Genomic DNA, 227,121 nt, shown 5'->3' with positions numbered 1-227,121 from the left:
GCCGACAGCGGCGTGCACCGCATCTACCAGGTGCGCGACCCGGCCACCCAGCGGCTGTATGCGCTCAAGACCCTAGTCCCTGCCCGCGCGCACGACGCGCAGGAGCGCGCCACGCTGGCGCACGAAGCCTGGGTGGCCCGGCGCATGCAGTCCGGCCACGCGGCAGTGCACTTGGCGCGCCTGAACACCTGGCCGCCCGAGCAGGGCGGTGCAGGCCCCGGCGCCAGCGCGTTTTATCTGCTCTACGACTGGCACGCTGGGCAGACCCTGGGCCAGCGCCTGCGTGCCCGCCAGCACCTGGGTGTGCCCCAGGTCGTGTCGGTGGTGATGCAGGCGGCGCAGGTGCTGGGCTGGCTGCACCGGCAAGGGGTGGTGCACCGCGACATCAAGCCTGACAACCTGCACCTGGGCGAAGACGGCGTGCTGCGGGTGCTGGACCTGGGCGTGGCCCTGTCAGGCCGCGAGCCCGAGGCCACGCGCCGCCTGCACGCAGGCACCCCCAGCTACATGAACCCTGAGCAGTGGCCCGGCTACGAAAAGAACGGCGACCCGGCCGGCCAGTTGCCCGATGCGGGCAGCGACCTGTTTGCCCTGGGCGTCACGCTGTACCAGTTGCTGAGCCACGGGCGCCTGCCCTATGGCGAGGTGGTGCAGTACCAGCTGGGCCGCTACCACCGCGACCCGGTGGCGCCCAGCCGCCACCACCCCAGCGTGCCCATCTGGCTGGACCAGATCGCCTTGAAGGCCGTGGCCCGCCAGTGCACGCAGCGCTTTGAAACCGCCGAGGAGTTGCTGCTGGCGCTGGAACGGGGTGCGTCGCGTCCCTTGTCCGCCCCGGGCCCACAGCCGCTGATGCAACGCGATGCCACGGCGCTGTGGAAGATCGCGTTGGTGGTGAGCGTGCTGGTGAACCTGTTGCTGGTGTACTGGCTGCTGTTTTTGCCGAGGTGAGGTGAGTAACTTGCTATTGAAAATATAGCTATCAAGGCATTTTTAAACTGCGCTTGGTGGCTATTTGGCTTGAAATGTGGCGAGCGCTTGCGCGCTCACCGGCTGCGCCGGTCATGCGCTGCGCGCGCGTCCACCTTTCTCCGCCCACGTGCGGGTCCAGCGGATCTGCATCACCCGCAACAACACCAGCATGGCGGCGGCACACGCCGCAATGCCCACGAAGCCCCACAGATAGGTGCCTGTGTACTGGCGCGAAAAGCCCATGCCGTTGGGGATGAGGCCGCCGCCCAGCGCGCCGATTTCGCCAATCATCGAGCCCGCCACCGCCGTGGACAGCGGCCAGCGCAGCGGCACCAGCTGGAACAGCGCGCCGTTGCCCGCGCCCAGTGCCGCAAAACACACCAGAAACAGCAGCATGGTCACCGGCAGCGAGTTCTCGGCCAGGCCGCACAGCACCATGCTCACGGCGGTGATGGCCAGCACACCCGTGAGCGTGTTGACGCCGCCCCAGTGGTCCGACAGCCAGCCACCCATCACCCGCAGTGCGGCACCCAGAAAGGCCGCCAGCATGGTCAGCTGCCCGGCCTGCACCTTGCTCACGCCAAACTGGTCGTAGAAGTAGCTGGGCAAGAAGGCCGTGAGACCGATGAAGCCGCCAAACGTCACGGCGTAGATCAGGCTGAAGGCCCAGCCGTCTTTCTCGAACAGGCAGGCAATGTGCTCGCGGAACGTGGCGTGGGGCGCGAGGTCCGGTGGCTCCTTGGCATACACCGCCATCACCACGGCGGGCACAGCCACGCTCACGGCGGCAAAGCCATACACCGCCTGCCAGCCAAATTGCTGCGCCAGAGAGGGCGCCATCAGGGCGGCCACCGCCGTGCCCACATTGCCTGCGCCCACGATGCCCATGGCCAGCCCCTTGAAGGGCGGTGGGAACGAGCCCGAGCCCAGCGACAGCGCCACGCCAAAGCTCGCCCCCGCTACGCCCAGCAGAATGCCCAGCGCCAGCAGGTCGTTGAAGGTGTGCACGAACAGGTAGCCGTAGCCCATGGCCACAAAGATGCCCGCCATCTCGACCAGCGTGGCGCGCTTGCGCCCGATGTACTGCGCCAGGATGCCCAGCGGAAACCGCATCAGCGCGCCCGCAAAAATGGGGATGGACAGCATCATCCCCATTTGCGTGGGGGAGAGCTGGAAGCTCTCGCGGATGAACGGCGCCATCGCACCGTTGATGACCCACACCGCGCACGAAAAACCGAAGTACAGAAACGACGCCCACAGCGTGGGGGCGTGGCCGGATTTGAGGAACTCTCTGAAGTAATGCATGGGTGTGAGTGCAAAGGGCAGGGGGCTTGCCCCTTGGCCCGGCCAGAAAACAAAAAGGCGTCCACACGGACCACGCGGGCTGACCAGCCCCAACGCACTCCATGAAGACGCCAACGTCCTGTTCGCCCAATCCGCCATTGCACCGGGCTGACACGCGGCCAGCGTTGGCCGCGCCTAGTGGCAAGCAATGGCTATGCCAGTGCCCGTGCAAGCGGCTGTTTGGGCAAAAAACCAGCGAATGTGCAGGTATTTATTGCGCTGGAAGCTATCGAAATGGAAGCAGATACACCCATTCGGTGCTCACATTGGTGCACTACAGCGCGGCATCGCGTGCTGTGTTGGCGTTTTGCACCAAGTTGGAGATGGTGTGCGGCGGCACCAACAACTTGTTTCAAATCACGCCGATTGCGCGTACGATGAAATCGGCATCTTCCACTGTTGCGTTGCTCTCCAGAACAGGGCAACCAGTCCTCCCGAAGAGGTTCCTATGCGCGTCAATCTGCCGGTCAGCCAGCACGAATATGCGTTTCCCAAGGGCCAGACCCTGGTGTCCACCACGGACCTCAAGGGCCGCATCCTGTACTGCAACCCGATGTTCATCGAGGTCAGCGGCTACGAAAAGGAAGAGTTGCTGGGCCAGCCCCACAACATCGTGCGACACCCCGACATGCCCGAGGAGGCCTACCGCGACATGTGGGAGACCATTGCCAAGGGCATCCCCTGGTCGGCCCCCGTCAAGAACCGGCGCAAGGACGGCACGTTTTACTGGGTGATGGCCAACGTCACTCCGCTTATGCAGGGCGACCAGCCCACCGGCTACATGTCGGTACGCACCGAAGCGACGCGCGAGCAGATCCAGGCGGCGGATGCGCTGTACAAGCAGATGCAGGCCGAAAAACAAGCCGGCACGCTGGTGCACCGGCTGTCGGCTGGTCAGCTGGTCAAAGACACGCTTTGGGGCCGCGTGGGCCGTGCCCTGGCACTGGGGCCCATGGGCAAGATGATGGCGTGCACCCTGCTGCTGGTGGTGGCTTCGTGGTGCGCGGCCTTGCTGGGCGGGCACACGCTGTCGCTGGCCTCGGGGGCGGCGTGGCTCGGGGTTGTGGTGTTGGCGCTGGGCATGGCGGTCTACCTGCACCAGGTCACGGTGGCACCGTTGTCGCAAATGCTGTTGTGGGCCAACCGCATGGCGGCGGGTGACCTTACCCAGAAGATATCGGCCACGCGCAGCGACACCGTGGGCCAGCTGCAAAAGGCGCTGGCGCAGCTCAACGTGAACCTGCTGTCCATCGTGCGCGACGCGCGGCAGGAGAGCGAGCACATGCAGGTCTCCACCCGGGAGATCGCCCAGGGCAACCAGGACCTGTCGTCGCGCACCGAGGCGCAGGCCAGCAACCTGCAGCAGACCGCCGCGTCGATGGAAGAGATCACCGGCACCGTCAAGCAGACCGCAGAATCCGCGCGCCAGGCCTCGGTGCTGGCCACGCAGGCCACCCAGGTCGCTGAGCGCAGCAGCAGCGCGGTGGACAGTGTGGCCGACACCATGAAGCAGATCCAGGCCGCGTCCGGCCGCATCAGCGAGATCACGCAGCTGATCGACTCCATTGCCTTCCAGACAAACATCCTCGCGCTGAACGCAGCGGTGGAGGCGGCCCGCGCTGGCGACCAGGGGCGTGGCTTTGCGGTGGTGGCCTCAGAGGTGCGCAGCCTGTCGCACCGCACGCTCTCGGCCGCCAAGGAGATCCGCCAGCTCATCGATGACTCGGCCACCAAGGTCACTGAAGGCCATGAAAAGACCGATGCTGCGCAAAAGACCATGGCCGAGTCGCTGGAGCTGGTGCGCCGGGTCAACACGCTGATCGGCGAGATCCACAGCGCGTCGAATGAGCAGCTCAGCGGCATCTCGCAGGTCAACTCGGCCGTGGCGCAGCTCGATACCATCACGCAGCAAAACGCCGCGCTGGTGGAAGAGAACGCGGCATCGGCCATGCAGCTCAATGGCCAGGCGCAGACCATGACCGAGACGGTGCAGGTGTTCCGCATCGACGCGTCGGCACCCACCCAGTCGCGCGATGCGGTGGCGCTGCGCAAGGAGATGAAGGCCTCGTCGAGCAGCCGGGCGCTTGCGGCGGCCTGAGTTTTTGCGGAGCCGCGCCGCACGGTGCCGCCCCCGAGCCGGCACGGTGCCTCAGTGCCTCCCTGCAACGGATGTCGCCAAGCCTCGGTCAGCGCCTTGCTGGAGGGCCGGCGCGCAGCGGATCAACAGACATCAGGTGCTCTCGCGCACCGTCAGCTCAAACCCCAGATTCACCGAGTTGTGCTCGGGCACCTCGCCGCGCATCAGCGCCAGCAGCATGCGTGCGCTGGCCTCGCCCACTGCTGCACGGGGTGTGCGCACCGTGGTCAGCGGCGGCAGCATCTGGTCGCTGCCTGCCAGGTCGTTGAAGCCCGCAATCGCCACCTGACCGGGCACCGAAAGACCCAGGCGCTGCGCGGCCAGCAGGCCACCCTGGGCCAAGTCGTCATTGCAGAAGAACACGGCATCGACACCCGGGCGGGTGCGCAGCAGCTCTTCCAGCAGTTCGCCACCCAGGCGCATCGACGAGGGCTGAGGGCTCAGCAGTTCCAGCTTGGGGTCGTACAGGCCTGCGTCGCGCAGACAGCGGCGGTAGCCCTCGGCGCGTTGCATGGTGCGTGGGTCCAGCTGGGCCGCCACAAAGGCAATTTTTTGATAGCCCCGTGCCAGCAGATGGGCCGTCATGCTGTGGCCCGCGTCCTGCTGCGAAAACCCCACGCAGAACACGCCTGGTGCCGAGGTCATTTCCATCAGGTGCACGCAAGGCACGCCGCTGGCGGCAATCAGGTGGCGCGAGGCCTCGGTGCGGTCAAAGCCGGTGACCAGCAGGCCCGCCGGGCGGTGCGCGAGGTAGGTGCGCAGCAGTTGCTCTTCCTCTTGCGGGTCGTAGTGCGTCACGCCGATCAGCGCCTGGTAGCCCTGCGGGAACAGGGTGCGGTGCACGGCTTCCAGCACGTCCACAAACAGCGCGTTGGACAGCAGCGGCACCAGCACCGGCACCTGCACGCTGCGCTGTGACGCCAGTGCGCGGGCGGCGGGGTCGGGCACATAGCCCAGTTGCTCTGCCGCGGCCTTCACGCGCTGCACCAGTTCTTGCGCCACTCCGCGCTCGCCCCGCAAGGCGCGGGACGCGGTGATGGGGCTGACCTCGGCGGCCTTGGCCACGTCGCTCAGAGTGATGCGGCCGCTGGAACGGCGTTTGGCGTCGGGTTTTGTCTCGGGTTTGTTCAAGGGTTAACCCTCATGGGGCTGGGGGAGGATCTGGTTAGGATAGCGCTGTCCAAACTCTTGGGCAAGGCAACGCCAGCCATTTTGGATCAAGTTGCTCAGCTTGCCACAGTTTGTGGGGCATCCAGACCGGGTGCCTTTTTTATGGATTGTTTGGATAGCGCTACCAATATGAGTTTTCAAGCGTCACCCGCTTTTGTGGTCGTCATGGGCGTGGCGGGCTGCGGCAAGTCCAGCCTGGGTTCTGCCCTGGCACAGGCCGAGGGCCTGCCCCTGATCGAAGGGGACGACCACCACAGCCCTGCCAGCCGCGAAAAGATGCGCCAGGGCATTGCACTGACCGATGCAGACCGGGAAGGCTGGCTGACCACCTTGGGGCAACTGCTACAAGCCCAGCCCCAGGGCGCGGTGCTGACCTGCTCGGCGCTCAAGAAGGTCTACCGGGACCGCTTGCGCAACGCCTGCCCCGGGCTGCGGTTTGTCTTTCTGGAGATTGACCGCGCGAGCGCAGGCCAACGCGTGGCTGCCCGTGCGGGCACCCACTTTTTCTCCAGCGCCTTGGTGGACAGCCAGTTCGCCACGCTGGAATCCCCAGTGGGCGAGGCGGGCGTGCTGCGCCTGGATGCATTGCTGGACCTGCCCACGCTGCAACAGCAAGCCTCGGCCTGGCTGGCCACGAAGGAGACCGCATGAGTTCCCCCGCACAACAAGCCGTGCCGCAAAGCCGCTTTGCCCGGGTCTCCCAGGTGCTCATGGCCAGCTGCCTGGGCGTGATGGCCGTGGCCGTGTTCATCAACGTGGTGCTGCGCTACGGCTTTGGCAGTGGCGTGGCGGCCAGCGAAGAGCTGTCGCGCCTGCTGTTCGTCTGGATGGTGTTCATCGGTGCCGCAGCGGCCTACCCGGGAGGTGAACACATGGCCTTCACCAGCCTGGCAGGCCTGCTGGCCCAACGCCCGGTGGCCTTTGGTGTGCTCACGGCCGTGATCCGGCTGCTGGTGATCGCCGCCTGCGCCATGCTGGCCTGGGGCGCCTGGCAACAGGTGGTGGTGGGCATGGGCAGCCGCTCGGTGGTCATGGCCTACCCGGCGGCCTTGCTGCCGCTGCCAGCCTTTTTGTGTGCGGTGGCCATCGGGGTGATGGCGACCATTGAATTGATTCAACGCAAGCCCTTGGACCTGGGCCACGGCGCGGAGGTGGAGTGATGTTCGGACTGACGCCTGAAGCCTTGGCCTTTGTGGTCTTTTCGCTGGGCATGCTGGTGCTGATGGGCACCGGCATGAACATGGGCCTCGCCCTGGTGCTCACGGGCGCTGGCATGGCCTGGGTGCTGGACTTCTGGGACGCGCAGCTGCTGGCCCAGAACCTGGTGGCGGGGGTGGACAGCTTTCCGCTGCTGGCCGTGCCCTTCTTCATCCTGGCCGGTGAGCTGATGAACTCGGGCGGCATCAGCCGCCGCATCATCGACATGGCGCAGGCCTGGGTGGGGCACATCCGGGGCGGGCTGGGTTACGTGGCCATTGGCGCTGCGGTGCTCATGGCCAGCATGAGCGGCTCGGCCCTGGCCGACACGGCAGCCTTGGCCACCATCCTGCTGCCCATGATGCGGCAGCAGGGCTACCCCATGAACACGTCTGCTGGGCTGATCGCCTCGGGCGGCATCATTGCACCCATCATCCCGCCGTCCATGCCGTTCGTGATCTATGGCGTGACGACCAACACCTCGATCTCGGCGCTGTTTGTGTCGGGCATCGTGCCGGGGCTGATGATGGGTGTGGGCCTCATCTTTGCCTGGCGCTGGGTGCTGCGCGGCATGAACCTGCCCCAGGGCGAGCCCTTGCCCATCAAGGACCGTCTGCGCGCCACAGTGCGCGCCTTCTGGGCCATGCTGATGCCGCTCATCATCATCGGCGGCATGAAGACGGGCGTGTTCACCCCCACGGAAGCCGCCGTGGTGGCCGCGTTCTACGCCCTGGTGGTGGCGCTGTTCGTGCACCGCGAGATGAAGCTGGCCGACATCTATGGCGTGCTGGTGCGCGCAGCCAAGACGACCTCCGTCGTGATGTTTTTGTGTGCTGGCGCCCAGGTGGCCAGCTACATGATCACGCTGGCCGACCTGCCTAATGTGTTGACGAACTGGCTGGGCCCGCTGGTGGAGAACCCGCGCCTGCTGATGGCCGTGATGATGATCGTGCTGGTGCTCATCGGCACGGCGCTGGACCTCACGCCCACCATCCTGATCTTTGCGCCCGTGATGCTGCCCATCGCCGTCAAGGCGGGGATCGATCCGGTGTATTTCGGTCTGATGTTCGTGCTCAACGGCGCCATCGGCCTCATCACCCCGCCGGTCGGCACCGTGCTCAACGTGGTCGCCGGGGTAGGGCGCATCTCGATGCACAGCGTCATCAAGGGCGTGAACCCGTTTCTCATCACCTACGTGCTGATCCTGGCGTTGCTGGTGGTCTTCCCGCAGATCGTGACTGCGCCCGTCGTCTGGCTGCGCTAGCCGTTAGCTGTTTGCTTGTTCCTCTTTCCCGTTTTTCTTGCCAATGGAGACAACCATGAAAACTTTCCGTCGCACCCTGCTGGCCGCTCTGTCGGTCGCTGCCATCACCTGCTCGTTCCAGGCCGCAGCCCAAGACTTCAAGCCGCGCATCATCCGTTTTGGCTACGGCCTCAACGAGGACTCCAACCAGGGCCGGGCCACCAAACTGTTTGCCCAGGAAGTGGAAAAGGCCTCGGGCGGCAAGATGAAGATTCGCGCCATCGGTGCCGCCGCGCTGGGCTCGGACGTGCAGATGCAGCAGGCCCTGATCGGCGGCGCGCAGGAGATGATGGTGGGCTCCACGGCCACGCTGGTGGGCATCACCAAGGAAATGGCGATCTGGGACACGCCGTTCCTGTTCAACAACGCCAAGGAAGCCGATGTGGTGCTGGACGGCCCCGTGGGCCAGAAGGTGATGGACAAACTGCAGGAAAAGGGCCTGGTGGGCCTGGTGTACTGGGAAAACGGTTTCCGTAACCTCACCAACAGCAAGCGCCCGGTCAACAAGCTGGAAGACATGGATGGCATCAAGCTGCGCGTAATGCAGAACAACGTGTTCCTCGACAGCTTCAAGACCCTGGGTGCCAACGCTGTGCCGCTGCCGTTCTCCGAACTCTTCACCGCGCTGGAAACCAAGACGGTGGACGGCCAGGAGAACCCCTACAACACCATCCTGTCGAGCAAGTTCTATGAGGTGCAGAAGTACCTCACGGTGACCAACCACGTCTACAGCCCCTGGATCGTGCTGGTCAGCAAGAAGTACTGGGACGGCCTGTCGAAGGCCGAGCAGAAGGTGCTGCTCGATGCCGCCAAGAAGAGCCGCGACTTCGAGCGCCAGGACACGCGTGCGGAGGCCGACAAGGCGCTGGCCGACCTCAAGGGCAAGGGCATGCAGGTCAACGAACTGCCCGCCGCCGAAGCCAACCGCATGCGCGAAAAGCTCAGTGCTGTGAACGCCAGCATTGCCGCCAACGTGGGTGAGGGTTTGTGGAAGGAAGTGCAGGGAGCCGTGGCCCAGGCGCGCGCTGGCAAGTAAGTTGGGGTGGACGCCATTGGCAGCCTTTGAGCTGTCGATGGCAGGCTTCGACCCATCCGTGTAGCGAAGCGCCATGAAAAAGGCCGAGGCCCCAACAGGGGCCTCGGCCTTTTGGCATTTGCAATCTTCCGCCTGCACCGGAGTGCAGGCCGGTCCAATTACAGGGAGCCGATTTCGCCGGAAGAGATCTGGCCGGTGCGCACAGCTTCGGCAGCCTGGGCACGCACGGCAGCGCGGTCGGCCGTGGACTTGTAAGTCACCACACGCGAACCAGCGGGTTCGATGGAGCGGGTTTGTGCCACGGTAGCGGCTTCGGCTTGCACTTCAGCGCGGGTGCGGTTGGTTTCAAACTTGGTGGCGAATTGCGAAGCATCGGCTTCGTCAGCCTGGGCACCAAAAGAGGCGAAAGCAGCCACAGCAGCGATGGAGAGGAAACGGGCAGTATTGTTCATGATGAAACTCCTGTGAAATTCAAAAAATTGGGGACGATGTGTCTGGAATACGCAGTGGGTGACGCGGTGGATTCAACGGGTTGAATCAGCCGCCTTCAGCGGGGCCCACGCGGCCAGTGCGCATGGCTTGTGCGGCAGCTTCGGCACGCACGGCAGCGCGGTCAGCCGTGGACTTGTAGGTCACCACGCGGGAGCCAGCGGGCTCTTGGCTGCGCATTTGCACGGCGGTGGTGGCTTCAGCGATCACTTCAGCGCGGGTGCGGCTGGTCTGGAATTGGGTGGCGAATTGCGAAGCATCGGCTTCGTCAGCCTGGGCGCCAAAAGAGGCGAAAGCAGCCACAGCGGCGATAGACAGGAAACGTGCGGTGTTGTTCATGATGGAAATCCTTGAAGTTAAAAAAGCGTCTCAAAAAAACCGGGTGAAGATCAGAAACGACTCGCTTCGCACCGGGTTCGGTGAGTCGCCTTGCGGGTTCGGCTCATCGATGGGATGAACTGTACGCCGGTGCTGTTCAGAGAAAAACCACTGAGTCGCGAACTAACTGTTCCAGTATTGGAAACAATCTTTCGGGCTGTCTGCCGTGTTTGCCGGCCTTTGGAACCCTGGCGGCTAGCCAAGGAAACCGCTGGGCGCTGGCACGCGGCAGATGTCGAAAAGAGGAGCGTGGTCGGTGCGGTGAACATGGGCTCCATCGTGCCGGGGCAGCCCGGGGGCGTCGTCTCGCCGCGGTTTCGCTTCTTTTCAGTTTGTTTCGCGGCGTGCGCTATGCAACGGCGCGGAAACATCCGTTGCGTTCGCCGCGCAACAGCACGCTCAAAAAGCGCCGCACATGGGGCTTGCGTGGGTTGCGCCCACGGGGCTTATGGGCTGAAATCTCTCTGTGCCTGTTTCCGTTTTCACGAGGGAGGTTTCCATGACCGCAGTCGCCAAGATTCTTCAGTCCAAACCCGACGCCACCGTCCACACCATCAGCCCTGCTGCCTCCGTGCTGGACGCTCTCCAGCTCATGGCCGACAAGGGCATTGGCGCGCTCATCGTGACCGAGGGCGCGTCCATCGTCGGCATCTTCACCGAGCGGGACTACGCCCGCAAAATTGCCCTCATGGGGCGCACGTCGGCCGTCACCCAGGTCAAGGATGTGATGACCTCGGCCGTGATGTTTGTGCGCCCGGACCAGACCAGCGAGCAGTGCATGCAGCTCATGAGCAACAACCGCCTGCGCCACCTGCCCGTGGTGGATGGCGGCAAGCTCGTGGGCATGATTTCCATTGGCGACCTGGTCAAGGACATCATCTCCGAGCAGAAATTCATCATTGAGCAGTTGGAGAACTACATCACCGGGAGCCATTGAGGGCAACTCCCCGAGGCGCTATGCGCCTTCTGCCCCTTCTCTGAAGGGTTGTGCCGTTCAGGAAGGGGGACGCACCCGGCGCGACGGGGCGCCCCTTGCGGGGGTGCTATGTCCCTGGTGTGGGTACATACACAAAAAGGGCTCTGACCGATCTGGTTAGTGCCCTTTCCTTTTGGTGGTCTGCGCGGTGTCGGAGCTGGCCGCTCAGGCAGCTTTTTCGACGTGGCCCTGCCGCGTATAGAGAAAGTCGATCACCGCCTTGCGGTAGTGCACGTACTGCGGGTCCTCGGCCAGTTCCACGCGCTTGCGGGGGCGGGGCAAGTCCACGGTCAGCACCTCGCCAATCGTGGCGGCTGGGCCGTTGGTCATCATCACGATCTTGTCGGACAGCAGCACGGCCTCGTCCACGTCGTGGGTCACCATGACCACGGTGCTTTGGGTGCGGGCCACGATCTCCAGCAGTTCATCCTGCAGCTTGGCGCGGGTCAAGGCGTCGAGCGCGCCGAAGGGCTCGTCCATCAGCAGCACCTGAGGCTCCATGGACAGCGCCCGGGCAATGCCCACGCGCTGCTTCATGCCGCCCGAGATTTCGCCGGGGCGCTTCTGCCCCGCGTGCGTCAGGCCCACCAGAGCCAGCGCGGCATCGGTGCGGGCCTTGAGCTGGGCCTTGCTTTCCTTGGCGCCAAACACGCGCTCCACTGCGAGGTAGATGTTGTCAAAGCAGGTGAGCCAGGGCAGCAGCGAGTGGTTCTGGAACACCACCGCGCGTTCCGGCCCCGGGCCTTTGATCTCCTTGTTGGCGCAGAGCAATGCGCCGTTGGTGGGCGTGGTCAGGCCAGCAATCAGGTTGAGCAGGGTGGACTTGCCGCAGCCGGAATGGCCGATGAGTGCCACGAACTCCCCCTTGGCAATCGTCAGGTGAATGTCGCGCAGCGCCGGGAACAGGCCCTTGGCTGTCTTGAAGGTCTGCTCGACGCCGTGGATCTCGATGAACTTGGTGCTCATGGAGGGATGTGCGGATGCTGTAGCGCTCGTGTTCATGCTTTCACCTCTTCAAAAGTAAATGCGGTGGCCAGCTTGATGAGCGCGTACTCCAGCAGCAGCCCGACGATGCCGATCACAAAGATCGCGATGATGATGTTCTTGACGTTGAGGTTGTTCCACTCGTCCCACACCCAAAAGCCGATGCCCACGCCGCCGGTCAGCATCTCGGCCGCCACGATCACCAGCCACGCGGTGCCAACGGCCAGACGCACACCGGTCAGCATGTAGGGCAGCACGGCGGGGAAGAGGATCTTGGTGGCGATCTTCCATTCGCTGAGGTTCAGTACCCGGGCCACGTTCATGTAGTCCTGCGGTACGCGCTGCACACCCACGGCGGTGTTGATGATCATGGGCCAGATGGAGCAGATGAAGATGGTCCAGATGGCGGCCGGGTTGGCGCCTTTGAAGACCAGCAGACCGATCGGCAGCCACGCCAGCGGCGACACGGGGCGCAGCAGGCTGATGAGCGGGTTGAACATGCGCGACAGGAAGTTGAAGCGCCCGATCACAAAGCCTGCGGGAATGCCCACCAGCGCCGCCATGCCGAAGCCGATGGCCACGCGCTGCAGGCTCATCAGCACATTCCAGCCCACGCCCTGGTCGTTGGGGCCGTTGCGGTAGAAGGGGTTGCTGAACACTTCCAGCGCCTGCAGCCAGGTGTCCTTGGGGCTGGGGATGCTGCCGCCCGTGGTGGTGGAGACCACCGCCCACAGGCCGACGAGCAGGCCCAGGCCACACAGCGGGGGCAGCACGGCCAGCCAGAAGCTGCGGGAGAGGGCCGACCAGTCGCGGCCAGTGGTCGTGGGGGCGGGCGCTGCAGGTGCCTTGGGGGCAGATGTAACGACTTTTTGGCTTCTTGCGCTAGTGGATGTTGTGCTTGCAGCTACAGTATTCATAGCATTCTGTGCGGCCACAGGGGCTGCATCCAACGGGGAATGAAAGACGGCACTGACCATGGTTTTCTCCTGTGCAGGGCTGGCTGGCGGGGTGGTCGGGCGGGCGCTGGGGCAGGGTTGCCGTCAGGCTTTGATCTTGAAGCCGTCAGCGTACTTGGCGGGGTCCTTGCCGTCCCACACCACGCCGTCGATGAGCTTGCTGGTGCGCAGCACATCCTTGGGCACGCTGATCTTCATGGCGCTGGCCACCGACTTGTACAGCTCGACCTGGTTGACTTCCTTGGCCACGGCGAGGTAGTCGGGGTGGCTCTTGAGCAGGCCCCAGCGCTTGTGCTGGGTCAGGAACCACATGCCGTCCGACAGGTAGGGGAAGTTCACCGCGCCGTCGTTGAAGAACTTCATGTGGTTGGGGTCGTCCCAGGTCTTGCCCAGGCCGTTCTGGTAGCGGCCCAGGATGCGCTGGTTGATGGCGTCCACACCCGTGTTCACATACGCCTTGCCGGCCACGGTCTCGGCCATCTTCATCTTGTTGGAGAGGCTGGCATCGATCCACTGGCTGGCTTCGAGCACGGCCATCATCACGGCGCGCGTGGTGTTGGGGTACTTCTTGACGAATTCGGCCGTGGTACCCAGCACCTTTTCGGGGTGGTCCTTCCAGATGTCCTGCGTGGTGTTGGCCGTGATGCCGATGCCGTCCATGATGGCGCGGTGGTTCCAGGGCTCGCCCACGCAGAAGCCGTCCATGTTGCCCACGCGCATGTTGGCCACCATTTGGGGCGGCGGCACGGTGATGAGCTTGGCGCCCGACAGCGGGTTGATGCCCGCAGCCGCCAGCCAGTAGTGCATCCACATCGCGTGGGTGCCGGTGGGGAAGGTGCCCGCAAACGTGTATTCGCGCTTCTCGCTGGCCATGAGCTTGGCCAGGGATGGGCCGTCCACCGCACCCTTGTCGGCCAGGGCTTTGGAGAGGGTGATGGCCTGGCCGTTGTTGTTCAGGTTCATCAGCACGGCCATGTCCTTCTTGGGACCGGCGGTGCCCAGGTGCACCCCATAGACCAGGCCGTAGAGCACGTGGGCAAAGTCCAGTTCGCCGTTCACCAGCTTGTCGCGCACGCCGGCCCAGCTGGCTTCCTTATTGGGGACAATGGTCACGCCGTATTTCTTGTCGAAGCCCAGCACCGAGGCCATGACCACGCTGGCGCAGTCTGTCAGCGGAATGAAGCCGATCTTCACTTCCTTCTTCTCGGGGGCGTCGGAGCCCGCTGCGTGGACAAGCGCGCGCAGCGCGGGGCTCACACCCACAGCGCCCACGGTGGCGGCCTGCAGCACGGTGCGGCGGTTGAGGCTGGTTTTCAACAGATCGGTCATGGGGCATCCCTGGTGGCGTGAAAAATCAAAAAAGGCGTCCTCACACCGCGCCTGGCTGGCTGCATCAAAGCAACGCCGGGAGCGGGTGGGGACGCCTTTGTCCGTGGTGGAGCCTGGAACGGGTCCGGGGCTCCTTGCCAGCACCGGCCCGCCGTTGGGTCAGTGCTGTCAGTGGTCAGACCTGCATTGGTCTTGCACTGTGCAATGCAAAGCGCGTGCCAGCGCCTGCTGCGCCATGTTGGAGCGCTGGATGCTATGGAATTAATAGCTGTCTGCGCTTGATCAATAAGCGCTACATGCCTGCGGGGCCTGCGGTAGGAGCGTTTGTGTTGCGATGAGGGTGGTCGCACTGCCTTTGTGCGGCGCACCATTTGGGAGGGACCTTGGAATTGGGCGCGGCCCGGGCGAGGGATGCCAAGCAAGGGGCGCCGAGCCGCGTATGCGGCGCTTCGCTTGCGTGCGAGGGCATCGTCCCCCTTCCCGAATGACGCAGTCATTCGAGAGAAGGGGGAAGCGGCGCAGCCGCTCAGGGGGTTGTTCTCTGGTTTTACCCCAGCAGATCCATCACATCCAGCATGCGCTGCGCCACGTCCACCAGCTTCAGGCCCTTGTCCATGGCCGTCTTGCGCAGCTTTTCGTAGGCGGCCTGTTCGGTCAGGCCTTGGCGCTGCATCAGCAGGCCCTTGGCGCGGTCGATGGTCTTGCGGTCGCGCAGCTCGGTCTTGGCGTCGGCCAGCTCGGCGCGCAACGCCTGTTCGTGCTGGAAGCGCGCCATGGCCACATCGAGGATGGGGCGGATGCGCTGGGGTGCCAGCCCCGCCACGATGTAGGCAGAAACGCCCGCAGCCACGGCATCCTTGACGTGCGAGGTGTCCTCGTCGTTGGTGAACATCACAATGGGGCGGCGCTCGTCGCGCGTGGCCATCACCACATGCTCCAGCGCGTCGCGGGCTTCGCTCTCGGCGTCCACGATGATCAGGTCGGGCTGTAGCTGGGCGATGCGCTCGCTCAGGAACACATCGGCGGGCAGCGTGGCCACCAGGTTGAAGTTGTTCTCCAGCAGCCCGATGCGCAGCGCCCGCGACCGCTCCGCCTGTTCCACGGCGTGTTCGTCGTCAGGGTCGGCGACTGCCAGGTCCGGGGCCACCACCACGATGCGCAAAGCCTCATTCATACCGGCGAGGATAAGCAATTTTTACGCCACAAATTGGTGCGCCGGTGTGGTGCACACCCTCCGGTGGCCCTTGCAGCCCCCCTGCGCTCCGGGTTATCCCGGCCGCAGGCCCGCTGCGCCTCGCGGTACTGGCCGCCGTTGCAGGGCCTGAAAGTTGCTAATACTGACACCGTGGGAGGGCATACCCGGTAGCCCGCCCAGCAGGGCGTCGCATATACATCTGCACACACAGTCACACTGAAATGGAGTTTTTTGCATGAACAAGCACATCAACCGGCGCCGCTTCTCGGCCAGCATGGCCTTGACCGCAGTGGCGACTGCCGCACTCCTGACCGGATGCGGCAAGGTGCCGGACACCATCAAAATTGGTGTAGCGCAGCCCCTCTCTGGCCCGCTGGGCGCCCTGGGGCAGGATCTGCTCAACGGCGTGAAGCTGGCAGTGGATGAGCTCAACAAGTCCGGCTATACCGTGGACGGCAAACGCGTGACGCTGGAGGTCGTGTCCGTGGACGACAAGGCCGACGCCAACACCGGCAAGGCTGTGGCGCAGCAGCTGGTGGATGCGGGCGTGGTCGCGGTGGTGGGCCACCTCAACTCGGGCGTGAGCATCGAGACCGCACCCATCTACGCCGCCAAAGACATTCCCCAGATCGCCATCTCGACCAACCCCAAGTTCACGCAGCTCGGTTTCCCCACCACGTTCCGCATGGTGGCCAACGACACCTTGCAGGCGCGCGCCATCGGCTCGTTTGCCGCCACGCAGCTGGGCGCCAACCGCTACGCCGCGCTGGACGACGGCACGCCCTACGGCAAGGGCCTGGCCGACGGTGCTGCCGCGCAGCTCAAGGCCGAGAAAAAAGAAGTGGTGGTGCGCAAGTCGTTCGACGACAAGACTGTGGCCTTTGACGAACTGGCCGGTGAACTCAAGGCCGCCAACGTGGAGGTGATCGTCTCGACCCTCAACGACTTCCAGGCCCTGGCGCTGCTCGAATCGCTCAAGAAGGTAGACCACACCAAGGTCAGCCTGCTGGGCGGCGACACCATCAAGACCACCGACATGACCAAGGGCGCGGGCATCGTGCAGGGGCTCTACGCCACATCGCCCGTGCTGGAAGCCAAGGAGTTCACCACCGGCAAGCCCTTCCTCGAAAAGTACATCGCCGCTTTCAAGAAGCCCCCAGCCTACGGCGGCCACTACAGCTATGACAGCACCTACGTGCTCTCGGCCGCCATCCAGAAAGCCAAGTCCGCCGACCCCAAGGACATCACCAAGGCCCTGCACAGCATCAACGGCTACGCCCCGGTGATCGGCACCATGACCTGGGACGACAAGGGCGAGCAACGCTACGGCGCCGTGGGGGTGTACGAGCTGCGCAGCGGCAACTGGGAACTGCGCATGCGGTCGGACCGCTGGTAAACAGCCCTGCAAGGACGGATCAGCCCCGGGTTTTACACTCGGGGCATGAGTTTGCTGATCCTGGGTATTGAATCTTCGTGCGACGAAACCGGCGTGGCATTGGTCCGTTCCACGGGCAATGCCGTGCCTACGCTGCTGTCGCACGCGCTGCACAGCCAGATCGAGATGCACCAGGCCTATGGTGGTGTGGTGCCCGAGCTGGCCAGCCGTGACCACATCCGCCGCGTGCTGCCGCTGGCCACGCAGGTGCTGGCCGAGTCCGGCCAGACGCTGGCGGATGTGGACGTGGTGGCCTACACACGCGGCCCGGGCCTGGCCGGTGCGCTGCTGGTGGGGGCGGGCGTGGCCTGCGCGCTGGGCGCGGCGCTGGACAAGCCGGTGCTGGGTGTGCACCACCTGGAGGGGCATCTGCTGTCGCCCTTCCTCAGTGCCGACCCGCCGGAGTTTCCCTTTGTGGCCCTGCTCGTCTCGGGCGGCCACACCCAGCTGATGCGCGTGGACGGCGTAGGCCGCTACGAGATCCTGGGCGAGACCATTGACGATGCGGCGGGCGAGGCATTTGACAAGTCCGCCAAGCTCATGGGCTTGGGCTACCCCGGTGGCCCGGCGCTGTCCCGGCTGGCGGAGCAGGGCAGTGCCACGGCCTTCAAGCTGCCACGGCCTTTGCTGCACAGCGGTGATCTGGATTTTTCGTTTGCCGGACTCAAGACGGCCGTGCTCACGCAGGCCAAGAAGCTGGGCGACGAACTCGAAGCGCGCAAGGCCGACCTGGCGGCGAGCACCGAGGCCGCGATTGTCGAAGTGCTGGTGAAGAAGACCCTGGCCGCCCTCAAGCAGACCGGCCTGAAGCGCGTGGTGGTCGCCGGTGGCGTGGGCGCCAACCGGCATCTGCGCGCCCAGCTCAATGCCGCCTGCGCGGCCGCCAAGGTGCGCGTGCACTACCCCGAGCTGCACCTGTGCACCGACAACGGCGCCATGATTGCCATGGCTGCTGCGATGCGCCTGCAGGCCGGGCAGCAGCAGGCCAATACCGACTACGCGTTTGACGTGAAGCCTCGCTGGCCGCTGGATGCGATCACAGTTTGATGTTTAGGTGAAAGTGGCCGCTAGCGCTTGTCCAGAAAGCGCTAGCAGCTATCTTTTTTGAACTTCAGAAAGGGTAGTGGCGGGGAGTGGTCTGCACTGTGATCCAGCGCAGTTCGGTGAACTCACGCACCCCGGCCATGCCGCCAAAGCGGCCATAGCCCGAGCTCTTCACGCCGCCAAACGGCATCTGGCCTTCGTCGTGCACCGTGGGGCCGTTGACGTGGCAGATGCCTGATTCGATGCGCGCCGCCACGTTCCAGGCCTTGGCCACGTCGCGGCTGAACACGGCGGAGGACAGGCCGAACTCGTTGTCGTTGGCGCAGGCAATGGCTTCTTCCACACCGTTCACGCGCACCACGGGTTTGACGGGGCCGAACGACTCTTCGCGGTAGATGTCCATTGCGGCCGTCACGTGGTCCAGCACCGTGGCCTGCATCAACGTGCTGTCGCTCTTGCCGCCGCAGACCAGCTTGGCGCCCTTGGCCAGTGCGTCGTCGATGAGGGCGTTGCAGCGGTGCACCGTGGCCATGTCCACCACCGAGCCCAGCACCACCGGGCCCTTGCGCGGGTCGCCCAGGGGCAGGGCCTTGGCACGCTCGCCCAGCTTGGCCACAAACTCGTCGGCCACGGCGTTGTCCACGATGATGCGTTCGGTGGACATGCAGATCTGGCCCGAGTTGGCGAAGGCGCCAAACACGGTGCCCGCCACGGCGGCGTCGATGTCGGCATCATCCAGCACCAGCAGTGGGGCCTTGCCGCCCAGCTCCAGCACCACGGGCTTGAGGTACTTGGCGCAGGTCTGCGCAATGATGCGGCCCACCTTGGTGGAGCCGGTGAAGTTGATGCGGCGCACTGCCGGGTGGGCCACGATGGCCTCGACCACGGCGCCGGCGTCGGCCGGGGCGTTGGTCACAAAGTTCACCACGCCAGCGGGCAAACCGGCCTCTTGCAGCGCTTCGATGATGAGGCCGTGTGTGGCGGGGCACAGCTCCGAGCCCTTGAGGATCACCGTGTTGCCGCAGGCCAGTGGCGTGGCGATGGCACGCACACCCAGGATGACTGGGGCGTTCCACGGCGCAATGCCCAGCACCACGCCCGCCGCCTGGCGCACGCCCATGGCCAGGCTGCCGGGCACGTCGGATGGAATCACCTCGCCCGCAATCTGCGTGGTGAGCGCGGCGGCTTCCTGCAGCAGGCCCGCAGCCAGGTGCACGTTGAAGCCCGCCCACATGCCGGATGCGCCGGTCTCCGCCGCCATGGCCACGGCAAAGTCGGCCGTGCGGGCTTCCAGCGCGTGTGCGGCCTTGAGTAGCAAAGCGCGGCGTGCGTTGGGGCCCAGGGCGGACCAGGCCGGGAAGGCCTTGGCAGCTGCGTCGGCAGCGGCCTTGGCATCGGCCACGCTGGCGGCGGGTGCGGTGGTGGCGATGGAACCGTCGAGCGGGTTGCGACGCTCAAACGTGGCGCCGCCGGTGGCTTGCACGCGCTCGCCGTTGATCAGCATGGAAATGGCAGTCATGGATGAAAGCTCCTGAAAAAGAACAAATGAAAAAGGGGGCGGAAGGGGTTTCACGCCACGCCGAGATAGGCCTGGCGCACCACATCGGACTGCAGCAGGTCAGCGGCCGCGCCAGACGCCACGATGCGCCCGCGCTCCAGCACATAGCCGCGCTGTGCAATCTGCAGCGCCTTGCGCACGTTCTGCTCGACCATGAGCACCGTCACGCCCTGCGCGGCGATGCGCTGCACGATGGCGAGCAGCTCATCGACCATGCGTGGCGCCAAGCCCAGCGAGGGCTCGTCCAGCATCAACAGGCGCGGGCCGCTCATCATGGCGCGGGCCACGGCCACCATCTGCTGCTCGCCGCCGCTCATGGTGCCGGCGAGCTGGGTGGCGCGTTCCTTGAGGCGCGGGAAGTCCTCGAACGCCTGGTGCAACCGCTCGGCCCGCACCCGTGATGGCACCAGCCAGCCGCCCAGCTCCAGGTTCTCGGTCACCGTCATTTGCGGGAACAGCTGGCGGCCCTCGGCCACCAGGGCCAGGCCGCGCTGCACGCAGGCGGTGGCGTTCATCGCGGGCAGGTCGCTGCCGTCCAGCGCCACGGTGCCCATGCGCGGCAGCAGCCCGGCCAGCGCCTTGAGCAGCGTGGTCTTGCCCGCGCCGTTGGGGCCGACGATGACGGTGATGCCGGGTGCGGCCTGCAGCGACAGGTCTTGCAGCACCTGAAATCCGTGGTAGCCCGTGGTCAGATTCTGCACGGTGAGGTGTGCGCCGCTCATGCCGTGGCTCCTTGTGCAGTGTCGCTGGTCATCTCGTCACCCAGATAGGCCTCGATCACCTGCGGGTCGCGCACCACCTCGGCGGGCGTGCCGTCGGCAATCTTGCGGCCCTGGTGCAGCACCAGCACGCGCTCCACGTACTTCAGCAGCGTGGTCACCGCATGCTCGATCCACACCACCGTCAGCCCCCAGTCGTCGCGCAGGCGGCGGATGCGCTGGGCCATGGCGTCAACCTCTGCTTCCGTCAGGCCTGCGGCCACTTCATCGAGCAGCAGCAGGCGCGGGCGGGTGCCCAGGGCCATGCCGATCTCCAGCAGGCGCTGCTGTGACGGCGTCACATCGGCGGCAGAGCGGTCGGCCAGGTGGGCCAGGCCCAGCATGGTCAGGATCTCGCCTTCGCTGCGCAGGCCCTCCGGCCCCTGGCGGTGGCGGCCTGCGAACTGCATGCCAAAGCGCACGTTGTCGCGCACCGTCATGTCGGGGAACACGCGCGGTGTCTGGAAGGTGCGCGCAATGCCGTGCGCCGCATAGTGGTGCGGGCCCTTGCCGGTGAGGTTGTCGGTGCCTCTCACCAGCGTGCCCGAGGCGGGCGGCTGCACGCCCGAGATGGCGTTGAAGAACGTGGTCTTGCCCGCGCCGTTGGGGCCGATGATGCCGATCAGCTCACCCGTGTGCAGCGTGGCGCTCACGCCGTCCACGGCCGTGAGGCCGCCAAAGCGCACGGTCACGGCGTCGATGGTCAACAGGGCTTCAGCCATGGTGTGCCTCCGCAGCTGCAGGCTTGCGCCGCTGCCACAGCGTGGCCAGGCCATTGGGCAGGTACATCACGCACAGGATCAGCAGCAGGCCCAGCACCATCATGTAGCCGTAGGGCAGCTGCAGGCGCAGCGTTTCGGCCAGCAGGCTGAACACGATGGCCGCCAGGATGGGGCCGCCAAGGCTGGTCGCGCCGCCGATCAGCGCGATCAGCACGGTCTGGAAGCCGATGAAGGGGCTGAACACGGCTGCGGGTTCGATGTACGTCCAGCGCACCGCCATGGCCGCGCCCACGGCGCCTGCAAAGGCGGCAGTGATGCCAAAGCCCGCGATCTTGGCCAGGCGCGTGTCCACGCCCAGCGTCTGCGCGCGCTGCTCGTCGGCACCAATGCCCGAGAGCGCCAGGCCAAACCGGCTGCGCTGGATGGCAATCGCCGTAGCAATGGCGCCCGCCGTAATCACCAGCACCGTGAGGTACACCGTCTCGTTGCTGGGCACCACCGTGAGCACGCGGCCCACGGTGCCGGACACCTGCTTTTCGACAAAGGTCACGGCGTGGCGAATCAGCTCGGTCATGCCGAACGTGAGCACCGCAAAGTAGGTGCCGCGCAGGTGCAGCACCGCCGCGCCCATCACCACGGCCACGATGGTGGCGATCAGCGCGCCGCTCAGAATCACCAGGGGCCAGGGCAGCACGCCCAGCAGCGTCGCGCTGGTGTACGCACCCACACCAAAGAAGGCCGAGGTGGCCAGCGACAGGTAACGCGTGGCGCCGCAGAACAGCGACCAGCTGGTGGCGAGCGCGATGTACATCAGGCAGCTGAGCAGCACCGAGGCCATGAACTCGGACACCAGCCAGGGCAGGGTGGCGACCACCGCCACCCCCGCTGCCAAGGCCAGCCAAGGCTTGTTGGAATGAAGGGAAGTCATTTTTTGGAGAACAGTCCGTTGGGGCGCCAGATCAGCACGCCGATGAACACTGCATAGCTCAGCAGCATCTTGAGAGACGGGCTGCTGAAGTGCATGCCCAGCGCCTCGACCACGCCGAGCAGCAGGCCGCCAGCCAGGCTGCCCGCCAGGCTGCCAAAGCCGCCCAGTGTGATGACGATGAGTGCGGTGACGGTATAGGGCTCGCCCATCGATGGCGAGATCTCATACGTCATCGACAGCAGCGCGCCCGCCACGCCCGACAGGCCCAGGCCAATGCCAAACATCATGGGGTGCAGGCGCCGCGTGTTGATGCCCACCAGCTGCGCGCCCGTGAGCGACTGCATCAGCGCTCGCACGGCCTTGCCCAGCAGCGTGAGCTTGAGCAGCGCGATCAAACCTGCGGATAGCGCCAGCGCCACGCCAAACAGCACCAGCTTGTTTTCAGTAAAGCGCATGCCCGCGATCTGCACCGGGTCGGCCAGGTATTCATACCCGCGCAGGTCACCGCCCCAGATCAACAGGGCGGTGTTCTGCACCAGGAACATCAGGCCAAAGCCCACCATCAGGCTGCGCGCCTCGAACACGTCCACGTTGGGCGCGCGCGCTGCCAGGCGCTTGAAGCACAGCGCGTGCACCACCACGCCCAGCGCAAACAGCGCGATGAAGGCCAGCGGCATCAGCAGCAGCGGCGAGATGCCCCACAGGGTGTGCGCCGACCAGGTGAGGAAGGCGCCCAGCATCAGGAACTCGCCATGCGAGATGTTCATGATGCGCATCAGCCCGTATTGCAGGTTCAGGCCCATGGCCACCAGTGCATAGATGCCTCCGGTAATGAGGCCGCTGGCGACCAGTTCGGCCCAGGAAGTCAGAGACACTTTGTTACTTCCACGCAGGCTTGTTGGTGTTGAGCTGAGCCGTGGCGCGGTCTTTGGGCCACACGACTTCGAAGTCGTTGCCCTGCCACTGGCTCACCGTGCCGGGGATGGACGCGTTCTCGCTGCCCTGGAAGCGGATGCCGCCCAGGATGGTCTTGAACTCGTTCTTGGCGATGTGCTCGCGCAGGGCCTTGCGGTCCAGGCCCGCCTTTTCCACGGCCTGCTGCAGGATCTGCAGGCCCGCCCAGGCGTGGCCGCTGGCCCAGCGGTCGGGTTCCTTGTTGAATTTCTTCACGTGGGCGTCGAAGTAGGCCTTGGCCTCGGGGCTGGTCTTCACGCTCCACGAGCCCATGCCGATCACGCCCTCGGTGTTGGCCTGCATCACGTTCTTGTAGAGCTGGAAGGCCGTGCCCACCGAGGCGTAAAAGAACTTGGGGTTCAGCCCCACCTCGCGCGCCTGGCGGCTCGCCAGGATGGTGTCGGGCGGGTAGGTGATACCGATGAACGCGTCGGGGTTCTGGTCCTTGATGCCGCGCAGCACGGGGGCCAAGTCCTTCACGCCCAGCGGGTAGCTCTTGCGCTCCACCACCTGGATGCTGGTCTTCTTGAGCGCGTTGTTCAGCGCGGCAAAGTTTTCCAGGCCAAACAGGTCGTCCATGTAGACGATGGCTATGGTCTTGACGTTGTTGGCCACCAGCATGTCCACCAGCGCGCCCATCATCTTGTCGGGTTGCTGCAGCAGCGAGAAGAAGTGGGGCAGGTTCATGTCGATCAGCTTGCGCGACAGCGCCGTGGGCGCCAGCAGCGGGTAGCCAAAGCGGTTGGCCAGCGGCGCAATGGCGAAGTTGGCACCCGAACCCCAGGGCGGCAGGATCAGGTCCACCTTGTCGCTGCCCATGAGTTTTTCGTAGGTGCGCACGCAGGTCTCGGTCTCGCTGCGGTCGTCGTAGCCGATGAGTTCAATGGGACGCTTGGTGCCCTTCACGCTCAGGCCGCCCGCTGCATTCACCTGTTCGGCCCACAGCAGGTAGTTGGGCTCCTGGCTCACCTGCGCGCCGGCCGCCCAGGGGCCTGTGCGGGCGATGGCATAGCCAATGCGGATGGGGGCTGCGCTGCCGGTTTGGGCCCACAGCTGGGGCGCCACGGCCAGGGTGCCGACCGTGGCGGCTGCGCCTTTGATCCACTGGCGCTTGGAGGGTTGGTGTGCTGTCATTGTGTGTCTCCTCAGATGGGGCCTGCGTGGTGCACGCCGTGCCGGGAATCGTAGGGAGACAGGCATCAGCGCGCTGCGCTCAGCGTGCACAAAACGCTTGCCTCAGCGTGCAGATGGCAGCGGGTTTACCCGGATTTCCCTCGGTGGCATGGGGTAACGGGGCGTCCGATAATTCAGCCGCATAACCATCAGGTTTGCGCAACCCCGCATTGGAGACACCATGGCCCATCCCTTGACCGAGGTATCCACCGACGCTGTGCCCGCGCGCGACCGCCTGCACCTGTGGGGCGATGCCGTGTGGCGCCTCATTGGCGGGCTGGAGTCCGATGCGTTTGGCGACGATGCCTTTGCGGGCCACATCACCTCGGGCCAGGCGGGCTATGTGAACCTGTGCCAGCTGGATGTGAGCCGCCACCGCGTGGTGCGCACCCCCAGCCTCATCCGGGGCAGCGACCGGGCCTACATCAAGGTGGTGGCGCAGCTCGAAGGGCGGGCCTGCTTTGAGCAAAACGGCCGCCAGGTGTGGCTGTCGCCCGGCGAGTGGAGCGTGTACGACACCACGCGCGCCTACGCCGTGAGCAACCCCGAGGCCGTGCGGCAGATGGTGCTGATGATCCCCAAGGAACAGCTGCCCGAGCGCAAGCTCAAGCTCGACGACCTCATGGTGCAGCGCTTCTCGGGCACCACGGGCGTGTCGCGCCTCGCGTGGGACACCATGCGCGCCGCGTTTGCCGAGCTGCCCACCATGTCCGACGTGGCCGCCGATGGCGTGGCCGATGTGATCACGCACCTGGTGCAGCTGTCGCTGCTGGAGCGCAACGGCCAGCAAAGCCTGCTGTCGCAGCGCGAGGCCCTGCGTGACCGCATCAGCCAGTACATCGACCGCCATCTGGGCGACCCAAACCTCACCATCGACCGCATGGCCCAGGCGCTGAACTGCAGCAAGCGGCACCTGTACAACGCGGTGGCCGACGACGCAGAAACCCTGGCCGCCATGATCCAGCGCCGCCGCCTGGAGGCCTGCCTGCGCGACCTGCGCCACCCTGCGCACGCACAGCGCTCGGTCACCGACATTGCGCTGTCCTGGGGCTTCAGCAACAGCGCGCATTTCAGCCGGGCGTTCCGCGCGCACGTGGGCTGCAGCCCCAGCGAATACCGGGCCCGCGCGTTGGCGCCGGTGGTGCTGTTGCGGGACGAATCGCGGCTCGCGCACTGAGCGGCACCCCGGCCACTTGCGTGTGGGGCCGTCTGTGCGGCGCCGCATGCTTGCGTGTTTTAGCCACACGCCACATCGGCACGGTGGCTGCGTGACCTTTGCCTTGCATCAATTCTTTACGCGGGCTTGACCCAGTGGGTACGTTGTTGGCGCAATCGCTGCTCACAATGGAGCTTTCCCCTGCGTAGCCATTGCCCATGCGTTTTCTCCCACTTGCCTCTACCGGCACACCCACTGCCCGCGCAGCGCAACCTTTGCGTGCTGTGCCGTGGAGGCAAACGGCCTTGTTGTTGTGCGTGCTAGCCACAGCCGGGTGTGCCAGCCTGGTACCCACGGATCGCGCATTGCCCGCAGTGGCCGTTCCACCGGCCTGGTCTGCGGGGGGCAACGGCACAGCGCAAGGGGCTACGGCGACATCCCTGGCCCAGTGGTGGCAGCGGTTTGACGATGCGGTGCTTACCTCGCTGGTCGAGCAAGCCTTGCGCGCCAACAGCAGCGTGCGCACCGCCCAGGCCGCGCTGCAGCAGGCGCGTGCGCAGGTGGATGTGCAGTCGGCTGGCCTGCTGCCCAGCGTGGGTGCATCGGCTTCGGCGCAGCGCAGCCGGGCCAGCAACAGCACCGGTAACACGTTCCAGGCCGGTTTTGATGCGAGCTGGGAGCCCGATGTGTTTGGCCGCCTGCGTAGCGGCGTGAGCGCCAGCGAGGCTGACGCCCGCGCGGCCGAGGCCAGCCTGGCTGGCGTTCAGGTATCGCTGGCCGCCGAGGTGGCCGTTAACTACATCGAGCTGCGCGGGCTGCAGCAGCGCCTGGCCATTGCGCGCAGCAACCTGGCCAGCCAGCAAGAGACCCTGCAGCTCACCCAGTGGCGCCTGCAGGCCGGGCTCACCACCTCGCTCGTCACCGAGCAGGCCCGTGCAGCGGCCGAGCAGACCGCCGCGCAGATTCCCAGCCTGGAAGCCAGCCTGGCTCAGTCGCGCTACAGCCTGGCCGTTCTGACAGGCCAGGTGCCCGGCGCGCTCGACGCTACCCTGGCCGCCAGTGCACCCGTGCCGCAGCCGACCGCAGAGCTTGCCCTGGCAATCCCGGCCGAGACGCTGCGCCAACGCCCCGATGTGCGTGCGGCCGAGCAGCGCATTGCAGCCGCCCTGGCGCGCGTGTCGCAGGCCGACGCGGCGCGCTACCCCAGCTTCTCCCTCGGTGGCTCGCTGGGCCTGCGTGCCCTCACGCTGGGCGCGCTGTCGGGCGGCGGTGCGGTGACCAGTGCCTTGCTGGGCAGCGTGTCCATCCCGCTGCTGGATGGCGGCGCCGCCCGCGCACAGGTGCGTGTGCAGTCTGCAGCGCTGGAGCAGGCCCGTGTGGCCTACGAAGCCACCGTGCTCACGGCACTGCAGGATGTGGAGAACGCGCTGGTGGCCTTGCGTGGCGACCGGGAAAAACTGGAACGACTGACGGCCGCCGCAGACGCCGCCCGCAACGCCGCCCTGTTGGCGCAGCAGCGCTACAGCAGTGGTCTCATCGACTTTCAGGCGGTGCTGGAGACGCAGCGCACGCTGCTGTCCACGCAAGAGAGCGTGGCCACCACCACTGCTGCGGTCGCGGCAGACCATGTGCGCCTCTACAAGGCGCTGGGCGGCGGCTGGGCGGTAGCCGAATGAACAGCTGACAAGCCCTTCCACACGCCCACCCCATTGCCTGCGAGCCTCCATTTTCTGATTCACGTCCCATGCCAAATACCGACACCTCCGCTTCTTCTGCAACCGCCAAAGCCGCCCCCTCCGACCTGAGCGCCTTGCTGGGGGCCGACCGTCCGCGCCGCTGGTGGCAGCGCACTACCGTGTGGCTGGGGGTGGCCGCGCTCGTGGTGGTGGGCGGTGGCTTGTACGCCTGGCAATCGCGCCAGAGCGCCAGCACTGCACCCACCTATGTGACCGAAGAGCTGCGCCGGGGCAACCTCACACTTACCGTGTCGGCCAACGGCACGCTGCAGCCTACGCGCTCGGTCACCATCGGCAGCGAGTTGTCGGGCACGGTGCGCAATGTGCTGGTGGATGTGAACGACAAGGTCAAGAAGGGGCAGCTGCTGGTGGAGCTGGACACTGCCAAGCTCGAAGCACAGGTGCTGCGCTCGCGCGCCTCGCTCGCCTCGGCGCAGGCCCGCCTGGCCCAGGCCGTGGCCACCTCCAAGGAGGCTATTGCCAACCTGGGCCGGCTCGAAGAAGTGGCCCGCCTGTCCGGCGGCAAGGTGCCCTCGGCCTCCGAGCTGGACGCAGGCCGCGCCACGCTGGACCGCGCCCGCGCCGACGAAACCAGCGCACGTGCCACGGTGGAAGACGCCCGTGCGGCGCTGTCCACCGACGAGACCAACCTGTCCAAGGCCTCCATCCGCTCGCCCATCGACGGCGTGGTGCTCACCCGGTCGGTGGAGCCTGGCAACGCAGTGGCTGCATCGTTGCAGGCGGTGACTTTGTTCACCGTGGCTGAAGACCTCACGCGGCTGCGGTTGGATGTGAGCGTGGACGAGGCCGATGTGGGCTCGGTCAAGGTGGGGCAGGACGCGAGCTTCACAGTCAGCGCCTATCCCTCGCGCCGCTATCCGGCCCAGGTCACGCGCGTGTCGTTTGGCTCCACCAAGACGGACAACGTGGTGACCTACATCACCTGGCTGGAGGTGAACAACAGCGACATGAGCCTGCGCCCTGGCATGACGGCGGCGGCCACCATTACGTCCACCGAGCGCAAGGACGTGCTGCTGGTGCCCAACACGGCATTGCGCTTCACGCCCGCTCAGGCTGCCGGGGGCGATGCGAAGCCCGGGGCGGGTGGCGCCAAGCCTGCCGCATCGGGCAGCGGCAGTGGTGGCGGCATCATGTCGCAGCTCATGCCGCGCATGCCACGCTCGGGCTCGGGTCCACGCAAGCCGGGTGCAGGTGTAGAGGCAGGCGATGGTGCGGGCAAGACGCGGCAGGTGTGGGTGCTGCAAGACGGTGCTGCCAAGCCCATCGATGTGCAGGTGGGCATCAGTGATGGCCGCCATACCGAGGTCAGCGGCGAGGGCCTGACCCCTGGCATGGCCGTGATCACCGACCAGCGCGCGGCAGGGGCCAAGCCATGAGCGTGGCGGGCGACACTCCCCTCATCCGCCTGCGTAGCGTGACCAAGGTCTATGGCGAAGGGGCGCTGGCTTTTCAGGCGCTCAAGGGCGTGGACCTCGACATTGCACAGGGCGACTTTGTGGCCATCATGGGCCCCAGTGGCTCGGGAAAGTCCACCGCCATGAACACGCTGGGCTGCCTGGACCGGCCCACCACGGGCGAATACCTGTTCAAGGGCGTGCATGTGGAGTCGCTCTCGCGCGACGAGCGGGCTCGACTGCGGCGGCGCTACTTTGGCTTTGTGTTCCAGGGCTTCAACCTGCTGGCGCGCACCTCGGCGCAAGAGAACGTGGAGCTGCCCCTGCTGTACCGAGGCGAATCCGCCGCGGCGCGCCATGCGGCCGCGGCCCGGGCACTGGATGCGGTCGGCCTCAAGGGCTGGGAGCACCACACGCCTGCCGAGCTGTCGGGCGGGCAGCAGCAGCGCGTGGCGATTGCGCGCGCCATCGTCACCGAGCCCGATGTGCTGCTGGCCGATGAGCCCACCGGCAACCTCGATACGCAACGCAGCATCGAGATCATGGAACTGCTGTGGCGCCTGAATGCCGACCACGGCATCACTGTGCTCATGGTCACGCACGAGCCCGACATGGCCCAGTACGCGCGGCGCATCGTGCGGTTTGTGGATGGTGTGGTGGACAGCGATGCCGCCAACCCGCACCCCAAGGGGCTGGATGCGGATGCGGTATCGAACTTGGTCACGGCGGATTCAGGAGGCCACTGATGTTGCTCAACACCCTGCTGCTGGCGCTGCGCTCCATCCGGCGCAATCTCATGCGCTCGTTCCTCACCATCCTGGGCATCGTGATCGGCGTGAGCGCCGTGATCACCATGGTCACGCTGGGCAACGGCGCCACGCTGGCCATCCAGAACCAGATCTCGGGTCTTGGCACCAACCTGCTGCAGGTGCGCCCCGGCCAGCGCATGGGGCCGGGCGGCGGCACCGGTGCACCGGCCTTCAAGGACACCGATGCCGACATGATCGCGCAGCAGATCGGCGGCATCCTGGCCGTGGCGCCCGAGGCGCGCGCCGCCGCCACCGCCGTGGTGGGCGGGCGCAACTGGACGACGAGCGTGATCGGCAGCACCAACGCCTGGCTGGAGACCGGTAACTGGACGGTGCGCACGGGCCGCGTGTTTACCGACGCCGAATTGCGCGCCGGTGCCGCCGTGTGCCTGATCGGCGAAACCGTGCGGCGCGAGCTGTTTGGCACGGCCGATGCCGTGGGCGGCCAGCTGCGCGTGAAGGCGTTTTCGTGCGAGGTGGTGGGCGTGCTGGCGTCCAAAGGACAGGGTGCGTTTGGCAACGACCAGGACGACACCGTGCTGGTGCCGCTGCGCACGCTGCAGCGCCGCGTCACCGGCAACACGCGGGTGAACACGCTGCTGGTGTCGATGAAAGACGGCAGCGACCCCGAGCGGGTGAAGGCCAGCCTCACGCAATTGCTGCGCGAACTGCGCAAGCTGTCGGACTCGGACGAAGACAACTTTAACGTGCTGGACACCAAGCAGCTGGCCGACACGCTCTCGGGCACCACCAAGGTGCTGACCACGCTGCTGGGCGCGGTGGCCGCCGTGAGCCTGCTGGTGGGCGGCATCGGCATCATGAACATCATGCTGGTCAGCGTGACCGAGCGCACGCGCGAGATTGGCCTGCGCCTGGCCATTGGCGCGCTGGAGCGCGAGGTCCTGCTGCAGTTCCTGATCGAAGCGGTGGTGCTGGCAGCTTTGGGCGGGCTCATCGGCATCGTGCTGGCCACAGGCGCGTCGCTCGCGCTGTCGGGACTGATGGGCGTGCCCTACCTGTTCAACCCCGGCGTGAACCTGCTGTCGTTTTTGTTCTCGGCCGGCATTGGTGTGGTGTTTGGCTACTTCCCGGCGCGGCGTGCGGCGCGCATGGACCCCATCGATGCGCTGCGGCATGAGTGAGGGCTTGCAGAGGGTTCTGAGCGGAGGTGCAAGAAAAGAAGGAATGAAGCGCTAGTGCATCATGCCTTGATTGCTATTGAAAAAATAGCGATGGCCGTCATGCGCCATCGCTTGGGAAGCGGCCCGCTTCAGTGAATGGTCAGCGTGGTGGCCTTGCTCACGGGCTCCAGACGGACCAGCGTCAGGGTCAGCACGCCGTTTTCCAGCTTGGCGGTGCTGGCGCTGGCATCGATCTCGGTGGGCAGCTCCCAAGCACGCTGCACCTTGCGCGGTGCGCCTTCCACGCTTTGCACCTGCACCACCTGGCCTTCAATGCTGATCGAGAGCTGTTCGCGCGCCAGGCCGGGCACGTCCAGCTGCAGGGTGGTGGCTTTTTCGTCCTGCGTCACGGTGCAGCCGGCGGCGGGTGCTGCCGCTGCGGATGCAGGCTGTGCCAGCGCTCCCATCAGAAAACGTTGCAGCGCCAGGTCGGCGGAACGGGGGGCTTGGGCATAAGCGGCGCGGCGGATCACGGGGGCGAAGATCATGGGTAACTCCTATACACTGCGCGGCTCTCGACGTGGTCGCCGCATGGCAGAGAGTTGTGTGCGGCCACGCCGCATTTCAAGGGAAAAATGCCATGAATAAATTGCAATCCGTGGGCTTGAAATCAGGCGCTGCGGCATTACGTCACACCGTTTGGGCAGCCGCAGTGGCCCTCGCAGGTGCCGTGGCGTTGGCGCCTGCCGCGCAGGCGCAGGCACCGGCGCCCGCCGCCGTGGCCCAGTCCAAGCCGGTCAAGCTGGCACTCATCGAAAGCCTCTCGGGCCCGTTCGCCAACACCGGCGAGGCCGTGTACCGCAACATCTACTGGGCCATGGAGCGTGTGAACGCGCGCGGCGGCGTGCAGCTGCCAGCCAGCAGCGGCGGCCCCCGCCCTCTGGTGCTGGAGCGCTACGACAGCAAGGGCCAGAACGAAGAGGCCCTGTCTGCCCTGCGCGCCGCGATTGACGATGGCGCGCAGGTCATCCTGCAGGGCAATTCGTCGTCCACGGCCGCCGTGCTGATCGAGGCCATCAACAAGCACAACGAGCGCGAGCCGAACAAGCGCGTGCTGTTCCTCAACTACTCGGCGGTGGACCCCATCCTTACCAACGAAAAGTGTAGCTTCTGGCACTTCCGCTTTGATGCCCATGCCGACATGCGCATGGCCGCGCTGATGGAGGTGATGCGCGAGGACAAGGCCTTGAAGAGCGTGTACCTCATCGGCCAGGACTACAGCTTTGGCCAGGCCGTGCTGCGCGAGGCGAAGAAGCAGCTGGCCGCCCAGCGCCCCGATGTGGCGGTGGTGGGCGAAGAGCTGCACCCCATCGGCCGCGTGAAGGACTTTGCACCCTACGCCGTCAAGATCAAGAGCAGCGGCGCACAGGCCGTGGTCACCGGCAACTGGGGCAACGACTTGACGCTGCTGGTCAAGGCCGCGCGGGATGTGGGCTACGAGGGCAGCTTCTACACCTTCTACGGCAACGCGCTGGGTGCGCCCGCCGCCATTGGCGATGCCGGCATCGGCAAGGTGGTGGCCGTGGCCGACTGGCTGCCCAACGTGCCGGGCGCGCAGAGCGAGGCGTTCTACCAGTCCTTCCGCACACGCTTTCCCAAGCCGCAGGACGACTATGTGCACATGCGCATGCAGCTGATGATTGAGGCACTCGCGCAGTCCATCGAGCGTGCGGGCAGCACCGATGTGGTGGCCGTTGCGCGCCAGATGGAGTCGGCCAACGTGCAGCTGGCCGGCCAGGGCGGCACCATGCGCGCGGCCGACCACCAGTTCCAGCAGGCGCTGGCGGTGGGCGTGATGGACAAGAAAGGCGCGCCCGGCGTGAAGTTCGACGTGGAAGGCTCGGGCTACGGCTTCCGCGTGGTGCGGCAGATTGCAGCGGCGAAGGCGCAGCAGCCGCACAGCTGCCAAATGCAGCGTTATTGATGCAGCGCTACTGATGCGTGGGTCCGCCCCGGGCGGCCGGGGCGACCGGGGTGATCGCGCTCAGCGCCGAATGCGGTGGCCGGTCTTGAACACCCACCACACCACGGTGAGACACAGGGCCATGAACACCAGCGTCATGCTGGTGCTTACCGCAATGTGCACGTCGGCGTGGCCGTAGAACGCCCACCGCAGCCCGCTGATGAGATAGACCACCGGGTTGAACAACGAGACGTTCTGCCAGAACGGTGGCAGCATGCTGATGCTGTAAAACGCCCCGCCCAGAAAGGTGAGCGGCGTGATCACCAGCAGCGGGATCACCTGCAGCTTCTGAAAGCTGTCGGCCCACAGGCCGATCAGGAAGCCGAACAGGCAGAACGTGACGGCCGTGAGCACCAGAAAGCCCACCATCCACACCGGGTGCGCCACCTCGTACGGAACGAACACCCGGGCGGTGGACAGGATGAGCACCGACACCAGCAGCGACTTGCTGGCCGCCGCGCCCACGTAGCCCAGCAGCACCTCCACCCAGTTGACGGGTGCGCTCAGCAGCTCGTAGATGGTGCCCGACCACTTGGGCATGTAGATGCCGAAGGCCGAGTTGGAAATGCTCTCGGAGAGCAGTGACAGCATGAGCAGGCCGGGGATGATGTAGGCGCCATAGCTCACCCCGCCGATGTCACCCATGCGCGAGCCGATGGCGGAGCCGAAGACGATGAAGTACAGCGCGGTAGTCAGCACGGGTGCAATGAGGCTCTGCATCCAGGTGCGGAAGGCACGGTTCATTTCAAAGCGGTAGATGGCGCGCACGCCATGCAGGTTCACACCGGTCATGCTGGGATCGCTTTCTGGGCCGAGGGGGTGGGGGCCTGGTCCTGGTGCACCAGGCTCACGAAGATGTCTTCGAGCGAGCTTTCACTGGAATGCAGGTCCTTGAAGTCGATGCCGTGCTCGGCCAGGGCGCGCAACAGGGCGGCGATGCCGGTGTCCTCGCGCTGCGTGTCGAAGGTGTAGGTCAGCACGGTGCCGCCCTGGCTCAGCGCCAGCGGCCAGCGGGCGAGCGTTGCGGGCACCTGCTCCATGGGCTGCTGCAGGGTGATGGCAAGTTCCTTCTTGCCCAGCTTGCGCATCAGCACGGCCTTGTCTTCCACCACGATCAACTCGCCCTTGCGGATCACACCGATGCGGTCGGCCATGTCCTCGGCTTCTTCCAGGTAGTGGGTGGTCAGGATGATGGTGGTGCCCGCGTCGCGCAGCGCCCGCACCAGGCGCCACATGTCGTGGCGAAGCTCCACATCCACGCCCGCGCTGGGCTCGTCGAGGAACAGAATCTTGGGTTCGTGCGACAGCGCCTTGGCGATCAGTACGCGGCGTTTCATGCCGCCCGACAGCGCGAGGATCTTGTTATCCTTCTTGTCCCACAGCGACAGGTCCTTGAGGATCTTCTCGATGTAAGCGGGATTGGGAGCCTTGCCAAACAGGCCCCGGCTGAAGTTCACCGTGGCCCATACGGTCTCGAATGAGTCGGTGTGCAGCTCCTGGGGCACTAGGCCAATCGCCGCACGGGCTGCGCGGTAGTCGCGCACCGTGTCGTGCCCATCTGCCGTAACGGTGCCCGCCGTGGCATTGCTCATGCCGCAAATCACACTGATCAGCGTGGTCTTGCCCGCCCCGTTGGGCCCCAGCAGGGCAAAGATCTCGCCGCGCCGGATGTCCAGGTCGATGTTCTTGAGTGCCTGAAAGCCGCCGGCGTAGGTTTTGCTCAGGCCGCGTACGCGGACGATGGCGTCCGTGTCGGGTGCTGGAGAAGGTGATGCAGGCATGGGGAGGGTTCTCTTGGAAGGCCAGGGCGCGCCGCCTTGGCCGGGCCGCTGCACAAGCGGTCGAAGCCAGGCATTGTGGACTGACTTGCGCAAGCGTGCAGGGCAGGGGCTCCGTGCCCGCAGAAACCTCCGGGTTCAGCCGGTGGGTAAGTGGTTCGCAGCGCAGGGGTTCGCCATCAGCGCGCTGCCGCCACCTCGCGGCCCAGCTCGATCACCGCCATGGCGTAGTAGCTGGACCAGTTGTAGCGCGTGATGGCGTAGAAGTTCTCGGTGCCCGCCACGTAGCTGGGTGCATCGTTGCCGTTTTGCAGTTCCACCAGAGCGAGCGGGCCCGTGTGCTGCGCACCCTGGGCATCGAGTACGGCGCCCTTGGCCAACATGCCGGCGGCACTGAAGGTGGGCAGGATGTCGGGGGCGAGCAGGTCGTCCAGCTGCAGGCGCGCGTTGTCGAACTGCACCCCAAAGTGCGTGGGCATGCCGGGCGTCCAGCCGTGGCCGCGGAAGTAGTTGGCCACCGAGCCGATGGCATCGGCCGGGCTCTTGAACAGGTCTACGCGGCCGTCGCCATCAAAGTCCACCGCGTAGCGCACCCAGCTGGAGGGCATGAACTGGCCCAGACCCATGGCGCCCGCGTAGCTGCCGCGCGGCTCGAAGGGGTCGGTGTTGCTGCGGTTGGTGAGGCTCAGGAACTGCTCCAGCTCGCGGCGGAAGAACTCGGTGCGCTCCTTGGCGCGCGGGTGGGCCGAGGGGAAGTCGAACGCCAGCGTGGCCAGTGCGTCCATCACGCGGAAGGTGCCCATCTGCTGGCCGTAGATCGTCTCCACCCCGATGATGCCCACGATGATCTCGGCCGGCACGCCAAACTCGCGCTCGGCACGCTCCAGCGTGGCCTGGTTCTCCTGCCAGAAGCGCACGCCTGCACGGATGCGTATGGGGTCGATGAAACGGCTGCGGTACACGCGCCAGTTCTTGGCCGTGCCCTTGGCGGGCGGCAGCATGAGCTTGGGCACCTGGGGCAGGAAATGCGCCTGCCCAATGGCCTGGCGCACCCATTCACGGTCCAGGTCGCGGCGCGTGGCCAGGTCGTCGGCAAACTCCATGGCCTCAGGGCGCGATGCATAGAGCACCGTGGCCTTGGCACTGGCCCGCCCCTGGTGGGCCTGGCCGGCTTTGGCATGCGCCTTCTGGGCTGCTGATTTGGGTTGATTTTCGGGCTTTGCGCTAGCGGGTAATGCCCAGGCAGCTATCAAAAAAATAGCTGCTGCGGTCCATGGTGCTGTCTTCTTCATGTCAGTCGTTGTAGCTTTGTAGAGCCCGGTGCTTTGAAACTGGCGCACCCTGTGACCAGGGATGCCGAGCCAGGGCTGCCCCGCAGCGAGGGCATCGTCCCCCTTCCCGCGCACAGCGCGAGAGAAAGGGGAAACGGCGCAGCCGCTCAGGGGGATGATTCACTGCTTCGGCCAGGCGATGCTGCGGAACTCCCGACGCAAGTCGCCCAGCGCGGCCTCCGGATGGGGGGCGTAGCGCACGCGCTCCAGCCGCAGCAGCCAGTCGGCCACCGCCGCAGCGGGTGCGCCGAATTGTGCCTGCACCCGCTCGGCCATGGCCCGGGGCGGCAAGGTGTCGGGCAATGCCATGCCTGCGCGGGCCAGACGCTGGCGCGCGCGTGCCAGCAGACGCAGCCACGGGTCGTGCTGGCTGCGCTCCCACAGGCTCCATCCCATGCCCCCAAGGGCCGCCACGATGATCAGGATGCCCAGCACCATGGTCAGGTCCTGCCAGCTGGGCGACTCAAAGCCCAGCGACTTGAGCAGGTCCAGCTGGCGGCTCTGGGTGTAGTTGAGCACCCACTGGTTCCAGCTGTTGTTGACGGCCTCCCACACGGCGCGCAGGTTCTGCGCCAGGCCCGGGCTGATGACCGTGCCCATGGCGGTGGCAAAGGCCCCCTGGGGGGCGCGCAGCCGCTGGAAGGCCCCGGTGCGGCCTGGCGACACGGCGCCGGTGGGGTCCACTCGCACCCAGCCCCGGCCGGATAGCCAGACTTCGGCCCAGGCATGGGCGTCGCTCTGGCGCACGGTCCATAGACCGTCCACGGGGTTGCGGTCGCCGCCCTGGTAGCCGGTGACGACGCGGGCCGGGATGTCGAGCGCACGCATCAGCACCACAAAGGCCGATGCGATGTGCTCGCAAAAACCTCTCTTGCGGTCAAACCAGAACTCGTCGGCCGTGTGCTGGCCGTACACGCCGGGCTCCAGCGTGTAGACATATCCGCCCGTGCGCAGGCGGGTCAGGGCGGCATTGACCAGCGCCTCGGTGTTGTCCTGCGCCGGGTTGGGGTTGAGTGCGGGGTCGTTGCGCATTTGCTGGGCCAGCGCCAGCGTGCGGGGGTTGAAGCCGGTGGGCAGCTCGGTGTAGGTACGCAGGGCGGCGTTGGGGGTGCTGGGGCCATGGGCAAACTGCGTGTAGCTTTCGGCCTTGTAGCGCACCACATCCGTCACGGCACGGGTGGTCAGCCACTGCAGGTCCTGCGTCATGAAGGTGTCTATGCCTGCGACGGCGGGTTTGTCCACCGCAGCATCCAGCATCAGCAGCCAGGGGCGCTGGTGAGGCTCCAGCGTGACCTCGTAGCGCACGGGCTGGCCTTGCACGCGCAGATTGGCGACAGTGTTGGCGCGTGCCTGCGAATAATCGCCCGGGCGGGGCGACACCGGGTGCCATTCGACACCGTCGAAGGTGCCGAACACCGGGCCACGGAAGTACAGGTCGCTCTGGGGTGGCGCGGCGCCGTCTGGGGTGTCAAACCGCACGCGCATGGCCACCGTGTCGTCCAGCGCCAGCTCGGCAATGTTGCCGACCTTCATCACGCCCGACAGGCCGCTGCGCCCGCTCATGGTGTCGCTGGGCATGCCCCACAGGGGCGCCATGCGCGGGAACAGCATGAACAGCGCCGCCATGATGGGCGCGCCCAGCAGTGCCATGGTGCCTGCGGTGCGCAGTGCCTGCGACAGCGGAGGGCGCCCCACGGGCATATGGGCGTTGACCAGCGCCGTGAGCAGCCCCAGCAGCGCCACCAGCATGGCAGCGGCCGTGAACAGCGACTGCGAGAAGAAGAAGTTGCTGAGCATCGTGAAGAAGCCCAGGAAGAACACCACCAGCGCATCGCGCCGTGCGCGCAACTCCAGCATCTTGAGCGCCAGCAGCATCACGATCAGCGTCACCCCGGCATCACGGCCCAGGATGGTGCGGTGGGTGTACAGGGTGCCCGCCACCGCGATCACCAGCGGAACGGCCAGCACCCAGCGCGTTGGCAGTGGGCGACCCTTGAAGGCCAGCCAGCCGCGCCACAGCATCAGCCCGGCCGCCAGCAGGCTTGCCCATGCGGGCAACACGTTGACCTGCGGGGCGATGACCCACGCAATCACGACGAGCAAGAACAGCGTGTCGCGCGCGTCGCGCGGCAGTGCGTGGAGCGTTTGGCGCAGGCTCATGGCTGCGCGGCGGGGTGGAGGGCGATAGATTTCATTTTGCTATTTATTTGATAGCTTCTGAGGCAATATGAAAGAGCGCTTGGGGCCGATATGGACTGAAATAAGCGGCAGCGGTTCAGCACAGGGCCAAGGCCTCCAGGCAGCGCCTACAGTGGGCTGCCCCGGTGTCGGGCGCGATCTCGGTGCCGGGCAGGCGCAGGCCATAGTCCAGGCCCAGGCGGTCGGCCTGCAGCACCCAGGCCGTCAGGCGTGACACGCGCGCCTCGTGGTTGGGCAGCGCGGCGTGGGCCAGATCCAGCCACAGCTCATGCCGCTGCGCCTGCTGCGCATCGCGGCTCACCAGGTCGTCGGTGCCGGTGGCCAGCGACTTGGCGGCCTTCTTCCAGACCACCAGTTTGAGCGGGTCGCCCCGCCGGTAGGCCCGCACCCCGTCGAATTCGCCAATGCCCTGCGACGGTGCATTGCCCGTGCCCCCGGCGCGGGGCTCGCCCGGCGGCAAGGGCTGTGGCGGCACCTCGGGCGCGGGGTACACCAGCACCTCGGCAGCGGGGCGCCAGTAGGTCCACACGCGGAAGGTGCCCAGCGGAAACCGCGTCTCGGCCGTCAGCGTGGGCACGCGGTGCAGCCCCCGGCGACCCGGCTGGAAGGCGACCTGCACGCTGGCCTGGCCCTGGGCAGGCACGTCGGTCCAAGCCCAGTGGTGTTCGGCCTTGCCGGTGCCGTGCACCGCCAGGGCAATGCCATAGCGCGGCGACTTGCGATCACTGGACAGCTGGATCTCGAACGCCGTGCTGGTGCCCAGAAAATGCGGCTCGGGCGCCTTCAGGTGCAGCGTCAGCCCGCGCAGGTTGGCGTGGCAGATGTGCATGCCCACCACCGCGCTGCCTGCCAGCAAAAAGGTCAGCAGGTAGCCCAGATTGAGCTGGTAGTTGATGGAGGCCACCAGCAGCACCACGAGCGTGAGCGCCAGCATCCAGCCCGAGCTGGTGGGCAGGATATAGACATTGCGCTGGGTGAGCTGCAGCGTGTCGGACAGCGGCAGGCGTGCCTGCCACCAGCGCTGAAAGCGCCTGCGAAGGCGTGCCACGGGGCTGAGCCGCGCGGCCAGGCCGCGCCAGCCCGTAGGCGTGGTGAGGGAAGGGTGGGCGGCGGATTCCATCGGTCAGGGCAGCGGCACGGCATCGACCATGGCGCGCACCTGCTCGACCGCGCCGCGCCCGGCGTCGCCCACAGGCACCAGGCGGTGGGCAATGGTCTGAGGCAGCACGGCCTGCACGTCGTCCGGCGCCACATAGTCGCGCCCGCTGATGAGCGCCTGGGCCTTGGCGGCACGCAGCAGGGCAATGCCCGCGCGGGGCGACAGGCCCTGCAAGAACCAGCGGCCCGAGCGGGTGGCGGCGATCAGGTCCTGCACATAGTTGAGCAGCGGATCGGCGGTGTGCACGGCCTGCACCTGGCGCTGCAGCTCGGTCAGCTCCTCGGCCGACAGCAAAGGCAGCAGGCTGCTCACCATGTCGCGGCGGTCGTCGCCCGACAGCAGCAGGCGCTCGGCGGCGCGGTCGGGGTAGCCGATGGAGATGCGCATCAAGAAGCGGTCAAGTTGCGACTCGGGCAGTGCAAAGGTGCCCAATTGGTCGTGCGGGTTCTGGGTGGCGATCACGAAGAACGGGTGGGGCAGGGCGCGGGTTTCGCCCTCGACCGAGACCTGCTTTTCTTCCATGGCTTCGAGCAGGGCGCTCTGCGTTTTGGGGCTGGCGCGGTTGATCTCGTCGGCCAGCAGCACCTGGGCAAACACCGGGCCGGGGTGGAACACAAAGGCTTCTTTGCCCCGTTCGTACACCGACACGCCGGTCAGGTCGCTGGGCATCAGGTCGGCAGTGAACTGGACGCGCGAGAACTGCAGCCCGAAGGTGTGGGACAGCGCGTGCGCCAGTGTGGTCTTGCCCACGCCAGGCACGTCTTCGATGAGCAGGTGCCCCCCCGCCAGCAGGCAGGCCACGCAGTCCTGAACCTGGGCCTTTTTGCCCACGATCACCGTGTTAAGCTGATCCAGGAGCGATTTGATCTTGTGCTGTGCATTCATGGCACGACGTTATCCGAAAAACGGCAAAAAATGCGAGACGCGGGGACAAGACTGTGAGCAAGACGGGCTATTTCACCCACCGGGATTGTTGGAAGCACGAGATGGGCCCGGGCCACCCCGAATGCCCCGAGCGGCTGGATGCGATTGAAGACCGTTTGCTGGTCACTGGCGTAGGGGATGCGCTGGAGCGCTACGAGGCGCCCGAAGCCTCACTGGCAGACATCGAACTGGCCCATGGCCGCATGCACATTGCGGCGCTGCGCGGCCTGTCCGACCGGCTGAATGAAGAGCTGATGGCCGGCGGCCCGAGCTACGCGCAGATCGACACCGACACCTCCATCAACGCCCACACCTGGAAGGCGTCCTTGCGCGCCGCCGGGGCCGCGCTGGCCGCCACCGATGCGGTCATGGCGGGCGAGGTCGAAAACGCGTTCTGTTCCGTGCGCCCCCCAGGGCACCATGCCTGCCGCGACAAGGCGATGGGCTTTTGCTTTTTCAACAACGTGGCGGTGGCGGTGAAATATGCGCTGCAGCGCTACAACCTGCAGCGCGTGGCGGTGGTGGACTTTGACGTGCACCATGGCAACGGCACCGAAGACATCCTGGCCAATGACCCGCGCGCGCTGATGGTCAGCATCTTCCAGCACCCGTTCTACCCCTACAGCGGCGACCACGACCCGGCCCCCAACATGGTCAACGTGCCGGTGCCCGCGTACACGCGCGGCATGGACATCCGCGAGATCATCGAGATGATGTGGATGCCCCGGCTGGAGGCCTTCAAGCCCGAGATGATTTTTGTGAGTGCCGGTTTTGACGGCCACCGCGAGGACGACATGGGCCAGCTGGGCCTGACCGAGCAGGACTACACCTGGATCACCCAGCGCGTGAAGGATGTGGCCCGGCGCTACTCCAAGGGGCGCATCGTGTCTTGCCTGGAGGGTGGTTACGTGATGGGGCCGCTGGCGCGCAGCGTCGAGGCGCATCTGCGGGTCCTTGCGGACTTGTAAGCCTCCTCAGCCGGGGCCCACTGGCGCTTTGGCAAGGTCGCCTGCGTGGTGACAATGGCCTGGAAACGAGCCAGCCCCGGCGGTGCCGGTCGTGCAAAACACTGGAGAAGAATGATGACGAATTCCCATGAGCTGCTGCAAATTGCCCGCGACACACGCGGCGTGGTCACCCTGACCCTGAACGACCCCACCCGCTTCAACGCGCTGGGCAGCGAGATGCTCACGGCGCTGCAGCAGGCGCTGGACGACGCGGGCCGCGACGAATCGGTGCGTGTGGTGGTGCTGGCGGCAGCCGGCAAGGCGTTTTGCGCGGGCCACAACCTCAAGGACATGGCGGCCCACCCAGAGCTGGCGTACTACCAGAAGCTGTTTGCGCAGTGCAGCCGGATGATGCTGACGATCCACAAGCTCAGCGTGCCCGTCATCGCACGGGTGCAGGGCATGGCGACGGCTGCGGGGTGCCAGCTGGTGGCGCAGTGTGACCTGGCCGTGGCAGCTGACACGGCCAGCTTTGCCACCAGCGGCATTCACTACGGCCTGTTTTGTGCCACGCCGAGCGTGCCGCTGGTGCGCAACGTGCCCGCCAAGCGGGCGATGGAAATGCTGCTCACCGGTGATTTCATCGATGCGCCCACGGCGCTGGCGCAAGGGCTGGTGAACCGCGTGGTGCCCGCCGACGCGCTGGATGCCGAGGTCGAGCAACTGGTGCAATCCATCCTTCAAAAGCCGCGCGTGGCTGTGGCCATGGGCAAGGCGCTGGTGTACCAGCAGCGCGAGCTGGGTATCGATGCCGCCTACCAGCTGGCGGGCCAGACCATGGCCACCAACATGATGGACGGGGCCGCCCAGGAGGGCGCCCGTGCGTTTGCCGAGAAGCGCCAGCCCGCCTGGAAGCGTTGAGGCACGGCACGATGGACAAGCCGATGCTCGACGACGTGGGCCTATGGGTGCAGGCCTTTCTCAGCCCCATGGTGCTGGTGGAGCTGGCCGTCCTGGCCGTCTGCGTGGGCCTGGCCTGGGGGCTGGTGGCGCTGCTGCAGCGCGGCCTGCGCCAAGGCGATCCGCGCTCCATCCTGTTTGGGGTGCGGATTGTGGACGGCGCGCTGTTCCCGCTGGTGCTGCTGAGTCTGGCCTACATCGCGCGCACCCTGCTGCACCACTGGGTGGCGCTGGCGGCTTTCAAGATTGCGATCCCCGTGCTGGTAGCGCTGGTGGTCATTCGCATTGGCGTGAAGGTGCTGCAGGTGGCCTACCCGGATGCTGCCTGGGTGCGACCCATCGAGCGCTCCATCTCCTGGATGGCGTGGCTGGGCATGGTGCTGTGGGTCACCGGGCTGTTGCCGCTGGTGCTGGACGAGCTGGACCAGATCCACTGGAAGGTGGGCGGGGCGACGCTGTCGGTGCGCACCATCATCGAAGGGGCGGTCACCGCTGCAGCGGTGCTGCTGATCGCCTTGTGGATCTCGGCGGCCATCGAATCGCGCCTGCTGCGCTCGGCCACGGGCGCCGAGCTGTCGCTGCGCAAGGCCGTGAGCAATGCTGTGCGGGCGCTGCTGGTGTTTGTGGGCTTGCTGGTGGCCTTGTCGTCGGTGGGCATCGACCTGACTGCGCTGTCGGTGTTGGGTGGTGCGGTCGGCGTGGGCATTGGCTTTGGCCTGCAGAAGCTCGCGGCCAACTATGTCAGCGGTTTTGTGATCCTGGCTGAGCGCAGCATGCGCATTGGCGACAACGTCAAGCTCGACAACTTCGAGGGGCGCATCACGCAGATCAACGCCCGCTACACCGTCATCCGCTCATCGTCCGGCCGGGAGTCCATCGTGCCCAACGAGATGCTCATTACCCAGCGGGTAGAGAACCTGTCGCTCAGCGACCCCCGGGTGTGGATGTCCACGGTGGTCAGCGTGGCCTACGAGAGCGATGTGGACCAGGTGGCCCAGTTGCTCACCAATGCCGCCCTGGTCAGCCCGCGTGTGCTGCGCGATCCGGCCCCCAGCGCCGCGCTGTCGGCCTTCGGGGCCGATGGACTGGAGTTCACGGTGGGGTTCTGGATTGCGGACCCTGAAAACGGGTCGTTGGGACTGCGTTCGGACATCAACCGGGCCATCCTGAGTGCGCTGCGGGCCCACCAGATCGAAATCCCTTACCCGCAGCGGGTCATGCATGTCCAGGTCGATGGCGCAGTCCCGGCAGCAATGTCGCCTGGCGGGGCGCCCGCGTCAGCACCGGCTTCGGCGGGCTGAGCCGGGACATGCCGAGGTCCCGGTGGGTGGCCGGTAGCGCAGGCGACAGCCCACTCTAGACACTGGCCTTGTGCACTCGCCTATAATTCACAAAAAGCACGATCGTTCTTTTTTGTGATTGTGCAGTCTGTGTGGTGGCTCCGTAGCGCTTTCGCTGCAGTGCGACATAGAATGTTCTAGTTTACGTAAACGTCAATTCAACCAACTCTCTAGGAGCCGCAGCAATGAAGGTCTTGGTCCCTGTCAAGCGCGTGGTGGACTACAACGTGAAGGTCCGCGTGAAGTCGGACAACACGGGTGTGGACATCGCCAACGTGAAGATGAGCATGAACCCCTTTGACGAAATCGCCGTTGAAGAGGCCGTGCGCCTGAAAGAAAAAGGCCTGGTGACCGAAGTCATCGCAGTCTCCTGCGGCGTAGCCCAATGCCAGGAAACCCTGCGCACCGCCATGGCCATTGGCGCCGACCGCGCCATCCTGGTGGAAACCGACGTCGAACTGCAGCCCCTGGCCGTGGCCAAGCTCCTCAAAGCCCTGGTCGACAAAGAACAACCTTCTCTCATCATCCTGGGCAAACAAGCCATCGACGACGACGCCAACCAGACCGGCCAGATGCTGGCGGCCCTGGCCGACCTGCCCCAGGCCACCTTCGCCAGCAAGGTGGAACTGGCTGCCGACAAAGTCAGCGTGACCCGCGAAGTCGACGGCGGCCTGGAAACCCTGGCCCTGACACTGCCCGCCGTCATCACCACCGACCTGCGCCTGAACGAGCCCCGCTACGTCACCTTGCCCAACATCATGAAGGCCAAGAAAAAGCAGCTCGATACCGTCAAGCCCGAAGACCTCGGCGTGGACGTTGCTCCGCGCCTGAAGACCCTGAAGGTGACCGAACCCGCCAAGCGCGGCGCAGGCATCAAGGTGGCCGACGTGGCCGCACTGGTCGAAAAACTCAAGAACGAAGCGAAGGTGATCTAAATGTCGGTACTCGTTATTGCTGAACACGACAACGCGTCCATCAAGGGCGCCACGCTGAACACCGTGACTGCAGCTGCAGCTTGCGGCGGCGACGTGCACGTCCTGGTGGCCGGCCACAACGCCGGAGCAGCCGCACAAGCTGCCGCCAGCATCGCCGGTGTCGCCAAGGTCATCCACGCCGACGCAGCCGGGCTGGAACACGGCCTCGCAGAAAACGTGGCCGCACAAGTCCTGTCCATCGCCTCCAACTACAGCCACATCCTGTTCCCCGCGACTGCCAGCGGCAAGAACGTGGCCCCCCGCGTGGCTGCCAAGCTCGATGTCGCCCAGATCAGCGACATCACCAAGGTGGTGAGCCAAGACACCTTCGAGCGCCCCATCTACGCAGGTAACGCCATTGCCACCGTGCAAAGCAGCGACAGCGTGAAGATCATCACCGTGCGCACCACCGGCTTTGACGCCGCAGCCGCCACTGGTGGCAGCGCACCAGTAGAAACCGCCGCTGCAACGGCCGACGCCGGCAAGAGCAGCTTTGTGGGCAGCGAAATCGCCAAGAGCGACCGCCCCGAGCTGACAGCCGCCAAGATCATCGTCTCCGGTGGTCGGGCCCTGGGCAGCAAGGAAAAGTTCGACGAAGTCATGACGCCCCTGGCCGACAAGCTGGGCGCGGCTCTGGGTGCCAGCCGTGCGGCGGTGGACGCAGGCTACGCCCCCAACGACTGGCAAGTGGGCCAGACGGGCAAGATCGTGGCGCCGCAGCTGTATGTGGCGGCCGGTATCTCGGGTGCGATCCAGCACTTGGCGGGCATGAAGGATTCGAAGGTGATCGTGGCGATCAACAAGGACCCTGAGGCGCCGATCTTCAGCGTGGCCGACTATGGGCTGGAAGCGGATCTGTTCACGGCTGTGCCTGAACTGGTCAAGGCCCTGTAAGAACGCCCCTGTGCACACAAAGGCATCGCTCGCGATGCCTTTTTTTTGACGAATTTTTGCTTTCCCGGAGACACCCATGAGCTACACCGCCCCCGTCAAAGACATGCTGTTCGCCATCGAGCACCTGGCCAACATTGAACAGATCGCGCAGATTCCCGGTTTTGAAGACGCCGGACTCGACACGGCCTCTGCCGTGCTGGAAGAGTGCGCCAAGTTCAATGAGGGGGTGCTGTCGCCGCTCAACTGGGAAGGCGACAAGAACCCGTCGAGCTGGAAAGACGGCGTGGTCACGACCACCCCAGGCTTCAAGGAAGCCTTCCGCCAGTACGCCGACGGCGGCTGGCAAGGCCTGCAGCACCCTGCCGACTTCGGCGGCCAGGGCCTGCCCAAGACGATTGGCGCCGCCTGCATCGAGATGACCAACAGCGCCAACATGAGCTTCGCGCTGTGCCCGCTGCTGACCGATGGCGCCATCGAGGCCCTACTGACAGCAGGCAGCGATGAGCTCAAGGCCACCTATCTGGAGAAACTGGTGACCGGCCAATGGACCGGCACCATGAACCTGACCGAACCCCAGGCGGGCTCGGACCTGGCCCTGGTGCGCACCCGCGCCGAGCCGCAGCCCGATGGCACCTACAAAATCTTCGGCACCAAGATCTTCATCACCTACGGTGAGCACGACATGGCCGAAAACATCGTGCACCTGGTGCTGGCCCGCGTGCAAGGCGCGCCCGAGGGCGTGAAGGGCATCAGCTTGTTCGTAGTGCCCAAGTTCATGGTCAACAAGGATGGCACGCTGGGTGCACGCAACGACGCGCACTGCGTGAGCATCGAGCACAAGCTGGGTATCAAGGCATCGCCCACGGCCGTGCTGCAGTTTGGCGACCACGGCGGTGCCGTGGGCTACCTGGTGGGCGAAGAAAACCGTGGCCTCGAATACATGTTCATCATGATGAACGCGGCCCGCTACGCCGTGGGCATGCAGGGCATTGCGATCTCCGAGCGCGCCTACCAAAAGGCCGTGCAGTACGCCAAAGACCGTGTGCAAAGCCGCCCCGTGGACGGCAGCATTGCCGCCAGCGCGCCCATCATCCACCACCCCGATGTGAAGCGCATGCTGATGACGATGCGCGCCACCGTCGAGGGTTGCCGCGCCATGGCCACCGTGGCGGCAGCGGCGTTTGACGCCGCGCACCACCACCCCGATGCCGACACGCGTAAGCAGAACCAGGCGTTCTATGAATTCATGGTGCCGCTGGTCAAGGGCTACAGCACCGAGACCAGCCTGGAGGTGACCAGCCTGGGCGTGCAGGTGCACGGCGGCATGGGTTTCATTGAAGAAACTGGCGCGGCCCAGTACTACCGCGACGCCAAGATCCTGACCATCTACGAAGGCACTACCGCCATTCAGGCCAACGACCTCGTGGGCCGCAAGACAGCCCGCGATGGCGGCCAGGTGGCCAAGGGCATTGCTGCGCAGATCGAGAAGACCGAGGCCGATCTGCTGGCCAGCGGCACCCCTGCCGCGCTGGCCGTGGCCAAACGCCTCACGGCGGCGCGCAAGGCGCTGCTCGACGTGATCGACTTCGTGGCCGGTGGCACCAAGGCCCAGCCCAACGCCGTGTTTGCAGGTAGCGTGCCTTACCTGATGCTGGCAGGCAATGTGGTGGCAGGCTGGCAGCTGGCTCGCAGCCTGCTGGTGGCGCAAGACCTGTTGCAAAAGGGACAGGACGAAGCCTTCATGCGCGCAAAAATCACCACGGCCCAGTTCTACGCCGACCACATCCTGGTGAAGGCCCCGGGCCTGCGCGACAGCATTGTGGAAGGCGCAGCCAGCGTGACCGAGCTGGCGCTGGAAGCCTTCTGAAGGACTGGCGTGCTGTGAGGAGACAGGCCACCTGCAGGGCAGGGGCCTTGATATAAAAATGATAGCTACGGGCGCATGATTCACCAGCGCGTCCGGTCTATTTCATCCCTATTCTTGTTCTGGAAGTTGTAGCCATGTCCAAACTGCCTCCCGTGTTGCAAAACCTGTCGCTGCCCGTCATCGGGTCGCCGCTGTTCATCATCAGCAACCCCAAGCTCGTGATCGAGCAGTGCAAGGCCGGTGTGGTGGGCTCCATGCCTGCCCTGAACGCCCGCCCCGCAGAGCTGCTGGACGAATGGCTGGCCGAGATCACCGAAACCTTGGCGGCCTACAACAAGGCCAACCCCGACAAGCCTGCCGCGCCCTTCGCCATCAACCAGATCGTGCACAAGAGCAACGACCGCCTGGAGCACGACATGCAGGTCTGCGCCAAGTACAAGGTGCCGATCATCATCACCAGCCTGGGCGCGCGCGAAGATGTGAATCAGGCCGTGCACGCCTGGGGCGGCGTGGTGCTGCACGACATCATCAACAACAAGTTTGCGCACAAGGCCATCGAGAAGGGCGCTGACGGCCTGATCGCCGTGGCGGCCGGTGCGGGTGGCCATGCGGGCACCAAGAGCCCATTTGCGCTGATCCAGGAAATCCGCCAGTGGTTCGACGGCCCGCTGGCGCTCAGCGGCTCTATCGCCAGTGGCGGCGCGGTGCTGGCTGCACAGGCCATGGGGGCGGACTTTGGCTACATCGGCTCGGCCTTCATCGCCACGCATGAGGCACGTGCCAGCGAGGCCTACAAACAGGCCATCGTGGACGGCAACTCGGACGACATCGTCTACAGCAACTTGTTCACGGGTGTGCACGGCAACTACCTGGCACCCTCGATCCGTGCGGCAGGCATGGACCCGGACAACCTCCCCGAGTCCGACCCCAGCAAGATGAACTTTGGCGGCGACGCCAAGAAGGCCTGGAAGGACATCTGGGGCTGCGGCCAGGGCATCGGTGCCATCAACGCTGTGACCAGCACTGCCGAGCTGGTCGCGAAGCTGCGGAGCGAATACGAGGCAGCCCGCGCCCGCCTCAAGCTCTGACGCTCTGCGCTTTGCGTGGGGGGCTGGGGCTTTTTGCCTCCGGCGCCATGCAGTCATCCCCGTACTTCACCTTGACGCCCGTTTCGCCCGCCATGTGTGCGCACACATGGCGGGCGATTGTCTTTGTGAGGGGACTTCCTCCCCTGTTCGTGCGACGGTTTAACCCAGGGGGAAACCCGAGTAGGGAGCACAAGCTCTCTACAGATAATGGTGATGAAAAATAATCAATTAAGGTTGGTGCAGTGTTCGCCGGCCTTGTCACCAAGTTGCGAGGGAGATGCCCGATGTTCCGTGCTTTTGTGTGCCTGATGGCCGTATGCGCCACCACCCTGATTCATGCCCGCAATGAAGGTGTGACGGCTAATGAAATTCGGCTGGGTGCATCGGTGGTGCTGTCGGGGCCGCTGGGGCCGCAGACGGCACAGTACGGAGAGGGCTCGCGATTGCTGTTCGACGCGGTGAACGCGCAGGGCGGGGTGCATGGCCGCATGATCCGTTACACCACGCTCGACGATGCTTTCGACCCGCAAAAGGCCGTCGAGAACACGCGCCAGCTGCTGGAAAACGACAAGGTGTTCATGATCTTTCACAGCACCGGCACGGCGCAAACGGCGGCCATCCTGCCGTTGATCAAGGAGCAGCGCACCCTGTTGTTTGGCCCCGTCACGGGCGCCTCGGTGTTCCGTGAGACGTTCAATCCCTATGTGTTCCATGTGCGTGCGGGTTATGCGAACGAGGCCAGCAAGATCGTGTCGCAACTGCGCCAGCAAGGCAATGACCCGTGTAGCCGTGTTCTTTCAGGACGATGGCCTGGGCAAGACACTGGCGGGCGAGCTCAAGAAAGCGTCGGAAGAGGAGAAGCTGCCCTTCCTGGCCGAGATCAAGGTGGACCCCAAACAGCCCGACTTTGCCGCTGCCGCGCAAGCAACCGAAAAAGCCCAGCCCCAGGCGGTGATCGTGGCCACGGGCGGCACCACCTTCACCAGCTACATCAAGGCCGTGCAGGCCACGGCAGCGCGGCCTGCCTACTACGGGTTCTCGGTGGCCAGCATGGACGTGATCCAGCGCGAACTCAAGGACAAGGCGCGGGGCATCATCCTGGCGCAGATCATGCCTTCCCTGCGCAACACCACCATCCCGGCGGTGGCTCGAATATCTGAGCCTGCTGCGCGCCAAGTCGCCGGGCGCACAACCGTCGGCCTCCCAGTTCGAAGGCTTTGTCCACGCACGCTTGCTGGTGGAAGGGCTGCGTCGCACGGGGCGCAACCTGACCACCGAGTCGTTCTCCAAAACGATGGAAGACGCGGGGGAAATTGCCTTTGGCCGCTTCAACGTGAAGTATTCGCCGCGCAACCACAATGGCTCGACCTACGTCGAGCTGGCCATTGTGGATGCCGAGGGCAGCCTGCGCTATTGACGGCTGTTCGCGCCGATCAGAGGGTTGGATTTGCGGTCGGGTGACCCACGCTGTGTAGGGGCGACCCCGGCGCGACAGCAGGTTGGTGCAAAAAATCCTCTAACCGAGGACAATAGAGGGTTTTGTTGCTCCGCCCCTTGTTCCGTTCGTCTCGCTGCCTGGCAGGGTAGATAACGCGGTAGGGGTGGCTACGGATGTCTGGCGGTGTTCTGTCCGCTGGAGTTCACGAACACCCCCTATGTCCTCGTCCACATCCCGAACGCCGTTGATCGACATGATCAAGGGCATGGCTTGCGCCACCATCGTGTGGCACCACCTGGCTTTCTATGGCCCGATGTCCGACATCGCCCACCCTTTGGCGCCAGCCCTCATGGCTTGGCTGTACGACTACGGGCGCATGGCGGTGCAGGTGTTTTTGGTGCTGGGCGGGTACCTGGCTGCTGCGAGTCTTGCGCCCCAGGGCGTGGCCCGTTTTGAACACGCTGGCACCGCCATTGCCAAGCGGTTTGTGCGTCTGGTAGTGCCTTACGCCGTGGCACTGGTGCTGGCGGTGCTGGTGTCTGCCCTGGTTCGGCCTTGGATGGACCACCACTCCGTGCCCGACCAGCCCACTTTCTCGCAGCTGCTGGCGAACGCATTGCTGCTGCAGGACATTGTGGGTGCAGGCGCGTTGTCGGCCGGCGTCTGGTACGTGGCCATCGACTTCCAGCTCTTTGCCCTGACCGTGCTCATGCTCGCCGGGGTGCGTGCGCTGCCAATGCGCAAGTTACGGCACCACGCGGCGGCCCTGTCGCAAGGATTGGTGTTGCTGATGGCGGGCGCCTCATTGTGGCTGTTCAACCGCATGGCGGGGCTGGACATGTGGGCGCTGTACTTTTTTGGTGCTTACGGCCTTGGCATGCTGGCCTACTGGGCGACCCGCGTCCCCCAGGCGCAGGGGTGGATGACGATGATGGCGTTGTTGGCGGGCGTGGCACTGGCTGTGGACTTCCGCGCTCGCATTGCCGTGGCCGCGGTCACGGCGCTGTGCCTAGTGGTGGCCATGCGCTCCGATCGCGTGCGCAGTTTTGCTGGCGTGTCTCAGCTCGTCCAACTCGGTCAGATGTCGTATTCGGTCTTCCTGGTGCACTTTGCTGTGTGCTTGCTGGTCAACGCGGTGGTCAGCCACCTCTGGCCCACTTCGCCCGTGTTGAATGCATTCGGCATGCTGTTGGCCTTCACACTGTCGCTGGTCGCCGGCCGCCTCCTGTATCTGCGTGTGGAGCGCCACGTTCCATCGTGGTCCACGGCGCTGCGCTGGCAGCTGGGGCTGGTAGGGGCGGGCATGCTGGTGGTCATTACCAGCAACTGGGCGTAGCCTTTGAGTTGAAACCGCCTGGGCGAGCTGGGGGGGCGTTTTTTTTTGAGCATGGCCCGCCCTTTCGCTGAGTGCCGTGCTACCGCAACAGCTTGCGCTCCCGACGCTTGCGTTGCCTGTCCAGAAACCATGCCATGAAGGGCAGCAGCAGCATCGAGCCCGGGATCACCCAGATGAAAAGATAAGGACTGACCGAAGAGGCGGAGCGCATGACATCCCGCAGGTGGGCCCGTTCCTCTGCACTCCAAGTGTCCTGTCTGCGCTGCTGCACCAGCCAGACCACCGAGCCTTTCATCGTGGCTATCTCTCTGCGTAAACGGCTCTTTTCCCGGCTGTTGCCGGCCAAAAAGGAGCAGAACCATTCCGGAGCTCGCTCCATGCGTCGCTGAAATGCCAAGGTTGAATCCGGGTCAAATGCGTCGGCAGGAGACTGGGTTTCGTCGGGTCGTAGGATGGTCATGGAGGGTGTTATTGTGTCTGCATGGAAGAACAATGCCAAACATGCTTTTAGGCCTCGCTTCGGCAGTGCACTGGGAATGGTCCCAAAAGGGGGGTGCCCGACCTCGCTTACCGGCTGATCAGAGATGTCTTTAATGCGCGCGGCAATCGCCTCACTAGTGGGGGTGCTTCCACGCTACCTCCTGCCTGAAAAACTAACTAAACAAAGCGCTACCCGATATCGATAGACGATCTGGGCTAATTTCATCTCCGCACGGATAAACGAGCTGCAGGCGGAGCTTCCTGGCGGTCTCTGACAAGCGAGGAACTGTGCGGGGCCCGGACTTTCGAGGGTATGAAGCGCAGACGAAACCAGTATCTGACAGTAGATAGGTGATGTATTCCCATGAGCCTAGCGTCGAACCTTTGAGCTCGTAGTCACGCGTGGTAATCACATTCACAACTAGATCATCGGGTTAACTCACTAAGAATTCCCTGAGAGGCTGGTGTCGTGAGCATGAGTTGGGTCTCGATTCGGCAACTGGCTACGCAAGTGGAGATCTGGGTTTTCGCAGCTCCGGAAGCGGCAGCTGTGAAGAGCATGATTCCACCTGCTGATCAGTACTTATTGGTCGTCCTTATAAGACTTGACTAGATCCAGCTAACACTTTGGACAATGATGGACGGGAAGAAGAGTAGTAGATGCATTGAGGTGCGGATCAATGAGGCGCTGCGGTAGGAAGAGACAGGCATACCTATCAAAAAAATCTGTCGCGACGGAGGCATCTCCTGCGCCACCTCTTACCAGTAGTGATCCAAGTTCGGATGCATGCAAGTTGCCAAGGCCCAGTGCTTGTGTGACTAGGAGTCAAAGCGTTGACCTTTGTCTCCGCCGCCCACTACCTCTTGGCGGCCGTTCGTCGAATGTCCATCGATTCTTCAGTGAGGTGTCCGTAGACTACGGCGAATGCGGCACACACACATGAAAGTTCCCTCAACATTGAGTAGTTCGGTCAAAAAAGAAAAAGGATTTTCTTTGATCGAAGTGCTGGTATCAATAGTAATTTTTGGTATCGGATTGTTGGGGGCGGCTGGTCTTCAGTTGGCCACAATGCGCAGCAACCAATTCACTGCTCAGGCTAGTGTCGCTACCCAGCTAGTCCGAGACTACGAAGAGATTACCCAGATGCTGCGCTCGGCCGATCTATCGACCTCCGAGGGCAGCAATGTGCTAAGCAGTTTGGATACCAATACTGCCGACACGACAACTGTCAATTGCCAGAGCTCTGGCGCTGCATGCACATCAAGCGAGTTGGCGGCATTCATGCTTAAGGAATGGAAAACTCGCGTTACCACAGAGCTCCCAGGGGGGCGAGCCGTGATCTGTCGCGATAGCGCGCCCAAAGATACCTCTGGCACCAGTTCAGGCTTGTACCACTGGACTTGCGACAACCAGGGTGACATGCTGATGGTCAAAATTGGGTGGACTGCCAAAGCGGATAAGGCCGACCAGACACAGCAAACCATTGGGACAGAGAACCGGCCAAGAATTGTAATGACCGTTTTTGGCAACCAAAAAGACTTCACGGATTGATGCGATGAAACATTCTGCTCGTATCACACAGCAAGGTTTGACCTTGGTGGAGTTGATGGTTTCGCTGGTGCTGGCTAGTTTGATTACTTTAGCTGCAGTCGGACTCTATACTGTTGGTATCTCCAGTTATCGCACGGTTGATGCGGGACAAGAGCTTCAAGATAATGGGCGTTTTGCTCTTGAAATCATCGGTCAGGCCGCGCGACAGGCAGGATACGAAAATTATCCTGAAGGATATGGTTTGCGCTGGACAGATACGTACGCCACCAATACCAGCTTGTTTCCCTCGGTTCGGGGTGCCAATAATGCCAAGGTGGCTAGCGTTACAAGCGTTAGCGATGATGGCACCAATGACAATGGCGGCTACAACAGCAGTGACACGCTTGCTTTCAGATTCCACGGGGCGAGTCTTCAAAGTGATCGCACGAAGGCTGATGGCTCGATGATCGATTGCCAGGGAGTTGCTCAGACTGCGCCACTACTGTCCAACGATCTCAGTGACGTGGCTTTAAGTCTTTTCTGGGTGAAGGTCGACAGCACGGGGGAGCCATCACTGCAGTGCATCTCACGCGGGGACCCTGCTTCACCCAGTCGTAATACCCAGCCTATTATCAAGGGCGTTGAGTCCTTCCAAGTTATGTACGGTATCGACGTCAATGCCAACTCCGTACCGGAAAAATGGGTTAGCGCAAACGAAGTTACCGACTGGACTCAGGTCTCTGCTGTTCGTGTGGGCTTCGTTCTCCGAGGTGCTCCTGGTAGCAGTCAAGGATATCAAGGCGCATCCGCTACCGCCAGTGAAAACAAGCTCTACCCCCTCGGAGCAACCTTCACCGGAAGCAGTACTGAGGCGGCGCTGGTTTTCACGCCGCCAGCGGATGGGCGCTTGCGGCGCACTTTCAATGCGACATTTACGTTACGTAATCCCCAAAACTAAATATGTGATCCCAATGAAATCCAATCCTATGGGGCATCGTCACTTCCAGAAGGGCGTATCTCTAGTGGTAGTGCTCATTTTGATGAGTGCCATTTTCTTGATGGCAGCGTTTGGCGCACGTCTGACATTGTTAGGTGAAAAATCGTCTCGCAATGACCGTGATAGACAGATTGCATTCCAGGCGGCTGAAGCTGCCCTCGGCGATGCGGAAATTGATCTGATGGGACCAAATGCGGCGACTAACAGTCGGGTTTGCTCTACAGCCAGCAAAAAGGTTTCACTTTTTACGGAAGGCTGTGGAAATACGGATGCAAATCGCGGATTCTGTACCAACTCTACCAGCCAACCCCTGTACAAGGCGATTGATTTCGAAGAAACCGGTAGTTCGCGCCGCTATGTCACGTTGGGTGAATACACGGGTGGACGTGAAACTGGTTTTGCGACGGATAACAGCGCACTGCCCGCACAAAAACCGAAATATATCATCGAGGTTATTGCTTATCCTCGCCCCAGAAGTACGAATGAAACAGCTTTTTTGATTACCAGCTTGGGCTATGGTTTGAATAAAAAAACTCAAGTCATGTTGCAAGCTGTTGTTTATAAACCCGACGTACCAGGATGCTGAAACCATGAGTAACAAGAAAAAATTCGCATTGATGGTTGGTACGGTCGCTGTCACCATCTTTGTTGCGGGAAGCGGTGCACAGACCACTGCCATGCCTTCTGTTGACCTCAGCTTAGGACCGTTGGCCGTAACAACCCAAGCTGTGAATGTGGCCCTGGCTTTGTCGGTTGAATTTCCCACCGCTGGTGCGGCCTATCGTACAGGATCATACAACCACAACCAGGAGTACCTTGGTTACTGGGACCCCAAGGGGTGCTATCAGTATGGTGATGTGGGCGACGCCAGCGCTTTGGAAGGCAATTATTTTCGTCGGACTGGTTCGGTGGATAGTAACAAGTACTGTTCTGGTGGTACGAGTTACAGCGGCAACGTTCTTAATTATGCTGCCACTTCCTCCATCGACTTGTTACGCTATGCGCTGACAGGTGGAAATCGAGTTCTTGATACAGCCAGTAAGACCGTCTTGGGGCGTGCATTTTTACCGTCAAATTTTAATGGTATACGAAATGCCTCCTATTTTCCCCAAAAGGAAGTTCCGGCTAACTTGGTGGGTTTGGTCACGCCTCAGTTTTTGACACCTGGCGCAACGACTAACTATGCCGGGACAGTCTATTTCAATTCTTGTGACGATCTGCTATTGGTTGGCAATGCTTCTACTGGGGGCACTTGCGCTTCACCCGGAAGTACCAATGCTTTTGGACCTGTAATTGCCGATACTAGTGGCGCATACACAGAACAGGGTTTTGTGTCTCCCCCCACTAATACTTCAACCACGGCGTATGTATTGGACCCCGCAGGCAGAAAGGAATGGCGACGCTCCCAGCCTGAGGCCACTACTACGGTAATGCCTAGCGGATCTGATCCCAATGCAGGGACTTTGGTGCCAGAGGCAGTGACTCCTACTCCGCGCAACAGTACGGTCGTCTCGACAGGATCAACCCCTCAACGGGCTGGAGATCCCCAAGTTGGTACTACTTATACGCCAACAGGCAACTTAACGACTGTGGTGCCGCCGACTGGGGCTCCCGATACGTCAGCCCAAGGCACAAGGTGGGATCCGAATGTAGCGGGAGCGGATACCAATCCCACCTTAGCGCATAACGTTCAAAATGGTGAGGGCCTGCTTTCTGAGTTGGCGACGGGATCTCCTCAGACTGTTGTGCATACTTTAAATCACTCGGTGTGCCAGGTGGGGAGCACATACGTCCGCTTGCGCCGCAATAGTGCCGGCAATGACTGTAGTGGTATTAGTGGCGCTTCTGCGAACAATCGCAATGTCACTACATACGTGATGTACACCAAAAAGACCCTCTATAAAGAATACACGACCACCCCGATTTACAACTACTACCAAGAGATTCCCACTTGGTACCAGATGAGTCTTTACACAATTTACCGGGTCTACGGCACTAAGCAAGTAAGGATGAAGGCCAATGTGCAAGTCTGTGACAATACTGAGGCCACGACTCGCCAAGATTCGGATGGCGTGAAGCTATGCAAGCGCTACCCGGACGACACGGCGGATTCTGGCAACTACAAGCCTGTGGGGGAACTTCAGCGCAAAGCCGAAGGCGTTCGCGTGTCAGCCTTTGGATACGTCATGGAAGATGGCAATGGCCGCTACGGCGGTGTGCTGCGCGCGCCCATGAAATTTCTTGGTAACAAATACCGTGACACCAGTGGTGTTGTCCAGTCAAATGCGCAGGCCGAGTGGGATGCAAATACCGGAGTTTTCATCACTAATCCGCTCAATGACGCTACGTACGGTATCAGTGGAGTCGCTAATTACCTGAACAAGTTCGGGCAGACTGGCAAATACAAAAGTAATGATCCGGTGGGTGAACTTTACTATGAAGCACTGCGTTATTTTCAGGGGCTTCAGCCAACCAGCACTTCAGTGAGCAGCGTGTCCGCCGCAGGTTATGACAATTTTCCAATTTATACGTCATGGACTGATCCTGTTCAAAATGCTTGCCAGCGGCGTAATTTCATTCTAACCATTGGCGATGTTAATACTCACTACGACAAACAACTCCCCGGGCATAAATCCCCCGCGGGGGTGAATGAGACCACGACCGACCCTGCGAGGGCTGCTGAACCTATTCCTGGGGGATCGTCTTCTCAAACATTCAATGCCGTAGATTGGGCCAAGTTGCTGACTGGGTTTGAAACCGGGACGAGCGTAAGTTACACGGATGCTTTGGGCAGGGCACAAAATACGCTAGGCAATCCTAATGTGGTGGCGGGTAACACGTCGCTGGACACGAAAGCCACAGGTTCATCATCTAGTGCATATTATTGGGCTGGTGCAGCTTACTGGGCCAACACGCAGTCCATCCGCCTAGATACGAAAACCGTCGATGGCACAGCCCAGAGCATGAAAGATATTCGGGTAAAGACGTTTACTATCGACGTCGATGAGGGAGGCAATGGCTCTATCGATGCCAACACTCGTGGTATCAAACCACGCAACAGCTCTTTCTTCCTTGCAGGGAAATACGGCTGGTTCAACGACGCCAATGAAGATGGCAATCCGTTCAAGACCTCGGGTGGTGCAGTGAGCAACAAGGAGTGGGAGGACCCCACAGCAGCGACGATTCCTGACGGCTATGTGCTCGCCAGTCAAGCGCAGCGCATGATTGCAGGTATTCGAAAATTTTTTGGCGCTGTCAGTTCGCAAAGTGGGACGATCTCTGCTTCCGCTGTCAGTTCTCAGCGTTTTACAGCTCGTTCGCCCAACGGGGACTTTTATTCACCCAGTTTTAGTTCTGGTGATTGGTCTGGCACCGTCGTGAAGTCGGGACTTAGACTGAATACCACTACTAATGCCGTTGAATCGCTATCCACTGTTCTATGGGACGCGGGACAGATTTTGACGGCCGGCTCTATTCTTAACTCAGCAGATACTTCAACGGACCCTTATCTCAAGCCTGCCGAACGAAGGATTTTCACTTATAGGCGAGAAACAACTGCGAGTCCGGGCATTGCATTCACTGCTGCCAATCTGAACCAGTTCGATACTGTAATGCGCAACGCACTGAATAAAAATCCGGTAGATAATAGCGTTGATAATATGGGGAGCCAACGAATTGATTATTTGCGTGGCGCTCGTTTTCAAGAGAACGCGACAACCAATTCGTTCAGACGCCGTGCAAGTGTGATGGGTGACGTCATCAACTCTGGACCAGTATTCAAGAAGGAGGCTGACCAAAACATCAAAGGAGACGGCGACTATCCGGCCTTTGTGCAATCGGCCGCCTCCCGAACCGCAGTGGTTTATGTCGGTGCCAACGACGGCATGTTGCACGCACTGCGGGCCAGCGACGGTAAAGAGCTGTTTGCATATGTGCCGTTGGCAGTGGCCAAAACGCTCAACCAGTTGACTAATCCCAGTTATCAACACACACCTTTCGTAGATGGTGTGCCAAGCGTGGGCGAGGCCAAAATTGGCACGAAATGGCGCACGATTCTGGCAAGTGGTATGGGTGGTGGAGCACAGGGAGTTTTTGCCTTAGACGTAACTGACCCAGACCACTTTGAAGATGGCTCAACGGATCAGAGTAAGGTACTCTTTGAATTCACTGACCAAGACGACCCCGCTATGGGTAATGTGCTGACTCAACCTCAGTTGGTGATGATCAAAATCCCTGCCTCGACCTCTGGAGGCTCCCCTATCTACAAGTGGTTTATCGCTGTGAGCAGTGGATACAACAATTATGTAAATGATGGATTGGGACGCTATCAAAGCGATGGCTCACAGGCTATTTTCTTTTTGAGTCTTGACAAGGCTGCGGGTGTCGCTTGGGCAGAAGGAAGCAACTACTTCAAAATTACTGTGCCAGCCAATAATACGACGACGGCAAATGGTTTAGCCAATCCTGGCGTTTTGCTTGGAAACCAAGGAGAAGTGAAGGCCTTGTATGCTGGGGATTTGCAGGGGCAAGTGTGGAAGCTTGATCTCAGCGAGGGGCTGAGCACTCAAAATATAAATGACGGCAAGATTTTGAGGGGTGGTACTACGCCGATGTTCACGGCCACAGCTCCTTCAGGCACTCGTCAGCCAATCACGACCCCGCCGTTGATTGCAAATACTGGTCAAGGGGCTAATATGGTGGTGTTCGGGACGGGCAAGTTCATGGAGAAAAATGACGTCAACTCTACTGGAGTTCAATCTATCTATGGGATTTGGGATGACAGTGGAGCGGCAAGTGGCGACTTTGGACTGACGCGTCTTGCGCTGGCCGCCAACGGTGTGTCCGAAGGATCCTCAACGGTGGCAATTACGCCGCCAACCTCCGCCTACACACTTGGTCGAAAAACAGGACAAAAAAGAGGCTGGTATTTTGATCTGCCTGCTACCCGCGAGCGGATAGCGGTGGAGGGTGCACAGGGCTTTTCAACTATCACACTCAATTCAGCAATTCCGACCGGGGATTGCTCTGGAGATGGGGATGGTCGTAGCTATACGTTAAATCCTATAACAGGGATTCCTGCTATACCCGTAGATTTAGGTACCGGTGGTGGCATGCTCGGTATCCCAATATATCTTGATGTAGAGCTTGATGGAGGTAACTATTCGACGCGCTATACATCTGGTGCTAGAAATTTCACGTCTGCTGAACGTGTTATCAGTCCTACAACGAAACTCACAGGTGTGAACAATATCGCAAAGGTTAAGTCATCGCAGCTTCTTCAAGATACTGTTCGAGCTGGTCGAGTTAGTTGGCGTGAGGTGCGTGATTTTAAGGATTGATTATGCTGAGATTAAAAATGGTAAGCGGATTTACTTTAATTGAATTAATGATTACAGTGGCTGTTGTTGGTATAATCGCTGCTGTCGCTTACCCCGCTTTCACCGATCAAATTCGGAAGGGGAGAAGGGCGGAGTGTCGCAGTGGATTGATGCAGTCGATGCAGCAACAGGAACGGTACTTTAGTCAGTTTAATAAATATGCTGCGTTCGCTGCTGGTGCAACAAATGCAAAAACAAAAGCATTTTCTGGTGATTCTCTGGAAAAAAGTGCTTGTAGTATTGCAGCTGTTCAGTGTAGCAGTGGTGGCACCGCGTTGCCTTTGAACCAATGCATCGAGTTGCAGGCCACGGCCCGCAGTGGATCTGATTCTGTAAGTATGCTTTCTGTTAATAGTAATGGAGACAAAGGTTGCACGGTTGATGGAAATACAAAGAAAGCACCGTCAGACACCGTTCCAGAGAAATGCTGGCCATGAAGATGCAGCGTCTCGGCGGCTTGGGATTTACGCTTATCGAATTGTTGGTGGTCATCGCTATGATTGCCATACTGGCTAGTCTCGCGGCGCCTAATTTTCAACGAAGTGTTGCTCAGAGAAAAGTTAGCGAAGTAGCTAGTGATTTGATGGTGTCTGCTTTGCAGGCGCGGAGTACGGCAATAACCAATAATCAACCGACTATCGTTCAGCCAATAGCAGCAGGTGATTGGACTAAGGGTTGGAGAATTTATATTGATGCTGATGGCGATAGGAGTTATACGGTTGGAAGTGATACTCTTATTAGTACCATTTCTGCAAAGGCAGGTGGTGTGGAGATGAATGAAATAATGCCTGGGACACTTGCATTCATTGGATTTGGTTCTACTGGTTACTTGTTGGGTGGTGCGGCAGGCAGGGTAGTATTTTCATCTGAAAATATTCCCTCGGGGCAGTACCGAAAAGGCGTGGTGTTTTCAAGGACGGGGCGCGTTCGTCTTTGTGAGAGCAATATCAACAAAAATGAATGTTCTGGCTCTGATTGATTTATTAACTAAGTATTCGACTTAGGGGTCCTTATATGGACGTCTACAGAAGCGCAAGATTCGGCGGCGTGAAGGTTTGAAGGGTTTGCAGTTTTACATACGGCCTGTTGGTGCAGGGTGTTCGTCCTGCTAGCCCTGATGGCATTCGCGGGTGAGGCTCCTGTCTGCACGTCGAGCTCCAAGCCCTTTATCCCTATCGGATTGCTCCGACCTCGGTTTGACCTGTCGACCCATCACACCGCTTCTTGCTTGCTCTCTGTTGATTCCCATGCAAACCTGCCCCACCATTTTCATCTCGATCTAACCCACCCTGGTTCGTGAGCTTCACGCTCACGTTGTGGATAAGTTCTTGGTCGCCTTCTCCTTCTTGGTGGTCTGTGGTGGTTGCTGTGCGGAGCTGTTCTTGAACCTGTAGCTGTCGTTACCCGTTTCCAGAATATGGCAGTGATGCGTGAGTCGGTCCAGCAGTGCCGTGGTCATCTTGGCATCCCCGAACACACTGGCCCATTCGCTGAAGCTCAGGTTGGTGGTGATCACAACGCTGGTGCGCTCGTACAGCTTGGACAGCAGGTGGAACAGCAAGGCTCCTCCTGACGTGCTGAATGGCAGGTAGCCCAGTTCATCCAGGATCACCAGATCGGCATAGGCCAACCGGTGGGCCAACTGTCCGGGCTTGCCGTTGGCCTTCTCCTCTTCCAGTGCATTGACCAGCTCCACCGTGGAGAAGAACCGCACCCTGCGGTGATGGTGCTCAATGGCTTGCACCCCGAGGGCTGTGGCGATGTGGGTCTTGCCCGTACCCGGGCCACCCACCAACACCACGTTGTTGGCGTTCTCCAAGAATTCGCAGCGGTGCAGCTGGCGTACCAGTGCCTCGTTCACCTCACTGTGGCCGAAGTCAAACCCAGCCAGGTCCCGGTACGCCGGGAACCTGGCCACCTTCAATTGGTAGGCCACCGAGCGCACCTCCCGCTCGGCGGTCTCGGCCTTGAGCAGTTGGGACAGGATGGGCTGCGCTGCGTCGAAGGCCGGCGCACCTTGCTCAGCCAGTTCCGCAACCGCCTGGGCCATGCCGTGCATCTTGAGCTCGCGTAGCATGATCACGATGGAAGCGATGGCAGGGTCATGACGCATAGCGCACACCCCTCAATTGGTCATAGCGAAGCACATTGGCTTGGGGTTCCACCTCCAGCTTGAGGGCCTGCGGCGATGTGACCGGTGCTGGAGCGGGCTTACCGTCCAGCAGGCGGTGCAGCACGTTCAGGATGTGCGTCTTGCTGGCAGCCCCTGACTCCAGTGCCAACTCCACTGCAGCGAGCACAGCCTGTTCATCGTGGTGCAGCACCAGAGCCAGAACCTCCACCATCTCTCGGTCGCCACCGGTTTGCTTGAGCAAGGTGGCCTGCAGTCGCTTGAAGGCCGGCGGCAACTCCAGGAATGGGGCGCCGTTGCGCAAAGCTCCTGGTTTGCGCTGCAGCACCGCCAGGTAGTGGCGCCAGTCGTACACGGTTTGCCCGGCACCATGGTGGTTACGCTCGATCAGGCGCTGGTGCTCGCAAACGATCTGGCCTTCGGCCGCAACCACAAGACGATCTGCGTAGACCCGCAAGCTCACAGGCCGATTGGCATACGGGGCTGGCACGCTGTAGCGATTGCGCTCGAAGTGGACCAGGCAGGTGGGTGAGACGCGCTTGGTGTGCTCCACAAAGCCATCGAAGGGCCGGAACATCGGCATCAAGGCTGCCTTCTCTTGGGCCCAGACATCCGCGACGGTGCCAGGCAGCTTGCCGTGCGCGATCTCGTGCCACAGAGCCACGCAGCGCTCCTGCAGCCATGCATTGAGCTCAGGAAGGCTTGGGAATGGCGGCACGACCTGCCACAGGCGATGGCGGGCATCGCGCACGTTCTTCTCCACCTGGCCTTTCTCCCAGCCCGAGGCCGGGTTGCAGAACTCGGCCTCGAACAGGAAGTGGCTGACCATGGCCGCAAAGCGCGCATTGACGTCGCGCTCCTTGCCACGGCGCACCCGGTCTACAGCGGTGCGCATGTTGTCGTAGATGCCACGGCGGGGCACGCCACCCAGGACCACGAACGCATGGTTGTGGGCATCGAACAGCATCTCGTGCGTCTGCAGCGGATAGGCGCGCAGGTAGAACGCTCGGCTGTGACTGAGCTTGAAGTGGGCTACCTGCAGCTTGGTGCGCACGCCAGCGAGAACAGCCCAGTCCTCGCTCCAGTCGAACTGGAAGGCCTCACCCGGACCGAAGGTCAGGGGAACGAAGGTGCCACGGCCAGTGGTCTGCTGTGCCACAAGGCGCTGCTCGTGCCAGAGGCGCGCAAAGGCCGCCACACGGTTGTAGGAGCCGCCATAACCGAGCGCCTGCAGATCCAAGTACATCTGCTTGATGGTGCGCCGCTGCTTGCGGGATCGGCCAGCTTCCGTCTTGAGCCAGCCGGCGAGCTTCAAGGCGAAGGGATCGAGCTTGGATGGACTGACCCGCTTGGCGTAGTGCGGCTCGGCCTCGCCAGCGCGCAGGTACTTGCGGATGGTGTTGCGCGAGAGGCCCGTGCGGCGGGCGATCTCCCGGATGGACAACTGCTCTCGCAGGGCCCAGCGCCTGATGACACTCAGTGTTGCCACGTCTATCACTCCTGGTCTCCTGCTGCTCAACAAAGCAGCAGGTTAGGGTTAGTACGTGGGTCAGGTTTGGATGGAAATCCTGGGGGCTAGTGGGTCACTTCTGCGCGGAAATCAACAGCTGTGTGCGTTCACTGCGCTGGCATCGGCCAGCATCTACCTGTACCGAGGGCATCTGCAGGCAAAAGTGCGTCCTTATTAAAGGCAGAGATTGGGTCCCAAGACCCCGCAAATCGCCCAAAGGGGCGCAGCGAAAGGCCGCAAAACTGTGTCATCCCTCCGCGCATGAACAATTGCGGGGACTTGTTCAGCGTTGCCTTAAAGTTTTGGGGTCGACGGTGTTTCCTGAACCTGTGGCGGTTCAGATCGATCAATGAGGCAGATTAATCGGCTACGTAGCCACAGTCTTGAAATCATGCACCCCCGCCTCAAGTTCAGTGCAATTCGGAGGACATAGACCATGCGTCTCGACAAATTCACCACCAAGTTTCAGGAAGCCCTGAGCGACGCCCAAAGCATTGCGCTGGGCAATGACCACGCCTATATCGAGCCCGTGCATGTGCTGCAGGCCATGCTGCAGCAGGATGACGGCCCCAAGGCATTGCTGCAACGTGCAGGCGCCAATGTGCCCGGGTTGCTGGCCGCGGCTGAGGCCGCCGTCAAGCGGCTGCCTCAGGTGCAAGGCAATGACCAGGTACAAGGCGGCCCTGAATTGGGCCGCGTGCTGCAAGCCACTGAGAAAGAAGCCATCAAACGTGGCGACCAGTTCATTGCCAGTGAGCTGTTTTTGCTGGCTGTGATCGATAGCAAGGGCGATGCTGCCAAGATCGCCAAGGACAACGGCCTCACGCGCAAGAGTCTGGAGGCTGCGATTGAAGCCGTGCGCGGCGGCCAGAAGATGGACAGCGCCGAGGCTGAGGGGCAGCGTGGCGCCTTGGCCAAATACTGTCTGGACCTGACCGAGCGTGCTCGCCTGGGCAAGCTGGACCCCGTGATCGGTCGTGACGACGAGATTCGTCGCGCCATTCAGGTGCTGCAGCGGCGTACCAAGAACAACCCCGTGCTGATCGGTGAGCCCGGTGTGGGCAAGACCGCCATCGTTGAGGGCTTGGCCCAGCGCATCGTGGCGGGCGAGGTGCCCGAGAGCCTGAAGAACAAGCGCGTGCTCAGTCTCGACATGGCGGCGCTCCTCGCCGGTGCCAAGTACCGTGGCGAGTTTGAAGAGCGCCTGAAAAGTGTCCTCAACGAGCTGGCCAAAGATGAAGGCCAGACCATTGTCTTTATCGATGAGTTGCACACCATGGTGGGGGCCGGCAAGGGCGAGGGCGCGATGGATGCGGGCAACATGCTCAAGCCCGCGCTGGCGCGCGGCGAACTGCACTGCGTGGGTGCTACCACCCTCGACGAATACCGCAAGTACATCGAAAAGGACGCGGCGCTGGAGCGTCGCTTCCAGAAAATCCTCGTGGGCGAGCCCACGGTGGAGGCGACCATTGCCATCCTGCGCGGCCTGCAGGAGAAGTACGAGGTGCACCATGGCGTGGACATCACCGACCCGGCAATCGTCGCAGCGGCCGAGCTGAGCAATCGCTACATCACGGATCGCTTCTTGCCGGACAAGGCGATCGATCTGATCGACGAGGCTGCGTCCAAGATCAAGATCGAGATGGACTCCAAGCCTGAGGTGATGGACAAGCTCGACCGCCGTCTGATCCAGTTGCAGATCGAGCGCGAAGCCGTGCGCAAGGAAAAAGACGAGTCCTCTCAAAAGCGCTTTGCGCTGATCGAGGAAGAGATCACCCGGCTGCAAAAGGAAATCGCCGACTACGACGAAATCTGGCAGTCCGAAAAGGCCCAGGCGCAGGGCAGCGCCCATGTGCGCGAGGCCATCGACAAGCTCAAGTTCCAGATCGAAGAATTCACTCGCAAGGGCGACTTCAACAAGGTGGCAGAGCTGCAATACGGCAAGCTGCCCGAGCTGGAAAAGCAGCTCAAGGAAGCCCAGGCGCAAGAAGCTGGCAAGGACGGTGCGCCCGCCGCGCGCCGCCTGTTGCGCACACAAGTGGGCGCCGAGGAAATCGCTGAGGTGGTGAGCCGTGCCACGGGCATCCCGGTCGCCAAGATGATGCAGGGCGAGAAAGACAAGCTCTTGCAGATGGAAGCCAAGCTGCACGAACGTGTGGTGGGGCAAAACGAGGCGATTGCCGCGGTAGCCAATGCCATCCGTCGCTCGCGCTCGGGCCTGAGCGATCCCAACCGTCCCACGGGCTCCTTCCTGTTCCTGGGCCCCACGGGCGTGGGCAAGACCGAGCTGTGCAAGGCACTGGCCGGCTTCTTGTTCGACAGCGAAGACCACCTGATCCGCATCGACATGAGCGAGTTCATGGAGAAGCATTCGGTGGCCCGCCTGATTGGCGCGCCCCCCGGCTACGTTGGTTACGAGGAGGGCGGCTATCTGACCGAAGCCGTGCGCCGCAAGCCCTACAGCGTGCTGCTGCTCGACGAGGTGGAGAAGGCCCATCCCGATGTCTTCAACGTGCTGCTGCAGGTGCTGGACGATGGTCGCCTGACCGATGGCCAGGGCCGCACCGTGGACTTCAAGAACACGGTGATCGTGATGACCAGCAACATCGGCTCGCACCTGATCCAGGCGATGGTGGGGCAGGACTCGGACGACATCAAGGAAGCGGTGTGGGGCGAACTCAAGAACCACTTCCGGCCCGAGTTTTTGAACCGCATTGATGAGACGGTGGTATTCCACGCGCTGGATGCACAGCACATTGCGTCCATCGCCAAGATTCAGTTGCAGCTGCTGCAATCCCGGTTGGCCAAGATGGATTTGGAATTGCAGGTGTCCGACGCTGCCTTGGCAGAATTGGCAAAGGTGGGGTTTGACCCGGTGTTCGGTGCGCGGCCGCTCAAGCGGGCAATTCAGCAGCGCATCGAGAACCCGCTGTCCAAGCTGTTGCTGGAAGGGCGATTCGCGCCCAAGAGTGTGATTCCGGTCACCGTGAACCCTGTGCTGGAGCCTGGTGTGTTCCAGTTCGGAGTGGCTCTGCAGGAGTGATGTGGGCCCGGGATGCGATTGCGGTGTGATTCGGCACCGCAATCGCATCCCAAGTTGTGAAGGAGAGGTGTCGTTTGAATGATTTTGTTGCGGGTGTCGTCAGCCTGCTGCTGCGTGTGATCGTGATTGCCATGGGGCTGGTCTTGTTTGCCAGCCTTTTGGTCGCGGCCATGTTGCTGGCGCTGGTGTGGGTGCTGCGTGCAGGTTGGGCCCGCCTGACCGGTCGGCCGGTGACGCCGTGGGTGATGGGTGTGGACCCGCGCACAGGCTTCAGCAAGGTCTTTCGGTCCACGGAACGGTGGTCCGCGGGCCGCCGTGGCAGCAGGGCGCCGGAAGCTACCGGTGAGGACGCTGCAGCGTCGCGCCGGGGTGGCATCCTGCCGGGGGCGGCGCAGGTCACGGACGTGGAAGCGCGCGAAGTGCGTTGATAGGGTGGTGGCGGCCGCTGCACTACGGCGGCAATCAGCGTCCTCCCAAGAAAGTCCTGCTGCGCGGGCGCAAGCCAACGGTCATCAACCCTAGCGCGCATGCCTTTTTGTGACGCGCCCACCGGGGTGTCTCCTATCATCTGACCATGACACCCACCGATATCCGCGCCCATTTCGATCTTCAGTTCCAGGCCAGCCGCGCGCATGTGGATGTGCCGCTGCTCGTGCGCCGGGAGCGATTGCTGCGCCTTCGCAAATTGCTCGATGAGAATGGGCCTGTGCTGGCGGCGGCCGTGCAGGCCGACTTTGGCATGCGGTCCCCGCGCCTTACGGAAGTGGCCGACTTCTTTGTGCTGCGCACCCTGCTGTCGCACACGCTGCGCCACTTGGCCAAGTGGGTCAAGCCCCGCAAGGTTCACACGCCGATTTACCTGCAGCCGGCCCACGCCTTCATCCAGCGCCAGCCCATGGGGGTGGTGGGTGTGATTGCGCCGTGGAACTACCCGGTGCAACTGGCCTTGGCGCCCGCCATCACGGCACTGGCGGCGGGCAACCGCGTGATGCTCAAGCCCAGTGAGCTGACACCCCATACCTCTGCCCAACTGGCACTGCTGGTGGCGCAGTTCTTCGCTCCCGACGAATTCTGTGTGGTGCAGGGCGATGCCAACCTGTCCGCCTTGTTCGCCTCGTTGCCTTTTGATCATCTGGTGTTCACGGGCTCCACGGCGGTGGGCCGCAAGGTGGCGCAGGCGGCGGCGCAGAACCTGACGCCCACCACGCTGGAACTGGGGGGCAAGTCGCCCTGCATCATCGACGGCCATTGCGACATGCAGGACGCAGCACTCAAGATTGCGCACGGCAAGCTGCTCAACGCAGGGCAGACCTGCATCGCTCCCGACTACGTGCTGTTGCCGCGCGGTCGTGAGGGCGAATTTGCACAGGCTTACCGGGCTGCGGTGGTGCGCTTGTTTCCCACCATCGAGGGCAACGCCGACTACGCCTCCATCATCACGCCACGCCACCATGCCCGCCTGCGTACGATGCTGCAGCAGGCGCAAACGCAAGGGGCAGAGGTGCACACCATCGACCCGACCGATGGCAAGCAGGTGGCTCCTACGGTAGGTACGCTGGGTGACGGTGCCAGCCGCCAGATGCTGCCCACACTGGTGTTTGGCGCCACGTCGCAGATGCAGCTCATGCAGGAAGAGATATTCGGCCCCATCCTGCCGGTGATCTCGTACGAGCGGCTGGACGACGCCATCGCCCACATCAACGTCGGGCCCCGCCCGCTGGCGCTGTACTGGTTTGGCCAGAGCGAGGCCGTGCGCGACGATGTGCTGCGCCGTACCGTAAGCGGCGGGGTGACGGTGAACGACACGCTGATGCACATTGCGCACGACAACCTGCCGTTTGGCGGCGTGGGCGACAGTGGCTGGGGTGCCTACCACGGCGAGCAGGGATTCCTGCGCTTTTGCCACCAGAAGTCGGTGCTGGTGCAGTCGCGCTGGGCCATGGGCTCGCTGTTCTATCCGCCCTATGGCGCCAAGTTCGATCAGGTCATGGGGCTGCTGCGCCGCTGGTTGTAGTGGCTTGTGTGAGTTGCCCGGGTGTTGTCTGACTGTCTTCCGGTTCGTCGTCCACCATGGCCGCAGGGAGCGGCGGCTGGGTGATGAGCTGCACCATCGCATCGCGCAGCTGGCCGGTGGACACTGGTTTGTGTAGCAGCAACGCGGAGGTGGACTGCGCGTCCCGCAGGCGCTGGGGCGAGGTGTCACCCGTCATGATGATCGCGGGCACGTTGGTTCCCAGGTAGGCACGCAGCGCCTGCAGCACCTGTTTGCCGGTTTCTTCATGGCGCAGGCGGAAGTCGGTGATGATGATGTCGGGCGTCACGTCCTCCAGGACTTCGAGGGCATCCGCGCTGGACTCTGCGGTCATGCACTGACAGCCCCAGCTTTGCAGCAGTGACTGCATGCCCAGGCGCACGGCCTCGTCATCGTCGATGGCCAGCACCTTCAGGCCCATCAGGCTACGGCCGTCCTGGGGTGTGGTGGCATCGTCTTCCAGCGCACCCTGCCAGCGGTCCAGCCAAAGCCTGAAGACCGATCCTTTGCCAGGCTGTGAGCGCAGCTCCACAGACGTTCGCATTTCACGCGCCAGGCGCTGCACGATGGCCAGGCCCAAGCCCAGGCCCTTGCGGCGGTCGCGCTCCGGGTTGCCGAGCTGGTGGAACTCCTTGAAGATGTTTTCCCACTGCTGCTCGGGGATGCCTGCCCCGGTGTCCCACACCTCCAGCGCCAGCCGTTTGCCGCGCGTGCGGCAGGCAATCAGCACACCGCCTTGGGCGGTATAGCGCAGGGCGTTGGAGATGAAGTTATGCATCACCAGTCCCACCAGAGAGCGGTCGGCAAACGCAGCGGCTGAGGTCTCGCGGGTGCGATACACCAGCCCGGCTGTGTCGGCCTGCACGCCAAACTCCTGCTCCAGCGCGGTGAGCAGGGGCTGCACCGCAAAGGCGGCTGGCCGTACCTTGACCACGCCCGCTTCCAGCCGGGAGTAGTCGAGCAGGGTGGTGAGCATCTCGGCCGCAGCGCCTGATGCCGCATGGGCGTGCTTGAGCACGGTGCGCTGGTGGTCGTTGAGCGGGCTGCGGTGCAGCGATTCCAGAAACAGGCCCATGGCATGCAACGGCTGGCGCAGGTCATGGCTGGCCGCTGCGAGAAAGCGGGATTTGTCGCGGTCGGCCTGCTCGGCGGCCTCTTGCGCCGCCAGGGCCCGCTGCGACTCGGCCCGCAGCTGGCTGACCAGGCGCTCGTTTTCCAGCTTGAGCGCAATGCTGCGCCGCGTGGCACGGTCGGCCGTGCGTGCCTGCAGGCAGGTCAGTGCGTAGTACACGCCGGTCAGGAACAGCGCCGGCCACATCACGGGGCCCCCGGCCAGTGCCACCGACATCATCACACCGCCGATGGCGCTGGTGAGGTAGGTGACGTAGGCGCGGTACAGCGGTGCGCCCAGCCCTAGCGCCCCTGAAGAGACCGTGCTGATGATGCCGATGGCGTAAATGACGCTGTCGGAGTTGCCCCAGTACAGCACCACATAGCCCAGGCTGCCCCAGCTCAGGCCCATGGCCGCCATGCAGGCGATGAGCTTGCGCGCGGCCTGCGGCGCCGGGTCCACAAACGGTGTAATGCTGCGCAGCGTGAGGTACACCCCAGCCACCACCAGCGTGTGTGAGACCAGCCACACCGTGATGGCCTGCGTGTCTGCCACCCGGGCCATGACCCAGAGCGTGCCCAGGGCCGTAGCAAGCGACGCCAGAAGCGTCATCGGAAAGTTCTGCCGCAGCAGGGCCACCTGTTCGCGCAGCACCTCGTCGCGCTCCCACACCGGCCAGCCCCAGCGTGTGGGCGGAATCACCGGATCGAGGGGCAGCGGACTGGTCTCAGAGGGGGTCATGGAGCTGCGGGGTTGACAGGCCCAGGCGCTGGGCTGCCAGCAGCGCAGCGCTGCGGCTGTTGACGCCCAGCTGCGCAAAGATGGCCGCCACATGCACACGCACCGTGTTCTCGCTCAGTCCCAGGTCGCGGGCGATCACTTTGTTGGGCCGGCCGGAGCACAGCAGCGACAGCACATCCAGCTGCCGCGCCGTGAGCGACGGCGTGTCGGGTCCGCGCACCGTGGCGCTGTTGCCGCTGTTGATCGGAAAACACGGCTGGCCAGACAGCGCACAGCTGATGGCCTCCAGGATGTCCTCGGCGCTTGCAGACTTGGGCAGAAAGCCATCTGCACCACGCGCACGCGCTTCGTGAATCGCATCGGGCGCCACGCTGGCGGACACCAGCACGATGCGCGCCTTGGGGCAGGCCTGCCGCAGCAGCCGCAGCCCGTCCAGTCCGCTTATGCCTGGCAACTGGATGTCCAGCAGCACCAGATCCGTGTCGGCCTGCTGCAGTGCGCAAGCATCGGCGATCGAGCCGGCCTCGGCAATGCTGCCCACGCTGGGATGGTCTTGCACGATCAGGCGCAGCCCCGTGCGGAACAAGGTGTGGTCATCCACGAGCAAAAGACGGGCAGTCATACAGGCAAGTATTGCGCACAACCGGGTGTTGCGGGCTAGTCCATTTGTGCGATGGACGCCCCTATGTGCACTTTCTAGACTTTCCGTCAAGCATTGAAAAGCACTTTGGGTGCGCACCAATGCGCAAACCTTCGTAACCACATTCCGTTTTCAAAGGGTTCCCATGACTATCAATGCACACACCCATGGCGCCGGCACCTCCGAAGCAGGCCTGCACCGCAGCGAACGACGACCGGCCGCCGACGCTGGCACAGGCCTGGGAGGCAACAGCGTGGCGCACATCGTGCAGGAGCATTGCCCCGACATGCTGGCCGCCGCAGGCGTGGTGATCGAGCACCTTGACGCCCAGGCGGGCACGTGGCAATTCTCGGCCGATGCGGGGCAGACCTGGCGCGCCATCCGCACCGACCTCATCAACCGTCCCGGCAATCTGGGTCTGGCGCTGGACTGCGATGCCCGCCTGCGGGTGCTGCCCTTCGGCGGGCACCGTGTGACGGGCGCTCGGGTGGCATTCCACACGGTGCAGCGCAGCCACGGCCAGGGCAACGGCAGCTACCGTGCCTATGCCAGCGAGGACCGCGACGGTGGCTCGCGCACTGTCACCCTGGTGCTCAGCCTGGCGGCCATCAATGGGGCCCCGCCCGCCGTGCATGTGCCGCGCCCACGCAACAAGCGCGCGATGGTGCAACGCGCGGCTGCGGCCACTGCAGCCGCAGGCAGCGCCCTGTCGGGTGCCATGGCCATGGCCTGAGGGCGTTGCCAGGGCCCTCGTTGGGAGGGGCTGAATGGGGCGAAAAGCGGGGTGGGAAAGGATGGCCTTCAGGGCCGTACTAACCGCCTGTCAGGGTGGAAAAACCGTTTGCGGCGACAATGCCGGTCCTTTTGTTTTTTCATTCCCCGTTTTCGTTCGGTTTTTTCATGTCAAGTATCCAGGTTCGTCCCGCTACGCTTCGCGATGCCAAAGCCATTGCCCAGATCCACACTGTCTCTGCCCAAGAGGCTTACAAAGGACTGGTGCCAGACGAGCAGTTGAAATCCATGTCTTCGGTCGAAAAGCGCCAGGCCTACTGGCGCGAGGCCATTGAATATTGCGAGCCCCAGGTTCAGGTGGCGGTCGACGGCGAGAAGATCGTCGGCTTTGTGGGCTACGACCGCTCGCGCGATGAAAAGTCCCGCCCCACCACCGGTGAGATCTGGGCCATCTACGCCGCCCCCACCCATTGGAACCAGGGCGTAGGCCTGGCCCTGTGGGACGCCGCCCGCGACGGCCTCCAAGAAGAAGGCTGCACCAATGTCACCGCATGGGTGCCGCTGCGCAACGAGCGCGCACTGCGCTTTCACGAGCTGGCCGGCTTCAAGCGCGAGCTGTCCACAGCCAAGACGGCCGTGATCGGTGGCGTGAAGATTGAAGAAGTCCGCCTAAAGCGCCCGATCAACGCATAAGGTGCCACGACACCCCGCCGCGTCGCCGCGCCCCTTTCCAACCCTTCGGACTGTGCGCGGCACTGTCAGACGCTGATGCCCACAACTCCTTCCACCATCCACTGGACCCACCAGGGCCAGCCCCGGCAAGCCCTGTGGCGCTCCGAAAGTGGCGCTGCGGCACCACGCAGGGTGGAGACGGCCGACGACACGTTGGCCGCCGACACCGCCTACCGCATGGCCTGCGAGGGCACGGGGTTGTTGTGGCAGGGCGATTTTCAGAACGCGCGGCACCTGCTGCAGGCGCTGATGCGCCGGGCTGACAAGAAGCCGCGCAAGGCGGCGGCAAAAGCGTCCCAGAAGCTCGCGGCGGCGACCCCGGCCGAGGCGTTTCACCTGCACCGCCAGGCGCAGGCTCAGCGCGCGCGGGTGCTGGCGTCGGTGCTGATCCCGCTCGAAGGCGACTACAGCATTGCGCTGCGCCGCGCCCCGGACTGGCGCCAGGCCTGTACCGAGGCCTGGGGGCCAGCGACCGGCGAGCGCTCGGTGGCCACGCTGCGTGAGCTGCTGGGGCTGGTGGGCGCGCACGAGTGGCGCAAGAAAGGGGTCGAAATCCCTGCGCTGGGTGCCCCGCCGCTCAACCGCATCCACCCGCACTATGGGGTGTTCTCTCCGGTGCGGGGCGAATACGTGGGCTTGGTGGCCGCAGCCCCGCTGCCCAGCAAGGCGCTGGCGTTCGACATTGGCGTGGGCACGGGGGTGTTGTCTGCCGTGCTGGCGCGCCGGGGTGTGCAAAGGGTGGTCGCGACTGACCAGGACCCGCGCGCTCTGGCCTGTGCGCGCGACAACCTGCAACGCCTGCAACTGCTGGACCGTGTGGAGCTGCTGCAAGCGGACCTGTTTCCACCGGGCCGTGCGCCGCTGGTGGTGTGCAACCCCCCGTGGGTGCCAGCGCGCGCCAACTCCCCCATCGAACACGCCGTGTACGACGAAGGCAGCCGCATGCTCAAGGGCTTTCTGGCGGGTTTGTCGGCCCACCTGGAGCCCGGCGGCGAGGGCTGGTTGATCCTGTCGGACCTGGCAGAACACCTGGGCCTGCGCCCGCGCGAGCAACTGCTGGCGTGGATTGCCGAGGCGGGCTTGGTGGTGCGTGGCCGCCATGACGTCAAGCCGGGGCATGCCAAGGCCGCCGACGCCCAGGATGCTCTGCACGCTGCGCGTGCGGCCGAGGTCACGTCCCTGTGGCGGTTGGCTGCGGCCTGAATCCGCACTGAACGGCTCAATCCAGCAGCGCAGGCTGCGTAGCGGCAAAGTTTTCAGCCACCGGGCTGGTGGGCAGCAACTGGTCCAGCCGCTCTCGCAGGCTGGCGGCACGCTCGGCACCCGCTGCGAGAGCGACTTCCTCGAACATGGCCTCGCCCACATCCAGCATGCTGGTGCGGTCCTTGGCGGCGCGCAGTGCCTCGCGAAAGTGCTGCGCCAGCACCGGGTCGCGGCGCGCAAACAGGCGCTCGCAGGTGTCAAACAGGTACATGCGGGCCCCGGCCAGCGACCGCAGGGATTCGCCAGGCGCGGGGCGCTCGATGGACGGTGTGGGCGTGGGTGTGGTGGGCTCTGGTGTGGGCGGCAGGTCTGCCGGCCCGGTCAGGTAGCCCTGGCGCATCAGGTTCTCGACGATCTGCGCGCCGATGCCGTTGTACATGGCTTGCAGGTCTGACAGCGGCTTGCCGTCGGCCAGCAACAGCAGAGAGCGTTCGCGCAGGCTGAGGGTGCGCACACCGGGCGAGAGTTCCAGGCGGGCTTTCTCGGTTTTTTGCAGCAGCATGGGTGGCTCCGTGGCAGTCTGAGGCGGGCATTGCACCAGCCGGGCGTGACGCCGTGATGACCCCTTGGGTGTCCTGCATCACAATCACGGGCTGACCGGCGCTGCGTTGGGCGCCACCGGTCCATACATTTGCTCCTTATTTGATAGCTGCCAGCGCATATTGCACTAGCGCTTGAAGCTGTTTTTGTTTGATTTTTGCTGCTGAGTGCCTGTGGAGGCCCTCTTTCCGAGAGGGCCCATCGAGCCAGCAGCCCCCTGAGATGACCTTGCTGCTCGCCCCGATGGAGGGGCTTCTGGACTTTGTGCTGCGTGATGTGCTGACCCGTGTGGGGGGCGTGGACCGCTGCGTGTCCGAGTTCATCCGCATCACCGGCACCCTGCTGCCCGACAAGGTGTTCCTGCGCTACGTGCCTGAGCTGCGCAATGGCAGCCGCACCCTGGCCGGTGTGCCCGTGCGGGCGCAGTTGCTGGGCTCTGACCCGGTCAGCATGGCCGAGAATGCTGCGCGCCTGGCAGCACTGGGCCCTGAGGGTATCGACCTGAACTTTGGCTGCCCGGCCAAAGTCGTCAACCGCCATGGTGGTGGCGCTGCGCTTTTGCAGGAACCCGAGCGCATCGCGGCCGTAGTGGGTGCCGTGCGCCGCGCTGTGCCCGCGCACCTGCCGGTGTCGGCCAAGATGCGCCTGGGTTTTAACGATACGGGGCGGATGCGCGAATGTGCCCAGGCCATGCAGGCGGGCGGCGCGGCCGAACTGGTGGTGCACGCGCGCACCAAGGCCGACGGCTACCGCCCACCGGCGTACTGGGAACACATCCCCACCATCCGTGCGGCGGTCTCCGTTCCCGTGGTGGCCAATGGCGAGATCTGGACGGTGGCCGACGCGCAGCGCTGCCGTGAGGTGTCGGGCTGCGACGCGCTGATGCTGGGGCGTGGCATCGTGGCGGACCCCGGCCTGGCACGCGCCATTCGGGCGGCCGATGCAGGGCGTCCGGACTCGGACACCGTGGTGTGGGCCGATCTGGTGCCACACCTGGCCGCCTTTTGGCAGCTGGTGTGCGACGACCTGGAGCCGCGCCAGCGCGCAGGGCGTCTCAAGCAATGGCTTAACCTGCTGCGCCGCCGGTTTGCCGAGGCAGAGGTGGCCTACCAGCATGTGCGCACCATGACGGACCAGCGGGCCATCACCGTGTGGGTGGCAGAGCTGCAGGCCCGAGCGGGCTGCGCCCAAGGGGCTTAAACCGGCTACAGCAAGTGGTCCGGGGCCAGCGGTCCCAGCAGCTGCAGCATCAGCCGCAGGGGGGCGCTGGCGTCGGGCTCGGTGGTGGCGTCGGGCAGCCCGCTGCCCTCAGGAGCACGCCAGCGCAGGCCCTGGTCGGTGGCTTGCACCTGCCAGGCGGACTCTTTCAGTGCCGCGTCAATCTGCGTGGTGGCCCGGCGAGACAGCTCCGTGCTGCGAATCAGCAGCGCCACCTCGGTGTTCTGCCGCTGTGAGCGCATGTCCAGATTCATTGACCCCACGACCAGCAAGCGGCCGTCCACGATCAGCAGCTTGGAGTGCAGCATGGCGCGCGAGCCGCCTTGCGAACCCACGACGCCCGCGCTGTGGTTGCCCATGCTGCCCGACACGCCCAGCGCCCCCCGCAGCACGCCGGGCAACTCGCTGTGCATCTCGTACAGCTCCACCCCCATGGCCAGCAGCTGCGGCCGGTGGCGAGCGTAGCCGGCGTGTGCAATGGGCGCGTCGTTGGAGGCCAGCGAGTTGGTCAGCACCCGCACCCGCACGCCGCGTGCGCGCGCAGCGGCGAAGGCGGCCTCCATGTCCGGCCCGGGCACGAAGTAGGGCGAGATGATGAGCAGGTCGCGCCGCGCCTGGGCCATGAGCTGCAGAAGGCCATCCACCACCGTATCGGTCTGCGCCTCGTTGGTCTCCGTGCCGGCGCGGGGCAGGGGGCTCGGTGGACTGTCTGCCGCCGCTACTTTGCGGGAGCCCGACACCAGCGCGGCGGCAGCGGCCTTGGGACTGCTGGGGCTGCTCAGGTTGCCGGGTACCCCTGCCGGGGTGCTCGCGGCAGGACTGGGTGGCGCTGGGGACACTGCAGGGGCGGCCCCATTGGGCACGCTGCCCGCCGCTGCGCTGTCGGCCGGAATCTTGGCGGGCTGGTCTACCAGGACCGCTGCTGCTGCCCAGACAAAGGGCGTGCGCTCCAGGTCCATGGGCTCGTAGTTCCAGATGCGCGCCCGCTGCGCAGCGGTGGTGCCGGGCCCCATGTCGGGCGGTGAGCGGTCGGGCGCCGTGGTGCCACCCTGGCCTGCGACACGGCGCCTCCGCCCTTCGTCGGCCACTCGGATGCTGTCGCGCAAGTGGTCGAGTTCGCTCTGGGTGATAAGCGACTGCACCGGGTAGGCGCGTTCGTTGTTCCAGTAGCTGTCAAAGCTGCGTGATAGGTCCTGCACGATGGGGCCTGCGGCCAGCACGTCCAGGTCCACAAAGTTGCCCGAATCGGCGTTACCGAAGTAGGCATCGCCCAGGTTGCGTCCCCCGGTGACGGCCATGGCGTTGTCGGCAATGAACAGCTTGTTGTGCATGCGCTGCTGCACGCGCGAGAAGTCGCCCAGCAGGCTCAGCATGCGGCCGATGGGCGACCCCCGGGCACCGGTCACGGGGTTGAACATCCGCATCTCGATATTGGGCACAAACGCCAGCCGCATCACCTGCGCGTCGCGCCCGGTGCTGTGAAAGTCGTCCAGCAACACGCGCACCCGCACACCACGCTGTGCCGCGGCCATCACGCTGAGCAGCAGGCGCTCGCTGCTGGCGTCTGCATGGATGGCGTAGTACTGCAGGTCCAGGGTTTTCTGGGCGGCGTCGACCAGGGCCAGGCGGCTGCTGTAGGCAGCCTGTGGGCCGCTGAGCAGTGCAAACCCTGAGGCATGCCGTGCCCCCTCGGCGGCCCTGCGCGCGGCGACCAGCTTCCCCAGTGGAGTGTCGCCGGGAGCCGCCAGAGCAACCGACACTGGGCGGTCCACCTCCTTGGGCAGGCCCGCGCATCCCGCCAGGGCTAGGGTGACCAGCAGCACGACCATGCCCAGCCATCTGGAGCGGGCCGACTGGGGCTGGGTGACGACGGACAAGGGGGGCGAAGACAGCATGGCGCGATTGTGACCGTGGAGCCGCTGGGGCGCAGGGCTCAGGTATAGCTGCGCACCGGTCCATCCGCTGTCAGACAGCGCGCCAAGGCGACGGCTTGGACCCGTATCAGGCCTTGCACCGGGTCCCTCGCCGGTCCGATGCCGTCGCCGGGTGTTGGGTTACCAACTCACTTCGCGGTCGGGCGTGGCGCTGATCTTGTGGATGCTCAGGTCGGCACCGTCAAACTCTTCTTCCTGCGTCAGCCGGATGCCCACCGTCTGCTTGAGGATGCCGTACACCACCACGCCGCCGATCAGGGCCCACACCACACCCAGGCCCGTGCCGATGAGCTGGGCCGACAGGCTCACCCCGCCCAGCCCGCCCAGCGCCTTGCTGCCAAAGAGGCCTGCCGCCAGCCCGCCCCAGGTGCCGCACAGCCCGTGCAGCGGCCATACGCCGAGCACGTCGTCGATCTTCCATTTGTTCTGTGTCAAGGTGAACATCAGCACAAAGATGGCCCCGGCCACCGCGCCCACCACCAGCGCACCCAGCGGGTGCATGAGGTCCGAGCCCGCACACACGGCCACCAGACCTGCGAGCGGGCCATTGTGCACAAAGCCGGGGTCGTTCTTGCCCAGTACCAGGGCAGCGAGCGTGCCGCCCACCATGGCCATCAGCGAGTTCACCGCGACCAGGCCCGAGAGCTTGTCCACGGACTGCGCGCTCATCACATTGAAGCCGAACCAGCCCACCACCAAGATCCAGGCGCCCAGCGCCAGGAAGGGAATGTTCGATGGCGGGTGGGCCGAGATCGCACCGTCCTTGCGGTAGCGGTTGGCGCGAGAGCCCAGCAGGATCACCGCCGGCAACGCAATCCAGCCGCCCATGGCGTGCACCACCACCGAGCCCGCAAAGTCATGGAACTCCTCGCCCGTCACGGCCTTGATCCAGCCCTGCACTCCAAAATGCTGGTTCCAGGCGATGCCCTCAAAAAACGGGTACACAAAGCCCACGATGACTGCCGTTGCCAGCAGTTGTGGCCAAAACTTGGCGCGCTCTGCGATGCCGCCCGACACGATGGCCGGGATGGCGGCTGCGAACGTGAGCAGGAAGAAGAACTTGACCAGCGCATACCCGCTGAGCTGCACCAGCGACTCTGCGCCAACAAAAAAATGCGTGCCGTAGGCCACGGTGTAGCCGACGACGAAATAGACCACCGTGGACACCGAAAAGTCCACCAGGATCTTGACCAGCGCATTCACCTGGTTCTTTTTGCGAACCGTGCCCAGCTCCAGAAACGCAAACCCGGCGTGCATGGCCAACACCATGATCGCCCCGAGCAAGATGAACAAGGCATCTGTGCCCTGTTTGAGTGCTTCCATAACGTCCTCGCGATAGTGATTGATCGACTCTGGTGCGTTTTCGGGATACGCCACAGATTTGCACCAAGTTGAAGCAAGAAGCGCGCCAAGAGTTGGTGCAAGGTTTTGCACTGATTTGGGGCTTGATGGGGTGATCGAAGAATGGAGGCTCAAAATACTGTATAAATAAACAGTTTTTTAGCGCCGACCCCACCCCCGCTCGCTATGGGCCTCTTACCCCCTCCTGAAGACGACCTGCCCGAACAGCCGCAGGAAATCCGCGTCCCGCTGCAAGCCATTCGCGGCCGAGGTGCGGCGACAGCCATGGCGCACCGGTTTGCAAAAGACCAGCGCGAGCCCGCAGATGACGGGTGGAGCCCTGTTCGGGCACCTGGCAATGCGGAGGGCTTCGCCCCGGGCCACGGAGGTCGGGAGGGCGGTGATGAATGGGGCGCCGGGGCGCCGGGCGGGCCTGCTGCGTGCGACGAGGGCGATGGCGACAGCCGTCCTTCGCCCGCCACCCGCGTGCATTTCGAGACCGCGCGCAGTGCCCTGTGCGCCAACGACTCGCCCGACATCTTCTTTGAGCTATCGGTCAATCCCTACCGGGGCTGCGAGCATGTTATGGAGCGACAGAAACTGCGTGTCTGGCGATAGTGAATAAAACAGGCAGCTGGTTTTCGGGTTTTGTTTAACCGGTTGTTCCTCTTGTGAGGCGGGGTGGAACAGCCGCTTGCGGCTGTGGAACCTCGCAAATCAGCGTTGAGAGATGCACAACGCAATTCCCAGCCCCGTGACCCATGCAGATGTCCGAAAGTACTTTCGTCGGACACAGAGCAATGTCTATCTACTCTCTGGGAAGGCTTAGGGCAACGCTGAAAAAGTCTCCGCTGCTACTCCAGCGTGGGTAAATTACTGGGCCATGAAGCAGCAGACCCTTGCTATGGCAGCCGACGCCCAGTCGGGTTTTGAACAGCATCGCAAGCCCACGCGGCGCGACGAATTCCTCAAGACCATGGAGGCGCTGGTGCCCTGGGCGGCGCTGTGCGAAGAAATCGCACCGCACTACCCCAAGGCTGGCAATGGGCGTCCTCCCATTGGACTGGAGCGCATGCTGCGCATCCACTTCATCCAGCACTGGTTCAACCTCGCCGACCTGGCGTGTGAGGAAGCCCTCTACGACAGTGCCAGCCTGCGCCGCTTCGTCGGCATTGACCTGGGTTGCGAGCCAGTGCCCGATGCCACCACGATGCTCAAGTTCCGCCATCTGCTGGGCGACAACAAGTTGGGCGAAGCGCTGTTCGCACGCGTGGGCAAGGAGTTGCAGGCGCGCGGCATCAAGGTCAACACCGGCACCATCGTGGACGCCACCATCATTGGTGCACCCAGCTCCACCAAGAACGCCGCCAAAGCCAGAGACCCAGAAATGCACCAAACCCGCAAGGGCCAGCAGTGGTATTTCGGCATGAAGCTGCACATCGGCGTGGACAGCCAAACCGGGCTGGCCCACAGCGCGGTGGTCACGGCGGCCAACGTGCACGACAAACATCCACTGCCTGATTTGCTGCACGGCAACGAGCAGCGCGTTTATGGCGACTTGGCCTATGCCAGCCAGAAGGCACTGATAGCGAGCAAGGCACCCAAGGCCAAGGACTTCACCAACCAGCGCACGCGCCGTGCGGGAGAGGTTGATGAGGTGCAGCGGGCCAAGAATCGCAACAAGTCGCGCTTGCGTGCTCGGGTCGAACACGTCTTTGCCGTGGTCAAGCGGCTATGGGGGTTCACTAAGGTGCGCTATCGCGGGCTGCAAAAGAACGCCACGCGTGCGTTCACCGCCTTGGCCCTGGCCAACATCTACCTGTGCCGAGTGCATCTGCTCGGACACCAGCGGTCGAAGGAAGCACTCTGTACGCGGTGACTGAGTTGGTGCGCACCCTTTGTCAGTGGTACGTGCCCGATGCTGCACCGTCACGCACCAACGCCTCTGGGCCTGGTGCCGTCAGTCAGGGCGTGGAATTTCTTGCGCCCATGGACCAGTTGCTCCCAAATTGGCCCACGCAGTTTGAAGCGCACGTGAGAGCCCGGATTTTTGTCCGGCAATCCAGACGGCCGTACATTGCGGACCCGACTCGGACCGTGGTACGAGCGCCTAAAGGCGCTGCACCATTGCCAAGGATTACAGCAGTTCCTTGACGTCATCTTGCGCGTAGCCGAAGCAGAGTTCGACGGTACGTGCATAGACTTTGCCACGCCTGAGGTCGCCGCTACGGCAACGCATATGACCGCCACACAAGCGGCCAAGCGAATTGGTGTTCATGCGGCGACCTTCAGGACCAGGGATTTCATGACCCTCAAATCTCAGCCAAACACCGCATGAAGGCTGTCATCTGCGCCGACTCTGTGTGCTGCTGAGCGATTAGCACGTGCCGTGCAAACTGCACCGCGGGCTCGAATCGAAGCACCTTGATTCCTGGCAGGCTCATGTTGCGCACCACCAATGGGTTGACCACGCTGACTCCAAGGCCCATTTCGACCATTCTGCAAATGGTGGGGGCATATGGGGTGTCCAAGATGAGCTTGCGACGGTCTGGATTGAACGCCGCGTCCACCGCCTCTCTCGTGCCATCACCCTGTGTGAGCGAGATAAATGGTTCATCATCAAAGTCACTTGGTTTGACCGAGCGCTTTTTGGCCAGACGATGGCCTACGGGAACGATGCAAACACCCTGTTCTTGCGCCCACAGACTCGACTGAACGCCCGCAGTGTCAACAAGGTACGAAACAAGACCGAGGTCACAGTAGCGGGTGGCCGTCCATTTCGCCACCGTTGGTGAGTCATTGGTGTGGATGGAGACCGGGGTATCGGGGTAGCGTTTCCGGAACACTTGAATGACTTTGGGCATCACACTCATCGCAATTGACGGTACTGCTCCGATGCGAAGCGTTCCAGTGCCCAGTTGTCGAATCAGTCGTACCGAGTTCTCGAGGGCGTCCATGCCCAAGAACGAGCGCTGAACCTCTTGGTAGAACGCGTCCCCTTCCGCAGTGGGCGTGAGTCTCCCAGCCTTTCGCTCGAAGAGGTGCAGGCCTGTTTCGGCTTCCAGCTGGGCAATGAACCTGCTGATGTTTGGCTGGGTGGTGTGCAACTCCTTGGCAGCCAAGGTCATTGACCTCGTGAGCATCACCACCCTGAATGTCTCAATCTGCTTGAACTTCATTTGCACCTCTGCGTATTTTCAATGAGCATAACAAGGATGTATGGGTTCCTATAAAACTCGTATTTGACGGCATGTCATGCGGTTTTCATACTTCGCTCAAGAACTCGGGGGAACGGTTCCCCAGTGGCAGGAAGCAGGCAATTCATGGAATCCAAAGTAAGTCGTCGTTTGCAACAACCCACCGCACAGGAGGTGTGCGACCACATCTACCTACCGCGGCTCAATCGCGAGTTCGCGAGTGGGTTCATCTACCTGACCGACATCAACGCTGCCCACCTCTTGATGTTGCGAAAGGCGGGCTTGGTGCCAACAAACGTTGCCGCTTTGCTTGCTCGGACGCTCGTGAAAATGCAAGGCGACGGACCTGACGCGGTCACGTTGGACCCGCAGCGCGAGGATGCGTACTTCAACTACGAAGCGCAACTGATGAGCCTGGCGGGCTCAGATGTGGGTGGGCGTCTGCACGTGGCTCGCAGCCGTAACGACATTCTTGCGACCCACGACCGGCTGCGAGCGAGAGACATCGGGCTCAATGTGCTGGATGCGTTGAATGCAGCCAGGGAGGTGGCGCTATCGCGTGCTGCCGCCTACGCCGATGTGGTAATGCCAGGGTACACACATCTTCAGTCCGCTCAGCCCATCAGCTACGGTCACTATCTGTCTGCCGTAGCGCAGGCTATGGCGCGTGATGCAGGACGAATAGAGCAGGCCATTGTCAATATGGATGCGAGCCCCCTTGGAGCGGGTGCTCTGGCTGGCACCGCATTCCCAATTCAGCGCGAGGAGACGGCCCGGTTGCTCGGGTTTTCGGGATGCGTGGAGAACTCCTTAGATGCAGTGGCTTCGCGTGACTTCGCCTGGGAGTTGATGTCTGCGATGACCATCGCATCGCTGACCTGGGGACGAATTGCCCAGGACTTCTATGTGTGGGCCACTCCGGAGTTCGGTTTGATTGAGTTCCCCGACAGCGTAGCGGGAACTTCGAGCATCATGCCGCAGAAGAAGAACCCGGTGGTCGTTGAATACCTCAAGGGGAAGACAAGCCACCTCATAGGTCTTTTGACAGCGGCGATGTCAGCGGTGAAGGGTACGCACTTTACCCACAGCGGCGATGGCAATCGGGAGAGCATGCGCAGCTTTTGGGAGAGTGCCGATGAATGCCTGCGCTGTCTCGTCCTGTTCAAGCTGGTCATCGATTCCGCGAGGCCAGCTGAAGCGACCATGCTGCACAAGGCTCGCACGGACTTCTCCACGGCCACGGACCTGGCTGACGCTCTGGTCCGTGAATCTGGCCTTTCCTTCAGAGAAGCACATCATGTCGTGGGGGCTGTGGTGCGTCAGGCACTGGATGCCAGCTTGCCGGCCAGCGACATCACAGCGGAGATGGTCAACGCGGCAGCCACGGAGCAGACGGGTAGGCCCATTTGCTTGAGTGACCAGTCCGTGCGACTGTGTCTCGACCCGGCGTACAGCCTTGAGTCGCGCTCTGCGAAGGGGGGGCCTGCACCCTCTCTGGTCGTCCTGCGAATCGCACAACAGCGGGATGAGCTCCACAAAGCTCAAGAGCGAGCCATGCGCACTCGGCAGATGGTTGCGGATTCACGTACCAGGCTTCAGTGCGAGCTAACCGAACTTGCTGACCTGTCTGCTGATTGAGCGACTTTTCCTTTCAACTACTTTCCATCCACCTATCTACATTTGGACGAACCATGATTTGTGTTTCCAAGCTCACTGCAGCGGTCGTCGTTGCGCTCGCTGCATCCTCCGCCTTCGCCGATGCTTTTCCCAGCAAGCCGATTCGGTTGGTGGTGCCATTTCCGGCGGGAGGTACCACCGACAACCTGGGGCGTTTGCTGGCAACGAGGCTGTCCGAAAAGCTGGGGCAGTCGGTGGTGGTCGACAACCGTGGTGGTGCAGGTGGAAATATTGGCGCGGACTTGGTCGCCAAGGCGCCCGCCGACGGCTACACGCTTCTTTTCGGAACGGTCGGAACCAGCTCCATCAACCCCTCTTTGTACAAGAAGCTTCCATTTGACCCGCATAAAGATTTCACGCCCGTAGCGCCTTTTGCAAGCGTTCCAAACATCCTAGTGGTCAACCCAAAAGTCCCGGCGAGGACGGTCTCAGAACTGATTGCCTACTCGAAACGTCAGCCTGAAACTTTGAACATGGGGTCGGCAGGCAGTGGGACGACAAATCACCTGACCGGTGAGATGTTCAAGTCGATGACGGGGGCATCGATGACCCATGTACCCTACAAAGGCAGCGGTCCTGCGATGGCAGACCTGTTGGGTAACCAGATTCAACTGATGTTTGACAACCTACCGGGTTCATTGCCGCATGTGAAATCGGGCGCCCTGCGTGCGCTAGCAGTGACCGGAGCGTCACGTTCGCCAGCACTTCCAGATGTGCCCACCATGGCTGAGGCTGGCGTGACCGGATATGTGGCGGACGTGTGGTTTGGTGTGATTGCACCAAAGAACTTGCCTCCAGAAATTTTGAGCAAGTTATCTACCGAAATCACTCAAATTTCCAGGGAGAAAGCGACGATAGACAAGTTGTCTGGCCAGGGGGCTACGCCGCTTTCGTCCTCTCCAGCTGAGTTCACTCAACGCATCCAAAGTGACACCGAAAAGTGGGCCAAGATTGTTCGCTCCTCGGGTGCCAGTGTTGACTGAGACTGAATGCGCTAGCGGCGGGGCATTTGTTGAGTGCCACAATTCGACGTGCTCCGCTGCATGGGTAGTTAAGTTCACTGCCATTGCTGTGCAACAGCGCGACGGTGGCCACGGTCTGTTCGTGGTGCCATCAGGCTTGTGTCGAACTCGGCCGCTCAGTCTGCATCAGCGTCGACCGCGCGACATCCCAGCTCTGTTCACTCACCTTCCGTCGGTGAGAGAAAAACCTGAGACGGGGGCCTGCGTGCGAATCCCAGCATCTCTGGCTCCAGTTCCAAGACTCTGCGGCCTGACGCTATCCGTGGGCTCATTGTCCCGGTTGAGCGAACAATCAAGCGTATAGTGCTGTTTCATACGCAGAAGACGCTTTTTCATTGATGCCCCACGCTGTTTTTGATGGGAGACGCCGCATCGCGGCGGACGCAGAGATGCCTGAAAAAACAGCGCTGGTAGAAATTTCTCAGCTTATGCGTCCAAATTTCTCAACTTATGTTTGCCCATGACGCGTAAGTCGTTGATTCATTAGGCCTGAAATTATCGGCTTATTAGGTCACCCACACGCTGCTGTCTGAGTGCTGTGACCGTCGGAAGCCGGCGGCGGACTGACCGACTAACCCCGTTTCAGAAAGGTGTGTCAGTCATGCTGCGCTTAGTCGGGTTGCTTTACATGACAGACAAGCATCTCACTCGCAACCTGACGTACAACGCTAACACGGTAGAAGCTTACTCAAGTGACTTGCTTGATTGGATGCGGTTCTGCGCCCGGTTCGAAATCCCTTGGAACAAAGCCACGTGGGCTGATTTAGGACGCTACGTCGACAGCATGAACTTGGTGTCACCTCATCACAGTCAAACGTTCCGACAGGCCACAGTCTCAAGACGTCTAGTGCCAATTCAACAGTTATACCAGTGGGCAACGGAGAATCTTCCTGACCTGTGTTCAGGAGCTCCCGAAGGTACCTTGTTCAAGGCGGCTAATGTGGCCTACTTTCTTGATGACCGCCGCAAGGAACTCCGACAACGTGTTGGCTATGGCAAGGAGTCTACCGAGGACATCTTGCTGCCAAATGCCATGCAACCGAGCGAAGTAGAGGCGGTACTAAAGGTAATCGGCCCTCCGCCCATGTCACACACAGAACATGAGATTAGCGGTGGCGCAGGCTCAGCAGTGATTCCTAATAAGGAGCACGATAAGACCGAAAAAACATCTACAGCTCATCTCGGGATGGATATCGCTTGCCAAGCAGGCCTGCCGTCGATTCATTCGGTGTTTTGTGAACCTATCCAGGCTTCCTGACTACGACAGCTTCGGCAACAACTTGATGCGCTATCGGCAGTCCAGAGGGGGCTGCATCAGGACTCACCAAGGACGCAAGACCTTCGCGGACTACTGTCTGAAAACCCGAAAATCATCGCTCTCGGCGCTGAGCTTTCACTACGGACACCTCAATGAGTCCATTACCTACAAGGGGTACTACGAGCCCATTCAAAGACTGGCCGACGAGGTGGACAGCTTGGCACACAGTGCGACAGTTGACTTCTTTGTTAGTCGAAGCGAGAGGAAAGTTGTCTTCGGCAATATGGCAGCAGCTGTGGACCGCTTTCTGACAGACGCCAAACTCGACTCTATTCAGGACATTGGAGTGCTGCGTACTAAGGTCAAGGAGGTTGTCTATGCGCACGACATCCGGATTTTTTTCAATGACTTCGGCAACTGTTTCATCAGCGCCGCTCCTCTGGAGTCTCGCTGCCAGCAAGCTGCGGGTGGGGCGTCGTGGATGCTACGAAAGCCTAACTATAAGACCCGCAGCATCACCATGTGCGCGGGCTGCAACTGCTTCGTATTTGACTCCACGCACTTGCCCTACTGGGAGAGACGCGTTGAGGACTGGGGCGAAGCTGCAAAGGACCCCACCAACAGAGTTGCCGTAAGCAGGCACGCGCAAGCTATGGCGGTTGTTCGCTGGTTCAAGAAAAATAGGTAAATGTTGGATGCTCAAATAGCATCGCCCTCATCTGTTGTGGCGAGCCAATTAGATGCCTTCATGTCCGATGACCCTAGAGAGGCGAAACTCTGCGCTGCGCTGCGGGAGTTGGTTGCGCGTCAGAGTTTCGACGCCAATGGGAGGTTGAAGGGGCCCGGGAGTGCGTTGCACATTGGCGGCGGGATTACAACGAGGTCAGGCCGCACAGCAGTCTGGGGCGCATCCCGCCGGCACGATTCGCCCAGCAGCACCTCCAGCGCGCTGGCGGTGCCGCTGGCAGTGAGCAGAAACAAAACTTCGATTAATCTTTAACCCCAGACTTCTCCAATCCATTGGTACGGTCAATGGGGGCAGGTCATCCTCAGAGTCGAGTGGCCACGTCGCTCCATGGGCGGACATCGGCATACTTCGCCTGAAGGTCGAAGAGTGCTGCATTGTGAGGACCGATTGCCCTGTCCCCAACACAGTCTTCGAGCACCACTGGGCGAAAGCCCCAGCTCATTGCATCCACCACGCTGGCGCGCACACAGCCACTGGTGGTAGCGCCAGCGATAAACAGCGTAGAAATGCGACGCGCAGTCAGCCAAGCGGAGAGCGCTGTTCCGAAGAACGCGGACGGAGCCGTCTTGCGCACCACCAGCTCACCCGCGCGAGGCGCAAGGGAGGGAACGATGGCGCTTGCTTGCGCGTCCTCGTGCAGCGTCCGCATCCCTGGAATCTTCTCCACGAACACGTTGCTTTCACTGCCGTCGGCGGGGTAGACGATGCGGCTGTGGGCAATTGGCCAGCCGCTCGCGCGGGCGTGCGCGAGCACAGGAACGGTAGCCTCGACCGCGGATGCAATGTTGCCGCCGCCGAGCTGCGCAGGGTCGGCGAAGCCATTCACAAAGTCGACGATGAGCAACCCGAAGGGAGCCTGCAGGCCCAGGCTCGCGCCCAGCCCCTGGCGGGCATACACGGCGACGTCATCCGCGTCGTGAGGCTGCACGTTGGACGCGGAACTCATGCTGCAACCTTTCTCGATGCTGAGTGCAGTTCTTCAACCACTTTGCCTTCCCGAACGACATGAACATCGTCGAGCGCCACGCTGCAGTTACGCATGGGGATGTCGATGTGGCACGGCGTGGAGCGAGTTCCTCCCACCTCGTTGTTGGGCCCCATCGAGAACAGGAAGTTGCCGTTGAACGCGCGAGCATCCATGGCGATGGTTGCCTCGCGGTCATAAAGCGACAGCGTGCTCCAGAACGCTCGCTTCTGTAGTCCATAGCCGATGTGCGAGATAGCGTATGCTTCGGGGTCGTTGAAAGATGCCATGTACTCACTGAGCAGTTCGGCATCCAAACCACCTTCGATGCTCGTGGCAAAGCCCTTCTTGATGGTGATGGTGATAGGCGACTGAACGTAGCTCTTCATGGGCAGCAGGATGTCACCCTTGTCGAGAACGATGGTTCCTTCAACCTCGCCTTCGTTCGGCCAGGTGAGAATGAAGCCACTTGGCCAGTGGTCCCAACGCCCCGGCTGGTCAACGAGACCGTACTCCTGCACCACCGGGTACTGTCCCAAGGGCATGCGGACATTCGTGCCTGCCTTCGAGGTGACGTACATCGCCTTCTTGCCCTCAAAGATGCGAGCGGCAGTGGCCACGCGCTCTCGGTCTTCCGGCGTGGGAACAAGACGAACGAGCACCTCAGGCGGCTCAACCGCAAGAAGAATCCGCGTACCCGACTCAAGGAGCTCCTGCTGTTCAGGGGAGAACAACAGGGTCATGAGGTCGAGAACGTAGTCACTAGCCTTCAGTGCCGCCATTGCGGCGCGGTTACCAGTCAAGGGTGTCGTCCCGAGGTACGCCAGCGAATCTCGGCTCAGTGCCTTCTCCCCGTTGATAGGTGGCAGGTCGAGCCGATTGACCACCGCACCGCAAGACGCCGCAGAGATGGTGGCGCAGCGCAGCGTCTGAGGGTGAGTGTTGTCGCTGGTGAGGACGGTCACCATGTCGCCTGAGCGCACGCCGGAGAGGCTGAGCACCTGGTCCCAGGCGCGGATGAGTTCTACGTCGCTGACTGGCATGTCATGCTCCTTCAGGGTGGAATGAGAGATTCAGGTACTGGCCGAGCAAGCGGAAGAAGCCCGCCTCATCGTCCCAGGGAATCATGTGACCCGCGTCCGTGGCCACGACCTGTTTCAGCCCGGGTGCAAGGCGGGCGATTTCAGCGGCGTCCTCGTCGAGAATGACGCCGCCGCGCCCGGCAATCATCAGGAGACCAGGAACCGTGAGCGAGGCAAAGTTGGCGTGAACATCGTCGTTGTGAAAGCCGTTCCAGGCTTCCTCGATGGCCTTCTCGTCGCACGTGTGCAGCCACTGTGCACGCAGTCGCAGTTGCGCTTCGGTCCAAGTGGGGGAGAAACGCTTGAGTTCTTCCCACGGCTGCCCCGCAGCCATTAGGCGGATGGAGTCGATGTACCACGCAAGCGGCGCGGGGTAGGGGCGACGACCCGGCCCGCCTACTGGCGGGTCAATGAGGAGGAGCCGGCCAAACCGAGATGGCATATGGGCGGCCGCGCGAACAGCAATTCGGGCGCCCATGGAATGACCCAACACGGTCGCTTCTTGCCAGTCGAGCGCGCTGAGAACAGCGGTGACATCGGTTGCCAGGGCATCCAAGCCGTAGTCGAGCTCAGGACCCGACGAACTCAAGCCGCGGCCACGCACATCGAGAACATTAACGTCAAAGTGTTGTGCGAGAGTCTCCGCCACGAAGCCCCACGTCACAGCCGGGCTGGTGATGCCAGGCACGACGAGGAGCTTCGGACCCTTTCCGCCATAGCGCAAGAGGTGGTGGCGAATTCCGTTGGCGGGAACGTGGAAGCCGTAGAGAAAGGTACTGCTCATCCCAGCGCCTTCTTGGAGTAGCGACCAGACAACAGCGCGCCAGCGCCAGGCACAACTTGCTCGAGGCCGAGTGCGCCAAGCATCGCGTAGGTGGTGGCGACCGCAGCGGTCACGACGGGTTTGCCGGTCAGGGCCTCCACTTGAGCGATAGCGGGAAGCGAAGGCATCTGGACGCACGCTGACAGCACGATGGCATCCACATCGTCCGTCTTCATGTCTGCCACGATGCCGGGCAGTTTCGACGGGTCATGTCGGCCGACTTCGAGGTTGTCCGGAATCTCAAGCGCCCTCCAGTCAGAAACTTCGAAGCCTTCGTTCTGGATGTAGTCGATGACCAATTCGGTCAGCGGCACCATGTAGGGCGCCACCAATGCGATGCGTTTGACGCCCATGACTTTCAGCGCGTCCACCAAGGCGCCAGCACTGGTAACAACTGGTGCGGCACCCTGGTTGCTAACAGTTGCTTCGCCAAGGCGCGCTTGAGACTGGCGGTGATAGCCGCGACCCATGGCCATGATGGCGACCAGGCAGGCGTAACCCAGAACGTCCACGCGTGCGTCACTCAGCTCCAACGCGCAGCGGTCGGATTCGGCGTCCATCGCCGCGAGCTCTTCCTTCTTCACATGCTTCATGCGCATGCGCGCTGAGTGGAAGGTGAAACGCTCCGGCAGCACCTGCTCGCGCAACCGCAGCATCGCCGGAATCTCCGTTTCCATGGTGGTGTTTGAACTGGGCACAATCTGGCCAATTCGGTAAGGCTTCATGTCTGGAGTCTCTCGTTGGTTAAGGGTTAGAGGGTCAGGGGTTCACGGTCAGTGCGCCGCGGCGCCCAGATAGGCTTTGCGGACGGCGGGGTCGTGCAAAAGCGCTTGCGCTTTGCCTTCACCAACCACGCGGCCGGTCTCGACCACGTAGCCGCGGTCTGCGATGGCCAGGCTCTGGCGGGCGTTCTGCTCTACAAGCAGCACACCGATGCCGAGTTCTCGAATTCGGCGGAGGGCACTGAACAGCTCGCGACACACGAGTGGTGACAGCCCGAGCGATGGTTCATCCAAAAGAAGGATGTCCGGGTGGGACATCAACGCGCGACCGATGGCAACCATCTGCTGCTCACCGCCGCTCATCGTCCGGACCGTCTGGCTCATTCGAAGGTTGAGCTTTGGGAACAGCGAAACGATTCGCTCCAGCATCTCTGCCTCGCCCGCGCGAGCACGCTTTGGAAGCGCACCCAGTCGTAGGTTGTCCTTCACAGAGAGTTGACCGAAAACACCGCGGCCTTCCGGAACCAGTGCCAGTCCAGCATTGACGATGTCGTGCTGTGGCAGCTTCATCAGGTCCACGCCGTTGAGCGTCGCGCGAGCGCCCGGCTGCGCAGGGACCATGCCGCCAAGCGCCTTCAGCAAGGACGTCTTGCCCGCCCCATTCGCGCCCAGCATCACGACAATCTCACCAGGTGCGACTTGAAGGCTCACTCGGTCAAGCGCGCTGTGTTGACCATAACGAACGGAGATGTCCTTGACTTCAAGCATGGTTAACCTCCTCTTCGGCGTCAGACTCGTCCTCGCCCAGGTACGCAGCGATGACAGCCGGGTTGCTGAGCACCTCGCGCGTTGGCCCGTCCGCAATTTTTTGGCCGCTGCTGAGAACAATGCATCGGGTGCAAAGCGCATTCACCGCGTCCATGACGTGCTCAACCATCACGATGGTGATGCCGTCAGCACGCATGGAGCGGATGAGCTCGATGCCTTCCTGGAGCTCGGTGGGATTCAGACCAGCAAGCCATTCGTCAAGCAGCAGCAGGCGAGGGTGCAGGGCTAAAGCACGCGCCAGTTCAAGCCGCTTCTGGTCGATGTATGTGAGCTTGCTTGCAGGAGCATCAGCCTGACTCTGCAAGCCCACTTTGGTCAGCAGTGTTATTGCCTGCTTTCGAGCGGCTTTACCGTGCACGCCGTTGGGGTGGAAGGCCAGGCCGACCTCCACGTTCTCTGCGCAAGTCAAGCTGCCAAGCACACGAACCAACTGGAATGTGCGCGCAACGCCCATGCGAGCGATGCGATGGCTGGCCAGTCCACTGATGGTATGGTCCAGGAACTGAATGGTCCCTGACGTAGGAGACAGTGCGCCTGAAACGAGGTTCAGCGCCGTCGTTTTGCCCGAGCCATTGGGTCCCACCAGGCCAATCACCTCGCCCGCGAAGATTTCCATGTCCACGCGGTCCACGGCTACCAGACCGCCAAACCGACGCGTCACCTGCTGCAGTTTGAGAATTGGTGAAGTCATGCTCGTCTCCTGAGCTGCGCAACGGCGCCCACCAAGCCGTTGGGCAACAGGTAGACGATGAGAATGAAGATGAGCCCCAGCAAGATGGGATAGTGGTTCGGGAAGTTGCCGGAGAGGTACTCAAACAGAAGCACGAGGGGAACGGCACCGAGGATTGGGCCGAACAGGGCACTCGCTCCGCCCAGCAGCGCCATGATTAGCGTCTGGAAGGACACCGTCGCCGAGAAAGCGATGCTCGGGTCGAGGTAGGTCCAACGGGGCGCCATGATGGCTCCGGCCAGGGTCATGAAAGACGCCGACAACATGAACAGCAGTACCTTCGCCGTCGTGGTGTTGATGCCTACGTGACGGGCAACTGTCTCGTCTTCGCCGATGACGCGCAGGGCTAGGCCGAGTCGAGACCTGGAAATCAACACGCGGATGAGGAGGATGAAGGCCAGCAGCGCCAGGAGTTGCCAGTAGATGTCCTGAGTCGTTACGTCAGCGGTCACGTAGCGGCCCAACACCTTGCTGAACTTGACTTCGTACCAGCTCACAAGCTGCTTCACCAGCTCGGCCAGGCCGAAGCTAAAGATGACGAAGTACACCCCAGAGAGTCGAAGCGTCGCAAGACCCACCAACAGCGACATGACAATGCCGATGCCAGTTGCGGCGAGGAGCACCACGGGCCAGGAAACGACCTCGCCGAGGACCGCGGCCGCGTAGGCACCCATGCCAAAGAATGCGACGCTGGCCAGCGAGACGTATCGGGTCGGTCCAGAGAACAAGGCCCAAGCCGTTGCCAGGACTGAGTACATCAACATGTTGAGGTACAACCCGAGGGAGTAGTCACTCTCGATGCCGAACGGAAGCATGGCCAGGGCCACGACGGCGGCGATGGCTGCCGCCCATGCAAATTTTTCTTTCGTGCTCATCGCCCGACGCTCCCAAACAGGCCCGTGGGGCGCACAAGCAGAACCAGCAAAAAGAGTCCGTAGTTGACGGCGAGGATGAGCGCAGGCTCGATGCTGGCGACGATGGTCTCGGCAAAGCCGAGGAGGAGTCCGGCGACCAGCGCACCCATCAGGTTGCCCACGCCGCCCATGATGACGACGATGAGCGCCTTCATGGTGAACATGATGCCCATGGTGGCCGAGAAGGGCAGGAACATGCTCACGAGCACCCCGCAGACTGCCACCAGTGCGCCGCCCAGCCCGTATGCCTGAGCAGCTCGCTGGCGAACATTAATGCCCACCAGGGGAGCGAACTGAGGAGACACAGCAACCGCCCGGACAGAGGTCCCTACGCGCGTACGATTGAGCAACAGAAACAGGCCAGCAGCTGCGGCTGCCGCGACGCACAGGACGAGCAAGCGGTTTGCAGCGACGGTTCCACCGAGAATCTGAACGGGTTCAGCCAGATAGCTGTAGCTGTGGTAGTTGCCCGTGAACTGCAAAAGCATCAGCCCTTGCACAATGAAAAGCAAACCAAATGTGGCAAGGATTGAGTCCACCTCCAACTGAGGCCCAGCTCCGGTGCGCTTGACCAGCGGCACCATCAGAATGCGGTAAACCAACCATTGAACGCCGAATCCCAGAGGCACTGCGAGCAGCAGTCCCCAAAGAGGCGATAGGCCAAGCTTTGACACAATCCAGGCGATAAAGGCTGCCCCGATGAGGAATTCACCGTACGACAGGTTCATGATGCGAGCGACCCCATATTGCAGAGTCAGCCCCATCGCCACGAGCGCATATAGACCTCCAAGGGTCGCACCCGTCAGCAGCACGTCAACAAAGTTCATCGAAGTCTTTCTGCCTACCCAAGCCTGCGAACAAGCGGCTTGGGCAGGCGACGAAGTGAGGGACGCTTAGGACTTCTTCCAGGCGGGCTTGGGCATCACGATGGGCTTGGCGCCCTTCTTCGAGATGGGCGCGACACCGTAGTACTCGCCGTTCTGCCACTGGCCGACGTAGAACAGGTCACGAAGAATCTGGTTCTGCAGCTTCACCGTGCCGAAGATGGTCTCGAAGCTGCCATTGCGCAGCTCTTGCGTGACGGCAGCACGGTCGACCTTGCCAACCCGCTCGATGGACTGCTGAAGCATCTGCAGCGAGACCCACACCAGGGGTGCGGTGAAGCGGTCCGGTTCGTAGCCAGTCAGGTCCTTGTGACGTTTGAAGTAGCTCTGAATGACGGGGCTGCCGTAGTCCACACCCCCGAGCCCCATCACACCTTCCAGGTCGGCGCCAAACTTCTGGCCATACGCAGGCAGCGCAGTGCCGATGCCAAGGTACATCGCCTTGGGGTTCAGTCCCTGAACCTTGGCCTGTTCCGTGAGTAGGAAGGTGTCGGGCGGATAGGAGAACGCGATGAATGAGTCAGCGTTCTTGCTCTTGATTTCGTTGATGATGGGCGTCACGTCTTGAACGCCAATGGGATAGGTGTTGTCGTACACCAGCTTGAAGCCATGGCTCTTGATGGCGGCGCGCGCGGCTTTGGCGGCTTCCACACCGAAGCTGTCGGCGATATTGACCATGGCGACCGTGTCGCCAATCAGGCCTTCCTTGCGCTTGGCGGCCAGAACGTCCAGCAGCGCCTCGGCATAAGGGATGGCATCGCCTTCGTAGAAGAAGGCGTGCTTCCAGCGCTTCACCAGTGCGGTCGCATCGGCCGGCAGCGCTGCCACGGCCAGCAGGGGATAACCGTGCTTCTCGTAGGTCGGCGCGGCGGCGAGGTTGTTGCCCGTGCCCCATGGAGCCAGCACGAAGTCCACTTTGTCTTGCGACATAAGGCGCTCGGTGTAGCGCACAGCCTCTTCGGTGCTCGAGCGGTCGTCGTACTCAACCACCTCGATTGGAACGCGCTTGTTGAACGCCTTGAGCATGATTCCGCCCGCGTCATTCACCTCTTTGACCCACAGCCGGTAATTGCCCGAGATGGAGGCAGAGACGCCGCCGGCATTGGCGCCCGTCTTCGAGATGGCCCAACCAATTCGCTCGGAGTTGGGGGCACCCTGTGCGAAAGCGAGTGGTGCTCCGGCAGAAAGCATCGCGGCTGCGGCCGCGGCCTTGAGCACAGCCCTTCGATGTGTGCCTGCGGCGCTCGCGCCTGGCATCACCGTCTGGGTAGTGGGCTCTTGAATCTTAGAAGACATGACGAGGTCCTTTTTTTGCGGTTGATGAAGCCGGCAACCTGGGTTGACGACCGTTGGGCAGCGCACCTTTTCGGTGCGTTCAATGCTTTGGAGGCCTATCTCCGCCTCATCAGCACCAAAACGATTCACGCCAAATGGTATGCCAAAATGGATGCACCAAATAGGGTTGAAACCGGGCCTGCCTGCCAACGCTACGCAATGTGCGTGCCTGTCGTGCTTGGCTTCAGCAACGCATCGTGCAAGGATAAAGGATAAAAGCCTTTAAAAACAATAAGTTATCCGCAAGCTAATTTTTTTGGTCAACTTTCAAACGCACGGGAAGGTTGTAAGGGAAACTACCTCCTAAGACTTTCCCTAATGCACAAATCGTTAGTTGGTATACCATTTGCATGGAGACAGCGTCGCAATATGCGATACGACCACCGGCCACTTTCGCCGACTCAGGTGTCGGCGAAAGTGGTCACACTTTTGCTCATGCAACGGTATTTACAGGACACAAAATGGCAGTGCAGAACAACACCACCCCCAGCGCTAAGCGCCGATTCCAAAGCCCATTTGACGTGGCGACCCCCCCCGGCGCCGAGGGCTGGCAGGAGCTCTACCCCTACTACGCTCACATCAGCGAAGAGCGCCGCGCCGTGGAAGAGCAGAAGCTTTGGTACTTCGATGGCATGCACAACCCAGAGCCGCTGTACCCCTTCGACACCATCATGACTGAGAACTGGTGGGTGGCAGCCAGCCAAATGACCACGAAGGTGTGGCCCATTCCGGTGGCAATGGGCATCGACCAACGCATCATAAATGGCTACCTCTACGTCAGCCCGAACTCCATCGACGACCCCGCCGAAGTGGCGCGCCGCGCAGAGCTCTTCAACGAGCGTGCTGGCCACTACTACGAGAACTGGGACACCATCTATGCTGAATGGAAGAAGAAGGCCAACGGCTGCATCGAACGCCTGAAGCAGATTCAGTTCAAGCCGCTGCCGGAGTTCGAGCCTGAGGAGAACGTCTACGGTCACCGCGGCATTTACTCTTCGCACGACCTGCTGAGCTCGTACAACCGGCTCATCGAGAACCTCTTCGAGATGGGCTCGTACCACTTCGAAATGCTGAACCTCGGCTATGGTGCTTACCTGACGTTCCGCGAGTTCTGTCAGCAAGCGTTCCCGGGCATCAGTGACCAGACCATCACCGATATGGTGTCTGGCATCGACATCCTGCTCTTCCGCCCCGACGACGAGCTGCGCAAGCTGGCGTCACGCGCAATCGAGCTGTCGGTGGACGGGGCGCTGCTGGCCAATTCGGACCCTGCTTCGGCGCTGAAGGCTGTTGGCTCGCTTCCGGGTGGCGCCGCTTGGCTAGCTGCGTATGAAGAATCGCGCAACCCCTGGTTCTGGTTCTCTACGGGTGTGGGCTACACGCACTCTGACGCAGTCTGGATGACGGACCCCCGCTTGCCTTTCACCGCCTTGCGCGGCTACATCGAGGCACTGCGCCGTGGCGAAGACATCCGTCGCCCTCTCGACAAAATCATCGAGACGCGCACCCGCGTGACCCAGGAATACCGTGAGCTTCTTCCCACGGAAGATGACCGCGAGGCATTCGACGGCCTGGTCAAGCTCGCACGCACGGTCTATCCTTACGTCGAAGACCACAACTTCTTCGTCGAACACTGGCACCACTCCCTGTTCTGGGAGAAAGTCCGTGAACTCGGCGAAGTGTTCGTCGCGCACAAGTTCTTTGACGACAAGGAGGACATCTTCTATCTGCACCGCCACGAGGTGTACGACGCGCTGTACGACATGATTATTGGTTGGGCGGTCGGCACTCCTCCTCGTGGCGAGGTGTACTGGCGCCCCATCATTCAGAAGCGCCGAAAGATTCGGGATGCTCTGGCCAAATGGTCGCCTCCGCCGGCCTTGGGTGTGCCTCCGGAGTCCATCACGGAGCCACTCACCATCATGCTCTGGGGCATCACCCAAGAGACCATTCAACAATGGCTCGGCGGCGACACGGCAGAAGACGGCGTGCTGCGAGGCATCGCAGCATCTGCGGGTAAGGTGACAGGGCGCGCACGTCTTATCACCGAGTCCGAGCAGCTCTACGATGTGCAAGACGGAGAAATCCTCGTGTGCCGCATCACGGCGCCTAGTTGGGCCCCGGTCTTCCAACGCATCTCGGCCGCCGTCTCCGACGTTGGCGGAATGATGGCTCACACGGCAATCATCTCTCGTGAGTACGGGCTGCCGGCAGTCGTGGGGACCGGCTTCGCCACGGTGAACGTTTCTACCGGCGACCTCATCGAGGTTGACGGAACCGAAGGCACGGTTCGCGTGCTGGAAAAGGCGGTGCAAGCATGAGTGCTGCAGCTCCCTTCGTGCTCTGGTTGGATGACCCCATTGCAAACGGGCATCCGGCTCTGGGTGGCAAGTTCTCGAGCCTAGGTGAGATGACCGCCAGCGGCTTCTCCGTCCCACCAGGCTTTGGCATCACAACCAGCGCCTATCGCAGCTTCATGGATGCAGCCGGGCTGAGCGAAGAAGCGCGGCGCGTCAGTGCCGCAGCGGACAAGATGGCCCTGGAAGACATCAAGTCCGAAACCAAAACCTTGATTGCCGGGGTGCTGAACGCTCCCCTGCCTGCTCAACTGGAAGCAGACATCCGCGAGGCGTACGCTGAGCTTGAACGTCGTACGGGTGTGAAGGACGTTCCGGTCGCAGTGCGCTCGAGCGGAGAGTCAGAGGACTTGGCAGGTGCGAGCTTCGCCGGACAGTACGACACGTTCCTGTGGGTGTGTGGCATCGAGTCCGTCTTGCACCACGTCCGTCAGTGCTGGGTGGGAATGTTCGGCGAGGCAGTGCTGTCGTACCGCGTGGATGGACAGGCTGTCATCTCCCGTGGCGACTTCGGCATGTGCGTCGGCATTCAACAAATGGTCCAAGCCCGTGCTGCTGGGGTGATGTTCACCCTCAACCCGCTCAACGGCGACCGTTCCAAGGTCGCCATGGAGGCCGTGTGGGGTCTTGGTGAAGGCGTGGTGAAAGGCGACATTACGCCGTCGCGCTTCATGGTGGACAAAGTCACGTTCGAAATCGTGGAGCGCAAACGCAGCGACCAGCGCGAGGAGTACCGATTCGACCCCAGTCAGGGTGTCGCCGTTCTGCCTATCGAAGAGACCAGGATTGGCGTGTCGTGCTTGGAGGAATCTCACGTGCTTGCGCTGGCAGAACTGGCCAAGCACATCGAGCGCCGTCGCGGTGCGCCTCAAGACATCGAGTGGGCCGTCGACGTGAACGGCAATGTCCGGGTGCTTCAAGTTCGGCCGGAAACCGTTTGGAGCCGCAAGGCGGCCCAGAGCATCGTCGGAAAGTCGCGCTCGCCGATTGGTCACGTCCTTGCACGTATGGCAGGTAATCAAATTGCAAAGCCAGCCGCAACTGGAGCCAAGGGAGCAGCGTGAAATCCGCGCCGATTAAATACCACCGCGCGACTTCAGTCGAAGAAGCGGTTCAGCTACTTTCGGAGTACGAGCCAGGCGAGGCTCGGGTCCTTGCGGGTGGTCAGAACCTTGTGGCCATGTTGAACATGCGCCTATGGCGACTCACCGCTTTGATTGATGTCAACGCGATTCCCGGACTGTCAGTCATTGAGCCTCGCGGCAACGACATTGTGTTTGGTGCACTTACGCGCCATGCAATGGTCGAGCACTCGGAGCTGGTGGCCCAGCGCCTACCTCTGTTGTCCACGATGATTCGGCACGTTGCAGACCGTCAGGTGCGTAATCGTGGGACCTTGGGCGGTAGTCTGGTGCATGGAGACCCCAGCGCCGAGATGCCCTTGGGATGCCTTGTGCTGAACGCGCGTCTACACGTTCATGGTCCCAATGGTTCTCGAGAGATTGCCATGGAGGACTTTTATGACGGTCCCTACGCTGCAGCCATTGAACCAGACGAGATGCTCACGCAGATAGAGATTCCGCCCGCACCGCGTCACCATGCGTTCATGGAGGTCGTACGCCGTCACGGCGATTTCTGCGTTCTTTCAGTCGCGGTGGTCGGTGACCAAAAGGACGACGGCACATGGCAGAACGTGCGCATCGGTCTCGGTGGACTCTCCGAGACGCCGGTGCTTGCCCACGCGTTGATGGAAATCGCAGAGGGAACCACCCTGAGCGACGAGGTGATTGCGCGCACCGCTGCTGCTGTCGGCAGCGTCATTGACCCTGCGAGCGACTTCCGAGCCAGCGCGGAGTACAGGGCTCACTTGGCGCCTGTCTATGTTGAACGGGCCCTCAAGGCGCTGCGCAAAAGCGCGCCTGTAGTGCATTAGGGAGATTCAGTTTTGAAGTACGAACAATCCTTCCAGGTGGCGCAGAACATCGCGACTGTCTGGAACTTCTTTTCTCAATTCGACCGTGTCGCGTGGTGCATGCCTGGCCTGCAGAAGGCGGACGTCATTGATGCAGATAGCCTTGATGTGGTGCTAGCCCAACGCGTGGGTCCGATGACGGCCACGTTCCAAGCGCGGGTTCAAATCACTGAGCGTGTGGAGCAGCAGTCGATGGGATTTACTTCCATCGGCAAGGCTGTACGCGGGGCTATCGGCAATTTCCGGAGCACCAACAGTGTGACGCTGGCTTCGGTCGACGATGGACGGGCGACTGCCGTCACAGTAACGGGTGAAGTTGCGCTCGGCGGAGCACTTGGCAGCCTTGGTCAGAAAGTGGTCGCGAAGCAGGCTGAGAAGATGACCGCAGAGTTTGCCAAGCAGCTTGAACGCGTGCTGAGCGAAGGCGACGAGAAGAAGGTTACTGCTGCCGTAGATGCTGCGCCTTCGAATAGCGGCGTGGACTCGACGCCATCGGCTTCCTCATCGCAATCCGGCAGCCAATCTGCTTTTCCAGCACAAATCGTATCCCCTCATCGTGTGGCGCCGAGTCAATCTCCTTCTATGGAGGGAGCGCTGCTCTTCTGGTCACGTCTTACCGCATTTGGGAGTTTGGGCACCTTCGCAGTCGGCTTGGTGCTGCTGTGGCGATTGACCTGATTTCAACATCTGAGTACTCCAGGCGACCCTGACCAACTATTACCCTGCCATGAACGAAGAGATACCCATCAATTTGACTGTCAACGGAGCATACGTGACGGCAACAGCGCCCGCGCGAATGCACGCTGCAGATTTTTTGCGACATCGTCTCGGGAACACTGGAACCCATGTTGGGTGTGAGCAAGGCAAATGCGGAATGTGCACCGTCCAAGTGGACGGCGTGGCGCTGAAGTCGTGTTTGATGCTTGCGCCTCAACTTGAGGGAGCATGCGTGAGAACTGTAGAGTCGCTCGCGGTTGACAACAAGCTGAATGGCTTGCAGGCCAGTTTCCACCGGCACCACGCTCTGCAATGCGGTTTTTGTACACCAGGATTTCTGATGTTGGCAACCAGCATCGTGGAGCGCGGAGAGATGCTGTCGCGTGATGAAATCAGAGAAGAAATCAGCGGCGTCCTCTGCCGGTGCACGGGCTACGAGAACATCATCAGTGCAATACACGAGTACCTGCATGAAACCGTGGCGGCCAACCCCCAGTTGGTTGCAAAGGAACAAGTATGAATGCACGTATGCACCCTGAGCTTCGCGACGAGCTCGGGGCTCAAGGACGGAACCACGGTTCTCCCGCTGCTCGCGCCTTCGGCAAGAGCATGCCTCGTAAGGAAGACGAGCGATTGCTCCGAGGAGACGGAAAGTTCGTCGATGATGTTCAGTACGCGCATCAGTTTGAGATGGCGGTGCTTCGTTGCCCATTCCCGCACGCGAGAATCCGTTCTGTGGATACGGAGGCGGCTCTCGCGCTGCCAGGCGTGCGCCACATCCTGACCGCCAAGTCGGTACGAGACCTCAGCGACCCACTCACCGTTCTGCGCCCGGTGCCCAATGCACCTAGTCTTCCCTACTACGCTCTTGCACAAGACGTAGCCTTGTATGAGGGACAACCCGTTGTTAGCGTCGTCGCGACAAGCAGAGCAGTGGCGGAAGACGCGCTGGAGCTAATCGACGTCGACTACGAACCTTTGCCTCACGTGAGTGACGCACTTGCCTCGTTGGAGGAGGGCGCACCGGTACTTCACCCAGGTTCTATGAAGTCGAATCTGATGGCGCGCCAAACTGATGCTGCTGGCGATGTAACCGCCCGCATGCAAGAGGCCGTTCACATCATCGAAGACACGATGCGCGTCAACCGCGTGACCCCCCTTCCAATGGAAACGCGCGGCATCGTGGCCTCCTGGCGCCCGGGTGCTCATGAGCTTCTGGTGTACTTGTCCACTCAAACGCCGCATCTGGTGCGCAAGCAGCTTGCTGAGTCCTTGCGGCTATCGGAGTCTTGCATTCAGGTAGTTGCCCGGGATGTAGGCGGTGGATTCGGTCAGAAGCTCGGCGCATTTCCTGAGGACGTGCTCGCCTGCTTGCATGCAATGATTCTGCGTCGACCCGTCAAGTGGATTGAAGACCGCATGGAGCACTTCCGTGCCAGTACGCATGGCCGCGAGTCAGTGCATCGGTTCCGCTTGGCCGCCGACGAGGAGGGAAACTTCACCGGAATCATCAATGACTACGTGACAGACATCGGTGGCTGGAACTCGCCGTTCGGTTCGGCTCAGCTTGCCAGTGTGGTGTTTACAGGTCCCTACAAAGTGCCCGATGCGTCAGTCACACGAGAGGTGGTTCTGACCAACAAAACCCCTGTCGGTGCTTACCGCGGCTACGGCCAGCCAGAGGTCAACTTCGCTCTTGAGGTGCTGGTTGACCGGATGGCACGCAAGATGGGCAGAGACCCGTTCGACCTGCGGATGCAGAATCTGCTGCAGCCTCAGGACCTTCCTTGGACTACCCCCAGTGGTGCTGTCTACGACAGTGGGGACTATCCTCAGTCCCTGCGCATGGCGGCTGAAGCTGTGTCATACGAAGCACATCGAATGACTTCGCGGTTGCCCCGAGCAGATGGCCGCATCGTAGGTATTGGATTCTCGTCATTCGTCGAACGAACTGGCTACGCCAGTGCCCGCTTTCTTGCTAAACGTGGGTCGCAGTTCGGCGCGCATGAAAGCGTGACCTTGCGCGCCAACCGTTCTGGCGGCGTTGACGTGTACACCGGCGTGTCTTCCATAGGTCAGAGTGGTGAGACAGCAATCGCACAGCTTTGCTCTGAGGCCCTTGGCATCGACTACGAGCATATCTGCGTGCACTCCGGTGACACTGCTATCTCTCCCCTGAACACCGGTGCATTCGCATCGCGCACTCTGATTGCGGTGGCGGGAGCTGTGCGAGAGGCGGCGCAAGCTTTCCAAGCCAAAATACTGCGACTGGCGGCCTGGACTTTGGAGACCTCGCCCGACAAACTGAGCGTTGATGGCGACGTTGTGCGCTTCAAATCAGGGCCCACCCAAAGTGTGCCTCTATCGCAGGTTTTCACGCGTGCCATCGTTGGTCAGGGAATCCCTGCTGATGAATCGCCGGGCCTCGAGGCTACGTCACACTACGAGCCGCCAGACGCAGCTTTCGCCTTCGGCGCGGCCGCGGCGGTGGTAGCCGTCGACCCCATCACTGGTGAGTTCCAGATTGAACGGTTTCTCATCGTTCATGACTGCGGCGTGGTCGTGAACCCCAAGGTCGTCGACGGGCAAGTGCGAGGCGCGCTGGTTCAAGGACTGGGGGCGGCATTGGGCGAAGAGCTTCGGTATGACGAGGAGACTGGCCAATTGGTCAGCGGCTCGATGCTGGACTACTTTGTTCCCATCGCGGCGGACGTACCACCCATCGACATGCTTCACACTGAGGTCCCTTCGCCGGTCACACCGTACGGAGTTCGGGGTGTGGGTGAGGTGGGCACCATTCCGGCAGGCGCCGCTATCGTCAATGCCATTTGCGATGCGCTCAGCGCCCAGGGTGTTGAAATCTCTTCGTTGCCCATTACTCCGGAATCGGTGTGGCGCGCGATGGAACGGGCCAAAGCCCAACAGTCAGGAGTGAATGCATGAATCCTACTGTGCGCGGACGTTACGCGGACCCCAGCTTCACGCAGCTCGAGTTGGAGGCCACCAAATGGCTTGACGGTTTTTATCAACTCGAGCACTTGTTCAATACACGCTACTGGGTGATTGAGCTAACCAATGGAGCTGCCTCGGAAGCGCTGAAGTTGGCGGCCATTACTCACGATGCTGAGCGATTCTTCCCAGGCGGGCCCTCAGGTACGCCGGATGCGGGATTTGACGACCCTGACTATCTATTCGCTCACTCCATCCGCTCTGCGGACTTCATTGAGAAGTGGTTGAGAGAGCAGGGGCCCGAGGGCGGTGAGCCTTTCATTCGTCAGGTCCGGCGATTGGTGCTGCGCCACGAAATCGGCGGTGGTGACGAGGCTGACATCCTTTCAGCGGCGGATGGGCTCTCGTTCCTGGACATTTTCGACTGGCTGACAGTCGACTGGGTCCGCAAAGGCATCTTCTCGCCCGATGGTGCGAGGGAGAAGTTGCGTTGGAGCATTGAGCGAATTCGCCCGCAGCGCGCTGTTCAGCTCGCGCTGCCCCTGTACGAACGCGCAATTGCCACTCTTGCGTCATGGGAAACAGTGGATGTCGACCTCGAGTGGCGTCGCAAAGTGGCCAGTGACCGCAGCTATCAACTAGGTTCCAATTGAACGCGGGGCTTTCGGGCCCTCGTTTTTGGAATGTTGACTTCGGAGGCCAGCGGGCCTGCGTCCGAGAGATGCATCGACGCCAGCGAGCGCGATTTGTCTACGTGCTGAGTCATGAGCCACTTCGCTAGAGCGTAATCGCCCTTGTTGATGGCAGAGTAGATGGACTCGTGTTGAGTCTGCGCCTCTTGCAGTTGCTCCGGGGTGTAGGCGTACCGAGAGCGGTGCGTGATGGTAACGGCCAGCACTTGGCGAGTAATCGTGTAGAGCAGCTGACTGCCGGCCGCATCCAAGATGGACTCGTGAAACTCCAAGTCAGCCTGCGCCTGCTCGATGGGCGTGGACTGTTCATTCAATTTCAAATAGCGCCGCAACGAATGTTCCACCTTGGGCACGTTTGAGCGGTCCGGATTGCTGGCCGCACATTCTGCAGAGAACCCCTCCAGCAGCCCGCGGAGAGAGTACACCCGGCGCAAGTCGTCCTGAGAAAAGTGCGCCACCAAAGCAGTACGGTTGTGTCGCAGATGGACTAGGCCTTCGCCTTGCAGAACGAACAACGCCTCGCGGACTGGGGTCCTGCTGACATTGAGTTCCTGAGCCAAGACGCGCTCCGGGATGCTACTGCCAGGCTTGAGCACGCCCGACAAAATTGCCTTACGAATCACATAGGCAACGGGGTCGCTGAGGCGACCGGTTGGAAGGTCCCGCTGAGAGCCCTTGACGGATTCGAATTCTGAGTAGAGCTGTTGGAAGTACTGGAAAGGCATTGAGCAACTCGAGCAAAAGTCAGCCACTGTGTACCCCTAGCAGCGCGGCAATGCCGCGCCAGTCTAGGCGGCGAAATGCATGGCGAGTACCAAAATAATGATTTTACGTAGTCGTTATCGCCCGGCGAGGATTCGTCTTTGACTTCCAGCGCCGTTCTGGAGGACTGACCTGACCAGTGAACGAGATGGTCCGGGGTGTAGAACCAGGGCCCCGGGCGTCCTGCATGTTTTCGCCGCGCCTCTTTGACTGCGTCAGTTGTGTGGTGGATACAGCCATCTATCAAATCAACGGTCAGCGGCTGCGGAAGATAGGTTTCCACCGACGGGTCCACGTTTAGCGCGCAGCATGTCAGACGCTCTGCATGCCCATCGACGGTCATCGACTGCTGTGTCTTGGCATTGCGTGTCTGTATCCGCATGCGCCCGTACGTAGGCGCCACCTTACGGATGCCAGCATCGTTCTCCGTTCGAGCTTGTACAAATATGCGGGCACTCTGACGCGATTGGCACCAATCTGCGGCGCATCCTCGGCGAACACAGGGCCAGTAATAACAAATTCATCTCCACGGGCCCGTCGCACATAGTGCCGCGTGTCTTGCTCAATCTTTGCCCAGGCGGCTCCGTTGTGTTGTGCGTTCTGTGGAACGACGTTTGCGAGACTGAAGCTTTGGACCATCGCAGACGGCGTGGGCATGTCTCCTGCTGGGGCCATGTGGCCGCGGCTGTACCCCGAGCTCTTGTAGTCCTCGAGCTCCGCACGTTCGCCGCTCGGGAGGCGCGCATTGGTTGTTTGCAGGCGGGCGTAGCTTATCCACGCCGAGGGTGACGGGCTGGAGCTTTGGCGCAGCCAGAGAAACTTTTTTCCTGACATCATAGGAAATGTGAAGTACGGGGTCTGTCGATATGAAAATATTCCTACGAGTCAAGGAATTTTCTTGACGGATTGAACGGGTTGAGAAGATATTCCTGCATACTTAGGAATATTTATGCTGGTTCCACTCACTTCTGTCCGTGATGCGGGCGTTGCCATTCGCACGATGCGCAAGCGCGCAGGCATACGCATCGACGACTTCGCCCTCATTGCTGGCGTGAGTAAGCAGTTCATGACGGACTTAGAAAACGGTAAGCCCACAGTGCAGATGGGGAAAGTCCTAGAGCTGCTCAAGCGTATGGCAATCGGTGTCAACCTGGACCTGTCTGACGACGCAGTGGACCGGTACAAGGCGGAACTAGGGAAGGTGACGCGCCTGCGCGCCCTCAAAAAGGCACCCGATGGCCAGGTTACTGCTGACGGCTCGAAAAAGACCTCTACGAAGGAGACGCTTCCTACGAGTAGGCAGGGCCTGACTGACGAAGAAGCTCCTCGACGGGGACGTTGAGCGCCATGGCAAGGCGTTCGATATTGTCGAGAGAGATGTTTCGCGCTTGTCGCTCAACGTGAGCGATGAAGGTGCGATGTAGGCCAGCTTCAAAGGCAAGCGCTTCCTGGCTCATCCCGCGTTCAGCACGTAGGCGCACCACGTTCTCTGCAAGAAGTGCGCGAGCAGTGTGATGATGTACTGGCGGGTTCGGCGGGGTGGACACGGGTACCGAGTCTCTGGCCATGCTGCTTTTAAGTCAGCCGCTTTTAAGTCACAATCGAGATTTATGTTCAAGTGGAGTACGTATGTTCATGACTTCACCGCACTTTGAGGTGCCGGTGCCGAAAAGTCTGTTGCCTAAAGGCGGGTCTTGCTTGCAGGCGGTATCTTTGTCTACATGGGCGGCTTGGTTCGTGCTGACAACGGCGCATGAGGAAGAGAAGTCCACGATTTATCAGACGACGCTGGTTTCCTGGGCCAGCACGCTCCGGGGATTGCTGGAAAGCCTGGAGAGCTCCAGCGTCGTTGGTCTCCAGTGGATGAGGCCCACAGGCGATGCGGGGGGCTGGAAGCTGACGGGCATCTGCGAAGTCTGGGTTCCCGATGCACGAGAAGAGGCTATGACGGGGGTGTTGCTATTTAAGGAGTCAGCGCAGAAGTGGCTTCTGGATGAACGAGGCGCTCCTGTCGCCGATGAGAGTAGCGGGCGAAGGCAACTCGTTGCAGTTCAAGCCTAGTTCTTCAGTTCTCGACTTATTGGGGGAGCTTTCGGTAATGCTTCAAGTACTGCTTGCTGTTGTGGTACTTGTGGATGCGAGAGAGCATCGCCCGAGTGATGATGGCTGTCCGAATTTTGACTTGGCCACCCCGCCCCTTGGAGCCTGAGACAAACAACGGGAAGTACATGGTGTCCCGTGGGTACAGCATTGGGTCAGGGATGTCCGACTTCATGACTCGCTGCACCTCAGAGATGCGCAGGCCTGTGTCGTATATGAAGTGGCCAAGAAGCCGGTGCTCCTCGAAGTTCATCGCACTCAGAAGCTTGACGACCCTCTTGACGTCTACGAGGCTGGGCAGCCGGGTCGACGGTTTCTTGGTGAGGAAGGTTTGACCTTCGTAGAGGTTCTGCTTCAGCGTGTACCCCGCGTGGCTGCTAGCCAGCCACTTGCAGAATTCACGGACGGTGATTTCGTAACCACGCACCGTGCTGCTGCTCAGACCCCGCCGCTCCAGGTCTCGGTAGAAGTCCTCAATCACGAACAGTGAGAGCTGCCCAAGGGCCACGTCGACCCGTACCTGCCCATACACGGAGTGGTACTCTAGGTACTGACAGAGTTCGCGAATGCGCCGTGCGTACACTGGCCGGGACTCAGTTGCCAGCCGACCCGCCTTCGACTTTGCGAAAGCAGTCGGCAGTTCAACAATGCGTTCCAAGTCATCGAAGAACGTGTGCTGCTCGACATCTCCATCCATCCAAGAATGAAGATTAACAGCAGAGCCTCCACTAGCCCAAGTCGGGAGCAATGCAGTAGGTGGTGAGGGGGGTGACCCCGGGACCCTGTGTGATGCCTGGCACTAACAGGCTTGGTCCGGTGATTGGCAGAGAGCTCTGCCGGAGCGTTGAGTGAGGCACCCAGGGGGTACACCTCGAATTTAAACCTGGGCTTCCTTACCAGGTCTTCGAGCAGCCAGGCTGCTACTAATTTTGACATCCAGGCGCATCTGTTCCTTTGTTCAATTCGAACAAGATACTACCCAGAAACTAGTCAGTGGAGAACCCGGTCAGCGCCTTGGTCTGCCATGGATTGGACAGGAATAGTTTGGCCGGGAAACAGCGCGGCACAGTTTGTCCATTGAACATCAGGTTTAGGCCCACTGAACAGTTCTTCGGAATGCGTTTTTCCCGCAGTAGCAAATTTCCATGAAACATAAGCATGGGCTGCATCTACTGCTACGCGCGGCCCACGCACAGTTACCTCAATTTCTCCCCCGGGCTCGACTTTGAGACGCAGATCGTGGCCAAGCACAACATTGCGCAGGTGCTGCGCCAGGAGCTTGCACAGCCGCGCTATGTGCCGCGCCTGCTCAATATCGGCTCGGCCACCGACTGCTACCAGCCTGTGGAGCGCGACCTGAAGCTCACGCGCAGCGTGATCGAAGTGATGCGCGAGGCGCGCCACCCGTTTTCGCTGATCACCAAATCCAGCGGAGTGGAGCGCGACCTGGACCTGCTCGCCCCGCTGGCCGCACAGCGCCTGGCGGCGGTGTACGTCACCATCACCACGCTAGACGCCACACTGGCCCGCCGCATGGAGCCCCGTGCTGCCGCGCCCCACCGGCGGCTGCGCACCATACGTGCCTTGGCCGACGCCGGTGTGCCGGTGGGCGTGAGTGTGGCGCCGCAGATTCCCTTCATCACTGAAGACATGGAGCAGGTACTGGAGGCCGCGCGGGACGCCGGTGCGCGCACCGCGTTCTACACCGTGCTGCGCCTGCCGTGGGAGCTGGATGCGCTGTTTCGGGAATGGCTCACGGTGCACTACCCGCAGCGCGCGGCGCGCGTCATGGCGCGGGTGCAAGACCTGCACCACCTCACCGATGCGCAGCGCGCCGCCGGCAAGACCTATGACAGCGACTTCGCCACCCGCATGAAGGGCAGTGGGCTGTGGGCCGATCTGCTGCGCCAGCGCTTTGCCAACACCTGCCGTCGCCTGGGGCTCAACCGCGAGCGTGAGGGGCTGGACCTGGGCCAGTTCAGGCCGGGGCTGCTGCGCGGGCAGGGGAGCTTGTTTTAGCGGCTCTTTGCGATCTCGACGGGCGCGGGTTGGGGCGCTCGAATTGTTTGCTGGTCCCTGCGGAACTAGGTCCGGCGGGCCGCATCGTCCACAGACCCGGTCAGGCCAGCACGTCGCGGATGGACGCGTCCTTGCCGAACTGTGCCTTGGCAAACGGGCACAGCGGGACCACCTTGGTGCCTGTTGTCCGTACCCACTCCACCAGCGCCCCGAGCAACGCGCGCCCCACACCCTGGCCGCTGAGCGACGGGTCCACCTCGGTGTGGTCCACGATGACCATCGTGGCGTTGGTGCGGCTGTAGGTCATCTCGGCCAGGCGCTGGCCGTCGTGCGCGATGTAGAACGCGCCCTTGGCGTCCTGCTCCTGGTGGTGAATGGTGTGTGACATGGTGCGTTGCAGTGGCAAAGATGTGCGCCAGAGTATGGGGCATGGGGGGCTGCGGCCGCGCTGGGCGCCGCCCGCAGCCCAGCGCGCGAAGGGCGGTCTCCATCGGTGAGGGATCTACCCGATCTGGAACGCCTCGGACAGAAACTCTGCGGTGGCGCGCACCCGGGCGGTGCGTTGCAGGTCGGGGTGCATCACCTGCCAGACCTCGTAGTCGTTCGCCCGGCGGCGCTCGGGCCAGATACGCACCAGGCCTTCGCGCTCGCCCATCCACACCGGCATCTCGCCCAGCCCAATGCCCGCCGCCACGCCCTTGCGCACCAGCAGACTGGAGCGCACCGCCAGCGCGATCCGGGCCTGGCGCGCGGGCACACCCGCCATGGTGAGAAACGCGTTGTGCTCCAGGTAGGGCGCGTAGGCCACCAGGTGGTGGCCGCGCAGTTCGTCCTCGGGCACCGGCACGCCAAAACGCTCGACATAGCCCGCGCTGGCGAACAGGCCCACGGGCCACGACGCCACGCGGCGCACCACCAGGTCAGGGGCCTCGGGCCGCACGTTGCGGAACGCGATGTCCACCTGTCGGCGGGTGAGGCTGAGCAACTGGGTGGAGACCTCCAGGTCCACGCGGATGTGGGGCCAGTGCTGTTGCAGGCGCTCAATGGCGGGCATGAGCAGGTCGATGGCGATGGAGTCGGTGCTGGTCACGCGCACCAGGCCGCCGGGGCTGGTGTCCTGGCCCTCGATGCGGGTGCGCAGGTCCAGAGCCGCGCTTTCCATGCGGCGGGCGGCGACCAGCGCTGTCTCGCCTGCGGGGGTGAGCAGGTAGCCGTCCTTGGCGCGCAGGAAGAGCTTGGCGCCCAGTTCGGCCTCCAGCGCATTCAGCCGCCGCCCGACGGTGGCCTGGTCTACGCCCAGGCTGCGCGCAGCGGCGCGCAAGGAGGGCGCTCGCGTCAGGGCGAGAAAGATGCGGGTGTCGTCCCAGTTCATGGTCGTGCCGAGGTTGCGGATGAAAGCCGAGTGTGATGCAAATTTGCATCGCTGTAGAGCGAAATTGCTGCGTTTAAAACACCGCTTGCAGCCCTATCCTTGAAGGCATTGAAAGCCATGCCTGAGGAGCAACCCCATGTCCGCACCCACGACCGCACTGCCTGTGACCGAACAGCCCGCAACCACCCCACGCACCATGCAAGCCATCGTGTTCGATGACTTCGGCGGCCCCGAGGTGCTGGTGGCGCGCGAGATCCCCGTCCCCGAGGTGCGCCCGCACGACCTGCTGGTGCGCAACGCCTCCATCGGCGTCAACCGGGCCGACCTGTTGCACCGCAAGGGGGCCTACGGCCGTGCCTACTTTGGCGATGCCGACACCATGGGGCTGGAGATTGCGGGCACCGTGGTCGCCATGGGGCCCAAGGTGCAGGGCTTTGCCATTGGCGACCGCGTGATGGGCATCGTGGGCGGCGGCGCCTACGCCGAGCTGTCGCGCATCGACCACCGCATGGCCATGCCGGTGCCTGCGGGCATGGACCTGGTGGCCGCTGGCGCCGTGGCCGAGGTGTTTGTGACGGCGCACGAGGCGCTGTTCCACCTGGCGCGCCTGCACGCGGGCGAGTCGGTGCTGATCCATGCCGCAGCGGGCGGCGTGGGTTCAGCCGCGGTGCAACTGGCCCATGCGGCAGGAGCGCGCGTGTTCGCCACAGCGGGTGGCGACAAGCGCGGCGCTGTGCTGGGCTGCGGGGCCGATGTGTTCATCGACTACCGCAGCGAAGACTTTCAGGCGGTGGTGGCGCAGGCCACGCAGGGCCGGGGCGTGGATGTGGTGATCGACTTCATCGGGGCTCCGTACCTGCAGCGCAACGTGCGGTCGCTGGCCGACGGCGGGCGCCTGGTGTCGGTGGGGCTGTTGGGGGGCGCACCGGGTGCGGAGCTGCCCATGGATGTGGTGCTGTACCGTCACCTGCAGATCTATGGCACCGTGATGAAGTCCCGGCCGTCCGAGGTCAAGCAGGCCATGGTGCAACGGTTTGCCCAGCAGTGGCTGCCTGCGCTGGCCGCTGGCGTGATCCGGCCGGTGATCGACAGCACGTTTGCACTGGCCGATGCCGCACAGGCCCATCGGCGCATGGAGTCTGGCGCCAGCATCGGCAAGATCCTGTTGCTGCCCCAAGGGAGCTGAGCTGGCTGCCGGGGCCGTCCGCCTGGCCCCGCTTCGGTCCGCCTCAGCCCGCCGCGGCGGGCTTGCGGCACGCGGCAAACATGTCCAGCTCGGTGTTGTACGCCTCGGTCTTCACATCCATCAGGCCCAGTACCGAGTGGAAGTAATGGTCGTGCATGATGCGACGCTCGCCCAGGTCTTGCTGCAGGCAGCCCGTGGTGAGGTGGGTGCGGGCCTGCATGGCGGGTGACAGCCAGGTGATCCAGGGCACGTGTTTTTGCACGTCGGGGGCAATGGAGTAGGGCAGGCCGTGCAGGTAGATGTTGTTCTCGCCCAGCGACTCGCCATGGTCTGCTACGTAAATCATAGCTGTCTGGGCATGTTGTTCCTGCGCTCCCAGCCATTGGAGCACTGAATCGAGGAAATGGTCGGTCTCGACGATGCTGTTGTCGTAGGCGTTGACCACCTGCTCGCGTTGGCATTCCTGCAGCGCGGTGGAGGTGCACTCGGGGCCAAACTTCTTGTTCTCGGGCGCGGAGCGCTTGTAGTACGCGGGGCCGTGGCTGCCCATCTGGTGCATCACCACCACGGTGCCACGCTGGCGCTGCTCGGCGGGCAGGGCGGCGATCTGGGCGTCCAGGTCCTTGAGCATCACGCGGTCCAGGCACTCTCCGCCAGCGCAGAGCGCCGGGTCTTTCTGGGTGCTGGTGCTGGTTTCGCCCACGCGGTCGCACACGCCCTTGCAGCCCGACTGGTTGTCCACCCACAGCACCGCCAGGCCGGCGTGGTGCAGCACGTCGATCAGGCTTTCGTAGTTGGCCGAACGGCCTTCGTAGCCCGTGCGGCCCAGGTGCGAATACATGCAGGGCACCGACGCGGCGGTGCTGGTGCCGCAGGACCAGGCATTGCGTGCGCTCACCAGGTCCTTGCGGGCTGACAGGCGGGGGGTGGTGTCGCGCTCATAGCCGTTCAAGCCAAAGTTGCCGCTGCGGCCCGTCTCGCCCAGCACCAGCACCAGCAGCGGGGGCTTGGCCTGGCCAGCGTAGCTGGCGCCCAGCTGGGCGTCACGGCCCAGGGGCAGGATCTTGCTGGTGTCCATGCGCAGGGGCTTGGTGGCAATGTTGCCCAGTGCGTACACGCTGTTGAGCGGGTTGATCAGGTAGCGCAGCTTGGTGTGGTTGCGCATGGTCGATGCAAAGTCCTGGAACACCAGCAGCAGGCACACCACGATGACGGCGATGGAACCCACCAGCAGCAGCCCGTTGTGCGCCATATGGCGCAGGGCCGTGAGGCGCTGCACGGGGCGGCGGTACAGCCACAGCAGCGGCGGCGCCGCCAGGATCAGCACCGTGCCCAGCATGCGCAGGTTGAGTAGGTCGCCAGCCTCCTTTACGTCGGTCTGCATCACGTTGACCAACATGCTGGCGTCGATCGCGATGCCGTAGGCCAGCATGAAGTACGCACCAAACGCGGCCATCAGCACCAGCACCAGCACGGCGGGCTTGAGCGTCCAGCGCCAGGCCAGCAGGCTCAGCAGCGCCCCATTACCCGCCGCGACGATGAGCGCAAACGCCAGCGCAAAGCCCCAGCCGCGCAGGCTGCCCTGGCCGGGCAGCTGGGCCACTTCTTGCCACAGCGGTACGTTGCAGGCCGTGGCCAGCCAGGTGCTGACCAGCACCACCACCCGGGCGGGGTGCATGGGGCGGGGGGCAGGGGAGGCGGTGGGGGGCTCCGAGCGTGAAGCCGAGGCAAAGGGCAGCAGGCGCCGCAGGGACAAAAGCATAGCCCCCGAGTGTGCTGCCAGTTGCTTAAGTGCGCATTAATGCCCGGCGCCAAGACCCCGCGCATGGTGGGCCAAATGGTCGCCCACAAAGCTCTGCACAAAGTAGTAGCCGTGGTCGTAGCCTGCGTGGCGGCGCAGCGTCAGCGGCTGGCCGATGGCCTGGCACGCGGCCTCGAACAGGTGAGGATGCAGTTGGTCGGCCAGGAATTTGTCGTCCAGCCCTTGATCGATGAGGATGCCGGCCGGGTAGGGCGCGATGGGCTGGTGCTGCATCAGCACCGTGGCGTCGTGCTCCTGCCAGGTGGTGCGGTCGGAGCCAAGGTAGCCGGTGAAGGCCTTTTCGCCCCAGGGGCACTGGGTGGGCGCGCAGATGGGCGCAAAGGCCGACACCGTCTTGAACCGGCCGGGGTGGCGCAGGGCCAGCGTGAGCGCGCCATGGCCGCCCATGCTGTGGCCGAAGATGCCCAGGCGCTGCCCGTCGATGGGCAGGTGCTGGCCCACCAGGGGCAGCAGCTCTTGCAGCAGGTAGCTCTCCATGCGCCAGTGGGTGTTCCAGGGGCTCTGTGTGGCGTCGAGGTAAAAGCCCGCACCCACGCCAAAGTCCCAGCTGGCCGTGGCGCCGGGCAGGGCCGACACGGCTTCGCCGCGCGGGCTGGTGTCGGGTGCGATCAGGGCCAGGCCCAGTTCGGCGGCCAGGCGCTGGGCGCCAGCCTTGATCGCAAAGGTCTCTTCGGTGCAGGTCAGCCCCGCCAGGTACAACACGGCGGGCACAGGGCCCTGTTGTGCCTGGGGCGGCAGGTACACCGAGAACTTCATCGGCAAGCCGATGGTGGTGGAGGCGTGCTGGTAAAAGCGCTGCTCGCCGCCAAAGCAGGCGTGGCTGCTGAGCAGGTCCAGGGGAGTGGTCATGGTGATTGCTCTTGAATTGATAGCTGTTCAGGCAATATCTCGTAGCGCTTGAGGCAGTTTTCGCTGGGAGGGACCCTAAAAGACGGCTCCAAGCCGTTTTTCATGGCCCGCCGGGGCCAGCACCCAGAGTGCCCGGTTGTCTCTGGGGCTGTGGGCGCTGGCGAGTAGCCGAGTTATGCGGCGTACTTGACGACCGAGCGGATGGACTTGCCTTCGTGCATCAGGTCAAAGGCTTCGTTGATGTCCTTCAGGCCCATGGTGTGGGTGACGAAGGGCGCGAGCTGGATCTTGCCCGCCATCGCGTCTTCGACCATGCCGGGCAACTCGCTGCGGCCCTTGACGCCGCCAAACGCTGTGCCCAGCCATTTGCGGCCGGTGACGAGCTGGAAGGGGCGGGTGCTGATCTCCTGGCCTGCGCCTGCCACGCCGATGATGACCGACTGGCCCCAGCCGCGATGCGCGCATTCGAGCGCAGCGCGCATCACGTTGACGTTGCCGATGCATTCAAAGCTGTGGTCCACGCCCCAGGTCGTCATCTCCACGATGACCTGCTGGATCGGCTTGTCGAAGTCCTTGGGATTCACGCAGTCGGTGGCGCCAAAGGTGCGGGCCAGGTCGAACTTGCTGGGGTTGGTGTCGATGGCGATGATGCGCCCGGCCTTGGCCAGCTTGGCGCCCTGGATCACGGCCAGACCAATGCCGCCCAGGCCGAACACGGCCACCGTATCGCCCTCTTGCACTTTGGCGGTGTTCTTCACCGCGCCAAGGCCGGTGGTCACGCCGCAGCCCAGCAGGCAGACCTGCTCGGGGTTGGCGTTGGGGTTGACCTTGGCCAGCGAGACCTCGGCCACCACGGTGTATTCGCTGAAGGTGCTGCAGCCCATGTAGTGGTAGATGGGCTGGCCGTTGTAGCTGAAGCGCGTGGTGCCGTCGGGCATCACGCCCTTGCCCTGCGTGGCGCGCACGCTCACGCACAGGTTGGTCTTGCCGCTCTTGCAGAACAGGCATTCGCCGCATTCTGCGGTGTAGAGCGGGATCACATGGTCACCCGGCTTCACGCTGGTCACCCCTTCGCCCACTTCGACCACGATGCCCGCGCCTTCGTGACCCAGCACCACGGGGAACAGGCCCTCAGGGTCGTCACCGCTCAGGGTGAAGGCGTCGGTGTGGCACACGCCGGTGTCGGTGATCTTGATGAGCACTTCGCCCTTTTTGGGCGGGGCCACGTCGATCTCGACGATCTGCAGGGGTTCTCCGGCTTTGAAGGCAACGGCGGCGCGGGATTTCATGGGGTGGCTCCTTGGGTAGCGGTGGGGATGGGGATGGGGGGCGAAGGCTACTTCAGGTACGAGCGAAGCAGCGTGAGTGTCTCGTCCAGCGCCTGCGGTGCGGCGGAGGGCTGGGCCATCAGCGTTTCGCGCACATGGCTGTCCAGCAGGTCGGTCATCAACCCGTGCACGGCCCCGCGCATGGCCGCCAGTTGCTGCAGGATGGGGGCGCAGTCGCTGCCCGCCTCGACGGCGCGCTCTAGCGCTTCCGCCTGGCCACGGATGCGGCGCAGGCGGGTGATGGCGCGTTGCTTGTCTTCGGCGGAATGGGGCATGGGGGCGGCGCCTATCACGGCCAGGGGTGGCGGGAGGGGCGTATGGAACGAGATACTAGGCGGTAGTATAAATCTGAAGCGCTTGATAGATAAGCGCTACAAGTGCAAAGGATGCTTTTACTAGGGGGTAGTATATGCTGGCGTTCGCTTTTGCCCCTCGCCCCCGGGGTTTACGCCGCGCTGCTGCCGTGAAGTGCCGCAGCCTGGGCTTCCGCGTCGGCGCCCGCAGGCAGCCGGATCGGGCACGACGGATCGGTGGCGGCGCGCCACACGGCCTGCGCCACGTCGGCAGCATGGGTGACCAGCGCATTGGATTGCGCCCACCCCGCGAAGACACGCTGGGCTACGGCGTCGTAACTCTCGGGAACCGAGCCCATCCGTGGGCGGGCGTTCTCCCCGAAGCGGGTTTGCGGTGCGCGCCCCGGGAGGACCAGACGTGCCTGCACGTTGAAGGACTCCAGCTCCAGCGCCAGCGATTCGGTGAACGCGTTGACTGCCGCCTTGCTCGCCCTGTACACAGACAGCAGCGGCAACGGCTCCAGCGTCACGCTCGACGTCACATTCACGATCACCCCGGAGCGCCGCTGCCGGAACTGCGGCAGTACCGCCTGCGTCATCGCGATGGTGCCGAGGGTGTTGGTTTCGAACACATCGCGCATCGCCGCTATCGGGGTGCCCTCCAGCGCATTCAGCAGTCCGATTCCGGCGTTGTTGACCAGCACGTCCAGCGGGCCGGCCGCAGCGATGGTGTCGCGGATGCTGTCCTCACGGGTCACGTCCAGCGGCAGGATGCGCAGGCGCTCGCTGACCGGAAGCAGCTGGGGCTGCGGCGTGCGCATGGTGGCGACCACGCTCCAGCCTTGGTCCAGGAAGTGGCGGGCGGTTTCGAGGCCGAAGCCGGAGGAGCAGCCGGTGATGAGGACGGTTTTCATGGTGATTCCAATCAGTGGTTGAGGTGCCCCAACGATAGGCCGGCGCGGCAGGACTGGATACACTGCAAAGTCGTCAAATATGTTCTGAAAGTCCAGATGTCCGACCCCTTTGCCGATGTGGTGGCCATGCTGCAGCCGGGCGCGCCTTTCTCCAAGGTCGTCACCGCGGCAGGGCTATGGCGTGTGCGCCGCAGCGAGCCCGGGCGTACGTTCTACTGCGCCGTCCTTGACGGTGCATGCCAGCTGGAAGCGCAAGGGCATGAGCCCGTGACGCTGCAAGCGGGGGATTTCGTCCTCATCCCTTCCACCCAAGGCTTCGCCATGTCCAGCCTTCTGCCCCCAGAGCCGGACCAGCCAGAGGCGGTGCCGGTGGTCTTGCCGGGCGGCGAATTCCGCCTGGGCAGCACCACTGCGGCGCCGGAAGTGCGCTACCTGGTTGGCTACTGCGTGTTTGGCGCGCCCGACGCGGATTTGCTGGTGACGCTGCTGCCCCAGCTGGTGCACGTGCGCGGAGACAGCCGCCTGGCCACCCTGGTGAAGCTGGTGGCCGATGAATGTCGGGCGCAGCGCCCCGCACGCGACGTGGTGCTGGCCCGCCTGCTCGAAGTGCTGTTGGTGGAGGCGCTGCGCTCGACCGCCGGGACGGCAGCTTCAGCAGGCTTGGCGCGCGGGTTGGCAGACGAGCGGCTGGCGGCGGCATTGCGCAGCATGCACGCCAGCCCTGCGCAGCCCTGGACGGTTGCGCAGCTGGCCAGGGAGGCTGCGTTGTCACGCTCCGCCTTCTTTGAGCGCTTCAGCCGCGTGCTGGGTGTGGCGCCCATGGAGTACCTGCTGACCTGGCGCATGGCGTTGGCGAAAGACCTGCTTCGGCGCGACGATTGTGGCATGGCAGAGATTGCCGAGCGCACGGGCTACAGCTCGGTCAACACCTTTGGCGTGGCGTTCACCCGCCACGTGGGCATGCCGCCTGGGCGCTACGCTCGGGCGCAGGTTCGGGATCATGCCCACGACTCCGCGGTGGTCGCTGAGGCGCATGCGTGAGTGACCCGTCCTGAATAGCGTTGACACCCAGGACGGTTAAAAACTCCAGCCGGACTATCCGGCCAATGACGCCCGATGCACTGCATCGGGCGTTTGCATTTTCAGCGACAGATGCGGTCGCTCGCAGTTATAGATGTCGACTGACTGCTCGACCATGCGTCTGGCCTGCCCCAGATCGGCGGGGCGCTGCAGCAAGAACTCACTCTTCAAGATGCCATTGACCCGCTCGGCCAGCGCGTTCTGGTAGCAGTCGTAGCCGTCCGTCATCGAGCAGATCACGCCGTGGCGCTTGTGCAGGGCCTGGTAGTACGTCGCGCAGTACTGGATACCCCTGTCGGAGTGGTGCACCAACTGTCGGCTGCTCTGTCGCCCCGAGAGCGCCATCTTCATGGCCTGCGCCACCTCTTCGGTCTGCAGGCTCTCATGCACGTGCCAGCCGACGATCTTCCTGGAATACGCATCCGTGACCAGGCTCAGATAGACGAACTTGCCGTGTGTGGGCAAGTAGGTGATGTCAGCCACCCAGACCTGCTCGCTGCCGCTGGCGTGGATCTGTTGCGGCCCTACCTTGAGAAGGTTCGGATGGTGCCTGAAGCGGTGGTGACTGTCTGTTGTCTTGTGATACGCCCGCCGGGGTGCCACCAGCAGCCTGGCATTGCGCAGGACGTCGAACATTGCATCGCGGCCCAAGTCGATGCCTCGGCGCTGTAGCGGCTCCTGCAATAAGTGGTGCAGCTTGCGCGTGCCTATGCGTGGTTGGCGCATGCGCTGCTCGCGCACCAACTCCACCACCGTCTGCGCATTCGCCAAGCGATCGGCCTCGCGGCGCCTACCCTGGTAATACGCCTGACGGCTGTGGCCCATATGCTGGCAAGCCCTCTTCACGCTCAACCCTGCGATGAGGTTTTGCGCGAGGACTTGCCCAAAGGCTTTTTTACGATGCGCACCCCATAGTCCTTGCGCAGCACGTCGATGACGGCTTCGAATAGCCTGGCCTTCTCCTGCGCCTGTGCGAGCTGCACCTGCAGCGCCTTGATCTGCTGCTCGGGCGTGAGAGCAACAGTGTTCTTCTTGTCTATCGGCATGGCTGCAGATGATGCCGCAGGACTCCAGCCCAGGCGACCGTGCTTGCGCAGCCAGACCAGAACCGTCGAGCGACCCTGGATGCCGTAGTGCTGCTGCGCCTGTTTGTACGTGAGCTCGCCTTTTTCCACCTGCTCCACCACCGCCAACTTAAAGGCCAGTGTGTAGTCGCGCTGCGTGCGTTTGACACTTGATTCCATGACACATACCCTTTTTGAAAGGTCCTCGTGTCAACGCCAGGCAGGACGGGTCAGAGGCAACAAAAAAGCCCGCAGGCATTGCCTGCGGGCTTTTTTGTTGGGAGCGGTCGGCGCAGTGCGCCGCACCGATCAGCGGCTGGCCAGGGGAGGCACGTCGCGGCGCACGGAGCCGGTGAACAGCTGGCGGGGGCGGCCGATCTTGTACTCGGGGTCGCCGATCATTTCGTTCAGCTGGGCGATCCAGCCCACGGTGCGGGCCAGGCTGAAGATGCCGGTGAACAGGTTCACCGGGATGCCGATGGCACGCTGCACGATGCCGGAGTAGAAGTCCACGTTCGGGTAGAGCTTGCGCTGCACGAAGTAGTCGTCTTCCAGGGCGATCTTTTCCAGTTCCTTGGCCAGCTTGAACAGCGGGTCGTTTTCCAGGCCCAGCTCGGCCAGCACTTCATTGCAAGTCTCTTGCATGAGCTTGGCGCGGGGGTCGTAGTTCTTGTACACGCGGTGGCCAAAGCCCATGAGCTTGACGCCGGAGTTCTTGTCCTTGACCTGCTTGATGAAGTCGCCGATCTTTTCCACGCCGCCTTGGGCCTGGATGTCGTACAGCATGTTGAGGGCTGCTTCGTTGGCGCCGCCGTGGGCAGGGCCCCACAGGCAGGCCACGCCAGCGGCGATGGCAGCGAACGGGTTGGTGCCCGACGAGCCGCACAGACGCACGGTGGAGGTCGAGGCGTTCTGCTCGTGGTCAGCGTGTAGGATGAAGATGCGGTCCAGCGCGCGTTCCAGCACGGGGTTGACCTTGTACTCTTCGCAGGGCGTACCGAACATCATGCGCAGGAAGTTGCCTGCATAGCTCAGGTGGTTCTGCGGATACATGTAGGGCTGGCCCATGCCGTACTTGTAGGCCATAGCGACCAGGGTAGGCATCTTGGCGATCAGGCGGATCGCGGCGATCTCGCGGTGCTGCGGATTGTTGATGTCCGTGCTGTCGTGGTAGAAGGCCGACAGAGCGCCCACCAGACCGGTCAGCACAGCCATGGGGTGCGCGTCGCGGCGGAAGCCACGCAGGAAGAACTGCATCTGCTCGTTGACCATGGTGTGGTTGGTCACGCGGCTGGTGAAGTCGGCCTTCTGAGCTGCGTTGGGCAGATCGCCGTACAGCAGCAGGTGGCAGGTTTCCAGGAAGTCGCAGTTTTCGGCCAGCTGCTCAATGGGGTAGCCGCGGTACAGCAACTCGCCCTTGTCGCCATCGATGTAGGTGATGGCCGACTGGGTGGCTGCTGTGGACAGGAAGCCCGGGTCATAGGTGAACATGCCCGTCTGCGCATACAGCTTGCGGATGTCGATGACGTCCGGGCCGATGCTGCCCTGATAGACCGGCAGGTCCACGCTGGGGCTGCCGTTACTGAACGACAGGGTGGCTTTGTTGTCAGCTAGCTTCATTGTTACTTTCCTTGGGTAGGTTGCCGATACGAATCCGGTCTTGGTGCGAGGGCCGGGTGTCAGGCATGCACTGCCGTGGCGCCACCGCTTTGTCTCAGCATGCCGAGCACTTCACGCGCTTCTTGTGTGTCTTGGTCGCCCGAGGGCTCTCGCCGCCGCAGCAGCAGGTCCAGCAGGTCGTTGTCCGCCAGATCCATCAACGCGTTGAGGCCTTGCGCATGGCGCTGCGTCAGCGTCGATTCGAAGCGGTGGAAGAACTTCTCGATGAACAAGTCGTTCTCCAGCAGGCCGCGCCGGCAGCGCCAGTGCAGCTTGCTCAGCTCGCGTTCGTCCAGCAGCGGCGAAGCCGCTTCTGGCGCGATGGATGGGGTGGACGTCGTTTGCATGGACCGGGGTGTAGGACGATGAACGGGTCGCGCTCAGATGGCGCGGCGCACCATCAGTTCCTTGATCTTGCCGATGGCCCGGGTGGGGTTCAGGCCCTTGGGGCACACGTCCACGCAGTTCATGATGGTGTGGCAGCGGAACAGGCGGTACGGGTCTTCCAGGTTGTCCAGGCGCTCCGTGGTGGCTTCGTCGCGGCTGTCGGCGATGAAGCGGTAGGCCTGCAGCAGACCCGCAGGACCCACGAACTTGTCGGGGTTCCACCAGAAGCTGGGGCAGCTGGTCGAGCAGCTGGCGCACAGAATGCACTCGTACAGGCCGTTCAGCTCTTCGCGCTCTTCAGGCGACTGCAGGCGCTCGGTTTCGGGCGGCACGTTGTCGTTGACGAGGTAGGGCTTGATGGAGTTGTACTGCTTGAAGAACTGCGTCATGTCCACGATCAGATCGCGGATGACGGGCAGGCCGGGCAGGGGCTTCAGGACCACGGTGCCGGGCAGCGTGTTCATGTTGGTCAGGCAGGCCAGGCCGTTCTTGCCGTTGATGTTCATGGCGTCCGAGCCACAAACACCTTCGCGGCAGGAGCGGCGGAACGACAGCGTGGGGTCTTGCGCCTTGAGCTTCATCAGGGCGTCCAGCAGCATGCGTTCGCTGCCGTCGAGTTCGACTTCGACGGTCTGCATGTAGGGCTTGGCGTCCTTGTCAGGATCGTAGCGGTAGATTTGGAAGGTGCGTTTTGCCATGGTGGGGTGCTCCTGTATCCGTTTAGAACGTGCGAACCTTGGGCGGAACTGAGTCCACGGTCAGAGGTTTGAGTTTGACGGGCTTGTAGGTCAGGCTGTTGCTCTCGCTGTGCCACAGGGTGTGCTTCATCCAGTTGGCATCGTCGCGGCCCAGCGGTGCCACTGGGTCGTCTGCGGGGCGCTCGTAGTCGCTCACCGTGTGGGCGCCACGGCATTCCTTGCGGGCAGCTGCAGACACCATGGTGGCTTGCGCAGCTTCGATCAGGTTCTCGACTTCCAGCGCTTCGATGCGGGCGGTGTTGAACACCTTGGAGTGGTCCTTCAGGCCCACGCTGTTCACGCGGTTGCGCAGCTCGGCAATCTTCTTGACGCCTTCGTCCATGCTCGCTTGCGTGCGGAACACGCCGGCGTGCAGCTGCATGCTGGCGCGGATGTCGTTGGCCACGTCCTGGGCGTATTCGCCGCTGCTCGCGCCTTGCAGGCGGTTGAGGCGCTCCAGGGTGCGGTCGGCCGCGTCCTTGGGCAGGGGCTTGTGGTTCTTGTTCTTGTCGTTGAACTCGACGATGTGGTTGCCAGCTGCGCGGCCGAAGACCAGCAGGTCCAGCAGCGAGTTGGTGCCCAGACGGTTGGCGCCGTGCACCGATACGCAGGAGCATTCGCCCACTGCGTACAGGCCGTTGACCACCAGGTTGTCGTTGCCGCCTTGCTGCACCACGACCTGGCCGTTGATGTTGGTGGGGATGCCACCCATCTGGTAGTGGATGGTGGGCACCACAGGAATCGGTTCCTTGGTGATGTCCACGTTGGCGAAGTTGACGCCGATTTCGTACACCGAAGGCAGGCGCTTGTGGATGGTGTCTGCACCCAGGTGGTCGAGCTTGAGCAGCACGTAATCCTTGTTGGGACCACAGCCACGGCCTTCCTTGATTTCCTGGTCCATCGAGCGGGACACGAAGTCGCGCGGTGCCAGGTCCTTCAGGGTGGGCGCATAGCGCTCCATGAAGCGCTCGCCGTTGCTGTTGAGCAAGATGGCGCCTTCACCACGGCAGCCTTCGGTCAGCAGCACGCCCGCGCCGGCCACGCCGGTAGGGTGGAACTGCCAGAACTCCATGTCCTCCAGCGGAATGCCAGCACGTGCGGCCATGCCCAGGCCGTCACCGGTGTTGATGAAGGCGTTGGTCGATGCCGCAAAGATACGGCCTGCGCCACCGGTGGCCAGCAGGGTGGTCTTGGCTTCGAGGATGTGCAGGTCGCCGGTTTCCATTTCCAGCGCCGTCACGCCCACCACGTCGCCGTCGGCGTCGCGGATCAGGTCCAGGGCCATCCACTCCACGAAGAAGTTGGTGCGGGCCTTGACGTTTTGCTGGTACAGCGTGTGCAGCATGGCGTGGCCGGTGCGGTCGGCCGCAGCGCAAGCGCGTTGCACGGGCTTTTCGCCGTAGTTGGCGGTGTGGCCGCCGAAGGGGCGCTGGTAGATCGTGCCGTCGGTGTTGCGGTCAAACGGCATGCCCATGTGTTCCAGGTCGTACACGACCTTGGGGGCTTCGCGGCACATGAACTCGATGGCATCCTGGTCGCCGAGCCAGTCGGAACCCTTGATGGTGTCGTAGAAGTGGTAGTGCCAGTTGTCCTCGGACATGTTGCCCAGCGACGCGCCGATGCCGCCCTGGGCCGCCACGGTGTGCGAACGGGTGGGGAAGACCTTGGAGAGAACCGCAACGTTCAGGCCCGCGCGGGCCAGTTGCAGGGATGCCCGCATGCCGGAGCCGCCGGCCCCGATGATGATGACGTCAAACTTGCGCTTGGTGATGTTGGCTTGTGTGTAGCTCATTGTGTACCTTCAATCGCGGGAATCAGAGACGCCACAGAACCTGGATGCCCCAGCCGGCGCAGCTGACCAGCCAGACGATGCTGAACACTTGCAGTGCCAGGCGCAGGCCCACGGGCTTGATGTAGTCCATCAGGACTTCGCGCAGGCCGACCCACGCATGCCAGGCGATCGCGACGATCACGGAGAAGGTCAGCACCTTCATCCACTGGGCCGAGAAGATGCCCGCCCATTTGTCGTAGCCGATGGGGCCTTTGGAAAAGATGACCTGGGCCAGCAGCGCCAGGGTGAACAGCGCCATCAGGACTGCCGTGACGCGCTGGCTGAGCCAGTCGCGCAGACCATAGTGGGCGCCGACGACGACGCGCTTGGAACCGTAATTGACGGACATGGAAATTTCCTCTCGTTCTTCAACAGGCGCTGACTCGCAGCGGCCGCCGTATTTGTGGGTTGATCAGTACAGGCCGAACAGCTTGGCGCCCAGCACCAGGGCCAGCCCGATGCTGATGACCAGAACGGTCAGGGCAGAGCTCTTGCCAAATTGCTTGTTCACGGCGCTGTGGCTCACGTCCATCCACAGGTGGCGCAGGCCGGCCATGAAGTGGTGCAGGTAGGCCCAGATCAGCGCCAGAGCGACCAGCTTGATGAACCAGCCGGGCACAAAGCCGATGCCGATGTTGAAGGCCGCCGAGAATTTGGCGAACGAGATTTCGGAAGACACCGAGGTGTCGAACATCCAGATGATGAAAGGCAGCAGCAGGAACATGATCAGTCCGCTGGCGCGGTGCAAGATCGAAACCCACGCGGCAGGCGTCATGCGGTAGGTCGTCAAGTCCTTGAAGGCATTGATGTTGCGGAATTCAGGCCGTTTTTTGGCTAGTTCTGTCATTTCTGGTGCTTTCGTGGATGTAACTGCTTTGTAATTTGAAGATGCAAAGAACGCAAAATTCTATTGCAACGCAACACAAGGGTTTAGCCGGGCTTGAAATTTTCGACGTTAATGCTCGGGTGCCAGCCTGCTGTCAGCTCAATTCATTACGGTAGTGGTGGGTATCGGTGCGATACAGGCCCCGGCGTAACTCCATGGGAACATCGTTGTAGGTGTAAGCGATGCGCTCGACGCTCAGCAGCGGCGTGACGGGTGTGATTTGCAGCAACTGGGCTTGTTCTTCGTCGGGCAGCACGGCGCGGATTTTTTCTTCGGCCCGCACCATGCGCACGCCAAAGTCGAGTTCAAACATGGCGTAAGTCGGCCCTTGGTAATTAGCCAGCTGTTCGGCGGTAAGGCCCTTGAATGCCTGGCCGGGCAGCCAGATGTCTTCCAGAATGGTGGGCACTCCCGCAAAAGACAGAATGCGCCGGGCTTGCATGACGGCATCGCCACTGCGCAACGCCAGGGCACGGGCCACATCGGCATTGGCACGCACGCGGCGGCAATCGATCACGCGGCGCTGCGCAGGGCCCTCCACGCGGGCGTCTCCCGTGTCGGGCAGCAGCTTCAGAAAGCGGTACTGCACATGCTGCTCGGCGTGGGTGGCCACAAAGGTGCCTTTGCCTTGCCGGCGCATGACCAGGTTTTCGGCGGCCAGTTCGTCAATGGCCTTGCGAACCGTGCCCTGGCTCACGCGAAAGCGCGCAGCCAGCTCCATTTCGCTCGGGATGGCCTCGCCAGGCTTCCATTCACCCTGTTGCAGGCTCTGCAGGATCAGCCCCTTGATCTGCTGGTACAGCGGGCTGAACGCTGGCGTGGCGACGCCCGCGGCGCCTTGCGGAGCGGCGGGGTTGTCGGCTGCGAACGGAAGCGATGACATGGTGTGGGTGTGTAGGTTGTGCGTGTGTTGTGGTGCGGCAGTGCGGTTGCCCCATGACAATCGGACGACAAACGGGTTGCAATCATATCTTATATAAGACATAAGACAAATTGACCGAGGTGTCCAATCGGGGGTAAACTCCAATGCTGTTTTGCGGGGCACGGGCTACTGGTGACAGGCGCTGGTGCTTGCGTTGCACTCACACCTGTTTTCCTCACTTCCTGGAGTTTTCACCATGAGCAAGAAGCCCGTTCGCGTCGCTGTCACCGGCGCCGCCGGTCAAATCGGTTACGCCCTGCTGTTCCGTATCGCCTCCGGCGAAATGCTGGGCAAGGACCAGCCGGTCATCCTGCAATTGCTCGAAGTGCCTGTCGAAGGTCCTCAAAAAGCGCTCAAGGGCGTGATGATGGAACTGGACGACTGCGCCTTCCCGCTGCTCGTCGAAATGACCGCCCACAGCGACCCCATGACCGCCTTCAAGGACGCTGACTACGCACTGCTGGTCGGTTCGCGTCCCCGTGGTCCTGGCATGGAGCGTGCCGAGTTGCTGGCTGTCAACGGCGCCATCTTCACGGCACAGGGCAAGGCCCTGAACGCAGTGGCATCGCGTGACGTGAAGGTGCTGGTGGTGGGCAACCCCGCCAACACCAATGCTTACATCGCCATGAAGTCGGCCCCCGACCTGCCACGCAAGAACTTCACCGCCATGCTGCGCCTGGACCACAACCGTGCTGCCAGCCAGATCGCAGCAAAGACCGGCAAGGCCGTGGCTGACATTGAGAAGCTGACCGTGTGGGGCAACCACTCGCCCACGATGTACGCCGACTACCGCTTTGCCACCATCAAGGGCGAAAGCGTGGCCAAGATGATCAACGACCAGGAATGGAACGCCAACACGTTCCTGCCCACCGTGGGCAAGCGTGGCGCAGCCATCATCGAAGCCCGTGGCCTGTCGTCGGCAGCGTCTGCAGCCAATGCGGCCATCGACCACATGCGCGACTGGGCCCTGGGCACCAACGGCAAGTGGGTCACCATGGGTGTTCCATCCAATGGCGAATACGGCATTCCCAAGGACGTGATGTTCGGCTTCCCTGTGACTTGCGAAAACGGCGAGTACAAGATCGTTGAAGGTTTGGACATCGATGCGTTCTCGCAAGAGCGCATCAACATCACGCTGGCCGAACTGCAAGGCGAGCAAGACGGCGTCAAGCACCTGCTGTAAACAAGCTGGTGAACGACGCAATGCAGCCGACGCCTGTGGCATCGGGCCTTCGGGTCGCCCAAGCCCCCGCACCGGGGCAGGGCGCTGTGTCTGTCCATCCGCGCGATGTGTTGCTCGGCGCCCAGGCGCAGACCGGGTTTCTGCCGGTTTGCGACCACTACAGCGGCGTCGAAGCGCGCATGCGCAAGAGCCTGCAATTGCAGGCCGAGATGACGCAGGAGTTTGGCACCTGCGTCTTTGATGTCACCCTCGATTGCGAAGACGGAGCCCCTGTCGGGCTGGAGTCCGCGCATGCAGCGTTGGTGGCAAGCCTGGCACTGAATGCAGCCCCGGGCGCACGGGTTGCGGCCCGCGTTCACGCAGTGGACCACCCTGCATTTGCCAACGACGTCGCCACCATTGCAGGCGAGGCGGGGCACAGGCTGTGCCACATCATGATTCCCAAGGTCGAGTCGGTAGACGATGTTCTGCTGGCTGAGCGTGCGCTGGAGCGCGCGTCGGCGGCCCATGTGCCTTTGCACGTGTTGATCGAGTCTCCCGCCGCCGTGCAGCGGGCGTTTGAAATCGCGGCCCACCCCCGCGTGCAGAGCCTGAGTTTCGGGCTCATGGATTTTGTGTCGGCCCATGGCGGCGCCATTCCCGCGCAGGCCATGACCTCTGCCGGGCAGTTCACGCACCCGCTGGTGGTGCGAGCCAAGCTCGAAATCGCCTCGGCCTGCCATGCGCATGGCAAGGTACCGTCCCATTGCGTGGTCACCGAGTTTTCGGACATGGCGGCCCTGCAAGGTGCTGTCGGCCGCGCATCGCGCGAGCTGGGCTACACCCGGATGTGGAGCATCCATCCGGCGCAGATCCGCACCATCCTGCAGGCCTTTGCCCCCCAGCAGGACGATATCGACACCGCATCCCGGATCATTGCGGCGGCAGCGTTGGCTGACTGGGCCCCTATCAGTGTGGATGGGGTATTGCACGACCGGGCCAGCTACCGCTTCTATTGGCAAATTTTGGAGCGCGCCCACCGTACCGGGCGCGCGCTACCCTTGGCGGTGCGTCAATGGTTTGACACATCCGCTTTCGTTCCATCGTGAACACCCCTGGACATTTCCATGCAGGACATCCTATGAAATTCGTCATTGCCTCCGCCCTCATGCTGCTGGCCCCGGCCTTTGCCCTGGCGCAAACAACTGCCCAGCCAGCGGCCAAGTCCGACACCAAGGCTGCCGCCAAACCCGCAGCCAAGCCAGCCGCCAAGACGGCTGCCAAGCCTGCAGAGGGCAAGACCGCGGCCAAGGCTCCTGCCAAGAGCCATGCCAAGGCCGAACCCACCAGCAGCCGCACCCAGCTGAAGAGCGCCACCAACCAGGTGGCGGCCGGCATCATTGCTGCCGAAGCAGCCCTGTCGCCCGCCGAACTGGCGATTGCCGAGCGCGTCCATGTGGGGCGCATGCCCTGCGAACTGGGCGCTTTTGTCACGGTGACCGCAGACCCCGCAACCCCCGGCCACTTCCACGTGGAAGGCAAGGGTTTCAAGTACTACATGTCGCCGGTGGCCACGACCACAGGCACGGTGCGTCTGGAGGACGCCAAGGGCGGCGCCGTGTGGCTGCAGATCGCCAACAAGTCCATGCTGATGAACCAGCGCGCGGGTCAGCGCTTGGCTGACGAGTGCATGAGTCCCGAGCAGGTCGTAGTGGCTGAAGCCATCAAGAAGAACCCACCCGTGAGCGTGCTGGACCCGCTGCCCGCTGCCAAATAAAAAGATCGCGCGCACCTCTCAACGACCGGTGTGTGCCGAGCCCGCTGCCACACCCTACGCCCCACTTTAGAACGCAACTGGAGAAAACAATGTTGAAAGCCTACCGAGACCATGCTGCCGAACGCGCTGCACTGGGTATCCCGCCCCTGCCCCTGGACGCCAAGCAGGTGGCTGAACTGATCGAACTGATCAAGAACCCACCCCCCGGTGAAGAGGCCTTCCTGCTGGACCTGCTGACCCATCGCGTGCCACCGGGCGTGGACGACGCTGCCAAGGTCAAGGCCAGCTTTCTGGCGGCCGTGGCGCATGGCGACATCAAGGTGGGCCTGATCTCCAAGGCCAAGGCCACGGAACTGCTGGGCACCATGGTGGGCGGCTACAACGTGCACCCGCTGATCGAATTGCTCGACGATGCCGAAGTGGCCGGTGTGGCCGCAGAAGGCCTGAAGAAGACCCTCTTGATGTTCGACTTCTTCAATGACGTCGCCGCCAAGGCCAAGGCCGGCAACGCCAAGGCGCAGGAAGTCATCAAGAGCTGGGCCGATGCCGAGTGGTTCACCACCCGTCCTGAAGTCGAAAAGAAGATCACGGTCACCGTGTTCAAGGTGCCTGGCGAAACCAACACCGACGACCTGTCGCCCGCGCCGGATGCCTGGAGCCGCCCCGACATTCCGCTGCACTACCTCGCCATGCTGAAGAACACCCGCCCCGATGCGGCGTTCAAGCCCGAGGAGGATGGCAAGCGCGGTCCGATGCAGTTCATCGAAGACCTCAAGAAGAAGGGCAACCTCGTGGCCTACGTGGGCGACGTGGTGGGCACCGGCTCCAGCCGCAAGTCGGCCACCAACAGCGTGATCTGGGCCACCGGTCAAGACATCCCGTTCGTGCCGAACAAGCGTTTTGGCGGTGTGACCTTGGGCGGCAAGATCGCTCCCATCTTCTTCAACACGCAAGAAGATTCGGGCTCGCTGCCGATCGAAGTCGATGTGTCCAAGCTCGAAATGGGCGACGTGGTCGACATCCTGCCCTATGACGGCAAGATCGTGAAGAACGGTGCCACCGTGGCCGAGTTCAAGCTCAAGAGCGATGTGCTGTTTGACGAAGTGCGTGCGGGCGGCCGTATCAACCTCATCATCGGCCGTTCGCTGACGGCTAAGGCCCGCGAGTTCCTGGGCCTGCCTGCCTCCACGCTGTTCCGCCTTCCCCAGGCACCTGCCGCTTCGAAGGCTGGCTTCACCCTCGCTCAGAAGATGGTGGGTCGCGCCGTGGGTCTGCCAGAAGGCCAGGGCGTGCGCCCAGGTACCTACTGCGAACCCAAGATGACGACCGTGGGCTCGCAAGACACCACCGGTCCGATGACCCGCGACGAGCTGAAAGACCTGGCCTGCCTGGGCTTCTCGGCAGACCTGGTCATGCAGTCGTTCTGCCACACGGCGGCCTACCCCAAGCCCGTGGACGTGAAGACCCACCGCGAACTGCCTGCGTTCATCAGCAACCGTGGTGGCGTGGCTCTGCGTCCTGGTGACGGCGTGATTCACAGCTGGCTCAACCGCCTGCTGCTGCCTGACACCGTGGGTACGGGCGGCGACTCGCACACGCGTTTCCCCATCGGTATTTCTTTCCCCGCAGGCTCTGGCCTGGTGGCTTTCGGCGCTGCCACGGGCGTGATGCCTCTGGACATGCCCGAGTCGGTGCTGGTGCGTTTCAAGGGCGAAATGCAGCCGGGCGTGACGCTGCGCGACCTGGTGCATGCGATTCCGCTGTACGCGATCAAGGCGGGTCTGTTGACGGTGGCCAAGGCGGGCAAGAAGAATATCTTCTCGGGCCGCATTCTGGAAATCGAGGGCCTGCCCAACCTGAAGGTTGAACAAGCGTTTGAATTGTCCGACGCCTCTGCAGAACGCTCTGCCGCTGGTTGCACCATCAAGCTCAACCCCGAGCCGGTCAAGGAATACCTGACCAGCAACGTGGTGCTGATGAAGAACATGATCGCCGATGGCTATGCAGACGCCCGCACGCTGCAGCGCCGCATCGAGAAGGTCGAAGCCTGGCTGGCCAACCCCAACCTGCTCGAAGCCGACAAGGATGCGGAATACGCAGCCGTCATCGAGATCGATCTGGCCGACATCAAGGAACCCATCCTGTGCTGCCCCAACGATCCGGACGATGCCAAGACGCTGTCGGAAGTGGCTGGCACCAAGATCGATGAAGCCTTCATCGGCTCTTGCATGACCAACATCGGTCACTTCCGCGCCGCGGCCAAGCTGCTCGGCGGTAGCCGTGACATCCCCGTCAAGCTGTGGGTGGCACCGCCCACCAAGATGGACGAAAGCGAGCTGATCAAGGAAGGCCATTACGCCAACTTTGGCGCCGCCGGTGCCCGTACCGAAATGCCCGGCTGCTCGCTGTGCATGGGCAACCAGGCACAGGTGCGCGAAGGCGCTACGGTGGTGTCCACCTCCACCCGCAACTTCCCCAACCGCCTGGGCAAGAACACCAACGTGTTCCTGGCCTCGGCCGAACTCGCCGCCATCGCGTCCAAGCTGGGCAAGATCCCCACAGTGGCCGAATACCACGAAGCCATGGGCATCGTGAACAAGGACGGCGCGTCGATCTACAAGTACCTGAACTTCGACCAGATCGAAGAGTACGCAGAAACCGCCAAGGGCGTCACCGCCTGATCCCCGCGTTCTTTGCGCAACAGAAGCGGCCCTCAGGGGCCGCTTTTTTTTGGCCCACTTTGGATGTCTCACAAACGTCATCCATTCGTCACTATGCTGGAGCCCATAACAAGACATCCATAACAACAACAAAAGGAGGGAGCCATGGGCAACACAATGGGACGAGGGGTTTTGCTGGTTTTCTGCGCCATCTTTGCGGTGGTGTTCGGTGCCGGTGGGTATTGGGCAGGTTTGCGGCCCTTGGCTGAAACGGCGCTGGCAGCCTGGACGGTGCGCTCATGGCAGCCTGTGCCGGCCCAGGTGCTGGATGTGCAACTGAAGCAGCACGCGGGCAGCGAGGGGGGCACCGCCTACCAGGTGCTGGCCCGATATCGCTACGCCGTGGCGGGCCAAACGTACGAAGCGCAGCGCGTGGGGCTGGATCCGAACTCCCGTGCCGACAACGTCGGCGACTGGCAGGCGCAATGGCACCGCACCCTGCGCCAAGCGCAGGAGCGGGGCGAATTCATCACCGCCTGGGTCAACCCACGAGCCCCGGCCCAAGCCCTGCTGGACCGCAGCATCCGCTGGCGACTGCAGATTTTTCGGCTGCCGTTTGCCCTGGTGTTCACCGGCGTCGGGGTGACTGCTGCATGGTTGTTTCTGCGCATCTTGAGGCGCCCCCAGGACGATGTACCAGACCTGGAGCCAACGCATTCCCTGGCCAAAGGGCAGGGGGCGCTGTGGTTCTTCGCGGTGTTCTGGTGTGGCATCGCTTTCCCCATGGCCGCCTTGTTCTGGTCGGACGGCAAAGGGCCCTGGTGGGCCAAGGGCTTCATGGGCGTCTTTGTGGTGATCGGCGTGGGCTTGGTAGCTGCCGCCTGGCAGAACAGCCGCAAGGCCTGGCGCTACCAGGGGGTTGGTATGACGGCCCTGCCATCGCGGCCCACGGCGGGGCGGTCGGCCGAAATCACGCTGGTGCTGCCTGCGCGGGCTGTGGAGCAAGCCGGGGCCGAAAACCTGCACATGCAATTGGCGCAATACCGTGTGGACGAATCCAGCTCCGGCTCGCCCGAGCGCCAGGTGGAGGTGCTGAAGGCCACGGCGCGGCGCCAGCCGACGGGCGAGGGCGGCATGCGCCTGGTAGCGCGTTTTGACCTGCCTGATGACGCCCCCACCCACGGTGCGCGGCGCGGTGGCGACCGGGTGGACTGGCGGCTGGAACTGGTGCGTGCCGATGGTGCGTTGGAGTTGGCGTACGACTTGGCGGTCCAGGCCGTCACCCCGTCCTGGGCGGAGGCTGCTTCGGTGCCAGACCGCTTTGATCGGCGGGCACAGTGGGTGCAGGAAGTCCCCATCGAGCCACCCGGCTTAGGGCGCGATGCCGCCTCTCCGCCGTTGAATTCTCCGGGCATGGGTAAGTCCGCTGAATCCCCAGGCTTTCTTCCCCCTGGCGTGCGTTTGACCGAGACACCAGACGCCTGGTCCCTCGCGTTCGAGCAGACCGCTTGGCGCTGGTCCGCTGCGGTGGCATTGGCTTTGCTGGCGCTGGAGTGGTGGGTGAACGACCGCATCCAGCCGGGCGCCCTGGTGCTGCCGAGCGGCTTTTGGGGTTGGTTGGCTTTGTTGGTGCTGCCCGCCTGGGCTTTGCATGCCGCCACCCGGCGGTGGACGCTGCGGGTGCAAGACGATGGCCTGGTCGTGCGTCGCGGCTCGTGGGTTTGGTCTCACATGGCAACGTTGCCAGGCGAATCCAGCCAGTCGCTGGTGCACAAGCTGCAGTACACGGCGGGGGGGCAGGCCTACCACGCGGTGCTGGGCAAGGATGTGTCAGGGCATTCGCAAATGCTGACGCCAGGGCTGAGCGGCACGGCTGCCGCGCAGGCCGTGGGCCAGGCGGTGGCACGTGCGTGGCTGGATCGGCGAGGGCGCTTCACGCCAGGGGCGCAGCGGCCCCAGGTGGCGGCCCATTCACGTGCAGCCTGGGGTTGCTGGGCATGGCTTTTGGCTTTTGGCTTTTGGCTTGCTCGTATGGTGGGCCCATGGCGGGCGTGCAGTGTGGTGGGCAGGTCGCAGCGCGGTGCTGCAAGCCCCTGCGGTAGTGGCCTCCTCGCGCATTTGGGCGCCTGCAGATGCCCGCCTCATGGACGCTCAGAATGCGGGCGATGCCAGCGCACTGGCGCAGGCCCTGCGCGACGGCGCCAACCCCAACCTGCTGGCGGACACCGGCTCCTCCGTGCTGATGCTGGCCGCCCACCGGGGGCAGCTGGCGCGTGTGGAGGCGCTGTTACAGGCTGGGGCCCAGCCCGATTTGCGGCAGACGGCCAAAGACAGTGAGCGTGGTGACACGGCCCTGCTGCGGGCTTTTTATGGCGGACATCTGGTGGTGGCGCAACGCCTGGTGCAGGCCGGTGCCAGCCTGCAAGCCCGCAACCGCTGGGACTGGGGGCCCGTGCACATGGCCGCGCAAAGCGGCTGTGTGCCGTGCCTGGATTGGCTCAAAGAGCAAGGGCAATCGCTGACCGAACCCGCCCCCGCCAGCCGGGGCGAGACCCCCGCCATGCTGGCTTCGGCCAAAGGAAAGGTGGCCGTGCTGCGTTGGCTGGATGAGCAGGGGGTGGATCTTTCGCAGAAAGACCCGCACGGAAAGAGCGCGTTGGATTGGGCGCGCTGGGGTGGGCAGCAGGCGGCTCAGGAATGGCTGGGGCAAAGGGCCCGGCCGCGCTAGCCAGAGGCTGGCGTCGGGCCTGCGCTCGGTGCGAAGGCTGATTGGCCGGTGTCTGCACTTTAGGCAGATGATCGGCGGCGTTGTTTGCCGCGGAACGATCATTGCGTGCGGCACTCAGAATTCGCAGAACCATTCCAACACGGCACCACGATGTTCAAGTCCTTCTTTTTCGCCCGCCGCTGGTGGGCCTGGTCACTCCTCGGTTCTGTCGTCATTCTTCTGGCCACCGCTTACCGTGTGCAGCTGGACGTGCAGATCAACGACTGGTTCGGCAGCTTTTACGACCTGATCCAAGAGGCTCTGGGCAAGCCCGGCAGCATTACCGCAGAGCAGTTCTGGGGGCAGCTTTCGACCTTTGCACGCATCGCCATGATCTATGTGACGACGGCAGTGCTGGTGGATTTTTTCAGCAAACACTACATCTTCCGCTGGCGCCAGGCGATGAATGAGCACTACATGGCGGCCTGGCCACGCCTGCGGCACATCGAGGGTGCGGCACAGCGTGTGCAGGAAGACACCATGCGTTTCGCCCGCACCATGGAGGACCTGGGCCTGAGCTTCATGCGCAGCCTCATGACACTCGGAGCCTTTTTGCCGGTGCTCTGGACGCTGTCCGACAAAGTCACTGCGCTGCCCCTCATCGGTGCCGTTCCGCATTCCCTGGTCTGGGTCGCGCTGGCCTGGTCCTTGGGGGGCACGCTGCTGCTCGCCTGCGTGGGTGTGAAGCTGCCGGGGCTGGAGTTTCACAACCAGCGCGTGGAGGCGGCGTACCGCAAGGAGCTGGTGCTGGGCGAGGACGACCCGAACCGGGCTTCTCCCCCCACGGCGGCCGAGCTGTTCGCAGGCGTGCGCCGCAACTACTTCCGGCTGTTTTTCCACTACCTGTACTTCGATGTGGTGAAGTGGTCCTACCTGCAGGTGAGTGTGCTGGTGCCCCTGGTGGCGTTGGGCCCCACGCTGATCGCGGGGGTGATCACCCTAGGAGTGATGCAGCAGATTGCCCGGGCCTTTGACAAGGTACTGGAGTCGTTCCAGTTCCTGGTGCTGAACTGGAGCACGGTGGTGGAGCAGATCTCGATCTACAAGCGCTTGCGCGCTTTCGAGCAGCAGATGCTCAAGGCAGAACCTGAGGCTGCCAGCGCCTGAGGCCGCCTGAGTGCGGTTCAGAAACCTGCGGGGGCGCATGGTCATGGTGGACGCACAGACTGTGCCCCACCTGGATGGCCGAGTACCGAGGCGGGAGAGGGCGGCCCCAAGACCCCTGGCGCTAGCGCACCTGTTTCTTTTCGAGCTTGCGCGTGAGGGTGCGGCGGTGCATACCCAGGCGCCGCGCGGCCTCCGACAGGTTGAAGCCTGTTTCAGCCAGCACCTCGTTGATGCGTTCCCATTCCAGCGTCTTGATGGAACTGGAGCGGTTGGTCAACTCCACCTCGGCATTGCCTTCCCTGAGGCCAAATGCCGCTTCGATGTCGTCGGTGTTGGAGGGCTTGGCGAGATAGTGGCAGGCGCCCAGTTTCACGGCTTCCACAGCGGTGGCAATGCTCGCAAAACCCGTGAGCACCACGATCAGCATCTCTTCGTCCGCAGCGTGCAACGTCTGCACGCAGGCCAGGCCTGAGGCCTCTCCCTTGAGCTTGAGGTCCACCACCGCATAGCCGGGCTGGTGCTGCTCCAGCAAGACCTCTACGTCGGCCAGGCTCGCTGCCTGCAACACGCTGTAGCCGCGCCGTTCAAACGAGCGGGCCAGCGTGCGCGCAAAGGCTTCGTCGTCCTCGACGATCAGCAGCTGTCGTTGCGCTTCTTCAGTGTCCACGGTGGGTTCTTTCGTTCATTCATACCTTCTGGGGCAGCGCAATCGAGGCCAGGGGCAATTCGATGGTCACCTGTGCGCCGCCTTCGGGCCGGTTGCGCGCCTCCACGCTGCCACCCAGGGTGCGGGCGACATTTAGCACCAGATACAGCCCCAACCCTCCGCCAGGGCGGTTCTTGGAGGACTGGTACGGCGTGCCTAGCTTGGACAACATGTCGGGTGCAAAGCCGGGGCCGGCATCGGTCACAGTCATGCACAAGGCATCTGCATTGCGCGTGACCGCCAATCTCACCCAGCCTGGCGAGGCGTCACGTGCATTGTCCAGTACATTGAAAACCATTTGCTTGAGGGTGGTGTCCGACACCATGGGCGTGTCGGTGCCGAAGTCGTTGTCGTAGTCAAACTGGGGGATCGTGCGGGTGCTGCGCCATTCCTCGGCCAGCGCATCTACGAACTTGCGCACGGTGGTCTGCACCGACGCCTCGCCGCGCGTTTCACCCGCCGACAGCAGGATGCCGCTCACGATGCTCTTGCACCGCTGTACCTGCGTCTGCATCTCGGCAATGTCTTCCTTGAGCGCTGCGTTGCTGGTCAGCCGCTTGTCGTGCTGCCAGTCGCCCAGGATCACCGCCAGGGTGGACAGGGGCGTACCCAGCTCGTGTGCGGCCCCCGACGCCAGCAGGCCCATGCGCACGATGTGCTCTTCTTCCACGCGGCGCCGGCGTGCGGCCGCTAGGCGGGCATCGCGCTCGCGCAGGTTGCGGTGGATGCGGGTGATGAACACCATCACCAGCGTGGCGTTGAGCACAAAGCACACCAGCAGCCCGAGCACATACAGGCTTGACAGGCCCTGGTGCAGGTCCTGCGGCAGGGCCAGCGGCAGGTGGTGGTCTGCCAGTGCCGCAAAGCACAGGACGGTGATGATCACGATGGACCAGATGTAGGCACCGCGCAGCAGCACGGCGCCCAGAGTGATCTGCAGCAGGTACAAAAACACGAAGGGGTTGCTGGTACCACCACTCAGGTACAGCTGCACCGTGAGCACTGCCACGTCAATCAGCAGCGCCAGAAACAGCTCCACATTGCGCACCGCGCGGCCCGTGCGCAGGCGCAGCAGGCTCACCACGTTGAAGACTGCCAGGCAGCCGACGACGAGCAGCATCTCCTGCAGCGGCAGCTTCAAGCCCAGGCTGTAGTGCGCCATCTCGATGGTGAACACCTGGCCCACCACCGCAATCCAGCGCAGCTCAATCAGTTGCTGCAGGTTCTTGATTCCGGCGGCTGCGTCAGCGGAGCGTGCATTGCGCGGCGCAGTGGCCAGCGCAGGGTCAGGGCGTTGTAGGTGGGTGTTCATCGTGGGTCGGGAGGCGGCTGGCGGCCCGTGCGCCCGTGCGGCGCTCATAGCGTGCCACATACCAGCCGGCAACGACAACCATGAGCGCAAGACCATACCAGGTCAGGGCGTACACCAGGTGGCTGTTGTGAAACCGGATGACGGTCAGGCCAGCGCGGGGCCAGCCAGAGGCGGCTGAAGAAGCCGCTGCGGTACCCGGTAGCCCGGCATCCACAAAAAATGGAGCCGCCCGGGGCAGACCCAGCGCGCTGCTGATGGCGGCCACATCACGCGAGTACCAGCGCTGCTGTGCCGGATCGTTGGTACGCAGAAAGCCACCGCCGGGCTCGGTCATGCGCAACAGCCCCTGGACGGTGGCCGCGCCATCGGCGGGGGGCTGGGCCTCCAGCCATTGGGCGCGTTGCTCCTGGGGTACAAAGCCCCGGTTCACCAGCACCTGGGTGCCGTCATCCTGTTGCAGGGCCGTCATCACCCAGAACCCCGCACCCAGCTCGGTGACTGCCTGGGTCAGCACCGTCTTGCCGGGCAGCCAGCGGCCCTGAAAGACCACTGGCAGATACTCGTGCTGTGCGGCACTGATGCCCGGCCATTGGTCTACCGGGGGCAGAGCGACCGGTGCGGCGTGTACCCGTTGGTCCACCCTTTCGATGAGGTCCAGCTTCCAGGTGCGGCGCTGGACCTGCCACGTGCCCAGCGACACAAAGCCCAGGAACAAAGCCATGCCCAGCACCAGCAGGACTGCGCGGCGCAAGCCCCGGCGCGGCACTGCCATGGTGGTGGGGGCTGTGTCCATCAGGGCGTGGAGTGTCCGGGCGCCTCGTGTGTAGGCGGTGTGGGCGTGGGGTGCTCCGGCATCATGTTGGCATTCATGTGGAACATCACCCACAAGGTGCCCGCAATGGCGATGGCCACGAACACCACCGTGAAGATGGTGGACAGCAGCGTCCAGCCGCCTTCGATCTTGCCGTTCATGTGCAGGAAGAACACCATGTGCACCAGGATCTGGATCACGGCAAAGCCGCCCAGCACCAGCACGGCGGTGTTGCGGTCCGCAATCACCTTGGCCATCACCAGCCAGAAGGGAATGGCCGTGAGGATGATGGACAGCACAAACCCCGTCATGTAGCCCGAAAAGGTGCTGTGGGGGCCTGCGTCGTGGTGGTGATCGTCATGCCCATGCGCATCGTGCGCACCGTTGGCGTGTGTTGCGTGTTGTGCGCTCATTTACAGCACCCCCATCAGGTACACAAAGGTGAAAACGCCGATCCAGACCACGTCCAGGAAGTGCCAGAACATGGACAGGCACATCAGGCGGCGATTGTTCTCGGGGATCAGGCCGTGCTTGCCGATCTGGACCATCAGCACCACCAGCCAGATCAGGCCGAAGGTGACGTGCAGGCCGTGGGTGCCCACCAGCGTGAAGAACGCCGACAGGAAGGCGCTGCGCTGTGGGCCTGCGCCCTCGTGCAGCAGGTGCGAGAACTCATACAGTTCCAGGCCCAGGAAGCACAGGCCAAACACGCCCGTGACGGCCAGCCACAGCAGTGTGCCCTTCACATCGCCCAGCTGCTTGCGCAGCATGGCAAACCCGAAGGTGATGGAGGACAGCAGCAGGAACGCGGTGTTGATGGCCACCAGGGTCAGGTCGAACAGCTGCGCGCCGGTGGGGCCTGCGGCATAGCTGCGGCCCAGCACGCCGTAGGTAGCGAACAGCGCTGCAAAGATCAGGCAGTCGCTCATCAGGTACAGCCAGAAACCCAGGGCCGTGCCGTTTTCAGGATGAGGCTCGTGCGCGAGGTGGTACTCGCGCGGGGCCAGGGCGCCTGCTGCGGCGCCAGCGTGGATGCGGATATCAGACATGGCGGGCCAGTTGGAGTGTGCGGGCTTCTTCGGTGGAGATCACTTCCGATGCCGGGATGTAGAAGTCACGCTTGTAGTTGAACGTGTGGACGATGGCGGCCAGAACGACAGCCGCAAACGAGACGGCCGCCAGCAGCCACATGTGCCAGATCAGTGCAAAGCCGAACACCAGCGACAGCCCCGAGATCACCACGCCAGCGCCGGTGTTGGCTGGCATGTGGATGGGCTGGAAGCCCGCCAGAGGACGCTTGTAGCCGTGCTTCTTCATGTCCCACCAGGCATCGATCTCGTGCACCACAGGGGTGAAGGCGAAGTTGTAGTTGGGCGGGGGCGACGAGGTGGCCCACTCCAGCGTGCGGCCGTCCCAGGGGTCGCCCGTCCAGTCGCGCAGCTGTTCGCGCTTGAGGAAGCTGACCACCAGCTGGATCAGGAAGCACCCAATGCCGGCGGCAATCATGGCCGCGCCGATGGCAGCGATCACGAACCAGATCTGCAGCGACTGGTCTTCGAAGTGGTTGGCGCGGCGGGTGACGCCCATCAGGCCCAGCACATACAGCGGCGTGAATGCCACCCAGAAGCCCACCAGCCACAGCCAGAAGGAGCGCACGCCCCAGGTGCGGTCCAGCTTGTAGCCAAACGCCTTGGGGAACCAGTAGTTGATGCCTGCAAACATGGCAAACACCACGCCGCCGATGATCACGTTGTGGAAGTGGGCGATCAGGAACAGGCTGTTGTGCAGCACGAAGTCGGCCGGGGGCACGGCCAGCAGCACGCCGGTCATGCCGCCGATGGCGAACGTCACCATGAAGGCCACGGTCCACATCATGGGCAGCTCAAAGCGGATGCGGCCCTTGTACATGGTGAACAGCCAGTTGAAGATCTTCGCGCCCGTGGGGATCGAGATGATCATCGTCGTGATACCGAAGAAGGTGTTCACGCTCGCGCCCGAGCCCATGGTGAAGAAGTGGTGCAGCCATACCAGGTACGACAGGATGGTGATACACACCGTGGCGTACACCATGGAGGTGTAGCCAAACAGACGCTTTTTGCTGAAGGTGGCGACCACTTCGGAGAACACGCCGAAGGCGGGCAGCACCAGGATGTACACCTCTGGGTGGCCCCAGATCCAGATCAGGTTCACGTAGAGCATGGGGTTGCCGCCCAGCTCGTTGGTGAAGAAGTTGGTGCCCACGTAGCGGTCCAGCGACATCAGCACCAGCGCAGCCGTCAGCACGGGGAAGGACGCCACGATCAGTGCATTGGTGCACAGGGCCGTCCAGGTAAACACGGGCATCTTCATCAGGCTCATGCCGGGTGCGCGCATCTTGATGATGGTCACGATCAGGTTGATGCCCGAGAGCGTCGTGCCCACCCCGGCGATCTGCAGCGCCCAGATGTAGTAGTCCAGACCGGTGCTCGGGCTCTGCGCCCCCAGGTTGGACAGCGCCAGCCAGCCAGAGGTGGAGAACTCACCCAGGAACAGCGACACCATCACCAGCACGGCGCCGGCCGTGGTCATCCAGAAGCTGAAGTTGTTCAGGAACGGGAAGGACACGTCGCGCGCGCCGATCTGCAGCGGCACCAGGTAGTTCATCAGCCCGGTGACCAGCGGCATCGCCACGAAGAAGATCATGATCACGCCGTGGGCGGTGAAGATCTGGTCGTAGTGGTGCGGCGGCAGGTAGCCCATGTTGTCGCCAAAGGCCATGGCCTGCTGCAGGCGCATCATCACCGCGTCGGCAAAGCCGCGCAGCAGCATCACCAGGCCCAGGATCATGTACATGATGCCGATGCGCTTGTGGTCAATGCTGCAGATCCAGTCGCGCCACAGCGGGCCCCACAGGCGGAACTTGGTGATGCCCGCCATGACGACGAGGCCGCCCAGGACCACGGCAATGAAGGTCCACAACACAATGGGCTCGTGCGCCATGGGCACGGCGTCCCAGCTCAGGCGGCCCAGCGCCCAGTGGGATGGAGAAAGGGTTTCGGAGGTCATAGGGAAGCTCATTGACGGATGCTGGCGCCGGATGCGGAGGCCGGTGCGTTGCGGGATTCGAGTGCGGCCACCACCTGGGCGGCGTTTTGCACGGTGCAGACGTCCTGGGGCAGGTTCAACCCCATGGCGCGCACATAGGCGTCGCCGCCCTGGGCATCAATCGCCATCATGTGGTGCATGCACATCTTTCCGTCTTCGACGCAGCGGTTGAGTACCTTGTCGTACAAGCCTTCTTCCACCGAGGCAAAGCGCTGCACCGGGTCGCGTTCGCTGGGCTTGACCAGGTTCAGGTAGGTGCCCTTGTCGAGCGGCTTCCCTTCGGTCTTGGCTTTCTGCACCCACTGGGCAAAGTCTTCATTGCTCAGGCCGTGGAACTTGAACGTCATGCCCGAGAAGCCCGCGCCGCTGTAGTGCGACGACATGCCGTGGAACACGCCGGGCCTGTTGATCACCGCGTTCAGCTCGGTCTGCATGCCGGGCATGGCGTAGATCATGCCGGCCAGGTCGGGCACGTAAAACGCGTTCATGGTGGACGTGGCCGTCAGCTTGAACAGGATGGGGCGGTCCACCGGGGCGGCCACTTCATTGACGGTGGCGATGCCTTGTTCGGGGTAGAAGAACAGCCATTTCCAGTCCATGGCCACCACCTGCACTTCGAGCGGCTTCACATCGGCGGGCACGGCGCGCTGCGCGTCGATGCGGTCGAGAGGCCGGTAGGGGTCCAGCTTGTGGGTGCCGATCCAGGTGATGGCGCCCAGCGCAATGATGATCAGCAGCGGCACCGTCCAGATCACCAGCTCCAGCGTGGTGGAGTGGTGCCACTCGGGGTCGTACTCGGCCTCGGTGTTGCCCTGGCGGTATTTCCAGGCAAACAACAGGGTGAGCGCGATCACGGGCACGATGATGATCAGCATCAGCAGCGTGGCGGTAATGACCATCTGGCCCTGCTGGGCCGCGACGTCACCGGCCGGGTTGAGCACGACAGCCTTGCTGCAGCCTGCCAGGCTACCCAGCGCTGTCAGGGCGAGCAGCCAGGTGGGCCCACGAAGTTGGGGAAGTTTGAGCATGTGAAGAGCGCGATCAATGCGTTTCAGGGTAAACGCGGATAACGGGATGTGTGCGAATGTACTAGCGCTAGCTTTTTTGTCGATTGGACATTTTGTCCAAGGTCAAACGCGCAGGCTTTTTTTGCACCAATGTGGTGCATTTGAGGGCTTTGAAGGACATTTCCTGCAGCCGGCATAGTGAAACCGCACTTGTGGCCCACAGAAGTTGCGTGTAGAACGGAACGGTCTGAGTTCGCTACACAACGTCAAGGAGCCATGTTCATGAGCAGCCCCGCCACTGCCACTTACCCTGCGGCCGGTTTTCACGAAAGCGCCGCCTCTCTCTCGCGGGCTGATACGCATGAAGACGTCACCCCCAGCGAAATTGCTGTGGGCGTGATCATCGGACGCTCGTCCGAGTATTTCGACTTCTTCGTTTTCGGGATCGCCTGCGTTCTTGTCTTCCCGTCCTTCCTGTTTCCCTTCCTGTCGCGCCTGGACGGCACGCTGATGGCCTTTGCGCTGCTGGCCGTCGCCTTTGTGGTGCGCCCGGTAGGTACCGCCATCTCCATGGCCATCCAGCGGCGCTGGGGGCGGGGCACCAAGCTGACCATTGCGCTGTTCGTGCTGGGCGTCTGCACGGTAGGCATGGCCTTTTTGCCGGGCTACAAGGATGCGGGCACTGCCGCCATCGTGGCCTTGCTGATCCTGCGTGTGGGCCAAGGGCTGGCACTGGGTGGGTCGTGGGATGGCTTGCCGTCGCTGCTGGCCATGTCGGCCCCCAAGGAGCGCCGGGGCTGGTACGCCATGATCGGCCAGTTGGGCGCACCGCTGGGCTTTGTGCTGGCTGCCGGCCTGTTTGCCTATCTGTACAGCAGCCTCACGGTGCAGGAGTTTCTGGCCTGGGGCTGGCGCTATCCGTTTTTTGTGGCCTTTGCGGTGAACGTGGTGGCCCTGTTTGCACGCCTGCGCTTGGTGGTGGGGCAGTCGTACTCTGAACTGCTCAAGGAGCGTGAGCTGCAGCCCGTGCCGGTGAACCGCGTCATGCGCGACGAAGGCAGCAACGTGCTGCTGGGCGCTTTTGCAGCGCTGGCCAGCTTTGCACTGTTCCACCTGGTCACGGTTTTCCCGCTGTCGTGGATCACGCTTTACTCCGACCAGCCAGTCACCCAGATCCTGGGCGTGCAGATCGTCGGCGCGTTCCTCGCGGCGGGCGCCATCATGGTGTCGGGCTGGCTGTCGGACCACCTGGGCCGCCGCAAGCTGCTGGGCGGCATGGCCGTGCTGATCGGCGTGTTCAGCTTCATGGCGCCGGTGCTGCTCAACACCGGCGAAGTGGGCAGCACCATGTTCCTGCTGCTGGGCTTTGTGCTGCTGGGCCTGTCGTACGGTCAGGCATCGGGCACCGTCACGGCCAATTTCTCGCCCCAGTACCGCTACACCGGTGCGGCCCTGTCGGCCGACCTGGCCTGGATCATCGGCGCAGCGTTTGCTCCGCTGGTGGCTCTGTATCTGTCGTCGCAGTTCGGTTTGCTGGCGGTGACGGTGTATCTGCTGTCGGGTGTGGCCTGCACGCTGGGCGCGCTGAACCTGAACCGCCGCATGGAGCGGCGTGACCGCTGATGCATGCTGGCGAATTGCTATCGAATGTATAGCTTGTAGCGCATGTTCCACTGGCGCTACAGGCGTAAAAGACCAAAATAAAGCGCCCGGTTCTGCCGGGCGCTTTATTTTTATGGAGCTTAGTCCTTGGGCCGGAAGACCATAGGGAATTGGGGTGGTACCCGACCATCCGTGTCCTTTGGTAGGCGCTCTGTCTTGTCTAGGGCACGTAGAACAGCTTCATCCCAGGCTCTTACTCCGCTGGATTTCAACAAGCGCCGGGAAGTTATCGTACCGTCAGGGGCTGCGCGAACTTCCACTTCAGCTGAAGGATTGCCCGCAACATTTTCCGTGAAGACGATGTTCGGCTTGACCGCCGCAGCAAGCCGACCGCCGTAGCTGGCAGATGGTCCCGAACTGTTTAGGGCTGTCCCGGTGGTCGTTTCACCACCAGTAGCATTAGCTAAGCCCTGCATACGCCGGATATTTGCTTGGTGGCGGGCATCTGCTTCCTTGGCTTCGCGTGCAGCTTCCTCGGCCTTTCGTCGCTTGTCTTCCGCCAACTTCTTCTGCTTGTCCTGCTCGACCTTTTTCTGTTCGGCAGGCTGCTTTTCGCGCTGTTCCTTTTCTTTTTCGCGTTCCTTCTGTTGGCGCTCTTTCTTCTCTTGCTCCAGGCGGTCGCGGCGCTCTTCTTCCTTGCGCTCGCGCTCCCGCTTCTCGCGCAGCTCCTGCTGCTCGCGGGCCTTCTTTTCCTGTTCCAGGCGCTTCTTCTCGCGCTCGATGGCAATGTCTGCCTCGCGCGTGTGCGGCGGCTCTGCGGCCCGCACCGGCGGTGGCGGCGGGGCGGGTGGGGTGGCCTGTTGCACGGGGGGCGGCGGCGGAGGTGGTGGGGGCTCCACGGCGCGTGGCGCTGCTTGTGTGGGCACAGCGGCCCACAACTCAGCCTCTACGGCGGGCTGGTCGGCCGTGTTCTTCCAGTTCACGCCCCAGGTCAGCGCACCGATCAGCACCGCATGCACCAGCACCGCCAGCGTGATGGCACGCAGGCGCGCCGGTGGGCGGGGCGGGGCAAACTGATCGCGGTCGGTGTGTGCGTGCATGGGCGTCTGAGCGGTGCCGGGCGGGTTCGGTTCAACCGCCTTGCTTGACCGAAAGGCCGACGCGCTGCACGCCTGCCTTTTGCAGGGCGTCCATCGCCTTCACCACGGTTTCGTACTGCACGCCCTTGTCGGCGCTGATGACCACGGCGCTCTCGGGCCCCTGGACCTTTTGCCAGCGGCTGGCGGCGTCGCCGATCTCGCGCTGGTTCAGGCTGCGCGTGGCCTCGGGGGTCTTGAACTGCAGCGTGCCGTCCTTGTTGACGATGACCTGGGCCACCACCTTGGGCATGTTCTTGCTCTTGCCCACGCTGGGCACATCGACCACCCCGGGTGTGAGCATGGGCGCCGTCACCATGAAGATGATGAGCAGCACCAGCATGACGTCGATGAACGGGACCATGTTGATCTCGTTGATGGTGCGGCGGCCTCGGCCGCGGGATGCCATGGCGGGCATGGGGCGCCTCCCGGATCAGTGGCCCGAGGCCGTGTGGCCTGTGGACGCGGGCTGGGCGCCCAGGTTGCGCTGCAGGATGTTGGAGAACTCTTCGATGAAGGTCTCCTGGTGCGTGGCCACGCGGTCAATGTCGCGTGCAAAGCGGTTGTAGGCGATCACGGCCGGGATGGCCGAGAACAGGCCGATGGCGGTGGCGACCAGCGCCTCGGCGATGCCGGGGGCCACGGTGGCAAGAGTCACTTGCTCCATGCCGGCAAAGCCGGTGAAGGCGTGCATGATGCCCCACACGGTGCCGAACAGGCCCACATACGGCGACACGGAGCCGACCGAGGCCAGGAAGGACAGGCTGGACTCGACCACATCCATCTCGCGCTGGAAGCTCGCGCGCATGGCGCGGCGGGCGCCGTCCAGCAAGGTACCGGGGTCGGTGATGCGGCGTTCGCGCAGCTTTTGGTACTCACGCATGCCGCTGGCGAAGATGCGTTCCATGGGGCCGGCCTGCTTGGCGTTTTGTGCAGCCGCGGCGTAGAGGTCGTTCAGGCTGGTGCCCGACCAAAACTCGCGCTCGAAGTCCTCGTTCAGTGTCTTCACGCGCTTCAGGGCGAACAGCTTGCGGAAGATGGCGGCCCAGCTGGCCACCGACACGCCCAGCAGCAGCAGCATCACGAGTTGCACCACCCAGCTGGCGTGCAGCACCAGGGAGATGATGGACATGTTTTGGGAATTCATGGTGTGAGTTGTTCCAGGAGGGTGCTGGGAATTCTGGCGGGGCGCATGGTCGCTGCGTCCACCCATCCGATGCGGATGGTGCCTTCGGTCAACAAGGTCGGGGGCTGGTCGGTCATGTGCTCTGGTTTCAGGAGCGCCTGCTGCACTATTGTCAACGATGCGCGGCCACTGCTTTGCAGGGCGGCAGTAACAATCAGTTCGTCGTCCAGCCGCGCGGGGCGGTGGTAGCGCAGCTGCGCGTCGGTTACGACAAACATGCCGCCGGTTTGTTCCCGCAACTGCTGTTGGCCCACGCCCAACGAGCGCAGCCATTCGGTGCGTGCGCGCTCGAAGAACTTGAGGTAGTTGGCGTAGAACACGATGCCACCGGCATCGGTGTCCTCCCAGTAGATCCGGATCGGAAATTCAAACGCCATCGTGGGGTCGCTCGCCTTGGTCATCCAAGCAGCTTGCGCAGCCGCTCCACGGACTCCTGCAATTGCGCCATGGAGTTGGCGGTTGAGAAACGGATGAAGCGCTCGGGCTCGGCCGTGCCAAAGTCGCGCCCTGGCGTGACGGCAATGTGCGCGCGGCGCATCAGCTCAAACGCTAAGTCCCAGCTGCAGTTCTTGCCCGAAGGGACACCCAGGCGCTGCGCAGCCTGCGTGCAGTCGGCCCAGGCATAGAAGGCGCCATCGGGCATCACGGGCACATTCAGGCCCAGCGACTGCAGGGCTGGGATAAAGAAGTCGCGCCGCGCCTTGAACTCGGCACGGCGGCGTTCGTATTCGGCAATGCTCTCGGCCTCGAAGCAGGCCATCGCTGCATGCTGCGACACGGTGCTGGCGCAGATGAACAGGTTCTGCGCCAGGCGTTCCACCACGGGCACCATGGCCTCGGGCACCACCATCCAGCCCAGGCGCCAGCCGGTCATGTTGAAGTATTTGCTGAAGCTGTTGATGCTGATGATGTTGTCGTCGATGGCGAGCGCCGTGTGGCCAAACTCTTCCTCGTACGACAGGCCCAGGTAGATCTCATCGATCATCGTGATGCCGTCGTGCGCACGCACCACGTCGTGGATGCGGCGCAGCTCATCGGGCGCAATCGAAGTACCCGTGGGGTTGGATGGCGATGCCAGCAACACGCCCCGCGTTTTTCCAGTTCTGCCACGCGTTTTGTCATTCCACGCCGCACGGACCTTGTCGGCGCTCAGCTGGTAGCGCTCTGCCGCCGTGGTGGGCAGCAGCACGGCCTTGCCTTCTGCTGCGCTCACAAAGTGACGGTTGCAGGGGTAGCTGGGGTCGGGCATCAAAATTTCGTCGCCCGACTCGATGAGTGCCAGGCACGCCAACTGCAGCGCGGCCGATGCGCCCGCTGTGACCACGATGCGGCGCGCAGGCACGTTGACGCCGAAGCGGCTCTGGTACCAGCCACTGATGCGTTCGCGCAGCGCATCGAGGCCCAGCGCATTGGTGTACTGCGTGGCGCCGCTCTGCACGGCGCGGGCAGCGGCTTCCTGCACCAGGGGCGGGGCGGTAAAGTCGGGCTCGCCGATGTTCAGGAAGATCATCGGTTCGCGCGTGCCGGCCACCTCGCGGGCCAGGGCCTGTGCAGCCTTGGCGACCTCCATCACATAAAACGGTTCAATGCGCTCGGCGCGCGTGGAAAACTTCATGGAATGGCATCCTGCCCCGACCGGGCGCCTTGTGGACGTGGTGGCGTGAGGGCGTAGAAAGAAATGAAACCAGGCCGCCCCGGTTCAATGGGCAGGGCGGCCGCGGGGCAGGGCAGGGTCAGGCAGCGCCCCCGCCTGCGGCCTTGTCGGCGGCCACTTCCACTGCGCGCAGCTTCGGGGCCAGGCCGTTGAGCACGGCGTTCACGTACTTGTGGCCGTCCGTGCCGCCGAACTCCTTGGCGAGTTCGATGCACTCGTTGAGCACCACGCGCCAGGGCACATCCAGGCAGTTCTGGAACTCGTACACGCCGATCCACATGGTGGCGTGTTCGATGGGCGAGATCTCGGCCATCTTGCGGTCCAGCAACGGGGTGATCAGTGCGTCCATGCTGGCGGCGTGCTCGATGCAGCCGTGCAGCAGCGCGTCGTAGTGCGCCGAGTCGGCCTTGTGAAAGCCCGCCAGGTCGCGCGTGAACGCGTCGATGGCCGTGGCGTCGTTGCCGCCTACCAGGTGTTGGTACAACGCCTGCAACGCGAATTCGCGCGCGCGGCTGCGGTTGGACTTGGAGGCAGCCTTGCGTGTGCCGGTGCTCTTGAGGCCGGTGCGGCTCTGCTTGGGTGGGCGTGCCGACGATGGCGTGGGGGTGTTTTCGCTCATGACAGTTCGTCCAGCAGGTTGGCCATTTCCACTGCCACGCGGGCCGCGTCCACACCCTTTTCGGTCTGGCGGGCGATGGCCTGTTCCATGTTTTCGGTGGTGATGATGGCGTTGGCAATCGGAATCTGGTAGTCGAGCGAAAGGCGCGTGACGCCCGCGCCGGATTCGTTGGCCACCAGCTCGAAGTGGTAGGTCTCGCCCCGGATGATGCAGCCCAGCGCAATCAGCGCGTCGTATTCATCGCTCTCGGCCATGGCCTGCAGGGCCACGGGCACTTCGAGTGCGCCGGGCACCAGCACATGCTTGATGTGCTTTTCCTGCACGCCCAGGGCCAGCAGCTCTGCGCGGCAGGCGGCGGCCAGGGTGTTGGTGATGCTCTCGTTGAAACGGGCCTGCACGATGCCGATGTGCAGCTTCTTGCCGTCCAGTTTGTCTGCGGTGCCTTTGTCTGCGCCAAACATATTTTTTATTCCTTGGGGATGAAGCCGGTGATTTCGAGGCCGTAGCCGGTCATGCTGGGCATGCGGCGTGGCTGGCCCATCAGCGCCATCTTGTGCACGCCGCATTCGCGCAGGATCTGCGCGCCCACGCCATAGGTGCGCAGGTCCATGCGGCCGCGCTCGGGCGCCTGGGCGGAGCGGGCGGTGCCTTCAAACTGCGCCAGCAGTTGCGCGGCGCTTTCGCCGCAGTTCAGCAGCACGGCCACGCCTTTGCCCTGTTTGGCCAGGTATTGCAGGCTGGTGTCCAGGCCCCACGAGTGCATGGAGCGGTTGACTTCGAGCGCATCGAACACCGACAGCGGCTCGTGCACCCGCACGGGCACCACGTCGTTGGCGCTCCATTGGCCCTTGACCAGTGCCAGGTGAACGGCCTGGCTGGGTTGGTCGCGGAAGGCGTGGGCGGTGAACTCGCCATAGGCTGTGTGCAGCGTGCGCGTGCCGACCTTTTCGACCAGCGACTCGTTGCGGCTGCGGTATTCGATGAGGTCGGCAATAGTGCCGATCTTGAGGCCTCGCTCGGCCGCAAACAGCTGCAGATCAGGCAGACGGGCCATGGTGCCGTCGTCCTTCATGATCTCGCAGATCACCGATGCGGGGCTGCAGCCTGCCATGGCGGCCAGGTCGCAACCGGCTTCGGTATGGCCCGCGCGCATCAGCACGCCGCCGTCCACCGCTTGCAGCGGGAAGATGTGGCCGGGCTGCACCAGGTCGCTGGGCTGGCTGTTGCGGTCCACCGCCACCTGCACGGTGCGGGCGCGGTCGGCGGCCGAGATGCCGGTGGTCACACCCTCTGCCGCTTCGATGGAGACGGTGAACGCGGTGCTGTACACCGTGCCATTGCGCGCGGCCATGGGCGGCAGCTTGAGGAATTCGCAGCGCTCGCGCGTGAGCGTCAGGCAGATCAGGCCCCGGCCAAAGCGGGCCATGAAGTTGATGGCCTCGGGCGTCACGTGGTCGGCGGCCAGGACGAGGTCGCCTTCGTTTTCGCGGTCTTCTTCATCCACCAGGATGACGATGCGCCCGGCGCGCATCTCGGCCACGATGTCCTCGACAGGCGAGATCGGCACGGGGGTGAGGGGGGTGTTCATGGAAGGTTGGGGCTTTCTGTGGGAGCCTCTGGCGGCTTGCCAGCTGGCGGCGTGCTGCAGCACAGGTCCCCGTGGCCGAAGGCAGCTGGTGTGCCCCCAAGAAACCGCCCCAAAGAACATGCGATGCGGCGCTGCCGCACGTCAAAGGAGCTGGGGAGCCTCTGCATGAATCATCGCACCGCGTGCATCTGCGGTCTCGGGCGGTCTGCTGCGTTGCAAATGCTCGCAATAGCCCCGCTATTGCTGTGCTTTGCGCCTTGCAACCCATCCCGATCCGCAGCGCACACGCCGCGTCATTCATGCAGAGGCTCCCTGGCCCCCAAAGCCTAGGATTTTAGTGCACCGGGGCCTGCTTGGCTTCTGAAAGGCGCGGCGCCTGACGCAGATCAGATGGCGCTGCCCTGCAGCACCACGTCCGACATGGGGTAGGCCACGCAGGGCAGCACGCAGCCTTCTTCCTTTTCCTCCGCCGTGAGGCCTGGCCATTCGATGGCGTAGCGCACGGTGCCTTCGACCAGTTGGCCCAGGCAGGTGCGGCAGGTGCCATTGCGGCAGGAGCTGGGCCAGTCGATGCCGCCTTGCTCCATGGACAGCAGCAGCGGCTGCTCGGGCCAGGCGTCGCACTGGGTGCCATCGGGCTCGACCTTGGCGATGAAGAAGGGGGCGGCGGGGGGTGTCGTCATGGGCGTGTCACTTCAGGGTTGGTGGGCGGCGTGGGTCCACACCAGCAGCAGGTTGTTGGCGGGCATGGGGTGCCGCGCGGCCAGTTGCAGGCCGGCCTGGGCAGCCACGGCCGCTACGTCTTCGATGCGGCGAATGCCCCAGGCGGTGTCTTGTGCACGCAGGCTGGCGTCGAAGGCCAGGTTGCCCGGTGCGGTGGCGACGCCGTCTTCGAGGTAGGGGCCATACGCGACCAGGCGACCGCCCGGTGCCAGGTGCCGCGCTGTGCCCTGCATCAGCCCGGTGCAGCAGGCCCAGGGGGCGATGTGCAGCATGTTGGCGCAGTAGACCAGGTCAAACGATGCGGCGCCGAATGCCGGGCCCTCGCTGGGCCAGCGGTCGTGCAGCACGTCCAGCCGCCGTGGCGCCTGCACGTTGCGGGCACCAGACTGCGTGGCCCAGCCGGTGATGGAGCCAAAGTGCGTGTCGTGCAGGTCGGTGGGCTGCCAGGTCCAGTCGGGCAGGGCGGCTGCAAAGTGGGCCGCATGCTGGCCGGTGCCGCTGGCGATCTCCAGCGCAGTGCCGGTGGGGGGCAACAACGCCAGCAACTGGGCCAAGATGGGCCCCTGGTTGCGCTCTGCGGCGGGGCTGTGCTGAAGGGGCGGGGTGGACACGAGGATATGGAGTGTTTTGGGCCGCTAGCGCTAGTGGATCATGCGCGGGCAGCTATGAAATAAAGAGCGGTCAACAAAGAACCGCCGTGGACTGTACCTCAGACGCCTTACCCACCGTAGCTGCCTGTTTTTTCAGCGGCACAAGAAGTTTCCTTGTAAATCAATGACTTAAAACTGTCATACAAGGCTTGTTCACAGTTATCCACAAGATTGTCCAGTGCAGACAGGGATAACCAGGGGTTTTGGAGCCTTCCACGGGGCGGTGGATACGGTCCACCCACAGCGGTATGTGAGTGCCTATTTTTTGAGCGACACAAGGATATCCTTTGTAAATCAAGCACTTAAACCTGTCATGCAAGGCTTATCCAAGGTTATCCACACCATTGTCCAGTGCCTGTTGGGATAACCCGCACCACGATTTTGTAAATTGCCTAAAAATGAGGCAATGCAGTGCATTCCCTTGCAAATCAAGCACTTGGCGTTGTCATACAGGACTTGCCAAAACTTATCCACATGATTGTCCAGCGCGCGCAGGGATAACCTGCTGAGCGTGCTGGCAGGCCGTTTCAGGCCGTGACCTTCACGCCCTTCCAGAACGCGACGCGGCCCTTGATCTCGGCGGCCTCGGGCTTGGGGTCGGCGTAAAACCAGGCGGCGTCGGTGTTCATCTCGCCGTTGACCAGCAGCGACAGGTAGCTGGCCTGGCCCTTCCAGGCGCAGGTGGTCTTGTGGTTGCTGAACGTGAAGTACTCGCGGTGCAGCGCGCTTTCGGGAAAGTAGTGGTTGCCTTCCACCACCACCGTGTCATCGCTTTCGGCAAGCACTACACCGTTCCAGATGGCTTTCATGGGAGATCCTTGGGTCAAAGTGGCCGGTAGCGCTAGTACTGCGTGCGCTAGCAGCTATCAAAAAATGAGTGAGGGAGGGATGCGCCAGCCCCTCTTGGAGGCCTGCGCAGCTGCCCATTATTCCCAATGTGCCGCGTTACCGCGCGCCATGTTCTGGCTCTGGAAGGGGGTTGGTGCGGTATCCAGTCGCCTGCGCAACGCGCACGGGCCCCGCAGTGGCTTACAGTGCAGCGCGCGGCATCCACACCTGCGGTGGGGTGCCAGGGGTTTTTGCGTTCCACATTCATCGACCAAGACAACAGGAGAACCTTCACCATGGGTATTGATTTCCAAGGCCGCGTGGCCATCGTGACGGGCGCGGGCGGCGGCCTGGGCCGCCAGCATGCTCTGGCGCTGGCCCAGCGCGGCGCCAAGGTGCTGGTCAATGACCTGGGCGGCGCGGTGGACGGCAGCGGCGGCACGGTGACGGCCGCGCAGGCTGTGGTCGACGAGATCCGCGCCGCAGGCGGCGAGGCGCTGGCCAATGGCGCGTCGGTCACCGACTTTGCGGCCGTGGAGGCCATGGTGCAGCAAGCCATTGACGCCTGGGGCCGGGTGGACATCCTGGTCAACAACGCCGGCATCCTGCGCGACAAGTCTTTCGCCAAGATGGACATGGCCGACTTCCGCCTGGTGGTGGATGTGCATCTGATGGGCGCCGCTAACTGCTGCAAGGCCGTGTGGCCGCACATGGTGGCCCAGCAGTACGGCCGCATCGTCATGACGACATCCTCCACTGGCCTGTACGGCAACTTTGGCCAGGCCAACTACGGCGCAGCCAAGCTGGCCCAGGTGGGGCTGATGCAGACCCTGGCCATCGAAGGCGCCAAGTACAACATCCACGTGAACGCCCTGGCCCCCACGGCCGCCACGCGCATGACCGAGGGCCTGATGCCCCAGGAGGTGCTGGACGCCCTGAAGCCCGAGGCCGTGGTGCCCGCCATGCTGGTGCTGGCGCACGAAAGCGCGCCTTCGCGCACCATTTTGTGTGCCGGTGCGGGCACGTTTGAAGCGGCCCATATCACCCTCACACAGGGCATCCACTTGGGTATTGGCGCCGATGTGCCCGAGCAACTGGCGGCCCGCTTGGCCGAGGTGACGGAGCGGGCGGGCGAGCAAGTACCACAAAGTGGCGCAGCGCAAGGAACCAACGAGGTTGGACGCGCTTTGGCCGCAAGGGCTTGACACCCCCGTGGGCGGGCCAGCGCTCAACGTGCTAAGTTCCGGGCCGACAGAAGTTGGATCGGTATAAACATATGAGCAAACTGCACGAGAGACTGGCCGCCTACCCGGCGGACGCCCTGGGGGGGATTCGCCGCGGCATTGAAAAGGAAGGGCTGCGCGTGCTGCCCACCGGCGGCCTGGCCCTCACGCCCCACCCGCTGGCGCTGGGCTCGGCCCTCACACACCCCCTGATCACCACGGACTACAGTGAGTCGCAACTGGAGCTGATCACCGGCGCCCACAAGGGCGTGCAGCAGTGCCTGGACGAGCTGACCGAGGTGCACCAGTTCGTGCACCACACGCTGAAGGACAGCGGCGGCGAGCTGCTCTGGGCCTCCAGCATGCCCTGCGGCCTGCCCACCGACGAGACGATTCCGATTGGCCGCTACGGCAGCTCCAACGTGGGCCGTGCCAAGAGCGTGTACCGCATGGGCCTGGGCCACCGCTATGGCCGCCGCATGCAGACCATTTCGGGCATTCACTACAACTGGTCGCTGCCGGGCGTGGACAGCGAACAGTATTTCGCGCTCATCCGCAACTTTCGCCGCCACGCGTTTGTGCTGCTGTACCTGTTCGGCGCATCGCCCGCGCTGTGCCCCTGTTTTGTGGAAGGGCGCGAACACCGCCTGCAGCCCATGGAGGGTGGCAGCGCGCTGTACCTGCCCCACGCCACCTCGCTGCGCATGGGCCGCCTGGGCTACCAGAGCGACGCTCAGGCCACGCTGGCCGTGAGCTACAACGGCCTGACGGGCTATGCCAACTCGCTGCACGAGGCGCTGACCAAGCCGTACCCGGCCTATGAAGCCGTGGGCATCCGCAACCCGGGTGGCGACTACAACCAGCTGGGCACCAGCCTGCTGCAGATCGAAAACGAGTTCTACGGCACCATCCGCCCCAAGCGCACGGTGCGCACAGGCGAGCGCCCGCTGCACGCGCTGCGTGAGCGTGGGGTCGAATACGTCGAAGTGCGCCTGATGGACCTGGACCCGTTCGTGCCTGTGGGCATCACCGCGCCCACCATGCGCCTGCTGGATGTGTTCTTGCTGCACTGCCTGCTGTCTGACAGCCCGCCCGACACGCCCACCGAGATTGCCGAACTCAAGCAGAACCAGCACCTGACCGCAGAGCGCGGCCGCGAGCCCGGCCTGCGCCTGTCCCGCAATGGCCAGAGCGTGCTGCTGACCGAATGGGGCGCCGAGGTGCTGGCGGCGTGCGAGCCCTTGGCCGCCGCGCTGGACGCCACCCATGGCACCGATGACTACAGCACTGCGCTGCGCGATGCCCGTGCACTGATGGCTGCGCCCGAGCGCACGCCCTCAGCCCGCGTGCTGGACAGCATCGTGCAAAGCCACCAGCACAGCTTTGAAGCTTTTGCGCGCCAGCAGTCCATGGCCGCCCGCGACGCGCTGCTGTCGCTGCCCTGGACGGCCGAGCAGCAGGCGCGCTACGTGGCCATGGCCGATGAGTCGATTGCCGCGCAAAAAGCGATTGAAGCGGCAGACACGCTGCCGTTTGAGGAATGGCGCGAGCAGTACATGGCGGTGGAGCAGCTGGGCTGAAGGCGCGATCAGGGGCAGGTCAAATTGATCTGCTATTGAATTGGTAGCTGCTCAGGCATATTGCACTGGCGCTACCAGCCCAAAACGCCTCAAAGTCAGTCCTGCAGCTGCAGCAAGGCCTCTTGCCGCCAGTATTCGGCGGCGCTCAGAAACCCTTCCCACACGCAGCCGTTGCAGCCGCGCCCGCAGCAGGTCGTGGGCTCGGGCGGCGGGTTGCGCAGTGTGATGCCAAGAGCGGCCGCGCGCTGCTGCAGTACCGCGAACATGGCTTGCGCCGTGGCGCCGTCCACCGCCGGGACCGGGGCTGTCTCCTCAGGCAAGGTCACGGCTGGCGGCGCCCTGCTTTGGCGCGGCGCAGGCCGTACTGCACGCCAAACGCAATGCCCAGCACCAGCGCAAACCAGCCCACCAGCGCCACCTGGCCCATGAGGTCGCGCACGCTGGTGGAGCGGGCCATATAGGGCGCCAGCAAGATGACCAGGCCGATGAGGGCCAAGGTCACGCCCTTGAACAGCAGCTCTTTGTCGGCATTGGTGGCCTTGGGCTTGCGCGAGGTGTCGAGAGGGGCTGGCATGCAGATAAAAACGCCGTGGCGTGGGCAGAAGGAAGACCGCGATTATCCTTGCCACCCTCGGACACCTCAGAACAACGTAGAAAGTACCCCGCATGGCCATCCAGTGGTTCCCCGGTCACATGCACCTGACCCGCAAAGCCATCACCGAACGCATCAAGGACATTGACGTGGTGATTGAGGTGCTGGACGCGCGCCTGCCCGGCTCCAGCGCCAACCCGCTGCTGGCCGAGATCACGGGCCACAAGCCCACGCTCAAGGTGCTCAACAAGCAGGACGTGGCCGACCCCGAGCGCACGGCGCTGTGGGTGGACTGGTACAACGCTCAGAGCGACACGCGTGCGTTGCCGCTGGATGCATCCGACCCCGCCCCGACGCGCAAGCTGATCGACGCCTGCCACCTGCTGGCGCCCAACCGGGGCGGCATGGCCAAGCCCATGCGCGTGCTGATCTGCGGTGTGCCCAACGTGGGCAAGTCCACGCTCATCAACACGCTATCGAACAAGCGCCAGGCCAAGACCGGTGACGAGGCGGGCATCACCAAGCTGGAGCAGCGCATCACGCTGGCCGACGACTTCTACCTGTGGGACACGCCGGGCATGCTGTGGCCGCGCATCGTGGTGCCCGAGACTGGCTACAACCTGGCCGCCAGCGGCGCTGTGGGCCGCAATGCGTATGACGAAGAACTGGTGGCGCTGGAGTTGCTGCGCCGCCTGCAAAAACACTACGCCCCCTTGCTGGAGGCGCGCTACAAGCTGGGCCTGCCTGCGGGTGCGGTGGCCGAGATGCACGACGAAGAACTGCTCGAAGCCATTGGCCGCAAACGCGGTGCCATGCTGGGCGGCGGGCGCGTCAATCTGCAAAAGGCGGCCGAGATTGTGATGACCGATTTCCGCAGCGCCATCCTGGGCCGCGTCACGCTGGAGACCCCGGCCGAGTTCGAGGCCTGGCGTGCTGCCGGCCTGGCCGAGGACGCCAAGCGCCAGGCCAAGAAGGATGCGCGCGCCAAGGCCAAGGGCAAAGGCTCTGGCGTGCGTGAGCCCGCGCCGGACAGCGACGCGGACTGAGTGACCCGGCCTGCGCCTGCGGGCCAGCAGGCGCTGTGGGCCATCCCGTGCCGACGCTGGCGACGGTGCCGGGGGCGCAGCGTACAGATGCCGACGGGCGGGCGCTGCAGCCTCGCCAGCGGCATTTTGTTCATAGGCGTTTTCTATGCCTGCGGTTACGATGGTTTCCTCCCCGCACTTCCCGTCGCCATGGCCGAAGCTTCCGCTGTTCCGCTGCCAGACCACGAAGACGCCACAACGCGCCACCTGGTGCGGGTGGCGGGCTGGTCCGTGATGTTGCTGGGTTTTGTCATCGGCCTGCTGCTGCTCTGGGACCAGCCCGTGCAGCCGATGCGCGTGGCGCTCAACTTTGTTGCGGGCTGCATTGGCGGCACCGCACTGCTGCTGGCGCGCTGGCGGCGGTGGACGCTGGCGACCCATCTGCTGGTGTGGGGCGTGTGGGTGTCGGTGTCGCTGGTGGCGGCGCGCAATGGCGGCGTCAATGGCCCCAATCTGCTGAACTACCCCGTGATCGTTGTGCTGGCCGGATGGCTGCTGGGCGTGCGTGCCACGCTGACGCTGGTGGTACTCACGGCCCTGCTGTTCCTGGGCTTCATCTGGGCGGACATTCAGGGCCTGCTCAAGCCGGTGCAGGTGGCCAACCGCGTGGCGGGTGCGGTGTACCTTGCGGGCATTCTGGTGCTGACCGCTGCCGCCACGCTGCTGTCGCGCCGCAACTACATGAGCCGGGTGCGCGAGGCCCAACAGACCGCAGCCAATCTGGCAGCCAGCGAGGCGTCGCTGCGCAAGCTGCTGCGGGCTGTGGAGCAAAGCCCCGAGGCCATCGTCATCACCGATCTGCGCGAGGACATCGAGTACGTGAACGAGGCCTTTGTGCGCCGCACCGGCTACGCGCGCGACGAGGTGGTGGGCCAGGCCTCGGCCCACTACTCCAGCAACGGCCTGGCGCCCGCGCAGCGCGAGGGCCTGCGCACCACGCTGGCGCGCGGTGACAGCTGGGCGGGTGAGCAGGTCAACTACCGCAAGGACGGGCAACCGCTGATCGAGTCCGTGGTGGTGGCGCCCATTCGCCAGACCGATGGCCGCGTGAGCCACTTTGTGGAGCTCAAGCAGGACATCACCGAGCGCAAGCGCGCCGCCGACGAGATCCACCGCCTGGCGCATTTCGACAGCCTCACCAGCCTGCCCAACCGGTCCACGCTGATGGAGCGCCTGCATGCGCTGCGTGGGCGCCCCGGCCGTGTGTTGTCCACCCAGCATGCCCTTCTGCTGCTGGATCTGGACCGGTTCACCACCTTCAACGATGCGCGCGGCAGCGAAATGGGCGACCGCCTGCTGTGCGCCGTGGCGCTGCGCCTGTCCGAGATCCTGCCCCCGCAGGACCTGCTGGTGCGGGTGGCGGGCGACGAGTTTGCCGTGGTGCTGCATGGTCTGGGGGCCGACGCCTCGCTGGCCGGCCGCCATGCGCTGGCCTTTGCCGAAAAGCTGCAGACCGCCTTGTTGCGCCCCCTGCGGCTGGAGGGCGACGCGCAGGACGCCCAACTGGGCGCCAGCATCGGCATCACCCTGTACCCCCAAACCTCGGACGATGGGGCGCACGACGCACTGCGGCGCGCGGGCACCGCCCTGCACCGGGCTAAGCAGGCCGGTGGCGGCCAGGCGGCCTTTTTTGAACAGGGCATGGGCGAGGCGGCCGAGCAGCGCTTTCGGGTGGAGCGCGAGCTGCGCCACGCCATTGGCGCGGGCGAGTTGCGGCTGCACCTGCAGTCGCAGGTCGATGTGTCGGGGCAGGTCACAGGGGCGGAGGTGCTGGTGCGCTGGCAACACCCGCGCGACGGGCTGGTGGCGCCGGGCGTGTTCATCCCGGTGGCCGAAGAGTCCGACCTCATCGTCAGCCTGGGCGAGTGGGTGCTGGCCCATGCCTGTGCGCTGCTGGCGCAGCCGGTGTTCCGCGAGCGGCGTTTGCGGCTGTCGGTCAACCTCAGCGCGCGGCAGTTCCGGCAGGCGGGCTTTGTGGGGCAACTGCGGGCCGTGCTGGCCGCCACCGGGGCCGACCCCCGGCTGCTCACGCTGGAGGTGACCGAAGGCCTAGTGATCGACGACTTTGACGATGCGGTGGCCAAGATGCGCGCCCTGGCCGCGCTGGGCGTGGACATGTCGCTGGACGACTTTGGCACTGGCTACTCATCGCTGGCCTACCTCAAGCGCCTGCCCATCCAGGAGATCAAGATCGACCGGTCGTTTGTCCACGAGGCCCCCACCAATGCCGACGATGGCGTGCTGGTCGAAGGCATCTTGTCGGTGGCCCGGCACTTCGGCCTGCGCGTGGTGGCCGAGGGGGTGGAGACCCAGGCCCAGGCCGACTTCCTGCGCCAGCGTGCGCCGGACATCGTGTACCAGGGCTACCTGTTTGGCCGGCCCGAGCCCGATGTGCAGTGGCTGGAGCGGCTGACCCAGCCCGCGTAAGCGAGGTTGCCGTGCGCGCCGGGTGCAGCGCTGTTGATACGGGATTTAAAGCAAAAATAGCTGCAGGCGCTTGTTGAATATGCGCCCGCAGCTATTGATTTGGTAGCGCTTCGCCTTTTGGTGCGGCAGCGCACTGTGGTGACTTACCTGTTTTTTTCTTTGCCCTTGGGCATGACAGTGGTCACGGGCGGCATGGGCCGGTCTGATGCGCTGTGTTCCTTGGGTGGCGAGGTGTCCTTTTTGGGTTTCTTCGCCATCTTGTTGCTGCGCTGTTCGCCTTTGGCCATGGGGCCTCCTTGAAAGGTCTCGGGATGGGACCGTGCAAGCATGGTACGTCACAAAGTGCGTCGTTGGCGGTCACAACGCGGCTACATTCCCGCGCCTTCGGCCGCATGTGGGGGCGCCTCGCCGCTGCGCGCCCTCAGAGCCAGCCGCTGGTCATGTGCCAGTGCCAGTGCGTTCAGCACGGCAAGACCCAGCCCCAGCGCGCAGGTGGCGCCCCAGCCGCCCCACAGCCAGGCCACCGACCCCATGGCCGAGCCCGTCGCTGCACCCACAAAGTAGCTGGTCATGTACACCGCGTTCAGCCGCGCGCGGGCCGTGGGGTCCAGGCGGTAGATCACGTTCTGGTTGCTGATGTGCACGCCCTGCAGCGCCAGGTCGGCCACCAGCATGCCCACCACAAACCACGCCAGGCTGCTCGCGCCCAGCCACAACGCCACCCAGCCCAGCAGCAACAAGCCCGCCGACAGGGCCGTGGCCACCTGTGCCTGCCCCCGGTCTGCCATGCGCCCCGCCACACTGGCCATCAGCGCACCCACCACGCCCGCCAGCCCCACCAGCCCGATGCCTGCATCACCCAGGCGGTGCGCCGGCCCCGCCAGCAGCAGCGCCATGGTGGAGAACAACACACTCACCGAGGCAAACGACAGCGCACCCAGCAAGGCCCGGCTGCGCAACCTGGGGTGTCGCAGCGCCAGCGTGCCCAGCGACCTCAAGACCTGGCCATAGCTCTGCGTCTGTGCCGAGGCTGCATTGCGCGACACCGGCATCACCCACCACAGCGCCAGCGCCACCGCCACCATGGCAACGCCCGCCACGCGGTACACCAGCGTCCAGCCACCCACCTCCGACAGCAGCCCCGCCACGCTGCGCGCCGCCAGAATGCCGGTGAGCAGCCCGCTCATCACCAGTCCCACCGCCCGGCCGCTGCGCCCAGGTGCCGCCAGGGTGGCCGCCAGCGGCACCAGCACTTGCGCCGCCACCGAGAACAGACCGGTGAGCAGCGTGCCCAGCGCCAGCATGGCGTAGCTGTGAGCGAAACCGCTGGTGAACAGCCCGAGCGCCGCCAGCAGCATCAGCGTGACGATGAGCCCCCGCCGCTCCAGCAGGTCACCCAGCGGCACCAACAGCAGTAGCCCCGCCGCATACGCCACCTGCGCCAGCGTGACGATGAGCGCTGCCGACGCATCGCGCACCTGCAGATGCGTGGCAATGGAGTGCAGCAGCGGCTGGTTGAAGTAGTTGCTGCCCGCACACAGGCCGCAGGCCACGGCCATGAGCAAGAGCACCGGTGTGCTGAGGCCCGGTGCGCCAGGGGGCTGTGCGTTTTGGGATGGGTGGGCGGTAGAGAGGGGGGCTGGAGAGGACGAGGTCATGGAGAGTGCTGGTGCGTATCGCGGACACATGCAACGCCCATGCCATGAGTCGTGAGGCACGCGCTTCGATGGTGACCGGCTTCTCGTTTGGCGCATTCCAACAGACTTTTCCTCCCAGCGGGGTGCCCGGAGGGACTTAGGCTATGCGCTTGCATATGGCAGGATGCCTACCGCAAGTGTTCGAGTCCTGCGGCCTTGGCATACAGATCGCTACCCCCACTTTCGCGACAGCAGCGGATGCCGAAGTACTGGACAACGAGGGGCGGACTTGGGCGGGATGCTGTGTTCCAGCGCTTTCACGGTGCCGGTCGATGCGTGTTGGTTGCAAGGCTGAATGAGGGGCGGGTTTGGGCTCTTAAGAGCCGGTCATACTTTCGGAACCATCATCCGGTTTGAGACGCTTGCGGTTATCTGTCCTCCCTCGTCTGACGCTTACTCCCGACTATGAGAGGTCGAATGTGCTCAGGAATCCAGCTGCCACCGACAAGACAAAGCAAAATCTGAATGTCTTGTTCTCGCATTCTTTGTAACTTCATTGCCGCGAGCTTCACCGGCCAATACGCATGACACACCTGTCACTTTCGCCCGCTCTAAGAGGTGGTCTGCTGGCGCTGCTGGCGGCCGCCCTGTTTGGTCTGAGCACTCCTTTTGTCCAGTTGTGGGGCCGGGGTCTCGGCCCGTTCACTACGGCTGGGCTTCTCTATGGCGGCGCGGGCCTGGTGGCCTTGTTCATTCGCCGCCCCAGAGAGCGGGAAGCGCAATTGCAGCGTGGTGATGCCGGTCGTCTGCTGGCCATGGCAGTGTTCGGCGCCGTCATTGGACCCGTTGCCCTGGTATGGGGCCTGCAGCGCACCAGCGGAACGTCCGCCTCCCTGATGCTCACCCTGGAGGCCTTCTTCACAGCGTTGCTCGCCTGGAGGCTGTACGGTGAAACGGTGGACAGGCGTGTGCTAATTGCCATGGCTTGTCTCATGGCCGGTGGGATGGTCCTTACGCTGGACCAGGGCCTGCAGGGCAACGTGCAACTGCTCGGGTTGGCCGCTGTCATGGTGGCAACAGTCGCATGGGGCGTGGACAACACCTTGTCGCGCGGCGTGGCTGACCGTGACCCTGGACAGGTAGTGCTCGCGAAATCAAGCCTGGGTGTCGTTGCTACTGTCCTTCTTGCTGGGCTGCTTGCGGAGCCTATGCCAAATCTATTGGCGGCTGGCGTGCTGCTGGGCATTGGCGCGACTGGCTACGGTCTGAGCCTGCGCTTTTATCTGCTCGCTCAGCGCACCTTCGGCGCGGCACGCACGGGCTCAGTGTTTGCGTTCGCTCCGTTTATTGGCGCACTGGGTGCTTTTGGGCTTGGAGAGCGCGCAGCCTCGGTGCTGCTGGTCCTCGGAGGGGCACTGATGCTGGCCGGGGTGGTCTTGCATCTGATTGAGTCGCACGACCACGAGCACACCCATGAGGTCCTTGAGCATGAGCACGCGCATACACACGGTGACGGTCATCATGACCACAGCCATGAGCCCATGCCACAAGGGGCTCACAGTCACTTGCATACACACACGGCGCTGGTACACAAGCACCCGCATGTGCCTGATTTGCACCACGGGCATATGCACTGAAGCCAAGGGGCTTCGCTGGCAAATGCCTATTTGTTGGCAAGTAGTACGTACTGCATGTCCGCAACCAGCCTTAAGCCGTTGCCTGGAAGCTCGGAGCGGCTGAACGCTTCTGGCCGTCAACAGCCTTCATCCACCTACCACCGCACCGGTCCTGCCTCGTCCGTCCAGAATATCCAACGCCGCGTCTCCACGTACGGCGATGTGCCAATCGAATAGGGGTCCATGCCCGTCTCGCGGCGCTCCAGCCTCACCAGGTAGCCCCCATAGCTGGCCGCCCATAAGGTTGCGCCGTCGGGCGATACGTCGATGGCGCTGATCGTGCTGCCGATGTGGTGGCGCCACAAGGCTTGCCCTTCGTCGCTGTAGGCGTGGAGGTAGCCGTCAGCGTCGCCGAGAATCACCAAGCCGGGCAGGGTGGCGGACGCGTACACGCGGCAATGTTCGTCCAGTGGCGGGGTGTGTTCATCCGTGTCCGCCGCTTCTTGCGATGCAACGCCGATCGGAATCGAGCGCGTAGCGCCCCAGTACAGGTGACACGAATTGGCAAACAGGCGTGTGCCGTCGTGCGAGAACACGGCGTGGTGGGGGTAGGACGACAGGGGCTCATGTTCGGCCACCAAAGCGCCGTGCGTATCCAGCACGATGTGTGGGCTGTCCTGGTCGCCGACCGCGATATGGTGCTCGTCGGTTGATAGGGCCATGTGCAGCATGTCCAGCGCCAGCACCGTGACCGTCTCTCCGTCGACCTCTTCGTCCATCTGGTTCTTGGGCCAGGTGTAGGGGCCGTCTTCGTCAAACGTCTGTGGGTGCACGCGTTGAATGGTGCTCTCAGCGCCTGGCGCCGTGTAGGTCAGCAAATAGACTCCCGTGGGGTTGCGCAGTAGTACGCGCAGACCATCGTTGAACGGGATGATGTCATCGCAGCGCTGACCCAGCGGGCCGGCCGACACCTGCACCTGCGGCGGCAGGCCTTCGTTGCCGCGCGGCAGTGTGAACCGCGCAATCACCGGGCCATTCCATCCCCGGTGGGTGGTGATGTGCCGGCCGTCGCTTTGGGCAAAACACTGTCGATTGGGCGAGCGGCCCACGCCACGGATGCTGGGCAGCAGTGTGTGCTCGGTGCCTTGCAGTACCGCCCAGTGAGCGTCGTCGTCATGGGCAGCGCCGATGCGTGCGATCACGCGGTCATCCTCCAGCAGCCATACGGGGCCGATGAATTGCCCGGCTTTGGCCGCGCGTTTCACATACGCGTCCGGGGCAAAGGCAAAGCGCTGGCGAAAGCGCGTGGCAATCTCTTCGTCGGCCCAGCGGCTCACCACGCGTGCCAGTTGCAGCACGGTGGGCGCGTCGGCCGTGCGCGGGTCTTCGGGCAGAGGGTCTTCGTCCTCTGCGTGTTCTTCGTCTCCCCCAAGGGCTGCGGAGGCGTCGGCAGGGGCGGCAGTGTCAGCAGTATTGGCATCGCGGGCCAGCTGGCTCGCGCGGATGGCCGCCACGTAGGCTTGCCCATCGGCCTGCCACTGCTCCGACAGGGTCATGAGTTCGACGGGAAACACGGCCGCATCGGGCAGGTCGGGCGGCAAGGGTGGGGTGACCAGCAGTTGCACGGCAGCTTCGATGCGGCGGGCCTCGGCCTGCTGGGCCTGCGCCTCTTCGTGCCGTGCGCGGATACGGGCCTGCACCAGGCCGTGAAAGCGCAGCAGGCGGGCAATGTGGTCGGCGGCGCAACGGGGCAGGGGTGCGCGGCTGTCGCTCTGGCGCTGGGTGTAGCTGAACTCGACCGCGGCAGGCCCTTCGCGCGCCTCGTCCACATCGATCTGGTAGGCGCTGTGGGCGTTGTCTTCGTAGTCGCCCGGTGCATCGTCTCCATTGCGCCAGCTGTACTTGAGCGCGCGGCCCCAGGGCTCGCCATCGTGCATGCAGGGCTGGCGCGCGCCCACCCAGACCTCGCCCTCCCAGTAGCCGTTGCGGTCGCTGTCCCACCAGTCGTTGTACTGCTCGGTGAACACGGGCAGGCTGGTGAAGGCCTCGATCTGCTCGGCCGTCATTGCGGCTTGCAGGCGCTGGTAGAGAGGGTACCGCGCACGGTGCTGGCCCACGGCCTTGCGCACATAGTCCAGCACCCCGCGCCAGGCGTGTTCGCAGGCCTTCCAGGCGTCGGGGGTGTGGCCGGGCTCGGCGGGGGGCGCCAGCACCTGCCAGTCGCCAGGCTCGCCCTGCGTGTAGCGGCGGTACAGCAGCGTGCGCTGGGCGACCGTGGGGGCCGCGTGGCGCCACAGCTTGGTGGCCACGCGCTCCAGCCAGTTGCGCGGCGCGGGCACCTGCTCCACCGACAGGTAGAAGTCCCAGATCTTCCAGATGGTGATGAACACGTTGTCGTCGCGCGCGTCGCCCTCGTCGTCCACATGCCGCTGGCAGAGCGAAAAATCGGTCTGCTGAAACCAGCCGTAGGCCTTGTGCTCCTTGTGCGCAATCACCGGCGTGCGCACCACGGTCAGGATGTTGTCGATGCTGATGGCGTCGCCGGCGCACAGGTCGTGGGCCACGGGCTGGTCGGCGTGGATGTCGGCACTGTTGCGCACCGCGCTCTGGCCTGCCCGCACAGCGGCAAGCACCTGGCGGCGGTTGATCATGGCGGCCAGGCCGTCTTCGCCAGCATCCACGCCCTCGTGGAACTCGGGGGCGAACGCGGCACCCACGATCTCGGTCGAGAACTCTGCACGGTTGGGCACACCGCGCACCTCGTCCAGCAAAAACTCCACCTGTTCGGGGCCTGCGATGTCCACGTGGTACTCGTCGGTGAACAGCGCCACCCGGGCCTGCAGCCCCCCGCGCACACGCAGCTCGCCATGGTTGTAGTGGCCCCACAGCAGCTCGTTCACCTGCAGCGCGCCTTGCACGCACACCAGCTGTCCGCCCACCACGGCGTTATGCAGATGTGCGTTGCCGGTGACGATGAGGTGGGTGGTTCCGTCGGTGTCCGCGCTGGTCAAAGCGCCGTCGATGCGCAGGTCTCCGTCCACCAGGATCAAAAACGGTGCACGGGGCACCGAGGCATCACCGGGGCCGTCTGGAACGTCATGCAACCACTGGCGCAGCGGGCTACCTGGGGCCAGGGGGGCGTCGAGGTGCAGCGCAGGCCAGTGCGCATCGCCCGTGATCCACAAGGTGGTTTCGTCCGCCAGGGCGTCGGGTTCTTCCGCCAGGCGCTGGGCGATCCAGCAGTCGGCAGGGAGGCGGTGGGCCACGTCGGCCAGCGGGCAAAGTCGGACAGTGGTCATGGGGCGGGGCGCGGAAGGGGCGGGTGAGGGGCACGTGAGGGGCTCAACCGGCGGGCATCGTACACCGCACCCTGCAGCGATTCGGCTTTGCGCCGACAATGATGTGTCATCTTATTAATTCACCGCCATGACGCAGAACCCCCCCGTTTTTGAAGTCCTCCCCCGCGACCTCTCGGCCTACCGCCAGGGCAATGTGGGCATCGACTATGTGCACCGTTTCGAGTCGGGCAAGCCTGGCCCGCATGTGCTCATCAACGCCCTCACGCACGGCAACGAAATCTGCGGCATGGTGGCCGCCACGCACCTGCTGGATACGGGCGTGCGCCCCCTCATCGGCACGCTGACCATCAGCTTTGCCAACGTCGCGGCTTACGAGTCTTTTGACCAGAGCCGCCCGTTCGAGAGCCGCCAGCTGGTGCACAACCTCAACCGCATCTGGTCGGCGGCCGAGCTGGACGGCACGGCGGACAGCCCCGAGTTGCAGCGCGCCCGCGTCCTGCGCCCCGTGGTGGCAGCGGCCGATCACATCCTCGACATCCACTCCACCAGCCAGGACGTGCAACCGTTCTGGGTGTACCCGGCCTACCCGCGCAATGCGGAGGCGGCGCTGGCCATTGGCCGCCCGCCGGTGCACCTGGTGATGCCCAGCGGCCTGGGCTCGGGCACGCCGCTCATCCAGCACGGCCGCCACGGGCAGGCCGACGGGGGCGGTGTAGCGGTGGTGGTGGAATGCGGCCAGCACTTCCGCCAGTCGGCGGCCGACCTGGCCACGGCCGTGGCGCTGGACTTCCTGGCGCATTTCGGCCTCATCGCGCCGGTGGCCGACCGGCCCGCACCCGCCGAGCAGCGCCGCTACGAACTGCTGGAGACCTGCATGGTGCGCACTGCGGACTTCCGCTTCACGCGGCCTGTGCAAGGGTTTGAAGTGTTTGCCAAAGGGGACCTCATCGCCACCGACGGCCCGCACGAGATCCGCGCGCTGTGCGACGACTGCACCATCCTCATGCCCACCCGCGAACCCATCGTGGGCCGCGAGGCGGTTTACCTCACACGGCCGATCTGACCCGGCTGGTACGGCGCCAGACCTGCGGGCGCGTCGTCCGACGGTCTGGCTGCAACCGCCTGACGTTGTTGTTCAGGGCGGAACCACCGCCTGTGTGCGCTCCTGGCGCACGAGGTACAGGCCGCTGCCGATGATGATGGCGCCGCCCAGCAGCGTGCTGTAGCCAGGCACCGTCTGCCACAACACCCAGTCCAGCCCCATGCCCCAGGCCAGGGCCGTGTATTCAAACGGGGCCACCACCGAGGCCTGTCCGTGACGAAACGCCTCGGTGATCGCCAACTGCCCCGCAAACCCGGTCACGGCCAGCCCTGCCACCAGCGGCCAGTGGGCCTGCGCCACGCCCACCCACTGGGGCCACGCCAGCGCGCCGGCGCCCAGCGCCAGCAGCGTGGTGGTCCAGAACACCAGGCTGGCGCTGGAATCGGTGCGGGTGAGCATGCGCCCCGTGATGGCCGATACCGCATAGCAGGTGGCTGCTGCCAGCACCGCCAGTGCGCCCAGGGTAAAGAACGCCTCCTGGTTGGGCCGCAGCGCAACCAGCACCCCCACCATGCCCAGCACAATGGCCACCCAGTGAGCGGGGCGCACCTTTTCGCGCAGCACCACGGTGGACAGCGCGGTGATGAGCAGCGGGGCAATGAAGAACAGCGTATAGGCCTCGGCCAGCGCCAGTTCACGGATGGCAAATGCAAACAGCGCCAGCATGGCCACGTTGAGCCCGCCGCGCAGCAGGTGCAGCGGCCAGCGCACCTTCAGCAGCCGGGGCACTTCGCCACGCCACAGTGCGTACAGCGCCACCAGCGGCAGCGCCGCCCAGCCCCGCAGCGCCGCAACCTGCATGGCGGGGTAGTGGGCGCTCAGTGTCTTGAGCAGCGCATCCATCAGCGAGAAGAAGCCCACGGCAGCCACCATGGCGATGATGCCGCGCAGGTTGCCCGCGGGCATCGCCAAGCCTGCTGAAGCGCTCGGCCGCGCCTCAGACATTGTGTGGCCCCGTGGCTGCGTGCGAGCCAGCGAGGCCTTGCTGGCGGTCATGGGGGGCAGGAGCCTGCGCAGAGAAGAAAAGGCGCGGGAAAAAGCGCGGCAATGGCGGGCTGGGCAAAGGCATGGGAAGGTGGGCTCCGCAGGACTGACGCTTGGAGAGGCCAGACCATGGCGGGGCATGTGCGACAAGGCCAAAAAGTGTAGCGCAGGCACGCCGCGCCGCTTCGCTGAGTTGTGTCAGCCGCGCTTACCCTAATGATGGGGTGGGCGCGGGCGTGTTGGCCGGAGCGGTATCGCTGCTGCCTCCGCCGTCCGCTGTGGCGAGGATGGCGTCGAGCAGCGCCAGCGCCTGCACAAAGTCGAAACCATCGATGGCCTGGGCCAGCGCCTGGGCGCGGTCCGGGTAATGCTGCAGCATGGCGGGGTGCAGCCCGGCGTAGGCGGCGCTGGCATCGAGGTCGTCGCTGGCCAGCAAGGGCCGCAGTGCCCGCAAGCCTGCTCGCAGATGGTCGGCATCGGCTGCAGGGGCCGCGCTGGTCGCCTCTGCGGCAGCATCCAATACAAAGTGCAGGGATTGCACCAGTTGTTGCAGTCGCGCATCCAGGTCTTGCAGCGCGTGTTGGGTGTCGGCATCCACACCCCCTTGCGGTGTGGCTTGCACCCTGGCCTCGGCTTGCTGCGCGGCCACCTGCAAGCCGGTAAGGCCGGCAGTGCCCGCCAGGCCCTTGAGCGTGTGCAGGATGCGCTGCGTTTCGGCCAGGTCACCGCTTTGCCAGGCCTGCAACGCCTTTTGCGCGTCGTGGGGGTGTTCCACCACCATGCGTTGCAGCAGACGCACCAGCGCCGCAAAGTTGTTGCCCAGCGACTGCAGTCCCTGCTCCAGCTGAAAGCCTGCCACGCCCTGGAGTTGGGCCCGCACCTGTGCTTCGTTCTGCAGCGTGGGGGTCGATGTTGCAACGCTGGGCGTTGGGGTTGCGCCCGTGGCGTCCACGGCGTGGGGCAGCAGGCGCGCCAGCACGCGCGCCAGTTGTGCCGGGTCCACGGGCTTGGGCAGGTGGTCGTTCATGTCTGCGGCCAGCGCGGCGGCGCGGTCTTCGGCGAAGGCGTTGGCCGTCATGGCCAAGATGGGCGTCTGCGCATGGCCTGGCAGCGCGCGGATCTGGCGCGTGGCCTGCAGGCCATCCAGGTGGGGCATCTGGATGTCCATCAGGATCAGGTCGTAGTGACGTTCGCGCGCGCGCTCCACCGCAATCGCCCCGTCGCCCGCCATATCCACGGCAAAGCCCAGTTGGCGCAACAGCTCACCCGCCACCTCCTGGTTCAGCGCGTTGTCTTCGGCCAGCAGCAATTGCAGCCGCGGGGTGAAATGGACGGGAGCGTCGGGGGGCAAAACGGGCGCAGCAGCTTCTGGCAGCTGCGCACGGTTCCACACGCGCACCAGCACTTCTTCCAGCGCCGTGGGCAGCACGGGTTTTGGCAAAAAGGCGGCAAACGGGCCCGCATCCACCTCGTCGGCGGGGCAGCTCAGGCTGCCGCTGACCAGGATGCAGGCGGGGATGTGTTTCAGGGGCAGTGCGCAAATCTGTTGCCAGGTCTGGGTGCCATTCAGGCCCGGCATCAGCCAGTCGGTGAGCACCAGCTCGTAGGGGTCGCAGAGTTCGTCAGCCTGTGCCACCGCTTGCACGGCCTGCGCGCCGGACGACACCGCGTCGGCCCGCGCTCCCAGGTGGGTGAGCATGTCGGCCAGCAGCTCACGGGCTTCTTCCATGTCGTCCACCACCAGGACGCGGGTGCTGGGGGGCAGGGCCTGCACATGCTGCGGTGCGGCAGCCTGGGAGCTGATGCCAAAGGGCGCCTCAAACCAGAAGGTGCTGCCCTTACCGGGCTCGCTGCGCACACCCACTTGCCCGTCCATCAGGTCGGCCAGGCGGCGCGAGATGGCCAGCCCCAGGCCGGTACCGCCGTGGGTGCGAGTGGTGGAAACATCGGCCTGCTGAAACGCCAGGAACAGCTTGCCCTGTTGCTCGGGGCTCAGCCCGATGCCGGTGTCGCGCACCTCAAAGCGCAGGCGCACCTGGTTGGCTTCGCGGTGGGTGACAAACGCGTGCAAAGACACGCTGCCGCGTTCGGTGAACTTGACTGCGTTACCCATGAAGTTGGTCAGGATCTGACCCAGCCGCATGCCGTCCCCATGCAGAATGGGGGGCACACCTGCAAGTTCGGCCATCACCTCCAGGCCCTTGGCCTCGGCCTTGTCGCCGGTAATGGTGAACACGTTGCTCACCACCTTCTCCAGCTCGAAATCGGTCGGGTCCAGGGCCATCTTGCCCTCCTCGATCTTGGAGAAATCCAGGATGTCGTTGATGACGGCCAGCAGGTGCATGGCAGCGCCCGACACCTTGTCGAGTTGCTGGCGCTGGTGCGGGTTGGTGGTGTCGCGGCGGATCAGGTGGGTCAGCCCGATGATCGCGTTCATGGGTGTGCGGATCTCGTGGCTCATGCTGGCCAGGAAGGCGCTCTTGGCCTGGTTGGCCTCATCGGCCATGGCCTTGGCGCTGCGCAGCTGGGCATTGGTGTGCTGCAGCTCCGGCGTCTGCTGTGCGAGGGCTTGGCTGGTCTTTTCGAGATCGAGCGTGCGCTCGGCCACCAGTTGTTCCAGCTCGTCGCGGTAGCGGGCCAGTTCCCGCTCGGACTGCTTGCGGCTGGTGATGTCCACCCAGATGCCGGTCATGCAGTCGCGGTCATGCAGGTGCAGGGGGCGCATCGAAACCCAGAAGTCGCGGACGTTGCCGGCCTTGTCACGCCGCTGGGTCTCGAAGTCCAGGCCGCCCTGGGCCTGAATGCGCTGGAGCTTTTCATCGACCTTGCTTCTGTCCGGGTCCAGCTGCAGGTCGTAGAGGTTCATCAACGAAAACTCTTCGCGCGTGTAGCCCAGCGATTCGTAGGTGGCATCGTTGAAGCTCACGAACTGCAGGGTCTGCATGTCCAGCACCACGATGCCGATGGGCGCCTGGCTGATGATGTTGGCGTGCAGCTCCTCGCGGTCGTGCAGCTCTGCCAGGGCCAGACGGCGTTCGTCCTGTGTTTTCTGAAAGGCCAGCACCGCATTGGCCATGTCCCCGATGAGCGTGCCTTCGCGTGCGGCCATGGCCTTGATGCGGGAAAAGGTCTTGTAGTCGCTCAAGCCGCTTTCGCCGCGCGACAGTTTTTGCAGGATGGTGTTGAGCCGGTCCAGCTGGCGGGATGTGGACCGCGACAGCACAAACCACAGTGCCAGAAACACCAGCGCGGCCAGCGTGCTGTAGAGGCGCATGCGGCGATCAAAATCCTGCAGCTGGTTGCGCGTGCTGGCAGCGTTCTCTATGGCGTGGTCCATGAAGGTTTTGGCAATGTCGCCCATGCGCAGTGCGAACACGCCGTAGTACGCCGTGGCGCTGATCAGGTGCTCGCCTGCCGCTGACTGGTCGATGGCCATCTGGTCCGAACTCATCAGCGCAAACTGGCGAAACTCTTGAAACGCTCTGAGTGCGGCGGGGTAGTGCGTGCTGACATGCGAGAAGTCGTGGGCTGTGGTCAGCCCAGTCAGGTCCTTTTCGAGCGCGGCCATTTCGTCCACGATGAGCCCGTGGAGCTGGTAGGCCTTGGCTTCGTCCACCTCGCGGTATTTGGAGACAGTCAGGGTCTGCGTCAGCCGCAGCTTGATCTCCAGCAGTTTTCGGCTGATGGCCTCCGCCTTGACGGCCACCTGGATGTCTTCCTCCTGGCTTTGCAGTGCTTTGCGCTGCACGGCCTCGGTGTGCTGCTGCACTGCGTAGTCAAACCCCATGTCCACCAGAACGGCCAGCACCACCGGCAGAAAGAAACGCAGAAAAAACCGTTGGCGTTTGAGCAGGAGGAGCATGGGCGTTGAGTGGCGCGAGATGGGTCAGCGCTTGGAGGAGGCGGGCAGCAGGGCGGCCCAGTGAGACGGCGGAATGCTGCCCAGGTATTCAAACCGCGACTGCCCCAGCGGACGCAGCACCACCATCGTTCCCTCGGGCTTGACGAAATAACCCATCAGGTCCGCCATGTTGGGCGCGTGGGCCACGATGACGCGGTTGGTGCCGGCAGGAACCGGGGTGGATACCAGGGCCCGCGTGGCGGCGATCACCGGCTTTTCTGCTCGCTCGTCAGGTTGGCGGTGTAGGCCAGAAGGGGCTCTGCGCGCAGCAACTGGGGCTGCGTGGCAAAGGTGAGCTGTGCGCTTTCGCGCGCCCTGCACAGCGGGCTGTGGATGACCTCGCCCACGGGAATGCGGGCACGCTGCAGCGTCACACCCAGTTCGCGCGCCTGCTGCCGCCCGGCATCACTGAGGACCCGCTGGGTATTGCAGTCGTTCAGGTCCACCTGCGGGGCCTGGTCCACCCGGCTGCTGTCGGTGGCGCCATGGCGCAGGTACAGCACAAAACCGCCCCGGCGCATTTGTGCCAGCAGGGCGGGGCCAACGAGAGTTTCCTGAAGGTCCTGGTCCTGTGCGCTGCATACGCCAGGCCACCCTGCCGCTGCCGCAATGGCCAGCACCCAAGCACCCAAGCACCCACAGTAGCCCGGCGGACGGTCGGGTTGCCGCGCAGTGCGATGGCCGGGGACAATGCAAGCATGCTTCACGGCTCCAGCGCGGGCGCCGGGTGGCCTGCAAACTGCTCGGCGATGGCGGCAGACTGCGGCACCAGCTGTACGAACGCATCGCAGATGTCGGGGTCGAAATGCTGGCCACGGCCGTTGCGGATGATGTCCACCGCGTCGCCGATGCGTGAACGCGCGTTTGTAGTGGCGGCGCGAGATCAGCGCATCAAACACATCGGCGATGGCCATCAGCCGTGCGGGCAACGGGATGGCGTCGCCCTGCAGTCCCTCGGGATAGCCCGAGCCATCCCACTTTTCGTGGTGGCCTGCCGCGATCTGCCGTGCGGTCTCCAGGAACTCCAGCGCCGAGTTTCTGGGGGCGCTGGCCGGGTGGGCTGGCTGGTGGTGACCCATCTGCAGCACACTGCGTATGGCCTCGTCGATGGCGTCGGCACCAATGCGCGCATGGGTCTTCATGATCTCGAACTCATCAGGGGTGAGCTTCCCTGGCTTGAGCAGGATTGCATCCGGAATGCCCACCTTGCCGATGTCGTGCAGGGGCGCGGCCTTGGCGATTTGCTGGCGCTGGTGGGGGCTGCCCAGCAGGTGCTGAAAGCGCGGGTGGTCCTGCAGGTGCAGCATCAGGGCCTCGATGTAGGCCTGCGTACGGTGCAGGTGGTTGCCGGTTTCGTTGTCGCGCTTCTCGGCCAGCGTGGCCATCGCGTGCAGGCTGAAGTCCTTGATGAGCTCGTTCTCCGCCATGCGCCGCTGCACCTCGGCGTCCAGGTAGCTGTTCTGGTCGGCCAGCCAGTCGCGCGCGGCCTTCAGCTCCAGGTGGGTGCGCACCCGCGCCAGCAGCACGGCGGGCTTGATGGGCTTGGCCACGTAGTCCACAGCGCCCGCTTGCAGGCCGCGTTCTTCGTCCGCGATGGCGTCGAGGGCGGTCACGAAGATCACCGGGATCTCGCGGGTCTCTGGCGCCGCACGCAGGGCGGCCAGCACCTCGTAGCCGTCCATCTCCGGCATCATCACGCCAAGCAGGATGATGTCGGGCACCGGCTGGGTGTGGGCGACCTGCAAGGCCCGCTGCCCCGAGTTGGCCGCGCGCACGTGGTAGTACGGGCGCAGCAGCTGGCCGATGACGGTCAGGTTTTCGCGGTGTGGTCGACGACCAGAACCGTTCTGAGCAGGGCTTTGTCGTCGGTCGGCAAAAACATGGTCGGGGTGCTTTCGGGCTACCACGCAGAGAATTCGCTTTGGTGTAAGTGCATGTTGCTGCCCTTACAGGAGCTGACAAGCTTTCCGTGGTGCGGTGGTCGGGTAGCACATCGCATCCATGCGTTGCCGCCGCAGCACCTGTCGGGCCGGGGGCCGCCCTTTTAGCCAAACAACCGCGCTGCAGCCATGGCGCCCATGCGCTGGCTGATGGCAAAAAACTCTGCCACGGTGTCGTCAATGATCTGCTGCGCGGTCTTGACGGAGTCAATCAATCCCACGGTCTGCCCGGCCAGTGCAGGGGCCGCCTCCATGTCACCGTCAAAATACACGCGCTGAATGCCCGCAAAGCTGTCGGCAGGCATCAGGCCGGCCTCGTGGATGGCCTGGGTGCGCTGTGACTTGAGCGCGCGGATGCAGGGGCTGGCCTTGGTGTTGAGCATCCAGGTGCCGGTCACGCCTGCATCGACGATGGCGTTCTTGTAGTTGGCGTGCACGGGGCTTTCGGCGCAGCTCACGAAACGCGTGCCCATCTGCACGGCCTCGGCCCCCAGTGCAAACGCAGCAGCCATGCCGCGCCCGTCGCAGATGCCACCGGCTGCCACCAGCGGAACGTCCACTTGTGCACGAATGGCCTGCAGCAGCACGAGGGTGGAGACCTCTTCGGGGTTCTTGAAGCCGCCGCCTTCACCGCCTTCGACCACCAGGCCGTCAATGCCTGCGTCCACGCATTTCAGCGCCGCGTCCACCGTGGGCACCGCGTGGTACACGGTGATGCCCGCGTCCTTCAGCGGCGCAATGAACTTGGCCGGGCTGCCCGCCGAGGTGGTCACAAACTTCACGCCCGATGCGCACACAAAGCGCAGCATGGCGTCGTCCTTCAAAAAGCGGATGGGCAGGTTCACGCCAAACGGCAGGCCCAGCGCGCTCATCTTGGTGATCTCGGCCTGGCAGTTGGCGGTTTCGCCGGACGATGTTTCGATGATGCCCAGTCCACCTGCGCGCGACACCGCCGAGGCCAGTTGCGTGCGCGCAATCCAGCCCATAGGCGCCTGGATGATGGGGTAGCGCGCACCGGTGTGGGCAAGGACGCGGTTGGTGGCGGGTGCGGTCATGGGCGGTGTCTCCTGCTATTTTTTTGGAGCGCCCATTATTTCGACGGCAGTGCTGTCGCCGTGTCGCCCGCGTTACGGGGCCGGGGCGGGTGTCTCTTGCCAGGGCAGCAGCACAAACAGGCGCTGCCAGTCGGCGCAGGGAGAAACCGTAGCATCGTCGGTCGGCGGGTGCTCGCAGCCCCAGTCTGCAGGCCCAGGCCAGCGCAGCCCGCTGTCGAAGGTCATCGCCGCCCCCGTTACCGGGTGGGGCACCGTGAGCTGCCAGGCATGCAGCCACAGCCGCTGCTGGCCCAGCCGCTCGGCCCACCAGCGGTTGAGCGGGCCTTTGCCGTGCGTGGCGTCGCCGATGATGGGGTGGGCCAGGTGCTTGAGATGGCGGCGGATCTGGTGGCGCCGCCCGGTGGTGGGGATGGCCTCAACCAGTGAGGCGCGGGTGGTGGCAAAACGCGCATCGCTGGCCTCCGGCAGCGTGAGCTGCGCCAGGCGCCGAAAGCGTGTGTGGGCGTCCTGCACGGCCGCATCGGCCGGAGCATCGTCGGGCTTCAAGGCATGGTCCACCTCGATGGCCTCAGGTGCCCAGCCACGCACCATCGCCAGGTAGCGCTTGTGCGTGGCGCCATGCTCAAACGTCTGTGACAGCGCGCGCGCCGCATCGCTGTGCAGCGCCATCACCAGCACGCCGCAGGTGCCCTTGTCGAGCCGGTGCACCGGGAACACATGCTGGCCCAGCTGGTCGCGCAGGGTCTGCATCACAAACCGCGTCTCGCCCGCATCCAGCCCTGTGCGGTGCACCAGCCAGCCGGCGGGCTTGTACAAGGCCACCAGGTGCTCGTCGCGCCAGAGGATGTGCAGGGGAGGGGGCATGGAGGAATGTGTGTGTGCCATCGCGGGCTAGGGATCCTCTGCACGAATCAAGCGGCAAGTGAGCGCAGCAGACCGCCCGAGGCCGCTGATGCGCACGGCGCGCTGATTCGTGCAGAGGATCCCTAGGGGAAGGCGCGGATTGTGCCGCACGCGCCGCTGCCTACACTGGCCCCTTCAACCCTTGCAAAGGATGCCGAGGTATGTCCGCAGGAGACTGGAAAGACATGTACGCCGCCGCCGTGGCCGGCGACCTGGCGCTGGTGCGCCACCACATCAGCGCGGGCGTGAACCCCAACTACCAGCATCCCGAGATCCTTTGCACACCGCTTGTGGCCAGCCTCATCCACGGCCACGATGCCATTGCGCATTACCTGCTGGCCCACGGGGCGGACCCCATGCTGCGGTCCGACTTTGACGACATGACCCCGCTGGAGGCTGCGCGCCGTTATCGGCGCACCGAGTTCATTGGCATGCTGCAGGCGCAGGGTGCGAAGGAGGAGCGCAAGCCGTTCTGGTGGCGCTGGTTGCCGGTGTAGAGGCGAAGTGTGGGCACCCGGTACAGCCCGTGCAGCCCCGGCCAGCGGCCGCCGTGTAAGGGCCCCCGCCGCGAAGCGACTCAATGGGGGCTTGTTTCCTTCGCGCGCATCTTGGCGCCGATGTACTCGCCGTGCGTCACATGCAGCAGGCCCGCCACCTTGCTGATGGTGTGCATCTCGTTCTCATCCGGCAGTGCGTCCGCATAGGCCACCTGCCACATGGCTTCGACCAGCCGGATCTTCTCGGCCTGTGTGAAGTGTTCGTTCAACTGGCTGGTGAAGTGCTGGTAGTCGTAGGCCGTTCGGGAGGTGGTGGTGGCCTGGTCCAGCAGTGCCTGCAGTTCCTCGTCCGACAGCGCAAACTGCTGGCGCAGTGCGCTCTCCATCACGCCGCGCTCCGCTTCGCCCAGGGTCGCCTTGGTGCGCACCACCTCCACCAGCAACACGGCGGCTGCCAGTTGCAGTGCCCTTGCACGCTCGGCTGGCGAGGGTGTGGGGTGCAAGGGAGCAATGCTTTCCAAAAGTTCTTTGAGGGCTTGGAACATCGTGGGCTTACGAGGCTGCGTGAATAGGATGGATGCGTCAGGGGCGGCGTTGGTTCCGCTGCTTTGACGGGATGAGGACGCCCTGGCTGCGCAGATTGCGCTCGGTGCCCTGCCATGCCCCGGCGACAATCGGGGGCCATGACGAAGAAAACCATACTCCCCCTGCAACTGCTGGTTGCCCCCGACAAGAACGACCCCGCGCCGCTGATCCTCTACCACGGGCGCAATTGCCCCGATGGCTTTGGCGCGGCGCTGGCCGCATGGCTGTACTACGGCGACCAGGCTGAGTACGTGGGGCTGGACCACGGCGATGTCAAGACCGTGGACGACCTGCCGCCCCTGCAAGGCCGTGCGGTGTACATCCTCGACTTCTCGTTTGCCAACGAGGTGATGGCCGCCATCGATGAGCGCGCCGCCAAGCTCGTCATGCTGGACCACCACAAGAGCGCCGCCGAAAAGCTCACCGGCTTTGCCTGCCGCTGCGGCGTGGTGCACTTCGACATGAACAAGTCGGGTGCGCGGCTGGCGTGGGAGTTTTTCCATCCGCACGAACCGATGCCTGCCCTGTTCAAATACGTGGAAGACCGCGATATCTGGAAGTGGGAGTTTGCCGAGAGCGCTGCCTTCCTGTCGGCCCTCGATATGGAACAGCAAGGCTTTGCGCGCTGGCGCGAGATTGCCGACTTCACGCCCGAGCAGCTCCAACAGTTCATGGTGCGCGGTGAGGCCATGGACCAGAAGTACCGCAAGCTCTGCGCCGACATCGCCGAAGGCGCGCAGCCGCTGGTGTTCAACGGCATCACGGGCCTGATGGTTAATGCCCCGGGCATGTTCCACAGCCTGGTGGGCGACATCCTCTCGGCCAAGACCGGCACCTTTGCGCTGATGTGGAGCGCGGGCGAAAAGGGCGTGAAGGTGGGGCTGCGCTCGCAGCGCAACTTTGACTGCATCGCGCTGGCCGAAAGCATGGGCGGCGGCGGCCACGCGCAGGCCTGCGGCTTCAAGATGAAGGTGGAGCGCCTGCCCGAACTGTTGACAGGCACCTTCAACGCGTAGTGCTGGGGTGATTTGGAGAGAAAGCCGCCTGAAGCGCTACAACTGCATGCCTCAGAAGCTATCAAAAATATAGTGAACGGCGTGGAGAGCGAGCGCGGCTAGACCAGTCGCAGGTCCGCGCCTCTGGTCCCTGGAAACACCCGCCCCAGGGCCGCCGCGTTCAGCCCGTACATCCGCGCGAACAACCCGCCCAGCACACTGCGGTAGTCGTTGAGCACGGGGTAGTCGCGGTTCTGGAACAGCGTGGTGGCCGTGAGCGCCTGCTGCTCGCCCGTGATGCGGCCGCCATTCACTCCGCCACCCAGCACCCAGAACACCGTGCCGTGGCCGTGGTCTGTGCCCCGGTTGCCGTTCTCGCGGAAGGTGCGGCCAAACTCGCTGATGACCACCACCACGGTGGACTTCCACGCGGGGCCCATCTCGTCGGCAAAGCCTGCCAGGCCCCGGCCCAGTTCCTCCAGGCGGTTGGCCAGCGCGCCGGTGGCAGCACCTTGGCCCACATGCGTGTCCCAGCCGCCTACGTCCACAAAGCCGATCTGGTAGCGCGACTGCATCAGCCGCGCCATGCGCCGGGCCGTGCCCTCAAATCCCTTGGTACTCAGCGCATTGCGGCTGGCGGCATCCATCTCGCCCTGCATGGTGCGGGCCACTTCGTCGCGGGTGGCAAAGCCTTCGTTCACCGGCGTGGCCAGCGCTGTGCCCCGGTACATGGATGCGATGAGTTCGGCCTGCCGCGCATCCACACCACCGCGCCCCGCGCCTGCGCTCAGCGCGGTGTTGGGCACATCCACCGCGCCACGCAGCACCAGGGGCAGGGTGCTGGTGAACGCCATGGACTGCAGCGTCTCCCCACCGCTGTCGGTGCGCGGGTTCAGCTCGGCCACCAGCCGGTTCAGAAAGCCCGATCGGTAGTCACGCCGCCCGCCCAGGGGCTGGCCCAGCTCGATGCTGTCCTGCGTGTCGAAGTGGCTGCGCGAGAGGTCGTCCGTGCCCGCAAACGGCACGAACGCGAGCTGACGCTGCTGGTACAGCGGCAGCATCGATTCCGCCAGTGCCGGGTGCAGGCCCCAGTCGGCTGTGAGCGGCAGGGCGCCGCCCTCCTGCCCCGGCCGGGCGATGGCGATGTTGGGCCGCGTCTCGTAGTAGTAGCTGCTGGCCGTGGGCACGAGCAGGCTGGCGCAGTCGTAGCCACCGCGCAAAAACACCAGCAGAAAGCGCGTGTCCTGCGCGCGGGGTGCGGCGAGCACGCTGGCGCTGTGCACGCCCAGGCCCGCACCGAGTGCGCTGGCGCCCAGGGCCTGGAGAAGGTGTCGTCTGTGCAGCATGAAGTTTTCTTTCATCCGTGCATGAACTCGGGGGATGCGAGGAATAGCAGGTTCCATTCGCGCGGCGAGGTGGCCTGCGCCAGTGCGTTGCGTGTGGCCGGGGACCAGTTGGGCTCCATGGCGCGCACGTAGGCTGTCTGCGCCAGGGCGGGCGGCATGCGCGGCGCGGCGCGGGGCGCTGCGTCATCGCTTGCTGGCGGGGCTGCCAGAGCGCCTGCACCCAGGGCCCGGGCCATTTCAAAGCGCGTGCTCATCTGCCCCGAGCCCGACCACGACGCGGAGTCCAGCGGGTAGCCGTCGGGCGTGACGCGGCCATACAGGGGCTCGGCCAACCGTTGCAGCCACGCCAGTGCAGGGTCGGTGTTGGGCAGCACAGCGTCGCCGTGCGCCAGGCGCAGGCCCGCCAGCGCATAGTGCACTGGGTCCCGAAACCGCTGGCCCAGGGATGCGCGGAACTCTGGGGTGTGGAACAGCGTCTCCAGCACCGCAGCAATGTCGCCGTCGGTGCGCTCAAAGCTGCGGGCCAGGGTCTGCAGCAGCGTGGGCGGCGGGTTGTCGCCCACCAGAAAAAGCGCGATCTTGCGCGTTATGAAGCGTGCGGTGGCTGGCGCGCGGGCCAAGCGGTCCAGCGCCTCGTCCACCTCGGCCAGGCCCTCGGCGCGCAGCGGCTGGCCGAGCAGCGTCTTGGGCTCCCAGTCGTGCCGCTGGGGGTTGAACTCGAACAGTCCGTCGCGCACGTAGTGGCGTCGCAGCGCGGGCTTCATGCGCGGTGGCTCGTCACCTGGCGGCCGCTGCGACACGCCCACGCCGGTCAGCACGCGGGCCAGCTCTTGCACGTCCTGCTGGCTATAGCCGCCGTCCACGCCCAGCGTGTGCAGCTCCATCAGCTCGCGCGCGTAGTTTTCGTTGATGCGGCCTGCGGCGTTTTGTGCGTTGTCCAGGTAGCGCAGCATGGCCGGGTGGCGCACGGTGGCGCCCAGCAGGTCGCGAAAGCGGCCCAGTGCATGGGGTCGTATCGCGTGTTCCTCGTAGTTACCCACCAGGGCGCGCAGGTTGCCCTTGCCGGCAAACACGTTGAAGTGGTTCATCCAGAACCAGGTCATCTTCTCGCGCAGCTGGGTGGGCGAATACAGCGCGCGCAGCACAAACCGGGCGGCGGCCTGTTGTTGCAGGGCGCGCATGTCTTGCTGCCAGGTCTTGAGCGCGGCCTTGCGCTCGTCTTCAGTAGGCAGGGCCTTGGCGGCGCGGTGGCGGGCTTCCATGTCGGCTGCCAGCGCCTCGATGGGGGTGCGCGATATGGCCATGGCGTCGATCTGCGCCTGGGCCTCGCGTGGCAACGGTGCGTTGCCACCGGGGCGCAGCTGGCTTGTCAGGTAGGCGCTGATGCCCAAGCCACCCAGTGCTTGCACGCCCTGGCCGGTGCAACCCCAGGTCACGCGGTCGAGCAGGTGGGCCTGCGTGGGTTCGTCGGCGGACGCCCAGCCGCCAGTGCTGACGGCGTTGGGCGATGCAGGGGGCGCAGCCTGGGCCGACGGTGCGGCGCCAAAAGCTGCGAAAGCCGCCATGCCCGCCATGCCCAGAAGTAGGGTGCGGCGGTGGAGGGGCGGGGAGGTGTCGGGAATCATGGGGCCTCGCTGGCTGCCAACCAATGGCTACCCCCCATGGTGCCGCTGCGATCCACCGGGTGCAAGGCGGCGCAGCGGGTTTTACCTGCGCGATACAAACGCCAGCGAGGATGTATCTAGGAGTCTGTCGGACTTGGAAATCGTCGGCTTCGAATCGGCCGCAGCGGTCCATTTTTCACCGTCTTTTTGCCCCATAGCCGGGCTATGGGGCTGCAAATCCGGCAAAAACTGTCCTCGCTGGGGCCGATTCTCGCTTTCGACGCTCCAAGTCCGACAGGCTCCTAGGGGTTTCGTGAATCGCCCCGCAGGATGCGCGTTACGGCAAAGGTGCCGCGCCCGTGGCCTGCGCGGCCTCTTCAAAACGGTCCACCTTGCGCAGGGTCTGGAACGCCAGCATCCAGCCACCCACCACACCCAGCGTGCACAGTCCGCCCACGATGGCGGCAGGCACCACGCCCAGCCACGCGGCACTGGTGCCCGCGCGGAACTCGCCCAGTTCGTTGGACGAACCGATGAACAGCATGTTCACCGCGTTCACCCGCCCACGCATGGAGTCTGGCGTGGAGAACTGCACCAGCGCGCCGCGGATGTACACGCTGACCATGTCGGCGGCGCCAGCCACCAGCAGCGCCGCGAACGACAGCCAGAACAGCGTGGACAGCGCAAACACCAGGTTGGCCACGCCAAATACCGCTACGGCGATGAACATGGTGCGGCCCACATGGCGGTTGAAGGGCCGCATGCTCAGGTACAGCCCGGCACTGACCTCGCCCACCGCCATGGCACTGCGCAGCGCGCCCAGGCCTGCCGGGCCCACATGCAGCACCTCTTGTGCGTAGATGGGCAGCAGCGCCACCACGCCGCCCAGCAGCACGGCAAACAGGTCCAGCGAGATGGTGCCCAGAATGATGGGCCGCGTGCGGATGAAGGTGATGCCAGCGCCAAAGCGCTCCAGCATCGTGCCCTGTGCAGGGCCGGGGGCCGTGGCATGGGCCACCACCACGCGCAGCAGCAGCGCCACGCCGAGCACAAAGCAGGCGCAGCAAATGGCATAGGTCAGCTCGCCCCCGCCCAGCGCGTACAGCAGCCCGCCCAGCAGCGGCCCGCCAATGCTGGCCACGCGCATCAGCATGCTGTTGGCAGCAATGGCCTGGGCCAGTTGCGCGCGTGGCACGATCTGTGGCAACAGGCTCTGCATGGCCGGGCCCGAGAACGCGCGGGCGCAGCCATACAGCACCAGCACGGCATAAATACCCGCCACGCCGCTGCTGCCGTGGCCCGACAGCCACCAGAGCAGTGCGCTGCACACGCCGCCCACCGACCAGGCCAGTGCCAGGATGCGCTTGCGGTCAAAGCGGTCGATCAGGTCGCCCGCGGGCAGCAGCAGGGCCAGCATCGGCAGAAACTGCGCCAGCCCCACATAGGCCAGCGCCAGGGGCTGGCGGGTCAGGTCGTACACCTGCCAGGCCACCACCACGGCCTGCACCTGGGTGGCCACCACGGCCACCACGCGGGCGATCAGGAAGGAAAGGAAACCCGCGTGGCGGTAAACGCTGGCAGCTTGTTCTGGCGCGGTAACGGCGGCGTGCGGGGTGGTCGGCTCTGGGGTGGGCATGGACGGGGTCGGGACGTGTGGGGTGTACGGCAGGCATGGCGCCGCACCCGTGGGCGGGAGCGCCGATGCTAGCGTTTGTGGGCGTGGTCTGCTGTCAAGGGCTGGTAAAGCCGCCACGCAGACGCTTCTTTGCAAATTACCCCAGCGCAGTCAACGCCGATGCCGGTGCCGGTAGTCCCACGGCGCCAACGGGCGCTTTTGGGACCACAGGCCCGCATGCTGCGCCTGCGCAGAACGCTGCAGGGGCGCCAGGTGGGGATAGCCGCTGGCGTACGGCGTGTAGACCCAGGCCATGCCAGCGCGCACCTGGGCCGTTGCTACGTCCGTCCCGCCGCAGCGCACCTGCGCCACCATGCGGCCATAGCTGTCTTCGTCCACCGGTTGCAGCGTGGCCCGTTGGCGAAAACACAGTTGTGCCAGGTGCTGTCGCGACTTCTGCCCGAAAGCCTGGCGTGACTCGGGGGCATCAATGGCCGCCACCCGTACCTTGACCTGCTGGTAGGTACCAGGGGCGCCGCAGCGGACGGTGAGGGTGTCGCCGTCGCTGATGGCGACGACCAGGCAAAGCAGCGAGGCGGCGAGGGGCACTGGGGGCTTGAATGTCGTTGGGTGGGCGCCGGCGGCGGTGTGGGGGCTGCAGCGGGCTGATTGTGGCCGGCTGCGCTACAGCAGTATGCCTTGGTAGCTATGAATAATATAGCATTTGCGGTCGGCCGGAATGGGGTGGCAGGCAGACAGCGGGCGCTGGTGCGACGCGCCTGTTCGCTGCTCCGAAGTCCTTCCTGGCAAACAATGCAACGCCGGACTGTTTGCTTCAAGGTGTTACCGCGCCCATGTGTACACGGCATGAAGAATATGGGGAACCGCAAGCGGTTACTGCCGTCAGACACCCCAGGCGCTGTGACAATCGGGTGCATCGTCCAGCGCGTTCGTTTCGCGTTGGGTTTGCGCTTGTTATCGTCGGCACTAGTGTGCTGTCCCGTAAATAGCTGCACGAAATGAAATCGATGGCATCGCGCCCAGGGCAAGGCGCAAACCGCAGTGATAGCCGTAGCTATCGCGAGGATTTGCAACGCAGCCCTGGGGGTGAGGACGCGATTTCATGTGCAGTTATTTGCGGGACAGCACACTAGCCACCCACCACCCAAGGAGTCCCGGTTTTGCGTTTCCCCTGGTCCACAGAATTCCATGCCTCCCCACCCACGCTGTTGCGCGCCGCCGCCGTGGCCCTGGCCTGTGGCGCGACCTTGGTCATGGCAGGCTGCACCAGCACGGGGGTCAAGACGTTTGGCGTGCAGGAGAACTTTGGCTCGGTCGCCACCTATTCGCGCCTGTTTGATGCCACCCCGGCCCAGACCTGCGAGGCCTCGCGCCGCGCGCTGCTCAGCCAGGGCTACGTCATCTCGTCCAGTTCGGCCGATCTGGTCGAGGGCAAGAAGAGCTTCCAGCCCGAGCCCGAGTCGCACCTGCAGATGGTGGTGCGCGTGGTGTGTGTGCCCGAGGCTAATGACGGCAAGGTCAGCCTGGGCTTTGTGACGGCCACGCAGGACACCTATGCATTGCGCAAGACCAACAACTCGGCCAGCGTGGGCGTGGGCGCCATCGGGTCGGTGTCGCTGCCGTTCTCGTCCAGCAGCGAGTCGCTGGTCAAGGTGGGCAGCGAGACCATTGCCAAAGACACCTTCTACGACAGCTTTTTTGACCTGGTCAAACGCTACTTGGTCATAGACCAGGCGTTGGCGGACTGAGTAGCCCTGGCGGGACAGACGCCCGTACTCAGGTACTCAGGCACTCAGCGGTCGGAGCGTGGCGGCACCCGGTAGCGCAGCTCGGCAAACACGCCGCCCAGCGTGGTTACGGATTGCAGCTGCAGCGGCGGCTGCACCACACGGCGCGGAAACAACGGGGTGCCCGCGCCCAGCGTGACCGGCGCCACCTGCACGATCAGTTCGTCCAGCAGGCCCGCATCGTCAAACTGCCCCTCCAGGCCACCCCCGCCCACCACCCACACATTGCGGCCTGCTGCGGCCTGCACCATGGCCTGGTGCACGGGGCGCACATCGCCACGCACAAAGCGGACATCGGCACCGGCAATGCTGCGCAGCGTGCGCGTGCTGAACACCCAGGTGGGCTGTGTGTACGGCCAGGGCTGCCCCGCATCGATGGCATGTTTCAGCATCCATTCGTAGGTGTGTGACCCCATGGCCAGCGCGCCCACGTTGCGGATGAAGTCGGGGTAGCTGGAGCCCTCGATCTCGCCAAATTGCAGGAGCCAGTCCAGGTCATGGTCGGGCGTGGCGATGAAGCCGTCGAGGCTGGATGCGCCGTAGAACTGTGTAGTGGTCATACCCGGGCACTGTAGGGACCGGCTGCTGACAACGTGCTGGCAGCTGGCGCGGGTGGGGTCTGCCCCGTGCATTCATCGGCCAGAGGCTCCCAGTGACTCAAGGCAGCTGCACCGTCTCCGCCAGGTGCCCGTACACCGTCGCAATGCGCCTCAGGTGGCGCGACTCCGGGTGGGTCAGCAGCCACAGCTCGGTTTCGCCATCGGCCAGCGCGCCCGTGAGCGGGCGCAGGTCGCTGCGGCTCTGGGCCAGAAAGAGGGGCAACACCCCCACGCCCATGCCCAGGGCCACCAGTTCCATCACGGTGAGCAGGCTGTTGACGCGGTAGGTGGGCTGCGCCCTGGGGTATTGCTTTTTGCGCCAGCGCACCGAGGGGTGGTCGGGCAGGGCGTCGTCGGGCGCAATCCAGGCGGCGCGGTTGGCCTCCACGTCCGACAGGGCCAGCGTGCTGCCAGCGCCTGCATACAGGGCCGAGCGGATCATGCCCAGCTGCCGCCCCACCAGGTGCTGCGGCGGGCGCTTGGTGGCGCGTACGGCGATGTCGGTGTCGCGCCGCGTCAGGCTCACCAGCTCGTTGCCGGCGTGCAACTCGTACACCAGGGCCGGGTGCTGCGGCTGCAGCAGCTGCAGGGCGGGGGCGATGAGGCCGTGCAGGATGGTGTCGGTGGTCGAGATGCGCACCGTGCCCGACACCTGTTCGGGCTGCGCCTGCGCGGCAGAGCGGGCAGCCTCCAGGGCGGCTTCCACCCGCTCGGCCTGTTCGGCCAATGCCTGGGCCAGTTCCGAGGGACGGTAGCCGGCGCGCGACCGGTCGAACAGCGACTGGCCCAGCCCCCGTTCGATGCGCTGGATGGCACGGAACACCGTGGACGCATCCACACCCAGCCGCTCACCGGCGGCCGCCAGGGTGCCGGTGCGCACCATGGCCAGCAGCACTTCCAGCTCGGCGGCGCCCAGCTGGTATTGCGTTGATGCAACGGTTAATTTCATGTTCGCTTATTTTGTTTGCGTTTTTGCAAGCATAGATTCTGCCTGTCGCTGGCCGTTGCTGTGTACCGATGGGTATCCGTGGGTGCCGAGGCGCGACATATTCCAACCCTTTTTACAGAAAGCCCCGTTCCCATGAAGCTCTACTACGCCCCCGGTGCCTGCTCGCTCGCCGTCCACATTGCCTTGCGCGAGGTCGGCGTTGCGTTCGATCTGGTCAAGGTGGACCTGGTGCGCCACACCACCGAGACCGGCGCCAACTATCTCGACATCTCCCCGCGCGGCTATGTGCCCCTGCTGGAGCTGGCCGACCAGTCGCGCCACACCGAAGCAGCGGCGCTGCTGCAGTACGTGGCCGACCTGGACCCGGCGCGCGCACTCATCGGCCAGCCCGGCTCCAGCGAGCGGCTGGCCGTGCTGGAGTGGCTCACCTTCGTCAGCACCGAACTGCACAAGGGCTTCAGCCCCTGGCTGTGGCACAAGGAGACGGCCGACTCCACGCGCCAGGCCGTCAAGGCCAAGCTGGCCGTGCGTTTTGCCGAGATGGAGGCCGTCCTGTCGCGCAGCGATTTTCTGGCAGGCGGCTACAGCGTGGCCGATGCGTATGGCTTCACCATCGTCAACTGGTCCCACTTGCTGGGCATCCCGCTCACTGCCTACCCGCACCTGCAGGCCTGGATGGCACGCGTGGCGGCCCGCCCGCAGGTGCAGGCTGCGCTGCGGGCTGAGGGGTTGCTGTCGTGATGGCCCAGACCACAGCGCCCGCTGCGCTCACTCTGGTCTCGCACGCGCTGTGCCCCTATGTGCAGCGCGTGGCCATCGTGCTGCACGAAAAGGGCCTTGCGTTCGAGCGCCGCACCATCGACCTGGCCCGCAAGCCCGACTGGTTCCTGGCCCTCTCGCCGCTGGGCAAGACCCCGGTCCTGCAGGTGCGCGGCCAGAGCCTGTTCGAGTCGGCCGTGATCTGCGAATACCTGGACGAGGTGGCCATGCCCGTGCTGCACCCGCCAGATCCGCTGCAGCGCGCACGCCACCGGGCGTGGATGGAGTTTGGCTCTGCGGTGCTGAACACCATCGGCGCCTTCTACGCCGCGGCGGATGAGGCCACGCTGCAGGCCCGCGCGCAGGACCTGCGCAGCCGTTTTGTGCAGATCGAAGAGGCGCTGGGCCAGCGCAGTGTGCCCGGGCCGTACTTTGCAGGGCCGCACTTTGGCATGGTGGATGTGGTGTTTGGCCCGGTGTTTCGGTACTTCGACGTCATCGACACCTTGCCGGGCATGGATGACCTGGCGCTCTGGCAGGGCTTGCCGCTGGTGCAGCAGTGGCGCGCAGCGCTGGCGGCGCGCCCTTCGGTGCAGCAGGCCGTGGGTGTGGACTACGCCGATGGCTTGCGGGCCTTTTTGCGTGCACGTGGATCAGCGCTGTCGCGGCGCATGCAGGCAGTGGCCGCGTAAGCCCTGCACGCCTCACAGCTCAATCCGCCCAGGTGCCCGGCGCCAGCCCGTCCAGCGTGTACGGCCCGATGGCCGCGCGGATCAGCCGCAGCGTGGGGTGGCCCACGGCGGCCGTCATGCGGCGCACCTGGCGGTTGCGGCCTTCGCGGATGATGAGTTCGATCCAGGTGGTGGGGATGTGTTTGCGCTCGCGGATGGGTGGGGTGCGGTCCCACACCGCAGGTGCGGGCTCCAGCAGCCGTGCGCGGGCGGGCAGGGTGGGGCCGTCGTTCAGCACCACGCCGCTGCGCAGCGCGGCCAGCGCAGCCTCATTGGGGACGCCCTCCACCTGCACCCAGTAGGTCTTCTCCATTTTGAAGCGCGGGTCGGCAATGCGGGCCTGCTGCTTGCCGTCGTTGGTCAGCAGCAGCAGCCCTTCGCTGTCGGCGTCCAGCCGCCCGGCTACGTACACGCCGGGCAGGTCGATGTAGTCCTTCAGGCCCTGCCACTTGCCCTCGGGCGTGAACTGGCTCAGCACGCCATAGGGTTTGTTGAAGCGGATCAGGCGCGGGGTCATGGGGCTGGTTTCAAGCAAAAAGGGCTGGATGCGCTAGTGCAATATGCGCTGGGTGCTATTAAATGCATAGTAATGATGACTGGCGCCATCAGGCCGGCACGAACAGCGCCGGGTCCACCATGGTGCGGTTCAGCATCACGCCCCAGTGCAGGTGCGGGCCGGTCACGCGGCCAGTGGCGCCCACCTTGCAGAACGCGTCGCCGGCCTGCAGCACATCGCCCACGCGCACGTCCATGCTGCTCAGGTGGCAGTACATCGTCAGCAAGCCCTGGCCGTGGTCCAGCCACACCGTGCCGCCGTTGAAGAAGTAGTCGCCCACGTCAATCACCCGGCCCGGCAGCGGCGCCACGATGGGCGTGCCGGTGGCGGCGGCAATGTCCATGCCGCTGTGCGGATTGCGCGGCTGGCCGTTGAACACGCGGCGCAGCCCGAACGAGCTGGACCGCCGCCCTGGCACCGGCACCCGCATGCGCAGCGATGCCAGGGCCACGCCGGCGGGCTGCTCGGTGAAGGTGGCCATCACCTGGGCCTGGTGGTCGCGCTCGCGCTCGTAGCGGGCCTGGTCCTCGGGCGACAGGTCCACCGTGCGGGGCGATACCTTCAGGTGCTGCTCCTTGTACTGCTTGGGGGCCACGCTGTAGTGCACCAGGCGCGGACTGCCGCCGCCTTCGGGCAGCACGCTGATGAAGGCATCACCCGGCGCCGCCGCCAGCGGGATACCCACGATGGCCGTCCACTCGATGGCATCGCCCACCACGCGCAGCGGCACATCCACCTCGCCCTGGCGCACCTGCGCCACCGGCCGCGTGGCCGCCGGGCCCAGCGACAGCCGCGCCACGCCCCCGGGCACCTGCAGGGCCTGGGGCCACACCGTGGGCGCGGGGGGCAAGGGCTTGGCGTGCAGGGGCGCCACCAGGGCAGGCTGTGCCAGCAGGCCCGCCGTGCCGATCAAGGCGCTGCGGCGGGTGATGGAGAGGGTGGGGCGGAGGGGAGCAGGGCAGGCAGATTCAGGCACGGCAGAGAAGGGCAAGAGCAAAAAACAAAGGAGCTGCGCGAGGGGTGTTGCTATGGGCTGAGCGCACCGCTGTCGCGGCCGACAAGGGCGATTGTGCCCCCGGTGTTGGCGGCGTCCGCCTACATCGCGCGTGCATGGTGCCACCTACCATCGCGCCATGCCTCCCGCCGCCCCTCGCCGCCGCCGCTCCACCATGCTCACTGTCTTGCTCACGGCCCTGGCCACGGGGGCCCTTGTCCTGTTGGCACTCAACTTCACGGCGGGCGAGAAAAAAGTGCAGCAGCAGCTGCCGCGCCTGTACAGCACCGCCCACCCGCAGTTCGAGCGTGCCCTGGGCAGCCTGCTGGGCCCGGGCATTGTGGGCGGCAATGCGGTGACGGAGCTGATCAACGGCGACCAGATCTTTCCGCCCATGCTGGCCGCCATCAAGGCTGCGCAAAAAAGCGTCACCTTCGAAACCTATATCTACTGGTCGGGCGACATCGGCAAGCAGTTTGCCGACGCCCTGAGCGAGCGCGCCCGCGCCGGTGTGCCCGTGCATGTGCTGCTCGACTGGGTGGGCAGCGCCAAGATGGAAGAGAGCTATCTGGCCGAGATGAAGGCGGCCGGGGTGTTGATTGAAAAGTTCCACAAACCCCACTGGTACAACCTGGCCCGGCTGAACAACCGCACCCACCGCAAGCTGCTGGTGGTGGACGGGCAGGTGGGCTTTACCGGCGGCGTGGGCATTGCCCCGGCATGGACGGGCCACGCGCAGGACCCCGACCACTGGCGCGACTCGCACTACCTGGTGCGTGGCCCCGTGGTGGCGCAGATGCAGGCCACGTTTCTGGACAACTGGCTCAAGGTCACCGGCAAGGTGCTGCATGGCGAGGCGTACTTTCCGGCCATCGCACCAGCGGGTGCGCAAAAGGCGCAGATGTTCTCCAGCTCGCCATCGAGTGGCAGCGAGAGCATGCAGCTCATGTACCACCTGGCCATCACGGCGGCCGAGCGCAGCATCGACCTGTCGGTAGCCTACTTTGTGCCCGACGACCTGACCCGCAAGCTGCTGATGGATGCGCTGGCACGCGGCGTGCGCGTGCGCCTCGTCACCCCCGGCGAGCACACCGATACCGAAACGGTGAAGGCCGCATCCCGCGCCACCTGGGGCGAGCTGCTGCAGGCCGGGGCCGAGATTTACGAGTACGGGCCCACCATGTACCACTGCAAGGTCATGATCGTGGACCAGCTGCTGGTGTCGGTGGGCTCCACCAATTTTGACAACCGCTCGTTCCGCCTGAACGACGAGGCCAACCTGAACGTGTACGACGCCGCGTTTGCGCAGCGCCAGACCCATGTGTTTGAAGACGACATTCAGCGGTCACGCCGCGTGACCTACGAGGCCTGGCTGGAGCGGCCGTGGAGCGAAAAGCTGCACGAAAAGATGACCGGGCTGCTGCGCTCGCAGTTGTGAGGTGACTGCAGCGCCCGGTGTTTCACGGGTCAGTGCGTCACAAACTCGTACGCCACTTCTTCACTCTCCACCATCTCCAGCACCTCGTTGAGCTCGTCCTCGTTCTCGCTGCTGCTCCACATGTCTTCGGGGTCGTTGGCAAACAGGGGTTCGATGGCCAGATCCAGAAACTTGTTGTCGGCCATCTGGATGACGGGCGTGCCTTCCGAGGTTTCGACCAGTTGCCAGTCGTCGGGCACGGTCATTTCGAGCTGGATGGTGACATTGAGTTTTTTCATGAGGTTCCTTGTTGGGTAGGGGCGGTGGGTGGTTGGCGCCAGCCGTTGGCAGCGCCTTCAGGGCATGCAGGGTAACCCAGCAGGGTGGCAATGCCTGCGCGGTGCCATCATGGGGCACGCACAGTGACACGCACATGGCACGTTGAATGCTTGGTGCTGGCGTATTCTTTGGTGGCCCCGCCTCGTCTGGTGCGCGCAGCATTGGTCGGGCGGGCCGATTCATCCCTTCTGCACCCCTTTGCCTTCTGGAGCCCTTTCCCATGATCCCCAAGAAAACACTCGCTGTGGCTGCGGCCGCGCTGTTTGCCGCCATGTCCCTCGTCTCCCAGGCCACACATGCCGGCCCCCGGCTCGACAAGATCATGGATACCAAGGTCATCCGCGTGGGCACGCCTGGCGACTACCGCCCGTTTGCCATCAAGACCGACGCGGGCTACAGCGGCCACGACATCGACGTGATCGAAACCATGGCCAAGGAGCTGGGGGTGAAGATCGAGTATGTGCAGACCTCGTGGCCCAACCTGGTGAAGGACCTGCAGGGCGACAAGTTCGACGTGGCCGTGGGCGGCATCACCCGCAACGTCAACCGCATGCGCATTTTTGACATGCTGCCCGGCTACGCACCCTTTGGCAAAGTCGCCCTGGTGCGTGCGGCCGACAGGGCCAAGTACACCAGCGTGGACGCGATGAACCAGCCCACCGTGCGTGTCATCAAGAACCCCGGCGGCACCAACGAGACCTATGTGCTCGCCAACCTCAAGGCCGCCCAGGTCAGCACGCACGACAAGAACGCCGAGATCCCCGCACTCATCGCCGAGGGCAAGGGCGACGTGATGATCACCGAAACGTATGAAGCCCTGCACTACGCCAAGGCCGACCCGCGCCTGGCCGCAGCGTTTGTGGACGCACCGCTCACGCCCAAGAACTACCTGGGCTTCATGCTGCCCACCGACGACGCCGACTATGTGCGCGTGATGGGCTTTGTGTGGGGTTTGGTGGACAGCCGGGGCACCATCAAACAAGCGGCTGACAAGTGGTTGAAGTAACCCGGTTGATGTAATCAGGACCGGGGGGTGCGGGCGCGTGTGTTACTCGCCCGGAATCTCCGGCTCCACCAGCAGCGCCAGCAACTGCAGCGACTCCTGCCAGCCCAAGTAGCACATCTCGGTCGGGATCACCGCCGGGATGCCCGCCTGCACGATGGACACCTCGGTGCCCGTCATCACCTTTTTGAACTGGATGGTGGTGCGCATTTCGCCCGGCAGGTTCGGGTCGTCAAACCGGTCGGTGTGCACGATGCGCTCGCCCGGCACCAGCTCCACATACTCGCCGCCAAACGCGTGCGTGCCGCCGCTGCTCAGGTTGGTGAACTGCATGCGGTAGCTGCCGCCCACGCGCGCATCCAGGCTCAGCACCCGGCCCGTGAAGCCGTGGGGTGGCAGCCATTTGCACATGGCGTCTGCATCCAGAAACGCGCGGTAGATGCGCTCGGCCGGGGCGCGCAGCACACGGTGCAGGGTGACGGTGCCGGTGGCGGCGGTCGGGGCTGCGGAGGGGTTGGGGTTCGTCATGCAGGGTCTCCTTGCGGGAATCGGGGTGGATGGATGACAGCGTGCGCTCCAACACCATGGCGGTCAATGGCCTGGGGCGTCAACGCGTTCACACCTCTACGACGAACGGGCCGGTGCGTTTTCGACAACCGGCCCTTTGCATCACCACATTTTTTTGTGGCGCCGGCTCAGGCGGCGATGGTGCGCACCGCAAAGCGCTCGCTGCCCTGCGCCCAGGCCAGCAGCCGGTCGATGTTGGGGTGCTTGCCCGGAAAGGCGCGCGCATCCGCCACATGCTCCGCATACCACTCCAACCCCAGGCTGGCAGCGGCAGGCGTGATCTGCCCGCCATACAGCGCCGCCAGCGCGGCATACACCACCAGCGACCCGGTCTGGCCGGGCTTGTTCTCGATGGTGGCCTGCACCTGGCCGTCCGCGCCCAGCAGTTGCAGGGCGGCGAGGTGGCTGGCGGAGGGGAGTTGCTTAAGGCGGTCTGCGAAGTTCATGGCGGTCAAATTCAAGTGAAATGAGCCGCAAGCGCTAGAAGATCATGCGCGAGCAGCTATAAAAAAGTGAGTGGTTGAATCAGCGGGGCGGAATCTTAGATGATGCGCGTGGGGCCCAGACTTAGAACAGGCGCCTCCCTTGACTAGGCGCTCACGCCTGCCACACCCCAAACCCCGCCGAGCGCAGGTCGATGCCGATCTCGATCTCCCGGTCCACCGCCTCCTCGTAGGTCATGGGGTTGAAGCCCTCGTACAGGTCCGGCAGCAGCCGCAGGCCGTACTGCGTCACAAACCGGTTGGCCTGGATGCCCGCCTTGTGCTTGTCAAACCGCACATCCGGGTCCAGCCCCGTCATGCCCACGTACACGCAGGGCTTGCCGTCGATGTAGCCGGGGTTGCATTTGCGAAAGCGCGGCTCCAGCAGCACGTCTTTGGAGAGCTCGACCACGTAGACGTGGTGGTGGGGCTTGCGGCGGCGCATGGGGGGCTGGTGGGGTGGGGCGGTGTGGGTTTGGGCTGCTTTGCGCAGTCCGTCTGGCGGGCTACTCGTCGTCCTCGTCCGCCAGCCCGTCGTCCCGCAGGCGCCGGTCCAGCTTGCCGCGCAGCGCATCGGCGTCTTGCAGGAACTGGTCCACCGGCACCGCAGGGGCCACGCGCAGGGCGGGCGGGAACAGGCTGCTCATGTACAGCTCGCTGCCCAGCCGCATGCGGTTGAGCCACTGCGCACCCAGCCACGACGGCACGCCCAGCAGCACCACGGCCGCCATGGCCCAGGCCAGGCCCACGCGGCGGCGGGGCAACACGGTAGCCAGGTGCGCGTACAGCGCGCCGGCCAGCACCAGCACCATCAGCACCGGGGCAAACCGCGACAGCGACTCTAGCGAGAACGCGAAGGCCGTCAGGTAGCTCAGCAGCTGCACCGCGTCGGCCACCAGCACGGCGGCGCACGCAATGCGCACGTGGCGCCAGAACTGCAGCTGGCTGCCAAACAGCTTGTTGGCCACAGCCCATGCGCCCGACCACAAGGTCACTACCGCCAGCGTGGTCAGCAGCAACAGGGGCACAGCCTTCAGGTATTGCGCGGCGTCGCGGGCCTCCAGCCACGACTCTCCCAGCCCGGCCAGCAGCACCAGCACTGCCAGCGCTGCCGTGGTGCCCACGGTGCGCCACGGAAACTGCGGCAGCGCCTGTTCCTCGGCAATGGGCGCATCGGCCAGGCGCAGGTGGATGTGGGTGTGGCCCAGGTCGATGGGCGTGCCATCGGGCCAGTCAAAACGCGCGCCCTGGGCATGTTGCTTGCGCTGTAGGCGTGCGCCGTTGCGGGTCTCCAGCACCTCCACCTGCACGGTGCGGGGCTCGTCCACAGCGCGGTCAATGCGCAGGTGCCGGGGCGCCACAAAGGGGTCGTCCAGCACCAGGTCACAGTCCAGCGCGCGGCCCACGGTCACGGGCCAGCGGGTGATGGGCGCACGCGCCAGCAGCGCGCCGTGGCGGTCAAAGGCCTCGATCAGCCCCAGGGTGGTGGTGGTCGGCATCGCGCTCATGGTGCGGCCTCCCAGCGAAAGGCCTTGAGGTAGTGACTGGCCAGCTTCATGCCATTGTCAAACGCAATGCCTTGCACATCCAGGCGGCCCAGCACGCCCTGTGTGGGCTGGTTGACCGAGGTGGCCAGCACCGTCATGTTGTACAGGCCGGTCAGCTTGCGATAGGCCGACAGGCACACCACCGCACGCAGCGGCACGGTGCCGGGGTCCACAAACCGCTCGGTGCACTCGGCTGCTGTCTGGTGGCGGTTGCCGCGTGTGGGCAGGCGCTCGTTGGCAAAACTTTGCGAGTACATGCGGGCAAACCGGGCGGCGCCCAGCGTGGGCGCGTTGTAGGCCTCGTAAGACAGGCGCACTGCGCCGGTGCTGAAGTCTCCCGCCACCACATCGCTGTCGGCCTGGCACTGCGTGCGCTCCAGGTTCAGCCCCGGAAAGGCCGGGTCGCGCCCCGATCCCCAGCACCGCGCTAGCGCATCGTCGGGCACCGGCAGGCGGTAGTTGCCGTGGCGCTGCTCGCGAAACGGCGCTCTCAAAAAGCGGTCCGTCAGCAGTTGCTGGTGCTCCATCAGCTGTCGCGTCATCTCGGCATGTGCGGCCTGGGTGATGGGCTGGGCGTTGGCTGCGCGCTGCACCAGCGCCTGCGCAAACTCGGCCGGGATCAAAAAGCTGACTTGCTCGCCATCGAGCCGCTTGGCCACGTTGACGCCCAGCACCCGGCCTGCGTCGTCCACGGCGGGGCCGCCGCTCATGCCGGGGTTGAGCGCGCCGCCAAAAAAGATGCGCGGGTAAAAGCTGCGCTTGACCAGGCCGTTGTAGGTGCCCTCGGTCACCGCAAAGCCAATGTCCAGCGGGTTGCCCAGCGAGTAAATGCGCTCGCCCTGCGCCAGTGGGTCGGTGGTGGGGCGAAAGCTCAGCACCGGCGCTGCTGCCGTGCGCCCCTTGGCGCGCAGCACGGCCAGGTCGCGCTGCACGTCAAACGCCAGCAGCTCCACCTCGCCCTCCTGCCCCTCCATCGTCACGTACACGCCCCGGTAGCGCTCGGGCTCCAGCGCCAACTGGCTGGCCACGTGAAAGTTGGTGACGATGAGCCCATCGGCCGACACAAAAAAGCCCGAGCCAATCGATGCCTGCGTGTTGGCGTTGCGCAGCAGCGTGCGGATCTGCACCAGCTTGTCGCGCGACAGCTCGTAAATGCGCCGCGCATCGCGCGACAGCAGGGCCGCATCGGCGGCGGTGGGTGCGGCGGCTGTGGCGCCGCTCGGTGTTGGGGCTGTGCCATCCACAGCGGCACTGCCCGCCGGGCGCTTGGCCGGGGTGTTGGCAGCAGCGGGTGGAGGGGCGGGCTGTGCGTGCGCCAGCGCACACAGCAGCAAAAGCAGCGACGAGGTCGCCAGCCGCAAGGGCCGAATCGAAGGGAAGGGCATCGCGGTATTCTATGAACGCCCTGCGACAAGCCTTAGAGCGGCTAACAAAACTCTTCTGGCGTCGTTGCTGTGTCTTGTCGTACTGCTCGTACTGCCTGCGACACAGCGTCTAGCCAGAACCGCTTCGCTGAGTTTTGTTAGCCGCTCTTGTTGGCGTTGTCCTTTCCGTCGGCCCCGTTTGCCGCCGGGCCTGCCATTCACCCGCCACACCATCCCACGCACCCATGCAACCCACCCTCACCTATCCCATCGGCACGCCCGGCCAAGCCTGGGGCGCAGCAGAACGCGACCAGTGGCGCGCACGCCAGGTGCGCCAGCGCAGCTACGCCGAAGACGTGCTCACGGCCATCGAGGCACTGCGGGGCCGGTTGGATGTGGAGATGTATGGCGACGTGATTTATGGCGACGCCCAGCACCCGGCAGAGCGCTTTCCCCTGCGGGCCCTGCGCAGCCGCAACTGGCAGCCCGGCCTGCCCGCCGTGCTGGTGACCGGCGGGGTCCATGGCTACGAGACCAGCGGCGTGCACGGCGCTCTGCGGTTTGTGGACACGCACGCCGAGCGCTTTGCAGGCCGCGCCAACTTGCTGTTCGTGCCCTGCGTCAGCCCCTGGGCGTACGAGCGTGTTCAGCGCTGGAACTTCGACGCCATCGACCCCAACCGGTCTTTCCGCGACGGATCGCCCGCGCAAGAGTCCGCCGCCCTCATGCGTCTGGTGGCACAGCACCAGGTTCAATACGGCCTGTTTGCCGCCCACATCGACCTGCACGAAACCACCGACACCGACGAATCCGAATACCGCCCCGCCGTGGCCGCGCGCGACGGCAAGGTGTTCGAGCCTGGCAGCATCCCCGACGGCTTCTACCTGGTGGACGACGCCGACAACCCACAGCCCGCCTTCCAGCAAGCCATCATCGAAGCCGTCAGCCGTGTGACCCACATCGCGCCTGCGGACGAGAAAAACGAAATCATCGGCACGCCCGTGGTGGCTCCAGGCGTCATCCACTACCCGATGAAGCAGTGGGGCCTGTGCGCGGGCATCAGCGGCGCGCGCTACACCACGACGACGGAGGTCTACCCCGACAGCCCCCGTGCCACGCCCGAGCAGTGCATTGAGGCGCAGGTGGCGGCGGTGTGTGCGGCGGTGGAGTTTGTGTGTGGAGCAAAAAGCTAGCTGGAGCACCTCTGCTTTGATAGCCGAATTGGCTACCAGCGCTTGATGAATAAGCGCGAGCAGCTACGCTAAAGATAGCGAATCTGGCAACGGTTGGATTGCGAACCTGCCCGCTGGCCGCTGGCCGCCGGCTACGCAGCCGGGCCGCTTTACTTCCGTAGAGATTCGCTCAGCTCGACGGCAGTGCGTCGAGTTCTGACTTCAGTGCTGGCAATGCCGTCTGAACCGTGTCCCAGACCACTTCAAGGTTGATGTCAAAGTAACCATGGGCAATGCGGTTACGCATGCCGCGCATATTCCGCCAAGGTATGTGACTGTGTTCAGCCGCAAAGGCTGCGTGCTGATCCATCACCTTGGTAGCCGCTTCGCCCAGAACAATCAGGCTCATCACCACTGCTTGCTGGGTGCGCTTGTCCTGCATGAAGTCGGCCTGCGCCATGCCATCCACAAACGATTACGCATCGGCAATGGCTTGCCGCATGTGATCCAGGTAGTCCGGCAGCCTGCTTGCGCTCATAGATGTTTGGCTTCACGAGCTACAGCGTCACGGAACTTGGCGGGCAAATCCTTGAGCGTTAGGACATCTACCGACACGCCCAGCAGCTCTTGCAGCTCGTCTTGCAGGCCCCCCAAATCCAGCAGCGTCGTGCCGGGCAAGGTCTCCACCAGCAGATCCAGGTCGCTGCCGTCTTGATCATCGCCCCGCGAAGCAGAGCCAAACACCCTCGGATTGGTCACCCGATAGCGTGCCGCTGCTTGAAAAACAGCATCGCGGTGTTGGCTGAGGGCGAGAGAAGGGCGCATGGCTTGGAGTTTAGCGGTGCTGCTTGTTTTTAGGTCAAATCGGCATCTGGCGCTTAATGAGTATGCGCGAGCAGCTATTGAAACCGTAGCAATCCAAGGCGTTTGGCGATGTGGCTGCTGGCAGGCAGTCCGTGCATTGCGACAAGGCGAGACGCCGACGCGTGGGAGTATTCGCGCTCAGCTCCTACTGGGGGCTTCACAAAGCACCCAGCAGCCGGGCACTCACCTCGGCAGCATCGGGCGCGGCAAACGCCATGTTGTGCTGCTCTGTCAGCGGCCCATGGCCCGGCTCCATGCGGCCAGCGGCGTCGTAGCCCATGGCCTTGAACTTCCATGCCCCTCCGACCAACTTGAGTGAGCCCACATGCGCGCCATCGGCTGTGTGCACGGATACCACGGCGGCGTTGACGGGCACCAGTTGCAACGGGCCAGCCACCCGGCCAGGCGGCACATGGGTGAAGGTGGGGGTGAACGGAGGCGTCATGGACGGGCTTTGCTGCTGCTGCTGGAGCTGTTTTGAATGAAATTGGCTTGTAGCGCTAGAAGGATATACGCTGGAAGCTATCAATAAAGGAGCGTTCAGGGCTGAGATAGCGCCCGAGTCAGAACGACGACCCCGGCTCGCTCAAAAACGCCAGTTCTTCGGCCGTGGACGTGCGGCCCAGTACCGCGTTCCGGTGCGGGTAGCGCCCAAAGCGGTCGATGATGGCCTTGTGCCGTCGCTCAAAGTCCAGGTTGTTTTCCATGCCCGGCTGCGCAAACAGCTCAAGCGCTTGCTCATGAATCACGGCAGATTCGCTGTGCATGTACGGCATGTAGGCAAACACGCGCTGCTCCGTGGGCAGGCTGCGGTCCTGCCCGCTGGCCACCAGCTCTTGCGCCAGGGCGAGGGCTAGTGCGTCGTGCGCAAAGGCGCGGGCGGTGTCGCGGTACACATTGCGCGAGAACTGGTCCAGCACCAGGATTTCTGCCAACCGGCCTTCTGGGGTGGCGCGCCAGGGGAACAGTTCGCAGCGGGCGGCGGCCTCCAGCGTGGGGTCGAAGCGAGTGCGGATGGATTCGTCGAGGGCAGCGTCTTTGGCGAAGTGCTGCTGGGGAGTGAGTTCGGTGAACCAGAAGTGCAGGATTGATTGTGGGTTCACAGATATCAGTTTCCGTTAAAAGTCAGTTATTAGCTGAATTCACTTAAAGGAGGCTGCCGATTTTTGCTCTGCCTTTTTTTGCGGGTTGCTTCGATAGTCCAAATCGCTCATCAACTACCGTCCAAAAACGCTCGGCTAGTTCGAGTGTTCGTTTTTCGACTTCGCGAGAAGTCCAGGCAACTGAATTGCTGAGCGTACTATCGCAGGGAAGTTGACCTGCCTTATATTTTGCAAGCTTATCTGCTGCAGGAGAATTGCCGAGCTCGTTGTTGAAGGCGGTTTTTAAAAACCATAAATTTCCAATAGATGCAATTTCACCTTCAGTCATTCTGGTGGAACTTTGTGGCTCGATATGTTCGATTGACATTTCGGCAGGATTAATTGCTACTGCAGGAAACATCAACGAAAATAGTTTGGTAACGACGTATTGAACCTCGCGCTTTTGCGTCGTAAATTTATCTGAATATCGTAGTTCCTTGAATTTCTGTATGAATTGCTCTTTTGAAGGAAGTTTGGAGGCTAGTTTTTCGGCAAATTCGTCAATAGCTTTCTGCCTACGTCCGGGCTCAGTAACGCTAGATAGTGCCTTTGCGTGAAATGCATACATCTGTGCCACACCCCCTGATGATCTGGCGTTCATGATGCTGGTATTGACAAATGTAAAAATCTCGATAATTTGAAAAATTCGAAATAATTCTGCCTTAGACAGCGTTCGAGCTTCATATTTTCGAAGACTGGTCATCATCAGGGGGAGAGGATGCTTTACGCGGAATCGCCCTATAGCATCAATTGATGATCTGATCTCGAGTTCATCATTGCGCCATTTTCTATAACTCACTTCGTGTAAATCGCGATAAACTGCAGAAAATTCCAGTAGGTCATCTAGCAATTTTTTTGCTGCCGCTTTTGTTTTGACTGAGGTCTTGACCGTCTTAAAAATATCACGCTTCTGCGTGAATTGATTTGTCGCTAGCTGTCGCATCCCGTACGATCATATAGTCGCTTGTGAAACAGGTGCGGGTGGGTCTGGTACCACTCTTTCATCGCCTGCATCGGCGTACTGCTCTTGAGCGCTGACTGCGGTAACTGGTGGTTGTACAAGGCCACATAGCGCAGCAGGGTTTGCTCCATGTCTTCGCGGCTGTTGAACCTGTGGGTCTTCAAAACGTCCGCAATGCGGCCGTTAAATCGCTCCACCATGCCGTTGGTTCTGGGTGTTCTGGGCTTGGTCAGTCGGTGCTCGATGCCTAACTCCTGGCACAGTTGATCGAATTCATGGTTGCCGCTGGGTTCGCGTTCCCGGCTGGCAAACAGACGGTCCGTGAACTCTTTGCCGTTGTCGGTCAACAGCTTGTTGATCCTGATCGGACAGGCCTTGTGCAACGCCTTGAGGAAGGCCTGTGCACTGGCGGCGGTCTTGTTGGACTTGAGCTGCACAAACACCCAACGCGTGGCCCTATCGATAGCCACGAACAGGTAGCGCCGGCTGCTCTCATCCTGCATCTGGGGCAGGTACTTCACGTCCATGTGCACGTAGCCTGGCTCGTAGCTCTTGAAGGTCTTGTAGGCCAGCGCAGGCTGCTGGGGCTTTAGAGCATTGAGGTTGCCCGCTCCATGGCGGCGCAAGCACCTGTCCAGCCCGGAGCGCGAGACATGGGGACAGATGAACTCCCGTGTCACGGCCAGCAGGTCATCCAAAGGCAGCAGCAAGGTACGCCGCAAGTGAACCACCACTGTTTCTTGTGCTGGCGTAAGCACGGTCTGCAGGTGGTGGGCAGTGTGAGAGCGGTCTGCAAAGACGGAACGCTTCTTCCACTTGTAGACCGTCTGCTCAGTGATCCCAAAGCGCTGGGCCAGGACGCTGGCTGGTTCATTGCTGGCTGCGATCTCGGCGCGCACGGCGGGCGTGGTGCGGGCGTTCTTGTGCAGGGCTATCAACATGGCTTCACTCCCTGGGTGGATTGCAAGGACTCTATCAACTCCTTTAGAACCGCTCGCGCCATGAAGAGTGGATAGCGTTTGGAGTCTATGCAATCGTCCGGGATGTGACAGCTAGCCAGTAGTGGTATAAAAACCCATCCAAATCTACACCCTCGGCGGATATAGCCTTGATGTTGTCAGACATAAATGACCAGCGTACTTTGACATCATCACTTTGAGAGTTTTTTTCGCGCAGCAGACGGGCTAAATGATTTTTTAAAAGATCGGCAGTCGCAAGATCTTTTCCGCGAGTATTTAACGTTTCGAATACTTGATAAGCGTCATCTTCGTTGTCCAACTCCACATAGATTAGCTTTAGAGATAACAAGGCATCTCGAAGATCATCCAAGCGACCTTTTATTCTTATGCGTTTGCTGGCCGTACTAGCTCCAGTTGCTTCTATCGCGGCTGTTTCCGCAGCAACCTTTTCGCAAAAATAAGTAAATGCCGATTGAAGAAGAGACTCTTCTTCTCCTAGTTTTGATTTGAATTTTTCTGGTTGCGATCTTTGAATCGCAGTCTGAAAGTATGGGTATGAGGTTTCAGTTTTTAAAACAAAGGTTGCTTCATTATTTTTGTTATTGCGTTCGATAAAATTTTGAGCGCCTGAGGCCCGATCTTCGAACGCGTACTGTCTGTATCCGTTTCGTATGGCAGCCAGCAAAAGGGTAATTGTTGTTAGTCGTTGTTGGCCATCAACAATGGCTTTGTATTGCCCTTTTGCAAAAGTAACGATAGAGCCAATGAAATAGTCTTGTTGTTTGGCTAGAAAAACATCATTCCAAAATTCCTCCCAGTTATCACGTTCCCAGGAATATGGGCGTTGAAATCTTGGAATTTCAAAATAATGGCTTTGAAATATGAATTCAACTGAATGATCTTGGCACTGGATCTTCATGTCTCCTCTCCCCTCATCTATTTTTATATTTATGCGAGCGGGCTGCGGCTACTTACCCCAAGAATCCTTCAACCCCACCGCCAAGTTAAACACCGGCTTCTCCGCCCGGTGATCCAACCGATCCGCCACAAAGTACCCGTGCCGCTCAAACTGAAACTTGTCATCTGGCTTGGCATTGGCCAATGACGGCTCCACGATGGCGGTCACCACCTTCAGGCTGTTCGGGTTCAGGCTTTCGATGAAGTCCTTGCCGCCCGCGTCGGGCTGGGCGTCCAGGAACAGGCGGTCGTACATGCGCACTTCGGCGTTCACGCCGTCGGCCACGCCCACCCACGTGATGGCGGCCTTGACCTTGACGCTGTCGGCGCCGGGGGTGCCGCTCTTGGTGTCGGGCACCACGGTGGCCAGCACTTCGGTGATGACTCCGCTAGCGTCTTTGGTGCAGCCGGTGCATTCGATGACGTAGCCGCCCTTCAGGCGCACCCTGTTGCCGGGGAAGAGGCGCTTGTAGCCCTTGGGGGGCACTTCTTCAAAGTCTTCGCGTTCGATCCAGACTTCCTTGCCGATGGTGAAGTGGCGCAGGGGCGATTCGGTTCCTTCGGGTGGGTGAGGCAGGGCGGGCAGGCTGCAAGGCTCCAGGTGGCCGGCGCCCATCACGTCGTCCCAGTTGGTGAGCACCAGCTTGACGGGGTTGAGCACGGCCATGCCTCGGTGGGCCTTCAGTTCCAGGTCTTCGCGCAGGCAGCCTTCCAGGGTGCTGTAGTCGATCCAGCTGTCGGATTTGGTGACGCCGATGCGCTCGGCAAAGGTCTGGATGGCAGCAGGGGTGTAGCCACGGCGGCGCAGGCCCACGATGGTGGGCATGCGGGGGTCGTCCCAGCCGCTGACCTTGTGGTCGTACACCAGCTGGGCAAGCTTGCGCTTGCTGGTGATGACGTAGGTGAGGTTCAGGCGCGCAAATTCGTACTGGCGGGGGGGCGGGCTGGTCAGCAGGCCACCTTCGGTCAAACGTTCCAGCAGCCAGTCGTAGAAGGGGCGCTGGTCTTCAAACTCCAGCGTGCACAGGCTGTGGGTGATCTGCTCCAGCGCGTCCTCGATGGGGTGCGCGTAGGTGTACATGGGGTAGATGCACCAGGTGTCGCCCGTGTTGTGGTGCGTGGCGCGGCGGATGCGGTAAATGGCCGGGTCGCGCATGTTGATGTTGGGGCTGGCCATGTCGATCTTGGCGCGCAGCACCATGGAGCCGTCTTCGTGCTGGCCGTCCTTCATCTCGCGGAAGATGCGCAGGTTCTCAGCCGGGGTGCGGCTGCGGAAGGGGCTGTCCACGCCGGGCTTGCTGAAGTCGCCCCGGTTCACGCGCATTTGTTCGGCGGTTTGCTCGTCCACGTAGGCGTGGCCGGCTTCGATCAGGTATTCGGCCGCGCGGTACATGAAGTCGAAGTAGTCGCTGGCCTGGTAGGGGGCGGCGCTGCCGGGGGCCTGGCCGATCTGTGTCCAGTCAAAACCGAGCCATTTCACGGCGTCGATGATGCTGTTGACGTATTCGGTGTCTTCTTTTTCGGGGTTGGTGTCGTCAAAACGCAGGTGGCACACGCCGCCGTAGTCACGCGCCAGGCCAAAGTTGATGCAGATGCTCTTGGCGTGGCCCACGTGCAGGTAGCCGTTGGGTTCGGGCGGGAAGCGGGTGCGGATTTTGGCGGGGTCGGGCTCGCCCTGGGCGTGGTGGGCGGCGTCGCCGGGGGTGCCGGCCCAGCGGCGGGTGGCGTAGGTGCCTTTGTCCAGGTCGTGTTCGATGATCTGGCGCAAAAAGTTGCTGGGCTTGACGGTTTCAGCGGCCGCAGAAGTGGCAGTGGCGGCGGTATTGGCGGGGGAGGGGGTGCTCATCCAGCCATTTTAGGCGGCGGTTTCGTGACGGTTTACGCATTAAAACAAGCGCGTGTACGTTCAGACACAACGTAAAGACGGTTTTGTGCCATCCTTTTAGGCACTTGGTGCGTTGTGTACCGGTGAGGTGTGTCCTTTTGGTGGGCCGCCCTCATTCACTAGGAGATTTCCATGACGAAAACCCGTTCTGTTTCTACTGCGGCCGCTGTGGCGGGTGTGGCACTGGCCCTGTTGGCTGGTGCTGGCTCCGCCCAGGCCCGCGATGTCAATTGGTCCGTGGGCATTGGCGTGCCCGGCGTGGTGGTGGGGGCCAGCAATGGCTACTACGCCCCCGCCCCGGTTTACGTGGCACCGCCCCCACCGGTGTATTACGCTCCCCCTCCACGCCCCGTGTACTACAGCGCTCCCCCGGTGTACTACGCACCACCCCCAGCGGTGGTTTATGGCGGTTATGGCTACGGCCATCGCCACCACGGGCACGGCCACGGTCGCCACTGGGACCGTTGATCAGCCCCCAGCGGCTGGTCTGTCACCAACCTCTTGGGCGCGAGTCGCTCACAGGCAGCGTTGCACAGGCTGCCTTTTACAGCGGTCCTTCGGGGCCGCTTTTTTCTTGGCGCCTCATAATCCCGCACTCTGGCCTGCCAGCGTGGCAGGCGCATTGCCCCGGAGACTTGTCTGTGACCGCCAATAAAACCGTTTTTGTCCTCAATGGCCCCAATCTGAACCTGCTGGGCACGCGCGAGCCTGCCGTGTACGGCGCCGCCACCCTGGCCGATGTGGAAAAGCTCTGCACTGACGCCTGCAATCGCCACGGTTTTGCGCTGCGTTTTCACCAAAGCAACCACGAAGGGGCCTTGGTGGACTGGATTCATGAGGCGGGGCGCCTGCATGCAGCGGGCGAGCTGGCAGGCGTGGTCATCAACGCCGGGGCCTACACCCACACCAGCATTGCCCTGCACGACGCCATCAAGGGCACGGGCATCACCCTGATCGAGCTGCACATCAGCAATGTGCATGCGCGCGAGGCCTACCGCCACCATTCGTACATGGCGGCCGCCGCCAAGGCGGTGATGTGTGGATTTGGCGTGCTGGGCTATGGCCTGGCGATTGACGGGCTGGCGCAGTTGCTGGCCCAGCAGCCAGCGGCCTGATGGCTGGGCGCGGGGGATTTCACGACCATGGCCCCGCTGCCCCTGCAGGTCTCTGAGGACGAGGTCGAAATCACCGCCATGCGCGCGCAGGGCGCGGGCGGGCAAAACGTCAACAAGGTATCGAGCGCCGTCCACCTGCGGTTTGACGTGGCGGCATCGTCGCTGCCCGAGGGCGTGAAGGAGCGCCTGCTGGCCCTGCGCGACACCCGCATCACCCAAGATGGTGTGGTGGTCATCAAGGCCCAGCAATACCGCAGCCAGGAGTTGAACCGCGCCGACGCCCTGGAGCGCCTGAACGCGTTGGTCAACAGCGTGGCCGTGCCGCCCCGCGTGCGCAGGGCCACCAAACCCACCTATGGCTCGCAACAGCGGCGCCTGCAAAGCAAGACGCAGCGGGGCGAGACCAAGGCGCTGCGCGGCCGGGTGCGCGACGGGTCCTGAGGCTTGCGCGTCAGGAGGGATGTGCAGGTGTTGCCCACCGTGCGCCATCGGCCTGTCAATGTTTGATTGGCGTCATCCGTAGAACAATCTGTCTGCCCTGCAGGGCTTGGTATCGCAGGCTATCAGTCCTACATTCATGGCATCCCTTGTTGGAGTTGTCATGTCTGCCTCTGTCCAAGCCCCCGTTCCAGTTTCTGCTGCAATTCCTGCCCTGTTTGTGTCGCACGGCGCGCCCTTGTTTGCGCTGGATGCGGGCACTACGGGCCCGGCGCTCACGCAATGGGGCCAGAGCCTGAAGTCGCAGTACCCTGGCCTGCGGGGTGTGGTGGTCATGTCGCCGCACTGGATGGCGCGGTCGGCGCTGGTGATGACCGGGCCACAGCCCGCCACCTGGCACGACTTTGGCGGGTTCCCCCCGGCGCTGTACCAGCTGCAATACCCGGCCCCCGGCTCGCCCGCGCTGGCGCAGGAGGTGCTGGGCCTGCTGCAAGCTGCTGGCGTGGCCGCCCAAGGTGACGCCGCACGCCCCTTTGACCATGGCGCCTGGGTGCCGCTGATGCATTTGTTCCCGCAGGCCGACGTACCCGTGGTGCAGGTGGCCCTGCCCGTGGGCGCGGGCCCGGCCGAGGTGTATGCGCTGGGCGCGGCCTTGCGCAGCCTGCGCAGCCAGGGCGTGCTGGTGGTGGGGTCGGGCAGCATGACGCACAACCTGGCCGAGTTTTTTGGCGGAGAGCGCGAACCTGCGCCCTATGTGCTGGAGTTCAGCCGCTGGATCGAGGACGCTCTGGCCCGTGGGGACATGGCCGCGCTGCTCAACTACCGCAGCCAGGCCCCCCATGCCCAACGCGCGCACCCCACCGAAGACCACTTCCTGCCCATCTTCTTTGCCCTGGGTGCGGCGGGCGACGACCTGCACGCAAACTACTTGAGCCGCGAGGTGATGTACAGCATGCTGTCGATGGACGCTTTTGCGCTGGAGCCGGTGCACTGACACGGAAATCCTCGCACTCCACCCGTTTTTGGCCCTAAACCGTTCGAGGCGCACATCTATGCTTACCTTGCCGCTCTCCTTTTTGCAGCGCCCCGCTGCCGCCACGACACCCCGGCCCTGGCTGCTGGTGCTGATGCATGGCGTGGGCAGCAACGAGCAGGACCTGTTCAGCCTGGCCCCGCAGATCCCGGACCGGTTCCATGTGTTGAGCCTGCGGGCGCCGTTTCGCATGGGGCCGGGCTCGCATGCATGGTTTGATTTCTCCATCGAGCCCAACGGCGAACGCACCATCAATGAAGAGCAGGAGGCGCAAAGCCGCGCCCTGGTGGCCCAGGCCGTCGAATCTGCCTCCGAGCAGCTGGGCATTCCGCCTGAGCGGGTGGTGGTGGGCGGATTCAGCCAGGGCGGCATCATGGCGCTGTCACTGCTGCTGACAAAGCCCGCGCTGATGCACGCCGGCCTGGTGTGGCACAGCCGCCTGCTGCCGCAGGTGGTGCCCCTGACGGCCCCGGCCGATGCGCTGCGCGGCAAGCGGCTGTGGCTGAGCCATGGCACCCACGACAACGTGATCCCCCTGGCCAACGCCCAGGCCATTGCGCACCACATGGCGCCCCTGCCGGTGGCGGTGAGCTACCACGAGTTCCCCAGCGCGCACGAAATTCGCCCGTCCGAGCTGGCGGCCACGGTGGCATGGTTGGAGTCGCTCTCGATCACGCCCACGGCTTTCTGAGCGAAGGCCCCGTTTCGCCGCAGCGCACCAGCCTCACACCGGCAGCGCCATGGTGCGCTTCACTTCCTTGAGCGAAAAGCTCGTCGAAATCTCACGCACGCCCGGCAGGCTGCGCACATGGGTGCGCACGTAGTCGGCAAACGATTCCAGGTCGGCCGCCACCACCTCCAGCTGGTAGTCGTAGCGGCCCGAGAGGTTGTGGCACGACAGCACCTGGGGCATGGCCATCACCTCGCGTTCCAGCGCCGAGGTGGTTTCGGCGGTGTGGTCGTGCAGCGCCAGTTGCACAAAGCCCAGCACGCCCCAGCCCACGCGCTGGCGGTGCAGGTGGGCGTGGTAGCCCGCAATCACCCCGGCTTCTTCCAGCGCACGCACGCGCCGCCAGCAGGGCGAGGTGGAAAGCGACACCGCCTCGGCCAGGTCGCCCACGGTGGCGCGGCCGTCGCGCTGCAGGGCGTTGAGCAGGGTGCGGTCTACGGGGTCGAGCGGGTAGGGGTGCATGATGGCTTGCAGGGTGATTGTTTAAGGCAAATTTTGCCCTTTGAATCTGTTATTGAGGCAAAGAAGGAGAAATTTTGCCCGCCGATGAGGCCAAGAATCTCCACATCCGACCCGCACCCCGCCTGTGGTCGGCCCATCAGGAGACAAGCATGACCCGCACCACCGACCACACCACCGCCACCGGCTTCAGCACCCGCGCCATTCACCACGGCTACAACCCCGCCGACCACCAGGGCGCGCTGGTGCCGCCCATCCACACCTCGGCCACCTACGCCTTCCCGGACGTGGCCTATGGCGCGCGCTGCTTTGCTGGCGAGGAACCCGGCTACTTCTACACCCGCATTGCCAACCCCACGCTGGCGCTGCTGGAAGGGCGGCTGGCGGCGCTGGAAGAGGGCGCGGGCGCGGTGGTGTTCGGCTCAGGCATGGGCGCCATCACCGCCACGCTGTGGTCCATGCTGGAGCCTGGCGACGAAGTCCTGGCCGACCTTACGCTCTATGGCTGCACCTTCTCGTTTTTGAACCACGGGCTGGGGCGCTTTGGCGTCACGGTGCGCCATGTGGACATGACCGACCCCGCCCGCGTGGCCGAGGCACTGACCGCCAAGACCCGCGTGGTCTACCTGGAAACCCCCGCCAACCCCAACATGCGCCTGGTGGACATCGCTGCGGTATCAGCTTTGGCCCACGCCCAGGGCGCCAAGGTGGTGGTGGATAACACCTACTGCACGCCCTACCTGCAGCAGCCATTGCTGCTGGGTGCCGATGTGAGCGTGCATTCCATGACCAAGTACCTGGGCGGCCATGGCGACCTGACGGCGGGCGCAGCCGTGTTTGCCGATGCCGAACTGGCCCAGCGCGTGCGCCTGTACGGCCTGAAAGACATGACCGGCGCGGTGATGTCGGCGCAAGACGCACATCTGGTGATGCGCGGCCTGAAAACCCTGGCCCTGCGCATGGACCGCCACTGCCAGAGCGCGCAGAAGGTGGCCGAATTCATCGCCGCCCACCCGGCTGCGGCGGCCGTGCACTACCCCGGCCTGCCCAGCTTTGCGCAGCACGCGCTGGCTAAGCAGCAGATGCGCCAGATGGGCGGGATGATTGCTTTTGAGCTGCGCGGTGGTCTGCAGGCGGGTGTGCGCTTCATGGACGCGCTACAGCTCGTCACCCGCGCCGTGAGTCTGGGCGATGCCGAAACCCTGGCCCAGCACCCCGCCAGCATGACGCATTCCACCTACACGCCCGAGCAGCGAGCCGCCCACGGCATTGCCGAAGGGTTGGTGCGCCTGTCGGTGGGGCTGGAAGACCTGGACGACCTGCTCGCCGACATCGGGCAGGCGCTGGACCTGGCCCATGCCATGGACCTGAGCGCGGGCGTCAACGCGGCGATCAGCCCCGAGCGTGCGGCAGCGGCAGCGCCGTCTTGTAGCGCACCTGCTTGAGCGCAAAGCTGGAGCGGATCTTCTCGATGCCCGGAATCGGCGTGAGCTGCTCCAGGATGAACCGCTCCAGCGCCGCAATGTCAGGCAGTGCCACGCGGATGAGGTAGTCGGAGTCGCCGCTCATCAAGTAGCACTCCATCACCTCGTCGTGCTCGGCGATGCGCCGCTCGAAGTCGGCCAGCGCCTCCTTGCTCTGCGTCTTCAGGCTGATGTTGATGAACACATTGAGCCCCAGGCCCAGCGACGCCGCATTGGCCAGCGCCACATAGCGGGCAATCACGCCCGCCGCCTCCAGCGCCTTCACCCGCGCCAGGCAGGGCGAAGGTGACAGGTGTACGCGGCGCGCCAGCTCCACGTTGGAGAGCGAGCCATCGGCCTGCAACTCGGCCAGAATGCGCAGATCGGTTGCGTCAAGCTTCATATGCTGTCATTTCATTTTAGTACGGCATATTGTGCTTTTGAATTGACAAATTCTGCGCGTTTCAGCATCCTATTTTTGGCAAACCTTTCTACAGTGTGCTCCCATGAACGCCCCACTGCCCACCCATCTCCTCAGCCCTCAGGACACCATGGCTGACATTGACCCCCAAGAAACCGCTGAATGGCGCGACGCTTTTATGGCCCTGGTGGCCACCGAGGGGCCCGAGCGGGCTCGCCTCATATTGGCCGAGCTGGTGCACCTGGCGCGCACCCAGCAGATTGGCTGGCAGCCGCAGCTCAACACGCCCTACGTGAACACGGTTGCGGTGCAGAACCAGCCCGTGTTCCCTGGCGACCTGGCGGTGGAAGAGCGGCTCGCGTCCATCATGCGCTGGAACGCGCTGGCCATGGTGGTGCGTGCCAACCAGGCCTACGGCGAACTGGGCGGGCACATTGCCAGCTATGCCAGTGCTGCCGATTTGTTTGAGAGCGGCTTCAACCACTTCTTCCGCGCCCGCGAAGGGCTGGGCGAAGGGCAGCACCGGGGCGACCTGGTGTTCTTCCAGCCGCACAGCGCGCCCGGTGTGTATGCACGGGCGTTTCTGGAAGGGCGCTTGTCCGAGCAGGATTTGATGCACTACCGACAGGAAATCACCGCGCCAGCGGCCGGTGCGCAGGGCCTGTGCAGCTACCCGCACCCCTGGCTGATGCCCGACTTCTGGCAGTTCCCCACCGGCTCCATGGGCATTGGCCCCATCAGCAGCATCTACCACGCGCGCTTCATGCGCTACCTCACGCACCGCAACCTGCTCAACTGTGAGGGCCGCAAGGTGTGGGGCGTGTTTGGCGATGGCGAGATGGACGAGCCAGAGAGCATGAGCGCCCTGACCCTGGCCGCGCGTGAGGGACTGGACAACCTGGTGTGGGTAGTTAACTGCAACCTGCAGCGCCTGGACGGACCGGTGCGCGGCAACGGCCGCATCATTGACGAGCTGGAGCGCCTTTTTGCCGGTGCGGGCTGGAACGTGGTCAAGCTGGTGTGGGGCAGCGACTGGGACGGCCTGTTTGCCCGCGACCTCACCGGCGCACTGGTGCGCACGCTGCAAGGCACGGTGGACGGCCAAATGCAGACCTTTGCCGCCAAAGACGGGCGCTTTAACCGCGACAACTTCTTCGGCCAAAGCCCCGAGCTGGCCGCGCTGGCCCAGGGCATGACGGACGAGCAGATTGATCGCCTCAAGCGCGGTGGGCACGACCTGGTGAAGATCCACGCCGCCTACGCCGCCGCTGCCGCCCACAAAGGCCAGCCCACGGTGATTCTGGCCCACACCAAGAAGGGTTACGGCATGGGCACGGCGGGCCAGGGCAAGATGACCACGCACAGCCAGAAGAAGCTGGACGACACCGACCTCATCGAATTCCGCAACCGCTTCAACCTGCCGCTCACCGACGAGCAGGCCACAGGCCTGGCCTTCTACAAGCCCGCAGAAGACAGCCCGGAGATGCAGTACCTGCGCCGCCACCGCCAGCAACTGGGCGGCTACCTGCCCCGGCGCGAGACAGTGTGTGATGCACTGCCCGTACCGCCCCTGGCAAGCTACGCCCAGTTTGCGCTGCAGGCCGACGGCAAGGAAATGAGCACCACCATGGCCTTTGTGCGCATGCTGGGCACGCTGCTGAAGGACGCCACTTTGGGCCCCCGCATCGTGCCCATCGTGGCTGATGAGGCGCGCACCTTTGGCATGGCCAACCTGTTCAAGCAGGTGGGCATCTACAGCAGCGTGGGCCAGCGCTACGCGCCCGAAGACATCGGCTCGGTACTGAGCTACCGCGAGGCGCTGGATGGGCAGATTCTGGAAGAGGGCATCAGCGAAGCCGGTGCGATTGCGAGCTGGACGGCAGCCGCCACCAGCTACAGCGTGCACGGCTTGGCCATGCTGCCTTTCTACATCTACTACTCCATGTTCGGCTTCCAGCGCGTGGGCGACGCCATCTGGGCGGCTGCGGACCAGCGTGCGCGTGGCTTCTTGCTCGGCGCCACGTCGGGCCGCACCACGCTGGGCGGTGAGGGCCTGCAGCACCAGGACGGCACCAGCCACCTGGTAGCGGCCACCATCCCCAACTGCAAGGCCTACGACCCGGCCTATGCGGGCGAGATGGCCGTCATCATCGACGCCGGCATGCGCGAGATGGTGACCGAGCAGCGCGACGTTTTCTACTACGTCACGCTGATGAACGAGAACTACGCCCAGCCCGACTTGCCTGCCGATGCGGCAGAAGGTGTGCTGCGTGGTTGCTATGTTTTCAGGAGCTACTCAGGCAATATGCACCAGCGCGACAGCGCGTTTTCGTCCAGAAACGTCACCCTGATGGGCTCTGGCGCCATCCTGACCGAGGTGGTCAAGGCTGCAGAACAACTCGCCAGCGAGGGTGTGGACGTGACCGTGCTCAGCGTTACCAGCTGGAGCGAGTTGGCCCGCGATGGTGTGGCTTGCGAGCAGCGCTGGCTGGCGGGCGATGCCCAGCCTGCTCCCGCATGGCTGACCCAGCAACTGGCCGCAACCCGTGGACCGGTGATCGCCGCCACCGACTACGTACGTGCCGTGCCCGAGACGGTGCGCGCGTTCATCCCCGACGGCCGCAAGTACATCACCTTGGGCACCGACGGCTTTGGCCGCAGTGACACGCGGGCTGCGCTGAGGCAGTTTTTTGGGGTGGATGCTGCGAGCGTGGCCCAGGCCGCGCGGCGCGCGCTGGCTGCTGGCTGATGACGGGCCGGGCGCTGCATGAGCGCCTGCAGTCGTTTTGCTTTGTCTTCCGATCTGTCGCCGGATGGCCGCGGGGGTGGGGTGAACGCCATTGCCCAATTTCGCCCAGGCTTCCTACAATGGTCCAGCAACCGTGAGAGGGCGCCATGGCACATGTCATCTGGGACCATAACCCGCCGACCACCTGGATAGCCAACGTGGACGGGCAAGCACTTTGCTCCATCAAGCGCAAAGACATTGGCGGGTGGACCGCCGCCTGGACAGACGACCGCCTGTGGCCGCCGCCCGCCCATCTGCCCAAGGCCATGCCGCAGCCCACCCAGTTTTTCAGCAGTCTGGAAGAAGCCAAGCAGGCGGTGGAAAGCGCTCTGGGCGCTTGAGGCGGCGCCCTGGAGCACGGCTGCAGTCTGAGTGACTGCGCTTGCATACACCGGCGGCGGCAGGCGCTGCGACTCCAATCAGTCTATGACTGGCGTGGGCCCCTACGCATGCGGCCAAGCTCAGCCCGCAGGGCGCTGGAAGAACGCATCCAGCACTGGCATCAATCCCGGAAACTCCTGGGAAAACCGTTCGCGGTTTACAAAGTACGCCTCGCAGGCCACGGCAAAGAATTCGGACTGCGAGGTGGCGCCGTACGCGTCCAGCCAGGGCCGTTCGGCGCCGAAGCGCTCGGCCATGATCACGCGCTCGCGAAACTGTTCGTAGGCGGGCTCCCAGGCTGCCCACCACGCTTCATACGCCGCACGGCCGGTGCGTGCGCCCATAAAGCCTGCGGGCAAGGGCGGGCAGCCGTTGGGTTGGCCGTTTTTCATGTCGAGCTTGTGCACGAACTCGTGCACCACCACGTTGTGTCCGCGCGCCGTGTTCTCGGTGGCGTTGCTCACATGCTGCCAGCTGAGCATGATGGGGCCGCGCTCCATGGCCTCGCCCAGCAGCACCTGGGTGTGCTCGTGCACCACGCCCGCTTCGTCCATCGTCTGGCGACGGGCCACGGCTTCGCCGGGGTGCAGCACGATGCCCACAAAATCGTCGTACCAGTCGAGTGCCTTTGCGGGGTCGCCCCAGTGCAGCAGGGGCAGGCAGGCCTGCGCGGCAATGTCGATGGCCATGGCGTCGGTCACCACGAGGCCATGGGCACCGTGGAATTCCTTGTGGTGCAAGAAGAGGGCGCTCAGCACGCGCAGCTTGGCCTGGTCGTGCAGCGACAGCGCGGCCAGAAACGGGTAGCGCTGCACGGTCTGCAGCCACAGCGTGGCCGAGATGTCCGGCACCGGAGCCACGGTGGCGCGCACGCGGCGCCAGAGGCGGTTGAGCAAGGGGGGCATGGCGATCGGGCTGCGGGAGGTGGGCCCGCTCAGTTCATGACCGCTGTTACTTGGGGGCCAGGGACAGCCGTTCCAAGCCCGCGCTGGACAAACGCAGTGTTTCCAGACGGGGGGGGAATGCCGCAGCATCCCAGTCGCTCAGCACCACGCGCTGCAGCCCCGGGGCCAGCACATGGTGGGCCGGCCGGTGGGTGTGGCCGTGGATGAGGGTGTGTGCGCCAGCGGCCTGCAGCCAGGCGACGGCGGCGGGGCCGTCCACATCGGCGTACGTGGCCCCAGACTGCTTGCGCGCCTCGCTCTCCTGGCGGATGCCGCGCGCCTGCACGCGGCGCGTGGCCAAGGGCTGGGTCAGAAACTGCTGCTGCCAGGCGGCGCTGCGCGCCTGCAGGCGAAAGCGCTGGTAGTCCACATCGTCCAGGCACAGCAGGTCGCCGTGGCTCAGGACATACCGCTGGCCGCCAAAGGCCAGGACTGTGGGGTCTGCCAGCCCGGTGATGCCGCACCCAGCCAAGAAAGCAGGGCCCGCCAGAAAGTCGCGGTTGCCATGCATGAAGTACACCGGCAGGCGCTGTGCGGCGGCCCGAAGGAGGGCGCAGCCCCGGGCTTCGAAGCTGCCGGGCTCGCTCATGGCATCGTCGCCCACCCACACTTCGAACAGGTCGCCCAGAATAAAGAGGGCGTCTGCCGTCGTGCCTTCGAGATACTGCTGGAATGCGGCCACCGTGGCGGGCTCGCTGGCCTGCAGGTGCAGGTCTGAAATGAAATCGACCGTGCGCCAGTGCGGTGGAGCGGCAAGCTCCTCGAACAGGGGCACGGTCGTCAACGGGTCGGCAGTCAAGGCCCGGACCAGGCGGTGGATTTACAGAGCCACGGCCTTGTCGATCACGACGGCGTCAAAAGGCACGTCGTCATGGAAGCCCTTGCGGGTGGTGCGCACGGCCTTGATGGCGTCCACCACGTCCTGGCCCTTCACGACCTTGCCGAACACGGCGTAGCCCCAGCCTTGGGCGGTGGGCGAGCTGTGGTTCAGGAAGGCGTTGTCCACCGTGTTGATGAAGAACTGCGCAGTGGCGCTGTGGGGGTCGCCAGTGCGGGCCATGGCGACGGTGTACTTGTCGTTCTTCAGGCCGTTCTTAGCTTCGTTCTCGATGGGGGCCTGGGTTTCCTTTTGCTTCATGTCGGCCGTCATGCCGCCGCCCTGGATCATGAAGTTCTTGATCACGCGGTGGAACACGGTGCCGTTGTAGAAACCGCTGTTCACATAGCTCAGGAAGTTGGCGGTGGACTTGGGGGCTTTCTCGGCGTCCAGTTCCAGGGTGATCACGCCCTGGGTGGCGGTCTCGGCCACGTTGATGGTCACGTGGAGTTCAACTTGTGGATTGCTCATTGCAGTGCTTTCTTCAAAAAATTACTTCACCACGGTGGCGGAGTTGATGGTCATAGGGGTGTTGGGCACGTTCTGGTGCGGGCCCTTGTTGCCGGTGGCCACAGCCTTGATCTTGTCCACCACGGCGGTGCCTTCGACCACCTTGCCGAACACGGCATAGCCGTGGCCGTCGGGGCTGGGGGCATTGAGCATGGCGTTGTCCTTCACATTGATGAAGAACTGCGAAGTGGCCGAGTTGGGATCACCGGTGCGCGCCATGGCGATGGTGTAGGTGTCGTTCTTGAGGCCGTTCTTGGCTTCGAGCGGAATGGGTGCCTTGGTGGGCTTTTGCTGCATGTCGGGGGTGAAGCCGCCGCCCTGGATCATGAAGCCGTCGATCACTCGGTGGAAGATCGTGCCGTCGTAGTGCTTGCTGTTCACATAGGCCAGGAAGTTCTCGACCGTCTTGGGAGCCTTGGCCGCATCGAGCTGCACCACGATGTCACCCATCGACGTGGCCAGCTTGACCTTGGGAGCGTCTTGCGCCTGGGCGGGTGCTACTGTAAACATAGCAGCCAGGGCAATACTTGCCAGCGCTACCGTCGAATTTCTTCTGGAAATCATCCAATCACTCCTTCGAAAAAGATCTGCCATTGTTGGCCGCGGCGCGTCCAGTACTGGCGCTTGACCGGCCCCGTGCGTGCGCCTTCAGCGACTTCGCCGAACGTTACCACCATGGTGTCGGCCGAGTCTGTCCACCGCAGGTAAGACTTGTCCTTGAGCTGGAGTTCCCGTCCCTTGAGGGCGCGGGCCTCGGCCTGCAGCACCTGGGTCCATTCTTCCAGCGGCTTCTTGCGGTAGCTCTGGAAGTCGGGCGCATAAAAGCCCAGCAGGCGCTTCATGTCCCCTTCCGTCTTGGCGGTGCGCCAGGCATTGAGCACCGCGTCGAACGATTTGCGGTCGGCGGCCACGCTGTGGGGTTGTACCCATTGCAGCTGCCGCGCAATGACCACGGGGGTGGAGCGGGGCTCCACCGTGCGCAGGATGCGTTCGAGGTCGGGGTTGGCCAGCACCAGGCAGCCGTCGGTGGCCAAGGGCGCGCGCGAGAACTGGTCGGGCGGCGTGCCATGCAGCCAGATGCCGCTGCCGGTCTTGCCCCGGCTCTGGTCCAGGGGGTTGGGGTAGTTGATGGGCAGGGCGCCCGCGCCGTAAAAGTCCTTGAGCTTGGCCGGGTCCAGGCGGCTGGTGATGAAGTACACCCCCAGCGGCGTGCGCTGGTCGCCCTCCACCTCTTTTTCGATACCGAGCTTGCCCACCGAGGCGTAATAGTCGGCCACCAGCCGCAGGCCCTGCGCGGTGTTTTCAAAGAGGTACAGCCGCGAGCGCGAGGTGTCCACCGCAATGGCGTGGCGCGAGCGGGGCGACAGCTCCAGGAACTGCGCGGGGATGGCGTTGGCGGGGGGGCGGCTGCGTTGCGCATCCACACGCTGGCGCGATTCGGTGCGCAGTTCGGCCAGTGCCGCAGCGGCCTGGATGCTGCGGGCCGAGTCCGGCTCGGGGGCCACATCGCCCAGGTGCCGCAGCGGCCGCGTGCGCGACATGAGCAGGTCGCCGACCGCCAGTTGGGCCAGCTGGAAGTTGGGGTAGTCGCGCGCCAGGCTTTCTGCCTGTGCCAGGGCTTCCCGCCCGCGCCCTTCGGCTACCAGCTTGTAGACCGCCATGAGGCGGGCCTCCGCCTGGCCGTCACGCAACTCTGCCGGCGCGGGGGCGACAGGGGGCGTGGTGGATGCTGCGTGCGCAGCGGCCGCACGCCGTGCCTTGGCGCCCTGCGGCAGGGCGGGCGTGACCAGCGAGGTGCCCAGCAGCAGCAGCATTGCCGATGCGGCCTGGCGGCCCGGGGAGGTCAAGGGCACGAACATGCGAAACATCAATCAGCTTTGCGCTGGGGCAAAAAAAAAGCCCGCGCGGAAGGCGCAGGCGCCGCCTCGGGGAGCATGGTCAACCGCCCGTGGATTCGCGGACGATGGTCCAGCGACCGTTGTTGTGGACCAGGTCCAGGGTCTTGCGGCTGCTGACGTTGAGCGAATCAGCGCTGTAGGCCTGGCGGAAACGGGCGGTGGCCTTGTCGCCTTGCACCGACACGTTGATGTCGGACAGCTTCACGCTGATCTTGGACTTGCCGACGATGCGCGCCTCGCGCTCCTTCTCCCAGGCAGCACGGCCCTGGCGGCCTGGCGGGTCGAACGACTTGTCGTAGGCGCCCAGATAAGCCTTCATGTCCTTGGCGGCCCAGGCTGCTGCCCAAGCCTGAACGGCGGCGGTCACCGCCTGGGTGGACGCGTCAGCCGCCGCTGCTGCGGCAGGGGCCGGCGCGGGCGCCGCTGCAGTGCTGGCCGCTGGTGCCGGGGCGGCCGCAGGCGCTGGAGTCGGGGCAGGTGCCGGAGCCGGGGTGGCCGGCGCTGGTGCAGCCGCTACAGGGGCGGGGGCTGGCGTGGGCGCAGGAGCGGCTGCGGGACGCTGGGTCACCACCACGGCGGGGGCTGGTGCGGCGGCGGCAGGGCGACCGGCCTTGCTACCGGGCTCGTTGGAGAACAGCTCGCGGATCAGCGCCAGCTTGGGTTTGACGGAGTTGGCGTTGTTGGCATCCAGCTGCAGCGCCTTGTTGTAGGCCTGGCTGGCCAGCTTGGCGTAAATGTCGCCCAGGTTTTCCTGCGCGGTGGCGTAGCTGGGGTTGGTGCGGATCGCCATTTCCAGCGCTGTGCGGGCCTTGTCCAGCTGATTCTGGTTGGCATACAGCACGGCCAGGTTGTTGTAGGGCTCGGGCAGCTCAGGGTACTCTTCGGTGAGCTTGGTGAAGGTGGCGATGGCGTCGGCCTGCTTGCCCGAGTCCGTCTGGGCCACGCCGCGCAAGAAGCGCAGTTGGGGGTCACGCGGGTTGGCAGCCAGGCGCTGGTCGGCCTTGGCCAGCGCCTCGGACGCCTTGCCCGCCTTGAGCAGCTGGGTGATGTCGGCATAGTCGTCCGCGTGGACCACACCCGTGCCCATCAGGGCGGTCAGTGCCAGAAGGCGCAGGAGGCGTGGGAGTGTGCGTCGGACTTGCTTCATGGGGGTACAAAGGAGTTGGGCGGCAGCCAGCCCGGGCGGGGGCTTATACTGCGGCGGATTGTAGCTGAGGGGGTTGTCATGACGGTACGCTGTTGCCGCTGGTGATTTTGCTGGACGCCCCTTGCCGGGCCACCCCCTTCCCAGGGCTGAGTTCCGCTGCTGCCGGGTGAGTCTCAGGCGCTCACCCACCCCCATCAAGTCTCCCGTTACTGAAATCCCATGAGTTTGCGCATCTACAACACGCTGTCGCGTGCATTGGAGGACTTTTCCCCGCTCGAACCTGGCCATGTGCGCATGTATGTGTGCGGCATGACCATTTACGACCTGTGCCACATCGGCCACGCCCGCATGATGATGGCGTTTGACGTGGTGCAGCGCTGGCTCAAGGCCAGCGGCCTGCGCGTGACCTATGTGCGCAACATCACCGACATCGACGACAAGATCATCAAGCGCGCGCTGGAGCGGGGCATCACCATCCGCCAGCTCACCGACGAGATGATTGCAGCGATGCACCAGGACATCGGCCTCTTGGGCATCGAGCCGCCGTCGGTCGAGCCCCGTGCTACCGAATATGTGCCCCAGATGCTCTCGCTCATCGGCCAGCTGGAAGGCAAGGGCCTTGCCTACCGGGCGAGCAACGGGGACGTGAACTACTCGGTGCGCAAGTTCGAGGGCTACGGCAAGCTCTCGGGCAAGTCGCTGGACGAGCTGCGCGCCGGCGAGCGGGTGGCCGTGCTGGACGGCAAGGAAGACCCGCTCGACTTTGTGCTGTGGAAGTCCGCCAAGCCCGAGGAGCCGCCCGAGGCCAAGTGGGACAGCGCTTTTGGTGCGGGCCGGCCCGGCTGGCACATCGAATGCTCGGCCATGAGCTGCGCCACGCTGGGCGAAACCTTCGACATCCACGGTGGCGGCGCGGATCTGCAATTCCCCCACCACGAGAACGAAATCGCCCAGAGCGAAGGCGCCACGGGCAAGCCGCTGGCCAAATTCTGGGTGCACAACGGCTTTGTGCGGGTGGACAACGAGAAGATGTCCAAGAGCCTGGGCAACTTCTTCACCATCCGCGACGTGCTCAAGACGTACGATGCCGAGACGGTGCGCTTTTTTATCGTGCGGGCCCATTACCGCAGCGCGCTGAACTACAGCGATGCCCACCTCGACGACGCACGCCAGGCGCTCAAGCGTCTCTACACGGCCCTCAGCCTGGTGACCCCGGCGCAGGTGGCGTCCATCGACTGGACCAGCCCCTACGCAGCCCGCTTCAAGGCCGCGATGGACGAGGACTTTGGCACGCCCGAGGCGGTGGCCGTGCTGTTCGACCTGGCGAGCGAGGTCAACAAGACCCGCTCAGCCGAACTGGCCGGGCTGCTGAAGGCGCTGGGTGGTTGCCTGGGCATCTTGCAGGGCGACCCGCAAGCGTTTCTTCAGTCGGGTGCGGCGGGGGTGGATGAGGCCGAGATTCAGGCGCAGATTGCCGCCCGGGCCGCAGCCAAGGCGGCCAAGAACTTTGCCGAGGCCGACCGCATTCGCAACCACTTGCTGGCCCAGGGCATCGTGCTCAAGGACTCTGCCGCCGGCACCACATGGGAAGCTGCCCAATGAGCATGGTTTTGAAGCCAAATATGCCAGTAGTGCAGGTGGAATAAGCGGTGGCAGCTTCTAAAAAGATAGCGGGTGACGCTGTGGCGCCGTCGCTGGTGCTGGCCACGCCCGACTACTGGGCCGAGGCGTGCAAGCACCTGGTGAAAAAAGACCGGGTGATGAAGCGCCTGATCCCGCAGTTTGGCGACGCTGCGCTGCAGACCAAGGGCGACCCCTTCATCACCCTAGCGCGTTCCATCGTGGGCCAGCAAGTGTCCGTGGCTTCAGCGCAGGCCGTGTGGGAGCGTTTTGTGGCGCTGCTGCCGCGCGGCATGAAACCCGCCAGCGTGCTCAAGCTCAAGATCGATGACATGCGGGCCGCAGGCCTGTCGGCCCGCAAGGTGGACTACCTGGTGGACCTGGCCATGCACTTTGAGGGCGGCAAGCTGCACGTCAAGGACTGGGCCGCCATGGACGACGAGGCCATCATTGCCGAGCTGGTGGCCATCCGGGGCATTGGCCGCTGGACGGCCGAGATGTTTTTGATCTTCTATTTGATGCGGCCCAATGTTTTGCCCCTGGACGACCCGGGGTTGATCAGCGGGATCAGCCAGAATTACTTCTCTGGCGACCCGGTGAGCCGCAGCGACGCGCGCGAGGTGGCCGAGGCCTGGAAGCCCTGGTGCAGCGTCGCGACTTGGTATATTTGGCGGTCTCTGGACCCCCTGCCTGTAACCTATTGACACCACTGCAGGCACGCCGGTTACAGTGCGTGCCATTCGTGGCAACCCCGCCGGGTGCGATCCCCAAGGAGAAAAACGTTGGCGAAAAAGACCTTTCTGGATTTCGAGCAGCCCATCGCCGAGCTGGAGTCCAAAATTGAAGAACTGCGCTACGTGCAGACCGAGAGTGCCGTCGATATCTCGGAAGAGATCGACCAGCTGAGCAAAAAGAGCCAGCAGCTCACCAAAGACATCTACAGCGAACTGTCGCCCTGGCAGATCACCAAGATCGCCCGCCACCCCGAGCGCCCCTACACGCTCGACTACGTGCGCGACATCTTCACCGACTTCGTCGAGCTGCACGGCGACCGCCACTATGCGGATGACCTGTCCATCGTGGGTGGCCTGGCCCGCTTCAACGGGCACGCCTGCATGGTCATTGGCCACCAGAAGGGCCGTGACACGAAGGAGCGCGCTATGCGCAACTTCGGCATGAGCAAGCCCGAGGGCTATCGCAAGGCCCTGCGCCTGATGAAGACGGCCGAGAAGTTCAAGCTGCCCGTGTTCACCTTTGTGGACACGCCCGGCGCCTACCCCGGCATCGATGCCGAGGAACGCGGCCAGTCCGAAGCCATTGGCCGCAACATCTTCGAGATGGCGCAGCTCGAAGTGCCCATCATCACCACCATCATCGGCGAAGGTGGCTCCGGCGGCGCCCTGGCCATCAGCGTGGCCGACCAGGTTGTGATGCTGCAGTACGCCATCTACTCGGTCATCAGCCCCGAAGGTTGCGCGTCCATCCTCTGGAAGACCAGTGAGAAGGCGCAAGAGGCTGCCGACGCCCTGGGCATCACCGCCCACCGTCTCAAGGCCCTGGGCCTGGTGGACAAGATCGTGAGCGAGCCTGTGGGCGGCGCCCACCGTGACCACAAGCAGATGGCGGCCTTTCTCAAGCGCGCGCTGGGCGATGCCTTCCGCCAGGTGGCCGACCTCAAGACCAAGGACCTGCTGGACCGCCGCTACGAGCGCCTGCAGAGCTACGGCCGGTTCAGCGACACCAAGGCAGACGCCCGCTGAGCAGCCTTGAGCCCGGCGCTGGCCGGGGCTTTTGCACCAGTCCGGTGCGCTTTCAACGACCCTTCGGGGTCGTTGTTTTTTTTGGCGCTGAATCGTTCAGGCGGCGCCTATCTCCCCTCTGGCGCGCAGAATGCTACCGGATGTAACATCTTCGAACACCGCCTGCGCGGGCGGTTGAAGGGGTGCTCCATGTCGCTTCTGAAGACGCTCAAGGGCCAGATCCTGGTGGTGTCTGCCGCCTGTATGGTGGCAGCCCTGTTGGTGCTTACGCTGGTCAACTATTTCTCCGCCCGCGCACAAGCGCGGGTGGCGTTGGCAGAGGAGGGGCAGGCCACCGCCAAGAGCCATGCGGAGGCCATCGAAGAGTGGACCCGCGCGAAGGCTGGCATCATCGCGGCCTCCATCGCCGCGTTTGAAGAGCCTGAGCCCGCCAAATCCCTGGCCATGCTGCGTGATGCGGGCAAGTTCAGCACGGCGTACTTTGGCTACGCAGACAAAAAGTACGTTTTCTCCGAAGCCCGCAACCTCCCCGCCGACTACGACCCCACTGCGCGCCCCTGGTACAAGCAGGCTGCCCAGGCTGGCGCGTCCGTGGTCACGCCGCCCTACATCTCGGCCTCCGACCAGAAACTGGTGGTGACCTTTGCGACGCCGGTGGGTGCGGGCTCCGCACTCAAGGGGGTGGCTGCCGGGGACGTGTACATGGAATCGGTCGTGGCCAATGTCGCGTCCATCCAGCCCACGCCGCAAAGCTTTGCCTTTCTGGTGTCCGCGGACGGCAAAATCATCGCCCACAAAGACCAGGGGCTCACGCTCAAGCCCATCACCGAACTCTCCAAAGACCTCGCGATCGAGCCGCTGCTGGCTGCTGCCAAGAACAAAGGACTGCTGCCGACCGACATCGCCGGGCGCAGCCGCCTGCTGAGTGTGGTGCCGATCGCTGGCACGTCCTGGATGCTGGTCGTGGCCCTTGACGAGAGCGAAGCCATGGCGCCGATCCGCGCCATGTTGGCCACATCGCTGATCTCCAGTGTGCTGGTGCTGGTCGTGGCCGTGGCGCTGCTGGGGGTGGTGCTCACCCGGCGCCTGCGCCAGCTCACGCTGGTGCGCGATGCCATGCACGAAATCGGCGCGGGCGACGGCGACCTGTCACGCCGCATTGACGCGCACGGCGAGGATGAACTGGCCCAGATCGCCGGCAGCTTCAACAGTTTTGCGGGCAAGCTCTCTGGCGTGCTGGCGCAGATCCGGGACGCCAGCAGCTCGGTGCGTGTGGCCGCCGAAGAGATCGCCACCGGCAATCACGACCTGAGCGGGCGTACCGAACTCACGGCATCCAGCCTGCAGCAGACCTCGGCCTCCATGCAGCAGCTGACCGAAACGGTGCGGCACAACGCAGACTCTGCGCGGCAGGCCAACCAACTGGTTGCCCAGGCCTCCAGCGTTGCGCAGCACGGCGGTCAGGTGGTGGGCAATGTAGTGACCACCATGGACCAGATCAATGCGGCCTCGCGCAAGATCAACGACATCATCGGCGTCATTGACGGCATTGCGTTTCAGACCAACATCCTCGCGCTCAACGCAGCGGTGGAGGCCGCGCGCGCAGGCGAGCAGGGCCGGGGCTTTGCGGTGGTGGCGGGTGAGGTGCGCAGTCTGGCCCAGCGCAGTGCCGAAGCGGCCCGCGAGATCAAGACCTTGATCAATACGTCGGTCGAGCAGGTGGAAAACGGCTCGCGGCTGGTGCACGACGCGGGCACCACGATGACCGACATCGTGACCTCGGTGCAGCGCGTGACGGACATCATGGCCGAGATCACCGCGTCCACCAACGAGCAGAGCACCAGCATCAACGAGGTGGGGCAGGCCGTGGCCCAACTCGACCAGATGACCCAGCAGAACGCAGCGCTGGTGGAAGAGAGCGCTGCAGCGGCGCAGAGTCTGAAGGATCAGTCGGTGCGGCTGTCGGAGGTGGTGGCGACCTTTCGTCTGTCCACTACCGACTCCGCCCACGTTGCGCCACGGCTGTCCCCGCCGGGCGGTTGAGTTGCAAGGGGCGTCGCGGCGCCCCGAATGCACCTTGCTGCCGGAGTGAGGGGCTCCGCGATAATCGGCGCCCATGAACTGTTGCCCCTGTCCAGACTCTGTTAGCCCCAAGTCGTTTCCAGGGGCTGCCGGTCCGAGCGCTGGGCCTGCGGAGCCAGGAAGCCAGGCGCCATGACCCAATCCATGGATGTCGCCCTGCAAGCGTTCGCGCCCGCCTTACCTCTGGCGGTGGCGTTGAGCGGCGGAGCGGACTCGACTGCGTTGCTGCTGGCCTGTGCGCGCCGCTGGCCAGGGCAGGTGTTGGCCATCCACGTACACCATGGGCTGCAGGCGGCTGCCGACGGATTTGAGCAGCATTGCGTGGCCTTGTGCGGCCAGCTGGGTGTGCCTTTGCGCGTGCAGAGGCTGGATGCGCGCCCAGCGCCCGGTCAGAGCCCGGAGGATGCTGCCCGGCAAGCCAGATACCAGGCTTTGACGGCTGTAGCGCTAGAAGATCATGTCTTGGGTGCTATTCAATCCATAGCAATCGCACAGCACGCCGATGACCAGGTCGAAACCCTGTTGCTGGCCCTGTCGCGCGGAGCGGGCGTCGCGGGCCTTGCCGCCATGCCGGCCCAGTGGGAGCGGGGAGGGCTGGTCTGGCATCGTCCTTTGCTGCAGGTGGCCGCGTCGGATGTGCGCCAGTGGTTGAAGGCGCAGGGCCAAGCGTGGGTGGAAGACCCCACCAACCGCGACGAGCGCTACACCCGCAACCGCATCAGGGCGCAACTGCTCCCGATCCTCGAGTCTGCCTTCCCGTCCTTTCGGGAGACCTTTGCGCGGTCAGCGGCCAATGCCGCCCAGGCGGCAGAACTGCTGCAAGAGCTGGCCCAGCAAGACCTGTTGCAGGTAGGCCAGCCCCCGGAGATCAAGGCCCTGCAAATGCTCAGTCGCGCCCGCCAGGCCAACGTGCTGCGCCACTGGCTGCGCCACACCCACCTGACAACCCCGACGGCCGCACAGCTGAGCGAGCTGCAGAATCAAATCAGCGCCTGCTCCACGCGGGGCCACCAGATCCGTATCAAGGTAGGCAGCGGCTTTGTGGTGCGCTCGGGCGCCATGATCGATTGGCTCAAAGCCTAGGCGACGTCTGAGTTCGCCGGGTGGTCAGCGTGTTACGGGTATTCGTTCGCTTGAGGGGCGTGTCGCCCTGGGCTTTGGAGGCTGACCGCCTGATGGTTTGCACGAAGTCCACCTGGAGCCCGCCCATGGTTTTCGGGAGCATGGCATCGTTCGGCGAAGGCAGGCCTCGGCGGGACCCCGTCCAAAATGAGGCATAATAGCGGGATTGGAAACGTGACCGAGTGGCCGAAGGTGCTCCCCTGCTAAGGGAGTATGGGGTGTAGAGCCTCATCGAGGGTTCGAATCCCTCCGTTTCCGCCAAGATAAGCCCCAAGTGCCCGAGCGCTTGGGGCTTTTTCTTTGGTGTTTTCAGCCGCCTCGTTCTTTCAGGCATCGCCTTCGAACTGTCAGGCTCCTCGCACAGGTCACTCGTCGATGGATGCGCTCCATCGGCTGCCCCAATCGCTTCCTTTGTGGACCTTGTCGATCTCACGGCGGTCGCGTTTGGTGGGGCGGCCTTCTTGCAATGTGGCGGCGGGCTCGGGGGCCAGTCGGCGAATTTCCGCTGCCTTTTCGCGGGCGGCGATGCTGTCAGGGGTTTCCTCATACAGCTGTTGGGCCACAGGCGCAGGGCCACGGGCGCCGCTCAGGCCCCGCACGAGCACGGTGCGCGCCACGGGCCCTTGGCGCAGCGCCACGGTGTCGCCGCAACGCAGGTCGCGGGCAGGTTTGGCCAGTTGACCATTGACGGTGACCCGGCCTTTGCCGATTTCTTCCGTGGCGAGGCTGCGGGTTTTGTAAAAGCGGGCGCACCAGAGCCATTTGTCCAGCCGCATCGTCTCCATCGTGTTCATGGATGAGATTGTGCCGCCTGCATCGTCGGCGCGCTGTCAGTCAGTGGCGCAGGCAGTGGCAGGCGGACAATCGCATCCAGCCCGGTCACCTTGTGGCCCTGGACCCGGTTGGTCAGCGCGATGCTGCCTTCCAGCGCCTGCACGATCTCATGGCAGATGGCCAGACCCAGGCCACTGCCGGTGCGTACATCGCCCGCCGAGAAGGGCTGGAACAGGCGGGCCGCCAGTTCGTCATCAATGCCGGGGCCGTGGTCGCTGATCGTGAGCGCCACGTGCCGTCCGTCGCTGCGCAGGTCCACGGTCAGCTCGCTGCCAGGTGGTGCGTGCCGCACGGCGTTGTGCAGCAGGTTGCGGCTCAGCTCGCGCAGCATCCATTCGTGGGACTGCACCAGCGCGGGTTCGGTGTGGATGCCGAAGTCGAGGTCGCGCTGGGCAATGAGCGGCGAGATTTCCAGTGCCACTGCGCGCAGGACCTCGTCGAACCGGGTAGCGGGCGGCGCGCTTTGCTGGCGCAGTTGCTCCACCTTGGCGAGGGCCAGCATCTGGTTGGCCAGCAGCGTGGCGCGGTCCACGGTGTCGCTGATTTCGTGCAGGGCTTGCTGTGGCTCCACATCGCCGTGCAGGGCGGATTGCACCTGGGTCTTGAGCACGGCCAGCGGCGTGCGCAACTGGTGCGATGCGTCGCGCACAAAGCGCTTCTGGTGCCGCAACAGGTGGCGCAGGCGCTGCATGACCTCGTTGGTCGCGTCCACCAGCGGCTGTAGCTCACGCGGGGCCAGCGGGGCAGCGATGGGGCTCAGGTCGCCTTCGCGCCGGGCCTGCAGCTGCTGGCTGAGCTGGCGAACGGGCTGTGTAGCGCGCTGCACCACCAGCACCACGGTGAAGGCGATCACCGCGATCAGCAGTGCCTGGCGCAGCAGGGTGTTGCGCAGGATCTGAAGGGCCAGGGTTTCGCGCACTTCCAGCGTCTCGGCCACCTGGATCACCGCCATGGCCCGCCCCTGGGAGCTGGCCACCGGCTGCAGCAGCACGGCGACGCGCACATCGCGGTCGCGAAAGCGGTCGTCGTAAAAGTCCACCAGGGCCGCATAGGGCGGGCGTGCGGGGATGCTGCCGTGCCACATGGGCAGGTCTTCAAACCCCGACACCATATCACCCTTCAGGGTCGAGACGCGGTAGAACATCTGGCTCTGGTTGTCGGCTTCAAAGGCCTCCAGCGCGGAATAGGGCACGATGGCGCGCAGCTGCGCCTCCTCGTCAAAACCCTTCACATCCAGCTGTTCGCTGATGCTCTTGGCGGATGCCAGCAGGGTACGGTCGTAGGCCGTGTTGAGGGATGCCAGGGTCTGGTGGTACAGGCTCCAGGTGTTGAAGCCGATGAACAGCACCACCGGCAGCAAGATGCCCAGCAGCAGGCGCCGCCTTAGCGAGTGGTGGCGCACGCCTTTGGGGCTCATGTGTCGGCCCGCAGCAGGTAGCCCAGGCCGCGCAGCGTCATCAACGTCAGGCCCGTGCCTGCCAGCTTTTTGCGCAGCCGGTACACCACGACCTCGATGGCTTCGTATTGCACGTCCAGCTGGCCCGGAAACACCAGCTCATACAGCCTTTCCTTGGTCACCGCATGGCCGGGCTGGGCCAGCAGGGCGTGCATCAAAGCGAGTTCGCGCGGTGTGAGCTCCATCACCTCGCCGTGGAGGTACAGGGCGCCACTGTCCTTGTCGTAGCGGATGGCGCCGATCTGCACGGTGCTGGGGGCGAGGGGCGCCACTGTGGGGTCTGCGCTGCGGCGCACCAGGGCGCGCAGACGGGCCTCCAGTTCGTCCAGGTCAAAAGGTTTAGGCAGGTAGTCGTCGGCTCCGGCGTTCAGGCCCATCACCCGGTCGCCGACGGTGCCGCGCGCTGTCAGGATGAGCACAGGGGTGCGCAGGCCGCGCGACCGGGCCTGCTGCAGCACTTGCAGGCCGTCCAGGCCGGGCAGGGTCAGGTCCAGGATGACGGCATCGGGCTGCAGCGCGGTCCACTGGCTGAGCGCCGCGCGCCCGTCGCCCACGGCTGTGACCTCCATGCCGCGCCGGGTCAGCGCGCGGTGCAGCGTGGCCTGCATGGTGGGGTCGTCTTCTACAAGGAGCAATTGCATGCGCGGCACCATAGCACCGTCTCGTCGGGCCCCGCGCATGAGTGTTTTCCCTGAGTCTGAGGACAGCCGTTTGACAGGCAGCGCGCGCATCATCGGGCGGTTCGCAAACCTTATCAGGAGACAGACACCATGCGTCGCGATACTTTTCTGAAATCCCTGGCCGCCCTGGCCGCAGCGGGTGCGCTGCCCGTCTCGGCCCAGACGGCATCTGCCATCAAGATGATGATCCCTGCCAACCCGGGTGGAGGCTGGGACACCACCGGTCGCGCGTTGGGCAAGGCAATGCAGGACGCAGGGGTTGCCAGCTCGGTCACCTATGACAACAAGGGCGGTGCCGCCGGCGCGATCGGTCTGGCGCAGTTCGTCAACGGCAGCAAGGGCGACCCGAATGCCGTGATGGTGATGGGTGCGGTGATGCTGGGCGGCATCATCACGGGCAAGCCCCCGGTGGGCCTGGACAAGGTCACGCCGTTGGCGCGCCTGACCAGCGAATACAACGTGTTCGTGCTGCCTTCCAACTCGCCTTTCAAGTCGATGAAGGACGTGGTGGACCAGCTCAAGAAGGACCCTGGCAGCGTGAAATGGGGTGGCGGCTCGCGCGGCTCCACCGAGCACATCGCAGCCGCCATGATTGCCCGTGAAGTGGGTGTGGACCCGGCCAAGATCAACTACGTGGCGTTCCGTGGGGGCGGCGAGGCAACTGCCGCCATCCTGGGTGGCAACGTCACCATCGGCGGCAGCGGCTACAGCGAATTTGCCGAGTACATCGCTGCGGGCAAGATGCGGGCCATCGGGGTCACGTCCGGCAAGCGCCTCAAGGGCGTCGAGGTGCCCACGCTCAAGGAGCAGGGCATCAACGTCGAGATCGGCAACTGGCGTGGCGTGTACGGTGCTCCCGGTATCGACAAGGCCCAGCGTGACGCGCTGATCGCCTCCATCGAGAAGGCCACAAAGAGCAAGGCCTGGAGCGAGGCGCTGGCCAAGAATGACTGGACCCCCGCATGGATGGCTGGCGATGCGTTTGCCAGCTTCGTGGACCAGGAATTCGCCAGCCTGCGCGCCACCATGGTCAAGTCCGGGATGGTGTGATGACTGAAGGCAGCACCATTCCATCGCCGCGCGCGCAGACCATCGTCGGCGCCGGTGTGCTGCTGGTGGCCGCAGGCATGGCCTTCGGCGCCTTGCAGATTTCCGGCGAGGCCGGCTACGGCGGCGTCGGTCCCAACTTTCTGCCGTGGCTGTGTACCGTGGTGCTGGCCATTTGCGGCGCGTGGCTGGTGTGGGAGGCACGCACTGGCGGCTACCGCGAGATGTCCGAAGCCAGCGGGCACCCCAAGGCCGACATCGGCTCTTTCGTGTGGGTGTCTGCGGGCCTTCTGGTCAACGCCGCATTGATCGGCACCGTGGGCTTCATCGTGAGCTGCACGATCTGCTACGTGCTGGCCGTGCAAGGCCTTCGCCGCGCAGCCCGGCAACCCCAAGCCGGCTCCGTCGGTACGTGGGTGAAGGATGTGCTGACCGGGCTGGCGATCTCGGCGCCCGTGTTCTGGGCCTTCACGCAGTTTCTCGCCATCAACCTGCCGGGCCTGACGGGAACGGGCTGGCTGTAAGGCCACCGGCATCCTCTGCCGCAGCCCGGCAAGACCCCTGACAACAACATCAAGAAGAGGTTCTGATGGAAATCTTTGATGCGCTTCTGGCGGGCTTTGCCACCGCCATCACGCCAGCCAACCTGCTGTGGGCGCTGGTGGGCTGTGCCCTCGGGACGGCCGTGGGCGTGCTGCCTGGCATCGGGCCCGCCGTGGCTGTGGCCATGTTGCTGCCCATCACCGCCAAGGTCGAGGTCACAGCCTCGATGATCTTTTTTGCCGGTATCTACTACGGCGCCATGTATGGAGGGTCCACCACGTCGATCCTGCTGAACACGCCGGGGGAGACGGCGAGTATGGTGACCGCGATGGAGGGCAACAAGATGGCCAAGAGTGGCCGCGCCGGTGCGGCGCTGGCAACCTC

211 protein-coding genes, 1 tRNA gene and 7 pseudogenes (2 of these 219 running past the window's edge) are annotated in these 227,121 nt (G+C 63.8%); 97 read left to right on the top strand and 122 right to left on the bottom strand.

What is annotated here, in order from left to right; translation table 11 throughout:
* Nucleotides 1–951, top strand: the 3' portion of a protein-coding gene (locus C380_RS17450) for a bifunctional protein-serine/threonine kinase/phosphatase (protein WP_015015158.1). Its footprint begins 807 nt before the window's first position; only the last 951 of its 1,758 coding nucleotides appear in the window; the start codon falls outside the window, past its left edge; it ends in the stop codon at nt 949–951.
* A 111-nt stretch (nt 952–1,062) separates the two neighbouring features.
* On the opposite strand, the gene C380_RS17445 is transcribed toward C380_RS17450, so the two are convergent.
* The gene (locus C380_RS17445) at nt 1,063–2,277 is read right to left on the bottom strand and encodes a nitrate/nitrite transporter (protein WP_015015157.1); all 1,215 of its coding nucleotides are present in this window, start codon (nt 2,275–2,277) and stop codon (nt 1,063–1,065) included.
* Between the two features lie 487 nt (nt 2,278–2,764).
* Between C380_RS17445 and C380_RS17440 the strand changes: the two genes are divergently transcribed.
* Nucleotides 2,765–4,414 (top strand): methyl-accepting chemotaxis protein, encoded by a 1,650-nt coding sequence (locus C380_RS17440; protein WP_015015156.1) that lies wholly within the window; start codon nt 2,765–2,767, stop codon nt 4,412–4,414.
* 132 nt (nt 4,415–4,546) lie between these two features.
* On the opposite strand, the gene C380_RS17435 is transcribed toward C380_RS17440, so the two are convergent.
* A complete protein-coding gene (locus tag C380_RS17435; RefSeq protein ID WP_015015155.1) occupies nt 4,547–5,584 on the bottom strand; it encodes a LacI family DNA-binding transcriptional regulator in 1,038 nt (345 codons plus the stop codon).
* A gap of 168 nt (nt 5,585–5,752) precedes the next feature.
* On the opposite strand from C380_RS17435, the gene C380_RS17430 reads away from it, so the two are divergent.
* From C380_RS17430 to C380_RS17415, 4 genes are read left to right on the top strand one after another with little or no spacing between them, the layout of a single operon-like run.
* Complete coding sequence (locus tag C380_RS17430) at nt 5,753–6,274, top strand: gluconokinase (RefSeq protein WP_015015154.1); 522 nt, start codon at nt 5,753–5,755, stop codon at nt 6,272–6,274.
* On the top strand, nt 6,271–6,783 hold the full coding sequence (locus C380_RS17425) for a TRAP transporter small permease (protein ID WP_015015153.1): 513 nt from the start codon (nt 6,271–6,273) through the stop codon (nt 6,781–6,783). Before C380_RS17430 ends, C380_RS17425 begins: the two co-directional genes overlap by 4 nt.
* Nucleotides 6,783–8,084, top strand: coding sequence for a TRAP transporter large permease (locus C380_RS17420; protein WP_051022559.1), 1,302 nt, complete (start codon nt 6,783–6,785; stop codon nt 8,082–8,084). The genes C380_RS17425 and C380_RS17420 overlap by 1 nt, the downstream gene beginning before the upstream one ends.
* A 55-nt stretch (nt 8,085–8,139) precedes the next feature.
* The gene (locus tag C380_RS17415; protein WP_015015151.1) at nt 8,140–9,159 is read left to right on the top strand and encodes a TRAP transporter substrate-binding protein; all 1,020 of its coding nucleotides are present in this window, start codon (nt 8,140–8,142) and stop codon (nt 9,157–9,159) included.
* Between the two features lie 158 nt (nt 9,160–9,317).
* On the opposite strand, the gene C380_RS17410 is transcribed toward C380_RS17415, so the two are convergent.
* The gene (locus tag C380_RS17410; RefSeq protein ID WP_015015150.1) at nt 9,318–9,611 is read right to left on the bottom strand and encodes a hypothetical protein; all 294 of its coding nucleotides are present in this window, start codon (nt 9,609–9,611) and stop codon (nt 9,318–9,320) included.
* Between the two features lie 85 nt (nt 9,612–9,696).
* Nucleotides 9,697–9,987, bottom strand: coding sequence for a DUF4148 domain-containing protein (locus tag C380_RS17405; RefSeq protein WP_015015149.1), 291 nt, complete (start codon nt 9,985–9,987; stop codon nt 9,697–9,699).
* Between the two features lie 538 nt (nt 9,988–10,525).
* Between C380_RS17405 and C380_RS17400 the strand changes: the two genes are divergently transcribed.
* Nucleotides 10,526–10,963, top strand: coding sequence for a CBS domain-containing protein (locus C380_RS17400; RefSeq protein WP_015015148.1), 438 nt, complete (start codon nt 10,526–10,528; stop codon nt 10,961–10,963).
* Nucleotides 10,964–11,167: 204 nt separating this feature from the next.
* Here the strand turns inward: C380_RS17400 and C380_RS17395 are convergent, their stop codons facing one another.
* The 4 genes from C380_RS17395 to C380_RS17380 form a co-directional block, all read right to left on the bottom strand.
* Nucleotides 11,168–11,968 (bottom strand): ABC transporter ATP-binding protein, encoded by an 801-nt coding sequence (locus C380_RS17395; RefSeq protein ID WP_015015147.1) that lies wholly within the window; start codon nt 11,966–11,968, stop codon nt 11,168–11,170.
* A 32-nt stretch (nt 11,969–12,000) separates the two neighbouring features.
* Nucleotides 12,001–12,963, bottom strand: a complete 963-nt coding sequence (gene ntrB / locus C380_RS17390) for a nitrate ABC transporter permease (RefSeq protein ID WP_043565576.1) — start codon at nt 12,961–12,963, stop codon at nt 12,001–12,003.
* Between the two features lie 63 nt (nt 12,964–13,026).
* On the bottom strand, nt 13,027–14,271 hold the full coding sequence (locus tag C380_RS17385; protein WP_015015145.1) for a CmpA/NrtA family ABC transporter substrate-binding protein: 1,245 nt from the start codon (nt 14,269–14,271) through the stop codon (nt 13,027–13,029).
* Between the two features lie 547 nt (nt 14,272–14,818).
* On the bottom strand, nt 14,819–15,445 hold the full coding sequence (locus C380_RS17380; RefSeq protein ID WP_015015144.1) for an ANTAR domain-containing response regulator: 627 nt from the start codon (nt 15,443–15,445) through the stop codon (nt 14,819–14,821).
* A 256-nt stretch (nt 15,446–15,701) separates the two neighbouring features.
* On the opposite strand from C380_RS17380, the gene C380_RS17375 reads away from it, so the two are divergent.
* Together C380_RS17375 and tsaD are read left to right on the top strand one after the other, a co-directional pair.
* On the top strand, nt 15,702–16,862 hold the full coding sequence (locus C380_RS17375) for a branched-chain amino acid ABC transporter substrate-binding protein (RefSeq protein WP_015015143.1): 1,161 nt from the start codon (nt 15,702–15,704) through the stop codon (nt 16,860–16,862).
* Nucleotides 16,863–16,907: 45 nt separating this feature from the next.
* Complete coding sequence (gene tsaD / locus C380_RS17370) at nt 16,908–17,948, top strand: tRNA (adenosine(37)-N6)-threonylcarbamoyltransferase complex transferase subunit TsaD (RefSeq protein ID WP_015015142.1); 1,041 nt, start codon at nt 16,908–16,910, stop codon at nt 17,946–17,948.
* A 64-nt stretch (nt 17,949–18,012) separates the two neighbouring features.
* On the opposite strand, the gene C380_RS17365 is transcribed toward tsaD, so the two are convergent.
* Genes C380_RS17365 through C380_RS17340 form a run of 6 tightly spaced genes read right to left on the bottom strand, consistent with a single transcriptional unit; the run spans nt 18,013 to nt 23,999 of the window.
* Nucleotides 18,013–19,464, bottom strand: a complete 1,452-nt coding sequence (locus C380_RS17365) for an aldehyde dehydrogenase (protein WP_015015141.1) — start codon at nt 19,462–19,464, stop codon at nt 18,013–18,015.
* Between the two features lie 50 nt (nt 19,465–19,514).
* Nucleotides 19,515–20,225 (bottom strand): ABC transporter ATP-binding protein, encoded by a 711-nt coding sequence (locus tag C380_RS17360; RefSeq protein ID WP_015015140.1) that lies wholly within the window; start codon nt 20,223–20,225, stop codon nt 19,515–19,517.
* Nucleotides 20,222–20,983 (bottom strand): ABC transporter ATP-binding protein, encoded by a 762-nt coding sequence (locus C380_RS17355; RefSeq protein ID WP_015015139.1) that lies wholly within the window; start codon nt 20,981–20,983, stop codon nt 20,222–20,224. Before C380_RS17355 ends, C380_RS17360 begins: the two co-directional genes overlap by 4 nt.
* Complete coding sequence (locus C380_RS17350; protein ID WP_015015138.1) at nt 20,976–21,911, bottom strand: branched-chain amino acid ABC transporter permease; 936 nt, start codon at nt 21,909–21,911, stop codon at nt 20,976–20,978. The genes C380_RS17355 and C380_RS17350 overlap by 8 nt, the downstream gene beginning before the upstream one ends.
* Entirely contained in the window at nt 21,908–22,786 is an 879-nt protein-coding gene (locus C380_RS17345; RefSeq protein ID WP_015015137.1) for a branched-chain amino acid ABC transporter permease, read from the bottom strand. Before C380_RS17345 ends, C380_RS17350 begins: the two co-directional genes overlap by 4 nt.
* Before the next feature lie 4 nt (nt 22,787–22,790).
* The gene (locus C380_RS17340) at nt 22,791–23,999 is read right to left on the bottom strand and encodes an amino acid ABC transporter substrate-binding protein (RefSeq protein WP_015015136.1); all 1,209 of its coding nucleotides are present in this window, start codon (nt 23,997–23,999) and stop codon (nt 22,791–22,793) included.
* Nucleotides 24,000–24,219: 220 nt separating this feature from the next.
* Here C380_RS17340 and C380_RS17335 point away from each other — a divergent pair, with 220 nt between their 5' ends.
* The 5 genes from C380_RS17335 to C380_RS17315 all read left to right on the top strand — a co-directional run bounded on the left by C380_RS17335 (nt 24,220) and on the right by C380_RS17315 (nt 30,296).
* Nucleotides 24,220–25,215, top strand: a complete 996-nt coding sequence (locus C380_RS17335) for a helix-turn-helix domain-containing protein (protein ID WP_015015135.1) — start codon at nt 24,220–24,222, stop codon at nt 25,213–25,215.
* A gap of 296 nt (nt 25,216–25,511) precedes the next feature.
* Complete coding sequence (locus C380_RS17330) at nt 25,512–26,870, top strand: efflux transporter outer membrane subunit (protein WP_083871674.1); 1,359 nt, start codon at nt 25,512–25,514, stop codon at nt 26,868–26,870.
* Between the two features lie 68 nt (nt 26,871–26,938).
* Nucleotides 26,939–28,327, top strand: a complete 1,389-nt coding sequence (locus tag C380_RS17325; RefSeq protein WP_015015133.1) for an efflux RND transporter periplasmic adaptor subunit — start codon at nt 26,939–26,941, stop codon at nt 28,325–28,327.
* Nucleotides 28,324–29,091: an ABC transporter ATP-binding protein gene (locus C380_RS17320; RefSeq protein WP_015015132.1), complete on the top strand. Its 768-nt coding sequence runs from the start codon at nt 28,324–28,326 to the stop codon at nt 29,089–29,091. Before C380_RS17325 ends, C380_RS17320 begins: the two co-directional genes overlap by 4 nt.
* A complete protein-coding gene (locus C380_RS17315) occupies nt 29,091–30,296 on the top strand; it encodes an ABC transporter permease (protein WP_015015131.1) in 1,206 nt (401 codons plus the stop codon). Before C380_RS17320 ends, C380_RS17315 begins: the two co-directional genes overlap by 1 nt.
* A gap of 128 nt (nt 30,297–30,424) precedes the next feature.
* Here the strand turns inward: C380_RS17315 and C380_RS17310 are convergent, their stop codons facing one another.
* Nucleotides 30,425–30,823, bottom strand: a complete 399-nt coding sequence (locus tag C380_RS17310; protein WP_015015130.1) for an Hsp20/alpha crystallin family protein — start codon at nt 30,821–30,823, stop codon at nt 30,425–30,427.
* A 92-nt stretch (nt 30,824–30,915) separates the two neighbouring features.
* Between C380_RS17310 and C380_RS17305 the strand changes: the two genes are divergently transcribed.
* Nucleotides 30,916–32,259 carry a branched-chain amino acid ABC transporter substrate-binding protein gene (locus tag C380_RS17305; RefSeq protein WP_051022557.1) on the top strand — a complete coding sequence of 448 codons (1,344 nt, stop codon included), beginning with the start codon at nt 30,916–30,918 and terminating at the stop codon, nt 32,257–32,259.
* Between the two features lie 60 nt (nt 32,260–32,319).
* Here C380_RS17305 and C380_RS17300 read toward each other — a convergent pair whose 3' ends face one another.
* The 6 genes from C380_RS17300 to C380_RS17275 form a co-directional block, all read right to left on the bottom strand.
* A complete protein-coding gene (locus C380_RS17300; protein ID WP_015015128.1) occupies nt 32,320–33,081 on the bottom strand; it encodes an ABC transporter permease in 762 nt (253 codons plus the stop codon).
* A gap of 5 nt (nt 33,082–33,086) precedes the next feature.
* Nucleotides 33,087–34,079: an ABC transporter ATP-binding protein gene (locus C380_RS17295; protein ID WP_015015127.1), complete on the bottom strand. Its 993-nt coding sequence runs from the start codon at nt 34,077–34,079 to the stop codon at nt 33,087–33,089.
* A gap of 176 nt (nt 34,080–34,255) precedes the next feature.
* Nucleotides 34,256–35,368 (bottom strand): lytic murein transglycosylase B, encoded by a 1,113-nt coding sequence (mltB, locus tag C380_RS17290; RefSeq protein WP_043565574.1) that lies wholly within the window; start codon nt 35,366–35,368, stop codon nt 34,256–34,258.
* A 159-nt stretch (nt 35,369–35,527) separates the two neighbouring features.
* On the bottom strand, nt 35,528–37,567 hold the full coding sequence (locus C380_RS17285; protein ID WP_015015125.1) for a DUF3488 and transglutaminase-like domain-containing protein: 2,040 nt from the start codon (nt 37,565–37,567) through the stop codon (nt 35,528–35,530).
* A 115-nt stretch (nt 37,568–37,682) separates the two neighbouring features.
* Complete coding sequence (locus C380_RS17280; RefSeq protein WP_015015124.1) at nt 37,683–38,726, bottom strand: DUF58 domain-containing protein; 1,044 nt, start codon at nt 38,724–38,726, stop codon at nt 37,683–37,685.
* 3 nt (nt 38,727–38,729) lie between these two features.
* On the bottom strand, nt 38,730–39,650 hold the full coding sequence (locus C380_RS17275) for a MoxR family ATPase (protein ID WP_015015123.1): 921 nt from the start codon (nt 39,648–39,650) through the stop codon (nt 38,730–38,732).
* Nucleotides 39,651–39,703: 53 nt separating this feature from the next.
* Between C380_RS17275 and C380_RS17270 the strand changes: the two genes are divergently transcribed.
* The 11 genes and pseudogenes from C380_RS17270 to C380_RS17230 all read left to right on the top strand — a co-directional run bounded on the left by C380_RS17270 (nt 39,704) and on the right by C380_RS17230 (nt 50,533).
* The gene (locus C380_RS17270) at nt 39,704–40,657 is read left to right on the top strand and encodes a histone deacetylase family protein (protein WP_015015122.1); all 954 of its coding nucleotides are present in this window, start codon (nt 39,704–39,706) and stop codon (nt 40,655–40,657) included.
* A gap of 114 nt (nt 40,658–40,771) precedes the next feature.
* Nucleotides 40,772–41,557, top strand: a complete 786-nt coding sequence (locus C380_RS17265; RefSeq protein WP_015015121.1) for an enoyl-CoA hydratase — start codon at nt 40,772–40,774, stop codon at nt 41,555–41,557.
* A gap of 11 nt (nt 41,558–41,568) precedes the next feature.
* A complete protein-coding gene (locus tag C380_RS17260; protein ID WP_015015120.1) occupies nt 41,569–42,897 on the top strand; it encodes a mechanosensitive ion channel family protein in 1,329 nt (442 codons plus the stop codon).
* 224 nt (nt 42,898–43,121) lie between these two features.
* A complete protein-coding gene (locus tag C380_RS17255; protein WP_015015119.1) occupies nt 43,122–43,871 on the top strand; it encodes an electron transfer flavoprotein subunit beta/FixA family protein in 750 nt (249 codons plus the stop codon).
* Nucleotides 43,872–44,804: an electron transfer flavoprotein subunit alpha/FixB family protein gene (locus tag C380_RS17250; protein WP_015015118.1), complete on the top strand. Its 933-nt coding sequence runs from the start codon at nt 43,872–43,874 to the stop codon at nt 44,802–44,804.
* 76 nt (nt 44,805–44,880) lie between these two features.
* A complete protein-coding gene (locus C380_RS17245; RefSeq protein ID WP_015015117.1) occupies nt 44,881–46,671 on the top strand; it encodes an acyl-CoA dehydrogenase in 1,791 nt (596 codons plus the stop codon).
* Nucleotides 46,672–46,805: 134 nt separating this feature from the next.
* Nucleotides 46,806–47,759 carry a nitronate monooxygenase family protein gene (locus tag C380_RS17240; RefSeq protein WP_015015116.1) on the top strand — a complete coding sequence of 318 codons (954 nt, stop codon included), beginning with the start codon at nt 46,806–46,808 and terminating at the stop codon, nt 47,757–47,759.
* Nucleotides 47,760–48,043: 284 nt separating this feature from the next.
* Nucleotides 48,044–48,472, top strand: a pseudogene (locus C380_RS25650) (ABC transporter substrate-binding protein); the annotation flags it as partial.
* A pseudogene (locus C380_RS25645) lies at nt 48,462–48,830 on the top strand (ABC transporter substrate-binding protein); the annotation flags it as partial. The pseudogenes C380_RS25650 and C380_RS25645, both read left to right, overlap by 11 nt.
* A 166-nt stretch (nt 48,831–48,996) precedes the next feature.
* Nucleotides 48,997–49,176, top strand: coding sequence for a hypothetical protein (locus tag C380_RS25640; protein ID WP_238544034.1), 180 nt, complete (start codon nt 48,997–48,999; stop codon nt 49,174–49,176).
* 238 nt (nt 49,177–49,414) lie between these two features.
* Nucleotides 49,415–50,533 (top strand): acyltransferase, encoded by a 1,119-nt coding sequence (locus C380_RS17230; protein WP_043565571.1) that lies wholly within the window; start codon nt 49,415–49,417, stop codon nt 50,531–50,533.
* 79 nt (nt 50,534–50,612) lie between these two features.
* Here C380_RS17230 and C380_RS17225 read toward each other — a convergent pair whose 3' ends face one another.
* Entirely contained in the window at nt 50,613–50,993 is a 381-nt protein-coding gene (locus C380_RS17225) for a hypothetical protein (protein ID WP_043565569.1), read from the bottom strand.
* Between the two features lie 960 nt (nt 50,994–51,953).
* Between C380_RS17225 and pilV the strand changes: the two genes are divergently transcribed.
* From pilV to C380_RS25400, 6 genes are read left to right on the top strand one after another with little or no spacing between them, the layout of a single operon-like run.
* Nucleotides 51,954–52,565 (top strand): type IV pilus modification protein PilV, encoded by a 612-nt coding sequence (pilV, locus tag C380_RS17220; RefSeq protein WP_015015111.1) that lies wholly within the window; start codon nt 51,954–51,956, stop codon nt 52,563–52,565.
* On the top strand, nt 52,537–53,502 hold the full coding sequence (locus C380_RS24660) for a PilW family protein (RefSeq protein WP_168162373.1): 966 nt from the start codon (nt 52,537–52,539) through the stop codon (nt 53,500–53,502). The genes pilV and C380_RS24660 overlap by 29 nt, the downstream gene beginning before the upstream one ends.
* A gap of 13 nt (nt 53,503–53,515) precedes the next feature.
* Entirely contained in the window at nt 53,516–54,127 is a 612-nt protein-coding gene (locus C380_RS24655; protein ID WP_168162372.1) for a PilX N-terminal domain-containing pilus assembly protein, read from the top strand.
* A 4-nt stretch (nt 54,128–54,131) separates the two neighbouring features.
* Entirely contained in the window at nt 54,132–58,880 is a 4,749-nt protein-coding gene (locus C380_RS24650) for a pilus assembly protein (protein ID WP_083871672.1), read from the top strand.
* Nucleotides 58,881–58,882: 2 nt separating this feature from the next.
* Nucleotides 58,883–59,356, top strand: coding sequence for a type IV pilin protein (locus C380_RS24645; protein ID WP_015015107.1), 474 nt, complete (start codon nt 58,883–58,885; stop codon nt 59,354–59,356).
* On the top strand, nt 59,353–59,898 hold the full coding sequence (locus C380_RS25400) for a GspH/FimT family pseudopilin (protein ID WP_015015106.1): 546 nt from the start codon (nt 59,353–59,355) through the stop codon (nt 59,896–59,898). The genes C380_RS24645 and C380_RS25400 overlap by 4 nt, the downstream gene beginning before the upstream one ends.
* A 330-nt stretch (nt 59,899–60,228) precedes the next feature.
* Here C380_RS25400 and istB read toward each other — a convergent pair whose 3' ends face one another.
* Nucleotides 60,229–61,032: an IS21-like element ISThsp10 family helper ATPase IstB gene (gene istB / locus C380_RS17205; protein ID WP_015015105.1), complete on the bottom strand. Its 804-nt coding sequence runs from the start codon at nt 61,030–61,032 to the stop codon at nt 60,229–60,231.
* Complete coding sequence (gene istA, locus C380_RS17200; RefSeq protein ID WP_015015104.1) at nt 61,022–62,548, bottom strand: IS21 family transposase; 1,527 nt, start codon at nt 62,546–62,548, stop codon at nt 61,022–61,024. Before istA ends, istB begins: the two co-directional genes overlap by 11 nt.
* 448 nt (nt 62,549–62,996) lie before the next feature.
* On the opposite strand from istA, the gene clpB reads away from it, so the two are divergent.
* From clpB to C380_RS17185, 3 genes are all read left to right on the top strand, one after another.
* Nucleotides 62,997–65,603, top strand: coding sequence for an ATP-dependent chaperone ClpB (clpB, locus tag C380_RS17195; RefSeq protein ID WP_015015103.1), 2,607 nt, complete (start codon nt 62,997–62,999; stop codon nt 65,601–65,603).
* Between the two features lie 74 nt (nt 65,604–65,677).
* Nucleotides 65,678–66,031 carry a hypothetical protein gene (locus C380_RS17190; protein ID WP_015015102.1) on the top strand — a complete coding sequence of 118 codons (354 nt, stop codon included), beginning with the start codon at nt 65,678–65,680 and terminating at the stop codon, nt 66,029–66,031.
* Between the two features lie 146 nt (nt 66,032–66,177).
* Nucleotides 66,178–67,617, top strand: a complete 1,440-nt coding sequence (locus C380_RS17185) for a coniferyl aldehyde dehydrogenase (protein WP_015015101.1) — start codon at nt 66,178–66,180, stop codon at nt 67,615–67,617.
* On the opposite strand, the gene C380_RS17180 is transcribed toward C380_RS17185, so the two are convergent.
* Nucleotides 67,589–69,487 carry a hybrid sensor histidine kinase/response regulator gene (locus tag C380_RS17180; protein ID WP_015015100.1) on the bottom strand — a complete coding sequence of 633 codons (1,899 nt, stop codon included), beginning with the start codon at nt 69,485–69,487 and terminating at the stop codon, nt 67,589–67,591. The two genes, C380_RS17185 and C380_RS17180, sit on opposite strands and share 29 nt — an antisense overlap.
* On the bottom strand, nt 69,474–70,109 hold the full coding sequence (locus C380_RS17175; protein ID WP_043565566.1) for a response regulator transcription factor: 636 nt from the start codon (nt 70,107–70,109) through the stop codon (nt 69,474–69,476). Before C380_RS17175 ends, C380_RS17180 begins: the two co-directional genes overlap by 14 nt.
* A 163-nt stretch (nt 70,110–70,272) precedes the next feature.
* Between C380_RS17175 and C380_RS17170 the strand changes: the two genes are divergently transcribed.
* From C380_RS17170 to C380_RS17160, 3 genes are all read left to right on the top strand, one after another.
* Nucleotides 70,273–70,860, top strand: a complete 588-nt coding sequence (locus C380_RS17170; RefSeq protein ID WP_015015098.1) for a hypothetical protein — start codon at nt 70,273–70,275, stop codon at nt 70,858–70,860.
* 167 nt (nt 70,861–71,027) lie between these two features.
* The gene (locus C380_RS17165; RefSeq protein ID WP_015015097.1) at nt 71,028–71,552 is read left to right on the top strand and encodes a GNAT family N-acetyltransferase; all 525 of its coding nucleotides are present in this window, start codon (nt 71,028–71,030) and stop codon (nt 71,550–71,552) included.
* A 75-nt stretch (nt 71,553–71,627) separates the two neighbouring features.
* Nucleotides 71,628–72,794 carry a class I SAM-dependent methyltransferase gene (locus C380_RS17160; protein WP_015015096.1) on the top strand — a complete coding sequence of 389 codons (1,167 nt, stop codon included), beginning with the start codon at nt 71,628–71,630 and terminating at the stop codon, nt 72,792–72,794.
* Nucleotides 72,795–72,810: 16 nt separating this feature from the next.
* Here the strand turns inward: C380_RS17160 and C380_RS17155 are convergent, their stop codons facing one another.
* A complete protein-coding gene (locus C380_RS17155) occupies nt 72,811–73,356 on the bottom strand; it encodes a hypothetical protein (RefSeq protein ID WP_015015095.1) in 546 nt (181 codons plus the stop codon).
* 260 nt (nt 73,357–73,616) lie between these two features.
* Here C380_RS17155 and C380_RS17150 point away from each other — a divergent pair, with 260 nt between their 5' ends.
* Nucleotides 73,617–74,594, top strand: a complete 978-nt coding sequence (locus C380_RS17150; RefSeq protein WP_015015094.1) for a tRNA-dihydrouridine synthase — start codon at nt 73,617–73,619, stop codon at nt 74,592–74,594.
* Between the two features lie 5 nt (nt 74,595–74,599).
* Here the strand turns inward: C380_RS17150 and C380_RS17145 are convergent, their stop codons facing one another.
* On the bottom strand, nt 74,600–76,507 hold the full coding sequence (locus C380_RS17145) for a phospholipase D family protein (protein WP_015015093.1): 1,908 nt from the start codon (nt 76,505–76,507) through the stop codon (nt 74,600–74,602).
* A 159-nt stretch (nt 76,508–76,666) separates the two neighbouring features.
* Nucleotides 76,667–77,869, bottom strand: coding sequence for an ammonium transporter (locus tag C380_RS17140; RefSeq protein ID WP_015015092.1), 1,203 nt, complete (start codon nt 77,867–77,869; stop codon nt 76,667–76,669).
* 204 nt (nt 77,870–78,073) lie between these two features.
* On the opposite strand from C380_RS17140, the gene C380_RS25110 reads away from it, so the two are divergent.
* Nucleotides 78,074–78,505 carry a hypothetical protein gene (locus tag C380_RS25110; RefSeq protein ID WP_015015091.1) on the top strand — a complete coding sequence of 144 codons (432 nt, stop codon included), beginning with the start codon at nt 78,074–78,076 and terminating at the stop codon, nt 78,503–78,505.
* Between the two features lie 265 nt (nt 78,506–78,770).
* A complete protein-coding gene (locus tag C380_RS17130; RefSeq protein ID WP_051022552.1) occupies nt 78,771–79,766 on the top strand; it encodes an IS5 family transposase in 996 nt (331 codons plus the stop codon).
* 258 nt (nt 79,767–80,024) lie between these two features.
* On the opposite strand, the gene C380_RS25340 is transcribed toward C380_RS17130, so the two are convergent.
* Nucleotides 80,025–80,165, bottom strand: a complete 141-nt coding sequence (locus tag C380_RS25340; RefSeq protein WP_168162371.1) for a hypothetical protein — start codon at nt 80,163–80,165, stop codon at nt 80,025–80,027.
* Nucleotides 80,166–80,199: 34 nt separating this feature from the next.
* Entirely contained in the window at nt 80,200–81,066 is an 867-nt protein-coding gene (locus C380_RS17125; protein WP_015015089.1) for a LysR family transcriptional regulator, read from the bottom strand.
* A 144-nt stretch (nt 81,067–81,210) separates the two neighbouring features.
* Between C380_RS17125 and argH the strand changes: the two genes are divergently transcribed.
* The 5 genes and pseudogenes from argH to C380_RS25630 all read left to right on the top strand — a co-directional run.
* Nucleotides 81,211–82,722 (top strand): argininosuccinate lyase, encoded by a 1,512-nt coding sequence (gene argH, locus C380_RS17120; RefSeq protein WP_015015088.1) that lies wholly within the window; start codon nt 81,211–81,213, stop codon nt 82,720–82,722.
* Between the two features lie 53 nt (nt 82,723–82,775).
* Nucleotides 82,776–83,744, top strand: a complete 969-nt coding sequence (locus C380_RS17115; RefSeq protein WP_015015087.1) for a tripartite tricarboxylate transporter substrate binding protein — start codon at nt 82,776–82,778, stop codon at nt 83,742–83,744.
* 640 nt (nt 83,745–84,384) lie between these two features.
* Nucleotides 84,385–85,041 carry a site-specific integrase gene (locus C380_RS25105; RefSeq protein WP_148279986.1) on the top strand — a complete coding sequence of 219 codons (657 nt, stop codon included), beginning with the start codon at nt 84,385–84,387 and terminating at the stop codon, nt 85,039–85,041.
* A complete protein-coding gene (locus C380_RS17110; RefSeq protein ID WP_015015086.1) occupies nt 85,019–85,729 on the top strand; it encodes a hypothetical protein in 711 nt (236 codons plus the stop codon). The genes C380_RS25105 and C380_RS17110 overlap by 23 nt, the downstream gene beginning before the upstream one ends.
* Before the next feature lie 152 nt (nt 85,730–85,881).
* A pseudogene (locus tag C380_RS25630) lies at nt 85,882–86,034 on the top strand (integrase core domain-containing protein); the annotation flags it as partial.
* Between the two features lie 56 nt (nt 86,035–86,090).
* Here the strand turns inward: C380_RS25630 and C380_RS17105 are convergent.
* From C380_RS17105 to C380_RS17065, 9 genes are all read right to left on the bottom strand, one after another.
* Nucleotides 86,091–86,735, bottom strand: coding sequence for an isochorismatase family protein (locus C380_RS17105; RefSeq protein WP_015015085.1), 645 nt, complete (start codon nt 86,733–86,735; stop codon nt 86,091–86,093).
* Nucleotides 86,732–87,796 carry a hypothetical protein gene (locus C380_RS17100; RefSeq protein WP_015015084.1) on the bottom strand — a complete coding sequence of 355 codons (1,065 nt, stop codon included), beginning with the start codon at nt 87,794–87,796 and terminating at the stop codon, nt 86,732–86,734. The genes C380_RS17105 and C380_RS17100 overlap by 4 nt, the downstream gene beginning before the upstream one ends.
* A gap of 1 nt (nt 87,797) precedes the next feature.
* Nucleotides 87,798–88,619, bottom strand: a complete 822-nt coding sequence (locus C380_RS17095) for an alpha/beta fold hydrolase (RefSeq protein ID WP_015015083.1) — start codon at nt 88,617–88,619, stop codon at nt 87,798–87,800.
* Nucleotides 88,616–89,383, bottom strand: a complete 768-nt coding sequence (locus tag C380_RS17090; RefSeq protein ID WP_003067076.1) for a hypothetical protein — start codon at nt 89,381–89,383, stop codon at nt 88,616–88,618. The genes C380_RS17095 and C380_RS17090 overlap by 4 nt, the downstream gene beginning before the upstream one ends.
* 48 nt (nt 89,384–89,431) lie before the next feature.
* Nucleotides 89,432–90,148, bottom strand: a complete 717-nt coding sequence (locus C380_RS17085) for an ABC transporter ATP-binding protein (RefSeq protein ID WP_003067073.1) — start codon at nt 90,146–90,148, stop codon at nt 89,432–89,434.
* Complete coding sequence (locus C380_RS17080; protein ID WP_015015082.1) at nt 90,141–90,899, bottom strand: ABC transporter ATP-binding protein; 759 nt, start codon at nt 90,897–90,899, stop codon at nt 90,141–90,143. The genes C380_RS17085 and C380_RS17080 overlap by 8 nt, the downstream gene beginning before the upstream one ends.
* A complete protein-coding gene (locus tag C380_RS17075) occupies nt 90,896–91,813 on the bottom strand; it encodes a branched-chain amino acid ABC transporter permease (RefSeq protein WP_003067067.1) in 918 nt (305 codons plus the stop codon). Before C380_RS17075 ends, C380_RS17080 begins: the two co-directional genes overlap by 4 nt.
* Entirely contained in the window at nt 91,810–92,679 is an 870-nt protein-coding gene (locus C380_RS17070) for a branched-chain amino acid ABC transporter permease (protein ID WP_015015081.1), read from the bottom strand. Before C380_RS17070 ends, C380_RS17075 begins: the two co-directional genes overlap by 4 nt.
* 66 nt (nt 92,680–92,745) lie before the next feature.
* Nucleotides 92,746–93,954, bottom strand: a complete 1,209-nt coding sequence (locus C380_RS17065) for an amino acid ABC transporter substrate-binding protein (protein WP_015015080.1) — start codon at nt 93,952–93,954, stop codon at nt 92,746–92,748.
* A 578-nt stretch (nt 93,955–94,532) separates the two neighbouring features.
* Here C380_RS17065 and C380_RS17060 point away from each other — a divergent pair.
* Genes C380_RS17060 through C380_RS17030 form a run of 7 tightly spaced genes read left to right on the top strand, consistent with a single transcriptional unit; the run spans nt 94,533 to nt 102,719 of the window.
* Nucleotides 94,533–96,392, top strand: a complete 1,860-nt coding sequence (locus C380_RS17060) for a PEP-utilizing enzyme (protein WP_015015079.1) — start codon at nt 94,533–94,535, stop codon at nt 96,390–96,392.
* Complete coding sequence (locus tag C380_RS17055; protein ID WP_015015078.1) at nt 96,389–97,492, top strand: PEP/pyruvate-binding domain-containing protein; 1,104 nt, start codon at nt 96,389–96,391, stop codon at nt 97,490–97,492. The genes C380_RS17060 and C380_RS17055 overlap by 4 nt, the downstream gene beginning before the upstream one ends.
* On the top strand, nt 97,489–98,361 hold the full coding sequence (locus C380_RS17050) for a xanthine dehydrogenase family protein subunit M (RefSeq protein WP_015015077.1): 873 nt from the start codon (nt 97,489–97,491) through the stop codon (nt 98,359–98,361). The genes C380_RS17055 and C380_RS17050 overlap by 4 nt, the downstream gene beginning before the upstream one ends.
* Before the next feature lie 12 nt (nt 98,362–98,373).
* Entirely contained in the window at nt 98,374–99,078 is a 705-nt protein-coding gene (locus C380_RS17045; protein ID WP_015015076.1) for a CoxG family protein, read from the top strand.
* A 49-nt stretch (nt 99,079–99,127) separates the two neighbouring features.
* Complete coding sequence (locus tag C380_RS17040; protein ID WP_080554180.1) at nt 99,128–99,637, top strand: (2Fe-2S)-binding protein; 510 nt, start codon at nt 99,128–99,130, stop codon at nt 99,635–99,637.
* Nucleotides 99,634–102,060: a xanthine dehydrogenase family protein molybdopterin-binding subunit gene (locus C380_RS17035; RefSeq protein WP_148279985.1), complete on the top strand. Its 2,427-nt coding sequence runs from the start codon at nt 99,634–99,636 to the stop codon at nt 102,058–102,060. Before C380_RS17040 ends, C380_RS17035 begins: the two co-directional genes overlap by 4 nt.
* Nucleotides 102,057–102,719, top strand: coding sequence for a hypothetical protein (locus tag C380_RS17030; protein ID WP_003067040.1), 663 nt, complete (start codon nt 102,057–102,059; stop codon nt 102,717–102,719). Before C380_RS17035 ends, C380_RS17030 begins: the two co-directional genes overlap by 4 nt.
* Here the strand turns inward: C380_RS17030 and C380_RS17025 are convergent.
* Nucleotides 102,701–103,483, bottom strand: a complete 783-nt coding sequence (locus C380_RS17025; protein WP_015015074.1) for a GntR family transcriptional regulator — start codon at nt 103,481–103,483, stop codon at nt 102,701–102,703. The two genes, C380_RS17030 and C380_RS17025, sit on opposite strands and share 19 nt — an antisense overlap.
* Nucleotides 103,484–103,952: 469 nt before the next feature.
* Nucleotides 103,953–104,267 (bottom strand): annotated as a pseudogene (locus C380_RS24625) (DNA/RNA non-specific endonuclease); the annotation flags it as partial.
* A 202-nt stretch (nt 104,268–104,469) separates the two neighbouring features.
* Here C380_RS24625 and C380_RS25095 point away from each other — a divergent pair.
* The gene (locus C380_RS25095; protein WP_015015073.1) at nt 104,470–104,862 is read left to right on the top strand and encodes a helix-turn-helix domain-containing protein; all 393 of its coding nucleotides are present in this window, start codon (nt 104,470–104,472) and stop codon (nt 104,860–104,862) included.
* On the opposite strand, the gene C380_RS25900 is transcribed toward C380_RS25095, so the two are convergent.
* Nucleotides 104,810–104,977, bottom strand: a complete 168-nt coding sequence (locus C380_RS25900) for a helix-turn-helix domain-containing protein (RefSeq protein ID WP_369750503.1) — start codon at nt 104,975–104,977, stop codon at nt 104,810–104,812. The genes C380_RS25095 and C380_RS25900 overlap by 53 nt on opposite strands.
* A 178-nt stretch (nt 104,978–105,155) precedes the next feature.
* Here C380_RS25900 and C380_RS17015 point away from each other — a divergent pair, with 178 nt between their 5' ends.
* Complete coding sequence (locus C380_RS17015) at nt 105,156–105,581, top strand: hypothetical protein (RefSeq protein WP_148279984.1); 426 nt, start codon at nt 105,156–105,158, stop codon at nt 105,579–105,581.
* 16 nt (nt 105,582–105,597) lie between these two features.
* Here C380_RS17015 and C380_RS17010 read toward each other — a convergent pair whose 3' ends face one another.
* The gene (locus C380_RS17010) at nt 105,598–106,317 is read right to left on the bottom strand and encodes a phage integrase (RefSeq protein ID WP_015015070.1); all 720 of its coding nucleotides are present in this window, start codon (nt 106,315–106,317) and stop codon (nt 105,598–105,600) included.
* Nucleotides 106,318–106,781: 464 nt separating this feature from the next.
* Here C380_RS17010 and C380_RS17005 point away from each other — a divergent pair.
* Nucleotides 106,782–107,639, top strand: a pseudogene (locus tag C380_RS17005) (radical SAM protein); the annotation flags it as partial.
* Between the two features lie 100 nt (nt 107,640–107,739).
* Here the strand turns inward: C380_RS17005 and C380_RS17000 are convergent.
* Together C380_RS17000 and C380_RS16995 are read right to left on the bottom strand one after the other, a co-directional pair.
* Nucleotides 107,740–108,027 carry a GNAT family N-acetyltransferase gene (locus C380_RS17000; protein ID WP_015015068.1) on the bottom strand — a complete coding sequence of 96 codons (288 nt, stop codon included), beginning with the start codon at nt 108,025–108,027 and terminating at the stop codon, nt 107,740–107,742.
* Nucleotides 108,028–108,141: 114 nt separating this feature from the next.
* Nucleotides 108,142–109,011: a LysR family transcriptional regulator gene (locus C380_RS16995; RefSeq protein ID WP_015015067.1), complete on the bottom strand. Its 870-nt coding sequence runs from the start codon at nt 109,009–109,011 to the stop codon at nt 108,142–108,144.
* A 136-nt stretch (nt 109,012–109,147) separates the two neighbouring features.
* Between C380_RS16995 and C380_RS16990 the strand changes: the two genes are divergently transcribed.
* Complete coding sequence (locus C380_RS16990) at nt 109,148–110,197, top strand: NAD(P)H-quinone oxidoreductase (RefSeq protein WP_015015066.1); 1,050 nt, start codon at nt 109,148–109,150, stop codon at nt 110,195–110,197.
* A 43-nt stretch (nt 110,198–110,240) separates the two neighbouring features.
* On the opposite strand, the gene C380_RS16985 is transcribed toward C380_RS16990, so the two are convergent.
* From C380_RS16985 to C380_RS16965, 5 genes are all read right to left on the bottom strand, one after another.
* Nucleotides 110,241–111,959, bottom strand: coding sequence for a phosphoethanolamine transferase (locus C380_RS16985; protein WP_015015065.1), 1,719 nt, complete (start codon nt 111,957–111,959; stop codon nt 110,241–110,243).
* A gap of 36 nt (nt 111,960–111,995) precedes the next feature.
* On the bottom strand, nt 111,996–112,868 hold the full coding sequence (fghA, locus tag C380_RS16980; protein ID WP_015015064.1) for an S-formylglutathione hydrolase: 873 nt from the start codon (nt 112,866–112,868) through the stop codon (nt 111,996–111,998).
* A gap of 173 nt (nt 112,869–113,041) precedes the next feature.
* The gene (locus C380_RS16975; RefSeq protein ID WP_015015063.1) at nt 113,042–114,157 is read right to left on the bottom strand and encodes an S-(hydroxymethyl)glutathione dehydrogenase/class III alcohol dehydrogenase; all 1,116 of its coding nucleotides are present in this window, start codon (nt 114,155–114,157) and stop codon (nt 113,042–113,044) included.
* 47 nt (nt 114,158–114,204) lie between these two features.
* On the bottom strand, nt 114,205–114,471 hold the full coding sequence (locus C380_RS16970; RefSeq protein WP_015015062.1) for a metal/formaldehyde-sensitive transcriptional repressor: 267 nt from the start codon (nt 114,469–114,471) through the stop codon (nt 114,205–114,207).
* 170 nt (nt 114,472–114,641) lie between these two features.
* A complete protein-coding gene (locus C380_RS16965; RefSeq protein WP_015015061.1) occupies nt 114,642–115,403 on the bottom strand; it encodes an SDR family oxidoreductase in 762 nt (253 codons plus the stop codon).
* Nucleotides 115,404–115,499: 96 nt separating this feature from the next.
* On the opposite strand from C380_RS16965, the gene C380_RS16960 reads away from it, so the two are divergent.
* The gene (locus C380_RS16960) at nt 115,500–116,444 is read left to right on the top strand and encodes an AraC family transcriptional regulator (RefSeq protein WP_015015060.1); all 945 of its coding nucleotides are present in this window, start codon (nt 115,500–115,502) and stop codon (nt 116,442–116,444) included.
* A gap of 54 nt (nt 116,445–116,498) precedes the next feature.
* Here the strand turns inward: C380_RS16960 and C380_RS16955 are convergent.
* The 8 genes from C380_RS16955 to C380_RS16915 all read right to left on the bottom strand — a co-directional run bounded on the left by C380_RS16955 (nt 116,499) and on the right by C380_RS16915 (nt 123,930).
* Nucleotides 116,499–117,727, bottom strand: a protein-coding gene (locus C380_RS16955; RefSeq protein WP_369750442.1) for an IS3 family transposase whose coding sequence is annotated in 2 segments (ribosomal slippage) — nt 116,499–117,382 and nt 117,382–117,727 — 1,230 coding nt in all. Because the reading frame shifts where the segments join, the coding sequence is not laid out codon by codon here.
* A 129-nt stretch (nt 117,728–117,856) separates the two neighbouring features.
* A complete protein-coding gene (locus C380_RS16945; RefSeq protein ID WP_015015059.1) occupies nt 117,857–119,167 on the bottom strand; it encodes a citrate synthase in 1,311 nt (436 codons plus the stop codon).
* 59 nt (nt 119,168–119,226) lie between these two features.
* On the bottom strand, nt 119,227–119,553 hold the full coding sequence (locus C380_RS16940) for a succinate dehydrogenase assembly factor 2 (protein ID WP_015015058.1): 327 nt from the start codon (nt 119,551–119,553) through the stop codon (nt 119,227–119,229).
* Between the two features lie 33 nt (nt 119,554–119,586).
* A complete protein-coding gene (locus C380_RS16935; RefSeq protein WP_015015057.1) occupies nt 119,587–120,291 on the bottom strand; it encodes a succinate dehydrogenase iron-sulfur subunit in 705 nt (234 codons plus the stop codon).
* Nucleotides 120,292–120,313: 22 nt separating this feature from the next.
* Complete coding sequence (gene sdhA, locus C380_RS16930; RefSeq protein WP_015015056.1) at nt 120,314–122,122, bottom strand: succinate dehydrogenase flavoprotein subunit; 1,809 nt, start codon at nt 122,120–122,122, stop codon at nt 120,314–120,316.
* Between the two features lie 22 nt (nt 122,123–122,144).
* Nucleotides 122,145–122,510, bottom strand: coding sequence for a succinate dehydrogenase, hydrophobic membrane anchor protein (gene sdhD, locus C380_RS16925; RefSeq protein ID WP_015015055.1), 366 nt, complete (start codon nt 122,508–122,510; stop codon nt 122,145–122,147).
* Nucleotides 122,511–122,573: 63 nt separating this feature from the next.
* Nucleotides 122,574–123,008: a succinate dehydrogenase, cytochrome b556 subunit gene (gene sdhC, locus C380_RS16920; protein ID WP_015015054.1), complete on the bottom strand. Its 435-nt coding sequence runs from the start codon at nt 123,006–123,008 to the stop codon at nt 122,574–122,576.
* Between the two features lie 133 nt (nt 123,009–123,141).
* The gene (locus C380_RS16915; protein ID WP_015015053.1) at nt 123,142–123,930 is read right to left on the bottom strand and encodes a GntR family transcriptional regulator; all 789 of its coding nucleotides are present in this window, start codon (nt 123,928–123,930) and stop codon (nt 123,142–123,144) included.
* Between the two features lie 235 nt (nt 123,931–124,165).
* Here C380_RS16915 and C380_RS16910 point away from each other — a divergent pair, with 235 nt between their 5' ends.
* The 7 genes and pseudogenes from C380_RS16910 (at nt 124,166) to sbmA (ending at nt 133,442) form a co-directional block, all read left to right on the top strand.
* Nucleotides 124,166–125,152: a malate dehydrogenase gene (locus C380_RS16910; RefSeq protein ID WP_015015052.1), complete on the top strand. Its 987-nt coding sequence runs from the start codon at nt 124,166–124,168 to the stop codon at nt 125,150–125,152.
* Nucleotides 125,153–125,172: 20 nt separating this feature from the next.
* Nucleotides 125,173–126,240 (top strand): CoA ester lyase, encoded by a 1,068-nt coding sequence (locus tag C380_RS16905; RefSeq protein ID WP_015015051.1) that lies wholly within the window; start codon nt 125,173–125,175, stop codon nt 126,238–126,240.
* Nucleotides 126,241–126,272: 32 nt separating this feature from the next.
* Entirely contained in the window at nt 126,273–126,908 is a 636-nt protein-coding gene (locus C380_RS16900; protein ID WP_015015050.1) for a hypothetical protein, read from the top strand.
* Nucleotides 126,909–126,997: 89 nt separating this feature from the next.
* Nucleotides 126,998–129,589: a bifunctional aconitate hydratase 2/2-methylisocitrate dehydratase gene (gene acnB, locus C380_RS16895; RefSeq protein WP_015015049.1), complete on the top strand. Its 2,592-nt coding sequence runs from the start codon at nt 126,998–127,000 to the stop codon at nt 129,587–129,589.
* Between the two features lie 144 nt (nt 129,590–129,733).
* Nucleotides 129,734–130,159 (top strand): annotated as a pseudogene (locus C380_RS25625) (DUF3592 domain-containing protein); the annotation flags it as partial.
* Nucleotides 130,160–131,711: 1,552 nt separating this feature from the next.
* Nucleotides 131,712–132,296 carry an ankyrin repeat domain-containing protein gene (locus C380_RS25895; protein ID WP_369750462.1) on the top strand — a complete coding sequence of 195 codons (585 nt, stop codon included), beginning with the start codon at nt 131,712–131,714 and terminating at the stop codon, nt 132,294–132,296.
* Nucleotides 132,297–132,446: 150 nt separating this feature from the next.
* The gene (sbmA, locus tag C380_RS16885) at nt 132,447–133,442 is read left to right on the top strand and encodes a peptide antibiotic transporter SbmA (RefSeq protein WP_015015046.1); all 996 of its coding nucleotides are present in this window, start codon (nt 132,447–132,449) and stop codon (nt 133,440–133,442) included.
* 121 nt (nt 133,443–133,563) lie between these two features.
* Here sbmA and C380_RS16880 read toward each other — a convergent pair whose 3' ends face one another.
* The 7 genes from C380_RS16880 to cyoA are packed head-to-tail and all read right to left on the bottom strand — an operon-like array spanning nt 133,564 to nt 140,383.
* Nucleotides 133,564–134,109, bottom strand: a complete 546-nt coding sequence (locus C380_RS16880) for a response regulator transcription factor (protein WP_015015045.1) — start codon at nt 134,107–134,109, stop codon at nt 133,564–133,566.
* A gap of 19 nt (nt 134,110–134,128) precedes the next feature.
* Nucleotides 134,129–135,460, bottom strand: a complete 1,332-nt coding sequence (locus tag C380_RS16875; RefSeq protein WP_015015044.1) for an ATP-binding protein — start codon at nt 135,458–135,460, stop codon at nt 134,129–134,131.
* Nucleotides 135,435–136,253 carry an SURF1 family protein gene (locus tag C380_RS16870; protein WP_015015043.1) on the bottom strand — a complete coding sequence of 273 codons (819 nt, stop codon included), beginning with the start codon at nt 136,251–136,253 and terminating at the stop codon, nt 135,435–135,437. The genes C380_RS16875 and C380_RS16870 overlap by 26 nt, the downstream gene beginning before the upstream one ends.
* A complete protein-coding gene (cyoD, locus tag C380_RS16865; protein WP_015015042.1) occupies nt 136,253–136,684 on the bottom strand; it encodes a cytochrome o ubiquinol oxidase subunit IV in 432 nt (143 codons plus the stop codon). The genes C380_RS16870 and cyoD overlap by 1 nt, the downstream gene beginning before the upstream one ends.
* On the bottom strand, nt 136,685–137,320 hold the full coding sequence (gene cyoC, locus C380_RS16860; protein WP_015015041.1) for a cytochrome o ubiquinol oxidase subunit III: 636 nt from the start codon (nt 137,318–137,320) through the stop codon (nt 136,685–136,687).
* On the bottom strand, nt 137,313–139,316 hold the full coding sequence (gene cyoB / locus C380_RS16855; protein ID WP_015015040.1) for a cytochrome o ubiquinol oxidase subunit I: 2,004 nt from the start codon (nt 139,314–139,316) through the stop codon (nt 137,313–137,315). The genes cyoC and cyoB overlap by 8 nt, the downstream gene beginning before the upstream one ends.
* An 8-nt stretch (nt 139,317–139,324) precedes the next feature.
* Complete coding sequence (gene cyoA, locus C380_RS16850; RefSeq protein ID WP_015015039.1) at nt 139,325–140,383, bottom strand: ubiquinol oxidase subunit II; 1,059 nt, start codon at nt 140,381–140,383, stop codon at nt 139,325–139,327.
* A gap of 261 nt (nt 140,384–140,644) precedes the next feature.
* On the opposite strand from cyoA, the gene C380_RS16845 reads away from it, so the two are divergent.
* Complete coding sequence (locus C380_RS16845) at nt 140,645–141,985, top strand: MFS transporter (protein ID WP_043566750.1); 1,341 nt, start codon at nt 140,645–140,647, stop codon at nt 141,983–141,985.
* A 119-nt stretch (nt 141,986–142,104) separates the two neighbouring features.
* Here C380_RS16845 and tolA read toward each other — a convergent pair whose 3' ends face one another.
* The 11 genes from tolA to C380_RS16790 all read right to left on the bottom strand — a co-directional run bounded on the left by tolA (nt 142,105) and on the right by C380_RS16790 (nt 150,329).
* Nucleotides 142,105–143,064, bottom strand: a complete 960-nt coding sequence (gene tolA, locus C380_RS16840; protein WP_015015037.1) for a cell envelope integrity protein TolA — start codon at nt 143,062–143,064, stop codon at nt 142,105–142,107.
* Nucleotides 143,065–143,095: 31 nt separating this feature from the next.
* Complete coding sequence (locus C380_RS16835) at nt 143,096–143,518, bottom strand: ExbD/TolR family protein (protein ID WP_015015036.1); 423 nt, start codon at nt 143,516–143,518, stop codon at nt 143,096–143,098.
* A 15-nt stretch (nt 143,519–143,533) separates the two neighbouring features.
* On the bottom strand, nt 143,534–144,247 hold the full coding sequence (gene tolQ / locus C380_RS16830) for a protein TolQ (RefSeq protein ID WP_015015035.1): 714 nt from the start codon (nt 144,245–144,247) through the stop codon (nt 143,534–143,536).
* Nucleotides 144,244–144,663: a tol-pal system-associated acyl-CoA thioesterase gene (ybgC, locus tag C380_RS16825; protein WP_015015034.1), complete on the bottom strand. Its 420-nt coding sequence runs from the start codon at nt 144,661–144,663 to the stop codon at nt 144,244–144,246. The genes tolQ and ybgC overlap by 4 nt, the downstream gene beginning before the upstream one ends.
* A gap of 20 nt (nt 144,664–144,683) precedes the next feature.
* Entirely contained in the window at nt 144,684–145,901 is a 1,218-nt protein-coding gene (locus tag C380_RS16820) for a pyridoxal phosphate-dependent aminotransferase (protein ID WP_015015033.1), read from the bottom strand.
* Between the two features lie 118 nt (nt 145,902–146,019).
* Nucleotides 146,020–146,559 (bottom strand): transcription antitermination factor NusB, encoded by a 540-nt coding sequence (nusB, locus tag C380_RS16815; RefSeq protein ID WP_015015032.1) that lies wholly within the window; start codon nt 146,557–146,559, stop codon nt 146,020–146,022.
* On the bottom strand, nt 146,556–147,020 hold the full coding sequence (gene ribH, locus C380_RS16810) for a 6,7-dimethyl-8-ribityllumazine synthase (protein ID WP_015015031.1): 465 nt from the start codon (nt 147,018–147,020) through the stop codon (nt 146,556–146,558). Before ribH ends, nusB begins: the two co-directional genes overlap by 4 nt.
* A gap of 5 nt (nt 147,021–147,025) precedes the next feature.
* Nucleotides 147,026–148,147 carry a bifunctional 3,4-dihydroxy-2-butanone-4-phosphate synthase/GTP cyclohydrolase II gene (gene ribBA / locus C380_RS16805; protein WP_015015030.1) on the bottom strand — a complete coding sequence of 374 codons (1,122 nt, stop codon included), beginning with the start codon at nt 148,145–148,147 and terminating at the stop codon, nt 147,026–147,028.
* A 386-nt stretch (nt 148,148–148,533) separates the two neighbouring features.
* Nucleotides 148,534–148,830, bottom strand: coding sequence for a 2Fe-2S iron-sulfur cluster binding domain-containing protein (locus C380_RS16800; RefSeq protein WP_015015029.1), 297 nt, complete (start codon nt 148,828–148,830; stop codon nt 148,534–148,536).
* 12 nt (nt 148,831–148,842) lie between these two features.
* Nucleotides 148,843–149,481, bottom strand: a complete 639-nt coding sequence (locus tag C380_RS16795; RefSeq protein ID WP_015015028.1) for a DUF938 domain-containing protein — start codon at nt 149,479–149,481, stop codon at nt 148,843–148,845.
* A gap of 566 nt (nt 149,482–150,047) precedes the next feature.
* Nucleotides 150,048–150,329, bottom strand: coding sequence for a DUF427 domain-containing protein (locus tag C380_RS16790; protein ID WP_015015027.1), 282 nt, complete (start codon nt 150,327–150,329; stop codon nt 150,048–150,050).
* A gap of 315 nt (nt 150,330–150,644) precedes the next feature.
* On the opposite strand from C380_RS16790, the gene C380_RS16785 reads away from it, so the two are divergent.
* Both C380_RS16785 and gshA read left to right on the top strand, forming a co-directional pair.
* Nucleotides 150,645–151,553, top strand: coding sequence for an SDR family oxidoreductase (locus tag C380_RS16785; protein WP_015015026.1), 909 nt, complete (start codon nt 150,645–150,647; stop codon nt 151,551–151,553).
* Nucleotides 151,554–151,624: 71 nt separating this feature from the next.
* Nucleotides 151,625–153,151, top strand: coding sequence for a glutamate--cysteine ligase (gene gshA / locus C380_RS16780; protein WP_015015025.1), 1,527 nt, complete (start codon nt 151,625–151,627; stop codon nt 153,149–153,151).
* A gap of 95 nt (nt 153,152–153,246) precedes the next feature.
* Here the strand turns inward: gshA and C380_RS16775 are convergent, their stop codons facing one another.
* Together C380_RS16775 and C380_RS16770 are read right to left on the bottom strand one after the other, a co-directional pair.
* Nucleotides 153,247–153,477, bottom strand: coding sequence for an oxidoreductase-like domain-containing protein (locus tag C380_RS16775; protein ID WP_369750460.1), 231 nt, complete (start codon nt 153,475–153,477; stop codon nt 153,247–153,249).
* On the bottom strand, nt 153,474–153,725 hold the full coding sequence (locus C380_RS16770) for a hypothetical protein (RefSeq protein ID WP_015015023.1): 252 nt from the start codon (nt 153,723–153,725) through the stop codon (nt 153,474–153,476). Before C380_RS16770 ends, C380_RS16775 begins: the two co-directional genes overlap by 4 nt.
* Before the next feature lie 92 nt (nt 153,726–153,817).
* On the opposite strand from C380_RS16770, the gene ylqF reads away from it, so the two are divergent.
* Together ylqF and C380_RS16760 are read left to right on the top strand one after the other, a co-directional pair.
* The gene (gene ylqF / locus C380_RS16765; protein ID WP_015015022.1) at nt 153,818–154,789 is read left to right on the top strand and encodes a ribosome biogenesis GTPase YlqF; all 972 of its coding nucleotides are present in this window, start codon (nt 153,818–153,820) and stop codon (nt 154,787–154,789) included.
* Between the two features lie 189 nt (nt 154,790–154,978).
* On the top strand, nt 154,979–157,255 hold the full coding sequence (locus C380_RS16760) for a bifunctional diguanylate cyclase/phosphodiesterase (protein WP_043566748.1): 2,277 nt from the start codon (nt 154,979–154,981) through the stop codon (nt 157,253–157,255).
* Nucleotides 157,256–157,398: 143 nt separating this feature from the next.
* On the opposite strand, the gene C380_RS25335 is transcribed toward C380_RS16760, so the two are convergent.
* Nucleotides 157,399–157,542: a hypothetical protein gene (locus tag C380_RS25335; protein ID WP_015015020.1), complete on the bottom strand. Its 144-nt coding sequence runs from the start codon at nt 157,540–157,542 to the stop codon at nt 157,399–157,401.
* A gap of 81 nt (nt 157,543–157,623) precedes the next feature.
* A complete protein-coding gene (locus tag C380_RS16755; protein WP_015015019.1) occupies nt 157,624–158,913 on the bottom strand; it encodes an MFS transporter in 1,290 nt (429 codons plus the stop codon).
* 563 nt (nt 158,914–159,476) lie between these two features.
* Between C380_RS16755 and C380_RS16750 the strand changes: the two genes are divergently transcribed.
* A complete protein-coding gene (locus C380_RS16750; protein ID WP_015015018.1) occupies nt 159,477–160,529 on the top strand; it encodes a DMT family transporter in 1,053 nt (350 codons plus the stop codon).
* A 134-nt stretch (nt 160,530–160,663) separates the two neighbouring features.
* On the opposite strand, the gene C380_RS16745 is transcribed toward C380_RS16750, so the two are convergent.
* Nucleotides 160,664–163,807 (bottom strand): hypothetical protein, encoded by a 3,144-nt coding sequence (locus tag C380_RS16745; RefSeq protein WP_015015017.1) that lies wholly within the window; start codon nt 163,805–163,807, stop codon nt 160,664–160,666.
* Between the two features lie 127 nt (nt 163,808–163,934).
* Between C380_RS16745 and C380_RS16740 the strand changes: the two genes are divergently transcribed.
* Complete coding sequence (locus C380_RS16740; protein WP_015015016.1) at nt 163,935–164,870, top strand: succinylglutamate desuccinylase/aspartoacylase family protein; 936 nt, start codon at nt 163,935–163,937, stop codon at nt 164,868–164,870.
* Nucleotides 164,871–164,942: 72 nt separating this feature from the next.
* On the opposite strand, the gene C380_RS16735 is transcribed toward C380_RS16740, so the two are convergent.
* The 6 genes from C380_RS16735 to C380_RS16710 form a co-directional block, all read right to left on the bottom strand.
* Entirely contained in the window at nt 164,943–165,815 is an 873-nt protein-coding gene (locus C380_RS16735; RefSeq protein ID WP_015015015.1) for a DMT family transporter, read from the bottom strand.
* Nucleotides 165,816–166,101: 286 nt separating this feature from the next.
* Nucleotides 166,102–169,755: a response regulator gene (locus C380_RS24085; RefSeq protein WP_015015014.1), complete on the bottom strand. Its 3,654-nt coding sequence runs from the start codon at nt 169,753–169,755 to the stop codon at nt 166,102–166,104.
* Nucleotides 169,756–169,779: 24 nt separating this feature from the next.
* Nucleotides 169,780–170,004, bottom strand: a complete 225-nt coding sequence (locus C380_RS25430) for a fructose-2,6-bisphosphatase (protein ID WP_015015013.1) — start codon at nt 170,002–170,004, stop codon at nt 169,780–169,782.
* The gene (locus C380_RS16720) at nt 170,001–171,701 is read right to left on the bottom strand and encodes an HD domain-containing phosphohydrolase (protein ID WP_015015012.1); all 1,701 of its coding nucleotides are present in this window, start codon (nt 171,699–171,701) and stop codon (nt 170,001–170,003) included. Before C380_RS16720 ends, C380_RS25430 begins: the two co-directional genes overlap by 4 nt.
* A 137-nt stretch (nt 171,702–171,838) precedes the next feature.
* Nucleotides 171,839–172,789 (bottom strand): nitronate monooxygenase family protein, encoded by a 951-nt coding sequence (locus C380_RS16715; RefSeq protein ID WP_015015011.1) that lies wholly within the window; start codon nt 172,787–172,789, stop codon nt 171,839–171,841.
* 72 nt (nt 172,790–172,861) lie between these two features.
* Complete coding sequence (locus C380_RS16710; RefSeq protein ID WP_085944664.1) at nt 172,862–173,653, bottom strand: pseudouridine synthase; 792 nt, start codon at nt 173,651–173,653, stop codon at nt 172,862–172,864.
* Nucleotides 173,654–173,853: 200 nt separating this feature from the next.
* On the opposite strand from C380_RS16710, the gene C380_RS16705 reads away from it, so the two are divergent.
* Nucleotides 173,854–174,189, top strand: coding sequence for an ankyrin repeat domain-containing protein (locus C380_RS16705; protein ID WP_015015009.1), 336 nt, complete (start codon nt 173,854–173,856; stop codon nt 174,187–174,189).
* A gap of 80 nt (nt 174,190–174,269) precedes the next feature.
* Here the strand turns inward: C380_RS16705 and C380_RS16700 are convergent, their stop codons facing one another.
* The gene (locus C380_RS16700; RefSeq protein WP_369750459.1) at nt 174,270–174,692 is read right to left on the bottom strand and encodes a TerB family tellurite resistance protein; all 423 of its coding nucleotides are present in this window, start codon (nt 174,690–174,692) and stop codon (nt 174,270–174,272) included.
* Nucleotides 174,693–174,872: 180 nt separating this feature from the next.
* Between C380_RS16700 and C380_RS16695 the strand changes: the two genes are divergently transcribed.
* The gene (locus C380_RS16695) at nt 174,873–175,790 is read left to right on the top strand and encodes a DHH family phosphoesterase (RefSeq protein WP_015015007.1); all 918 of its coding nucleotides are present in this window, start codon (nt 174,873–174,875) and stop codon (nt 175,788–175,790) included.
* A gap of 98 nt (nt 175,791–175,888) precedes the next feature.
* Here C380_RS16695 and C380_RS16690 read toward each other — a convergent pair whose 3' ends face one another.
* The 4 genes from C380_RS16690 to C380_RS16675 form a co-directional block, all read right to left on the bottom strand.
* Entirely contained in the window at nt 175,889–177,115 is a 1,227-nt protein-coding gene (locus C380_RS16690) for a DUF1501 domain-containing protein (RefSeq protein WP_015015006.1), read from the bottom strand.
* Nucleotides 177,116–177,126: 11 nt separating this feature from the next.
* Nucleotides 177,127–178,740 carry a DUF1800 domain-containing protein gene (locus C380_RS16685; protein WP_015015005.1) on the bottom strand — a complete coding sequence of 538 codons (1,614 nt, stop codon included), beginning with the start codon at nt 178,738–178,740 and terminating at the stop codon, nt 177,127–177,129.
* A gap of 316 nt (nt 178,741–179,056) precedes the next feature.
* The gene (locus C380_RS16680; protein ID WP_015015004.1) at nt 179,057–180,355 is read right to left on the bottom strand and encodes an MFS transporter; all 1,299 of its coding nucleotides are present in this window, start codon (nt 180,353–180,355) and stop codon (nt 179,057–179,059) included.
* Between the two features lie 150 nt (nt 180,356–180,505).
* Nucleotides 180,506–180,943: a thermonuclease family protein gene (locus C380_RS16675; protein WP_015015003.1), complete on the bottom strand. Its 438-nt coding sequence runs from the start codon at nt 180,941–180,943 to the stop codon at nt 180,506–180,508.
* A 665-nt stretch (nt 180,944–181,608) separates the two neighbouring features.
* Here C380_RS16675 and C380_RS16670 point away from each other — a divergent pair.
* Entirely contained in the window at nt 181,609–182,103 is a 495-nt protein-coding gene (locus C380_RS16670; RefSeq protein ID WP_051022730.1) for a DUF2242 domain-containing protein, read from the top strand.
* 44 nt (nt 182,104–182,147) lie between these two features.
* On the opposite strand, the gene C380_RS16665 is transcribed toward C380_RS16670, so the two are convergent.
* Both C380_RS16665 and C380_RS16660 read right to left on the bottom strand, forming a co-directional pair.
* Nucleotides 182,148–182,702: a dihydrofolate reductase family protein gene (locus tag C380_RS16665; protein WP_015015001.1), complete on the bottom strand. Its 555-nt coding sequence runs from the start codon at nt 182,700–182,702 to the stop codon at nt 182,148–182,150.
* A 97-nt stretch (nt 182,703–182,799) separates the two neighbouring features.
* Complete coding sequence (locus C380_RS16660) at nt 182,800–183,690, bottom strand: LysR family transcriptional regulator (RefSeq protein WP_015015000.1); 891 nt, start codon at nt 183,688–183,690, stop codon at nt 182,800–182,802.
* A 132-nt stretch (nt 183,691–183,822) separates the two neighbouring features.
* Between C380_RS16660 and gstA the strand changes: the two genes are divergently transcribed.
* Complete coding sequence (gstA, locus tag C380_RS16655; protein ID WP_015014999.1) at nt 183,823–184,431, top strand: glutathione transferase GstA; 609 nt, start codon at nt 183,823–183,825, stop codon at nt 184,429–184,431.
* Entirely contained in the window at nt 184,431–185,141 is a 711-nt protein-coding gene (locus tag C380_RS16650) for a glutathione S-transferase family protein (protein ID WP_015014998.1), read from the top strand. Before gstA ends, C380_RS16650 begins: the two co-directional genes overlap by 1 nt.
* A gap of 19 nt (nt 185,142–185,160) precedes the next feature.
* Here C380_RS16650 and C380_RS16645 read toward each other — a convergent pair whose 3' ends face one another.
* A complete protein-coding gene (locus C380_RS16645; protein ID WP_015014997.1) occupies nt 185,161–185,697 on the bottom strand; it encodes a pseudouridine synthase in 537 nt (178 codons plus the stop codon).
* A gap of 88 nt (nt 185,698–185,785) precedes the next feature.
* A complete protein-coding gene (locus C380_RS16640) occupies nt 185,786–186,712 on the bottom strand; it encodes a M23 family metallopeptidase (protein WP_043566733.1) in 927 nt (308 codons plus the stop codon).
* A 193-nt stretch (nt 186,713–186,905) separates the two neighbouring features.
* On the opposite strand from C380_RS16640, the gene C380_RS16635 reads away from it, so the two are divergent.
* Nucleotides 186,906–188,168: a phosphatidylserine/phosphatidylglycerophosphate/cardiolipin synthase family protein gene (locus C380_RS16635; RefSeq protein WP_015014995.1), complete on the top strand. Its 1,263-nt coding sequence runs from the start codon at nt 186,906–186,908 to the stop codon at nt 188,166–188,168.
* A gap of 29 nt (nt 188,169–188,197) precedes the next feature.
* Here C380_RS16635 and C380_RS16630 read toward each other — a convergent pair whose 3' ends face one another.
* Nucleotides 188,198–188,446, bottom strand: coding sequence for a hypothetical protein (locus C380_RS16630; RefSeq protein WP_015014994.1), 249 nt, complete (start codon nt 188,444–188,446; stop codon nt 188,198–188,200).
* Nucleotides 188,447–188,706: 260 nt separating this feature from the next.
* Here C380_RS16630 and C380_RS16625 point away from each other — a divergent pair, with 260 nt between their 5' ends.
* The gene (locus tag C380_RS16625; protein WP_015014993.1) at nt 188,707–189,492 is read left to right on the top strand and encodes a transporter substrate-binding domain-containing protein; all 786 of its coding nucleotides are present in this window, start codon (nt 188,707–188,709) and stop codon (nt 189,490–189,492) included.
* Nucleotides 189,493–189,534: 42 nt separating this feature from the next.
* Here C380_RS16625 and C380_RS16620 read toward each other — a convergent pair whose 3' ends face one another.
* From C380_RS16620 to C380_RS16600, 5 genes are all read right to left on the bottom strand, one after another.
* The gene (locus tag C380_RS16620; RefSeq protein ID WP_015014992.1) at nt 189,535–190,017 is read right to left on the bottom strand and encodes an SRPBCC family protein; all 483 of its coding nucleotides are present in this window, start codon (nt 190,015–190,017) and stop codon (nt 189,535–189,537) included.
* Between the two features lie 167 nt (nt 190,018–190,184).
* Nucleotides 190,185–190,502 carry a DUF2322 family protein gene (locus C380_RS16615; RefSeq protein ID WP_015014991.1) on the bottom strand — a complete coding sequence of 106 codons (318 nt, stop codon included), beginning with the start codon at nt 190,500–190,502 and terminating at the stop codon, nt 190,185–190,187.
* A gap of 151 nt (nt 190,503–190,653) precedes the next feature.
* Nucleotides 190,654–190,983: a hypothetical protein gene (locus C380_RS16610; protein WP_015014990.1), complete on the bottom strand. Its 330-nt coding sequence runs from the start codon at nt 190,981–190,983 to the stop codon at nt 190,654–190,656.
* A gap of 61 nt (nt 190,984–191,044) precedes the next feature.
* The gene (locus C380_RS16605; RefSeq protein WP_015014989.1) at nt 191,045–192,046 is read right to left on the bottom strand and encodes an FHA domain-containing protein; all 1,002 of its coding nucleotides are present in this window, start codon (nt 192,044–192,046) and stop codon (nt 191,045–191,047) included.
* Nucleotides 192,043–193,470: a serine protease gene (locus C380_RS16600; RefSeq protein WP_015014988.1), complete on the bottom strand. Its 1,428-nt coding sequence runs from the start codon at nt 193,468–193,470 to the stop codon at nt 192,043–192,045. Before C380_RS16600 ends, C380_RS16605 begins: the two co-directional genes overlap by 4 nt.
* A 224-nt stretch (nt 193,471–193,694) precedes the next feature.
* Here C380_RS16600 and C380_RS16595 point away from each other — a divergent pair, with 224 nt between their 5' ends.
* Nucleotides 193,695–194,642, top strand: coding sequence for a M14 family metallocarboxypeptidase (locus tag C380_RS16595; RefSeq protein WP_015014987.1), 948 nt, complete (start codon nt 193,695–193,697; stop codon nt 194,640–194,642).
* A 169-nt stretch (nt 194,643–194,811) separates the two neighbouring features.
* On the opposite strand, the pseudogene C380_RS16590 reads toward C380_RS16595, so the two are convergent.
* The 8 genes and pseudogenes from C380_RS16590 to C380_RS16565 form a co-directional block, all read right to left on the bottom strand.
* Nucleotides 194,812–195,159, bottom strand: a pseudogene (locus tag C380_RS16590) (DUF86 domain-containing protein).
* Nucleotides 195,156–195,446, bottom strand: a complete 291-nt coding sequence (locus C380_RS16585; RefSeq protein WP_015014985.1) for a nucleotidyltransferase family protein — start codon at nt 195,444–195,446, stop codon at nt 195,156–195,158. The pseudogene C380_RS16590 and the gene C380_RS16585 overlap by 4 nt, the downstream one beginning before the upstream one ends.
* 196 nt (nt 195,447–195,642) lie before the next feature.
* Nucleotides 195,643–195,930 (bottom strand): hypothetical protein, encoded by a 288-nt coding sequence (locus C380_RS16580; protein ID WP_015014984.1) that lies wholly within the window; start codon nt 195,928–195,930, stop codon nt 195,643–195,645.
* A gap of 118 nt (nt 195,931–196,048) precedes the next feature.
* Nucleotides 196,049–196,588 carry a DUF924 family protein gene (locus C380_RS16575; protein ID WP_015014983.1) on the bottom strand — a complete coding sequence of 180 codons (540 nt, stop codon included), beginning with the start codon at nt 196,586–196,588 and terminating at the stop codon, nt 196,049–196,051.
* A 43-nt stretch (nt 196,589–196,631) separates the two neighbouring features.
* Nucleotides 196,632–197,570 (bottom strand): DUF1524 domain-containing protein, encoded by a 939-nt coding sequence (locus C380_RS24610; RefSeq protein ID WP_083871622.1) that lies wholly within the window; start codon nt 197,568–197,570, stop codon nt 196,632–196,634.
* On the bottom strand, nt 197,558–198,529 hold the full coding sequence (locus tag C380_RS16570; RefSeq protein ID WP_015014982.1) for an IS481 family transposase: 972 nt from the start codon (nt 198,527–198,529) through the stop codon (nt 197,558–197,560). Before C380_RS16570 ends, C380_RS24610 begins: the two co-directional genes overlap by 13 nt.
* 85 nt (nt 198,530–198,614) lie before the next feature.
* The gene (locus C380_RS24605; protein WP_083871621.1) at nt 198,615–199,466 is read right to left on the bottom strand and encodes a DUF262 domain-containing protein; all 852 of its coding nucleotides are present in this window, start codon (nt 199,464–199,466) and stop codon (nt 198,615–198,617) included.
* Nucleotides 199,467–199,514: 48 nt separating this feature from the next.
* Nucleotides 199,515–201,350: a glutamine--tRNA ligase/YqeY domain fusion protein gene (locus C380_RS16565; protein WP_015014981.1), complete on the bottom strand. Its 1,836-nt coding sequence runs from the start codon at nt 201,348–201,350 to the stop codon at nt 199,515–199,517.
* Nucleotides 201,351–201,521: 171 nt separating this feature from the next.
* On the opposite strand from C380_RS16565, the gene C380_RS24600 reads away from it, so the two are divergent.
* The 5 genes from C380_RS24600 to C380_RS16545 all read left to right on the top strand — a co-directional run bounded on the left by C380_RS24600 (nt 201,522) and on the right by C380_RS16545 (nt 204,666).
* Complete coding sequence (locus C380_RS24600) at nt 201,522–201,857, top strand: hypothetical protein (protein ID WP_015014980.1); 336 nt, start codon at nt 201,522–201,524, stop codon at nt 201,855–201,857.
* A 173-nt stretch (nt 201,858–202,030) separates the two neighbouring features.
* Nucleotides 202,031–202,504 (top strand): type II 3-dehydroquinate dehydratase, encoded by a 474-nt coding sequence (aroQ, locus tag C380_RS16560; RefSeq protein ID WP_015014979.1) that lies wholly within the window; start codon nt 202,031–202,033, stop codon nt 202,502–202,504.
* A gap of 27 nt (nt 202,505–202,531) precedes the next feature.
* Nucleotides 202,532–202,945 (top strand): alternative ribosome rescue aminoacyl-tRNA hydrolase ArfB, encoded by a 414-nt coding sequence (gene arfB / locus C380_RS16555; protein WP_015014978.1) that lies wholly within the window; start codon nt 202,532–202,534, stop codon nt 202,943–202,945.
* Nucleotides 202,946–203,105: 160 nt separating this feature from the next.
* Entirely contained in the window at nt 203,106–203,936 is an 831-nt protein-coding gene (locus C380_RS16550) for a dioxygenase (RefSeq protein ID WP_015014977.1), read from the top strand.
* Between the two features lie 58 nt (nt 203,937–203,994).
* Complete coding sequence (locus C380_RS16545) at nt 203,995–204,666, top strand: alpha/beta hydrolase (RefSeq protein ID WP_015014976.1); 672 nt, start codon at nt 203,995–203,997, stop codon at nt 204,664–204,666.
* Between the two features lie 33 nt (nt 204,667–204,699).
* Here C380_RS16545 and C380_RS16540 read toward each other — a convergent pair whose 3' ends face one another.
* On the bottom strand, nt 204,700–205,167 hold the full coding sequence (locus tag C380_RS16540) for an Lrp/AsnC family transcriptional regulator (RefSeq protein WP_015014975.1): 468 nt from the start codon (nt 205,165–205,167) through the stop codon (nt 204,700–204,702).
* 149 nt (nt 205,168–205,316) lie between these two features.
* Between C380_RS16540 and C380_RS16535 the strand changes: the two genes are divergently transcribed.
* Nucleotides 205,317–206,609 (top strand): methionine gamma-lyase, encoded by a 1,293-nt coding sequence (locus tag C380_RS16535; protein WP_015014974.1) that lies wholly within the window; start codon nt 205,317–205,319, stop codon nt 206,607–206,609.
* Here C380_RS16535 and C380_RS16530 read toward each other — a convergent pair.
* A complete protein-coding gene (locus C380_RS16530; protein ID WP_015014973.1) occupies nt 206,557–207,030 on the bottom strand; it encodes an Lrp/AsnC family transcriptional regulator in 474 nt (157 codons plus the stop codon). The genes C380_RS16535 and C380_RS16530 overlap by 53 nt on opposite strands.
* 103 nt (nt 207,031–207,133) lie before the next feature.
* On the opposite strand from C380_RS16530, the gene mdeB reads away from it, so the two are divergent.
* Together mdeB and C380_RS16520 are read left to right on the top strand one after the other, a co-directional pair.
* Nucleotides 207,134–209,797 carry an alpha-ketoglutarate dehydrogenase gene (gene mdeB / locus C380_RS16525; protein ID WP_015014972.1) on the top strand — a complete coding sequence of 888 codons (2,664 nt, stop codon included), beginning with the start codon at nt 207,134–207,136 and terminating at the stop codon, nt 209,795–209,797.
* A 146-nt stretch (nt 209,798–209,943) separates the two neighbouring features.
* Complete coding sequence (locus C380_RS16520; protein WP_015014971.1) at nt 209,944–210,177, top strand: hypothetical protein; 234 nt, start codon at nt 209,944–209,946, stop codon at nt 210,175–210,177.
* 120 nt (nt 210,178–210,297) lie between these two features.
* Here C380_RS16520 and C380_RS16515 read toward each other — a convergent pair whose 3' ends face one another.
* The 6 genes from C380_RS16515 to C380_RS25090 all read right to left on the bottom strand — a co-directional run bounded on the left by C380_RS16515 (nt 210,298) and on the right by C380_RS25090 (nt 215,593).
* Complete coding sequence (locus C380_RS16515; RefSeq protein WP_015014970.1) at nt 210,298–211,122, bottom strand: zinc-dependent peptidase; 825 nt, start codon at nt 211,120–211,122, stop codon at nt 210,298–210,300.
* Between the two features lie 46 nt (nt 211,123–211,168).
* On the bottom strand, nt 211,169–211,945 hold the full coding sequence (locus tag C380_RS16510) for a UDP-2,3-diacylglucosamine diphosphatase (protein WP_015014969.1): 777 nt from the start codon (nt 211,943–211,945) through the stop codon (nt 211,169–211,171).
* A gap of 36 nt (nt 211,946–211,981) precedes the next feature.
* Nucleotides 211,982–212,509, bottom strand: coding sequence for a peptidylprolyl isomerase (locus C380_RS16505; RefSeq protein WP_015014968.1), 528 nt, complete (start codon nt 212,507–212,509; stop codon nt 211,982–211,984).
* Between the two features lie 21 nt (nt 212,510–212,530).
* A complete protein-coding gene (locus C380_RS16500) occupies nt 212,531–213,112 on the bottom strand; it encodes a peptidylprolyl isomerase (protein ID WP_015014967.1) in 582 nt (193 codons plus the stop codon).
* A complete protein-coding gene (locus tag C380_RS16495) occupies nt 213,109–214,362 on the bottom strand; it encodes a L,D-transpeptidase family protein (RefSeq protein WP_168162387.1) in 1,254 nt (417 codons plus the stop codon). Before C380_RS16495 ends, C380_RS16500 begins: the two co-directional genes overlap by 4 nt.
* A 124-nt stretch (nt 214,363–214,486) precedes the next feature.
* A complete protein-coding gene (locus tag C380_RS25090) occupies nt 214,487–215,593 on the bottom strand; it encodes a tetratricopeptide repeat protein (RefSeq protein WP_043565550.1) in 1,107 nt (368 codons plus the stop codon).
* Between the two features lie 219 nt (nt 215,594–215,812).
* On the opposite strand from C380_RS25090, the gene cysS reads away from it, so the two are divergent.
* The 6 genes from cysS (at nt 215,813) to C380_RS16460 (ending at nt 222,438) form a co-directional block, all read left to right on the top strand.
* Nucleotides 215,813–217,195: a cysteine--tRNA ligase gene (cysS, locus tag C380_RS16485; protein WP_015014964.1), complete on the top strand. Its 1,383-nt coding sequence runs from the start codon at nt 215,813–215,815 to the stop codon at nt 217,193–217,195.
* A 47-nt stretch (nt 217,196–217,242) separates the two neighbouring features.
* The gene (locus C380_RS16480) at nt 217,243–217,917 is read left to right on the top strand and encodes a DNA-3-methyladenine glycosylase (RefSeq protein ID WP_015014963.1); all 675 of its coding nucleotides are present in this window, start codon (nt 217,243–217,245) and stop codon (nt 217,915–217,917) included.
* Nucleotides 217,918–217,995: 78 nt separating this feature from the next.
* The gene (locus tag C380_RS16475) at nt 217,996–218,973 is read left to right on the top strand and encodes an acetyl-CoA carboxylase carboxyltransferase subunit alpha (RefSeq protein WP_015014962.1); all 978 of its coding nucleotides are present in this window, start codon (nt 217,996–217,998) and stop codon (nt 218,971–218,973) included.
* Between the two features lie 189 nt (nt 218,974–219,162).
* Entirely contained in the window at nt 219,163–221,016 is a 1,854-nt protein-coding gene (locus C380_RS16470; RefSeq protein ID WP_015014961.1) for a methyl-accepting chemotaxis protein, read from the top strand.
* Nucleotides 221,017–221,187: 171 nt separating this feature from the next.
* Nucleotides 221,188–222,138 carry a tRNA lysidine(34) synthetase TilS gene (gene tilS / locus C380_RS16465; RefSeq protein ID WP_015014960.1) on the top strand — a complete coding sequence of 317 codons (951 nt, stop codon included), beginning with the start codon at nt 221,188–221,190 and terminating at the stop codon, nt 222,136–222,138.
* A gap of 207 nt (nt 222,139–222,345) precedes the next feature.
* Nucleotides 222,346–222,438, top strand: a tRNA-Ser gene (locus tag C380_RS16460).
* Nucleotides 222,439–222,542: 104 nt separating this feature from the next.
* On the opposite strand, the gene C380_RS16455 is transcribed toward C380_RS16460, so the two are convergent.
* Genes C380_RS16455 through C380_RS16445 form a run of 3 tightly spaced genes read right to left on the bottom strand, consistent with a single transcriptional unit; the run spans nt 222,543 to nt 225,108 of the window.
* The gene (locus C380_RS16455) at nt 222,543–222,971 is read right to left on the bottom strand and encodes an RNA-binding S4 domain-containing protein (RefSeq protein ID WP_015014959.1); all 429 of its coding nucleotides are present in this window, start codon (nt 222,969–222,971) and stop codon (nt 222,543–222,545) included.
* Nucleotides 222,968–224,428, bottom strand: a complete 1,461-nt coding sequence (locus C380_RS16450; RefSeq protein ID WP_015014958.1) for a sensor histidine kinase — start codon at nt 224,426–224,428, stop codon at nt 222,968–222,970. Before C380_RS16450 ends, C380_RS16455 begins: the two co-directional genes overlap by 4 nt.
* The gene (locus C380_RS16445; protein WP_043566725.1) at nt 224,425–225,108 is read right to left on the bottom strand and encodes a response regulator transcription factor; all 684 of its coding nucleotides are present in this window, start codon (nt 225,106–225,108) and stop codon (nt 224,425–224,427) included. The genes C380_RS16450 and C380_RS16445 overlap by 4 nt, the downstream gene beginning before the upstream one ends.
* A gap of 129 nt (nt 225,109–225,237) precedes the next feature.
* On the opposite strand from C380_RS16445, the gene C380_RS16440 reads away from it, so the two are divergent.
* The 3 genes from C380_RS16440 to C380_RS16430 form a co-directional block, all read left to right on the top strand.
* Complete coding sequence (locus C380_RS16440; protein ID WP_015014956.1) at nt 225,238–226,197, top strand: tripartite tricarboxylate transporter substrate binding protein; 960 nt, start codon at nt 225,238–225,240, stop codon at nt 226,195–226,197.
* Nucleotides 226,197–226,718 (top strand): tripartite tricarboxylate transporter TctB family protein, encoded by a 522-nt coding sequence (locus C380_RS16435; protein ID WP_015014955.1) that lies wholly within the window; start codon nt 226,197–226,199, stop codon nt 226,716–226,718. The genes C380_RS16440 and C380_RS16435 overlap by 1 nt, the downstream gene beginning before the upstream one ends.
* 65 nt (nt 226,719–226,783) lie before the next feature.
* Nucleotides 226,784–227,121, top strand: the 5' portion of a protein-coding gene (locus tag C380_RS16430) for a tripartite tricarboxylate transporter permease (RefSeq protein WP_015014954.1). Its footprint extends 1,168 nt past the window's final position; 338 of the gene's 1,506 nt are visible here — the first part of the coding sequence; its start codon is at nt 226,784–226,786; its stop codon lies beyond the right edge, outside the window.

The sequence above is a fragment of the Acidovorax sp. KKS102 genome, assembly GCF_000302535.1.
GTDB lineage: Bacteria > Pseudomonadota > Gammaproteobacteria > Burkholderiales > Burkholderiaceae_C > Acidovorax.
This window is presented reverse-complemented; position numbering and strand designations above follow the sequence as displayed.

Coding starts and splice junctions, on each gene's coding strand:
- C380_RS17445 (WP_015015157.1), bottom strand. CDS start 2,277: ATGCATTACTTCAGAGAGTTCCTCAAATCCGGCCACGCCCCCACGCTG.
- C380_RS17440 (WP_015015156.1), top strand. CDS start 2,765: ATGCGCGTCAATCTGCCGGTCAGCCAGCACGAATATGCGTTTCCCAAG.
- C380_RS17430 (WP_015015154.1), top strand. CDS start 5,753: ATGAGTTTTCAAGCGTCACCCGCTTTTGTGGTCGTCATGGGCGTGGCG.
- C380_RS17425 (WP_015015153.1), top strand. CDS start 6,271: ATGAGTTCCCCCGCACAACAAGCCGTGCCGCAAAGCCGCTTTGCCCGG.
- C380_RS17420 (WP_051022559.1), top strand. CDS start 6,783: ATGTTCGGACTGACGCCTGAAGCCTTGGCCTTTGTGGTCTTTTCGCTG.
- C380_RS17415 (WP_015015151.1), top strand. CDS start 8,140: ATGAAAACTTTCCGTCGCACCCTGCTGGCCGCTCTGTCGGTCGCTGCC.
- C380_RS17410 (WP_015015150.1), bottom strand. CDS start 9,611: ATGAACAATACTGCCCGTTTCCTCTCCATCGCTGCTGTGGCTGCTTTC.
- C380_RS17405 (WP_015015149.1), bottom strand. CDS start 9,987: ATGAACAACACCGCACGTTTCCTGTCTATCGCCGCTGTGGCTGCTTTC.
- C380_RS17400 (WP_015015148.1), top strand. CDS start 10,526: ATGACCGCAGTCGCCAAGATTCTTCAGTCCAAACCCGACGCCACCGTC.
- C380_RS17395 (WP_015015147.1), bottom strand. CDS start 11,968: ATGAGCACCAAGTTCATCGAGATCCACGGCGTCGAGCAGACCTTCAAG.
- ntrB (WP_043565576.1), bottom strand. CDS start 12,963: ATGGTCAGTGCCGTCTTTCATTCCCCGTTGGATGCAGCCCCTGTGGCC.
- C380_RS17385 (WP_015015145.1), bottom strand. CDS start 14,271: ATGACCGATCTGTTGAAAACCAGCCTCAACCGCCGCACCGTGCTGCAG.
- C380_RS17380 (WP_015015144.1), bottom strand. CDS start 15,445: ATGAATGAGGCTTTGCGCATCGTGGTGGTGGCCCCGGACCTGGCAGTC.
- C380_RS17375 (WP_015015143.1), top strand. CDS start 15,702: ATGAACAAGCACATCAACCGGCGCCGCTTCTCGGCCAGCATGGCCTTG.
- tsaD (WP_015015142.1), top strand. CDS start 16,908: ATGAGTTTGCTGATCCTGGGTATTGAATCTTCGTGCGACGAAACCGGC.
- C380_RS17365 (WP_015015141.1), bottom strand. CDS start 19,464: ATGACTGCCATTTCCATGCTGATCAACGGCGAGCGCGTGCAAGCCACC.
- C380_RS17360 (WP_015015140.1), bottom strand. CDS start 20,225: ATGAGCGGCGCACACCTCACCGTGCAGAATCTGACCACGGGCTACCAC.
- C380_RS17355 (WP_015015139.1), bottom strand. CDS start 20,983: ATGGCTGAAGCCCTGTTGACCATCGACGCCGTGACCGTGCGCTTTGGC.
- C380_RS17350 (WP_015015138.1), bottom strand. CDS start 21,911: ATGACTTCCCTTCATTCCAACAAGCCTTGGCTGGCCTTGGCAGCGGGG.
- C380_RS17340 (WP_015015136.1), bottom strand. CDS start 23,999: ATGACAGCACACCAACCCTCCAAGCGCCAGTGGATCAAAGGCGCAGCC.
- C380_RS17335 (WP_015015135.1), top strand. CDS start 24,220: ATGGCCCATCCCTTGACCGAGGTATCCACCGACGCTGTGCCCGCGCGC.
- C380_RS17325 (WP_015015133.1), top strand. CDS start 26,939: ATGCCAAATACCGACACCTCCGCTTCTTCTGCAACCGCCAAAGCCGCC.
- C380_RS17320 (WP_015015132.1), top strand. CDS start 28,324: ATGAGCGTGGCGGGCGACACTCCCCTCATCCGCCTGCGTAGCGTGACC.
- C380_RS17315 (WP_015015131.1), top strand. CDS start 29,091: ATGTTGCTCAACACCCTGCTGCTGGCGCTGCGCTCCATCCGGCGCAAT.
- C380_RS17310 (WP_015015130.1), bottom strand. CDS start 30,823: ATGATCTTCGCCCCCGTGATCCGCCGCGCCGCTTATGCCCAAGCCCCC.
- C380_RS17305 (WP_051022557.1), top strand. CDS start 30,916: ATGAATAAATTGCAATCCGTGGGCTTGAAATCAGGCGCTGCGGCATTA.
- C380_RS17295 (WP_015015127.1), bottom strand. CDS start 34,079: ATGCCTGCATCACCTTCTCCAGCACCCGACACGGACGCCATCGTCCGC.
- mltB (WP_043565574.1), bottom strand. CDS start 35,368: ATGAAGAAGACAGCACCATGGACCGCAGCAGCTATTTTTTTGATAGCT.
- C380_RS17285 (WP_015015125.1), bottom strand. CDS start 37,567: ATGAGCCTGCGCCAAACGCTCCACGCACTGCCGCGCGACGCGCGCGAC.
- C380_RS17280 (WP_015015124.1), bottom strand. CDS start 38,726: ATGGAATCCGCCGCCCACCCTTCCCTCACCACGCCTACGGGCTGGCGC.
- C380_RS17275 (WP_015015123.1), bottom strand. CDS start 39,650: ATGAATGCACAGCACAAGATCAAATCGCTCCTGGATCAGCTTAACACG.
- C380_RS17265 (WP_015015121.1), top strand. CDS start 40,772: ATGACGAATTCCCATGAGCTGCTGCAAATTGCCCGCGACACACGCGGC.
- C380_RS17260 (WP_015015120.1), top strand. CDS start 41,569: ATGGACAAGCCGATGCTCGACGACGTGGGCCTATGGGTGCAGGCCTTT.
- C380_RS17255 (WP_015015119.1), top strand. CDS start 43,122: ATGAAGGTCTTGGTCCCTGTCAAGCGCGTGGTGGACTACAACGTGAAG.
- C380_RS17250 (WP_015015118.1), top strand. CDS start 43,872: ATGTCGGTACTCGTTATTGCTGAACACGACAACGCGTCCATCAAGGGC.
- C380_RS17245 (WP_015015117.1), top strand. CDS start 44,881: ATGAGCTACACCGCCCCCGTCAAAGACATGCTGTTCGCCATCGAGCAC.
- C380_RS17240 (WP_015015116.1), top strand. CDS start 46,806: ATGTCCAAACTGCCTCCCGTGTTGCAAAACCTGTCGCTGCCCGTCATC.
- C380_RS17230 (WP_043565571.1), top strand. CDS start 49,415: ATGTCCTCGTCCACATCCCGAACGCCGTTGATCGACATGATCAAGGGC.
- C380_RS17225 (WP_043565569.1), bottom strand. CDS start 50,993: ATGACCATCCTACGACCCGACGAAACCCAGTCTCCTGCCGACGCATTT.
- pilV (WP_015015111.1), top strand. CDS start 51,954: ATGAAAGTTCCCTCAACATTGAGTAGTTCGGTCAAAAAAGAAAAAGGA.
- C380_RS24655 (WP_168162372.1), top strand. CDS start 53,516: ATGAAATCCAATCCTATGGGGCATCGTCACTTCCAGAAGGGCGTATCT.
- C380_RS24650 (WP_083871672.1), top strand. CDS start 54,132: ATGAGTAACAAGAAAAAATTCGCATTGATGGTTGGTACGGTCGCTGTC.
- C380_RS24645 (WP_015015107.1), top strand. CDS start 58,883: ATGCTGAGATTAAAAATGGTAAGCGGATTTACTTTAATTGAATTAATG.
- C380_RS25400 (WP_015015106.1), top strand. CDS start 59,353: ATGAAGATGCAGCGTCTCGGCGGCTTGGGATTTACGCTTATCGAATTG.
- istB (WP_015015105.1), bottom strand. CDS start 61,032: ATGCGTCATGACCCTGCCATCGCTTCCATCGTGATCATGCTACGCGAG.
- clpB (WP_015015103.1), top strand. CDS start 62,997: ATGCGTCTCGACAAATTCACCACCAAGTTTCAGGAAGCCCTGAGCGAC.
- C380_RS17185 (WP_015015101.1), top strand. CDS start 66,178: ATGACACCCACCGATATCCGCGCCCATTTCGATCTTCAGTTCCAGGCC.
- C380_RS17180 (WP_015015100.1), bottom strand. CDS start 69,487: ATGACCCCCTCTGAGACCAGTCCGCTGCCCCTCGATCCGGTGATTCCG.
- C380_RS17175 (WP_043565566.1), bottom strand. CDS start 70,109: ATGACTGCCCGTCTTTTGCTCGTGGATGACCACACCTTGTTCCGCACG.
- C380_RS17170 (WP_015015098.1), top strand. CDS start 70,273: ATGACTATCAATGCACACACCCATGGCGCCGGCACCTCCGAAGCAGGC.
- C380_RS17165 (WP_015015097.1), top strand. CDS start 71,028: ATGTCAAGTATCCAGGTTCGTCCCGCTACGCTTCGCGATGCCAAAGCC.
- C380_RS17160 (WP_015015096.1), top strand. CDS start 71,628: ATGCCCACAACTCCTTCCACCATCCACTGGACCCACCAGGGCCAGCCC.
- C380_RS17155 (WP_015015095.1), bottom strand. CDS start 73,356: ATGCTGCTGCAAAAAACCGAGAAAGCCCGCCTGGAACTCTCGCCCGGT.
- C380_RS17150 (WP_015015094.1), top strand. CDS start 73,617: ATGACCTTGCTGCTCGCCCCGATGGAGGGGCTTCTGGACTTTGTGCTG.
- C380_RS17145 (WP_015015093.1), bottom strand. CDS start 76,507: ATGCTGTCTTCGCCCCCCTTGTCCGTCGTCACCCAGCCCCAGTCGGCC.
- C380_RS17140 (WP_015015092.1), bottom strand. CDS start 77,869: ATGGAAGCACTCAAACAGGGCACAGATGCCTTGTTCATCTTGCTCGGG.
- C380_RS25110 (WP_015015091.1), top strand. CDS start 78,074: ATGGGCCTCTTACCCCCTCCTGAAGACGACCTGCCCGAACAGCCGCAG.
- C380_RS17130 (WP_051022552.1), top strand. CDS start 78,771: ATGAAGCAGCAGACCCTTGCTATGGCAGCCGACGCCCAGTCGGGTTTT.
- C380_RS25340 (WP_168162371.1), bottom strand. CDS start 80,165: ATGAACACCAATTCGCTTGGCCGCTTGTGTGGCGGTCATATGCGTTGC.
- C380_RS17125 (WP_015015089.1), bottom strand. CDS start 81,066: ATGAAGTTCAAGCAGATTGAGACATTCAGGGTGGTGATGCTCACGAGG.
- argH (WP_015015088.1), top strand. CDS start 81,211: ATGGAATCCAAAGTAAGTCGTCGTTTGCAACAACCCACCGCACAGGAG.
- C380_RS17115 (WP_015015087.1), top strand. CDS start 82,776: ATGATTTGTGTTTCCAAGCTCACTGCAGCGGTCGTCGTTGCGCTCGCT.
- C380_RS25105 (WP_148279986.1), top strand. CDS start 84,385: ATGCTGCGCTTAGTCGGGTTGCTTTACATGACAGACAAGCATCTCACT.
- C380_RS17105 (WP_015015085.1), bottom strand. CDS start 86,735: ATGAGTTCCGCGTCCAACGTGCAGCCTCACGACGCGGATGACGTCGCC.
- C380_RS17100 (WP_015015084.1), bottom strand. CDS start 87,796: ATGCCAGTCAGCGACGTAGAACTCATCCGCGCCTGGGACCAGGTGCTC.
- C380_RS17095 (WP_015015083.1), bottom strand. CDS start 88,619: ATGAGCAGTACCTTTCTCTACGGCTTCCACGTTCCCGCCAACGGAATT.
- C380_RS17090 (WP_003067076.1), bottom strand. CDS start 89,383: ATGAAGCCTTACCGAATTGGCCAGATTGTGCCCAGTTCAAACACCACC.
- C380_RS17085 (WP_003067073.1), bottom strand. CDS start 90,148: ATGCTTGAAGTCAAGGACATCTCCGTTCGTTATGGTCAACACAGCGCG.
- C380_RS17080 (WP_015015082.1), bottom strand. CDS start 90,899: ATGACTTCACCAATTCTCAAACTGCAGCAGGTGACGCGTCGGTTTGGC.
- C380_RS17075 (WP_003067067.1), bottom strand. CDS start 91,813: ATGAGCACGAAAGAAAAATTTGCATGGGCGGCAGCCATCGCCGCCGTC.
- C380_RS17070 (WP_015015081.1), bottom strand. CDS start 92,679: ATGAACTTTGTTGACGTGCTGCTGACGGGTGCGACCCTTGGAGGTCTA.
- C380_RS17060 (WP_015015079.1), top strand. CDS start 94,533: ATGGCAGTGCAGAACAACACCACCCCCAGCGCTAAGCGCCGATTCCAA.
- C380_RS17055 (WP_015015078.1), top strand. CDS start 96,389: ATGAGTGCTGCAGCTCCCTTCGTGCTCTGGTTGGATGACCCCATTGCA.
- C380_RS17040 (WP_080554180.1), top strand. CDS start 99,128: ATGAACGAAGAGATACCCATCAATTTGACTGTCAACGGAGCATACGTG.
- C380_RS17035 (WP_148279985.1), top strand. CDS start 99,634: ATGAATGCACGTATGCACCCTGAGCTTCGCGACGAGCTCGGGGCTCAA.
- C380_RS17030 (WP_003067040.1), top strand. CDS start 102,057: ATGAATCCTACTGTGCGCGGACGTTACGCGGACCCCAGCTTCACGCAG.
- C380_RS17025 (WP_015015074.1), bottom strand. CDS start 103,483: ATGCCTTTCCAGTACTTCCAACAGCTCTACTCAGAATTCGAATCCGTC.
- C380_RS25095 (WP_015015073.1), top strand. CDS start 104,470: ATGCTGGTTCCACTCACTTCTGTCCGTGATGCGGGCGTTGCCATTCGC.
- C380_RS25900 (WP_369750503.1), bottom strand. CDS start 104,977: ATGAGCCAGGAAGCGCTTGCCTTTGAAGCTGGCCTACATCGCACCTTC.
- C380_RS17015 (WP_148279984.1), top strand. CDS start 105,156: ATGACTTCACCGCACTTTGAGGTGCCGGTGCCGAAAAGTCTGTTGCCT.
- C380_RS17010 (WP_015015070.1), bottom strand. CDS start 106,317: ATGGATGGAGATGTCGAGCAGCACACGTTCTTCGATGACTTGGAACGC.
- C380_RS17000 (WP_015015068.1), bottom strand. CDS start 108,027: ATGTCACACACCATTCACCACCAGGAGCAGGACGCCAAGGGCGCGTTC.
- C380_RS16995 (WP_015015067.1), bottom strand. CDS start 109,011: ATGAACTGGGACGACACCCGCATCTTTCTCGCCCTGACGCGAGCGCCC.
- C380_RS16990 (WP_015015066.1), top strand. CDS start 109,148: ATGTCCGCACCCACGACCGCACTGCCTGTGACCGAACAGCCCGCAACC.
- C380_RS16985 (WP_015015065.1), bottom strand. CDS start 111,959: ATGCTTTTGTCCCTGCGGCGCCTGCTGCCCTTTGCCTCGGCTTCACGC.
- fghA (WP_015015064.1), bottom strand. CDS start 112,868: ATGACCACTCCCCTGGACCTGCTCAGCAGCCACGCCTGCTTTGGCGGC.
- C380_RS16975 (WP_015015063.1), bottom strand. CDS start 114,157: ATGAAATCCCGCGCCGCCGTTGCCTTCAAAGCCGGAGAACCCCTGCAG.
- C380_RS16970 (WP_015015062.1), bottom strand. CDS start 114,471: ATGCCCCATTCCGCCGAAGACAAGCAACGCGCCATCACCCGCCTGCGC.
- C380_RS16965 (WP_015015061.1), bottom strand. CDS start 115,403: ATGAAAACCGTCCTCATCACCGGCTGCTCCTCCGGCTTCGGCCTCGAA.
- C380_RS16960 (WP_015015060.1), top strand. CDS start 115,500: ATGTCCGACCCCTTTGCCGATGTGGTGGCCATGCTGCAGCCGGGCGCG.
- C380_RS16945 (WP_015015059.1), bottom strand. CDS start 119,167: ATGAAGCTAGCTGACAACAAAGCCACCCTGTCGTTCAGTAACGGCAGC.
- C380_RS16940 (WP_015015058.1), bottom strand. CDS start 119,553: ATGCAAACGACGTCCACCCCATCCATCGCGCCAGAAGCGGCTTCGCCG.
- C380_RS16935 (WP_015015057.1), bottom strand. CDS start 120,291: ATGGCAAAACGCACCTTCCAAATCTACCGCTACGATCCTGACAAGGAC.
- sdhA (WP_015015056.1), bottom strand. CDS start 122,122: ATGAGCTACACACAAGCCAACATCACCAAGCGCAAGTTTGACGTCATC.
- sdhD (WP_015015055.1), bottom strand. CDS start 122,510: ATGTCCGTCAATTACGGTTCCAAGCGCGTCGTCGTCGGCGCCCACTAT.
- sdhC (WP_015015054.1), bottom strand. CDS start 123,008: ATGACAGAACTAGCCAAAAAACGGCCTGAATTCCGCAACATCAATGCC.
- C380_RS16915 (WP_015015053.1), bottom strand. CDS start 123,930: ATGTCATCGCTTCCGTTCGCAGCCGACAACCCCGCCGCTCCGCAAGGC.
- C380_RS16910 (WP_015015052.1), top strand. CDS start 124,166: ATGAGCAAGAAGCCCGTTCGCGTCGCTGTCACCGGCGCCGCCGGTCAA.
- C380_RS16905 (WP_015015051.1), top strand. CDS start 125,173: ATGCAGCCGACGCCTGTGGCATCGGGCCTTCGGGTCGCCCAAGCCCCC.
- C380_RS16900 (WP_015015050.1), top strand. CDS start 126,273: ATGAAATTCGTCATTGCCTCCGCCCTCATGCTGCTGGCCCCGGCCTTT.
- acnB (WP_015015049.1), top strand. CDS start 126,998: ATGTTGAAAGCCTACCGAGACCATGCTGCCGAACGCGCTGCACTGGGT.
- C380_RS25895 (WP_369750462.1), top strand. CDS start 131,712: ATGGACGCTCAGAATGCGGGCGATGCCAGCGCACTGGCGCAGGCCCTG.
- sbmA (WP_015015046.1), top strand. CDS start 132,447: ATGTTCAAGTCCTTCTTTTTCGCCCGCCGCTGGTGGGCCTGGTCACTC.
- C380_RS16875 (WP_015015044.1), bottom strand. CDS start 135,460: ATGAACACCCACCTACAACGCCCTGACCCTGCGCTGGCCACTGCGCCG.
- C380_RS16870 (WP_015015043.1), bottom strand. CDS start 136,253: ATGGACACAGCCCCCACCACCATGGCAGTGCCGCGCCGGGGCTTGCGC.
- cyoD (WP_015015042.1), bottom strand. CDS start 136,684: ATGAGCGCACAACACGCAACACACGCCAACGGTGCGCACGATGCGCAT.
- cyoC (WP_015015041.1), bottom strand. CDS start 137,320: ATGTCTGATATCCGCATCCACGCTGGCGCCGCAGCAGGCGCCCTGGCC.
- cyoB (WP_015015040.1), bottom strand. CDS start 139,316: ATGACCTCCGAAACCCTTTCTCCATCCCACTGGGCGCTGGGCCGCCTG.
- cyoA (WP_015015039.1), bottom strand. CDS start 140,383: ATGCTCAAACTTCCCCAACTTCGTGGGCCCACCTGGCTGCTCGCCCTG.
- C380_RS16845 (WP_043566750.1), top strand. CDS start 140,645: ATGAGCAGCCCCGCCACTGCCACTTACCCTGCGGCCGGTTTTCACGAA.
- tolA (WP_015015037.1), bottom strand. CDS start 143,064: ATGCACGCACACACCGACCGCGATCAGTTTGCCCCGCCCCGCCCACCG.
- C380_RS16835 (WP_015015036.1), bottom strand. CDS start 143,518: ATGCCCGCCATGGCATCCCGCGGCCGAGGCCGCCGCACCATCAACGAG.
- tolQ (WP_015015035.1), bottom strand. CDS start 144,247: ATGAATTCCCAAAACATGTCCATCATCTCCCTGGTGCTGCACGCCAGC.
- ybgC (WP_015015034.1), bottom strand. CDS start 144,663: ATGGCGTTTGAATTTCCGATCCGGATCTACTGGGAGGACACCGATGCC.
- C380_RS16820 (WP_015015033.1), bottom strand. CDS start 145,901: ATGAAGTTTTCCACGCGCGCCGAGCGCATTGAACCGTTTTATGTGATG.
- nusB (WP_015015032.1), bottom strand. CDS start 146,559: ATGAGCGAAAACACCCCCACGCCATCGTCGGCACGCCCACCCAAGCAG.
- ribH (WP_015015031.1), bottom strand. CDS start 147,020: ATGTTTGGCGCAGACAAAGGCACCGCAGACAAACTGGACGGCAAGAAG.
- ribBA (WP_015015030.1), bottom strand. CDS start 148,147: ATGAACACCCCCCTCACCCCCGTGCCGATCTCGCCTGTCGAGGACATC.
- C380_RS16800 (WP_015015029.1), bottom strand. CDS start 148,830: ATGACGACACCCCCCGCCGCCCCCTTCTTCATCGCCAAGGTCGAGCCC.
- C380_RS16790 (WP_015015027.1), bottom strand. CDS start 150,329: ATGAAAGCCATCTGGAACGGTGTAGTGCTTGCCGAAAGCGATGACACG.
- C380_RS16785 (WP_015015026.1), top strand. CDS start 150,645: ATGGGTATTGATTTCCAAGGCCGCGTGGCCATCGTGACGGGCGCGGGC.
- gshA (WP_015015025.1), top strand. CDS start 151,625: ATGAGCAAACTGCACGAGAGACTGGCCGCCTACCCGGCGGACGCCCTG.
- C380_RS16770 (WP_015015023.1), bottom strand. CDS start 153,725: ATGCCAGCCCCTCTCGACACCTCGCGCAAGCCCAAGGCCACCAATGCC.
- ylqF (WP_015015022.1), top strand. CDS start 153,818: ATGGCCATCCAGTGGTTCCCCGGTCACATGCACCTGACCCGCAAAGCC.
- C380_RS16760 (WP_043566748.1), top strand. CDS start 154,979: ATGGCCGAAGCTTCCGCTGTTCCGCTGCCAGACCACGAAGACGCCACA.
- C380_RS25335 (WP_015015020.1), bottom strand. CDS start 157,542: ATGGCCAAAGGCGAACAGCGCAGCAACAAGATGGCGAAGAAACCCAAA.
- C380_RS16755 (WP_015015019.1), bottom strand. CDS start 158,913: ATGACCTCGTCCTCTCCAGCCCCCCTCTCTACCGCCCACCCATCCCAA.
- C380_RS16750 (WP_015015018.1), top strand. CDS start 159,477: ATGACACACCTGTCACTTTCGCCCGCTCTAAGAGGTGGTCTGCTGGCG.
- C380_RS16745 (WP_015015017.1), bottom strand. CDS start 163,807: ATGACCACTGTCCGACTTTGCCCGCTGGCCGACGTGGCCCACCGCCTC.
- C380_RS16740 (WP_015015016.1), top strand. CDS start 163,935: ATGACGCAGAACCCCCCCGTTTTTGAAGTCCTCCCCCGCGACCTCTCG.
- C380_RS16735 (WP_015015015.1), bottom strand. CDS start 165,815: ATGCCCGCGGGCAACCTGCGCGGCATCATCGCCATGGTGGCTGCCGTG.
- C380_RS24085 (WP_015015014.1), bottom strand. CDS start 169,755: ATGCTCCTCCTGCTCAAACGCCAACGGTTTTTTCTGCGTTTCTTTCTG.
- C380_RS16715 (WP_015015011.1), bottom strand. CDS start 172,789: ATGACCGCACCCGCCACCAACCGCGTCCTTGCCCACACCGGTGCGCGC.
- C380_RS16710 (WP_085944664.1), bottom strand. CDS start 173,653: ATGCCCCCTCCCCTGCACATCCTCTGGCGCGACGAGCACCTGGTGGCC.
- C380_RS16705 (WP_015015009.1), top strand. CDS start 173,854: ATGTCCGCAGGAGACTGGAAAGACATGTACGCCGCCGCCGTGGCCGGC.
- C380_RS16695 (WP_015015007.1), top strand. CDS start 174,873: ATGACGAAGAAAACCATACTCCCCCTGCAACTGCTGGTTGCCCCCGAC.
- C380_RS16690 (WP_015015006.1), bottom strand. CDS start 177,115: ATGCTGCACAGACGACACCTTCTCCAGGCCCTGGGCGCCAGCGCACTC.
- C380_RS16685 (WP_015015005.1), bottom strand. CDS start 178,740: ATGATTCCCGACACCTCCCCGCCCCTCCACCGCCGCACCCTACTTCTG.
- C380_RS16680 (WP_015015004.1), bottom strand. CDS start 180,355: ATGCCCACCCCAGAGCCGACCACCCCGCACGCCGCCGTTACCGCGCCA.
- C380_RS16670 (WP_051022730.1), top strand. CDS start 181,609: ATGGCAGGCTGCACCAGCACGGGGGTCAAGACGTTTGGCGTGCAGGAG.
- C380_RS16665 (WP_015015001.1), bottom strand. CDS start 182,702: ATGACCACTACACAGTTCTACGGCGCATCCAGCCTCGACGGCTTCATC.
- C380_RS16660 (WP_015015000.1), bottom strand. CDS start 183,690: ATGAAATTAACCGTTGCATCAACGCAATACCAGCTGGGCGCCGCCGAG.
- gstA (WP_015014999.1), top strand. CDS start 183,823: ATGAAGCTCTACTACGCCCCCGGTGCCTGCTCGCTCGCCGTCCACATT.
- C380_RS16650 (WP_015014998.1), top strand. CDS start 184,431: ATGGCCCAGACCACAGCGCCCGCTGCGCTCACTCTGGTCTCGCACGCG.
- C380_RS16645 (WP_015014997.1), bottom strand. CDS start 185,697: ATGACCCCGCGCCTGATCCGCTTCAACAAACCCTATGGCGTGCTGAGC.
- C380_RS16635 (WP_015014995.1), top strand. CDS start 186,906: ATGCTCACTGTCTTGCTCACGGCCCTGGCCACGGGGGCCCTTGTCCTG.
- C380_RS16630 (WP_015014994.1), bottom strand. CDS start 188,446: ATGAAAAAACTCAATGTCACCATCCAGCTCGAAATGACCGTGCCCGAC.
- C380_RS16625 (WP_015014993.1), top strand. CDS start 188,707: ATGATCCCCAAGAAAACACTCGCTGTGGCTGCGGCCGCGCTGTTTGCC.
- C380_RS16620 (WP_015014992.1), bottom strand. CDS start 190,017: ATGACGAACCCCAACCCCTCCGCAGCCCCGACCGCCGCCACCGGCACC.
- C380_RS16615 (WP_015014991.1), bottom strand. CDS start 190,502: ATGAACTTCGCAGACCGCCTTAAGCAACTCCCCTCCGCCAGCCACCTC.
- C380_RS16610 (WP_015014990.1), bottom strand. CDS start 190,983: ATGCGCCGCCGCAAGCCCCACCACCACGTCTACGTGGTCGAGCTCTCC.
- C380_RS16605 (WP_015014989.1), bottom strand. CDS start 192,046: ATGAGCGCGATGCCGACCACCACCACCCTGGGGCTGATCGAGGCCTTT.
- C380_RS16600 (WP_015014988.1), bottom strand. CDS start 193,470: ATGCCCTTCCCTTCGATTCGGCCCTTGCGGCTGGCGACCTCGTCGCTG.
- C380_RS16595 (WP_015014987.1), top strand. CDS start 193,695: ATGCAACCCACCCTCACCTATCCCATCGGCACGCCCGGCCAAGCCTGG.
- C380_RS16585 (WP_015014985.1), bottom strand. CDS start 195,446: ATGCGCCCTTCTCTCGCCCTCAGCCAACACCGCGATGCTGTTTTTCAA.
- C380_RS16580 (WP_015014984.1), bottom strand. CDS start 195,930: ATGACGCCTCCGTTCACCCCCACCTTCACCCATGTGCCGCCTGGCCGG.
- C380_RS24610 (WP_083871622.1), bottom strand. CDS start 197,570: ATGCGACAGCTAGCGACAAATCAATTCACGCAGAAGCGTGATATTTTT.
- C380_RS16570 (WP_015014982.1), bottom strand. CDS start 198,529: ATGTTGATAGCCCTGCACAAGAACGCCCGCACCACGCCCGCCGTGCGC.
- C380_RS24605 (WP_083871621.1), bottom strand. CDS start 199,466: ATGAAGATCCAGTGCCAAGATCATTCAGTTGAATTCATATTTCAAAGC.
- C380_RS16565 (WP_015014981.1), bottom strand. CDS start 201,350: ATGAGCACCCCCTCCCCCGCCAATACCGCCGCCACTGCCACTTCTGCG.
- C380_RS24600 (WP_015014980.1), top strand. CDS start 201,522: ATGACGAAAACCCGTTCTGTTTCTACTGCGGCCGCTGTGGCGGGTGTG.
- arfB (WP_015014978.1), top strand. CDS start 202,532: ATGGCCCCGCTGCCCCTGCAGGTCTCTGAGGACGAGGTCGAAATCACC.
- C380_RS16550 (WP_015014977.1), top strand. CDS start 203,106: ATGTCTGCCTCTGTCCAAGCCCCCGTTCCAGTTTCTGCTGCAATTCCT.
- C380_RS16545 (WP_015014976.1), top strand. CDS start 203,995: ATGCTTACCTTGCCGCTCTCCTTTTTGCAGCGCCCCGCTGCCGCCACG.
- C380_RS16540 (WP_015014975.1), bottom strand. CDS start 205,167: ATGCACCCCTACCCGCTCGACCCCGTAGACCGCACCCTGCTCAACGCC.
- C380_RS16535 (WP_015014974.1), top strand. CDS start 205,317: ATGACCCGCACCACCGACCACACCACCGCCACCGGCTTCAGCACCCGC.
- C380_RS16530 (WP_015014973.1), bottom strand. CDS start 207,030: ATGAAGCTTGACGCAACCGATCTGCGCATTCTGGCCGAGTTGCAGGCC.
- mdeB (WP_015014972.1), top strand. CDS start 207,134: ATGAACGCCCCACTGCCCACCCATCTCCTCAGCCCTCAGGACACCATG.
- C380_RS16520 (WP_015014971.1), top strand. CDS start 209,944: ATGGCACATGTCATCTGGGACCATAACCCGCCGACCACCTGGATAGCC.
- C380_RS16515 (WP_015014970.1), bottom strand. CDS start 211,122: ATGCCCCCCTTGCTCAACCGCCTCTGGCGCCGCGTGCGCGCCACCGTG.
- C380_RS16505 (WP_015014968.1), bottom strand. CDS start 212,509: ATGAGCAATCCACAAGTTGAACTCCACGTGACCATCAACGTGGCCGAG.
- C380_RS16500 (WP_015014967.1), bottom strand. CDS start 213,112: ATGATTTCCAGAAGAAATTCGACGGTAGCGCTGGCAAGTATTGCCCTG.
- C380_RS16495 (WP_168162387.1), bottom strand. CDS start 214,362: ATGCTGCTGCTGCTGGGCACCTCGCTGGTCACGCCCGCCCTGCCGCAG.
- C380_RS25090 (WP_043565550.1), bottom strand. CDS start 215,593: ATGAAGCAAGTCCGACGCACACTCCCACGCCTCCTGCGCCTTCTGGCA.
- cysS (WP_015014964.1), top strand. CDS start 215,813: ATGAGTTTGCGCATCTACAACACGCTGTCGCGTGCATTGGAGGACTTT.
- C380_RS16470 (WP_015014961.1), top strand. CDS start 219,163: ATGTCGCTTCTGAAGACGCTCAAGGGCCAGATCCTGGTGGTGTCTGCC.
- tilS (WP_015014960.1), top strand. CDS start 221,188: ATGACCCAATCCATGGATGTCGCCCTGCAAGCGTTCGCGCCCGCCTTA.
- C380_RS16455 (WP_015014959.1), bottom strand. CDS start 222,971: ATGAACACGATGGAGACGATGCGGCTGGACAAATGGCTCTGGTGCGCC.
- C380_RS16450 (WP_015014958.1), bottom strand. CDS start 224,428: ATGAGCCCCAAAGGCGTGCGCCACCACTCGCTAAGGCGGCGCCTGCTG.
- C380_RS16445 (WP_043566725.1), bottom strand. CDS start 225,108: ATGCAATTGCTCCTTGTAGAAGACGACCCCACCATGCAGGCCACGCTG.
- C380_RS16440 (WP_015014956.1), top strand. CDS start 225,238: ATGCGTCGCGATACTTTTCTGAAATCCCTGGCCGCCCTGGCCGCAGCG.
- C380_RS16435 (WP_015014955.1), top strand. CDS start 226,197: ATGACTGAAGGCAGCACCATTCCATCGCCGCGCGCGCAGACCATCGTC.